Genomic DNA, 230686 nt, shown 5'->3' with positions numbered 1-230686 from the left:
CAGCAAGCCTATATTGTTTCTTCTAAAAATGGAACAGAAGGTTCACGCGATATTTTTCGCATGGATATAAAGGAAAAGTTTAAGCCGGAACCGGTAATTTTAGTTAAAGGTCGGGTTTTAGACTCAGAAACTAACCTTCCTTTAAACGCTAAAATAATTTATAGATCGCTGGTAGATGGAAAGGAAATTGGAACTGCCCGCACTAATCCGGTCGATGGCTCCTATACCATAGTTTTGCCTGGTGGTAAAGATTATAGTTTCCAGGTAGAGTCTGTTGGATATAATACAGTTGATGATAAAATTATTGGTACTTCTACAGTTGCTTATAATGAAAAAACTAAAGATATACGACTTGTTGCTAAAGAAGCTAAACCCATTGCTAAAGTAGAAGCAACTCCTGTAGCGAATGAAGAAGTTAAAGCGGTTCCTAAGGAAGAGATTAAGCCATTACCGGCAGAGGAGGTAAAACCAGTAGCAATACCAGAGGCTATAGCGGTAGTTAAACCATTGGTTAAAGAAGTAGCAAAACCAGTAATAAAGGCAGAAGCGAAGCCTAAAGCTGAAGAAGTTGCAAAGCCGTTAGTTAAAGCAGTTGCTAAAGCACCAGTAAAACCCAGAGTTAAAGAGGAGAAGCCGGTAGTTAATGAAGAAACAAAATTTACCTCTAAACCTAAAAGACAAAGAGTACCCGTTGAAGATAGTAGAATCAGGTTTAACGTAAATATGATTCTCTTTGAACAAAGTAAGTATGTGTTGCTAGATCCATCTCTGGAGGAATTGGAACGTTTAACTGAAATACTAAAAGAAAATCCCAATTTTGAAATAGCAGTACAAGGTCACACGGATAACCAGGGCGACCAGAAGGCGAATTATATTTTATCACAAAATCGGGTAAAAGTGGTTAGAAATTACCTGATAGCTCAGGGTATTTCAAAAAAGCGTATTTATACCCGTGGCTATGGCAGTACGAGGCCCGATTTTAGCAATTATATAGAAGAAACCAGAAGATTAAACAGACGGGTAGAATTTGTGTTATTAGCTAAGGTTGGCGACAAAAAGCAAAACCAACGGTATCAGGTGGTAAGCATGGAAACGCCTAAAAAGTTATTAACTAGCCAATAAGCCTATTTGATTTAATTGATACTAAGCAATAAAAAAGGCCGCTATTAATAAGTTATAGCGGCCTTTTTTATTATTAAAAATTTGGTTTAATATGCCCGGGCAAAATACACTCTTTTGCCAGATGGCTTGCCCGTAACCATACAAGAGCCTTCTTCTGGTTCAGTTTGTAAAGCTATACAACGGATAGTGGCCTTGGTTTCTTCTTTGATGCGTTCTTCTGTTTCCGGAGTTCCGTCCCAATGTGCTAATACAAAACCGCCTTTTTTATTTAGTACCTCCTTAAACTCCTCGTAAGAATCTACTTTAGTAGTGTGTTCTTTCCGGAAATCTAAGGCCTTCTGGAAAATATTTTCCTGGATGTCATGTAGCAAACCTTCTACAATAGTTTCAATATTTTCCAGCGGGTAAGCCTTTTTTTCTTTTGTATCGCGGCGAGCAACTTCAGCAGTGCCATTTTCTAAATCGCGGGCACCAATTGCTATCCGTACTGGTACACCTTGTAATTCATACTCAGCAAATTTCCAGCCTGGCTTTTGGGTATCGCGGTTATCATATTTAACCGAAACGCCTTTAGCCTCCAAGTTCTTCTTAATCTCGTTAGCTTTCAAACTGATTTGTTCTAGCTGGGTATCATTAAAAAATACAGGCACAATAACTACTTGTATAGGAGCCAGTTTAGGAGGTAATACCAAACCAGCATCATCAGAGTGAGTCATGATTAAAGCACCCATTAAGCGGGTGCTTACTCCCCAGGAAGTACCCCAAACATGCTCTAAACCACCTTCTTTAGTAGCGTATTTAACATCGAAAGCCTCTGCAAAATTCTGGCCTAAAAAGTGCGAAGTACCGGTTTGTAAAGCTTTGCCATCTTGCATCAAGCTTTCAATACAATAGGTTTCTACGGCACCGGCAAAACGCTCATTAGGGGTTTTAATGCCTTTTACTACTGGTACCGCCATATACTTTTCTGCGAACTCGGCATAAACATCCAGCATTTGTTCGGTTTCGGCAATAGCTTCTTCTTTGGTAGCGTGGGCTGTGTGGCCTTCCTGCCATAAAAATTCTGCCGTACGTAAGAATAAACGGGTGCGCATTTCCCAGCGAACTACGTTTGCCCACTGGTTTACCAGAATTGGAAGATCCCGGTAAGATTGGATCCAGCCTTTATAGGTGTTCCAGATCACGGCTTCACTGGTAGGCCGTACAATCAGTTCTTCTTCCAGTTTTGCTTCGGGGTCCACCATTAACTTACCCTTGGCATCCGGATTAGTTTTTAGTCGGTAGTGCGTTACTACAGCACACTCTTTTGCAAAGCCCTCTGCATTTTTCTCCTCGGCTTCAAATAGACTTTTAGGAACAAATAATGGGAAGTAGGCATTCGAATGGCCGGTTCTTTTAAACATATCATCCAGCACCCGTTGCATCTTTTCCCAAATGGCATAACCATAAGGTTTTATAACCATACAACCCCGTACAGAGGAGTTTTCGGCTAAGCCGGCTCTTTTTACTAACTCGTTATACCAACCCGAATAATCTTCGCTTCTTTTTGGTAAGCTTTTGCTCATTTTTATTATTATATTTGTAGTATAGTTATCCTATTATATTTTGGTATAAGATTTGCTTTATAAAAAACATATCAATCTTGCCCAAAATTACGTTAAATAAATATATAAAACTGTTACTTGGAGGCGCGATTGTTTTAATTTTTATTCCAGGTATTCTTTATTCACCACGGCGATGAGAAATATAGACAAATTATTCATTTTACCTTTGCTCGCAGCCTTAACCGTAGGTTGTAGCGTTCCGACCTCCATGCAGTCATCGGAATACGATGACGTTTATTATACTTCCAAAGATAAAACCATAATCCAGGATAGTTATGTAGTGGCTGCCAGCCAGGCCGCTCAGAATTCTGCGCAGGCTCCTACCTCGGGAGCAAGTAGTAATGCTGACGTGCAAAACCCCGAATATTCGGCAAGATCTGGTAATGCTACCAATAACAATAACTCTCAGGATTATTATAACCCTAACTTTAGTGAAAACGATTATTATTATGCTTCTCAGTTAAGTCGTTTTCATACACCGTATATTGGCCGCTCTTATTTTGATTATGGATTTACCAGCAATTACTGGTATAACCCTCGGTTTTTAGGCAGTACTTTCTATGATCCTTTTTATGGTTATGGCGGGTATGGTTTATATGATCCATTTATGTATTCAGGCTACCCAGGTTGGGGCTGGGGACATCCTCGGTACTCTACTAATATAGCTATTATGATTGGCCGCCCTTATGGTTTCGGATGGGGAGGCCTTGGCTATGGAATGGGTTACGGCATGGGCTTTGGCAATCCGTACGGGGGGTATAACCGTTATTACAATAACTTTGCTAACAGCGGATATGGTTACGGTGACAACAATGCCCGCCGGGTGCAATATGGCCCAAGAACAGACAGAAGTAGTGTGCCAGGTGGTGGTGCGGTAAATGCCGGTAGTCGGCCACGGGGAGATATAGGTGCTCCTAATAATGGAGGTATGGCAAATCCTTCCGGTAATACTGTTCGGAACGGTCGCAGGGCAACTGGTGCAGAAACCGTTGGAGAACAAAACCAGGTTATCATGAACGACTCTAATTTGGGCCGGGTAGAAGACATTAATCGTGGAGACCGTCGTGCGCGCCGGATAGATAATGCAGCTGGGTTAGAGAATACGCCAGCTCAGCTTCCAAACAATGGCAACATGGAGAGAGGACGCCGGGGCCGGTCTTATGAAATTCCTTCAACTCCTTCTGGCCAGCCGGATAATAACATTAATACAAGTCCAGCTCAGCTTGAGCAGCAACCTAATCGGGAGTTCCGTACACGGCGCATGGAACAGCAGCCAACTTATCAGCCGCAGCAGCGTCAGGAGCGTACCCGGGAAATATATCGCTCTGAGCCAACTTATCAGGCGCCTGCCAGAACCCGCTCTTATGAAATGCCAAGTAGCCAGCCTACCTATAATGGTGGCAATTACAATGGCGGTAGCCGCAGCAATGGTGGCTTCGGCGGCGGAGGTGGCGGTGGCTACAATGGTGGTGGCGGAGGCGGTGGAGGCCGCAGAAGCCGATAGTTAATCCTTTGTAAAAATAAGAAAACACATGAAATCGTTTATAATTTTAACCGGTCTGGCAATGCTTTGCCTGACCGGGAAAGTTTATGCCCAAAACGAGGAAGATGCGTTACGCTATTCTCGACTTGATTTTGGAGGTACAGCCCGTACTCAGGGTATTGGAGGTGTGCAAACCGCTATTGGAGCTGATGCCGGTAATTTATCCGGGAACCCCGCCGGTTTAGGTTTATTCCGCCGGTCGGAGTTTTCCTTATCTCCTGCTATCAGTGGTAATAATACTTCCAGTGTGGTTGGTGGTAGTACCTCTGTAGATCAGCGTAATAACTTGAATTTTTCTAACTTCGGGGTGATATTTGCTAACCGGAAAAGCGATGGCGAAGGAGGCGGTTGGCGAGGTGGTGCATTTGGCATCGGTTTTACCCGCCAGAACACCTTCCACAATAAGTTTAACTATTCGAACTTAACCGGAGAAACAGACTTCTCTATTGTAGAATCAATAGCCGAAAAAGCTAACCGTTTTGGGTTAAGTACCAACGGGAATTTAGAAAATTTAGAAGATTTAGCTTACGAAACTTACATCATTGATTATGATAATACTAATCAGGAGTATTTTGCCGTAAACCGGCAGGGAAGAATTCAGCAGTCGGAAGATGTTTTAAGTAAAGGTGCTCAAAATCAATGGGATTTTTCTTACGGTGCAAGTTATAAAGATAAATTATACGTAGGTGCTTCCCTGGGTTTATCCTCTTTACGGTTTACACAGCAGCGTATTTACCGGGAAGTAGAAAACAACCCTAACACGCCGTTTCAAAATTTAACCTTGCGCGACGATTTGACAACTACTGGAAATGGATTAAATGCTCGTTTAGGTTTGATCTACAGGCCTTTAGATCTCATTCGTTTTGGTGCAAGTTTTCAAACGCCAACCTATTTCTCTATGCACGATGACTATTCCACTTCGCTGGATACCAGGTTGAACCAGTCTTATTCTGAATCAACGGACCCAGGTGAATACCAATATAACTTAACTACGCCAATGCGTGCTACCGGTGGCGTTGCAGTGTTTTTAAATAAGTATGGTTTTATTTCCGGTGATGTTGAGTATGTAGACTATAGCAGTGCCCGCTTAAAGGATCCTGCAGATAATGCCGGGTTCCAAGGTATTAATAATACCATCAGTACAAAGTATGCTTCTGCTGTAAATTTAAGATTAGGTGCTGAAGGACGGTTCGATATATTTAGAGTTCGGGCAGGTTACGCGTTGTATGGTAGTCCGTATAAAAACGATGCCTACGACCGGCAAAAATCTTTTGTAACGCTGGGTGGTGGTATTAGACAAGCTAACCGCTTTTTTGATGTTGCTTTTGTGAATACAGCTTATAATTCAGTTTATTCGCCGTATACCATAAGTGATAACTCGCAGCCCGTAGTGGTTACTAAAAATCGCTATAATAACTTATTATTTACTTTCGGAATCAACTTCTAACTGGATTTCCCCTAAAAAGAAAAGGCTGCTAATTTTAGCAGCCTTTTCTTTTTACCTTATTTCTGAACTTTCACAATGTAAGGCATCCTGATTAAAATAGAATCATTTTTTTGCCTATCAAAAGCAGTTACAAAATTTATTATTTTAATTAACCCTATTTTTTCCTGACCAATAGTACCTGTTTTAAAAGCAACCACTTGTCCTTGTTTTAAAGTAGGTATGGTATTACTGGCATCGGTAGCATTACTATATGCACTTTCTAAACTACTTATTGTTTTAACGCTATTAAATTCTTTTACAGTAAGATTGGTAGTTTTAAAACTAGTATTGTTAAAGCTTTTTAAATTAACAGTTTCAGGCGACGTTTCCGGGGTTGGCTGTTCAAAGTAGAAATTGATTTTATTACGAATCTGAATATTTTGCCGAACAACATTACCCGGGTAAACCGTACCATCCGTTACAGAAAAGTACTGGAGGTTTTCCACATTAGATTTTCTGTAAAAGTAAGTTGAGTCTGTATAAAAAGGCCGGTTTTGGCTATTGGTAGAAGTAGTAGTAATTCTATACCTTTTAGAGTAAACTTTGTTATTGCTATCCTTAATTTCAAAATTCCATACTTCATAGCCAGTTAAAGCACGGGTGCTAAAGGTAAAGAGCATGGCATATTCCTCCGCATTTAAAGTAGAGTCTAAATAAGTAGTGAGGTTTTTAGCATCCGTAGTATCATAGGTATAAGTAACTTTAAAATTCTGAAATTTATTACTGGCCGGTGTACGGGCATAAATAGAAGTAGATAAAATTTCACCTCCTCTAACATTACTCCGATTGGTGGTAGTTAAGTTGTTTCCGGAGGCAAACAATAATTCTGTCCGGGGTTCCGGATCTGAATTACATCCGGTAAAGAGTATTAATATTATAAAGCCGGATAAAAAGTATTTTCTGATACGTTTCAGTTTAAGCATGTAGGTTTTAATTCTGACAAAAGCATTATGCTTTTCTTAACGTTGTAAAATTATTAAATCTTACGGATAAGCTGATTTAATTTATAAATTTGGTTATTGGGGTTTTACCTAAAGCTTGTAAATAGATGGGTATTATAAAGGAAACTAATTATTAGCTTATCAAATTCTTACTTGCAGGTAAAGGCATAAAGTTTAGGAGCAATAGTAACTGGTATACCGTTGCTTTGGTTGAAGGTATAGAAAGATCGTAGTATAAGCCCGCAATAGCTTATTCACTTAAAAAGCAATTGCGGGCTTTTATTATTTGATAATTATGCTGTCATAAGCTTGTAATGCGACCACCATCTACCTGGATGCTTACCCCATTAATATACGCGGCGGCAGGAGTAGCTAAAAAAGCGGCTGCAGCAGCTACTTCTTTCGGTTCTCCAAAGCGGTTGGCCGGAATTGTTTTTAACATTTCTGCTTCAATATCGGCCACTGCCTGACCTGTCTTCTCGGATTTACTCTGTATTATAGAAGTATGACGACTTGTAACTGTTGCACCTGGCAACACATTATTTACCGTAATTCCAAAGCTGCCCAATTCAAAAGATAACGTTTTAGCCCAGCTGGCTACTGCACCCCGGGTAGTATTGGAAACTCCTAAACCCGGAATGGGTTGTTTTACTGAGGTAGATATAATATTAATAATACGACCGAAGTTTTGTGCTTTCATTGATGGTACTACAGCTTGCACCAGAATATGATTACACAATAAATGGTTAGAAATAGCTTGTTTAAACTCTTCTAAAGCGGCATCTAAAATTGGTCCGCCAGCAGGTCCGCCAGTATTGTTTACCAGAATATGTATGGCTGATTTTTGATCTGCGTACGCTTTGATTTTTTGTGCCAGTACGTCAGGTTTGTTAAAATCAACGCATATATAATCATGGTGCTGCCCTTGGCTACTATCTAATTCCTGTAGCGTTTCTTCCAGTTTTTCTTCGTTCCGGGCTATTAGCGTAACAGATGCGCCTAATAATGCTAACTCGATGGCAGTGGCTTTACCAATGCCTTGGGTACTGCCACAAACAATGGCTTGTTTATCTCGTAAGTTTAAATTCATAACTTAAAAATAAGTAAAATTGGTATAGTGCGTTAAAATATTGAGCAAAGTAAATATTTGCCCGCTTTTTTCTAATTTCGAATCCGAATACGCAACATGCTTGATTTACGAGATTTTCAGATAAATATTTTAAATGAACTGTTAATAAAGATATCGAATGGCTGTAACAAGACCTTTTAATTTTCAGAAATGGATTGATGAGCACCGGCATTTACTAAAGCCTCCGGTGGGTAACTCTCAAGTGTTTAAGGATAATAAGGATTTTATTGTAATGGTTGTAGGAGGGCCTAATTCCCGAAAAGATTTTCATTATAATGAAGGAGAAGAGTTCTTTTACCAGTTAGAGGGTGACATTAATGTTCGGATAATTGAGGATGGAAAACCGGTTGATGTGCCTATAAAACAAGGTGAAATATTTTTGTTGCCAGGAAAAGTACCACATTTGCCACAGCGTCCGGCTAATACCATTGGCCTGGTAATTGAACGATACAGACAAGCGGGGGAGCAGGATGGCTTCCTATGGTTTTGTGAAAATTGTGGCACCAAACTTTATGAAGAATATTTAGAAGTAACCGATATTGTAAAACAGCTGCCGGAAGTAATGAATAGGTTTTATGCAGCTGAGGAAAAGCGTACCTGCAAAAGTTGTGGTACCGTGATGGCTCCTCCTCAACCAGCAAAGGCCTCTGAATAATAAAGGTATTTTTAGCAGGAATAACTAGTAGGAGTACCGTTATTAAATTATTTTTGCAGCAGTTATGTTATAATAAAGTAGTAATGTTAGATTTTTCTAACCTCCTGCTACTAAAGGATAAAAAATATGAAAGTAGAACTCAGGCGCGTAAATGATGCCTTCCATTTTGAAGCAGTAGGTGCAGCTAATGTTGCTGTGCATATAGATGGCTCGCCGGATATTGGTGGAGAAAATGCTGGTGCCCGTCCCATGGAAATGATTTTGATGGGTTTAGGGGGCTGCAGTGCAATTGATATTGTCTTGATTTTGCAAAAGCAACGCCAGGTTATAGAGGACATGGCTATTACTATTGAAGCAGAACGGGTTCCTAATGAAACTCCTTCCGTTTTCAAGACTATTCATGTGCACTATAAGTTTAAAGGCGATTTAAATGAAGAAAAAGTAAAACGAGCTATTGAGCTTTCTATGGATAAGTATTGCTCCGTTACAGCCATTTTAAATAAAACAGCAGAAATTACGCATAGCTATTCTATTAACTAAAGGGCTGGTAAAGCTGCAAATAAAAAGGGCTCTACCAACTAAAGTACAGCCCTTTTTATTTGCAATACTTCCTGTTAAGAATTGTAGAGGTTAAGCCAGGTTTTGCCATCCTTGGCACTAACCAAATCTATTTGGGTACTAGATACCTGTACTACATAAAAGCCTTGCGGATCGGTCCAAATATTTTTCATGGCTGTCACTTTAGGTTCATCCGCTGGCGGTACGGTTCCTAAGGTGCCAAATTCGGTATAAACAAGTCGCCCATCCTGTGTAACCGTTGGAGTAGCAGCTGTGCCATAGCCAATATATGCCTGACTCTGACCCGGATCTAAAAATATATAGCCCATCAAATCATAGGACGTAAAGCCAGATGCACCAAATTTTGGCCAGACTACCATAAAGTAGAAATTAGGGATTTCGGCAATTTTTAAAGAATCAATTTTCCCATTTATAGTAAAGCCGGCTTCAGCTATCCAATAGTCATCGCCGGTAGCCAGGTTTACAAAATTTCTGGCGGCTTGTGCATCAATTCTGGCCGGCCTGGCAGATTCCTGAATGCTTCCGGCTGTATTATTAGCATTAAAGCTTATTCTTCGGAGAGTGGCATTATACTGTACGTTAGACAGTGTTGTAATGGAAACACCGCCTGCAGTAAAAGCATTGGAGAGAGCAACACCGTTTTCAGTATAGGCAAAAGGAGTTGTAAAAGATCTGGATACATTCCCTTCAAAATAAATAAAGGTTATAGTTCTTGCATTTATATCTACATGAACATCATATACAGCAGAGCCAAGCGTGAGCCGTTTAAAATAAGTAGTAAACCTGGTAATAGATTCAAAAGCCCGGGCGGCAGCTGTAATACGAGCTACATAGTTGGTAGCTTCGTCTTGAGTAGCTTTGGTTAAAACCAACCGGCTACCCTGCAAATTACCCGTTAAGGTTATGGTTTCCGGAGTTACAGATTCAAACGAAAATTCAAAATCAGAATACTTTCCCTGGCCAACATCGCCACCACTCTTCCTCGGATCCGGATCTCCTATAATATGCAGGTAAGAATATGTATCAAATAATAGAGTAGGTTTCTGAAGCGCTTTAACCCGATAAGTACTTCCCATAGGGGTGGCACTGCTGGCATCCACATCACCGGCCATAGTTACCCGGTCATCGGTGCCAAATTTCATGATAAAGCTATAACCAGCCCCTTTACCGGTATGTAGTACGGCTTTCCAGCCAAAGGGAGCAGTAGTTAGCTGGTTTTTATACTGGGTAAGTGTTTGATTTAAACGTTCATCAGGCCTCTCCCCAGGAGCCGGATCATCTTCCTTTAATTGGCAGCCTGCAAGTAAGCTGATTATGAGCAAACTAAACAATACTATTTTTTTCATGTTCTGTACTTTTACTGGATGAAAAGCTTCCCTACTATAAAGAGTTGATAGCTGCCTGAGCCTTGGACTGTAAACTGTAGAAATCTATGTTCCAGGCTTCCTTATAATACCTTACAACCAGCTGTTCTTTTTTTCTGAGAGAAGCTTGTGCATCAGCGGGAAGGCTATTTACAATGGCATCGAAACCTGCTTTGCCTTCTATCAGCATAATGGAAATCATTTCCACAAAATCATCATCCGGGTTATTGCGCGCATATTCTGTGATAAAGCCGCGCGAACGGGCATCTTCCAGTGAATAATCGTTCCAGCTGGCGGTATAGCTCGGTGTTATGGTTTTGTAATCAACCGAGTACATGACCGTTTGGTGCAGAATATGTCCAAATTCGTGATGAATGGTGTGCAGCATTTGTTTTACTTCTGATTTTTGTTTTTTATCAAAATCATTGATTACAAACAAAATTACCTTGCGCCCGCCTTCAGCCGCTCCTAATTTTATGGTGTTGTTATTATTATACTCGGCACTACCCACCAAAACAAATTGCTTCGGTGACAACCTTTTAATAAACGTTTCGCCAGCTTGCTGCTCATATGGTTCTATCCAGGTTCTCTTTATCGTTTCCATTACCGGAATAACCTTGTCTTCGCGTACGGGAGAAAGAACTTTGCCAAGAGCAACCTCATACCGGTCGAAGCGGTATTTTACTTCAATGTTATAAGGGTTGATGTAATTTTGCTCCAGCCAGTTATCTACCTGTCCTTTCGTCCAGGTGTCACCACCTATGCCGGTCAGGTCGGTATCCAGGTTCTCTTTTTCTGAACAGGCAGCTATAATCCCAACCGATAAGAGAATAAATATTATGTTAGAATAGAATGTTTTCATGGGTGAATAAATTTTAACGCGGATTTTGGGCAACTCCTGCTAATTTAACTTCCTGCGGCAATTGTAATAAACGGCGCGGATCATTGGGACCCAAGGTAAAAGATTGTCCTTCTACAGTAGTATGTTGAACGAGAATATTATGGCGTAGGATATCAAACCAACGCATTCCTTCCTGCGCAAATTCGGCGGCTTTAAAATCGAGTAAAGCCATTAATAAACCTTGTTTCAGGTTGGTGGTGCCGTAGTAGCTGGAAAGCTTAGCATTGGTTATGGCATGGTGCGTGGCATTATAATTTTCAATGCGGGTACTGGCATAGCTGTTAAGATCGGTACGGGCCGCTTCATTATTCCCTAATTCTAAATTAGCCTCGGCCCGGTTAAACAATACTTCTTCTGCTGTAAATAAAGGAAAGATGGTATACGGGAAACCAATATTTGCATTCGTGCTTTCCCGTACAAAGTGCTCCCTGAATTTTAAAATAACCCAATTGTTATCGCCTTGGGTGTATAAAGGAAAAATCCAGCGGGCGCCGGTAACATTATTGCTTCGGAAATATTTATTTACAGTAGGCGTAGCTAATCCATAACGGTAGGTAGCATAATTACGGGCCCAGTTAGAAGGTGCTTCTACTAAAAGTAAATTAGCCGTTTCAGTGGCCTGGGTGTAAATAGCCAAGCCCTCTTTTGCAGTTAGTTTGCTGTAAACACTTACCCAGGGGCGCAGGTTAGAACTAATATTACCACCCGGAAAAACCTGATTAGCATGCTGTATCACTTTCTGGTAATCCTTTTTAAATAAATAAAAACGGGCAGCAAAGGCATTAGCAGCGGCTGTATTAAAATGGTATTTTGGAGAACGATAAGCGTTGTTATTAAGCAAAGGCAAACCCTCTAGGAGATCTTTTTCTATTTGTTCATAAACATAGGCTACTGTTTTACGGTCGTATTTGGCCAATACTACTCTTTCGGGCTCAGTTACATAAGGTATGCCCGGATCTGAAGCAGCCGTGGCTGGAGTATATACTTTAGCGAAAAGCGTAACCAGCATAAAATGGGAATAAGCCCGGGCTACTAAAGCTTCTCCTTTCTGGGCTTTGTAATCATCTGGGTTTGAAGCTTTGTTTATGGCATCCAAAGCCTGATTAGCAGCAGCAATGGCGGCATAGCAGGCAAACCAATAGTTATTGGGCGAACCCTGATTGCGGTCTATCACATCCTGGAAAAAGTATGGGTTACGATTTACCTCTTCGGTTTCTACATTGTTGGTGCCTTTATCCATAGCCAGATCTGACATGGCTTCGGTGAAAGTAGCGTAATCCGCCTGCGGGTAAGCTGTTGTCAGTAATTCACTAACTTTTTCAACCGAATTTAACTGCGTCCGCTGGTCTACAGCTTGCTCCAGGTAATCTTTGCACCCGGTGTTTACAAGTAGGCTACAAAGAAAGGTATAAGTAAGTATTTTTTTCATTTTAATAATAAGCAACTGCTATAAACCAACTTTTAATGATAAAGTAAACTGCCGTGGTATAGGTAAGGCAACTCCTCCTGATCCAAAAAATTCCGGGTCCTGTCCGTTTAAACGTTTATCAGCATATAACAAGAATACATTGTTGGCTACCAAACTTAACGACATAGTAGATAGGCCAATAGCACTGGCCCGGTTTGCCGGAAGGTTATAAGTAAAGGATACTTGCTTTAACCGGGCAAAGTCGCCGTTCACTACCCGAGCCGAAGAATAATTGTATACATTATATGGGTAGATGCCCCCTAAATTCGCTACACTTGTCCGGTCCAGAATAGAAGGGATATTGGTGTTTTCTTCGTCTCCCGGTAATGTCCAGCGGTTAACAAAATCTTTTGGCATAGCATCTAAATCAGTATAACTGTTTCTAAAGGCAGGTCTTAACCTAATTTTGTTCCCGCCACTGAAAGTTATTAACCCGGAAAGGGAGAAATTCTTGTAGCGTACTGAATTAAACCAGCCACCTGTAATTATGGGATCAACCGGACCTTCGTATTTCAGATGTTGTGTTTGATCACTTTGCAAATAAACATTCCCGCTTTTTTCACCATTTTCATTTATGAATAAAGGAGAGCCAGTATTAGGATCAAGTCCTTCAAAAGGAATGGAAAATAAACCTCGGTAGGGGTATCCCTGCTTTGGACCACCTTCTGGGCTTACCAAGGAAAAAATATCAGGGTTATTCTGTAAGTTGGTAATTTTGCCTTGATTATAACCCAAAGTAAGCTGAGTACGCACGCCCCAATCTGTTTCCTGATATATATTACTGCCTAATGTTAGTTCAACCCCGTGCGATTGCATATCGGCGTAATTGGCAATTTTAGTAGATTCGCCGCCAATACCAGATGTTCTGATTAATCCTATCAGATCAAATCCTCTTCTCAGGTAGCCATCTATGGTTAATTGGATTCTTTCATTAAAGAAACCGGCATCTACGCCTACGTTCGTTTCGTATTGTTTTTCCCATGTTAATTCCGAATTTTCCAGGTTCTGAATGTAAATCATAGATTCTACTTCCGATAAATAAGGCCGACGGGTGCTGCCATTCTGCAAAACCAAGCTGGAGTTGGTAGCACTGCCCATACTGGCGGTAAGCCCGTAAGTAGCCCGCAACGTTAACCGGTTAACAATGTCCTGTTTCTGCATAAATGGTTCTGTATCAACATTCCAGGAGCCACTTATGTTCCAGGTAGGTAACCACCGGGCCTGGCGCGATTGGCCAAGTAAATTAGATCCATCGTACCGAACGGTACCGTTAATATTATATTTGCCTAAATAAGAATAAGCAGCATTCGCCATATAAGCCAAGAATCGGTCGTAGCGCATGCGCATGCTGTAATAGTTAAAGTTGTTTTCTATATTTTGCTTAAGAATGCGGTAGTCTATGTAAGGAACTCCTCCTTTATCGTACTGATAGCCAAAGCCGTTAAAAGTTCGGTTTTGGCGGTCGGCGTAGCGTAATTCCTGCGATGCAAAAAAACGAATGGTATGGATATTATTAAATTTTTTGTCCCATTCCAGGGCGTTCCGCAGGTTATAACTTACCAGGTTATCATCGTTGGTATTATAAAAGCCCCCATAAGGCAAAACAACTACCGGTTGTGCTTCCGGGTCGTCGGGGTCGCGGTATAAGAATTTATTGCTTTGCTCAATTGTTGCATCGCCAGCTGCCCGATAAGCATTAGCCATGTTAGCGTTTTCATTTACTTTATGCTCCTGGTTGGTTTTAGCGTAGCGGAGAGCTCCTAAAAAAGAATATTTAAGGTTGTTCCGTATTTTGTAGGAAAAATCACCTTGCAGTTTTAAATCCAGTACTGATAAGTTTAGAGTGTTATTTTCTAATTCGTCCAAGATATTAAAAGGAGCAAAGTTGCGGCGGAAATATTCCCGTTTACCATTCTCATCAAAAGCCGTTAAGGTACGGCTGGTATTAAGAGCATAACTAAAAGGGTTAATATCGAAGTCCCGATCAAACTGGCCGGTTACCGGGTTGCTGATCCGGCCCACTGTCCCGGGTACCCGCTGATCCCGAATGGAACCTTGCGTAATTAAGCCTAAAGTTATTTTATCAGAAACATTAAAATTGGCCCGGGCATTTCCGGTAAAGCGTTTAACCTGGTCAGCTACTGTCCAGCCATTATCTTGCAGGTAGCTGGTGGAAAAGTATAATTGGGATTTTTCGGTACCGGAGGCAATACTAAGCGAGTGCTCCTGCATAAAAGAATTCTTAAATAAAGTGTCAAACCAATCGGTATTAGTTTGGGCATAACGATTTAAGAAGTTAGCGCGGTCTTCGGGCGTATTTCGTAAACCATAGGTGCCATTGGTAGCATCATAAGAATTGATAAGATCATACATTTTTGTGTAAACACCACCATCCTGCCGGCGGGAGACATCAGCATGGTTTAACCAGCCCTTTCTAGCCATTTCGGCATAAACCGACATTTGGTCGGCCGAATTCATAATGTTGAAAGAGTTGTAAGTAGGCTTTAAATAAGAGGTATAGTTGCCGGTATACGAAATAACCGGTTTACCCACTTTCCCTTTTTTAGTAGTAATTACCACCACCCCATTCATTGCGCGGGCTCCATATAATGCTGTGGCCGAGGCATCTTTCAAAATCTGAAAACTTTCAATATCATTCGGGTTCAAGCCAGCTACTGAAGAACCTATCAAGGTAGAAGGATCTCCGGTTGATAATTGCTCATTGGATACGTTAACAATATCTTCCAGCACCACCCCATCCACAACCCATAAGGGCTTATTATCGCCGGTAATGGAGGTGGCACCCCGCACCCGTATTTTAGGCGCAGCGCCAAAAGTACCTGAAACATTTTGTACCGATACGCCAGCTACCCGGCCTTCCAACATTCGGCTTACATCGTTTACACCTTCGCGCTTAGCATCATCTGCTTTAAGTAAGGCTGCCGAGCCGGTGAACATTTTGCGGTCTATAGTTTGGTAACCAGTAACCACTACTTCTTTTAAAGAACTTACATCTTCCTGAAGGGTAATGTTAATGGTAGTACGACCAGCTAAGGCTACTTCCTGGGTTTTGTAGCCTACCATGGAAAATACTAAAATAGCATTATCGGGCACTGTTAGCTGAAAATTGCCATTAATATCGGTTACGGTTCCGTTAGTAGCTCCTTTTACTGTAACCGTTATGCCGGGACTTGCTTCGGCTGCGCCACTGGCGCCCTGGGTTTTTACAATGCCCTTTACCACCACATCTGCTAACGTTTCCCGGACAAAAAATAGGGGGGAGGAGGTTGCGTAGGCAGGTGAGGTGCTGGAATATATAATTGCCATTACTGGCAGAATAAGCTGTAATCTTCCCTTTATCTTTTTGTAAAAGGTATTATCCATAAATTATAGAGAGTAAGCGTGTAGTATAGTATATTCCCGGATTTAATGAGTACCTAAAATAAACTTATTATTTTAGTTTGATAATTTAAATATTGGTCTCCTTATAACCTAATAATAAGGTATTTATTATATAAATAAGGCAAGAAATTGCTAAGCGTATAAATTCAATATTTTTTAATTTCTACGTGGTAAAAGGAGGTCTTATTTGACAAAGATTATTAAACAAAAAAGCTACTCATAATTTAGAGTAGCTTTTTAAAAGGGCAACACCAGTTATTTTATAAACTTACTTTTTTTACCTGGCTTTCGTTTATGTTATAGTACTCAGCTACTTCTTTGTAGTTTTTGTAGTCTGGTAGTTTTCCGGCTAATCTTCCTGTTTTAGGTGCACCAGGAACCACTACAATTCTAAAGGTTTGATTTGTAGTAAAATCATTAGATAAATCCTCTGGTTTTGCGGCATCTAAAAATATAATAACTCCTGCCTGGGCAAAGGCAAAGTTATAGGTAATAGCATCATTGTTGGTGTAGTAGGTTTGTGGTAAAGGGCTCCAGAAAGGCATATTATTCTGAACGGCAGCCAAAATATAAACCAATACTACATCAGAGGCGCCTAGGGTAATATTAGCCTGAGAGAAATTCAAACCGGAAGAGTACTGATTTTCAGCAGTAAAATTAACCTGGGTCACATCTACAACAGTGGCTGTTGATGAAGCTCCCGCTGGTCCTGCCGGTCCCGCTGGTCCTGCCGGTCCTGCTGGTCCCGGAGGTCCTTCTGCCCCTTCAGGGCCCTTACATGCTTGTGAAAACAACAAAGCCAAAATAAAAACAAAGTGTAGTAAATTCTTCATGTTCTAAGTAATTAATGAAAGAAAATAAGGAATGATAAAAAGATTTATGAATAAATTAATAAGATGTAATCATTAGTACAAACATTAAATAAATAAAATATATTGCCTAACTAATCTTTGTTTTTTTTCTGCAGTTGTTACCCTGTTTTATATATTACCTAAAACCCATAACCTGGAACACGGAAAATTATGCCTGACGGGGCTAAGCCCTATTAGTTGTGCAGGGTAATAAACAATAGAAAAGTACAAAGAACCAGCGTTTCCTTAAATAGTAAGAAATTTTAATATAGTACGTTCCTATACGTACTAGGTTAGTTTTTAAGGGGTGATTTTGAATTTATTAAGATATCTGATTTTAATCCTGCTAAATATAGGTACTGCCACCCACTGTTTTTTTATAAGTAAAGGTACCCTTCGCCTACAAATGCACTATTGCCGCCCACTTTTACAGAAGTAATTTTATTTTGGCTTTGCTCAATGGTAATATGTAAAATGCTGGGCCTGCCCATTTCAAAACCTTGTTCACAGATAATTTTGAAAACAGATTGCTCTGGCGTGAGACCATATTTAACCAGGTAGCAACCCAATGGTCCTGCTGCACTTCCGGTGGCCGGATCTTCAGGAATGCCAAAAGCGGGGGCAAACATGCGGCCATGTACAGTGTTGCCTGGTAATTCTGTTTGGGTAGAAAAAAGAAAAACACTTTCGGCTCCAATCGTATTTAATTCTTTTTCCAGAACATCAGCTCGGAGTTTAGCTTTTTTTACTGCATCCAATGTTTTAAGTGGAATATAAAAAAAAGGAACCCCGCATGATACCACCTGGGCCGGAAGAGAAGTTTCAATATCTGCCGGAGAAAGAGATAGTAGATCGGCTAAAACCTGAGTGTCGGTGAAAGTTTGCCCAAACTGTGGTAAAGGCTGCCCCATAGTTATTTTACTTAGGACCTTATTCTGCTCCTCAATATCAATTACAATATCGCCCACACCCTCCTCAAAAATTAGTTGGTTATTTTTTGCGGTTAGGTATTCCTTTTGCAGTAATACAAACGCAGTACCTATGGTAGGATGTCCGGCCATGGGTAGTTCTTTACCAGGGGTGAAAATACGTAACTTGATATCATTAGCCGGATTTACCGGGGGTAAAACAAAAGTAGTTTCGGAAAGGTTAAGCTCCTTGGCAATTTTTTGCATCAGATGCTCTGGTACTTCCTGTCCTTCCGGGAAAACGGCTAACTGGTTGCCACCAAAAACTTCGTCGGTGAAAACATCAACTAAATAATAATGAAGCTTACGCATAGTTAAAGTAGGAGCCGGACAAAATTCAGAACATTGTTTACATTTCAAAATAATAATACCACCCCTGATTCTTACAGATGGGGGTGGTATTATTATTTATACTTATTTATTTAGAAGCTTCCAGCGCTCTTTCTATATCCTGAATAATATCTTCTTTGTTCTCTAAGCCTACCGAAATACGTACTAATCCATCAAAAATGCCTACTGCTTCGCGCTCTTCTAAAGTAAGTTTAGAATGCGTGGTAGAAGCAGGATGCGTGATGGTGGTGCGGGAATCGCCTAAGTTAGACGTTTTTGAAAGCATTTGCAGGGCATCAATAAATTTATGTGCCCGCTCGTAGCCACCCTTCACAATTAAAGTTACAATGCCGCCACCTTGCTTCATTTGTTTCTTGGCCAACTCATATTGTGGGAAAGAAGGCAAAAACGGATAAGCTACCGATTCTAATTCAGCGTGTCCATCTAATTGTTCGGCTAAAGCTAAAGCACTGCTACAATGGCGATCCATCCGCACTGGTAAAGTCTCCAGGCTCTTAGACAAAATCCAAGCATTAAACGGCGACATAGAAGGACCGGTATGGCGCGCAAAAAATCTAACTTCTGAAATTAAATCTTTCCGGCCTAAGATAGCACCACCTAAAACACGGCCCTGGCCATCAATAAATTTAGTAGCCGAGTGAATCACTAAATCAGCGCCAAATGCAATTGGGGTTTGTAAGTAAGGCGTAGCAAAGCAATTATCTACACTTAAAATTAAGTTATGCTTCCGTTTCAGGTTGCCTAACCATTCTAAATCTATTAACTCTAATTGCGGGTTAGAAGGCGTTTCAATGAAGATTAACTTGGTATTTGGCTGAATTAAGCTTTCCCATTCTTCTGGTTTACTTACATCGGCGTAAGAGCTGGTAATGCCCCATTTCGGTAACACTTTAGTAAGCAACTGGTGCGAAGAGCCAAAAACAGAACGGGCAGCTAGTACGTGATCGCCGGCCTGTAAAAAAGCGCCAAATCCAACAAAAACGGCAGCCATACCAGTAGCGAAAGCAAAACCATCTTCAGCGCCTTCCAGCAAACACATTTTTTCAATAAATTCTGATGTGTTCGGGTTAGAGAAGCGGGAGTAAATATTGCCTTCAATCTCGTCAGCAAATAAGGATCTGGCTTGTTCAGCCGATTCAAAAGTAAAGCTGGATGTTAAGTAAAGCGGAACGGAGTGTTCACGATTCTGTGATTGGCCACTCTGGGTACGGATAATTTCTGTGTCTTTGTTCATTTTTATTGGTTTATATTTCCCATTTGGGATAGGATTTGGCACCTTTCAGTTTGTCTGCGGTTGCCAGAGGGTCACGGAGCCTATTCTCTCGCCTCTTCTTTATAAATCAATCCTCAAAAGTAGGGAAGCGTAATATGGGTGCAAAAGTAAGCAACTTTTTGTGTAATTGCTAATTCTGGTTAGCTTATATAAAACTAGCTTTTCTGCCTTTAAATATTACCTGGTAAAATCTAAAGGCAGAAAAGCTAAAAAAGAAGTTTATAGCTAAACTAGATGATAGTTTTCAGATCAGATTAAGTCTAAAATAAGGAGGTATATATATTACGCATACTGACAATTATTACAACTAAACCTACCAATATCATCATGGTTTTAACAGGTAAGCGGCGGGCTGCAACAGCAGCAATTGGCGCTGCTACCATGCCTCCTAATACCAGGCCCAGTACTACCTGCCAATGGTCTAAGCCAATAAGGGTAATAAAGGTGGCGGAACTGGCAAAGGACACAAAGAATTCAGTTAAGTTAACTGATCCAATGGTATACATCGGGTGACGACCACTAGCAATCAGGGATGACGAAACGATTGGGCCCCAACCACCTCCACCGATAGAATCCAGAAAACCACCGGTAAGAGCCAATAAGCCCATTTTACGGATCTTCTTTTTCTTGGTATGTTGTTGAAGGGCTTTCCGAATAATTACAAATCCTAAGCAAAAAGTGTATACGGCAACAATTGGCTTTATTACGTGGGCGTATTCTTCGGCAGATGATAAAACATAGGCGCCTAAGATAGCCCCTAACACACCCGGTAGTAATAAGGTTTTAAATAGTTTACTGTTTACATTACCAAAACGCAGGTGCATCAAACCGGAAACACCACTGGTAAATATTTCGGAAGCATGTACGCTAGCGCTGGCCGCCGCCGGTGGAACCCCAAAAGATAATAAAAAGGTGGTAGCACTTACGCCGTATGCCATACCCAGGGCACCATCAATCATTTGGGCAATAAAACCACCCAGCATAAACCATAAAATATCTTCGTCCAGGCTATTGTAGGTTTGTACTGCAAAGCCACTTAACTCGTCAACCGGAATAAAGCTGAACAGCACATGGCCAATAATCATTAAAGCCAAAGCCGATAAACCGATCAGTATTCTAAATTTCCAGCTGTGACGGATGAAAATAGGTTTCTGCACCTCTGGGGCAGGAGCAAGGGCTTGGGCATCCGGATTTTGTACGAGCGAAGCAGTTACCTCATTCAGCTGTTTCACTTTTTGGGCAAAATCTCCTTTTAATGAATTTCGGATTTGCTCCATGTTTTGCAGTACATCTTCAATCTCGTCCGGGAAAGTCTCATTTAAAACCTCTTTTACCCGCTTGGCTACGGTAGGTGATTTGCCATTGGTGGAAATAGCAATTTTTAAATTGCCCTTCTGCACAATAGAGCTTAAGTAAAAATCGCATTCTTCCGGGGTGTCGGCCACGTTGGCTAACATTTTCCGGGCTTTCGCCGCGGTTTTCACTTCTGAGTTAACAGCTTTATTATTAGTAGCAGCAATTACTAAATCTTTGCCATCAAGGTCTTCCGGGGAAAACTCTTTCTGAATTAAGGTTAGATTAGGATACTGTTCTACCAGAATGGCAATTTCTGGTCTGATTTCTGGTGCTACTAAGGTTATAGTGGCTTCCGGGCTATTGCGCAGAACAGCGGTAATTTTTTCTTCTCCTACATATCCGCCGCCCACAATTAATGTATGGAGTTCGTGCAGCTTTAGAAAAACCGGGAATAAGTGGTTTTCAGTAGTAGTTGTTGTCTTCTCGGTTTCGGATAACACTTGAAATAATATTTGTCGATAGAATTAGTATACAAAAATAGAAAAAGTTAGGTAAGCTTTAGCTTACCTAACTTTAAATTAAATATTTACTTTCAATAAATTATCCAATACTTCCGGACGTTTAACTTCTTCGTTACGGTGTACTTTCGCAGCTTCCAGGAAGTTAAGGGCCTCATTTAAATATTTAGCCGCAAATTCAGCATTTGGTTCGTTCTGGTTAATTTGCATTACTACTGATTTGAAATCAGGTTCAAATGTAAAAGTACCATCTTGTACAAAATGCGTTTCGAAATCATTAATAATACCAACTTGCGTATTTGCACCTACACTTTTAGCCAGTAATAAAGCTTTAGCGGTGCTTACAAATACACTGTAGCTATGGTAAATAGAATCGGCATATTGGCCTTGTTGTAAGGCTTCGTTAGCCCATTCTGCTTTTTCTTCTGATTCGAACAATAAAGTAGCAACCAAATCAATCATTACGCCGGCACACTCACCAACTCCAATAGCTGTAACGAATTCTTCTACGTGGCCCCAGTCTACATAATCGCCTGGCTCCAGTTTAGTTAAATCTGCTAATGGTTTTAGTAAGGTATAAAAATAGTTTTTACCCTGACGGTCGTAGTATTCGTTGAATAACTCACCTTCCTGGTGGTTAGCTTCAAAATCGTTGAACAACGTACGCAAAATATGCGGTCCTTTTTTTGTAGGAACTTTAACTACGCGATCGGCTGTACGGCCTACTCCGTTACCAACCGTACCACCACCCAGCATTACCTGTAGGGCCGGAATTACGTTAGCACCATGTTTGATAGAGCTGCCGTGGAACCCAATCTGGGCTAAACCATGCTGGCCGCAGGAGTTCATACAGCCACTGATTTTTATTTTGATATCGTTGTTATAAATCAAGTCCGGAAATTCGTCCAGCATCATGCGCTCTAACACCGCGGCCAGGTCCATACTGTTGGTAATACCTAAGTTACAGGTATCAGTACCCGGACAGGTAGTAATATCAGTGGTGCTATCAAAACCTGGTAAAGCAAAACCTAGGCTGTTTAGTACATGGAACACATAAGGTAATGCTTCCGGACGTACGTATTTAAATAATAAGCCCTGATTTGGTGTAATCCGGATGTCATCCGCAGCAAATTCTGAAACCAGTTTAGCAATAACTCTGGCTTTCTCGGTGCTGATATCGCCTTTTAATACGCGTACCCAAACCCCATAGTAACCTTTTTGCTTTTGTTCGAAAACATTGGTTTTATACCAATCATCGTACATTGCCTGGTTGTTAACAGTAACCGCTGGCACTTCTCTTTCGGGAGCCGGGCCTGCTTCTGGTACACTGTTTCTATCGATTACAAACGATTTAGCTTTATTAGCGGTACGTTCCTGAGTTACCAGTTCCATAAAAGCATCAAAGCCAATTTTTTGAATCAGGTACTTCATACGCGCCTTGTTCCGGCTAACACGCTCACCATGGCGGTCGAATACCCGGATAACAGCTTCGGTAAACGGAATAATCTGATCTTCTGGTAAGAATTCGTAAGCCGGGTGCGCCAACATAGGTTGTGCCCCTAAACCACCGGCTACCATTACTTTAAATCCACGAACTTCCTGGCCATTCTCAATCTGAACCTTCGGAATAAATCCTAAGTCATGGATATAGGAGAAGGCAGTATCATCGTCGCTGGAAGAAAAAGCAATTTTAAATTTCCGTCCCATGTCCTGGCAAATAGGATTGCGCAGGAAGTAACGGAAAGTTTCATAAGCGTAAGGCGATACATCAAACGGTTCTTTTGGATCGATACCAGCATTAGGCGAAGCCGTTACGTTCCGTACGGTATTACCGCAAGCTTCCCGTAACGTAATGTCGTCTTCTGCTAATTTATTCCAAAGCTCCGGCGTGCGGTCTAAGCTTACAAAGTGTATCTGAATATCCTGACGGGTAGTTAAGTGCAGGTTTTTAGAAGCATACTCGTCCGAAACATCACTGATGCGGTACAACTGCTTAACCGTAACTTTACCAAAAGGTAATTTGATCCGGATCATTTGTACGCCTGGCTGGCGCTGACCATAGATACCACGTGTCAGACGCAAACTACGGAATTTCTCATCCGGAATCTGGCCTTCCCGAAACATCCGTATTTTCTTGTCCAGCTCAATAATTTCCTTCTGTACTATCGGATTCTCTAATTCGGAACGAAAACTAAGCATTATTTTATCGTTTAAAATTTACGTTTCAGTTAAAAATAAAAAAGGTCTTGCCCAACAATGGAGGAAAGACCTAAAGAATATAAAATATTATACAGCCTTCCCTCACGAAAGTTTACCACAACACATACAACATGTTTGTGTGTATGTAAAAATAGCCGGAGAAAAGTATACTAATTCCATAGGGAAAATAAAACTGCTGTAAAGTTACTATTGGTTTACGACTTTTACGCTATTTGGACTAAAATTATTTTAAAGTTCGGGTAAATTAATTAGCGATTATTCAATGTGTTGGAAAGAACGTAGATTTAAAACCTTATTTTATAAGTATAAAGTATACGTAAATTTGCCCGCAGAAAAAGCTCCTGCATTAAATTATGAAGTACGAGAATAACATTGCTTTTGCCCAAGAATTAGATAAACAGGATCGCCTTAAGCATTTCCGTGAGCAGTTTTATATACCACCAGTAAATGGGAAAGATTCTATTTATTTATGCGGCAATTCGCTGGGGCTACAACCTAAAACCGCCCGGGCTGCCGTAGAACAAGAGTTTCTGGATTGGCAAAACCTGGGAGTAGAAGGTCATTTTCATGGTACCAATCCCTGGCTGCATTACCACGAGTACCTGGAAGAAAAAGAAGCCCGGGTAGTTGGTGCCAGGCCCTTCGAAGTAGTGGTAATGAATAACCTGACCACGAACCTGCACCTGATGCTGGTATCGTTTTACCAGCCCACTCCGCAGCGCTACAAAATAATTACCGAAGCCGGAGCTTTTCCATCTGACCAATATGCCCTGGAAACGCAGGTGAAATACCATGGCTTTAACCCGGATGATGCCATTATAGAACTCTCTCCCCGACCAGGTGAATATACTTTACATACCGAAGATATTTTAGCTACGATAGAAGCGCATGGTTCAGAGGTTGCGTTAATCATGATGGGTGGTATCAATTATTATACAGGACAAGTGTTTGATATGGCCGCTATCACGAAAGCAGGCCATGCCATTGGTGCATATGTAGGTTTTGATTTGGCGCATGCTGCCGGTAATATAGTATTAAACCTGCACGATTGGGAAGTAGATTTTGCTGTCTGGTGTACTTATAAATACCTGAATTCTGGTCCGGGCGGGGTGTCGGGTACCTTTGTGCATGAAAACCATGGAAACAACTTCTCTTTGCCTCGGTTTGGCGGTTGGTGGGGCCATAACAAAGAAGAGCGTTTCCAGATGCGCAAAGGCTTTAAACCCATGGCCGGTGCTGCTGGCTGGCAGTTAAGCAATGCTTCTATTTTTACCATGGCCATTCACAAAGCTTCCCTTGATATATTTGATGCCGCTACCATGCCGGCTCTCCGCCAGAAAAGTGAGCAGCTGACCGGTTTCCTGGAGTATCTAATTAACGATATTGGTGTGGGAGAGGATATATTACAAATTATTACCCCATCCAATCCGGCCCAACGGGGTTGCCAATTATCCTTGCTGATTAATAAAAATGGGCGGGAGGTATTTCAGAAATTGACGGATGCGGGCATAATTGTAGATTGGCGCGAGCCTAATGTAATACGGGTAGCGCCTACTCCGCTGTATAATACTTTTGCAGATGTGTTTTACTTTATTCAGGTATTAAAAGGCAGCCTCTTACAACCCAAAATAAAATAATAACATAATTATATATAGTATAAATATGTTATTACCTTGGCAGTTGAATCTATAATTTATGAAACACTGCTATACCCTCGTTATTTTTCTTTTTATCCCATTTTTTATAAAAGCTCAATCCAACTATAAAAAAGGATTGGTTGTTAATACGCAGGGAGATACGCTTAGGGGTTTTGTTGATTACCGGGAATGGGATCAGAACCCAAGATCTTTTTCTTTTAAATCTTCTGAAGCAGGTAGTATCCTGGAATTTACACCAAAGACCAGTACCTATTTTGCGATAGATGGGATGGCAGCATACGAACGTTATCAGGGCCGTATAAGCATGAACAAAGTGGATGCCCGTAGGCTCTCCACTGATATTGATACCAGTACAGCAACCGTTACCGCATTTCTAAAAATATTGCAGAACGGTAAGAACGTTGCCCTCTACTCTTACCGGGATGAAGTAAAGGTTCGGTTTTTCTTAAAGCAGCAAAATGCTGCAAAGCCAGAAGAATTAATATTCAGAAGGTACTTAACTAACAATGGTAAAACAGAAGTAACTAATACTAAAATTTATGCTGCTCAGCTTTGGAATGTGGCCAATGCCCATAACCAGGGTACACCTGAGTTAAAGCGTCAGGTTGAGTTTGCTCAATACACAGAATCTGATTTACTAAAGATTGTTAGCCGGATTAATAATATAAGTAAGCAGGAGTTGGCCAACAGTAAGGTTACAAGCTCCAAAACACGATTTTTTGCCGGAGTTGGCATCAACAAGTCTTCTTTTAAATCAGCAAATAGTATTATGTCCTCGATAAATAATCCGGCGGAAGTATCTTATATGCCAAAGGTATCGATAGGAGCAGATGCTTTCTTAAATCCGGATGTACAAAGGGTGATTTTGAGAGGCCAATTATCTTACTCTATGGCTAGTTTCAGGTTCGCCTCAGAAAATGCTGAATATACCTTGAACCAAAATAGTATTTCGGCGCTCCCGCAAGTTCTGTTTAATGTATACAATAAAGAAAACTTTAAATTCAATGTAGGCGGAGGGGTTGTATTCAATTATTCTTCTTACCCCAAAAATCAATTTAAAAGAGAAATTAAAAACTCCGAAGGAAAAGTAGTTTCTACTACGGAAAGAAATGACCTTTACTATTATAAAACTTTATGGTATGGCTTTATGGTAAGAACAGGTATTATGGTTAATAATAAAGTAGATTTATCAGTTCTATACTTTCCGGCATCTACCTTAGCAATTTTTAAAGTTAATACTGTTCATTTTGAGGTGAACTATCTATTTAATAAAAAGCAATAAGATATAGCCAATTCCTTTTTATTTTTTCGTCCTTTATATAATTATTTGTGAGATTTTTCTTAGCCGTTCTTTTTTGGAGCATTTTTCTACCCACAATTTCCTTCTCCCAATCCAATTATAAAAAAGGGCTGGTAGTAAATATTCAGGGAGATACTTTAAGAGGATTTATTGATTATCAGGAATGGCGCAGTGATCCTGTATCAGTTTATTATAAAAAGAATTTGAACGATACTAATCCTATTGAATTTACTAACGAAACGGCTAACTATTTTGAAATAACGGGTTTGGATGCCTATCAAAGATACGTTGGGCGGGTTACCATGGACCCAATAAACATGACTCACCTGTCTGTAGATATTGATACAACCACGAGCAAAGCAAATAGATTTATCAGAATTGTCCAAAAGGGGGAAAGGGTAAATTTACTTTCTTACACGGATAATATTAAAACCCGGTTTTTTATTCAGGAAAATGCCGATGTTAAACCAACAGAATTATTATTCAGGCAATATTACCAAACATATGATGATGTTAATATCCGAAAGATCCAGAGTTCAAGAATATATAAAGGACAACTTTGGCTTTTAGCTAATAACCTGAAGGTTGTTTCGCCTGCACTTAAAAACCAAATTGAATCAGCTGAATACGCTAAAAAAGATTTTGTAAATATCCTAAATAAACTCAATGGGCTAGGAAAGCAGGAGGTAATTACCGGCAAGGGTAACACGCCTAATAAAGCTCGGTTTTTCTTGGGGTTTGGGGGTAATAGAAGTAATTTAACGGTAACAGGAATTAAAAATCAGGGTAACTTAAAGCTTGCCGGAAAGTCAGAGTATTCTCCTAAAATATCTACTGGCATTGATTTGTTTTTTAACAGAAATACCCAACGATTATTTTTTAGAGGAGAAGTTTCCTTTTTAAGCTCCAAAACAGAAATTACATCTGTATATAATTCGTATTTAACTAATCTAAAAGTTCAGCAAAACACTTTATCACTTTCTCCAGAGTTAATATATAATATTTTTAATAAAGATATTTTTAAATTTAACATAGGAGTTGGCGGGTTTGCAAATATTTCTGAATACTCCAATATCGACTACAGGAAATCTTACTTAACTTCAGAAAAGGAAGAAATAGGTACCCTGCGGAAAAATTATCAGTATTTTCCTAAGAAAACAGCCGGTGTGTTATTAAGGTCCGGGTTGATTATTAATAAAAAAATTGACTTATCGGCCTTGTATTACTCACCTGTTTTATTAACCTCAGACGGTGATTATGAATTTAGATCGCAAATGATTCATCTTGAGCTAAACTATTTTTTTAAGAGATAAAGTTTGCACAAATTACCTGTCCTGCCTGATTAAAAGCTTCCATTTACTTATTTAATTAAAGCTAAATAGGTAGTGGCAAAAATTTCTAATTTACTTTTTCTCCTAATGAAATTGTGCCTTCTGCGAAAGTGAGAGTAACTTTGGTTTATTCTTTAAGATATATTCTGACTACCGCCGAATTAAATGAAGTGCCTAAGTTTTTTTGCCTGTTTATTTCTTTCTCCATTTTTTATTAGTGCTCAATCCAATTATAAAAAGGGGTTAGTGGTAAATACCCAAGGAGATACCCTTCGCGGATTTATTGACTACCGGGAGTGGGATAAAAATCCCAGAAAGATTTCTTATAAGGAAAGCCTAGAATCAAATAAAGTACAAGAATTCAATCCGCTTACTATCCAATATTTTGCCTTGGACGGATTAGGGGCCTATCAAAAGTATGATGGCCGGATTAGTATGGGCAATGTAGAAACAAAAGACCTGGCTATTACTTCGGATACCAGTACCGCTAAAGTCTCTGTTTTCCTGAAGCTTTTACAACGAGGTAAATCCGTGTCGCTTTACTCTTACCGGGATGAATTAAAGAATCGGTTCTTTTTGCAGAAGGCTAATGAATTGGCGCCTCAGGAGCTGCAGTTTCGGCGGTACCGCTCCCAAACCGATAACGGAAACAACGCCATTATAAACTTAAAAATATATGCACCGCAGCTTTGGAATGCGGCTACTGAATTTGGCGTATCTACGCCCGAATTAAAGCGCCGGATAGAACTGGCTGCCTATAGCGAGGCAGATCTTTTACAAGTAGTTAGCCTAATAAATCATGTAAGTAAAGAAGAACTAAAAATATCCAGGAGTGCAGGGAGCCCGAAGATGAGGTATTTTGCCGGAGCTGGCTTAAGCCGGACGCAACTGCAGGCAGAACCGGTATGGGCGCTAACTTTAGATAAACCTTCCTATACCTCTCTTTTACCAAAAGTCTCTTTTGGGGCCGATACTTATCTTAATCCGGATGTACAGCAATTCTTTTTACGGTTCCAATTCTCGTATGCGCTGGCTTCTTTCAATGTTAGTTCTGAGGATGGGGTAGTAAAGTTTAATATAAAGCAAAGCACGTTTAATATTGCGCCGCAGCTGCTTTATAACTTCTATAATTCGGAAAAATTCAAGTTTAACATAGGCGGAGGTGGTTTCTATACTATTGCCTCCTATGATAAAAGCACCACTGCCAGCATAAAGGCAAACCAGAACACTAGTTCCAATAGTATATCCGAACTTAATTTTTTACCGCCCCTTTATTATGGCTATTTATTAAGAACAGGCATTATTATTAACAACAAAGTAGACTTTTCTGTACTATATCTAAAGCCAAGCTTAAATACTTTTTTTAAGTACAGTCCGGTTCAGGCAGAGGTGAATTATCTGTTTAATAGAAAGAAGAAATAGGTCTGATTATACTAAAAAGTTTACAAGTCTTTCCAGGTGTTTATTTATGAAATATATTATAACTGTTTTAATTGGCTGCTTTTTTTATCCGGCAATTTTATTTTCGCAAGCTAATTATAAGAAAGGATTAGTTGTAAATGCTCAGGGAGATACCTTAATTGGGTATATCAACTACCGTGAATGGGATCAGAACCCTAAAACGTTCACCTTTAAAAAGTCTTTAGAGGAGAAAGATGAAAAAGTGTTCTTTCCGGAAAATACAAAATATTTTTCAATAGAAAACGTAGAAGCTTATCAGCAATATGCCGGAAGAATAACAAACGATAAAACCGAATTAAATGATTTGTCAAATGGTATAGATACCTCTACTGTCGTCGGGACCTTTTTCTTAAAGGTGTTACAGAAAGGAAAGAATCTGGCGCTATTTTCTTATACAGATAATTGGAAGACCCGATTTTTTATTCAGAAAAAAAATGATACAACCCCACAGGAGCTATTTTACAGAAGGTTCCGGATAGATAAAGCAATAAAAACATCAAGAATTTATGTAGGGCAGCTTGGGATAGCAGCTGTACCTTTTTATGACAATTCTCCGGAATTAAAACGTAAGATAGCATCATCAGAATATGTAGCCAATGATATGATAGATATAGTTAGTCGCATCAATGGTTTGAGTGTAGAAGAAATAAAGCAGGCAATTAAGATTAGATTAAGTCACAGATCCTTTATTGGCGCTGGTTTGAACAGGGCTGTTATGGATGTGGAAGGCAATATTACTTTTGCGTATAATCAACAGAGTAAACTATCATATTTCCCTAAGGTAGTTTTGGGAAGAGATGTTTTTTTTAATCCTAATGTACAACGTTTCTTCCTTAGAGGAGAAGCTTCTTTTACAGGCGGAAAATATCAATTTGAAACAGAGTATAGAGGTTACCGACTAACTCAACTAAATGTCTCAGTTGCTCCTCAATTAATATGGAATATTTATAATAAAAATAACTTCAAACTTTATATAGGCGGTGGGGGAATGGTGAATTATTCTATATACTCCAATAATGAATCTTACCTGCTTATTCTTCAAACCAATGGAGAAAAAAAAATGTACCAAGATTCGCCCTATAAGTTTGTGCCGGTTTGGTTTTCGGGAGTATTGCGATCCGGAGTATCTATCAACAACAAAGTAGAAATAGCTTTATTGCAAACAATTAAAACACCCATTACGAACTATACTAGTTTTAGCTGGCAAACTAAAGCAACCCAATTGCAGGTAAGTTATTTTCTTAATAACAACTCAAATAAATGATTATTTAATAGATACACCTAAAATTGAGTTAAGGCTTCTATATAGAAAGCTAAATGAATTACAGGGCTATACATTGACTTAAATGAAATAAAAGCTGACAATAATTTTCTGTTACCCAAATAAATTCAACTGATGCGTACCCATCACTTTACGTTCATGCTCCAGTAGCCATTTTTTCCGCCATAAGCTACCGGCATAACCTACTAATTGCCCATTAGAACCAATAACGCGGTGGCAAGGCCGAATTAACAGCAGTTGGTTTTTACCATTGGCGCTACCTACGGCTCTTATAGCAGCTACATTGCCTAACTGAGATGATAAACTGTAATAGGAGAGGGTTTGCCCAAAAGGAATATGAGATAACTGTTGCCAAACAGTTTCCTGAAAAGCAGTTCCGCCGGAATGGAGAGGTAAATCGAATGTTTTTCTATTGCCCGAGAAATATTCTGTTAGTTGCTGTAACCCATCTTGCAGGCAGACCGGTAAATCAGGAGAATTAACCTGCGGAGCTTCTTCTGTAAAAAGTACAGATATTAAGGCAGCTGCTGTAGCAGAAATAATGATGGTGCCAATTGGGGAAGAAAAATAAGCTTGGTGTAAGGGATCCATGGCCAGGTGTATAGGCCTAAAGTTAGCAAAACAATTTTATTGGAGATTTGAGTGGGCCAGAAAGTTCCGAGAAGCTAAATATGTAGTATGCAGAGGAGCATTATTGCTCCCGGTTTTTCACCGCCGTACAAAGTCATAATTTCTCTGGAAGCGTTGCTAACTACCACCGCCTGGCAGCAAGATAAAATCAAGATATTTGGTCAGGAAGAGCTTTTCCCGCGCCTAACCGCCTGGTACGGTGATTCCGGAAAAGCATATCAAGACTTTAACTTCATTAATGATCTTTACCTTGGAAACCTATCTTGTAAAATATCAAAAAAGTATTAGAAATATCTGTTGGTATAAGTTTTAATACTGTTGCTTCAAATTATTACCGCAGCGGGCAAGATAGTATGGGCTGGTTTTGATTTGTTTTCCGGCATAAAACAAATCAAAACCAGCCCAGGATGTCTTTACTATTATCCTCCGGAAGCTTAGTGGTAATGCAGCGAACTACGCAGCATTTCTGGCAGCACCAGATTTCTAAAACAACTAAATCTATTGCCCCTCGTCTAAATCTTGCCTTTCGGATAGTCAGGTAAATATTATAACTGTTAGGAGCGGGTCATAACAGCCCCAGAAGAGGTAAATACTTATAATTTTTATAATATAAGCTACGATATAGATTTCTATGCAACCAGTTTAAAGAATATTAACGTATGAAGGTTTTTGATTAACCAAAGGCTACCAGGAAAATACTTTTTGAGTGGCTGAAAACCTAAATGTAATACTTGAACCAATAATTACCGCTATACCTAATACTATTAAACGAGCTAAATAAATAGTACATGTAACGTGCGCTTTGAAGTATATATAACGGAAGCGTGTTTAAAGGCTTAACTGCATATGAGAACAGTAAATCAATTTATGTTTTCGACGGGCATTGAAAACAGCTACCCCAACATTAAGCTGCCAAATGGCAAATTTAAGCGGGTAGATGAAATGGAAAAATGCGGTCATTATAAACTGTGGAAAGAAGATTTTACACTGGTAAAAGAAATGGGTATTGAGTTTTTGCGGTACGGACCACCCTTATACTCAACCTTTGAAGGACCAGGGAAATATAATTGGGATTTTACCGATACCACCTTCCATGCTATGAAGGAAATGGGAATAACACCCATCGTAGACCTATGCCATTTTGGTTTGCCTGATTGGTTAGGTAATTTCCAGAACCCAGATTTCCCGACATACTTTGCCGAATATGCCTTGGCTTTTGCGCGTCGGTTTCCTTATTTACAATTGTATACCCCAATAAATGAAATATTTATTACGGCTATGTTCTCGGCCCAATATGGCTGGTGGAACGAATGCCTGGCCAGTGATCGGGCGTATGTAACTGCCTTGAAAAACTTGTGCAAAGCCAATGTGCTGGCCATGGCGGCAATTCTAAGTGTGCAGCCCGATGCTATCTTCATCCAAAGTGAATCTTCAGAATATTTTCATGCCGAAGATCCAAGTTGCACGAAACTGGCGCACTTCCTGAACCAGAAAAGGTTTTTATCCTTAGACTTTACTTACGGATATCCAATTTCAGCTGAAATGCTTTTGTATCTGCAGGACCATGGTATGACCCGAAGAGAATACGAGTGGTTCCGGGAAAACCAGGTAAAAGCACATTGTATTATGGGTAACGATTATTATTATACCAATGAACACATGGTGCACCCCAATGGTACCACCAGTGCTTCTGGTGATATTTTTGGTTACTACGTAATTACTCATCAATACTACCGCCGTTACCGGTTACCGGTTATGCATACCGAAACAAATATGAATGAACCAAATTCGGTTATGTGGATGCGGAAGCAATGGGCTAACGCTAAACGCTTAAAACGCGATGGTATTCCGTTAGTAGGTTTTACGTGGTACAGCCTGACAGACCAGGTGGACTGGGATTCAGCTTTACGGAATGATGCCGGCAATATCAACCCTCTAGGTCTGTACGATATGAACCGAAAGATTCGTCCGGCTGGGGAAGAATACAAAAAAATTATAAAACAATGGAAAAATGTACTGCAGGAAGAAAGCTACGGCCTGCACTTTAACCATTACTTATAGGAGCCTGATCCTTATATCAAAATGCAAATACCCGGTTCTTCTGAAGAGCCGGGTATTTTTATCTGTTATAATATTAGAAGAAAGCAATGTTTATTCTTCTAACTTTACTCCTTTAAGTAGCCATTGCTGCCTACAAAAATGATAAATAAAGAGAATGTTACCGTTATGGGAGGCGGCTTGGTGGGCTGCCTGCTTAGCTTATATCTGGCCAAAAAAGGTTATCATGTAGATGTATATGAGCGTAAACCGGATCTGCGGAAAGCATATAAAGAATATGGCCGTTCTATAAATTTAGCTTTAAGCGACCGTGGTTGGAAAGCCTTGAACGGTATTGGTATTGGCGACGATATTCGGAAAGTAGCCATTCCGATGTATGGCCGGATGATGCACGACATACAGGGAAACTTATCCTTTTTACCTTATGGCAAAGGCGGCCAGGCTATTTACTCGGTATCCAGGGGCGGTTTAAATATTGCTTTACTGGATTTGGTGGAAGCAGAGCCAAACGTTAACCTACACTTTAGCCAGCAATGCCAGCGGGTTGATTTACAAACGAACAAAGTTTATTTAAAAAACTCAGGTACCGGAGAAGAATCGATTATAAAGCCAGACCGCTTGTTTGGCGTAGATGGTGCTTATTCGATGGTACGTTATTCTATGCAAAAAACCGAGCGGTTCGATTATTCTCAAAGTTACCTGAATTATGGCTATAAAGAATTAACCATTGCTGCCGGGCCTTTCGGGAAATGGGTTTTGGAAAAAGAAGCTTTGCATATCTGGCCCCGGGGAAATTACATGATGATCGCCTTACCAAACCTGAACGGTACTTTTACCTGTACCTTGTTTTTCCCTTATGATGGCGAAGAATCTTTTAGTGCTTTAAAAACAGAAGCTGATGTTTTAGCTTTTTTTAATAAGCAATTTCCGGATGCGGTGCCACTAATGCCAGATTTAGCTAAAGAATATTTTGCTAACCCAGTGGGAGATTTGGTAACCATAAAATGTTCTCCCTGGGCATTTAGCGATAAAGTTTTGCTCCTTGGTGATGCGTCTCATGGCATTGTTCCATTTTACGGACAGGGCATGAATGCAGGATTTGAAGATTGTACCATTTTTAATGAATTACTGGAGCAGCACACCGGCGACTGGCATACTATTTTTGATACTTTCCAGAAGTTGCGGAAGCCCAATACCGATGCCATGGCCGATCTGGCCATCTATAATTTTATAGAAATGCGCGATAAAGTGGCCGATCCACGATTTTTACTGCAAAAAAAAATAGAAAGTAAAATCAACGCGCTGTACCCGGAGCATTGGATTCCGCTCTATACCATGGTTACCTTTAGCGATATTCCGTATGCCGAAGCTAAAGCTGCCGGTGAGCGACAGGAGAAAATCATGGCCCAACTAATGCCGCATATTCAAACCGAAGCTGATTTTGATAAACCGGAAGTGCAGCTCATGATCAAAAAATATGTTCTCGAAGACAGTAGCGACCGGAGTAGTTAATTACTTATTCTGGCAGAAGCTAAATATTATTTCATTTTTTAAAGTTATCCAAAGGGAGCGGCTAGGGTTCCCATACCGTAAAGTAGTTGCTTTAGGAACTGCCTGTTCTTTCTTAAGTTTGCAGGAATGCTTCCATTCATAATTTTAGAGCCTGTTTATCTACCGAAGAATAGCAGTAATATCGGCAAGTTTATTTGGTAGCAGCCACACCAGTTTTAGCTCCATTCTTTTTTATTTAAAGCTGCTATCCTAGAGATGCTGATTTACCATTCTTAAACTTTCAGCTCTTTAAAGTGGGGCTTTGGTAAATTACAGGTTGCCTAAACTTTTAAATATGTAAGCCTTAACTATTTCGGGAGGAGGTGAGGGGTTCGGTTTTGACTAACGTATCTGTTCCCAGGTATCTGTTATTTTTATTCAGGTACCACTTGCGCACTTTGGGTACTTTTATCCCCTGCACCGTTTCTTCCTGTTCCAGCAGAATATATTCACCACTTTCGGGTTTGCCATGGTTAAATTTATATGCCTGCATCGCATAAGTTCTAGGATCTAGGTAAAAATACCAATGGTCACTTCCTATAGTAGGATCGTAGGTTACCTGCAGTACCTGATAACTTTCCCCGTTAAATACCTCTGTTGCAGGATTATCTGAAGGCTGGGCACTTTCATCAGTAAGTTTCATGGGTAAGCCATATAAGTATCCATGAAATTGATGCACCCACTTTACCGCATCAGAAGTAAGGTCATATTCTTTACGGTCTGCGTCGCTTATCTCTTTTTTCCCGTCCAGGAGATAAAATGCCTTACCTCCGGCCATGCCTTTTATTACTTCTTTCCCGTTTTTCCGGCTAATATGAGCAAAGTACCCGATGGTATTATCTATTTCTAATTCAAAAGAATTAGTTTTTCCTGTTGTATCTGTGGAAGTTAAATAGAAACGTGCCTTCAACTTAGGCCAATTATTTTCCGGGTCGTGGTAAGCCAGTGTTTTCTGTAATAATTCTGACTTAGATTCTTTACCTTGATTTAGTTTACAACTAGTTAAACCGATAAGATTAGCTAAAACCAGAACGGTAAATAGGGTAACGAATATTTTCTTTAAAGCCATGGTTGCTAACAAATTAAAAAGATATCAACTTCTAGTATACTAATTTTATTTATTATTTAGCTTCAAACACTTTGTTTATTGTTGTTTACAAAAGACTGATATTTTCTGTTTTATAGACAAACATATCAACTGCTTCAGTTTTTTAGTTCTTATTTTAGACTTAAATTATTTTATTTGACCGTATCGTGTAGCTAGCTTATTCTAAATAAATCTAATAATTTATTAAAACCCATTGCAACAAACTATTAGATTTACAAATTGTTCATTTAACAGTATGAACCAGATTTATAAAGCTAAAGCAAATGGCCATGTGAAAAGAGGATGCCCCCATAAATTTCAGATAATTGCTTGTTCTCATCGCCTGTATTTTAATTTCGATGAGGTAGCAAGTCAGCTTTTCCGGATATCATGCTTGAATCTTTCAAGGTATATAAGTTTAATGCTACCCCCCAAGATCAGGCTTATTACCCGGGCACTCTGGAGAATCCCTGTTAAACTTAAAATATACTGCTAAACAAAATTTATTTACCACCACTCATAATTCAAATTAACTAACAATGAAAAAAAAGATTACCGGTGTCCTGGTGGCATTAACGTCTTTATTTGCTTACGTAGCCTTTGTGCCAGATTCGCCACCCGCTAACGATCATAGTAAATGGGAACATTACGGCGGTACCCCCGACCAATCCCGCTTTTTTAAAGGCTCCCAAATCACCAAAAAAAATGTAGACAAGCTACAAGTAGCCTGGGTTTACCCTACCACCGATTCGGTGCCTAATTTTTTTAGCCCGATAGTAGTGGATACCATTATGTATGTAATGGCTAAAAACTACTCTTTGGTAGCGATTAATGCCCTGACGGGGAAAGAAATTTGGATTCATGCTAACCTGCAAGGCTTAACTCGCCGTGGTATTAATTACTGGGAAAGCAAAGACCGCAAAGATCGCCGCTTATTATTTACCCTGAATAACAGTTTACAGGCTATAGATGCTCTCACCGGAAAATCGATTATGACCTTTGGCAAAAACGGCTATGTAGATATGCGCGAGGGCCTGGACCGGGAAGTTTCAAGTATCCGGAGAATACAAGCCATGATGCCCGGTGTTATTTTTGAAAATCTGATCATTATGGGATCAGCACCCGGTGAAGCTTATTTTTCGCCTCCTGGTCACGTGCGGGCTTATAACATTGTAACTGGTAAGCAAGAATGGATATTCCACACCATTCCCCATCCAGGCGAATATGGCTACGAAACCTGGCCAAAAGATGCTTATAAATATGTAGGCGCGGTAAATGTCTGGAGCGAAATATCGGTAGATACCAAACGCGGCATTGCTTATTTACCTTTAGGCTCACCTACCTATGATTATTACGGGGCTGACCGGATAGGCAGTAATTTATTTGGTAACAGCTTAGTGGCGTTGGATGCCCGCACGGGTAAACGTAAATGGCACTTCCAGACGGTACACCATGATTTATGGGATTATGACCTGGCTTCTGCGCCACAGTTAATAACGGTAAACCGCAAAGGCAAGCGCATTGATGCGGTGGCCGTAGCGACCAAGCATGGTTTTATGTTTGTGTTTGACCGGGTAACGGGCGAGCCGGTCTTCCCGATTGAAGAAAAGCCCTTCCCGAAGAGCGAAATGCCGGGGGAACAATCCTGGCCAACGCAACCTATTCCATCGTTGCCAAGCTTCACGCGGCACGAGGTGACGCTGGAAACCCTGAACCCGTATTACTCGAAAGCCGAAAAAGAGAAATGGACCAAGCGGATAGCCGCGGCTAAGTCTGGTTTATATGTTCCGCTTTCTGATAAGTACGAAACGATTGCCGTACCCGGTGCTTTGGGTGGGGTAAATTTTGGGAATACGGCTTCTGATCCCGAAAAAGGCATGATGTATATTCTGGCGCAGGAATACCCTTCGGTATACAAATTGGAAAGAATTAAGCCAGCTACTGAATTAATGTCAGCGGATGATGTAAACAAAGCGAAAACATTGTATGCCAGCACCTGCCGGTCTTGCCACGGCGAAAATATGACCGGTGCGGGTATTGCCCCTTCTATTGTTAATGCTGGCCAACGTCTGAACATAGATGAATTTAAAGGCTTACTGGCCAGTGGTCGTGGTCAGATGCCGGGCTTTGCGCATATCCAGGAAGAGCAGGTAACGGCTATTTATAAGTTTTTAGGAGGTAACCCCAATATGCGGATGTTTAACCGCCGCAATACTGAGGCTAAAATGCCGGAAGGTCCAGTGGTTGCTTCGGGCGGAGCACCCATAAAACCAGATGTAAACCCGAAAGCTCCCATGTCAGAATACCCGGAAGGTGTTGATCACCCGAAAGACCGCTATACGACTGATTACGGTACCTTCTGGCCGGGCTTGTTAAATCCGAAATGGTCAAGAGTAGTGGCTTACGATTTAAACACGGGTACCATTAAGTGGGAAAGACCCATTGGCGAAGATACGCTGGCGATGAAGAAAGAAACCCAAAACTTAGGCACGCCGGGTGGTACGCAGCGCAAAGGCATTGTGGTAACGTCGACCGGGGTGTTGTTCTGTACTGCTAAAGGTGGTAAGTTATATGCCTATGACTCTGGCAATGGTAAACTTTTATGGGAAACTACCCTGAGCCATGAATCGAATGCACAGCCAATTATGTACGAAGCAAAAGGTAAACAATATTTGGTAGTTAATGCCTCTTCTAACTTTACGCAAGATGGTATTAACCATGCCAAAAAGCCAGGCGCTTTACCAAGAGGTTACGTGGTATATGCACTGTCCGGTAAAAAATAATATTTTAAGGCAGCTAATACGCTTCTTTTAAGATTCTTAAATTTATTTTAATAAGTAGTAAGATGAAATGCTTGATTAATAAAAGCTTAGCATCTTACTACTTGTAATGTTAAAATTTACTACTCATTTAGTTAATTAAACCACCACCTAATATGAAACGATTATTACTAACAATTTTAACACTAACGTCTCTTGCGACGGTGGCCCAACCTGCCAGAGACAGGGTTATTCCCAATGATCCAAGTAAATACCGTCCCTTAACCGCCGTACATGCCGGAGCTGGGAAAATGGGTTATACCCAATTAGTAGGCAGTAAAGAAGTAACCTCTAATTTTCTTTACCTGCACTCCGGAGTTATAGAGCCTAAATCAGGTATTGGCCACCATTTTCATCATAAAATTGAGGAAATGTATGTGCTGCTAACCGGAGAAGCAGAATTTACCGTGAATGGTCGTACTTCCAAGATAAAAGCACCAGCTGTTGTGCCATGTAAATTGGGAGATGCCCATGCTATTCACAATCCATCTAATCAACCTGTTCGTTGGCTTAACTTTGCTGTTAGCGAAACTAAAGGCCGCGGCGATGCCTTTGATCTGGGTGATACCCGCGTAGGTGCGGCTATCGATCCAATCCCGGTGTTTGTATCTGGTCGTTTGGAGCGGGATAAACTTAGAGCTAATAATCCAGCTTATACGGGCAAGGGAGTTCTTTACCGCCGGGTTTTTGGACCTGACATTTTCAGTACCAGCTGGAACCATGTGGACCACGTAATCATTCCAGCCGGCAGTTCTTCCGGGCAACGCCAGTTGGAGGGCATCGAAGAAGTATATTTTGTAATAAAAGGGAATGGTGCCATTGCCATCAATAATGATAAAGCAGCACTCAAACCAGAAGATGCAGCCTATGGCTTAGTTGGTGAAAATGTAACTATTACAAATGATGGAAGAGAAGACCTGGAAATATTGGTTATTGGCACTTCCACTACCAAACAAAAAGGCCTTAGCTTACAAACAACACCGGGAAAACCAAAAGCCATGGTATTGCAAATGGACTTTAAGGTTCCGAAACAGGAAAGTGAAGCCTTTGAGAAAATGTACCGTTCCGTTTATGTGCCGGCCATGCTAGTGCAGCAGGGATATTTAGGCTCCAAACTATTGCGTTTATACCCAGAAAATATTTCAAAAGAAATACAGGCCGAACCAACTACTTACAATTACCAAATCCAGATTTCGTTTGATACAGAAGAAAACCGCCGGAAATGGGTAGCCAGCAGCCAGCACCAGATTGCCTGGCCGGCAGCCATAAATATTGGGAAAGAATACAAGTGGCGTGGGTATGACGTAATGGGCGAGGATGACCAGACTCAGAATAAACGTTAATTGAAATAATCCGGTGAGTTTTCTAATTTTGTTCTTTCCATACCCGGCTTTGGATGAAGACGGAACAGATGCCGCTTAATATTTAGCGAAATAGCTGAGGGGTTGAAATTATTAAATTCTAAACAAACCATAATAACTAATTAATTATCAAATGAAATTCAAAAGTATTTTTCTTTTAGTGTTATTAAGTAGCTTTATTTGGAGCGGAGTAGCTTCTGCCCAGACTATATCCAAAGAAGAATTAACTTACCTGACGGCCGATTGGAAGGGAGAAAGGTTTGCGGATGGGCGGCCCAAGATTTCAGATAATCTGCTGGAGCGGGCAAAAGTCATTATGATAGATGATGCCTGGGCGGTACTGAAAAACGAAGGCTATGTGAACCAGTTTGAAGGTAACTGGAAAATGGTGAATGATATGCCCATGACCGGACGTGCCGTAACAGCTGTATACCTGCCGAGCCGTCCTGATTTAGAAAAGCAAATTAAAGACCGGGGAGCCAGGCAAGGCCGCAAAGGCAATACGAACGCCTGGCCCATTGATATTCTGACGAAAGGGGATTTATATGTGGCCGATGCTTTTGGTAAAATAGCTGGTGGCGGCATTATGGGGGCTACTTTAGCTAATTCAATTATCAGCAAATCTGGTAATGGAGTGGTGTTTGATGGCGCGTCCCGCGATTTACAGGAGATACGTAATATCAAAGGATTTAATGCCGTAGTTCGGGATTTCCACCCTTCTTACACGGAAGAAATGGTTTTATCCGGACTTAATACTCCTATCCGGATTGGCCGGGCAGTAGTTCTTCCCGGAGATTTAGTGATTGTTCAGCCCGAAGGCGTACTGTTTGTTCCTTCTCACCTGGCTGAGTTAGTAGTTAGTACTTCAGAATTCGTAATCCGCAAAGACAAGTTTGGCTTTGAGATGGTACGCACAGGCAAGTACAGCACCGGCGAAATTGACAGCCAATGGACTGATAAAATAAAAGATGATTTTGTAAAGTGGCTGGAAAAACACCCGGAACTAGGTAAAATGACCAGAGCTGAAGTCGATAAAGTGATGGAAAAAAGAACTTGGTAATACTAGGTTTATAAGTTAGAATACTAGAACAAATAACAAGGCCTGAATCCTTGTTAACAATGGCTAATTAATCTATACCTAAAAAGGTCTCCTTATAAATCAGGAGACCTTTTTATTTTTTAAAGCTTGTTAAATCTTTGATAATTCCCTTTCATTAAAATAATAAAGTATTTATTGTCATCCTGAGCTGGGCGAAGGATCTAAACATTTCCTTACTAATTGCTCAAAGAATATCCTACTTCGGTTAAATCTTTCGATATCTATAAATTTGATTCTTAAGAATGCCCGGTATAACTAATTGAACCTTGACAGGTAAAAATTACTGCATCTTTACCCGAAGCAGGTAATTAGAAGCTGTAATAAATATGGTTTTACCATCGGGCGTAAAAGCGCAGTTAGCAGCAACTATCCCGTTTAGCTTTATTTTACCCAGCAATTTTCCAGATTTATTAAATATCCAAAGCCCACCCGGACCGGTGGCAAACACATTACCTGCTTTGTCTATTTTAAAGCCATCACATCCGCCCGCTTCTTTCTCATTCCGTACGTTATAAAAAACTTTACCGTTCGTTAAAGAACCATTTGAGGTAATATCATAAATATACCAGCCATTTTTCTTCTCTGCTGAGTTAGCTACTAACAGCTTCTTTCCGCCAGGGAAAAAACCTATTCCGTTAGGTTGTTCGATGGAATCAGTTAAAAGGGTTACTAATCCGGCCTTATTCATTTTATATACACCCTGAAAAGGAATTTCTTTCTTAGGGTCCTTTAAACCACCTTCAAAACCATAAGCAGGATCGGTAAAATAGAGGTCGCCAGCAGTATTGAAGACAAGGTCGTTGGGACTGTTTAATTTTTTACCCTTGTAGGTTCCGGCTACAGTTACATAGTTGGCTCTGGGTGCATTTAGCGGTGCGTCCATTTGGGCTACTCTTCTGTCGCCGTGCTGGCAAAGCAACAACTTACCATCCGGAGAAAGAATCAATCCATTAGATCCCATAAAGCCACCCCGGGTAGTCTTTCCAGTATAGCCAGAAGGTCTCAGGTAAACTTCTTTGCCTTTAGCTGCTGTCCACTTGTAAACAGTATTAGCCGGAACATCGGAAAATACGAGCATTTTCTCTTTCTCTACCCATACCGGACCTTCAGTAAATTGGAAACCTTCGGCTATTACTTCTATTTTAGCATCTTTTTTAATAAGCCTAGTTAATTCATTTGAGGTAAATTCAATAGTACCTACAGCTGGTTTGGTTGCTTGCGCAAAGCCCGAAAAACAGCCGGAAACTAAGAACAATATAAGCGTACACGTCTTCTTCATATGGTTTATTTTACTGTATAGATTTAAAAACAATCAATAGTTGTATCAGATGCAAAAATATAGCCTACTGGTATTTTGATAGAGGCAAAGCTTCTGTTTAATATTTCCGCCTGAAAAAGAATGGAGGTTTTATCACCGCCCATGCGAAAGCTCCTGCTACTATCTGCTGGTAAAATTCGCAATAAAAGCAGTTGTTTATGCTATATAAGGTACTTGAACCTTCAATTTATAGGATAAGTTTAGGCTTTTCTTTTCCTTTTCAGGCTTGTATAAATAATTGTGAAAAATAGGAATTCCATTTCAGCTGTCAAACACTTTTTTTGCTGATTAGCCTTTATTTTTCAACAAGCGTTTCTACCTGAACTTCATGATCTTTTAGGGTTAGACATAGCAGATCTTAGCAGTAATTACACTGTCCCATTCGTTAATATTTATTCTCTTCCTGGGCTGCTGCTGATAGCATTAGAAGTTTCAGCTTTGGTCATGCTTCCTCCTTAAGTAATCAGATTATTCTTTCACCCGTACAAGTGGCTGTGGTTCAGAATAAAGTTTTTAACTAAAGGTCGAAAGTATTTGATAAAAGCGCACTTACGCAACTCATTTTACTTGGCTGATTAACAAAGAATTTTTATTGTTGATCAAGGACACTAGCGAAGTTAATTGTGTTTCGTTTGAACCGTGACAGCATACTTTTATCTTTTAACAGTTACAAGCAGCCACAAGCAGGTGCTCAAAATTTAATTTTATGCAATGGAAATACGAATCAAACAGTATTGGTTCAATATAAAAAATAGCTTGTGGTTTTTGCCAACCATGATGGCGATTTCAGCTACCATACTGGCATTTGGGTTTATTGAATTAGATTCCCGCATTAATTATGATGATTTTCCGATTGCCTGGTTTCTTTATGGTGGGCAACGCGATGGAGCCAGATCTGTGCTATCCACCATTGCCTCATCTATGGTTACCATTGCAGGCGTTACGTTTTCCATTACCCTGGTGGCGCTTACCATGGCTTCTTCACAGTTTGGCCCCCGTTTGCTTCGCAATTTTATTTCAGATAAAGGTAATCAGTTTGTAATCGGTACTTTTATATCCACCTTTATTTATTCTTTAATTGTTTTATTGACCATCCGGGGTTCTGGTGATGATGAAATGTTTGTTCCAAAAATTTCTATTGTTTTTGCCTTCCTGTTGGCTGTTCAAAGTCTGGGGGTGCTTATTTATTTTATTCATCATGTAGCCACTTCTATTCAGGCCGATTATATAATCAAAACTTCTTATAATGATTTTCAGAAGCTAATAACTCATGCGCTTTTAGATGAGAACAAGCAGGTAGAGTCAGCAAACATTCCAGAACAGGTAAAAAAAGTCAAGACTGATTATCCATTCTCAACCGAAATTTACTTTGATAGTTCAGGTTATGTCCAGAGTATAGATTACGAAGGTGCCTGCAGCTGGGCAGAAAAAAACGAGGCCGTAATAGAGTGGTTAGTATATCCCGGGCTTTTTGCCACCATTTTTCAGGCATTTGCCGTAGTGCATCATCATTCACCTCAGAACCATAAGCCGGACCAGCAAATTCGGAAATTTCTTTTTACGGCTTACCAACGAACGCCTAACCAGGACCTGGTATTTTCTCTCCGGCAAATCGTAGAGGTTGGGGTAAGAGCCTTGTCACCCGGCACCAATGATCCATATACGGCAATTACCTGTATCCACTGGATTGGAGCTGCTTTATCGGAATTATCTAAAAAAAAACTTAATAATCCTTTTTTATACGATAAAGAAGAAAACATTAGGGTAATTTTAAACCAGATTACCTACCAGGAAATTGTCGATACCTGCTTTAACCAGTTTCAGTTGTATGGCAAATCTAATTTGTTCGTAACTCTTGAAATGCTGGCTGCTATTAAAAAGCCTCTTTATATTGGTGCAAATTCCGAGCTTTTAAATGTACTCCGGACCAAAGCTACCGGAATTTTTCAAGAGGCCCGCGAAGGAGTAAGTGAACTTCAGTTAAAACAGCTTGAAGAAAGCTATCGCGAAATAATGCAGTTAGGCGAATAGCCGCTGGTTAAAAAAAGAACATGCCAAGACCTTGATAAATAATGGTAATTTGGCCACGCCAGTTTACTTAAAAGATAAAGTTGTTTTTCTTAAATAATAGCCTAGTTGCTAGTGTTAAATTATTGACTACTAGCCTGCATACGTTCTTTAGCCGCATTATTTGGCCTCCCAACCGAAACCAAGTGTCCCGCTTTGCCTAGACCAAAAGCCGGCATATTGTAATAGATAGTTTCGTAATTACCAGCTGCTACCTGGTACGTTTCATGCCAAATTCCTACCTCATTGGATTTACGGATATTCTTGTTAAATGCCATCCAGGCCGGGTAATGCTGTGCATCACGATTGCGGGCATATGCTTCCAGTTTCTCAAAAGACTCCCAGTATTGTACCATGATGGTGGTTCTGCCTAACCATTGTTCGCCGCCCAGAAAACCTGATTCCGGATTAGCTTCCAGTTCTTTAATCATTTTGGGCATGGCCATGGCTACGGGTAACCAACTTTTAACTTTCCAAAAATTGTTAATCCGCATTCCAATCAGAAATACAACGAAATTCTGGTCCAGGCGGGCCGTCATTCTTTCTTTTATTATAGCAGCCATTCTAAAATTTTAAGGTTAATTAATACAAATCAGCTTTTAAAGACTAAGCAAAACTGGCTTAATTGTGCGGCTCCTGAAAGTAATATTCCGCGAATGGAATAAAGAGCTGGGTAAAATAACAGAAAGACCAGGTGAATTGAGGAGGAGTACTTTAAAGTCCGTTACCTATATTGAAAGTAGCTATTCTATAATTAAGCATTAAGCCAATATTTAAAAGCTTTATCATGGCTTGCCACTATATCAGGCTTTAAGCTGTTGCGGAAAATTGTTTATAATTCATTCTCAGAACAGGTAATAAATAAAAAGGAGAAAGCTAATTTATGCTTAAGCTATAACCAGCCACATACCCAAACCGGTAGAGAAGCCAAGTGCAAAACCACTGTAAACTTCAGCAGGCGTGTGGGCATCTAAGGCTAATCGGGCTGCCATAACCAATCCAGCTAAAACAATACTAGCCACAAGGGTATAAAGTAAACTGGTATCCATTATAATAGTGTTAAGCAATAATAAAATGCTTAGGAGCCCGCCCATACCTACACTATGAGCACTTATTTTCCAGAAAAACGAAAATAAATAAGTCAAGAAGACCGATATCGTAATCAGGCACATTACATAGAATAACAGCCTATCGAAATAACTTTCGCGGTAAAGCATGTAAGTAGTAGTAGCAAAACACATTGAAGTAAAAAAGAATGGCATGCTTCTTTCGGGGCGGTCTTCAAGTTGTAAGCTTTTAATGTACCCACTGCGCAGCATGGCATAGGTTCCTAGCCCCGGAACCATGCAGGTGGTAAAGAACAACATAACTAAAATAATCCACCGGCTCTCTACCGGAAACGTGATGGCAGATGCAGGAATGATATAAAAAATAATAAAGAACAGAAAAGTAGGTACCAGCAAAGGATGAAATACTGCTGACAAAACTTGCGCTAAAGTGCGGTTCACAGATTATTTATAAATACAGAAATAATTGATTTATAGGGACAGAATCTTTGTGTTTTTAAGTTAAAGCTCTTTCCGGAGCCGGGCTACCGGAATATTTAATTGTTCGCGGTATTTGGCAACTGTACGACGGGCAATATTATAGCCTTTCTCGTTTAATATTTTTTCCAGTTTGTCATCAGATAAGGGCTTATGCTTATCTTCTTTCTCTATTTCTTCTTTTAGTATTTGTTTTACCTCGCGGCTACTGGCGTCCTCGCCGGAGTCGGTGGCTATACCTTCAGAGAAAAAATATTTCAGTGGGTAAACGCCAAATTCGGTTTGTACCCATTTGCTGTTGGCAACCCGCGAAACGGTGGAAATATCCATGTCAATTTCTGTAGCAATGTCTTTCAGAATCATGGGCCGCAACTTAGTTTCGTCACCTTCTAAAAAGAAGTCGTGCTGGAAGCGTACAATGGACTCCATGGTGCGCAGTAAGGTGTTCTGCCGTTGTTTGATGGCATCGATAAACCATTTGGCGGAGTCTAACTTTTGCTTTACAAATGTTACGGCTTCTTTAAGCTTTTTATCTTTTTTAGCTCCCTTGTCGTAGGCATCAAACATTTCAGTATAGGTGCGGCTTACGCGCAAGTCAGGAGCATTACGGGCGTTAAGGGTAATACTTAAGATGCCGTTGTCATTGGTAATAATAAAATCCGGTACAATGTATTGCGCCTTAGCTAATCCGGAAGAATTGCCCCCCGGCTTTGGGTTTAGGTGCAATATAATATTTAAGGCATCTTTAAGCTCGTCATCTTCAATATCCAGCTTCGATTGTATTTTAGAATAATGCTTTTTAGTAAATTCATCAAAGCACTCTAAAATGATTTGCTCGGCTATCTCCGTATTCTCGTCCTGGTTACGGCGCTCCAATTGCAGTAAAAGGCACTCCTGTAAATCGCGGGCTGCAATACCTGGTGGGTCAAAGCTTTGGATTTCCCGCAGTACCGCTTCAATTTCTTCTATAGAAGTCTCAATATTTTGTGAAAATGCGAGGTCGTTGGCAATGGCATTTAAATCACGACGAATATACCCATCGCTATCGATGCTACCAACCAGTTGCATTCCTATTGCCTGCTGCTTTTCGTCTAAGTCCAGGAAACCTAACTGATCTATTAACGCATCAGTTAGGGAAGAGGTGCCGGCAACTGGGGTTTCCCGATCTTCTTCTTCACCGGGGCCATCGCCCTGCATTTTGTAACCGGCTATCTCATCGTCATGAATATAGTCAGTTAAGTCAATGTCATTGTCCTGCCGATAATCTTCTTCCAGGCCCGGCGAATCATCATCTGAGCCCGCATCATTGAAGTCTTCGTCTAAACTATCGTCCGTATCAAAATCATCATTGCTGTCATTGTCTTCCTCTGAACGATCATTGTCTTCATCAGGGCCTTCTTCCAGCGCTGGGTTTACCTCCATTTCTTCCTTAATGCGTGCTTCCAGTTCGGCAGTAGGAATTTGCAACAGTTTTATGAACTGAATCTGCTGGGGAGAAAGTTTCTGTGATAAAAGTTGCTTTAAATCTAGTCGCTGCATATCGGTTTCACACCAGGTCTAAGTATGAATGATGACCCTCAAATTTAGAATATTTTTACTCTTCTTTAAAAAAAAGGTTAAAATATCATTACTTTGTGCTTTTAAAAGAGCCGTTTGCCGGGATATTCTAAAATAAAAAAAGCTTTAATTTAGAAAACAGGTAAGGTACTCTGGGCTATAACGAAAGAGCTAATGACAAAATATATGAGACGAACTAAAGTAGCAGACGTATTGGCTGCCACTGATTTAGACAAACAAGTGCTGGTAAAGGGCTGGGTACGGACCAAGCGTGGTAACAAATTTGTAAGCTTCATAGCCCTTAACGATGGCTCTACTATAAATAATATCCAGGTTGTAGCTGATGCTGAGAAATTTAGTGAAGAAAGCCTGAAAGATGTTACAACTGGCGCCTGTATTGCGGTTACCGGTACATTGGTAGCTTCGCAGGGGAAAGGCCAGACAGTAGAGATTCAAGCTTCTAAAATTGAAGTATTGGGTACAGCTGATCCGGAAAAATATCCGTTGCAGAAAAAAGGCCATTCCCTGGAGTTTTTACGTGAGATTGCACACTTACGTCCGCGGACCAATACTTTTGGGGCGGTGTTGCGGGTGAGGCATGCCATGGCTTTTGCGGTGCATAAATATTTTAATGATCACGGGTTCTACAATGTACATACCCCAATTATAACGGGCTCAGATGCTGAAGGTGCCGGCCAAATGTTCCGGGTAACCACGTTAGATCCGGTTAATCCGCCTATGACCGAAGCTGGTGAGGTTAATTATGCCGATGATTTCTTTGGTAAAGCTACTAACTTGACCGTTTCGGGGCAGTTGGAAGGAGAGGTAGCGGCTATGGCCCTAGGTCAAATTTATACCTTTGGTCCTACCTTCCGGGCCGAAAATTCTAACACCACCCGCCACTTAGCGGAGTTCTGGATGATTGAGCCGGAAATGGCCTTTTATGAGCTGGAAGATAATATGGACTTAGCAGAAGACTTCCTGAAGTTTCTGGTAATGTATGCGCTAAACAACTGCAAAGACGACCTGCAGTTCCTGAACGACATGTACGATAAGGAACTGTTAAACCGCTTAAATTTTGTGGTACAAAATAGTTTTGAACGGTTGGATTATACAGCGGCGGTTGAAATATTAAAATCAGCGAAGCAAAAGTTTGAGTTCCCGGTAGAGTGGGGTACCGATTTGCAAAGTGAACACGAGCGTTACCTGGTTGAAAAGCATTTTAAAAAGCCGGTTATTCTTATAAATTATCCTAAACACATTAAAGCCTTCTACATGAAACAGAATGAAGATGGCAAAACTGTGCGGGCCATGGATGTTTTATTCCCTGGAATAGGCGAAATTATTGGCGGTTCGCAACGGGAAGAAAATTATGAGAAACTATTAGCCCGGGTTCAGGAAATGGGTATTCATGAAGAAGAACTATGGTGGTACCTGGAGTTGCGCAAATTTGGTACGGCTCCGCATTCTGGTTTCGGCCTAGGTTTTGAACGCTTAATTTTATTCGTGACGGGTATGGGTAATATTCGGGATGTAATACCATTCCCACGTTTTCCTAAAAGTGCTGAGTTTTAAAATTATATTTACCGCTAAAACAAAAGAGGCATAAGTTAATTCTTATGCCTCTTTTGTTTTAGCGGTAAATCGGGACGTTTCTTACTATTCTTTTTGAGGAATAAAGCTTATTGTAATAGGTGGCAAAAGGAAAATAGCGGTCTTAAAACAATGGTATACCTAAACCGTATAGTTCATCATCTATTTATTAAATGCTGAAACTATGAAAAAGGTAATTATAAAAGGATTATTTGCGGTCGTATTATTTTGGAGTTATGGCTGCGACCAATCGCAGATGAATACTGACCGGAAACAGCCGGATGAACAAGTACAAGCAGAAAGTGCGGCTGAATCTGGTTATGGAAGCGATACTAATAAATCACACGAAGGAGAAGACACTACCATGACACGTTAGTCAGGGCATCTCAACATAAATAAAGAGAAAGACTACATAAAAACAGTAAAAGCAGCCTTTGAGATAAAAGGCTGCTTTTACTGTTTTTATGTATTATAAGGTTTCATTAATGCATAAGCACATTTAAATTGCCATTTTCAAGGTAAGTAGTAGCCTCTGTCTCCGGAAGCAGGCGGTAGGTCGTTTCTAAAGAATGATTTTTTGTATTGAAATGGGTTATTTCCAGTAAATAATCTTGATTTACGGTTTTATATAAAGAATAAGTTGGCGGTATAAATAAAGAATTTGGAACATATTCTTTTGAATCAATTATCCCCAGGGCCACCTGGTCCAGATAATCAATAATAAATTGCTGGCCGCACTCTGTTGTTATTAAATTTAGATTACTCATAATTTTTATGCTCCACAAATATAACCAATGGCTGCAATTACAATACCAGAAATTACGTAAATGGCGAACAGATAGGTACTAAATTGGCACAAAAAAAGCCGCGTTATTGGCGGCCCTTCTGTACAAGCTACTTTTATTTTTATTAAGAAAAATCTTTTAATTACTAGAGGTAAAACTTTGTACTAATGATTCCGGAATCAATTCATAATTTATAGATGTATGATTCATGGAAGGATTATAAAAGCATTTCTTTTTTATATATTCCTGTGTTGGTGTTTTATAAATAGTATAGGTATAATTAGCGTTCGAATTAATACTTCCGTTAGTAACCGGTTCTAAATTATTTAATTCAAATTCCTTTCCGCAATCTGTAATGATTCTTGTAGTATTAATGGAATTCATTCCCTTCCCCCCAAATATAATAGAGCTCCAAACTGTAGTTAAACCAAATTGGTTAACGAAGGTTAAGTAAAAAGGTTTGACCTTTTTTAAAAATAATACACCAGTTTGAGGATAGAAAATATTGCTTCTTAGGTTTATGTACTTAAAGCTGCTTATAGATTTGATGAAAAAGTGGCTTATTAAGAATTTAAGTTAAGGAAAATAAATGCTGCTGTGGAGTTCAATTCTTTGTTAAATTAAAAAGCCTGACTTACCGTAAGTCAGGCTTTTTAATTTAATCTTTATACTGGCTGGTAGCTAACTCTTCTTTTAAAAATCGGCTGGTGTAACCTTTCTTGATTTTTGCTACTGCTTCGGGTGGCCCTTCGGCTACTACCGTGCCGCCGGCTTCGCCTCCTTCAGGACCAATATCTATAATATGATCGGCTACTTTAATCATATCCAGGTTGTGTTCAATAATTAATACCGAATTGCCTTTATCCACCAGTTTATGAATAACATCCGATAAATGACGGATATCTTCAAAATGTAAGCCAGTAGTAGGTTCATCCAAAATATAGAAAGTTTTACCCGTATCCTTTTTGGCTAGTTCTGTGGCTAACTTTACCCGTTGAGCTTCGCCGCCGGAGAGGGTGGTTGCCTGCTGGCCTAAGGTTATATAACCTAAACCCACTTCGTTCAATATTTTAACTTTGCGCAGAATTTTAGGTTGGTTATCAAAAAACTCTACTGCTTTCTCCACCGTCATGTCCAGTACATCTGTAATAGATTTACCTTTAAATCGGACCTCCAGGGTTTCGCGGTTGTAGCGTTTGCCTTTGCAGGTTTCACAGGGCACATTCACATCCGGTAAAAAATTCATTTCTATTACCCGCATGCCGGCTCCTTCGCAGGTTTCGCAGCGGCCACCTTTAACGTTAAAACTAAACCGGCCAGCTGAGTAGCCCCGAATTTTAGCTTCTGGCAACTGGGCAAATAAGGTACGGATATCGGTAAACATACCTGTGTAAGTAGCCGGGTTAGAACGTGGGGTACGGCCAATCGGTGACTGATCTACCTCAATTACTTTATCAATATGTTCCAACCCTTCAATAGCTTTGTAAGGAAGCGGTTCGCGTTTGGCATTAAAAAAGTGCCGGTTTAGTATGGGGTATAGGGTATCATGAATTAAAGTAGATTTACCACTACCCGAAACGCCGGTTACAGCAATTAATTTACCAAGCGGAAAGTTTACCGTAACATTTTTTAAGTTATGGCCGGTAGCACCTGCTAATGTTATGGATTTTCCGTTTCCTTTTCTTTTTTCCCGGGGAACCTCAATATGCTTTTGTCCGCTTAAATACTGCGAGGTTAAACTACCGGAGTTAAATATATCTTTCGGCGAACCTGATGCTACTATGTTTCCGCCGTGTATGCCCGCGCCCGGTCCAATATCCAGCACATGGTCAGCATGCATAATCATATCCTTGTCGTGCTCCACCACAATAACCGAATTACCAATATCACGCAGGTTTTTCAGGGCGGCAATCAGCTTTTCGTTATCGCGCTGGTGCAAACCTATGCTTGGTTCATCCATGATGTATAAAACCCCAACCAGTTGCGTGCCTATTTGGGTAGCCAGTCGTATCCGTTGCGATTCGCCGCCGGAAAGGGTGCGCACAGAGCGGTGCAGGTTCAGGTAATCCAAGCCTACATCTAATAAAAAGCCAATTCGTTTCCGGATTTCCTTTAATAATTCGCGGGCAATTAAGTTTTGCCTTTCCGATAAGCGCTCCTCCAGGTTTTGGAACCAGTCAGCTAATTTGGCAATATTTAGCTGCGAAAGCTCCCCTATGTTTTTATTATCAATTTTGATATGGAGCGATTCTTTTTTTAGCCGGTGTCCGTTACACTCGGGGCAAGTACTGGTTTGCGTAAAATCATTTATCCACGACCGGATAGCATCTGAATCGGAATCCATTTGCTTCCGAAGGAAATTAATGATGCCCTCAAATTCTACTGTATAGCTGCCGCCTTTTGCATTTACTTCCAATTCGCCATCCACTCCGTTCATAAGTATATTTAATACTTCCTGCGGCAAGTCCTGAATAGGCGTAGAAATGTTAAGCTTATAAATTTTTAAAAGCGCCTGTATTTGATTAAAAATCCAGATATCCCGGAACTCACCTAAAGGCGCAATACCACCCCGGCTAATGCTTAAAGATTTATCTGGTATAATAGAATCTTCGGTAATTTCCTGTATTTCGCCTAATCCATTACAAATCGGGCAAGCCCCATAGGGCGAGTTAAAAGAGAATGTATTAGGTGCCGGATCGTCATAAGCAATACCGGTTTCCGGATCCATTAAATGCCGGGAGAAGAAATGGGTATTATTGGTATCTGGTTCCAGAATAGAAATAGTACCCTTACCATGCGTAAGCGCATTTTGCACCGAGCTGGAAATACGATACCGATCATCTGCATTCACCACAATTTTATCCACTACAATTTCAATGTCGTGAATCTTATAGCGGTCTACCTGCATTTTGGGTACCAGTTCCATCAGATCACCATCTATCCGTACCCGCACAAAGCCCATTTTCCGGATCTGCTCAAACAATTCGCGATAATGCCCTTTCCGGCCTTTTACCACCGGAGCCAGAATAATCAGCTTTTTCCCGTTAAAATTCTCCAGGATGTGCTGTACAATTTGGTCATCGCTCTGCCTGATCATTCTTTTGCCCGATACATAGCTAAAAGCTTCGCCGGTTCGGGCAAAAAGTAAGCGCATAAAATCGTAGATCTCGGTTATGGTACCTACTGTAGAGCGAGGATTCCGGCTGGTAGTTTTTTGCTCGATAGATATTACCGGACTTAACCCTTCTATCTTATCTACATCCGGCCGTTCCAGTCCACCTAAAAAAGATCGGGCATAAGCCGAGAAGGTTTCCATGTAACGGCGCTGACCTTCGGCATATATAGTGTCAAAAGCTAAGGAAGATTTGCCACTGCCGCTGATGCCTGTAAAAACCACCAGTTTATTACGCGGTATGGAAAGGCTAACGTTTTTTAAATTGTGCTCCCGGGCTCCGTAAACTTCAATTTGTTGCGCAATTTCAGAAGTAACAGGGGCGGAAGGTTGTTGTATGGTATTGCCGTCTAAAACGGTAGAATTTTCTTTTTTTCGACCCATTGCTGGTTGTTCAATTAATCCGCAAAGATACGTATTTATTCCCGCTTTTGCAGATATCGTTCTATCTATTGATAACTGATAGACAAGCTATTTAGTTTGATTTAGATTGTTTTATTTCAAACTACTCTTACCAGATTTTATTGCAGCGGTAGCTTTAAATCGTAGCTGGGAATAGTATTGGTTACAGTTAGTTTATAGCCTTTTATCCAAGGATTATACAGCTTTAAAATTTTGTAATTAACCCCTTGGTCTAAAGCAAATTGAGGTAAGTCCGGAATGGATTCCTTTACCGTAACGGTGCGGACTTTGACTGGCTCGTAGCCACGGATATGATTAAGATCATAGCCATACCGATCGGGATGTTCCAAAACTTCTTTCAGCGCCAGAATCCGGAATATATACCGGGATGTTTCGTCGTTTAGGTATAAGTCATAAAAAGAAGATACATGCTGGGTATCAAAGGCGCGTTGCAAACCACTCATGCCCCGGTTGTAAGAAGCGGCGGCATCGGTCCAGGTGCCAAATTTTTCTTTAGCCTTTTTAAAATAACCAATGGCTGCATTGGTAGCCTTAGGTAAGTGATAACGTTCGTCAATTTCATCATTAATAATAATACCATACCCCCGGGAAGTTTCGGGCATAAGTTGCCAGAAACCGGCGGCACCAACCGGCGAAACTACATTGCCAAAAAGGCTCTCGGCAAGGGCTACATATTTTAAATCTGCTGGCATGTCTTTCTCGCGCAAACTAGCTTCTATTTCAGGTAAAAAACGGGTTAGGCGTTTTAAAGCCAAAATGGTATTGGAGTGGAAATAGGCATTAGACTGTAACTCCCGATCCATACGCTCGGCTACATCTGTTATGTGTAATGGTACTGGTTCTCCGGCAAAGTTAAGTTCTTGCGGTACGGGGTAAGACCCGTATAAATTCGTAAGTTGGGGAAGATCCGGTACCTGCTGGCTGCTTAATATTACTCCACCTACTATTAAAATAGTGGTAAAGATTGTTTTCCAATAACGCTGAACAGTAGCCATATTTTTATTCATTTTCATTTAACCGTCTTAAATTATACTCAATATAATAAAGGGATGTTGGAGATAATCTGAAGAAAAGGAAAAGCCACTCAACTAAATGAGTGGCTTTTTACCTGATTTAATTTATTTAGTAACGACGGTAAAAGCTGCGAATTTTTCCGGTTAACTGGTCGTAGATAGGTTTGGTAAATTCTACAAATAAAGTTTGTGGTGGCGGGTTAGGGCTTTCCCTTCTTTTAATCATTTTTCTTTGTGCGTCAGTCAGGGCCCGGTCATCCCCTTTATAGGTGGCCCAGGTATCCTGCCAAACAAATGTACCCGGCATTTTTTCCTGCGTCACGATATTCTTAGTTTTCCAATCCATTACCCGGAAATCAAGTAAGCCGCTGGAGGAAATAGTTTTTTCAAACGTAATGTATTTAGCTTTAACTGTGCTGTAAATATCTTTTTCATCTTTGCTCGATATTTTTACACTATCACGTTTTACTTCTTGCTCTTTTTCTTTCAGGTACGTCTGGCCCACTACAAAATCGTCGAAACTCAACGTTAGTACCTGGTCAGGTACAAATTGTTTGTTCCGAACTTCTTGCGGTGTATAAAACTTGATAAAACTCGACCGCTCGTAATGCTGTAAGTATTCATAAATTTTATTTTGAAAATAGTCGTTGCTTATTTCGTAAATGCCCCGGCGAACCTCTACTGGCTCTACTACCACTTTTAAAACAGCGGCCCAATAAGCATCTTCCATTTGTTTTTTAGCATCTTTAAAGTTTGGTACCAGTTGTTCTGTTCTTTCAAAGTTTTCATAAGCCTGCCGGGCGCTCATACGGTCTCCGGCGGCCAATAATTTTACCCCCTGGGCAAACCGGACTTCGGCTGCTTTTTGGGTAGCCTGCGCAAGCTGCTCTATATAAAGTTCGTTAGCTCCAACCACTTCGCGGCAAGATGGGCATCTTCTGACAGCTTCGTTCAGGTTGTTCAAATCTGCATATTCCTGTATAATTATTTCCCAGCGGTAAAGATCCGACGTTGCTGCTAAATGTTTAATGCGGGTCAGGTGGCTTTCTTCAGCGTATTTAAAGGCATGTTTTAAGGTAGAAAGCGCTTTAGAATTATTGGGGTCTTTTTGTAAGCGGTTAACTGCTTGTAAGACAGCTTTATCATAATCTCCTTTTTCAAAAGATTTTTTACCGGAGGAGCAGCTGAAGAATACCGCAATAAGGAGTAGGGATAAAAATTGGGGTAACATTATTTCATAAATAAAAGTTAATAATCAAGATAGTAAATTATCTATATTAAAAACTGTACCAGTTTTATGAGAAGAAATAAAAAATTGATTTTAATGTAAAATTATTTGAGTCAGTACCAACTAACAGCGTAGCAAATGAAATAATAACATTTTGCCGGAAAGAATATTTTTAAAGGTTCAAAGGAACTGGCGAGGAAAGGCAAAATTTTTTATGGACCCTAAAACAGCGGTTTATCTTTTGCAATTTCTGTCTATAAGTTGTAAAATAACAAAATATAAAAAGAGAAAGGCCTGGAATTTTTTTCAGGCCTTTCATTAACTTCCGGAATACAAAAATTCAAATAAAAAAGGGTGGCGATCAGCTAAATCAGAGCTAGGAAGCTAAAGTCAATCTTACTCGCCTCTTATCCATTTCCCAAATTTTTTGCGTTCTTTTTTTTCTCTCTTTTTCTTTCGCTTTTCTTTAATTCGGTCAAAGAAACGGCCTAAAAAAGTAGCTTCTCTAATAATTGGTTCCGGACGATTACTTATAAAGCCATCACAAAGCAGGCTGCTCTGCAGCATGGCCGGCAGGGGCTTAAAACGGCTGTAACGGTAATCCTTAAAATAAGGATCCTTGATTACCTGAGACATAAATTCGCCCCAAATAGGTAGGGCTGTGTGTGATCCTTGCCCTAACTCCAGCGTACGGAAACGTACTGATGGATTTTCGGCTCCTACCCAAACGCCCGTAACTAAATCAGGGGTAATACCAATAAACCAGCCATCGCTGTGGTTTTGGGTGGTACCCGTTTTCCCCGCTATCTCCATGCTTAGGTTAAACTCTGACCGAACTCTGCCAGCGGTGCCTTCTTCTACCACACCTTTCAACAATTCAATCATAATGGCTGCCACATCCGAAGACATTGCTTTAGCCATACTTTCCCTAGTATTGTGCTGAAAAATAACTTTCTCTTTCCGGTCTACTATTTTTGTTATATAGGTAGGTTTTACCCGGTAGCCATTATTAGCCAGGGTAGCATAGGCATTTACCATTTCAAATAAAGAAAGCTCGGCGGTACCCAATGCTAAGGCCGGAACCTGGGGAAGTTTGGTTTGAATGCCCAAGCGGGATGCTGTTGAAATAACGGGTTCAATGCCGGTTTGCATAATCAGTTGGGCCGAAATTGTATTTACAGAGTGTGCCAGAGCACCCCGCATACTGTATTCGCCGCCATATTGGCCATCTGCATTTCGGGGAGTCCAGTTCTCATAATCAGAATAGGTAGTAAGCTTATTCTGGAAATACGTGCAGGGAGCAATACCTCTTTCTAAAGCAGTTGCATATAGAATAGGTTTAAAAGTGGAGCCTACCTGCCTTTTAGAACGCACATGATCGTATTTAAAAAAGGTGTGATTTATACCGCCTACCCAAGTGCGCACGTAACCAGTATGGGGTTCCATGGCAAATAAACCGGTATTCAGGTATTTCTGGTAATAGCGTAAGGAGTCCAGCGGACTCATGGTTTTCCTGGTAATTTCCTGCCAGCTAAATACCTGCATAGGTACAGGTTCCTTAAATTTTTCAGTAATTTCTGTTTCTGCTAACCCGGCCGCTTTTAATTTTTTATACCGGTCTGAGCGTTGCATAGCCGTTTTAATAACTTCAGATTTATTACCCCACGGGGAGCGGCCTTGCCAATGGCTATTAAATAGTTTTTGTAGCCGGAACATGTGCTTCTTTACTGCTTTCTCAGCTTTAGCCTGCATTCCGGCATGAATGGTGGTATAAATCTTTAACCCATCGGTATAGAGATTATAGGGAGTACCATCTTCTTTTTGCTGAGTAGCACACCACTTAACTAATTCTAACCGGAGTTGTTCCCGAAAATAAGGAGCCAGACCATCGTTATGGGTTTCGTAGCGGTATTTCAATTCAATGGGTTTTTCTTTTAACTCAGAAGCTTTTTGGGCCGATATGTATTCATACTTTACCATTTGATTTAAAACCACGTTACGCCGTTGTCTGGATTTTTCCAGGTTCAGGCGAGGGTTATAGGTAGTAGTGGCTTTTAACATGCCGACCAGAACGGCTGCCTCTTCCAGCTTTATAGAATCGGCAGAAGTGTTAAAAAATCGTCTGGCAGCCCGCTCAATTCCATATAGGTCGCCACCCATGGGAACGGTATTTAAATACAACTCTAATATTTCCTGTTTTGAATAAACTTTTTCCAGCCGACGGGCAATAATGTATTCCCGCAGTTTATTGATGGGGGTGCTAAAGAACCAGTAATTTTTGCGGGGGTATAAGTTTTTGGCTAATTGCTGGCTCAGCGTACTGCCACCACCCGAACTTTCCTCCTGAAATAATATAGTTTTGAAAAGTACCCGTAACAAACTTCGAGGGTCTATGCCGTTGTGTTCATAAAAACGGGCATCCTCTGTAGCAATTAATGCTTGAATAACATTTGGGGAAATTTTGTTAAAGGTTACATTGGTTCGGTCCTGAATATAATAACGGCCTAACAAAACACCATCGGCTGAATATACCTCAGAGGCCGTATTGTTTTGCCTAGATCTTAAATCGGAGCGAGAGGGTAGGCTACCCAAAAAGCCAAAATAAACTATTAGGTAAAATATAAAGACGCCCAAAACTGCTATTAAACCTAATCTGACGGCTCCTTTAATAAGAAAAGTAAAATCCGCTGGTTTGGCTTTTCGCCAGTTAAAGGCCTTGAAAGAGTTCTGCTTTTGCTGCCGCTGGTTATAAGTAATCTTAGCTAGTGGCTGAAGGAGAAAGCGGTACAAGAAATTTTTTATGGCAAGAATGGTAAGCCAAGTACGATGTAAAAACTGTTTCAAATTCAAAAGTGTAATATTAATTCTACTCCCTTACCGACTACAGGTGGTTGCACCTCCTAAAGGTTGCCTGCCAGTAAAACGTAATTCTTTTAATTGTAATCTACTTTAGATAAAAAAAGCCACAGTAAGTTGTACTGTAGCTTATATAGGCTGGTAAAAAAATAACCTAGAAGTTTGGCGATAGTAAGTATTTGCTGTAAAACTCGTCTATCACTTTTACGGCTTCAGATGGTGTATCTACAATATGTACCAAGTCTAAATCTTCAGGGCTAATATTATTTTCGGCGTGCAGCATTACCTCTTCAATCCATTTAAATAAGCCTTCCCAATAAGAACGGCCAACCATAATAATCGGGAACCGGCCTATTTTACGGGTTTGGATCAGCGTAATGGCTTCAAATAATTCGTCTAGTGTACCAAAGCCTCCAGGCATTACCACAAATCCCTGAGCATATTTGATAAACATTACTTTTCGCACAAAAAAGTAATCAAAGTTTATGAGCTTATCCGAATCAATGTAAATATTATTGAATTGCTCAAAAGGTAATTCAATGTTTAACCCAACCGATTTTCCTCCTTCGGCATGAGCACCTTTGTTACCAGCTTCCATAATACCCGGGCCACCGCCAGTAATAACACCGTAGCCATGACGTACTAATTTGGCAGCAATTTCTTCGGCCATTATATAATAAGGGTTGTCGGGTTTGGTACGGGCCGAACCAAATATGGAAACGCAAGGACCTATTTTGGCTAACTTTTCAAATCCTTCTACAAACTCCGACATTACTTTAAATATCTGCCAGGAGTCTGCAATTTTTATTTCATTCCAATCCTTGTCTACAAAAGCTTGCCGTATGCGTTGATCTTCGTCTGAAATCACCCGGTTTTCTTCGCGCGCAATTTTTCGGGCCTCCTTTATAGATTTGGCTTTATTATCGTTTACGTCCGGCTGACTAATAGTTTCCCCGCTGCCTACGTTACTGTTTTCTTCGTGGAGCTTGGTTTTGCTGGTTTTTCTTAGTTTTGTCATGGGTGTGCAATAAAATACCGGCCAGTGCCTCTTTCGCTGTACGGTGGGTTATTTATAAATATTAAAATGGAAAAGCATTTACTACATTAACGTAAATAAGTTGCCGTTTTATAGTAAGTATTGCCAATTTTTGCAGTTATTCTTGTTGCTATAGCTTATAAGCTACTATTCTATTCCTAGCAGTTCTATTATGCTCTACTATATGTATCCAAAAGAGTTACAAAGGAAACATAAAGTTAATAAGGGTAAAAAGCTTTCCGGCGCTTTAAAGGCTTAATTAAGCAGGAGAACAAGCGATTAATTTACCTTTTGAATTACTTCAGATTTTATTTTATAATCCTTAATAGCGTGTAGCCCCAACCGGTAAGCCAGCCCCAGTTCAAACATGACCCCCGACGCTTGTTTTAAATTAAATAAAATAGGTCTGATGGCACAGTGGACGTTAATATAATTATTACTTAAAGTAGGATTACCATAATAATTCATAGGTTTTTCCTTCCCGATTTTAAACATATAATTAACTACCAAACCAGGGCTAAATCCATGTAGCTGTATCCAATCTTCATCAGCATCATTTAGCCGGGGCGTAACATTTTGTATTGCGTAATTTAACTCAAGCTGTACGTTTATGTTCTGATGTTTTTTCTGCGAAATAAATTTATTTAATAGTGCTCCTACTAATAAAGTTGGTGGGGCACTATTCTGCTCCCGGTCAGTAGCCAGGTTGTAAGGCATTTTAAATTGATTACCGTAAAAGCTCATATTTAAGCCGGCACCATAGCCTTTCTCCCCGGTAACTAATAAATCCATTTTCATGCCGCCGCCAGCACTTAAATGCTTGCCAGCATTTCCCCCAAAGCCATTAGAAACTACACCAAAAACTAAATCAAACCTGCTGCCAGACTTCTGGATATATTCAAAGTCTTCTAATTTTAATACCTGATAATTAAACCCATTGAAGGAATGAGCGGGCTCTCCCACCGTGTTATATTTAGGGAAGGTAAGCTTCATGAAATACAAGGTGCTTTCTGTTTTGCCGTTTACAGTTTTGGGATGAAATTTAGGTAGGGCTTGGGTAGTATTTTTCAGGCTATCGAGTATAGCCACATCGTTTATACCATTAACTTGCTCTAAAACAGGCGTCCCCTGTGCATCAATGTTATAAATAAATTCCAGCTCAAGTCCCTCTAAAGCTTTTCGCTGTTCTTTGGTAAATTTAATTTTATAATAAGCTAAGGCTAATTTATTTAAGCCATCTTGAGGACGAGCTTCTGCATTTAAATTACTGGTAGTTTGGCTAAAAGCCGGAATAGATAAACTAAATAACAAGAGGAAATGCAATACTGCTTTTAACATGGTATTGGTAATGATATTTTCAGAATTTTTATTAAATAATTTTATTTGGAACGAATAGCTATTACCGGATCCAGGTTAGAAGCAAGTATGGCCGGTATAATACCGGAAAGTACGCCAATTACTACTGAGACACCTAAGCCAAGCGTAATATTACCAAAGCTAAGGAGTAGCTCAAGAGCATTCTGAGGAATAAGCGTAATCAGGTAAACCAGGAAAATACCAACTCCGCCGCCAATTAAACTTAAAAATATAGATTCAAATAAAAATTGAAACAGAATAAAATAATTTTTGGCTCCTAAAGATTTCTGAATGCCTATAATGTTGGTGCGCTCTTTTACTGATACAAACATGATATTGGCAATGCCAAAGCCGCCAACTAAAATAGAAAAGCCTCCGATTACCCAGCCAGCAACTCCTATTACATTAAACATACCGGTTATGGCTTCTGCTACCATTTCCGGCCGGTTCAAGGCGAAGTTGTCACTATCGCGGGGTTTCAGGCCCCGGATATTTCGCATCACCCCCCTGATTTCGTACTCTAGTTCCAGTAACCCGATATCTGTTTCGCGACCTTTTATACCTATTGTAGGTTCTATGCCCTGCCTGCCCGTAGAAAATAATTTGTTAAAGGCACCAAAGGGCATATAAGCATTGGCATCATTGGTAGGCATACCAAGCATGTTTTCGCCTTGCTTTTCCATAACACCAATAACCGAAAATTTTAGGCCCCTTATTTTAATAGCCTTGCCTAAAGGTGTTTCATTTGGGAAAAGGTTTTCGGCAATTTTTGCTCCGATAATAATAACGTTGCGGGCGGCATTTGCCTCTTGCTGGGTAAAATAACGACCCTGGGCTACCGGGACATCCGATATTTTATTAAAGCCATACGAAATACCTTGTATGTTTACCCCTGACGTACTGTTGCTCCGGTAGCGTAACGTGTTGCCCCGCCGGTCCCAGAAAATGGCAACGCCTTCAGCATTTTCCAGTTTATGCTCCAGTAAGCGGTATTCCCGTATGGTGGCGCTCGGCCTTTGAAAATATTTCCACCAGGGGTAGTCGTTGCCAAATGCCCAGGGAAACCGCTGTACGTATATTACATTATTTCCCAGAAAATTCATGCTGTTCCGTATGTTTCGTTCCAGCGAATCTACAATAGTAAAAACAGAAATGATGGCAAATATACCAATGGTTACGCCCAGGAGAGATAAAATGGTACGTAGTAAATTTGACTTAAGTGCCTGCCAGGCAAAGCGAAAGCTTTCCAGAATAAGCCGTAAAAAAATCAAGTGGTCAGGTATATACAACTAATTTTCATAAAATTACGAATTATCCATTAAAACTAATTAAATTTGCGCCGCTTTTTACGGGAACAATGAGCTAATAAAATGAGGATTGGTAGTGCAGTTGTAGTTCCTGCACACATTGGTTCTGTATTATTTATTGATTTTTTCCTGGAGGCTAAAATAAATTTAATTCCGTAAAATTAAAACATGAAACTCTCCGAATTCAGATTCGAACTTCCGGCCAATTTAATGGCTACACACCCTGCCAAAACCCGTGATGAAGCCCGTATGATGGTGGTGCATCGCAGTACTGGCAAAATTGAACATAAAATTTTTAAAGACATCCTGGAGTATTTTGATGATGGCGATGTAATGGTGATTAATGACACCAAGGTTTTTCCGGCCCGTATGTACGGCAACAAGGAAAAAACCGGCGCCAAAATAGAAGTATTCCTGCTGCGCGAGTTAAATAAAGAAAACCATCTGTGGGATGTATTGGTTGATCCGGCCCGTAAAATTCGGGTTGGTAATAAGTTATACTTTGGCGATAGCGATTTAGTAGCCGAAGTAATTGACAATACTACTTCCCGGGGCCGTACCATTAAATTTTTATTTGACGGTACTGATGAAGAATTTTATAAAACCATTCATGATTTAGGCGAAACACCTATCCCTAAATATTTAAAACGGGCTGCTGAACCAGAAGACCGTGATCGTTACCAAACTGTTTACGCAAAGAATGTAGGAGCAGTAGCTGCCCCAACAGCGGGTTTGCACTTCACCCGCGAGGTATTAAAACGCCTGGAGCTGAACGGGGTAGATGTAATGCCATTGACTTTACACGTAGGCTTAGGTACTTTCCGTCCGGTAGATGTGGAAGACCTAACCAAGCATAAAATGGATTCTGAGAATTTCGTTATTCCGGAAGATACAGCTGCGGCCGTAAACAAAGCTCTGGATAATAAAAAAAGAGTTTGTGCAGTAGGTACTACTACAATGCGTGCTATGGAATCTTCAGTATCGGCTAGTGCGCGTTTAAAGCCGACCGAGAACTGGACAGATAAATTTATCTTCCCGCCGCACGATTTTAAAATTTCTAATTCTTTAATTACAAATTTCCACATGCCAGAATCAACTTTATTAATGATGACCTGCGCCTTTGGAGGGTATGAGTTAATAATGGAGGCTTACAAAACGGCGGTAAAAGAAAAATATAATTTCTTAAGCTACGGCGACGTAATGCTGATTGTATAATAATACAGTTAAACATTATTAACCAAAAGAGCCTGTTGATTTTAAATTAACAGGCTCTTTTTTTACACCGAAAGGCTTACTAAATAACTGTAATCAAATCTTTGCCAATTATTATTCTATTGGATATTAAAAAGAAGAAACAGTACCAGCATAGTAAAGAGGGAAGGGCCGGCAGTAGTGGGCAAGGCTAACCCAGCAGCAGTTAAAACGGAAGGTGAAAGCCAGCCATTAAGACCCAATCAGGGAAAAGAAAGAATCTTTCTACCGATATACCTTAAAGTCTAGTATCTTGTGCGTTTATTTAAGTAAAGAATAATGCCTGCTTCTCTTTCAGAACATGCCATAATTGTAGCCGGAGGCTCTGGTACCCGCATGCAAAGCCAGGTGCCCAAGCAGTTTATTGCTGTAGCCGGTGAGCCTATTTTGATGCACACCATAAGGCGGTTACATGCCTATAATCCGGAAATGCAACTCGTGGTGGTGCTGCCTCAGAATCAGATCAAAATCTGGAATTCGCTTTGTTTTACGCATGTGTTTGAGATAAAGCATGAAGTGGTAGCTGGCGGAAAAACCAGGTTTGGCTCGGTTAAAAATGGTTTAGCTGCTATTACAGCGGAGGATGGTATTGTTGCGGTACACGACGGCGTACGGCCTTTTGTGCCTGTTGCTAATATTGCCAATGCATTTGCGGTAGCTAAACAAAAAGGGAATGCCGTGGTAGCTGTACCACTAAAAGAATCTATTCGGCAGATATTTAAAACCAAGAGTAAAGCCATGGACCGGAGCCAGTACCAACTCATTCAAACGCCGCAATGTTTTAGACTGGCTATGTTCCGGAAGGCATATGAGCTGCCGGAGGAGCCTACTTTCACCGATGATGCCTCAGTAGTTGAACGCTTTGGTCAGAAAATAAACCTGGTGGAAGGAAGTTATGAGAATATTAAAATAACCACACCCGAAGATTTATGGTGGGCCGAAGCTTTTTTGAAGCGCCCTAGATAACAGGGGTTACAGCCTGAAAAAACAAAAGCTTAAGAAACAACATATTTATGTTACCTTCGCGGGCAGATTAAATAAAGTAAATCTTCTATAAGTAATTTTATTCCTGTTTCTATCTGCACGATTGAACCTTCACACGCTTAAAAAGCTTTTATATATAACAAACATTAAGTAGTTTCTAATCCGGACTTTATCTTATTATTCAAAAGGAGAAGTGCTATTTTTATCACGCTGACTGCAGAAATTAGCATTCAGCTTATCTTTGAAACAATTTCTGATGTCATTCGAAAAATTAAATCTTATTGAGCCCATTCTGCAGGCTTTAACAGCAGAAGGTTATACTGTGCCAACCCCTATTCAGGCACAATCCATTCCGTTAATTTTAAACCGGAAAGATTTATTAGGCTGCGCCCAAACCGGTACCGGTAAAACAGCGGCCTTTGCTATTCCTATTTTACAGATACTACATGCCGAAAAGCGTGCGGAAAAAGGACTAAAAGCTATTAAGGCTTTGGTACTTACCCCAACCCGCGAACTGGCTATTCAGATAGAAGAAAGTTTTACCGCCTATGGCCGCCATACCGGGTTGCAGCACCTGGTAATATTTGGTGGTGTAAATCAGAAATCCCAAACAGATGCCTTAAGAAAAGGCGTAGATATTCTGGTAGCTACTCCGGGTCGTTTGCTCGATTTAATGAATCAGGGCTTTATAAAGCTAAACCAGTTGCAAATATTTGTGCTGGATGAAGCTGACCAGATGCTGGATATGGGCTTTATAAATGATGTTAAAAAGCTGATAAAACAACTACCAGCTAAACGGCAGTCGTTATTTTTCTCGGCTACTATGCCTTCGGTAATCCAGGAATTAGCTGATACTATTTTAAATGCTCCGGTAAAAGTAGAAGTGACGCCAGTTTCGTCTACAGCTAATACCATTACTCAAAAGATGTATTTTGTGGAGAAAACTAAAAAACGTGCGTTACTTAACCATGTTTTGGCCGATAGATCCATTGAGACAGCTTTAGTGTTTACCCGGACTAAACATGGTGCTGATCGCGTGGTGAAAGATTTAGCCCAGGCAGGAATTCAGGCTGAAGCCATTCATGGCAATAAATCGCAAAATGCGCGCCAGCGGGCCTTAAGTAATTTTAAAAACCGTACTACACGGGTTTTAGTAGCTACCGATATTGCCGCCCGCGGAATTGATGTAGAAGAGCTAACGCACGTAATTAATTATGAATTGCCTAATGTGCCGGAAACTTATGTGCACCGCATTGGCCGTACCGGCCGGGCTGGTGCCAGTGGTATAGCCTTATCTTTTTGCGATGCCGAAGAAAAAGCTTACCTGAAAGATATTCATAAACTTATTGCCAAAACTATTCCGGTAGAAGAAGAGCATCCGTATCATTTTGCTTCTATCAATAGAACTGAAATAGTGCTGTCAAGTGCTGAAAGAGCACGGGCAGCCAGCACGGCTAGCCCTAAAAAGAAGAAATGGTTTGGCAACCGCCGCGAGAAAACAGCTTAACCTAAAATCATAGCTCTAGGTTAATATATAGCCTGCATCAGTAAGTACTGAGGCAGGCTTTTTTTTGTCAGGGAGTATAAAACTTAATAAAATAATTTAGAAGCTTATTACACCCTGTTTCTGGGAGTGCGTTGTAACAAATTCATTCCGAATTATATAACAGCCTGTAATTAGTTACAAAAAGCTATTAGGCTATCATTTAAAAATCAAAAGTTAATTGGTAGTTTGGCTGGAGGTCTTGTTGGGATAATAAATTTGAAACCGAAATGCCTAATAACCTGACCGGAGAGTGAGGAAGAAGAGGCGTGCGCAGTAAGTCTTTGGCTACTGTATAAATAGCATCCGAAGTACTTAAATAAGTAAGTAAGGTTTTGCTGCGGGTGTGCTGGGTAAAATCAAAATATTTTAATTTTAAGGTAATAGTTTTAGCGGAAGTTTGTAACCGCGTAAGGTCTTGCGTTACTTCCTGGGCTAAAAATTGCAGTCGCTCCAGCATATCTTCTTCCTCGGTTAAATCTTCGTCGAAAGTACGTTCGGCCCCAATAGATTTACGTACCCGATGCGGCTGTACTAAACGGCTGTCCTGGGCACGGGCAATTTGGTAATAATAATGACCCGCTTTCCCAAAACGTTGAACCAATTCCTGTTCTGTACGCGTGCGTAAATCAGCCCCGGTATGGATGCCCATGTTTTGCATTTTAGCGGCAGTTACCTTTCCAATGCCATAAAACTTGCCAATATTCAGACTGGCGACTAAATCTTCGGCTTTGTCTGGGGTAATTAGAGTAAAGCCATTAGGCTTATTCATATCTGAGGCAATCTTAGCCAGAAATTTATTAAAAGACACTCCGGCCGAAGCAGTTAGCTTGGTTTCTTCTAAGATGCGGGCTTTTATTTCTTTGGCAATTATACTGGCCGACGGCATACCTATTTTATTTTCGGTTACGTCTAAATAAGCTTCGTCGAGAGAAAGTGGCTCTACCAAATCTGTGTAGGTGTAGAAGATTTCCCTGATTTGCCGCGATACGGCACTGTATACTTCAAACCGAGGCTTTACAAATATTAGATTCGGGCATTTTTGAAGCGCAATTTTAGACGCCATGGCTGAGAATACGCCAAACTTTCGGGCTTCGTAGCTGGCAGCTGCTACCACGCCTCTGGCTTTAGAACCACCCACGGCAACTGGCTTCCCACGTAGTTCAGGGTTGTCGCGCTGCTCCACCGACGCATAAAAGGCATCCATGTCTACGTGAATAATTTTACGAATAGGGGAGTTCAAACCTGGTGAGCAATAATAGTATTAATCTTTGTAAAGATAAAAAGATGGAATCAGCTTACAAAGTTTCCCTTTTACCGCCTATATTTCCGTAGAAGTGCTAAAATAAAATTATGGCTATATGACTTCCTCTTATGCATTAATAACCGGTGCCAGCAAAGGGATAGGCAAATCTATGGCTGAAATTTTAGCCAGAAAAGGGTATGGGTTGCTTTTAGTGGCACGTTCTGCTGCTGAATTACAACAGGTAGCCGATGACTTAACCAAGCGGCATAAAGTACCTGTGGACTTTCTTTCAATTGATTTAACGGAATCAGAAGCAGCCAAAAAACTACGGGATTGGTGTGAGACTAATAAATATGATGTTTCTATTTTAATTAATAATGCCGGGTATGGCCTGTTTGGCAATTTTGAGGCCCTTAGTTTGCAGGACCAAACCAATATGATGCAGCTTAATATGCTGACCCTGGTACAACTTACCCACCTATTTATTCCGGTTTTAAAGCGGCACCCTCAAAGCTTTATATTAAATGTTGCCAGTACGGCCGCTTACCAGGCCATACCTACTCTTAGCTTATACAGTGCTACCAAAGCCTTTGTGTTATCTTTTTCGCGGGGCCTGCGGTACGAATTAAAGAATAGCCCTATTGCCGTAAGTTGCCTGAGCCCAGGTCCGGTAGATACTAATTTTTTTGCCCGAGCCGGGTTAGGCGCCTTAAAAAGCATTGCTGATAATTTAAAGATGCAACCCGATAAAGTAGCTGAAATGGCAATTGCAGGCATGTTTAAAAAGAAGGCAGAAATCATTCCGGGTCTGTTAAATACCTTTTCGGCTACCTCAAACCGGTTTTTGCCCAAAAGCATAATTGAAAGTGTTGCCGCCCGTTTTTTTAAGGAGAAATAATTGATTATTTCTTTTAGTTTAGAAACTAATTGCTCAAGTTTTTCTGGATCTGGTATATTTACCTGGTCTTATTTATTCCCACCTACACCACAAAAAAATGAATTACTTATCCAGCATGGCATCTTATTTTAGATGGCCGGTTTTGTTTTTATGTTTGAGTTTGGCTTGTAAGCCCGATAAAAAAGAAGATGCACCAGCGCCTAAAAATGCTTCAGGCGGCACACCAACTCCCACTACGCCGGTTACCCCTAATCCTAATCCATCTATTGCTAATGCAGTGGAAGCCTATGGCGCTTTAAAAGTAAATGGTAACAAAATTGTTGGAAAAGATAATACACCAGTCCAGTTACGGGGCATGTCGTTTTTTTGGAGCCAGTGGATTGGCAAATACTACACCGCAGAAACAGTAGAATGGCTAAAAAAGGATTGGCGTTGTACGCTGGTGCGGGCTTCTATGGCCGTGGATGATGGAGAAGGTTACCTGAGAAAGCCAGAAGTAGAAAAACAAAAAGTTATAACCGTGGTAGATGCGGCTATTGCCAATGGTTTATATGTTATTATTGACTGGCATTCGCACCATGCGGAGGATTACCGGGAAGAGGCCAAAACCTTTTTTGCCGAGATGGCTAAAAAGTATGGCGACAAACCGAATGTGATTTACGAAATTTATAATGAGCCTTTAAATGTGTCTTGGAGTGGCGTTATAAAACCTTATGCGGAAGCCGTAATTGCAGCTATCCGGCAGCACGATCCAGACAATATTGTGGTGGTAGGTACCCGAAACTGGTCACAGGAAGTAGCCGAAGCCGCCAATAATCCGATAGCTGGTGTAAACATTGCCTATACGTTACACTATTATGCTGCTACCCACAAACAAGGGTTACGCGATAAAGCAACACAAGCATTAAACAGAGGGGTAGCGTTAATGGTTACGGAATATGGTACTGCCGAAGCCAGCGGCGATGGGAACCTAGATGTAACCGAAACCAAAACCTGGTGGAAGTTCCTGGACGATAATAAAATATCCTGGGCTAACTGGTCTCTTGCGGATAAAGTAGAAGCTACGGCCGCCCTTAGACCTAATGCCAGCCCTACCGGTGGCTGGACTGATGCACAAATAACACCTTCTGGATTACTCGTACGGGAGGAGTTAAGGGCTAAAAACCCAAAACCATAAATGTATCTGAAGCACAGAAACAAGTTTGGGATACATGGGATAGTATGGTAATATTGAGCCATTGTGTTGGTAGGTTCGTATAGACGCTTTTAAATAAAACGCGCTAAAATACGAACTATGAAAACTAAGGATTTTTACTGGCTAGGGCTTTTCTTAGCGGGTACCCTGTTCGGTTGCAACAATTCAAATCAGAAAAATGATGCAACAAAAGCTTCTTCGGCACAAACTACCACCGAAAAAATAAACCAGTATGGTATGGGAAATAATATTCCTTTGCCCGAACCCGACACAACGCATGAGGTAAAAAAGTATAGCAATGTAATTGGCTGGCCCGATGGCCAAACACCGGTTGCCCCGGCTGGTTTCGCTGTTACCAAATTTGCTGATGGACTGGATAATCCCCGCTGGATTTATGTTGCCCCTAATGGAGATATATTTGTATCTGAAGCCAATACCGAACCGGACCCTATAGACAAGGCCAAGGCGATAGCCACCGGAAAAGATAAGTCACAAAATTTAGGTAATAGCGCCAACCGCGTTACTCTGTTCCGGGATGCTGATAAAGATGGAAAACCAGAGGTAAAGAAAGTTTTCTTGAAAGACCTCAACCAACCATTTGGCATGTTGGTACTCGGCAATTATTTCTATGTTGCCAATACTGATGGCCTTTTACGTTATCCTTATAAACCTGGCCAGACCAATATTACTGGTAAGGGCCAAAAAATTGTCAGCTTACCAGCTGGCGGCTATAACAACCACTGGACCCGCAATATTATAGCCAACGCTGATGGTTCTAAAATATATATATCGGTAGGTTCGGGTAGCAATGTGGGGGAAAACGGCATGGAGCACGAAGTGCGGCGGGCCGCCATTCTGGAGGTAAACCCGGATGGCTCCGGTGAACGCATTTATGCCGAAGGCCTCCGCAACCCGGTACCAATGGATTGGGCACCAGGCACCAATACCTTGTGGACAGCTGTAAACGAACGCGATGGTATTGGCGATAACTTAGTGCCTGATTATTTAACCAGTGTGCGGGAAGGTGGTTTTTACGGTTGGCCCTATGCATATTTTGGTCAGCACGAAGACCCGCGCCTGGCCGGACAAAAGCCTGAATTAGTGAAAAAAACTATTGTGCCGGAGGTGGCCCTGGGCTCACATACAGCTTCCTTGGGCTTTACTTTTTATAAAGGAAAGGCCTTCCCGGCCCAATATCAGAATGGTGCTTTTATCGGCCAGCATGGCTCCTGGAATAGCTCTGATTTGGTAGGTTATAAGGTTGTTTTTGTGCCGTTTGACAATGGGAAACCTACAGGCAATCCCCAGGATTTCTTAACTGGGTTTATTTCTGACAAAGAAAAAGGTGAAGTGTACGGCCGCCCGGTGGGCCTTGCCGTTTTACCAGATGGTGCCATGCTGGTAGCCGATGATGCCAGTAATACGATCTGGCGGGTAAGTGCTCAGAAATAGAAAGCAGGACCATATTAAAAACTATGGAAAGCTTCCGTTGCTAATAATAGTAGCGGAAGCTTTTATTATGTGTTAAGCTTAACACCTTATAAGAATTTGTTAAAATAAAATTTAAAGCTGCCGTATGTAAGCATTGGTGAAAACAATTTACATGAAGAAACCTGTTTTATTAATTTTACTAATCTGCTTATTTTATTCTGCCCCGGGTTGTTTTGGGCAAAAACTGAAGCCCGGGTTTAACAAAACTGAATTTCTGGAAATGCTGTATATTTCGGCGCGGCAACTCGATACCACACGCTATAGGAATATTCCGGTACCCCAAAAATTTAAAAGAATATACAGGTCGCCCGTGCTGGGCCTGGAAAACCGGTGGGATTTGTGGCTGACTCCCGATTCAGTGGCTGCCATTAGCATAAGAGGAACAGTGCGTAATAATATTAGCTGGCTGGGTAACTTTTATGCGGCCATGGTGCCGGCCAAAGGCCAGTTACAGCTATCCAAAGATTTTACCTTTACTTATAGCCTTGCTGAAAATCCGCAGGCGGCCGTGCATGTGGGCTGGTTAGTGGCAACCGCTGCCCTCTCCCGGGATATCAAAGCCAAGATAGATTCCTGTGTTCGTCTGGGAGTAAAAGATTTTTATATTGTGGGGCATAGCCAGGGTGGAGCCATAGCGTATTTGCTTACTTCCTATGTAAAGAGTTTACAAAAAAATGGCAGTATTAGCCCCAACCTACAATTTAAAACCTATTGTATTGCGGCACCCAAACCCGGCAATTTATTTTATGCTTACGAATATGAAGCAGCCACCGCTAATGGATGGGCTTATAACATAGTAAATTCCGCCGATTGGGTACCCGAAACACCGGTTACCATTCAGACATTGAATGATTTTAGCCCAAACAATCCTTTTAAAAATGCTCCCGGTATAATAAAGAGACAAAAATTCCCGCGTAATATTTTGTTTAGTTTTGGCTTTAATCAGCTGGATAAACCAACTAAGAAAGCACTTCGCAAATACCAGAAATACCTGGGTGGTTTTGCAGCCAAATTTGTAAAGAAGCAACTGCCGGAGTTTGTGCCACCTGTTTATGCTAACACCAGCAATTATGCCCGCGCAGGTAATTTTATTGTATTACTGGCCGACGAAGAGTACCGGAAAATTTATCCTAATGATGAAGAGAATGTATTTGCACACCATTTACTGGCGCCTTACCTGTATTTAATAAGAAAGTGGAAGTAAAAAGGTTGCTGGTCAAGGAAAAAGTAAGGAACTGGTACTTTTTGGCTACTTGCTCAGGTTAAAAGTTTTCTTTACCAATAACTTATTAATACCAGCTATGTTGCTGCAACCACAACCATCCTTTATTAGCGCCGCGTAAGAAGAGAAGTATAGGATTAAAATTTGATAAAATTATGAAAGTACTTTTTGTTTTAACATCTCATGATGAATTAGGTAGTACTGGTAAAAAAACAGGTTTTTGGATAGAAGAGTTTGCTGCGCCCTATTATAAATTAGCAGATGAAGGAGTAGACGTTACCCTGGCTTCGCCTAAAGGCGGGCAACCTCCGATAGATCCGAAAAGTGAAGAACCAGATGCCCAAACAGAAGCGACCAAGCGGTATTACAATGACTCTGCATTACAGGAGAAGTTGAGCCAAACTAAAAAACTGAGCCAGGTAAAGGCAGATGATTATGATGCTGTTTTTTATCCGGGTGGCCATGGCCCGCTTTGGGATTTAACCAGTGACCGGAATTCTATCAATTTGATCGAAACGTTCTACAAGCAAAATAAACCGGTAGCGGCTGTTTGTCATGGACCAGCCGTGTTAGCAAAAGCAAAAGCACCCGATGGAAGCTCATTGGTAAAAGGTAAAAAAGTAGCGGGCTTTACTAATTCCGAAGAAGCCGCTGTGCAGTTAACAGATATTGTGCCTTTTCTGGTAGAAGATAAACTAAAAGAATTGGGTGGGGAGTACAGTAAAGCCGAAGATTGGGCTCCGTATGTAGTGACAGATGGTTTATTGATAACCGGTCAAAATCCGGCCTCCTCAGAGCCGGCTGCGGAAGCCCTATTAAAAATGCTGCAGAAATAAGACGGAATTTTTAAAATGCTAAAGAGCTTCATTAGCCAGGGCTAATGAAGCTCTTTTTATCTTGCATCCATTAAGAATAGAAGCCGGGGAGAAATAATATTTATTAAGCCTTATATGCTGCCTGTTCTTTTTATTTTGGGGTGGATCGGTTACATTTAGCATATACTTTTTGAGCTATACCACATGAGTTACACCGATACCTTAATTAAAGTAGCCGCCGATTGTCCGGTAAATAAAAGTGAAATTCCGGTAGCCAAAATGAAAACTAAACCAATACATGTATTTCAGTACGAGCTTCTTCTGGAAAAGCCTTATGCCTACAATCACGAAGAATTAGTTTATCAGGTATATGTGCGGCAAAAAGAAATTCCGGTAGAGGTTTTAGCAAGAGATTCAGAAAAGATAAAACAAGAATTGTTCTCCAAAGGGCATCCTTGTATGCGGGCATCGTCGCTAACAAAAAGATACGGTTGGGGAGCCCATTACAATGAAGAAGGAAAAATTGCCATTTACCCAATGGAATCTGAAGAATATAAAAAGTTAGTAGGGACAGAAGGCATCAAAGTGATCCCGGCCATGAAGAGCAAGCGCTAAGATTGTCCTATTAAATGGTGATGTTTTACCTTAGGTAAGACTTCTCAAAACAGCTCAACCGCTTCCTCTTCAAATTACCCTATTTATAATTTCCATCACTAAATTATTTCCAGTATAAACTCATGTCCAATCCTTTAAAAAACCGTCGCGATACCATAAAATTATTAGGAGCTGTGGCGGGCCTTGCGGCAATACCAACCGTTAGTATGGCTAAGGCAGTACCCAAGCCGGCCTTTACCCTTTGCTTAAACATGAGCACTATTCAGGGCCAGAAGTTAGGTTTTATTAAGGAATTAGAAATTGCTGCCAAAGCTGGCTTCCGGTCGGTAGAAATCTGGATGAACTCGTTGCAGACCTACCTGGATAATGGTGGTAGCCTTACCAGTGCCCGTAAACGCATAACTGATTTAGGACTGACAATTGAAAATGCCATAGGATTTGCGCAATGGATAGTGGATGATGAGGCTACCCGCAATAAAGGCGTAACACAAATGCAACGCGAAATGGAAATGCTCGCCCAGATTGGCTGCAACCGGGTGGCTGCGCCACCTGTGGGGGCCACGCAAGATCCGGGACTGGATCTAAAACGGGCTGCTGAACGCTATCGGGTTATTCTGGAATTAGGAGAGAAAACGGGTGTTGTACCACACTTAGAGATGTGGGGTTTTTCTCAAAATTTAAGCCGGCTGAGCGACGTACTATATGTAGCAGCCGAAAGCGGCCATAAGTTTGCAAGAGTATTGCTGGATGTGTATCATTTATACAAGGGCGGTTCCAGCCTCGATAGTTTGCCTTTGGTGGGTAAAGCCGGTATAGAAATTTTTCATATAAACGATTACCTGACCAATATGTCACCTGCTAGTATTACAGACGCTGATCGGGTTTATCCGGGAGATGGAGTTGCGCCTATTCAGCGTATTCTGCAAACCATCCGAAATCCCGATAAGCCGGTAATATTGTCGTTGGAAGTATTTAATAAAAGTTATTATGCCCAGGATGCTTTACTGGTGGCACAAACGGCTTTAGCTAAAATGAAAGCCATAACCAGAAATATTTCTTAAAGGCTATGCAACTAATAAACTGCTAGTTGGGTCATTTATTTAAGAACATTAAAAGCTTAATTATATGAAACCATTAAAGTTTATGCTGGCGCTTTTATTATTGGTCAGCTTCTCTTCCTGTGAAGAAAAGGATGCCGCTATACCAGAAATAAAGACCAATGAATTAAATAATTCTTTTGTATTTGGAGAGTATTTTGGGTTTTGCCCGCTGGAGAGCGACTGCGCTACGGTCTATAAAATTCAGGATAATAAATTATTAGCCGATAATATAAAACGAGTAGGTGATAACAGTTCTCTTATTACTTTTCATCCGGAACCGTTACCGGCTGCTAAATATGAAGTTGCTAAAAAGTTGGTTAATAAATTGCCTGCGGAATTGCTTACTTCTAATCAGGAAGTGTATGGTGCGCCAGATGCCTATGATCAAGGCGGATTAGTGCTGGAATTTGTTTATAATGGGCAGGTAAAACGTATTTTTCTCGAACGGGATGAAAAGAACTTGCCCGCCAATGTAGCTGCTTTTGCCAAAGAAGTGAAAGCTGTAGTAGCCCAAATTAAATAGCCATTGCAAAGTCTCAACAAAATAAAGCGGCACCCTAAAACTAGTTAAGGTGCCGCTTTGAATAAGGTAATTATACAGAATTATAGTCCGGCAATCCAGGCTCTTACATCCTGAGCGGTTTTTCCTATCTTATTGCCGATTTTACCAAACCATTCTTCCTGTGTTCCTTGAGCGTATTCCAGATCATCGTCTGTTAAGTCGCCATATGCTTGCCGGATTTTCCCTTTAGTTTCCTGCCAATTGCTCCGAGCTCTTAGCTCGGCTGCGTTATTATCAAAATCATCATTCATAGTCCTTGGTGCTTAAATTGCGTTATACTTATGTATAGTAACGTATAAGACCAGCTGCAGTTATTTTATTCTTCTGGATATTATCTTAAATTTTCAACTTAACCAGCTTATTTGGTAAATTCTCACATGAAACTAATCACTCTTGCTATTACAATATTACTTAGTGCCTTTGCCATAAAAAGCCAGGCCGCAATAATCTCTGATTCAGTTAAAATTGGAACTCATTACCGGGCTTTTCATTTTAACCAGCCTAGCCAAGCCAAATCAGGAGCAAGTTTAATTTTTGTATTACACGGTTCGGGTGGTACGGGTATGAGTATGATGGATAAGGCGGTTAAACTAGAGCAAAAATCAGCAACTGAGAATATTTTATTGGTATACCCGGACGGATACAAAAAATATTGGAATGAATGCCGGAGAACAGCTCAGTCAATAGCTAACAAGGAGAATATAGATGAAAATGCTTTTTTCGCGGCCATGATTACCTATTTTCAGGACAAATACCAGATAAATAAAAAACAAGTTTTTGCCATTGGTACTTCCGGTGGCGGCCATATGACTTACAAACTCGCTCTTACTATGCCCCAGGAGTTTAGAGCCATAACAGCTATTATTGCCAATTTACCTACGCCTGATAACCTGGATTGTGGCGAGGCAAACATCCCGGTACCTGTTATGATTATCAATGGGACTAACGATGAAATCAATCCCTATATGGGAGGCGTAGTTATTGCTAATAATGTCAACTTTGGCGAGGTTCGGTCTACGGAGAATACTTTACAATATTGGGCAAAATTGGCTGGCTATACAGGTAATCCTATAAAATCTAATTTGCCGGATAAAGATCTTGGCGATGGGAAAACTATTGAACAGTATACGTACAAAAAGAAAGGAAGCCCGGAAGTAACCTTACTTAAAGTAAATGGCGGCAAACACGATTATCCGAATGATATAGATGTGTACGAGGAAGCCTGGAGTTTTTTTAAAAGGCAGATTCAAAACCAGCGGCGGTAAGGGGGGTATCCGCTCCGGTAAAAATAGAGAACATTCTTACCCGCGGTATTCGTACAAGCTGTGATGAAAAAATATAAAGTAGTAAAATTACAAAGTGCAGAGTCTTTCGAAACCAGCCTGAATGAATTGGCGCAGGCTGGCTGGAAAGTAGTATCTTCTAATATGGCCTATCCTAATATTGGGAGTGATGAAGCTGTTTATTTTGCTTTATTAGAAAACACCTCTATTGAGGATGAGCTAAAGCAAATGCTGGAGGAAAATAACGAAGGATTAGAAAATGTTAACCTTAGTCCATCGGCTAATTAAGTTTTAATTGGTCATTTTAGGTTCATCGGTGCCTTTAATAATGGAGTAGCTGCTTTGGGCAATTGTTTTCACAACAGTAAAAGCCGAATGCAAGTCCAAAGTACTTATCTCATCTGCTACGGTATGATATAGGCGGTCGGCACTATTAAAAGTTGTTATGGTATGAGCTGGAATTTGTGCCTGGGCAAAAGGATAATTATCTGATCGCGCGAACAAATCATAACCTGCCGGCTCATTGTTAATCAGCGTATTAATAGGTTGCAGGTTTTTATTCATGATGCTTTGCAGCGTAGACCGGGAATGGCCGCTTAAAAAAGCTTTCCCGGCTCCGTATGGACTAATGTTGCCAATCATATCAATATTAAACACCGCTTTTATAGCCGATTTGTCCGGGAAAGCATTTACAAAGCTTTTAGAACCCAGTAAACCTTTTTCTTCGGCATTAAACAGCACAAATAGCAACGTTCTTTCATTTAAGTTTTGCTCCTTAAAATACTTGGCCAAGGTAATTACTGCGGCTGTTCCGCTGGCGTTATCGTTTGCACCATTATAGATTCGGTCGGTTCCCGAACGGGCCATACCTAAATGATCCATGTGGGCCGAGAATATAACGTATTCATTTGGCTTCGATTTGCCCGGAATAACCGCTACCACATTGTTCAAAGCCTCTTCTTTAAGTTTGAAACTGCCGGTAAATGTTTCTACCATTTTGGTATCTGACAAAACATAAATGATATTGTTGTAACCATAGCGGATAGGGTATCCGGCGGCGTAACGAATAGTATTAGGGACAAAAGCGCCTAGTGCCGGGAAATAGCTTTTAAATTCCTGGAAAGATTCCTGCAAAGCAAGTGGTACCAGTACCAAGTAATTTTGTCCGGCAACCGAGGTGTTATGTAAGCTGGTAACCTGTTCTTTTAGGGTGGTGGTAGGGGAGAAATAAACAACCCGATTAATTTGGTTTAAGCTTATCTGGGCCTGCGGGCTTTGGGGCGTAATAATTATACGCTCAGGACTCGCAGGTTGGTTATTAAGATTTATGGTTAGCGTTTCAAAATCAGTAGATACTACTTTAAATCCGTCTTTAAAGCTTTTATAACGGGGAAGTTCCTGCAAACCAATTTCTGAAATCTGCTTTATAACAAATTTTTCTGTACGGTCTATACCGGTTTCATGCGTCCAGCGGCCGTTTAGCGAATCACTGGCCAAAACATTTACCAGGTATTCATATGTATTCTTTAGAGGATTTAGATTTAATGTTTCTATCTGGTGAGGTACAACTTTATTTGGGGTAGCTTCCTCTTGCTTGTCGCAACCTATAATATAAAATACGGCAAGAAGTATGGTTAATAATGGAATGGGTTTCATGGGTAAATAGTAGTCTAAAGCAAGCTTGATTAGCCAGTAAAAGGATAATAACTTTGTAAACACCAAAAACGAGTAAAAAGTATTATTGGCAGGAAAAAATATCTGGTTAACTAATTATTTATTAATAAATTATCCGAGATTTACTGCAGACTTTATTTCATATATTTCAATGAAGTAATATTTTACAGTATAAAAGAAATGCCTATGAAAAAGAAAAATTTAACCCAATTGTTCCTGCATGTTTTGTTAGGATTTTTACTGGTAGCTGGTAGTGTTTGTCAGCTTTCTGCTGCTACACTTCTAACACCTAAATCGCAATTAGTAGCCGATTGGCAGCGGGCCAAAGAGTATACCAAGGAATATTTGGATGCTATGCCAGAAGATGGTATCAGTTATAAACCAAATCCGGAGATCAGATCTTTTGGTGAGCAAATGCTGCACCTGGCCAACGCTAATTATAATTTTGCTGCGGCTGCTTCCGGCAAATCTAATCCGTACCAGGGTAAAAATTTAGAAAAGATGGAGGAGTTTAGATCTAAGGCTGCCTTAACCAAAGCCGTACTGGATAGCTACGATTTTGTAATAAGTGCTTTACAAACTACCATCGATGCCCAGCTGGGCGAGAATGTAAAATTGTTTAACCGCGACCTCAACCGGGAGCTGGCTTATGCTAAGGCTTTTGAGCATCAAACGCACCATCGGGGGCAAACCACTATTTATTTACGGATGAAGGGCGTTAAGCCACCAGCCGAGAAGTTATTTTAGTAAGAAGCCTCAGCAGTGTAAAGCTCCTGAGGCTTTTTTTTGTCTTTTATTTTAGATATAAGTCCTGTAGCTTATTGGAGCAGTAATGAACGCAGTAAATCTTTTACCTCATTAATATTTCTAATTAGCTGGTAAAGTAGTATAAAAGTGAATTTCCTTGGCAGATGTTATCCCTTTTCTATAATCTTCGTTAAAATGGTTTTTAAATTTTAGTTTAAATAATGGGAAATTAAAAGCGAGAAAATATTTTAGTAAAAGTATATGTATATACATTTATTGTGCATACATTTGAATGGAGATTAAACTAACAAACAGAATAAAACTATGGCTAATGTAAAATGGGTTGTGGACCCGATGCACAGTGAGGTGCAGTTTAAGGTAAAGCATTTAATGATTACTACAGTAACAGGATATTTCCAGAAGTTTCATGTAGAAGCAGAGACGGCAGATGATCAGTTTACGTCAGCAGAAAGTGTCGTATTTACAGCGGATGTTGATTCCATCAATACCAATAATGACCAGCGGGATACGCACCTGCGCTCAGCTGATTTCTTTGATGCGGCTAATCATGGAGAAATCAGGTTTGAAGGTACCGGTTATAAAAATGTAGGCGGCGATAATTACCAGTTGGATGGTAACCTGACTATCCGGGGCATCAGCAAGCCGGTAAGCCTACAGGTAGAGTTTGGTGGTATTGTAGTAGACCCATACGGACAAACCAAAGCTGGTTTCACTGTTTCCGGTAAAGTTAGCCGCAAAGAGTTTGGCTTAACCTGGAGTGCTGTTACCGAGGCAGGAAGTGTGGTAGTGAGTGATGAAATAAAACTGCAAGCCGAAATTCAGCTTGTAAAACAAGCCTAAGGTTTTTAGGTAGAATAAAAGAGAAAGCCCTCTGTTTTTAAAACAGAGGGCTTTCTCTTTTTTGAGCTAACACATAAGGCGCTGGTCGTTTTGTGGAATAGGTGAAGCAGAGCCAGTATTAAGCTTTATCTATTTTCAAAGAAGTCATGGATATGGAGCCGTAAATTGTTTCATCGTTAAAGAACGAAACCTTCTCCTGGTCTTCCTGCAAACCCAGGGTATAAAGCAAAGGTAAAAAATGCTCTGGTGTAGGAATAGCTAACTGCAGTTCCGTACCTAAACCTGAATAATAGGCAAGTGGCTTATGTTCTTTCTTTTGAATTAAGCTTTTAACTTTTTCATTAGCCTCTACAGCCCAGTCAAAACCCTGATTTGGACTGTTCCAGTTTATCATCCGGAGGTTATGTACAATATTACCGCTTCCCAAAATTAAAACACCCTTTCGGCGAAGTGTTGCCAATTCTTTAGCTAATTCATAATGCCATTGCGGAGTTTTAGTGTAATCCAGGCTCATTTCCACTACCGGAATATCTGCCTTCGGGTAGAAGTGCTTTAAAATGCTCCATGATCCATGGTCTAATCCCCAATTATAATCTAAGCCAACGGATGTGCTGGTAATAACAGTTTGTGTTTCCTGGGCTAAGGCTAAGCTTCCTGGTGCCTGGTATTGTACATCAAACAAGGCCTGGGGAAACCCTCCAAAATCATGAATAGTTTCTGGTTTTTCGGCGGCAGTAACAAAAGTGCCCCGGGTTTGCCAGTGTGCAGAAATACAAAGTATAGCTGTTGGTTTGGGTAAGGTTTTCCCTAGTTGCTGCCAGTTCTGAGCAAACGTATTCTCTTCTATAGCATTCATGGGACTACCGTGACCTACAAATAAAACAGGCATTGCCTCGGTAGTAGTAAAATTTTTGGTTATGTTATCAAGACCTTTCAGGTTCATAGCTTTACTCGTGTTGCAATACAAGTTTAGCTAATAATGTGCCAATTTGTATATACATTAAATGTATATACACTAAATAAAAGTAGAAAGTTCTATTCAGGTTAAGGGTAATTTTTGTTAAAAGGAGAGAGGTGAGTAGGCGTGATTGACTAAAAAGTTAATGACACCGTTAGGCAGGTATAAATTAAAATTAAGAAGCTCAGGGAAGTATGTCTTCTCTGAGCTTCTTTAGCTGTTAGACAGTTAGTTTTGTTCTAGTATTTTAAATAACTCGTCTAGTTTTGGCGTCAGAATTATCTCTGTTCGGCGGTTTAACTGACGATTTTCCGGCGTATTATTAGCTACCACCGGTACAAATTCGCCGTGTCCGGAGGCCGTAACGCGCTGGGCTGATAAACCAGATGTTGTTAATATACGGGCAATTTCAGTAGCGCGTAATACACTTAAATCCCAGTTATCTTTCATCCCCACCGTGCCTCTGGATACCGGTACGTCATCAGTATGGCCTTCTACCAGTACATTTACATCCTGCTGATCTTTTAAGGCAGCAGCTAGTTTTTGTAGGGCTTCCTGACCTTTCGGATCTACTTTGGTACTGCCTGATTTAAACAATAACTGCTCAGATAAAGAAACATATACCTTCCCGTTTTTTACGTTTACCGATAAGTCACCGGATTTAAAGCCTAATAAAGCATTGCTTACCCGATTTCGTAATTCATTGACGGCTCGATCTTTTTCGGCCAGTATTCGCTGCATTTCCAGGAGGCGAGCCTCTCTTGATTTTAAGTCAGAACTCAATTGAGAAACTTTCTGATTGCTGTTTTTCAAGTTTTCGCTCAAGTTTCGCTCAGTAGTAGCCATCTGTTGTTGTAAGGTTTCTTTTTCCCTTTCCAGCGTGGCTCGCTGTTGTTCCAATCTAGCTTTTTCTTGTTCTAAAGCTGCTTTGTCCTGGCTTAGAGCATCCCGCGTATTTTGTAAATCAAAGTGCCGGGATTCTAAAGCTTTGTATTTTTTAGATGATACACACGACGATGACAATAAAGTCAGGGCCAGTAATCCGTAAGAAAGTTGTTTTCTAATATTTTCCATAGTTTTTTAGGGTTTAGCTCAGGTTCATTAACGTACCAGATCAATTACCTTGTATACGTTAGTCTTCTCTTTTAAACTTCTTTTGAGTAAAAAGGTTAAAATGCCGAAGGATATAACAAGCAGTATATTCTTTTAGCTGGAGTAAATTAGGATCGTGTTATTTATTTGTAGTAGCTATCGGTATTGCAGCGTTACGGCCCACATAATTTTTAGAAAGTATCCGGAACTGAAGGTTAAAACTGCCAGATCGGAAGCAAAGGCTAAAGCTCAAGTAATCGCGGAGAGCTTTGTTGGGTTGATATTGTTTTAGTAATGGAAGAAAAACAGAAACAATACCTGAATAAATTCTTCCGAGAAACGATAAGGGCCCGTAAACTAAAATTATTAGGTATTCCGGGCCGTTACTGTTACATGCAGCCCGAGTTAATGGAAGAACTTAAGCATAAGGTAAAACTTTTTTAAAACTTATCTAAGGGCAAACTTATCAGCTAGGTTCTGGGGTAAAGGAATTAAGGAAGAATGGCTTAATGATTAAGAAAATTTACTCCTATTCCGTTTAGGCAACTGTTATATTTGCAGCAGTAAATAAATTATTAGTTTTAGGTAAAGCAGCCATTTATAAAACAAAAAGTTTTGCTAAAAATGGCTGCCAATGAATTATTTAAATATGGCTTCTTTATTAGAATTTATAGGCAATACGCCACTGGTTGAATTAAATAATATTAACCGAAAGGCTAATGTAAAGTTATTAGCTAAACTAGAAGGGCATAATCCGGGCGGCAGTGTAAAAGACCGTGCGGCTTATGGCATGATTAAGGGTGCTTTGGATAGAGGCGAGTTACAACCGGGGATGAAGCTGATAGAAGCAACCAGCGGCAATACCGGAATTGCGTTGGCCATGATTGCCCGATTATTTGGAGTTGAAATGGAACTGGTAATGCCGGAAAATGCCACCGCCGAACGTGTTATGACTATGGAAGCCTTTGGGGCAAAAGTAACCTTAACACCGGAAGCCGGCTCTATGGAAGCTGCCATTGATTATGCCCGTGATAAAGTAGCCAGTGGCGGTTACTTAATGCTAAACCAGTTTGGGAATCCGGATAATTACATGGCTCATTATTATTCTACTGGTCCGGAAATCTGGAATGATACGGCTGGTAACGTCACGCATTTTGTTTCTTCTATGGGTACAACGGGTACCATTATGGGCGTTTCGCGTTACTTAAAAGAGCAAAGCGAGGCCGTGCAGATTGTGGGGGTGCAGCCAATTGAAGGTTCCCAAATTCCTGGAATCCGGCGGTGGCCACAAGAATATTTACCAGCTATTTTTGAAAAAGAGCGCGTAGATCGGATTATAGATGTGGCCGAAGCCGATGCAGTAGCTATGACCCGCCGGCTGGCCCGGGAAGAAGGCGTGTTTGCCGGTATGAGCAGTGGCGGGGCTGTTTTAGCCGCTACCCGCCTGATTGAGGAACTGGAAGAAGGCGTGGTGGTTTGTATTATCTGCGACCGTGGCGACCGTTATTTGTCTTCAGATTTATTTAAATACCAATAAAGGAGCTAAAATAATGGGGTTTAGCGCTAATAATGGCCTTATATTGGGTTAGCCCTAAAGCATTTTTGAAGGTTTAATATACGTAAAGCCAAAATAACAGTATAAGGTTAAATATTTATAACGGAACCCGTTTATAATCTTCAATACATAAACCAACTAAAACTATGATACCAGCACGTGGTTATGCCGCTCAAAATGCTACTACGCCTTTAGGCCCGTTCAATTTTGAACGCCGGGAAGTAGGCGAGAACGATGTATTAATTGATATTTTATATTGTGGCGTTTGCCATTCTGATATTCACCAGGCACGCGATGAGTGGGGCGGGTCTATTTTCCCGATGGTGCCAGGCCACGAAATAGTGGGCCGCATTAGTAAAGTAGGCGGTAAAGTAACCAAATTTAAAGTAGGCGATTTAGCCGGAGTAGGGTGCTTTGTAGACTCCTGCCGTACTTGTGCCAGCTGCCAGGAAGGTCTGGAGCAATACTGCGAAGTACACAATGTGCAGACATATAACAGCGTGGAAATGGATGGCAAAACACCAACTTATGGTGGCTATTCTTCTCAGATTACCGTTGATGAACAATATACTTTAAAGATATCGGAAAAACTGGACCTGAAAAGTGTAGCGCCACTGTTATGTGCGGGTATCACTACTTATTCGCCGTTGCGTACCTGGAAAGTGGGAGCGGGGCATAAGATAGCTGTAGTGGGTTTAGGTGGTTTAGGGCATATGGGCGTAAAATTAGCTGCCTCTATGGGCGCCGAAGTTACTGTTTTAAGTACTTCGCCTTCTAAAGAAGCAGATGCCAAAGAACTGGGCGCTCATAAATTTGCCGTTACCAAAGATCCGGAACAAATGAAAGCCTTGGGTAGCTATTTCGATTTTATTTTAGATACTGTTTCGGCACCACACGATTTAAATATGTACCTAAGTTTATTAAAACGCGATGGTACTATGATATTAGTAGGGGCACCACCTGAGGCAACACCCTTGCATGCTTTCAGTTTAATTCCTAAACGTAAGCGCATCGTAGGATCCATGATTGGCGGTATTGCCGAAACTCAGGAAATGCTGGATTACTGTGCCGAACATAACATTGTTTCGGATGTAGAGGTAATTCCAATGGCTGAAATCAACAACGCTTACGAGCGCATGATAAAAGGCGATGTGCGGTACCGGTTTGTAATAGATATGTCAACATTGTAACATTATTTATATTAGAACTTTAAAAAGCCAGTTGTTACAGCAGCTGGCTTTTTTATTTATGGTTGCTTCTACAAAAGAACTTTCTACTTTTGCACCAGAATTGGCTAATAAAAAATAGCCTGAGTCGAAAATCAGCATACATGCCTGACAATACTGTATCTCTGTTATTTAAATTTCTTAAGTTTGGCTTAGTTGGTTTCTCCGGATTGGCTCTGGATTTTGGTGTAACTTATTTAACCAAAGAAAAGCTAAACTGGAATAAATATTTGGCCAATAGCCTGGGCTTTATTGTGGCCTGCACCAGCAATTACCTTTTAAACCGGGCCTGGACTTTTCAGAGCGCCGATCCCGAAATAGCCTGGCAATTCTCCAAGTTCTTATTAGTATCGGTAATAGGTTTGTTATTAAACAACCTTATTATATTTCTCTTAACCGAGCGCTTTAAACAAAACTTTTATGTAAGTAAGTTTTGTGCTATCGTGCTGGTGTTTTTCTGGAATTTCTTCTTGAATTACCTGTATACCTTCACTTCTTAAAAAGTCTACGGCAGAATCTGGTAAATACGCACGTGCTCGTCTTTGTGTACCCGCGGGTTTAAGCGGTGTAATAATTGGTCATAAAGTGACGGTTCAACGGTATTTTCCAGTTTTATCTTAGGATATAAATGGTGGATACGCTTTAATCGTTTATCTAACTCATCCTGCCCCACAACTACTAAATACGCGGGTTTGTACCTTGGTTTTATTTCAGCCTGCAAAGAGTCAAGTGGTTTTTTATCGTTCAGGCTATAAACCATTACAAAGTTTTTTGGCAAAGGCAAAGTGGTTTTATACTTAGCCCAGATGTGTTTCTCATCTTTATCGAAATCTTCGGCTTCGGCGCTCATACGGCCTAAGTAATATAAAGGGGGCATTTTTAGGCTATGGTTGCCAAACTCCAAAAGAATTCCCTTCAGGTTTTGTTTTTCAGAAAGGTAAACCAGCGGAGCGACACGGCTCTTTTTGGTATAAGTAAAAGCCAGGGCGGTAGCGGCAATGAAATTAATAATCCAGAAAAAGCTCCAGCTGGCGGCCAATAGTTTCCGCCGTCTTAGCCAAAAGCGTGATTGCCTTACATAGCCTTGCCAACCAATCACACCTAAAATCATAATAACCGGAAGAAGCGGCAGGATAAAACGCTCTTGTTTATTAGGGAAAAGCGAGTGCGCTACAAAAAAGATAACCCCTCCCCAAAACAGCATGGGTGCTATTTTGGCCATGCGGGTAAAGCCCACTAATAAATAAACACTTAGAGGAGGAACCAAAAAGCCTAATATGGTTAATAAAAAGCGGTATACTGGTCCGCTGCTAAAATCCTGGGCGTGGTCGGTGTTATAAAAGAAATACGTAACTACCGAATGGAAAGGGTAATCAAAAAAGATTACATCAATGGTACCCTGAATAAGTGAAGCCAGCAGAATAAAACCTACAATAAACAGCAATAACCGGCGCCATTGTTTTTGATAAAGTAAAACAATGCCAACGCCTCCGGCTAAAAGCAGGGTGTGGTACCGCAGTACAAAAGCCAGGGCAAATAAAGCGCCAGCCCAAAAGTAAACGGAGCCTTTTTGACCTTTCTGATTTTTAAGTAAAAGGTAAAAAGCTGCCAGAAACGGCGGAATACATACCATCTCTACCAGGTTACGGACACTCATAAAAGGCATAAACCACATAAGGGCCAGCATTAGTCCTACAATGCGGGCATTGCGCTGGTGCGAAAGGAGTTCAGTTATTTTATAACCAAAATAGACGATCAATAAAGAGTATAAACCATGTAGCAGACGTACTACTATCATTTTCCCGTCTGGGTTGGTAAAACCTATTTTATCGAAAAAGAAAAATAAGCCATAGTGTATACCCGCATAAAACATGCTGTGCCTGGGAGGCATGTCTTCGTTTAGCCAAACCGGTAAACCATACACCCAATCCTGCGCTATTCTGATAATATCAAAATGATCATCATGGAAGGCATAACCCCGGGAAAAGAAAGCAGCTGCTACCCGAATAAGTAAGGCAATTATTAAAATAGCCGACAACGGAATCAGGTACCGGTTGTTGGGTACTATTTGGTCGGGGGTAGTAGCAGGAATTTCTTTATCAGATGGGAGGGGAGCGGGTATATCCATAAACTTATTATAAATGTGAAGGCAGCCTGATAAATTATTAAGCTTGAAAGGTAAAACTTTTTTCCTGCAAAGTATCTTTGTTTATGAATTACCGGCAAACCAGAAAATCTTCATTAAAACAGAAAATAAGATTTACTTTTTTACTTATACTTTTACTAGGGGCTGCTATTTATTTTGGTTACGCTTTCAAAATTAAAGAACAAATAGCTTCCCTCACGCCAATACAAAGAAATGTTTTGTTAATTGGCCATGCCGGCAGTGGATTTTTCTCTCCTTTAAATCCCTTTAACCCATTACCCCCAAGTAGTTTTGCTTCTATTGTTAAAGCCATTAAAGACGGTGCCGATGGCGTAGAAATAGATGTGCATTTATCGAAAGACGGGGTTCCGGTGCTGTACCACGATGAAACCTTAAACTCCATGTCTGCAGGTAAAGGCTTAATTGAAGACTTGCCAGCCTCAAAGGTAGTAGGATTAGCCTATACCGGTGGGAACCCTTATGATCTCTTTCAGAATGAAAAAATTATAAGTTTAGAAACCATGCTGCAGGAGTTTCAGCAGTACCCGGCATATCCGTATTTGCATATTGATTTACGCCATCATGGGCCTAACCGGCATGCTTATTTTGCAGGGCAGGTTATGGGGTTATTGCGCCGATACAAATACCCGGTTGAAAAAGTATCTATTGTGTATGTAAAACCAGATTTATTATTGGCTTTTAAAAAAGAAGAGCCCCGGATAACCTTATTATTAGATATTGATCAGGACTTTGAAAAAGGTTTAGCCATAGCTCGGATTAATAAATTACAGGGCTTAGTAGCAAATGCTAAAGGTATGGACGAAGCTAAAGTAAAAAAAGCCCGGGAGCAGAATTTGCAGGTGATTCTTTTTGGTCCGAAAGCTAAAAGCTCCATTTTAAAGGCCCTGAAATTGGAACCAGATGCCATTGAGGTGAACAATGTGCCGGCTATGCGCCAAATGATAACTAGTAAATATTAGCTATTTTTAGTAGGTTTACGCTAAACAATACTACTTTATTGAATACCATGATAACAGAGACCAGAGAAGAAGAACGCATAAAGGTATTAAGACGGTATGATATTTTGGATACGCCACCTGATGGTTCTTTGGATCGGTTAACCGCATTGGCCGCTAAATTATTTAATGTACCCATTGCTATAATTAGTATGGTGGATACCGACCGGATCTGGTTTAAATCGCATCATGGGTTGGAGGTAGAGCAGGTTGACCGTGATCCGGGTTTATGTGACTCAGCTATTTTATCAAACGAGGTATATATTGTTGAGGATGCTAAAGAAGATCTGCGAACGTTGGCTAATCCATTAGCTGCCGAAGGCTTTGGTCTGCGGTTTTATGCCGGTGCGCCTTTGCAAACGCGGGATGGTTATAACCTGGGTACTTTTTGTTTAATTGATAAAAAGCAGCGATACCTTACTGAAAATCAAAGAGAAATATTGCGGGAGTTTGCAGCGGTAGCCATGGACGAGATTGAAATAAGGTTATCAGCCCGCCAGAATACTAAAAAAGTAAACCTGCTTTTACAAGAAACCGCGCAGCATCTAAAAGCTTCGGTTTACAAGCTGGAAGATATGGCGGGTACTTTAGGTAATGATCAATTGCATAGCCTTGCGGAAGAAACCAAATCACTTCTGCAAAAGATTGAACAGCAAGTTGTCAAGTAACTTTTTTAGTGAATGTATTCTTTATAATTAGCCCGGTTTTTCCGAAACTGGGATTCTTTTAGATATACTTCTCCTTCTTTGTTAAAAATAAAAATTACGGTGTCCTGAGAATAGTGGTACGCTGTAAACGATTCTCTGATTTTGCTGCCATTCTTTTGTTTGTAAGGTAATACCCAACCAGTGGTAAGGTCAGGTTCGCCCATAATGTCTTTTACCGTACTCGCCGACATACCGGCCTCTATATCATTAAATGTTTTATTCCGGTTGCAGGCAAATAATACTGTAAATAAAAAAACAGGTAGTAGAAGTTTATAAGTAGTAGGAAGCTGTGGTAATTTCATAGTGCTGTTAAGGTAAAACCTTTTATTTTACAAAGATAATAAAGTTGCTGCTACTTAAATAACCAGCCATGGCCGGCATATAAATAAGCCGAACAACCTCCGATTTTTAATTAAACAATATAACTAAGAAAGGCATTTTAGCAGCAGTAAAGTTCCTGTATGGGGATGGTTTTCTGGTATAGCTAGCCATGCATAAGAAGGAGAACTTCTGTAAATAAACTATTTGATTAACTGCTCGTCCTGCCAGTAATGTTTTATTTCATTTAACATTCAGGAGTATTGACCGGAAATGGGTGTTTTTCTTCCAGAAAAAGAATGTTTTCTTTGATTGTTTCGCTGGAAAGTACCTCCAGAATTGGCTCAGGTTTAGATATATTAAGAATGTAACCAGTGTGGCCGTATAAATTGCTTAAGTCGTGGGTAATGCAAAGCACCAGTTTCTGATCTTCCTGCACCCAGGATTGAAGTAAATTAAAAACCCGCTTCTTATGATAAATATCCAGGTGTTGCGTAGGTTCATCCAGTAAACACACTGTTGCATTGTGCAGCATGAGTTGCGCCAGCCAAATCAGTTGCTGTTCGCCTCCCGATAACTCTGTAAACTCCCTTTTAGCTAAATGAGCAATTTGCAAACGAGCTAATATCCGTTCTGCCAGCACGTAATCTTCCCGGGAGTATTGTTCAAAAAAGCGTTTGTTCCGGAACAAACCCATTACGACCAGGTCTTGTACCTGAATAGGAAAGTTTACGGTGTTTTTTTGCGGCAAATATGAAAGTATACCGGAGGCAGCCGGGTTCTTTACAAACTTTATATTTTGTTGCTGAATCAGGATTTGGCCCTGGTAAGAAATGGTGCTGGTAAATGCTTTAAAAAAGGTGGTTTTGCCTGAGCCGTTATGCCCCACAATGGCTACCAGCGCCGGAGCCGGGATTGAAAAAAAAAGGTTGCGGATCAGAACGCGTTGTTCATATCCCGCAACCAGGTTTTTTACTTCTAACATGAATAATTACGAATTTGAATTGGGCAGTTACAAATAAAGTTTTTCTTTTCTGTAATGCCTAATTCGTATTTATTCTAGTATTCGTCTTCATTAAACATGAAGTCTTCTTTAGTTGGATAGTCTGGCCAAACTTCCTCAATGTTTTCATAAGGCTGTCCGTCATCTTCCAGAGCTTGTAAGTTTTCTACAACCTCCATCGGAGCGCCTGAACGAATTGAGTAATCAATCAACTCGTCTTTAGTTGCCGGCCAAGGGGCATCTTCTAGGTATGAGGCTAATTCCAGTGTCCAATACATATCTTTTTCTCCTTAAAATGACTTATAAACGGTTCGCAAAAATAAAATAATTTATTAGAATCCAAATATTAATAAGAACTAATATAATAGAATTATTGATAATTTTAACTTGACAACGAATAAAAATCTTAAATGTTTTCTGAAAAATTTAACTTTCCACGCTTATTGCGGCTTTTTAAATATATAATGAATTCCTACCTGTAAGCCACCGTAGGTGTTATGCCGCAGAATATAGGTGTCAAAATCATACTGATCCTGGGTAAATTCCTTATCCCGAATTTCTTTAAAAGCATAATTTACGCGGAGGTTGGCCGAAAGGTAAAAGTTGCTGCTAATATCATGCTCCACGCCAAAACCTAATACTGCATACAGGTCAGGGGCATTTAATCCGCCGGCGGGTTTGCCCCAGGGCGCCCCTTTTTCTTTTCTGGCCAGCACGTATGTTCCCTGGTTTATGGTTTTAGAACTTCCTCCCCTTGCTGCCGAAGTGGCGGTTTGGTTAAAATGGTTTACTTCTTCTCCTTTTATCAGTAAACCTAGTTGTGGCCCAAAATGAACATTAAAGCGGGTAACATCGCCCCCGGTAAACTTCCAGAGAAAGGGTATCTGCAAATAGGTTAAGTCTATTCTTTTTTCGCCTACTTCTTTACCCGATCCATCGGTAATGGTAAAGTTCTCTCCCTGGTTAGAAAGGTAAACTTCTGCTTGTATATCGTGCCGGCTGTTTACTTTGTAACCTAGCGCTACGCCAATAGGTGCCCATTTAAAAGTTGTGTTGTGCTGGCTATGCTTGTTAAAGTCCTCATCGTTGCGGTCAATAATAATCCAGGTATTATTCAGAGCGGTGGTTAAGCCAAAATGAAAGCTCCCGTGCTGGTTACGAGTAGCTGGGTCAGGGGTAACTTCCAAATCCTGGGCCTGTAGCTGGTTAACAAATGCGGCTAATAAAAAAGCAAAAAGGGTAAATGTATTTCTTTTCATAGTATGTCAGTTTTTATACTTAGCCCAAGTATACGCCCCAAGTGAAATAAGATGTTACAACAAGATCTTTTTTTATCTCGGTTATTATAAAAAAGACTTGCTCTTATTTGAGTAAGAAAAATTCAATTTTTTCATATTTAATTCTATACATCTTTAATGACAGAATTTATTGTTCAAAAAATTCTGATTAAAGTTATAGCTTGAAGACTCATCCGTTTTTATCCTTGAATTTTGCCTTAAAACCCCCCTCTAGTTTATCTCAATGTTAAGTTTTTGCATTTAATCAATAAATATTTGCTTTTTATATATTTAATTTATTAATTTATTTAAATGGTTCAAAATAATCGTCGTATAGTTACAATTTAAATTAAAAAAGTAAGTTTTAAAGTTTAATTAAATATATAAATAGTTATAAAAATTTAGGTTAATAGATATACTAGAATAAGGGATAAAATGTGAGTTAAGATTTCTGGAGTCAAGAAATTTTAGCTTTTATCGAGGTTGTATTACTTGCTTGTGTTTTGTAAACATTTGAAGCATAAGGAATTGTATTGCCTTTTTTCTGCCACCACCACAAAGGTCTTATAACAAATTTGAGATAAGACTTGCCGTCATTGAGTCTATATAAGAATTAAAATAAAAATTTTAAAACAAACGTTTATGAAGCTACTTTTTACTCCCAGTTTAAGGTTATTTCTATTGAGTGTTCTCCTAACTCTAACTTTTTGGCCAAACTCCGCTGCTTATGGGCACAATCATTATTCTACTGGTGGAACTTCAGGAGTTGTAGAACGAAACCCTTCCAGTAACAAAATTTTAACCCGTATACTTAATGCAGAGTATGCAGCCGATGATAATCCTACTACATATGCAACGCTTCATAGACTTCTAGCACTTGATGTTTTAGGAAATAATTTAATAGGAGAACAAATTTCATTAAGGATAAAATTAGATGGTACATCTCAAGCTGGTACAAGAGCAGGATTTTTAGTTGCTCCTGATGATTACCAGATTGCAGCAGCAGATATTTGGAGTAATGTTTATATTACAACATATCTAAATAATAGTTTTCAGGAGGAGCACAAAGTAAGTTCTAATTTATTAAAGGCAGCATTTTTAAGTAATAAAAGTAAACCATTCCAATTGGAGTTTATTTCTACTAAAGATTTTAATCAAGTGAAAATTGAGCTTAGGGCCGGAGCTTCATTAGAACAAAAACTTCGTGTTTATTATGGTTATGGAATTCCTATTGGATCTCAAGCACCTGTTGTTGGCTATCTTTCCCGGTTTGATGGTACTGGTTCGTCATTAGCAAATAAATATGTTGCCGCCAGCTCCTGTTCATCCACTGGCTGGGTAACTCCAGAAAATGTGGCGGATAGAGATTTGACAAACTTTGCCACCATTAATAATTTAGCTGCTCTAACCTGCTCGCTTGATATGAAGGTATCGTTGGAAAAAAATGCGCCAGCTAATTATGTGGCAGGATTTATAGTTGGTAGTTCTGGTATTTTAGACGCTGATGCCCTTAGCCGCTTAACTATTACTACATTTTTAAATGGTGCAGAACAGGAATCAACTAATGAAGCCAATTTATTGAGTTTAGCTCTATTGCCAGATGGTAAACAACAACTTTATTTTACCTCTACTAAGCCGTTTAATGAAGTGCGACTACGATTAAATAGCCTAGCAACTCTTCTACAAAATTTAAGAATATATTATGGTTTTGGTTTAGAACCTACCTATCTTGATCCAAGAGATAAAGCACTTTCTCAGTTTTCTTCTCTTGATCCACAATATTATGCTACCAAAGAAAATGGCATTCTTTGTCCAGGATGCACAACTTTAAATGCCTTTAAAGCTGCTGATAATGATTTAACAAATTTTGCAGAATTAAAGGATTGGGCATCTCTTCTTTCTTCGAAAGGGTTAAAGTTGCGGATTAATAAAACAGGTACTGCTGGTAACCGGGCTGGAGTCATCTTAAGAACCGTTAGTGGCCTCATAGATGTAGCAGCTTTAGAAAATATAGTAATTTCTACTTACTCTGGTGACAGATTAATTGAGTCTGCAAGAGGTAGTTCTTTAGTTGCACTAAATTTATTAAATAACAATAAGCAGGAAGTATATTTCTATACTACCCAGCCTTTTGATTATGTAGCGGTAGAGTTAAACCGAGGAGCAACAGTATTAGAGGATACGGAGGTGTATTATGCCTTTGCGGATGATAAACTAATTACTCCTGAGGGTACAGTTCCAAATGATGTTTTACCAGTTACACTACTATCTTTTAACGGAAAATTAAATGGGAATTCGGTAAAACTGTCCTGGTCCACTGCTTCCGAAGAAAATAATAATTTCTTTGAAATAGAGCGTAGCTTAAGCCCCGACAAAGGTTTTGCCCCGGTTGGCAAAGTTGCTGGTAAAGGCAATACCAATACCGTACAGGAGTATTCGTTTGTAGATCCGTTACCGGCTGCAAATAAAGAAGTAGTTTATTACCGGTTGCGCCAGGAAGATTTTAACGGCGACCAGGAATACTCTAAAGTAGTAGCGGTAAAACTGCCACTTAGTAATAACCTGGCTTCTTTGAAAGTGTATCCAAACCCTACTGCTTCTGGTCAGCATGTAACGGTGCAGCTACATACTGCCGGAGTAACAACCGGAGACTACACTATTAGTGTATTTGATTTGCAGGGAAAATTAGTGAGAAACTTAAAAATTTCGGAGCCAACTACGCCACTTTCTTTAAATGCGCTTTCTACAGGGGTATACTTTGTACAGGTAAGCTCTCCACAAAACCAGTTTAATGAAACCCAACGGCTGGTAGTTAATCCGTAATTTAAGTACGAATTATAAGCTATCTAAATAAAAAAGCAGGTTAATTAACCTGCTTTTTTAATGCTCTTACGGATAAGGTAAAAAGTATTTTCAGCTAAACTTTACTGAGTCTTTAACATCTCAATAAGTTCTTGTTTCGTTTTTATCTTTCTGTTAAAGTTCTTGATTTTGCCTTGCAACATGCTTCGGAAAGCTTCATTGCCTGGCGTATCGGCCAACTTGCCTAAGTTGGTTTCCAATACTTCCAGTTCCTGTTTATCGGATTTAATAAAATCGCGCAAAGCATTCATTCGGGCGTGATTTTGTTCGGCTGGGTTGGCTTTACCAGCTAAGTTCCGCTTACGCAAATAGTGCTCCAGACTACTAAGTTCAAATACCTTATCACAGGCCACTATAAAGCGCTCCCAAAGTTTATCAGATTCTTCGCCTTTTACCGGACCTACCTTTTTCCAGGCGGCTTGTAACTCTTTAGCCTTGGGTACAGCTTGTTGTATGTCTACGGTAAGTAAACCTTCAGCCTCCTCGGCCAGTTTGCGTTTGCGGCTTAAATTATCCTCAAAGTACCGATCTTTGGATTCATTTTTAGTCTGGTTAATATGTTCTTTCAGCCGGTCGAAGAAATGGTTATGAGCTTTCCGGAATTTATTCCAAAGATCGTTAGATGTTTTACGTGGCAGGTTACCCCCAATTTCTTTCCATTGCTGCTGGAATTCTTTTAATTTTTGGGTAGTACCTTCCCAATCATCAGAATTCTGAACAGCCTCCGATTTAGCAATTAAATCTTTATATTTATCCAGTATGCGGTTAAGCATGCTCTGCTTATCCTCAAAAAACTCTTTTTTACGGGTAAAAAAGTTTTCTACGGCATTTCGGAAACGAACTTCAATTTCTTCGGCAATGGCTTTATCTACCGGGCCGGTCTTTATCCAGTTCAGGCGGAGTTCCTTTAGTTTCTCAGTGGTTCCTTTCCAGTCTACACTGTCCTGCAGGGTTTCTGCTTCGGTTATCAAAGCTATTTTGGCCGCCAGGTTTTTATCGCGGTTGCGGCTGATTGAAGCTTTTATTTCGTTTTCGGCTTGTGTAAGCTGGTTATAAACACCTTCAAAATCGCCTAGCGCATCGTATTTTTCTACCTGTTCTTTCAGGTGCATTACCTTCATCAGGAACGAACCTTTATTTTCAGATTCTTCAATTTTCTTTAAAAGCGCATTTACTTTTTCACGAAACGTTTCGAAACGATAAGCAAAGTATTGCAGCGATTCTTCTTCCACGTCCTTCACTTCGCCAACTTGTCTGGCCGGAAAGTTCATGAATGGTTTCAACCACACCTGATTTTCCTGTATATATCCGTACTTCCGGGCCTCTTCTAGATAGTCTTTATTTTCCATTTAATTGGATTAAACTAAAAATTTCACAAGTTTACTACTTTCTCTAGTTTCAAAAACCGAAAACGTGAGAATATTTCCGATATTTGCCAAAGTTGCCTACCTGTAATATAGGCGTTAGAATATACTTATTGTTGGTTAAAAAGTTGTTGTCAAAGTTATTATATCCTTTCTTTCCTGCCTATAAGTAGCTTAAATTTGTTGCGCATTTATTTTTGATATTTAGTTTATACTTAGAACGATAGCTATTATATGAGTGAAACCATAATATTTTCGATGGCGGGGGTAAATAAAATTTATCCGCCTCAGAAACAAGTTCTTAAGAATATTTACCTTTCTTTCTTTTACGGAGCAAAAATTGGAGTACTGGGTTTAAACGGTTCGGGTAAATCTAGTTTACTTAAAATTATTGCCGGCGTAGATAAAGCTTACCAGGGCGAAGTTGCCTTTTCGCAGGGATATACGGTAGGTTACCTGGAGCAGGAACCACAATTAGACCCCACTAAAACGGTTAAGGAAATAGTGGAAGAAGGGGTGGCCGAAGTAGTGGCCTTATTAAAGGAGTTTGACGAAATAAACGAAGCCTTTGCCGATCCGGATGCCGACTATGATAAATTGTTAACCCGTCAGGGCGAGGTGCAGGAAAAACTGGACCATTTTGGCGCCTGGGAACTAGACAGCAAATTAGAACGGGCCATGGATGCGCTCCGCACACCACCAGGCGAGGCTGTTATTGGTAATTTATCGGGAGGTGAAAAGCGGCGGGTGGCGTTGTGCCGCCTACTATTACAAGAGCCGGATGTATTATTACTGGATGAGCCTACCAACCACCTGGATGCTGAATCGGTGTTATGGTTGGAGCAGCACTTACAGCAATACAAAGGAACGGTAATTGCCGTTACCCACGACCGGTACTTCCTGGATAAAGTGGCCGGCTGGATTCTAGAATTAGACCGCGGCGAAGGTATTCCGTGGAAAGGAAATTATACCAGCTGGTTAGAGCAAAAAGCTAACCGGTTAGCAAAAGAAGAAAAGCAGGAAAGCAAACGTCAGAAAACATTACAGCGCGAGTTGGAGTGGGCCCGTATGTCGCCTAAGGCTCGTCAGGCAAAGTCTAAAGCCCGTTTAGGTAACTACGAGAAATTAGCCAGCGAAGAAGCAAAAGAGAAAGAACAAAAACTGGAGTTATTTATTCCGGATGGTCCGCGTTTAGGAAATTTAGTAATTGAGGCTGAAGGGTTGAGCAAAGCTTTCGGCGATAAATTATTATTTGAGAATTTATCCTTCTCGTTACCGCCAGCTGGTATTGTAGGTATTATTGGGCCAAACGGAGCGGGTAAATCCACCTTATTTCGGTTAGTTACCGGCCGCGATAAACCCGATGCCGGTACGGTAACAGTTGGGCCAACGGTAGAAGTAGCTTACGTAGATCAGCAACATGAATCCCTGGATCCTAACAAATCAGTTTTCGAAACTATTTCGGGCGGAACTGAAACCATGCTCTTAGCTGGTCGCCAAATAAACTCCAGGGCCTATGTTGGTAGGTTTAACTTTACAGGTTCGGACCAGGAGAAAAAAGTAGGCGTATTATCGGGTGGGGAGCGTAACCGGGTGCACCTGGCTATGACCTTAAAACAAGGAGCCAACTTGTTACTGCTCGATGAGCCAACCAATGACTTGGATGTAAATGCTATCCGGGCACTGGAAGATGCCCTTGAAAACTTTGCTGGTTGTGCTGTCGTTATTTCCCACGACCGTTGGTTCCTGGACCGGATTGCTACTCACATTTTGGCGTTTGAAGGCGAGTCGCAGGTGGTTTGGTTTGAAGGAAACTTCTCGGACTACGAAGAAGCTAAACGCAAACGCCTGGGTGATGTGGAACCAAAACGTATCCGGTATAAAAAATTAGTAGATTAATAATAAGTTCTGGAGCATAATATATTAAAAGGCAGCCTTTATGAGCTGCCTTTTTTATGCTGAAATTACTTCTGCCATTGAACAACTGGTTATGTTTAATTTGTTGAAGTAAAATATCTAAAGTAAAATCTTGTTAAATAAATGTCTTTACTACAGCTAGGTGATTTTTTTAAGATTAGGCGTAATGCTTCTGAGATAAAAACAGAAATACTATTGCCTTTTTTTAAAGTATGGCTGGAGCAGCATCATCATAACCCTGGAGTTGCTGCAAAAAAGAAGCTTTTTCTGGATCTTAATACTGGAGCTGGGTACGATAAGGAAGGAAATCCTGCTGCGGTTCTTCAATTATTTGATACTTTGAAAGCCGGCCAGATTGCTGCTGATCAGGTTCAGGTATTTCTGCACGATCCTAATAAAAACAATCTTGTAAAGATTAAAGCAAATCTTGAAGAGGCGGCAGAAGATAACCCGTTAGCTGACGCACTTGCTTATTTAGATGAAGAGGCTAGTCAAGCGGATTTATTAGAACTGCTCAATAAGCAACATCCGGCATTGGTGTGTATGGACCCTTTCAGTAGTGGTTATAGTCAGAAATTATTGGCAGGTTTAGAACCTGATAAATGGGCCGCTGATTTCTTTTTTATTTTTAGCCCTACTAAATTAAAAGCTACCTTATTGGCTAATGAGGGTGAAAAAGAGGATCAATACTTTTTAACGTCCCGAATTTCTGCCTCTAAAACAGCATTCAAATCTGAAAAGAGTATTAAACGAAGAGAGCAACTGCTAATAACTAAATTAGAAGCTATTTTTTCAGATTTAAACTACCATACCCTTTCTTTTAAAATTAATCATCCTGATAAAAATCAGGCCGACTACTACCTGCTGTTTGCTTCTCAGGCAAAACCTGTTTACCTGGCTTTTAAGGAAAGGCTACAACAGTATAGCGATTTGCAGGAAGATGAAGTGCCGCTGATGGGGGCAAACTTACAGGACGTAGCACCAACTATACCCGGCTTCTTTAAACAAATTAATAAATACTGCCTGGAAAACCTGGTAGAAGAGTTAGCCCAAAGCAAAAGCCGGTTCCATTATAAAACCATTCAGGAGGTTTACGAGGAGCATGGGGCCGGAACACCTTATAGCAAAAAAAATTACTCGACAGCTTTTAAAATGTTAAAAGAGCTTGGCCGGATTAATTTAGTAGACCAAAACAATAAGCAGGTAAAAGTTATAACGGATAATGTTTTTGTATTTTATAAACTACACGGAAGTAATAAAGATGGGCTGCCGGGTAGTCAAACAAATTTATTTTAAACAACCTATATCTGTAGTAAGTCCATTTATTCCAGGAGCCTCCTGATGAGATAAGGAGGTAATTAAATTTTAAACAATACTCCTAAAGCTTAGTTACTTAATGCAGTTGTACTAACAGATTGGGGCCGGGGCAGGTCCTGCATAATGCGTTGCGCCATCTTAGTAAGGTTATCCCACACAATCCGGTTAATGTCGTTTATGTTAGAAACATAAGGTATCCGCAGTTTATTACCTGCAATTATTTCCCCTTCATTAGTCAATATGGTATAATGAACAACAAAATCCCGGACGAAATTTTTAGTTACCCGATCCAGGCAACTGGTATAGTCGGTGTGAATTTCAAATTGATTAATAAACAGGTAATAATCTACAGCATACTGGGTATTAAAATACGTGTATAAAGAAGAGTCCTTTACCTGTACACCATAGTACTTGCTGTCATCCTGAGATACTGCGGGGCTTTTGGGTGTTCCAGAAGCAGCTTTAAGCTTTTCTTTCTGTTTTTGTAGCCAATTGTTCGTAGCTGTTTTTTGAGGCAAAGGGTCTGTATAAAATTTAGACTTCGTAACACGCTGGTAGTTATAACTTAAAGATTTATAAATCTTAGCAGCTTCTGCCGTACTATCGTGAAATGCGCCGCCAATTAGATTAATATTTTCATAGCCTTCCGGTTTTAAATAAGCATTTAGCTGGCTCCGGAAAATATAACGAATATGCTGGCGCGGAATTTTCGATTGGAGAGCAATGTCATTATCGGCATCTGAGAAATAGAGGTGCGGATCGAATGGGATTATTAAAATCCGTTGGGCCTGTTTATTGGCTTTCGCGTATTTGGCTGTTGTTTGAGTAGTAACAGGTGTGGCAGGTTGTGGTTCGGGTACTGAGGTTGGAACTTGATCTGCCAGGAATGCTTCCTCCGTAGTAGCAGGTTCTGGGTCAGTAGCAGCAGATGGGCTTGTATTGGTTACTACCCGAATAACACTACCGATCTGTAAGGCTTTGCCATTCCATGCAAAGAGACTATCCAGGGGGATCTGGTATCGTTTTGCTAACTGATAATAAGTGTCTCCCTTTACTACCAAGTGATATCCTGGCCCGGAGGCCGGAACCTGTGCCCAGGAAGTAGCGGTAAAGAAAAAGATTAAAAGGAAGCCATGTAAAAACCAGTTCATTCTATTTTTCTTCATCTTCCCAAAGATTAAGTTAGCGGACTTATTCAGGTAGTTAAAGGTAGAGCCCCCGTGAAGAGGATGCAAGTTAAATTTAGATTCTTTATGCACAGGGTTTTCCACTGTTTGTCATGTAGTTACATGCTTATTGTCTAATATTTAAGGATTAAAGTGCCGCTAATAATAGATTTGATGCCATCTGCAGCAACTTTTAAAAGTTAAATAGAAGAATCAGTAAATAAGTAAAATAGTTAAACAGTATGGCTGGCTTTAGCCACTTATACCACGATCGTGGTTCTGGTGAAAATTACCCCATGTGAATAAAAAATATTATTGACAAAGATGGTTCCCTTCACTTTATCAAGCTAGGTAATTGGTTTTATGCCAAAGGTCTTATTTGGATCTATTAAATACTTTCTGGTTAAATTTATTACCCTTGCTGATTCTGTTTACCTGGTTACTAATTTTATTTCAAAGAAAAAGTGCCATTAACTGATTGGTATTAATTTTTTCTTTCTAAACTTTTGTATGAATTAAAGCTGCTAAGTTTATTAATTCTCATACACATCATCGTCCGCGTCGTCATCGGATTGTTTCCGCTTGCCGGTTAAGTTACCAAAGCGATAGGTAAAGCCTACAAATACAAATCGGGTTTGCAGTTTGGTCATGTTCGTAGAATTGAAATTTTCGCCGCTTTGCCGGGTAGTAAACCGAACGGTATTAAAAATATCTGTTACTCGTAAATTGATGGTTCCCTTCTCCTTTAAAATATCTTTCTTCAAAGCCATTTCGGTAGCATAAACAGCTCTTAAAGTACCTTGGGCTAATATAACCGGCGACCGGTAGAAGCCGGAAACCTGTACGTCTAATCCTTTATTGAAGCTAAAGGTAGAGTTTAAGCGGGACGTCCAGCTAAAGTTCTGATTGTTTAGGTTTGTACCAGCATTGCCACCTCTAATCTGGTTCCGGAAACCAGAAATATTGCCGTTTATTTTCCAGAAACTGGTTAAGGTACGGTTAGCGGTAAGTTCTATTCCAAAAGCGCGACGGCTGCCTAAATTAATAGGAGTTATCAAGGTTATATCGGGTGTGTTGGCTGGGCGCAGCACCTGATTAGCGTTAATGCGTGGGTCGTTTGCATCTAAAATTATGCGGTAACCCTGAATGGCGTTATTGGTTTCGCGGTAAAAAGCAGTACCGGTAATAGAACCTTTATCACCGTAATGTATCTGACTAAATTCAAATGAATTAGCTAGCTCGGGTCTTAAACCTGGATTGCCCCGCTGAAAAGTTAAAGGGTCGGAGATAGAATCTAAAAAAGGATTCAGATTACCGAACCCGGGCCGGTTAATGCGACGGGTGTAGCTTACCTGAAGCTGGTCGTTTTTGCTCAGTTCCTGCGTGATAAATATACTGGGGAAAAAGTTTAGGTAAGAGCTGTCTGGAGCTATCTGGTTATTGCTTATAAGTTCACCTTTTACATTGGTATATTCTACCCGGCCACCTATCTGGTAGCTGGTTTTATTTATGCTATTCCCATAGGTGGAGTACAGCGAATGCACCTGTTGATCCAGCACAAAATGGTTAGTGCTGTTGGGTACATCTACCCAGTTCTGGCCGTCAGTATTAAGCTTCTGGATAAAGTAATCGCCGTCGCGGTGGGTAATAATACTTTTATAACCGGCATCCAATTTCCCTTTTTCGCCCAGCGGTTCGGTGTAATCGAGTTGGCCTGTTACCTGATAGTTATTCTCGTTATTAAAACTTCTTGGTTGCTGAAGGCGGGGCGATGGTGTAGTTTCCAGGTTTTGCTGAATAAAGTTCTGAGTTTCTAAACCATTGGAAGGTGAGAAAACAAAATCAGCGGTTAGTTCCCGACCTTTTTGGGCAAAGGCTTTCCGGTAGCCCAATACATAATCATAATTATATTCTTTCTCCCGTTCATCGTTGCTCCTGAAATAATATTGCCGTAAATTATTATTAGCACCAGTAATCCGGTTAACTAAATTTTCGCCTTCCAGGGAGTAATGGTTGCGGTAAATAAAAGAAGCTGATAGGGTTTGCGTAGAAGTAAGTTCCAGGTCAGCGCCTACTTTTACGGTGTATACACTGCCGTTCCGACTTTCGTTCGACGACTGGTTCAGGTTAGAAATATCACTGCCAATTTGGGTAAAACGGGTTTGCCGGCTGTACCCGGTTCTTCTTTCCTGACGCAGATCATAAGAGCCGTAAAAGTTAACGCGCTTGTACCGGTAATTTAAATTAAGTGAGGTATTTAGTCGGTAAGGAGAAGCAATATTGGCGGCTGCCTGCCCATGAAAGCCCCGTTGACTTTCTTTTTTAAGAATAATATTGATAATTCCACCTTCGCCTTCCGCATCGTACCTGGATGAAGGGTTGGTAATTACTTCCACACTTTCAATAGAGCTGGCTGGTATTTGCTCCAGAATCTGACCAGGTGTAGAAGTAAGCATACCAGTTGGCTTACCGTTAATTAATATCCGTAAATTGCCGGTGCCCCGCATGCTAATATTACCTTCTACATCTACCGTTACGGAAGGAACATTTTTCATAACATCCACACCAGTTCCGGCGATATTGGTTAGGTCTGCGGCCACATTTACTACTTTACGGTCCAGGCCATAACTTACCATTTCGCGTTGCCCGATTACTTCTACAGCTTGCAAAGTAGTACTTGCCGGCGAGAAAGCAATCGTGCTTAAGTTTACTGCCGGATTTGTGGCAGAAAGGGTTACCGTGGTTAAGCGTTTGGTGCGGTAGCCTACCAGGGATGCTTTAGCAATGTAGGTGCCGTACGGAATACCCTCTACCACAAAGCTGCCTTTTTCATTGGCCATAGCACCGGTTACTATTTTGGTTGTATCCTCGGTGGCCAATAATATTACATTGGCAAAGCCTACCGGTTGCCTTGTAGCTTGATCAACTAAAACTCCACTTACCTTGCCGTCAGGCGTTTGGGCCCATAATTCTGAAATAGGAATAAAGAGGCTGAGAAACGCACAAAGAGTAAAACTTTTAATCATAATACAATTATTGTGGTGGATTTGGAGTATAGATGCGGTACCTGCTTATTAGAAGGTAAGGGTAAATGAATGCCAATCTTTGGAGTAGCTGTACTGTATGGATATGCCATTCATGTCGCAAATTTTACGAACAATAGCCAGACCTAAACCCAGCGATTGTGGTTTGTCCGGGTTTTTCCGGAAACGGTCAAATATTCTATCAGCCGGGAAAGAAAGCGGTTCGCCTGTATTACTAATAGTAATCTGATGCGGTATTGCTTTAATGGCAATTTCCCCATCTTCATGGTTATGGGTTAGGGCGTTTTTAAGCAAATTATTAACCAATACATCTAAAAGGTAGCTATCAATATAAAGAGTAGCATGCTCGTCTAAATCGGCGGTAATTTTTACGTTCTTAAGTTCAGCTAATTCTTTAAAATTAAAAAGAATACCGTTAATAAATGTTTTTAGCTGAATTTGCTCCTTGTTTATAAATTCCGAGTTATTAATCTTGCTAAAGAGCCCGAGCGTTTTGCTTAACCGGGATAAACGGGAGGTAGACTGGTAAATAGCATTAAGTACCTGGAAAAGGTCTTCGGGCATATTGCCAGCTTTTAGCAGCATTTCTAACTTAGCCCGTATTACGGCCAGAGGTGTTTGTACCTCATGCGAAATATTGTCGGTAAATTCTTTTATGTTCCGGTAGTCGTGCTCGATGCGGTTTATCATCTGCGCAATAATCAGGTTTAATTCTTCAAATTCCTGGGTATTGGTAGGCTGTAAAAGCAGGGGCTGATTCCGGTTAACCGAGTAGTTGCGGATCTGGTCGAGGGTATGGTTAAAGGGTTGCCACAAATACCGCGACGATAGGTAATTTAAAAGCAGTAATACCACCATTAAAGCCAGGAAAATGTAAATAGCCGCGTGAATGATAAATTTGGTGAGCAGCACATAGTCCTGAATAGCCATGTAAATAGTTATGCGGTAAATTTTACCTTTAATGGCTTTGTCGAAGGTACGGGCCCGGTAAAGCTCCAGTTCGCCCGAAACATCATTTAATAATTTAACATCCCGGTTAAAGCCAGCAATAATGGGCTTGGTAACTTTAGGTAGTAACTCTACTTTTATGGTTTTAAAAGTAGCAATGCGTTCCATGTCCGGAATGGGCTCAGCCAGCATGGTTAGAATCCGGTTTTCGCGGTACCGGAAATAGTCCCGGGCTTGTTTATCAATAAAATTGTTGGCGTTTGTGTATAATATAAAACCACTGGTAGATATTACCAGGCCAATGATAAGCAAATAAAGTAAAGTAGTTTTAGTAATGAGCTTCATTTATTCGGTTACAAATTTATAGCCCATCCCGTAGATAGATTTTATGTTGTTGGTGCTGCCTTTGGTTTGAATTTTTTTGCGCAGGTTTTTAATATGTGTATAAATAAAGTCAAAAGAATCAGCCATATCTATATTATCACCCCACAAGTACTCAGCAATAGATTCTTTATTTAAAATACGATTCCGGTTACTAATAAAATAAAGCAGTAGTTCGTATTCTTTTTTGGTTAAGGTTATTTCCTCTCCTTTTACAAATACCTCCATGGTAGAGGTATTAATCCGGATATCATCCACTAATATTTCATTAGTACCGTTAAATCGCTTCCGGCGCATCAGCGACTGTACCCGGGCATTCAGTTCAGCTAAATGAAAGGGTTTGGTCAGGTAATCATCAGCGCCCAGGTTTAAACCTTCCAATTTGTCATCTAAAGCATTTCTGGCCGATACAATTAATACCCCGGCATCTGAATGATTTTGCTTTAGCTTTTTTAACAAATTCAGTCCATTTCCATCCGGCAGCGTAATATCCAGTACAATAATATCGTACTCATAAATGGCTGTTTTCTCATCGGCGGCAGCATAGGTAAGCGCTATCTCGCATAGGTAGCCTTCCTGCCGCATGTAATTTACCACCGTTTCCGAAAGGTCCGGATTGTCTTCAACTAATAATATCTTCATGCTAGTGAAAAGAACTAAACTATGGAATAATTCTGTAGAAAACTTGAAGCTTAGGGAAAGCCGATATTATGCCTGTACATACTCCTGTAAAATCTGCATGGCCTCCGTATCAGTAGAAGCTTCTACTACTTCGTCCATTACAAACTGAATTTCTTCTTCCGACCAGTTCTCTTTTTCGGCTGATTTAACAAAAGCCCCTAAGGCCACAAACCGGGATGCCTCTACGGGCAATAACATTTTAACTTTTTTCTTTATGCGCATAACTATTAGTAACAAGTACGAATAAAAGGGTTTATCAGGAAAAGTTAATAATTAAACGTAAATGAAATAAATTTTACTTCTAATTACCGTGAATAAATTGCCTGCTGGCATAGCAGTTTTGGTAGGGTATCCGTACTTTTAGCCGAATAACCCCGATCTCTATAAATAATTTATGCCTGTTTCGGATAACCTGATTGCTGCTAAACTGGAAGCTGCCCGTCGTGAATTATTAGACCTAAGCTTGCGGAACCCTTTGCTTAATTACCGCCCTTTAAAGTCAAGAGGGATAGAGGTGGTTAATGAAATTCCGGCAGAAATATTTCGGATCCTGGTGAAGGAAGGCAAGCCCATGTCTTTTCTGCCTATAGATTCTAAAACGGCATTAGACCTGATAGAGCAGGCAGAAGGAAAGGAGGATAATTTTGTTCTGACACCTGCCCAGACCGATAATAAATTACAAACCAAAGAAACCATTGTTAAGCTCCAGGCCCGGTTGCTGGATACTTATCACTCGGCCAGGTTATATGTAGAAGAACAAGGCGTTAGTATTCTCTACCTCGTGTTAGGAACCTTAACCTGGTACGAAGGTGATAATAGAGAAGAGGGGAGGCAGGCGCCGCTGATACTGGTACCGGTAGAGCTGCAACGAACAACGGCTCGGGAGCAATTCCAGGTGCGTTATACCGGCGGCGAAATAGAATCCAACCTGTCGTTGATTGCTCGGCTGAAAGCTGATTTTGGTATTGCCATACCGGAATTGCCGGAGCCGGAAGAAATAGATGTAGTTCAGTATTTTGATGAGGTGTGGCGACAAGTGGTGGGCCGCAAGGGGTGGATTATAAATTCCAGGTCCGTAGCATTAGGTTTCTTCTCATTTGGCCGGTTTATGATGTATAATGATTTGCACGAAGCTACCTGGCCTGTAACTGCCAAACCTGTTGATCATAAAATTTTAAAGGCTTTACTAACGGACGAAGGATTTCAGGAACCACATTCTGCTATTCCGGATGAGGCTCATTTGGATGATTTTGTAGTGCCGGCCGAAAATTGGCAGGTGGTAGATGCCGACAGTACGCAAACCTTAGCTATTCTGGATGTAAACCAAGGTCGTAATTTAGTAATTCAGGGGCCACCGGGAACAGGTAAATCTCAAACGATTACCAACCTAATTGCCGAAGCTATAGGTAGGGGCAAAACAGTGTTGTTTGTAGCCGAAAAAATGGCCGCTTTGGAAGTAGTAAAGCGGCGTCTGGATAAAACAGGTTTAGGAGATGCCTGCCTGGAATTACACAGCCATAAGACAAATAAAAAAGATTTATTACAAGAGCTAAAGCGCACGCTTGATTTAGGAAAGCCTCAGGTTAAGGACCTGGAAAGCGAAATGAATCTCCTGACGCAACTGCGAAGCCGCCTGAATGCTTATGCCGAAGCGGTAAATACACCGGTGGCACAAAGTGATTTAACGGTTTATGCTGTATATGGCCTGCTGCTAAAACAACGGGAACAATACGCGCAGATACAATTGCCACGTTTGGCGCTGCCATCGCTGCTGGCCTGGAGCCGGGATGATTTTAAACGCAGAGAAGCACTGATAGAGGAGGTGCAAGCCCGCCTCAAACAAATTGGTCAGCCCAATAAGTTGTTGTTTTGGGGCAGCCAGCGGCGTACCTTATTGCCTCCCGATATAGATAAAATTACCGGCGTAATTAAGGATGCCAGGCAAAAAGCCGAAGCATTTGCAGAAGCGGCTATAAACCTAGCGGGCATTATGCATTTTCCAGCTCCAGTAAATAAAACAGGGGCAGAGGAGCTCATTTTAATTGTCCGCCGGCTATTACAAAGCCCAAACTACAAAGGTGTAGAAATAAAATCAGGGCTATGGCAGGAAAAACAAAAAGAGCTTGGGCAATTAATAACGGCCGGGAAAACCATAAAGCAAATACAGCAGCAATACGCGGATCAACTGATTCCGGAAGCTTGGGAACAGGATGTCCAGGAAATAAGACAAAATTTAATAACCTACGGCGATAAATGGTGGCGTTTTTTAGCTGGCCCTTACAGGAAAAGCAAAAATAAACTGGCTGGCTTTACCCGTTTGGGTTTGCCAAAGGAAAATACGGCACAACTCAGGTTGGTAGATGCCATTCTGGAAGCCCAGCGCCAGGTAAAAGTTATCAATCAGTATGCTGGCTTAGGGCAAAGTTTATTCAAGCTGCAATGGCAAGGCAAGGAGTCTGATTGGGAAAAGCTAAACATTATTTCTGATTGGTTAAAAAAGTTGCAGGAAGATATAATTGCTGAGCAATTACCAGTTGCGACTTTAGATTACTTAGCGCTGGAGCCGGATTTACGGAGTCTACAACTGCCATTAGCTACGGCAGAAACCGCTTTCTGGAATTTTGAGAAAGCTGTTGCCGAGGTTACTCAGGTCTTGTTTTGGGCAGATAAGGTCCGGTTTAGCTCTGAAAACAGGTTAGCTAATCTGGCCTTTACTGATTTACTTTTTCTCTTAAACCAGTGGCAGGCAAAACCGGAGGAACTGCATCAGGTAGTAGCCTGGAACAGTTCAGCTGAGCGTCTGCAGCACGAAGGTTTACAGGAAATTATTAACCTATCTCTGGATTGGCCGGAAGCAAGCCAGAACTTAGTTGCGGCTTTTCAGCAAACGTGGTTGGAGGCTTTACTGGAAAGAGCCTATGAAGAGCGTCCGGCCTTATTGCAGTTTGAGCGGGCCGGGCACGAAGAAGTTATCCAGAAGTTTAAGCACCTGGATTATTTATCTTTTACTTATAACCAAGCCCGGTTAGCTGCTTTGCATTGGCACCAGCTGCCGCAGCACCGAGCAAGCGGCCAGCTAGGGGTACTGCGCCGGGAGTTCGAAAAGAAAGTGCGCCATTTACCTGTCCGGCAGCTAATGGCCAAAGCAGGTAAGGCTATTCAGGCAATAAAGCCGGTATTTATGATGGGGCCGCTGTCTATTGCTAATTTTCTTCCTCCTGAAGCGGTAGATTTTGATCTGGTAATCTTTGATGAAGCCAGCCAGGTAAAACCGGTAGATGCATTTGGCGCTATTTTACGAGCCCGACAAGTAGTAGTGGTAGGAGATAGTAAACAAATGCCACCCACCAGCTTTTTTGATGCCTTGGTAAAAGATGAAGTAGTAGAAGAAGAGAATATTGCGGCTGAAGTAGAAAGTGTTTTGGGCTTATTTGCTGCCCAGGGAGCACCGCAACGGATGCTGAGGTGGCATTACCGTAGCCGGCACGAATCGCTTATTACCGTATCCAATCAGGAGTTTTATGATAATAAATTAGTTGTTTTTCCTAGCCCCGATACAGAAAGAAAGGAAACCGGATTAGTTTATAATTATTTGCCTGATACATTTTACGACCGGGGTAAAAGCCGAACCAACCCCCAGGAAGCGGAAGTGGTAGCAAGGGCCATTATGGCGCATGCCAAAAATAAACCTGAACTAACGCTGGGAGTAGCTGCTTTCAGTATGGCGCAAATGCAGGCGATTATTTATCAGTTGGAGTTGTTGCGGCGCCAGGATATTAATGCCGAAACCTTTTTTAATGCGCATCCCAACGAACCCTTTTTTGTCAAGAACCTAGAGAATGTGCAGGGTGATGAGCGGGATGTCATATTTATAAGTATTGGGTATGGCCGTACCGAAGAAGGGCATTTGTCTATGAGCTTCGGACCTTTGAATGGAGTTGGTGGCGAGCGACGCCTGAATGTGTTAATAACTCGGGCCCGGCTGCGCTGTGAAGTTTTTACCAATTTATTGCCGGAAGATATTGATTTAACCCGTACGCAGTCAAGAGGTGTGCAGGCTTTTAAAACGTTCCTGAGTTATGCTAAAAATGGAGGCGGAACGCATCGTAGAGGTGCCGTAGCAGCTGTTACCTTGCCGCTTGAAGAAGAAATACGCCAGTTTTTAACAAATGCCGGTTATACAGTAGATGCTCAGGTAGGTTCAGCTGCTTTTTGTATAGATTTGGCTATTGCGCATCCGCAGCAGCCTGGTAAGTATTTAGCAGGTATAACGTGCGATGGCGCAAATTATCATCGGGCCCGATCTGCCCGCGACCGTGATCGGTTACAACAATTGGTGCTGGAGGGATTAAAATGGAATATATATCGTATCTGGAGTACCGATTGGTTTCGGAATCCGGAGGCCGAACAAAACCGGTTGTTGGAGTACCTGGAAAAAGCGTTACAAGGGGAGTTGGAAGTCAGAACTAAAGATAAACAGGTCTCTCCGCCGGAAGTACCAGTAATAAGCCGGCAAACGATATCGGCTCCACTTATTCAAAATGATATCCCACTTTACAAAACAGCCGCCTTGCAAATAAAAATTGGGGATAAGCAGTTGACCGATATACCTGTTAACATAATCCAGAATTGGGTTGAAGAGGTAGTAGAAGCAGAAAGCCCGGTACACGTGCAGGAAGTAATAAGTAGGATTGCAGAAGCTACCCACGTAAATCGCATAGGGCCGCGGGTTCGTACCGCCATTGAATCGGCTATTGCTTTATCTCTGCAAGCAGGAGAAATTAAAAAGGAAAAAGAATTTTTGTGGTTAAGTAACAAGCAGGAGGCACCTCTGCGCAGCCGAAAGGAAGCACCAGCTAGTTTACGAACTATCGAGAGTATTGCCCCGGAAGAACTTAGTTTAGCAATTCAGAAAATAATTAGGGATGGATTTGGAATTGAGCCGGCAGATATTGCACCGGCAGTGGTAAAATTGTTAGGATTGACTCGGGTAAATGAGGACCTGCGCGAAGTGGTCACAATAATAATAGAAGAATTACAAAGGCAGGGAGTGGTTAAGATGCAGGAAGGAATGGTACGAATTACCGGGAGCTAATTTTAAAACAAGCCCAATATTCCTGCGTAAGCAGAGCTACTATTTGCAATTTTAATATTTTTATAAGAATTATAAGCCGGTCTTGCTTTATCCGATATGGAAAAAAATTTAACTAATTCCATTTCCCCTACACATGCTCCTAAATTAACTGAGTTGCCGGCAACAGCAATCTGCGGGAACGACATAACTTCATCCTGCTTATATGTATCGGCATTGGCCATTATTTATGCTGGTCAGTATGCCTGGGTGGCGCTTTTGTTAGTTGGGGCGGTTTTGTTTCTATTTCGTAGAATATACGCCGAAGTGGTGGGCGCGCTACCTTTAAATGGAGGGGCTTATAATGCTTTATTAAATACGACCAACAAACGAACTGCTTCTTTAGCTGCTTGTTTAACGTTGTTATCTTATATGGCTACGGCGGTTATCTCGGCCAGCGAAGCCATGCATTATGTACACCATCTTTGGGCAAATTTGCCGGTTATTGTTGCCACCGTTGGTTTATTGGCCCTTTTTATGGGGCTAACTATACTGGGCATCGGGGAGTCTTCCATGGTAGCCGTTATTATTTTTCTTACCCATATTGCAACACTTACTTTACTGATTATTGTAGGAGGAATGTATGTTTTTAGCCACGGCCTTGATACGTTTCTGCTTAATTACAGGCAACCTGTATCGGGTAGTATTTGGCAAGCGTTATTCTTCGGATTCGCAGCAGCCATGTTGGGTATTTCGGGCTTTGAGAGTTCAGCTAATTTTGTGGAAGAGCAGGCCCCTGGAGTTTTCCCAAAAACGTTAAGAAATATGTGGCTGGCCGTTACCATATTTAATCCTTTAACGGCCCTCCTGGTTTTAGGCATTATTCCCATGAGCCAGGTGGAGCCCCATCAAACAGCCTTACTGGCTTACGTAGGTGAAATAGCCGGTGGGAACTGGTTGGGAATATTGATATCTGTGGATGCTGCCATGGTGCTAAGCGGAGCGGTTTTAACTTCCTATGTAGGTGTAACGGGTTTGGTCCACCGGATGACCCTGGATCGGTGTTTGCCCCAAATTCTTTTAAAAACTAACCGTCGTGGTACGGCCTTTTTAATTATGATAGGCTTTTTTCTGCTTTGTGTTTCTATTTTATTAATAACCAAAGGGGATTTAGGGGCATTAGCCGGAGTTTATACCATATCTTTTTTATCAGTTATGGGCTTATTTGGTGTTGGTAATATTTTACTTAAAGTACGTCGGGATCGTTTGCCAAGACCTGTGAAAGCTTCGGGTATTGCTATTTTAATTGCTTTGCTGGCGGTGGCAGGTGCATTAATAGGTAACGCTATATTAAACCCGGCTTACCTGCTTGTTTTCTTGAAATATTTTGTTCCGGCGGTCTCTATTGTATTTATTATGCTATACCGCACCACCCTGCTGCGGTATTTAGCTTATATAGTTCAGCAGATAGAACATGGCTTTAAAACGGACCTGCCCTTTTCCTCTTATAGCTTAAAGCGGTTGATTATGGAAATAAATTCGCAGCAATTTATTTTTTTCACTAAAGGAGATAACATTGCCAATATTAACAAGGTAATGCGCTACATAGAAGAAAATGAGGACACCCGCCGGATTAAAATCGTGAATATTTTGGGAGAGAATGATACTCCCCCAAAAAAGCTTATGCACGAAGTAGATGTACTAGACCGGGCTTATCCCGATTTAGATGTGGATTTTATTGTAATGAAAGGACACTTTGGGCCTGATCTGATTCAGGAATTATCTAAAAAATGGAATATCCCTAAAAACTTTATGTTTATAGGTTCACCCGGCGATCGGTTTGTATATGGTTTACAAGAGCTTGGAGGTGTAAGATTAGTAATTTAATGGTATGGCGTATTTGCTTAAACAAGTTTATTCTGATACTGTTGCATTAATATAACCAGAATACTAATCGAGGAAGCGGACACAGAAAGAATTTTCAAAAATTGGGTTAGCTTAACTTTAATTGTTCAATTTGCTCATCCGTTAACAAAATGTACCTGTTGTTATACGGGTTAGCATAGAACTTTTCCTCAATTATAAATTCACCCGTATTTAGCTTGTGAATGTTATAACTAAATAAGCTGTTAGATTTCTCAATTACTTTCTCTGTGTTTCTTAAATCAAATTTTCTACCGCAGGTAGTGCTAATGTTGTACATATTATTCATGTTGGATTCCATGATTATGAATAAGTTAATTGATTGGAGTTTCTAGTGATTTTTACGCATTTACCTGTAGAATGATAAAAAAGTTGTAGAAATTTTTAGAAGAACTTTATCCGTAATTTTCTTAAACTAAATTTCTGTTATGGCATAAAAATTGGGATATCCCGTAAAATGGATTTTGAAAGGATATGAAAAAGCTCATTATAACTAGTTTAATGATGCTGTTGTTGGGAACTTCGGCTATTAGGGCAAAGGCACAAAGCTACATGGTCGTGAATAATGGGTATTTGCTGCATAACGGACAAATGGTGCAGGTAGATAATGGAAATGTGCGGCCTGTTAAAAATAAAATATTGTTGAATAACGGCGCTACCGTTTTGCCAAACGGGGTAATCGTGCAGCACGATGGCATCCGCAGAAATTTGCGCAACGGACAAGCAATTGATGGATTAGGCCAGATTCTATATCCGGAAACCCGTCAGGATGGTTCTGTGGTGTTGTTACCAAGTCCGGGAGCGGTTTACGACCGGAATCAATACCGGAATAGTTCAGGAGGGAATAAAAATATGCCGCCTGGAAATGCTTATGGGCGCTATAAAGACCGGGGGAGGCCCAATAAGGGCAGCAGTTTTTAAGCAGATAATTTAAAAACAAATTTATAAACCAGCTTCTGATAGGCCCATGCAAAGTGGGTCTTTTTTTTTGTTCATCCTTTATCAGAATTGGCACGGTTTTTCTAAAAAGGTATAGTATTAAAGTTTTCTATGAATATTAAAGCTATACGATTATGAAAAAGATAATATTTACCCTTAGTCTGGTGTTGTTAAGTTTATTTGCTTTTCAAGCTTCAGCTCAAAATGTGCGGTTTGGTATCAAGGGCGGTTATAACGCAGCTACATGGGAAGGCGACGCTATGAAAAGCTTGGATAATGTAATTCAATTAGCTGATGGCAATGTTACTACAGAGGTTCGTTCTGGTTTCCATGGTGGGATGTATATAGATTTACCTATCGGAACTAATTTTTATATTGAACCAGGCGTTTATTATTCCCAAAAAGGGATGCGATTTCAGGGAAGGTTTTCTTCTGAACGGTTCGATTTTCTGAATTTGAAAGCAACTATTACAGATAAAGCCGAATACATTGATGTGCCGTTGCTGGGTAAGCTTTTTGTGGCAGAGGGCCTTCATTTCTTTGCTGGTCCACAAATGTCTTTCTTAGTATCCAACAAAATTAATACCCGGGCCAGCGTAGTAGGATTTAACCTGATTAATAAAGATTTTAATTACGACAGTCCTTTCCGGAAAACTGATTTTGGCTTGGTTGGTGGATTGGGTTACCGGTTGAATAATGGATTGAACTTTAGTGTTGGCTACGATCATGGATTAAATAGAATTGATAAGGGTGGCCATTTTAATACTTATAATCGGGTGGTGAAAGCCTCTATTGGTTTCGATTTTTAACGTTTCTCTTTCTGTGAAGTATTAGGTAATAAATCGAAAGTTTTACGTGATATATTTAAGGCAAAAAGCCACCTGAACAGGTGGCTTTTTGCCTTAAATATTTGGATTGGATGGTTATTATATAAAGTTGCAAAGTTGTTCGCCTACCTCAGAGGTGCTTAAATAGTCTTGCGGATTAATGTCTTTAGTTACCAGGCCTTTGTCCAGACAAGCTTCCACCGCTGCTCTGATAGCTTTTCCTTCTTCCCATAAATCAAAAGAAGTTTCAAGCAGGGTAGCGGCTGATAATACAGCAGCCATTGGGTTGGCAATATTTAACCCGGCAGCTTGTGGATACGAGCCATGAATAGGTTCGTAAAGAGCAACTTTGCTTCCTACCGAAGCAGAAGGTAACATCCCCAGTGAACCAGTAATAACCGAAGCTTCGTCGGTTAAAATATCGCCAAACATATTCTCCGTTAAAATAACATCAAACCGGCTTGGGTTTTGTATAAGTGCCATAGCGGCATTGTCAACAAACATTAGTTCTAGTTCTATGTCCGGAAAATCAGTAGCATATTGTTGAACTACTTCCCGCCATAACCGGGAGGTTTCCATTACATTGGCTTTATCTACTAACGTTACCTTTTTACGACGCTTGGAAGCAGCTTCAAAGGCTAGTTTGGTAATGCGCAATATTTCATCTTTGGTATAGGTGCAGGTATCATAAGCACTTTCTCTGTCTTCAGAACGTCCTTTTTTGCCAAAATAACTTCCGCCAGTTAACTCCCGGAATACCACAAAATCTACCCCCGCAATAATTTCTGGTTTAAGCGGAGAAGCGCCCGCCAAAGATTTGAATGTAGCAACCGGACGAATGTTGGCATATAAACCTAATGCCTTGCGCATAGCCAATAAGCCTTGTTCTGGGCGTACGGGGGCTGATGGATCATTGTCATATTTCGGATGGCCAATAGCACCAAACAAAATAGCGTCTGCAGATTGGCAAAGCTGTAAAGTTTCATCAGGAAAAGGGTTGCCTGTTTCATCAATGGCAATGGCACCAACGAGCCCTTCTTCAAAAGTGAAATTGTGGTTAAACTTTTCAGCCACTTTCTTTAAAACTTTTACCGCTACGGCGGTCACTTCCGGGCCAATGCCATCACCAGGCAATACAGCTATTTGTTTGTTCATGAGGATATATCTTAATAATTACTGCCGCAAAAGTAAGGACTTTTGAGAAGTTTGTGGAAATAAATATTAAGTAAGTTATAAGGAGTAAAACCAGGTCCTAAGGATATGGTAAAAGCAGTAGTTGACATTACGGGGCGTTTTGTAAGTTTTTAATTTATTTAGCTTGTGTAGGGTGGAATAATGGAACAGCTTCAGGAGCTATATCGGGAACTACTTTTAGAACAACTAGTTAGAGCCACCAGAAAAATTTCTAGGGTAGTAGAATTACCACAGACTAATAAGCTTTAGGTAAGCTAAGATGTGCGGCTTTATAGTAAAACAGAAAGGCTGCCTTTTATTAGCAGCCTTTCTGTTATTTGATATTGTAAATTTTAAAGTATTGGTAGTAGTTTTACTTGTATTATTTAGCAGATTACATATTAATACTGAATAGATCCGTTTGGGGCCAGGTTGATTTGGCTTTTATTTTTTCTTTAAGGGTCGTGTTCAATTCATTAAAAAAAGTTTGCTCGTTGTTGCTAGGTTTGGAGTTTGTTAAAATCACAAAGTTATACTCATTGTTTAGCCTGGTTAAAATGCCGGCAGTGCCGGGTAGGGAGCCTGTTTGAGTCCAGTTAAAAGAGTTCAAGTAAGTATCTTTAAGTAAGGCGGTTTCTACGAGGTCTTTTTTAATGTTGTTTCTATCGATATGTACCATGAAACGCATTAGATCGGCAGCTGTTGCTACCCAACCGCCACTCGCGTCCATCCGGGTTAAATTCAGGTTATAAGGACTCCATTCTGGCTGATAATAAGTAACCTCGTTAGGGAGCTGTTGGTTAAGGGTGTTGCGGGCAATTTTCATGTCTGTAATACCCATAGGGTTCAGCACTTCAGATGTAATGTAATCAGTATAAGCTTTACCAGTTACTTTTTCTATTATGCGCCCTAAAATGCAATAGCCAATATTAGAGTAAAGGAAGGTGGTGCCAGGAGTGTGTTTTAGCGGCTGGTTTACTACCAGGTCTGTTATAATTTGCTTGTGGTTAAGCGATAAATTTGAAAACATTGGGTCGCTTGCTGTATTGTCCCAACCTGCTTTGTGATCCAATAAATGCTGAACCGTAATATCTGTTATGCCAGAGCCAATAGGCGGAATGCCATAGTCCAGTCCTAGAATGCCAGTTGGTCCAAACACCTTCTGGTTTAAGCTTATCTTTTTATCCTGTACCAGTTTTAAGATGCCAATGGCAGTAATAGGTTTTGAGATGCTGGCTATCCGGAATAAGCTTTTGCTATTTACAGCCACGTTGCTTTCCTTGTTGGCGTGACCGTAGTTCTGAACATAAACTAACTTTTCATTTTTAGTAATAGCTACAGCGGCTCCAGGTATGTTGTAGCGTTGCAACAAGGCCTTTACGGCTGCATCCAATTCAGAAAAATCTTGCTCTGTATTAATTTCCTGGTTTGTCTGGGTAACATCCGGGGTGATGGTTGTGGTGTTTTGTGGGGCTTCAGCCTGTTTTAATTCCACCTCATAATTATCCTTGTGGCCATTTTGGGCAACAATATTATATAATACCTGCGAGGTAAAGTTATTGGGCGTTTTACCACTTATTTGTTCTTCTCCATTAATAAAAACTTTGCTGTTATTAAGAGTGGCAAAAGAAGCAATAAGTCTACTGGCATTTGCGCCCTTAGGAAGCTCAATATAAATGTTATTGCCAATGATTTTGGCAGTTATATCTTCTGGTAAAGTAGGATTATTGTCTTTAAGGAAGGTAAAAGTAGTAATTGTATGACTATATGAAGCTGTTAGTGGTTCTGGTAAAATTTCATCTTCTTTTTGGCAAGCCGAATTAAATAATAATAATACAATTAATGGTAAGTAAAATAGTTTCATGCAATAGTGCTTTTATGAATTGTATTTTTTTTATTAGTTTCATAGTTTTAGTCGGATTTTATAGGATTATAGCAGAAATAAGTAATATATATGGTCTGCTTTTTAATGTGTTCAAAATTAATAAAATTATAATTAGAAATCATAAATAAAAGTTCATAAAATTCTAACTTAAATTGTGTTTTAATAAGTTGATATAAATTATTGGGTTGAAGGGATAAGGAAAGAGTAGCGTTAAATGAAAATGCAATTATGGTAAAACATGGTAAAAATGGCTTAAGAGGCTTGTAATTAATGCTTTGTGAAGTGGCGGGTGGATTGGTATTACAGCTGATTGCTTTCGTTTAGTTGCAGCCAAGGCATCTCCTCAAATGTATTTTTGTAATTCTACCGTTATTACCAGGTGAAGATTGAAAAATAGAACCCAGATATAGTATAAAATGCCTTGCCTGTATAGAAGAATATAAAATTTTAAGTATGGTGCAAAGTACTAGTGCCACTAGGGGAAGGGTGAGATAATATTAGTCACGAGAAAGACGCAACCGAACCTAAGTTTAAGTTGTAGCAATTAGCGCTGGTAAATCCGAGCGATTATTAAGGGCTCGGTTAGCATTATTTATGTGTTCTAGCTTATAAAAAATTTAAGGCCAATAACATTCTGGTAATATTCTTTTGTTTGTGGAATTGGTAAATTCTCGTCTTCTTTTTAGTCCATGTTAGTAAATTGTATCAGTAGAAGTATTTTCGTTATAGAGGTGCTTTACAAGCTTATATTTAAAGCTTTTCATTATTTAGATCGGGGCACTTCAAGACCACCATCTGGTAGATTAAATTATTTAAGCATAAGAGTTTTTATAGTTAAAGGAAATAAAAATTAATTCTGGAAGCCTGTTAATAAGGGGGTGTTCTAATTAAAAATACGGATGACTGAGGTTATTACGGAAAAAGATTAAGTATTAAATCTCACTAATTAAGTTGACATATTTATAAAAAGGCCGTACACCAAAGTGGTAAAATTCTTAATCTATTAAAATTGGAATAACCTTATGAAAAAGAAATGGATTTCAGCAGTAGCGGCAGCGATAATGTTTCCTTCCGCCATATTCTTAGCATCAGCCAATACTGAAGGGAATTTTTGGGCAGAACAGCCTGCCCAAACTACTGGTGGCAGTACTTCAGGTGCCGCTGGCGGTAGCGCCTCCGGAAGTACTTCTGGTACCACCTCCGGAACTACCACAGGAAGAACAACTGCTGGAACAACAGCGGGTACTACTTCAGGTGCAGGTAGTGGCGCTATGACTGGTTCTACTTCAGGTACAAATCGGGGTGGAACTACGTCTGGTACTACTTCCGGAACAATGAGGGGCGGAAGCACCAGCGGTACTACTGCTGGGACAACAGCTGGTAGAACAACTTCAGGAAGAACTACAGCAGGAACAACTTCCGGAAGAACAATGGGTACTACTGCGGGAACTACATCTGGAAGAACCACAACCGGCACAACAGCCGGTGGTATGGGTACAACTGCCGGTACTACGGCTGGAGGTATGGGTACAACAGCAGGAACTACTTCCGGTAGAACTACAATGGGAACCACCGCTGGTACCACTACCACCGGAACTACTTCAGGTGCTGGCGGCATGGGTACAACAGCAGGGGGTACTATGGGTACTACTTCCGGCGGCACAACTAGTGGCACAACTACTACCGGTGCTTCTACAACAGCCAGGTAATTTTAAGTATTTTATAAAAAAGGCAGCTTTTTTAAGCTGCCTTTTTTTATGTCTTTAATTTTAAAAGATCGATTACATAACTTTATATGATAAAACAGCTTTGGCTTTTTTATAAGGCAAACTATCATAGCCTTGGCAAACCTTATTTTTTTAAATTATTTTTGTCTTCTGTATGCTGGGCTGATAAGAATAGGGTGCGGGTAGGATAAGCAAAATCAACACCTGATTTTTCAAATTCTTCAAAGATCCGGATGTTTATGGCCTGCTGAATATCCATATATTTATTGTATTCCGGATCAAGTATAAAATACACGGTTTCAAAATCCAAGCTGGAGTCGCCGTAGGCCTGAAAGTGGGACCTGTCGAACCGCACGGGGCTTTGTTCTTCAATTACACTTTTGATTATTTGCGGAATTCGTTTGATGTTATCCAAAGAAGTTTGATAGGTTACCCCAAGCTTAAAAACAATCCGGCGTTGTTCCATCCGCTTAAAATTATGAATGCGGGAGTTCATCAGGTCGCTGTTAGAAAATACCAGTTGTTCCCCGGATAAAGTTTTTACACGAGTGGTTTTGATGCCAATATAATCTACAATCCCATTTTTTTCGTCCACCACTATAAAATCACCGGTTTCAATAGGTCGGTCAAAGAAAATGACAAAGTAGTTAAATAAGTCACCCAGTATATTCTGAGCGGCTAATGCAATAGCAATACCCCCAATTCCCAGACCGGCAATAATAGCGGTAACATCATAACCTAAATTATCGAATAGGAACAGAAGGCCTATTCCCCAAACGATTATGTTGATGATTAGCATGATGCCACCCAGCTGCTTTACCTTCTCAATACCATTGTCCTGATGCCTTACATATGCTTTCAGGACTAGCAGGATGGTTGAGGAAATTAACCTGATGATAAGAAAGGTAACGGCAACTGTTATGGCAATTCTGAAGATATTTTGCAGCCGTAGAGTTAAGGTAAGGTAGTTTATACCAATATAAACGGCAGTTATGTAAAAGGCCGGAATGCCAAACCGATTAATACTGGATACAATAAAGTCATCTATATGAGTGGTTGTGCGGCTGGTCCAGCGGATTACGCGGGTTAATACAACTCGCTTAATAACATTTGTTGCAATAAAGCCCAAAAGAATTATACCCAGGGCAATTAGGTAATCTTGAACAGTATTTCGAAGGTAAACTCTTTCTAGCAGTTCTGTCATCGTCCTCTTTTTAAATTTCAGTTAAAATGCTAGAGTACGAGCAATGGTTTGGGGGAGGTTATGTTTTAACTAAATTTAAAAGGTAGAAATTGCTGAAGTTAGCTATTGCAGAAACAAAAGAGCAGGACGTTTAACAAAAGGTATTTAGATATGGCCAGTTTGGTTTTGAAGGTGCTTTTACATGGATAAACTAACCTGTGGGTAACAAAAAAGCCAGTTCTTAATGAACTGGCTTTTTACTATTTAGTAGCTTAAAATTAAGCTTCAATTTCCTGCTCCTGGTTTAAGCCGACTAAGCTTAAATATTTGCTGGTTTTTTCGTAAGCTTCAATTTTATCTCTTAACGCTAGTAGATAATCAATATCATCATAGCCATTAATTAAGCAAGTTTTCTTGTACTGATTTATTTCAAACTTTTCGGAAATAGCAGTGCCTGCAATCGTTACAGTTTGTGTTTCCAGATCTACTTCCAGTTGTGTATTTCTGTCAGCAAAAATATGCTCTAAAACAACGGCTAAAAATGCATCCGAAACCTGAACAGGTAACAAACCATTGTTTAGCGCATTGCCTTTAAAAATATCGGCGAAGAAGCTGGAAATAACTACTTTAAAACCATAATCGGCAATGGCCCAAGCAGCATGTTCGCGGCTGGAACCACAACCAAAGTTTTTGCCTGCTACCAATATCTGGCCACTGTAGTTAGGATTGTTAAGTACAAAATCAGCCTTAGGGCTATTTTGGTTGTCATAACGCCAGTCGCGGAACAGGTTATCTCCGAAGCCATCGCGGGTAGTAGCTTTCAGAAAACGAGCCGGAATAATCTGGTCGGTATCAATATCTTCTATCGGTAACGGAACTGCCGTTGAGGTTATTTTTACAAATTTTTCCATGTCGTACTAAGCATTTAATAATTCACGAACATCGGTTATTCTACCAGATATTGCCGTGGCAGCTGCCGTAAGCGGGCTGGCTAATAAAGTGCGGGCGCCTGGTCCCTGCCGGCCTTCGAAGTTCCGGTTAGAGGTAGAAATACAATATTCGCCTTTCGGTACTTTGTCTTCGTTCATGCCTAAACAAGCCGAGCAACCTGGTTCGCGCAATTCAAAACCAGCTTCTTTCAGAATAACATCTAAGCCTTCAGCTATTGCTTGTTTTTCTACTTGCTTGGAGCCTGGTACAATCATAGCGTTTACATTAGGTGCTTTGCGTTTGCCTTTTACAAAATCAGCTACTAAACGTAAATCCTCAATGCGGGAGTTGGTGCAGGAACCAATAAATACATAGTTGATGGGTTTATCAATTAAAGTATCACCGGCATTAAAGCCCATATAAGCTAATGATTTTTCAAAAGAGGCTTTACCACTTTCTTCTTTCAAATCAGCAACGGTTGGGATGTTTTCAGTGATTTTAATACCCATACCCGGATTGGTACCATAGGTAATCATTGGGGTAATATCAGCAGCATCGTAGGTTAACTCCACATCAAAAGTAGCGCCTTCATCAGTGAATAAAGTCCGCCAGTAAGCTACGGCTTCTTCAAATTTATCACCTTTAGGAGCAAAATCACGGCCTTTGATATACTCATAAGTAATATCGTCGGGGGCAATCAAACCGCCGCGGGCACCCATTTCGATGCTCATGTTGCAGATGGTCATGCGGGCCTCCATGCTTAAGCTGCGAATTGCCGATCCGGCATATTCGACAAAATAACCGGTAGCACCACCCATCGTTAATTTAGAGATGATGTACAAAATAATATCCTTGGAAAGGACACCATTGGCTAACTCACCTTCAATGTTAATGCGCATGGTTTTGGGCTTGCTCTGCATTAAGCATTGTGTTGCCATAACCTGCTCTACTTCTGAAGTACCAATACCAAAAGCAATAGTGCCAAACGCGCCGTGAGTAGACGTGTGGCTATCGCCGCATACAATGGTCATGCCGGGTAAAGTAACGCCTAGTTCCGGTCCAATTACGTGCACAATACCCTGGAAAGGGTGACCTAAACCATAAAGTTCAATGCCAAATTTGGCGCAGTTCTCAGTTAATTTATCAACCTGAAAACGGGAAAGCGGCTCAGCAATAGGTAAATGCTGGTCCTTGGTAGGTACGTTATGATCGGCAGTAGCTAATACGTTTTGCGGACGAAATACGCCAATACCTCTTTTTTCTAAGCCGGCAAAAGCTTGCGGGCTGGTTACTTCATGTATTAAATGGCGGTCGATGTACAATACATCCGGGCCATCTTCTATACTGGTTACCACGTGGGCGTCCCAAATTTTTTGAAACAATGTTTTCTTATCAGATGCCATTCTTACTATTAACTTTTAATTCCGGCGTTTTCTTTTTTAATCTCAATTTTTTGGTAAAGTACACCCAGATGGTCGTCGTTAACAACCTTTACCTCATCTGCTAACACTAAGTAATCCTGATAAATTTCATCAAGCTCTTCTTTATTAATAATATAGCCTAGATTTTCCATGCGGTGTTTCAAGGCAGCCCGGCCGCTGCGGGCCGTTAATACAATAGAAGAATCAGCTACCCCCACATCATGCGGATCGATTACTTCATAAGTCTCGCGGTGTTTCAGAAAACCATCCTGGTGAATACCAGAAGAGTGGGCAAAAGCATTATCTCCTACAATAGCTTTATTTGGCTGAACGCGCATGCGCATCAGGCGGGAAACCAGGCGACTGGTAGGGTAAATGCGTTGGGAATTAACACCAGTATTTAAAGCCAATTCTTTATGGCTTTTCATAATCATTACCACTTCTTCCAGCGAGGTGTTACCAGCCCGTTCGCCAATACCGTTAATGGTACATTCAATCTGGCGGGCGCCGTTCATAACTCCGGATACAGAATTAGCGGTTGCTAAACCTAAATCGTTGTGGCAATGAACCGAAATAATGGCTTTATCTATATTCTTAACGTTTTCTTTCAGGTATTTAATTTTGGCACCATATTCCCAAGGAAGGCAATAACCTGTGGTATCGGGAATGTTAACTACAGTAGCACCAGCGGCAATCACAGCTTCAATCATCTGCGCCAGGAAAGGCAAATCAGCACGGCCGGCATCTTCTGCATAAAACTCAATATCTTCTACAAATTGCTTGGCATATTTTACGGCGGATACACCCCGTTCTAAAACTTCTTCGCGGGTAGAGTTAAATTTATACTGGATGTGCATATCAGAGGCGCCAATACCGGTGTGAATCCGTTTGCGTTTCGCATATTTCAAAGATTCAACCGCCACATCAATATCACCTTTAATAGCACGGGTTAAAGCACATATCGTTGGGTTCGAAACGGCCTTGGAAATTTCTACTATTGACGTAAAGTCGCCCGGGCTTGAGATAGGGAAGCCAGCTTCAATGATATCTACTCCTAACTCCTCTAAAGCCAAAGCTACTTCAATCTTTTCACGGGTATTCAACTGACAGCCGGGGACTTGTTCTCCGTCGCGTAGCGTCGTGTCGAAGATATGGACTTTATCACTCATGAGAATTACTATTTAATACTATTACTGCTACTATATTTTTACAAGTTAGCAAGTTATAGATAAAGTTAATTATAAAATTTGTTTTTTGGCAGCCTCCAGAATTAAACCTTAGCCAATAAAAAATTTTTGAGCCCTTCGTATTCTATGCTCATTTTTATAGATTCTTTCTTTTTCTCCAGGAGGCGTTTTAAATTGGCAGGTATTTCTATTTTTTTATTTATAGTTTCTTCTACCACGTCTATAAACTTAGCCGGGTGGGCTGTTTCTAAGAAAATGCCTGTTAGCTCTTGGTTGTCCTTTAAGTAATCTTTTAATGCGCCATAACCAATAGCTCCATGCGGATCTAAGGTATAACCAAATTGCTGGTAAACTTCCTGCATTAACTGACGGGTTTCTTCATCGGTAAAACGGTAGCCAATTATTTCTTCCCGAATTTTTTCCAGCGAGTTGTCGTACATATCCATCATCCGGGCAAAGTTGCTTGGGTTTCCAACGTCCATCGCATTGGAAATGGTATGCTCTGATGGCCGGGGAATAAAGTGACCAGATTGCAAATAAGCAGGCACAATATCGTTACGGTTAGTAGCAGCAATAAATTTATGAATAGGTAACCCCATGCGCTTGGCTAGTAAACCACCGGTAATATTTCCGAAGTTTCCGCTAGGTGTAGCAAAAACAACAGGTTTGCCTTGTGCTTTTACTTGCGAATAGGCATAGTGGTAATAGAAGGATTGCGGAATTAACCGGGCAATATTAATAGAGTTTGCCGATGTTAACTGCATCTTCTGGTTTAATTCTTTATCCAGAAAGGCCTTTTTTACCAGGTACTGGCAATCATCAAAAGTGCCATCAATCTCCAGTGCAGTAATGTTTTGACCCAGCGTGGTTAATTGTTTTTCCTGGATATCGCTAACTTTTCCGCTTGGGTAAAGGATAACTACGTTAATATTGGGTACACCTAGGAAACCAGCGGCTACGGCACTGCCGGTATCGCCGGAAGTAGCCACCAAAACCGTAAGCTGCTTCTTGCTTTCCTGAGTAAAATGAGCCAATAAGCGCGCCATAAAACGAGCCCCCACATCTTTAAAAGCATGCGTAGGACCATGAAATAACTCCAGTGAGTAGATGTTGTCATGAACATTTACCACCGGGATTTCAAAGTTCATGCTATCTTCTACAATTGTTCGCAGTTCTTCTTTGCTTATCTCATCCTTCAGCAAAGTGGCGGCTACTTCCAGCGAAATTTCCGATAAGGAAAGCTGTTCAATATTTTCAAAGAAGGAAGCAGGTAACTGCGGAATCTGGGAAGGCATGAATAAACCATTATCATCGGCCAGGCCTTTTACCACCGCTTCTTTTAAGCTTACAACTGGGGTTTGCTTATTGGTACTATAAAAAGACATTATTAAGTAGTTAGTAGTAAGTGATGGTTTTCGTTTTAGCTAGATCTAAACAACCAGCACTACTTGTTAAATATTTTATTCTTTATTTGATCGTGATAATCTACAATAAAACTAAGTTAGACTTGATTAATTGTTAGCAGTGAAAAAAAACTAACAATATATCATGGGCTACTTACAAAACTTTGGGGCCTTGTTTATTGATTTTGCTCACATAACTGTGATTCTCAATTTCATATTTACTAAAAGTCTCTTTCATGGCCTTAGCTACTTTTATAGCTGTTTCCTCAGAGCTGCTTAAGGCAAACATAGAAGGTCCTGATCCGGAAATACTGCCCCCTAAAGCACCAGCCTGCATAGCTGCTTCTTTAACCGCATCGTAACCAGGAATTAACATAGAACGAATGGGTTCTATGATGACATCTGTTAAGGACCGACCAATTAACGCATGGTCACCTTTCATTAAACCAGCGATTAAACCAGCTATATTGCCCCATTGCGTAACGGCATCTTTCAGCGTGATCCCTTTTCGTAGAATTTTCCGGGCATCCTCCGTTTTTACTTCTATTTGCGGATGTATTATGGTACAATATAAATCATCCGGGAAAGGAATTTCAATAAGATCTAAAGGTGCGTAACTGCGGACTAAAACAAAGCCTCCTAAAATAGCAGGTGCCACATTATCGGCGTGTGCTACGCCGGCTGCGGCTTTTTCGCCTTGCATGGCAAATTGTACCAAGTCTATTTGTTTAAGTGGGTTACCTAATAACTCATTTACTGCAAATACACTGGCGGCGGCACTGGCAGAGCTGGAACCAATCCCAGATCCCGGTTTAATTTTAGAATGAAAAGTGATTTCAAATCCTTGGTCGGAGCCTATATGCTGTAAATAAGCTTGCAACGACACTACAGCTGTATTTTTATTTACGTCAGCAGGAAAAACCGTGTCTTTAGTTTTATTAATTACTGTAAAACCAGGTTCATCTTTTTTACGCACTTCAATTTCGTCACCCGGACTTTCCAGGGCAAAACCCAGTACATCAAACCCACAAGCCACATTGGCTACAGTTGCCGGCGAGAAAACTCTGATACTTTCTTTCATTTTTTTATCGATAACCCATAGACTACAGTCCACGGTTGTATCTAAATAGTTGGAGAGTTGATTAACCGACTCCCGGCTCTTCCGAAACTTTAGAAAAGCACTTTTTAATTTTTATTCACTGTTGGGAGCGAAAAAGCTCCCAACAGTGAATTTATATAACCTATCAGTGGATTATCAGTCCTTGACTTGGCGCTAGTTTATTTGTTGGCAATTCGAATTATGTCGGCAAATACCCCGGCCGCGGTTACTTCGGCACCGGCACCAGAACCCTTAACAATTAACGGTTGCACTTTATAGCGCTCTGTTGTAAACAGGATAATGTTATCGCTGCCCGAAACGGAATAGAATGGATGGCCTTTTTCAATCTCCCGTAATTCAATGCGAGCTTTGCCGTCTTCCCAGGATGCAATTAAGCGGTACCCTTTGCCTTGCTTTTCTACCTCGGCACGTTGTGCCTCAAAAGTATCTTCGTAGCTCCGCAGGTTGGCCCAGAACTCATCCATTGGCCCATCAGCTAAGCAGTTGGCTGGTAAGAAAGGTTTGATATTTACATCTTCCAGTTCCAGGTTTTCACCGGTTTCACGGGCCAAAATTAATATCTTACGAGCTACATCTTTACCACTTAAATCAATCCGCGGATCTGGTTCGGCATAGCCTAAGTCCATGGCTTCCTGTACTACCGTGCTTAGCTTTTTCTCGGCACTCACGGTATTAAATAAGTAGTTCATAGTTCCGGAGAAGATACCTTCAATTTTCAGAACTTTATCCCCGCTCCGAATTAAGTCGGTAAGCGTGCTGATGATTGGTAAGCCCGCACCTACGTTGGTTTCATATAAAAACTTAGCACCCCGTTTGGCTGCAATATTTTTCAGTTCCTTATAGGTATGGTAATTACCGGATGCCGCAATCTTATTAGGTGTTACAACTGATACACTTTTGCTTAATAAAGATCTATAAACCGTAGCAACTTCTGCATTGGCGGTACAGTCCACGAAAACCGCATTAGGTAAATTCAGTTCTAATATTTTATCAACAAAGGTTTCAATGTTGGACTTCTGTTCAGCACGATCCAATGTTTCGCGCCAGAAAGGTAAATCAATACCTGCTTCGTTAAATACAGCGGTTTTGGTATTAGCCAAACCAATCAAGCGGATATCTATATTATGTGCTTTGTATAAATAAGGAGCCTGATTGCTTATTTGTTTTAGTAAAGTAGCGCCAACTGTACCCGTACCCACTACAAAAAGGTGCAGCGTTTTGGTTTCGGACAGGAAGAAAGCCTCATGTATGGTATTTAGAGCTTTGTCTTCGTCTTTCTTTTGGATAACACAAGAGATATTAAGCTCCGAAGTGCCTTGCGCAATGGCCATAATATTGATGCCATTTTGCCCTAACGCACTGAATAGTTTCCCCGCTATACCCGGGCTATTTTTCATGTTCTGACCAACCAAAGCTATAATAGCCAAGTTCTGCTCTACTTGTACCGGATCTACAATGCCCGCCTGAATTTCTAATTGAAATTCTTCATCAACGGCTTGCTGAGCCCGGGTGGCGTCGTTCTGGTTAATACCAACACTGATAGAGTGCTCGGAAGAGGCTTGGGTAATTAAAATTACGTTTACACCTCTGCGACCTAAAGCCCCAAAGAAACGCATGGCAATACCGGAGGCTCCCACCATACCTGCTCCCGATATAGTAAGCAAAACAATGTTTTGGATAGAAGAAATACCTCTTACCGGTGCTTCACTGCTTCTTGGGTCTTGAGAAATTAAAGTGCCAAAAGCATCTGGGGCAAAGGTGTTTTTCAGGCGGATTGGTATGTGCTTGGTAAGAGCCGGCTGAATGGTTGGCGGATAAATAATTTTCGCTCCAAAATAAGAAAGCTCCATGGCTTCCTCGTAAGAAAGTTCTTCAATAGGGATAGCGCGTTTTACCCGGCGCGGATCAGCCGTCATCATGCCACTAACATCGGTCCAGATTTCCAGGGTAGAGGCATCTACTGCCGCGGCAACAATAGCAGCCGTATAGTCAGAGCCGCCTCTTCCTAAAGTAGAAGTTTCGCCGTATTCAGTAGTAGAAACAAAGCCAGGAATTACCAGCAGTTCCTCGTTATTGGCAAAGCGGCGGCGAATGTTTTCGTTGGAAACTTCAAAGTTTACTTTAGCATTCCCAAAGTTTCTGTCAGTAACAATAAAATTACGATAATCTACAGCCGCTGCCGGTAAACCATTTTCTTTAAAAGTTTCGGCTACAATATATGATGATAAGCGCTCGCCGAAGCTTAAAATAAAATCTAACGTTTTTAAACTAAGCTCTTTTACCAGAAAAACACCTTGCATGATGTCTTCCAGTTCATTAAGCATGAACTTTATATTAGCAATAATAGAGCTTTGGTGTTTGGCATGAATAAGTTCTTTAACAGACGTCAAATGACGTTCTTCTATATTTTTTAATTCTTGCCGGAAACTGTCATCGCCCTTTTCGGCTAATTTACTGGCGTGAATCAGGTGGTCCGTTAGTCCGCCAAAAGCCGATACCACTACTGCCATTTGTTTAATGGAGGCGTGCGACTTAACTACATCCAGAACCTTTAATATGTTTTCCGGGGTGCTAACCGAAGAACCACCAAATTTTAAAACTACCATGCGCTTTTTAATAATATTACTAGCAATTATTCTAATACAAAAGAGAATACCAGATCAGGAATTCTCTCGGAAGAAAAAAAATATAAAAATTCAGTTCTTCCGCTTTACAAAAATAGGTCACAAAGTTAATGCTTGAAAATTTTAAAATTATACCACCTGTTAAAAGATCGATATTTAAAATATTTCAATATATAAGAACAGACCCTGCTAACCCATGTTTGTGGACGCCAATATTAAAGTATTAATGCTAAAATTAAAATTAATATTTTGTTTTGTTCCAAATTATTAATTACTTAGCGGCGCAAATAAGAATTTTCAAAAACGAAAAATGAATTTTAACACTGTCATTTTAAGCCAAATTATTTTTAGCGTCATTATTGATGCTAAACGGTGGATGGTGTAAAATACTTTATAAAAATTGATAAAGCGCCATTCCAAAAAGAGTGGCGCTTTTTTTTAAAACATTAGCGAAAAATAATATAGTAGCTTAAACCAACGAAATACAAATCTTTTAAATATCATGAGTAATAAATTAAACCGTTACAGCTACATTGTTACCCAGGAAGAAACCAATCCGGCCGCCCAGGCCATGCTACATGCTATTGGTTTAAGCAACGCCGATTTACAAAAAGCACAGGTCGGGGTGGTCAGTACCGGGTTCGATGGCAACCCGTGTAACATGCACCTGAACGACTTAGCCAAATTGGTGAAGGACGGGGTAAACAGTACCGAAGATGTACTGGGTTTAATATTCCATACCATTGGGGTAAGTGATGGTATTTCCATGGGAACTCCGGGTATGCGTTACTCGCTGCCATCGCGCGATATTATTGCTGATTCTATTGAGACCGTAGTAAATGCGCAAAGTTACGATGGCGTAGTAGCCGTAGTAGGTTGCGATAAAAATATGCCGGGTGCCCTTATTGGGTTTGCCCGCTTAAACCGCCCGTCTATTATGGTGTATGGTGGTACCATTGCTTCTGGTAATTATTGCGATGCAGCCGGTAAATTCACCGATAAAAGATTAGATATCGTGTCGGCGTTTGAAGCGCTGGGCGAGAAATATGCCGGTACTATTTCGCCGGAAGATTTTAAAGGCGTTATTGAGCATGCTTGCCCGGGAGCAGGTGCTTGTGGCGGTATGTACACTGCTAATACCATGGCCTCGGCTGCCGAAGCTTTGGGTATGGCGTTACCTTATTCTTCTTCTAATCCGGCCATTGGCCCGGAAAAAGCAGAGGAGTCTGTACAGGCTGGTATTGCTATCCGCGAGCTGTTAGCAAAAGATATCAAGCCATTGGATATTATGACCAAAAAGGCTTTTGAAAATGCCATGGTAGTCATTACTATTTTGGGTGGCTCTACCAACGCGGTATTACACTTATTAGCTATTGCCAATACAGCGGGAGTAGATATTACAATTGATGATTTCCAACGCATTAGTGATAAAACACCTTTATTAGCCGATATGAAGCCAAGTGGTAAATACCACATGGAGCAAGTACATAAAGTAGGTGGTATTCCGGCCGTAATGAAAATGTTGTTGAATGCTGGTTTATTGCACGGCGATTGCTTAACGGTTACAGGGAAAACCGTAGCCGAAAACTTAGCTAGTGTTCCGGATTTAGCGGATGGGCAGGATGTTATTATGCCTTTAGATCAGCCGCTAAAAGAAACCGGCCACATCCGGATTCTTTACGGAAATTTAGCCGAGCAAGGTGCCGTAGCTAAAATCACGGGTAAAGAGGGTGAATTATTTACCGGTACGGCGGTGGTTTTTGATGGTGAATTTGAGGCCAACGACGGTATTTTATCGGGTAAGGTAAAAGAAGGCGATGTGCTGGTTATCCGGTACGAAGGACCAAAAGGTGGCCCAGGTATGCCAGAAATGCTTAAACCTACTTCTTTAATTATGGGAGCTGGTTTAGGTAAATCAGTTGCCCTGATTACCGATGGTCGTTTTTCCGGTGGTACGCACGGTTTTGTGGTAGGTCACATTACCCCGGAAGCCCACGTGGGTGGTATGATTGGTTTAATTCAGAATGGCGATAAAATTACCATTGATGCAGTAAATAACCGTTTAGAAGTAGACCTGAGTGAAGAAGAAATTGCGGAGCGCAAAGCTGCGTGGCAGCCGCGCCCATTACGCAAAACTTCCGGTATTTTATATAAATATGCGAAGCTGGTTTCTACGGCTTCGGAAGGCTGTGTAACCGACAGATAATCCGGCCTTTTTGAAATTTTAATGAGTTAAGTGATGTTCTATATATCTAATAACATCTAAAGTCATGAGTCTAGCTACAGAATTAACAGAAAAAGAAATAAAGACCACAACTGAGAAAAAGATAGTAACAGGAGCTCAGGGCGTGTTACTTTCACTTCTGGAAGAAGGCGTGGATACCATTTTTGGATATCCGGGCGGGGCAATTATGCCTATCTATGATGCACTTTATGACTTTAGCGACAGCCTGAAGCACTATCTGGTTCGGCACGAACAAGGTGGTATTCATGCGGCACAGGGTTATGCCCGCATTACTGGTAGGCCAGGTGTTTGTTTTGCTACTTCTGGTCCGGGTGCTACCAATTTGATTACCGGTATTGCCGATGCCCAGATAGATTCTACGCCATTAGTTTGTATTACCGGTCAGGTATTTTCCCACTTGTTAGGTACAGATGCTTTTCAGGAAACAGATGTGATTGGCGTAACCATGCCTGTTACTAAATGGAGCTATCAGGTAACCCGTGCCGAAGAAATACCAGAAGCAATTGCCAAAGCGTTTTACATTGCTTCTTCTGGCCGTCCGGGACCAGTTTTAATAGATATAACAAAAGATGCGCAAAATGCTTCTTTTGAGTTTGGTTATAAAAAATGGAAAAAAATTGCCAGCTATTTTCCAAAACCTAAATTAAATTTATCGGCAGTACAGGCTGCAGCTGATTTAATTAATCAGGCAAAAAAGCCTTTCATATTGTGGGGGCAAGGTATATTGTTATCGCACGCCGAAGAAGAGTTTAAAGCTTTTGTGGAGAAAGCAGGTATTCCGGCGGCGTGGACTATTCTTGGTTTATCTGGTTTGCCAACGGAGCACCCGCTAAACGTAGGTATGCTGGGTATGCACGGGAACTACGGGCCCAACCTGAAAACAAACGAGGCTGATGTAATTATAGCCATTGGTATGCGTTTCGATGACCGGGTTACTGGTGATTTAAAGCGCTATGCCAAACAAGCTAAAATAATTCATATTGAAATAGATCAGGCTGAAATAAATAAAAACGTACGCGCTACGGTAGCAGTTAATGCTGATGCCAAGGAAGCCTTACAAGCCTTGACTACGCTGGTTGAAGAAAAACAACACAAAGCGTGGGTGCAGACTTTTAAAGATTGCTACGAAATAGAGTATAATAAAGTCATTCGGGATAAGCTTTACCCAAGTACAGATAAATTACAAATGGGAGAAGCTATCCGGGTAATCTCTGAACAAACGGATGGACAAGCGGTATTAGTTACTGACGTAGGGCAGCACCAAATGATGAGCATGCGCTACTACAACTTTAAGCAGCTAAACAGCAATATTACATCGGGTGGTGCTGGTACCATGGGCTTCTGCTTACCAGCGGCTATGGGTGCCAAAGTTGGTGCTCCTGACAGACAAGTAGTAGCAGTTATTGGTGATGGTGGTTTCCAGATGACTATTCAGGAATTAGGCTGTATCTTTCAATATCAGATTGGGGTAAAGATTGTAATTCTAAATAATAACTTTTTGGGAATGGTACGCCAGTGGCAGCAACTTTTTCACCAGAAGCGTTACTCTTTTACCGAAATGGTAAACCCTGACTTTGTAGGTATTTCCAAAGCTTATGGCATTGAAGCCAGTAAAGTTACTGATCGGGATAACCTGCAAGCAGAAGTTAAAAAGATGCTGGAGCACGACGGCCCTTATTTATTAGAAGTGGTAGTAGAAACTGAAGAAAATGTATTCCCAATGGTACCTGCCGGTGATTCTGTAGCCAATATCCGGTTAGAGTAGAAAAATAAAAGCCTGACAAGTCACTTTAGCTTGTCAGGCTCCAAATCTTTATTGCACATCTTACCAGGCTGAAAATATTTTAATTATATGGATTACAACGAGTTTGCTTCTGAATCAGAGGAGAAAAATTATACCATATTTGCATTCACCGAAAATAAAGTAGGTTTATTAAACCGCATTATCATCATCTTCACCCGAAGACATATTAATATCGAGAGTATAACCGTCTCTGAATCAGAAGTAAGAGGGGTTTATCGGTATACCATTATTATTCGCAGTAAATTAGAGACAGTAGAAAAGCTGGTAAAACAAATTGCCAAGCAGGTAGATGTTTTACGGGCCTCTTTTTACCCGGAAGAAGCCACTGTATTTCAAGAGTTGGCTATGTATAAAATTCCCATGTCTTCTATTGTGAATGCGAGTGAGGTGGAAAAGATTGTACGTGATAGCCACGCCCGTATTTTAACGGTAGATCCGGAATACATTATTATTGAAAAAACAGGGCACCAGGAAGAAACGCAGGAGCTTTTTGAAAAGCTGGCGCCTTTTGGAATTCTGCAGTTTGTACGCTCTGGCAGGGTAGCTATTACCAAGCACATGAAAGACTTACGCACTTATTTACGCGAACAAGCAGAAGCTTACAGTTAAAATGTGTAAACTTGCACGCAAATTTTAATTGCCTTCGGGCATTTCCCTAGAAAACAACTATTTATTAACCAACAATTTTAAAACAATGGCAAAAATAAACTTCGGCGGAACAGAAGAAAATGTAGTTACCCGCGAGGAATTTCCACTGGAAAAAGCAAGAGAAGTACTAAAAGACGAAACTATTGCAGTTTTAGGTTATGGTGTACAAGGCCCAGGCCAAGCACTTAACTTACGCGATAACGGTTTCAACGTAATTGTTGGGCAGCGTAAAGGTGGAAAATCTTGGGAGAAAGCCGTGAATGATGGCTGGGTAGAAGGAGAAACTTTGTTCTCGTTAGAAGAAGCCTGCGAACGCGGTACCATTCTTCAGTTCTTATTATCCGATGCTGGTCAGATTGAAGCTTGGCCTACTGTAAAAAGCTATTTAACTCCTGGCAAAACGCTCTATTTCTCTCATGGTTTTGGCGTAACATTTAATGAGCGTACTGGTATTGTACCTCCTGCCGATGTAGATGTGATTTTAGTTGCACCTAAAGGCTCTGGTACTTCTTTACGTCGTATGTTCTTAGAAGGAAAAGGCTTAAACTCAAGCTTTGCTATCTTCCAGGATGCTACTGGTAAAGCAAAAGATAAAGTTGTTGCTTTAGGTATTGGTGTTGGATCTGGTTACTTATTCGAAACTGATTTCAAAAAAGAAGTTTACTCTGACTTAACTGGTGAGCGCGGTACTTTAATGGGTGCTTTAGCTGGTATCTTAGAAGCGCAATATAACTTATTACGTAAAAGAGGTCACTCTCCATCTGAGTCTTTCAACGAAACAGTAGAAGAATTAACTGAAAGCTTAATTCTGTTAGTAGCTGAAAACGGTATGGACTGGATGTATGCTAACTGCTCTACTACAGCACAACGTGGTGCTTTAGACTGGAAAAACAAATTCCGTGATGCAGTTGCGCCGGTATTCGAAGATTTATATAACAGTGTAGCTTCTGGTGAAGAAGCACAACGTTCTATCGATACCAATAGCCAACCTGATTACCGTGAGAAATTAGATGCTGAGTTAGCAGAACTGCGTGAGTCAGAAATGTGGCAAGCTGGTGCGCAAGTGCGTAAGCTGCGTCCGCAGAATAACTAATTATTAGTCCATAGTCCTTGGTTTATCGTCCGCAATAATAACTCTGTGGATTATAGTCTATCGAATGTGGATCACAAATAAATATTGTTGGCAGTCCACAGTTCATATGTTATCAGAATAGTTTGATAACTGTGGTCTGTGGACTGTTGACTTAAATACAAATAATATGTCAGAAGTAGTGCCGGCAGAAGTTAAGGCTTTAGTAAGTGTAGATGGAATAAAAGCTGCCGAAAAAAGATTAAAAGATATTATTGTGCGTACTCCTTTAATCCGGAGTATGAATTTATCAGAGCGGTACGAAGCCAATATTTACCTGAAAAGGGAAGATTTGCAGGTAGTACGGTCTTATAAATTGCGGGGAGCTTATAATATTATGAGCAGCTTAACTCCGGAGCAATTACAAAATGGGGTTGTATGTGCCAGTGCGGGTAACCATGCGCAAGGAGTAGCTTATTCCTGTCATAAAATGAGCATCAAAGGGCATATTTTTATGCCTATTACTACTCCTAACCAAAAGATTAAACAAGTTCAGTTATTTGGCCGGGAACACGTAGAGGTGGTGCTTGTTGGCGATACTTTTGATGATTGTTATTACGAAGCACTTAAGTTCTCAGATCTGCACCAAACTGCTTTTATTCATCCTTTCGATAATCCTCAGGGTATCGAAGGTCAGGGAACGGTTGGTCTGGAAATACTGCAGGACATAAAAGAGCCAGTTGATTTATTGATATTGCCAGTAGGCGGGGGCGGATTAGCAGCAGGTGTTTCTACCTTTTTTAAAGAGCTTAGCCCAACTACGAAAGTTGTAGGAGTAGAGCCGGAAGGTGCACCTTCTATGAAAAAATCTTTGGAAGCCGGCCACAAAGTAGTGCTGGACCATATTGATAAATTTGTGGATGGTGCAGCTGTAAAAGCAGTAGGCGACCTTACTTTTGAAATCTGCCGGGAAAAGCTGGATGACATGCTAACCATACCGGAAGGTAAAATTTGCACCACTATTCTGCAGCTTTACAACGAAGAGGCTATTGTGGCCGAACCTGCAGGAGCTTTATCTATCTCGGCTTTAGATTTTTTTAAAGAAGAAATAAAAGGCAAAACAGTAGTATGTGTAGTAAGTGGGGGCAATAACGATATTACCCGTACTGAAGAAATTAAAGAGCGTTCACTTCTATACGAAGGGCTGAAGCATTACTTTATTGTGAATTTCCCGCAGCGAGCCGGGGCTCTGAAGCAATTTGTAAATGATGTGCTAAGTCCTACCGATGATATTACGCATTTTACCTACACTAAGAAGAACAGCCGCGAGAAAGGACCGGCGTTGGTTGGTATAGAATTAAAAAATCGGAATGATTTTCAGGGTCTGCTAGACCGGATGGAACAGTATGGTTTTAATTGTGAATATATCAACAACCGTCCGGAATTTTATCACTTTATTATTTAATGAATGAGGAATCAGGAAACTATAGGTTTCCTGATTCCTCATTCATTAAAGTTTCGTTCCCGAATAATAACCATATCCTCGGTAGTTAACGGTTTCGAAATAAAGTCTTCTACCTCATTTAGGCTTTTAGCATGCACAATATCTTTGGCATCTACTGCTGAAGAAAGCATAAATAACCGACAGGCATTAATTGTGCCCTCCGGAAACTTACGGTATTCCTCCAGAAATTCCCAGCCATCCATTCCCGGCATATTTAAATCCAGAAAAATTAAATCTGGAAATGGTTCATTGGCTTTTAAGCATTGGTTCAGGAAGTCCAGTGCATCCTCTGCATTCTGGTAAGTTATTACCCTTCGCCCAAAGCCCTCCCTAATTATTAGCTTTTCAGTAATAAAGTTACTTATTACATCATCATCTATTAAGAGTATAGTTTTAAAAATAGACATTCCTTTAATTGCTAAACATAATTTCGAATGTAGAACCAACACCTGTGCCCGGCTTCAAAGTTCTATTGTGCTTACCTAAAGCCTGCACTTGAATTTTACCTAAATCAAGCTTAACCTTTGTCTGCTACCTGGGAAAGAAAATGCATAAACAAGCCAATTAATTTCTTTTTTGTTTATGTAAACCTATTCCCAAAGCGTTTTTTTTAATCAGCTAAAAATGTAAGTTCCTTAAATAAAAATGATTTAATCTTATTTAGCAAGAACCTTTCCAGAGATTTAGGCTTTATGGCGTTTATTATAAAATTTATTAAATGCTATAGAACTAGATTTTATCTTTTATAAAAACAGATGCTTTTGCAAAATCAGGGGGAAGAATAATGTTAGTGATTTTGCTATTTTTTTAAATACTCCTCTGAATAGCCCTTACATCCTCAATTCTAACACCTCTTCTTTTAAGTGGCTTAAACCGATAAATTTTGCTTTAACCCTTTTTGCACGGTTTCTTTATGGACGAGTATTGCTGTGAAAAGTTATATTAAAATATATTAAAAGCAGAATTTCTAACTATTTCAGCGGGAATATTTACCAAAAACCGCCTGGCCAAGTTAGCTTCCGGAAGCTAAAGCTTTTTATTAAAGGTTAATAGCTGCTTACGTACCTTCCAGGGAAGTTTTCCCTTATTTTAATATTCACCGTAATTAAGTAATGTCTAAAGAATTTCTTTTGAAATCTGGTTTGGTATAATAGAAAAAAGTTTGGCCGGATTAGTATAAAGTTAATCTTACAAGAGATTATTTACATATTATACATTTTGTAATACAAGCTTTGTATATTTGGAGGAATATTATAACTATAAGTGTTCGTTCTCTTTAAGTAATTAGATATTGATGAACGTGTTAAAAATTTTACTTGCTGAAGATGATTTTCTAAATCAGATTCTTATTCAACAGGTTGTTGAAAGCGTGGGTTTTGATTTGGATATTGCTGAAAATGGTAAGGTAGCTGTTGAAAAGCTTCAGGAAAATGATTATGACCTGGTTTTGATGGATATAGAAATGCCCGAAATGAATGGGTATGAAGCTACCTCCTATATCCGTAATGAATTGGGTGCTAAAAGCAATATTCCTATAATAGTAATAACCAGCTTAACTGGTACCAGTGAAGCCGCCAAATGCATGTTGCTTGGCGCGAATACCTTTCTCTCTAAACCGTTAAACGCCGAAGACTTAATAGCAGAAATCAATACTTTGGTAATTTAAGCTATTACTTCAGATATAATAAATTCTGTTATACCTCACTTCTTAATATCTCCAATGGTGGCCTGTTCAGGATGCCCCGGCTATTAATTAAGCCTATTATAATTGTTAAGGAAGTTACTACTCCAAATAATACGAAGGTAGGTACCCAGGAAGGAGTAAAAGGAGCCTCAAAAATATATTTGGCCAGAGCCCAACTTGCTGCAACAGCTATTAATATGCCAGTGCCAGCAGCTAACGCACCTAAGAAAAAATACTCCAGGGTAGTAATAGCAAAAATCTGCCGGCGGTTTGCACCCAAGGTCCGCAGCAATACACTTTCCTGAATACGCTGGTATTTACTTATTAAAACAGAAGCAATAAGCACTACCAAACCAGTAGAAATACTAAAGCCTGCCATAAAACGGATTATAAAAGCTATCTTCTTTAAAATTTCGTCTAATGTACTCAGGATTAAGCCCAGATCGATAACCGATATATTAGGGAAGCCTTGAACCAAGGCTTGTTGAAAACGGGCTGAGGCCTGATTGGTTGGTACCCGGGTCATGAGCACATGAAATTGGGGTGCTTCTTCCAGTACACCCGCTGGAAAAATAACTAAAAAGTTTGTTTGTACCCGCCGCCATTCTATTTTGCGAAAGCTGCCTACTACAGTTTTTATCAGAGCTCCTTGTACATTAAATAATAATTGATCGCCTACCTTTACATGAATACGATGAGCAAATCCTTCATCTAAAGAGATATATACAGTATCGGACGAAGTTGTTACGGTACCTCGCCATTTGCCCGCTGTAATTTTTTCTGAATCTGTTAGGGTGTCGCGGTACGTAACGCGGTACTCGCGGGTAAAGGCTCTTTTAGATATTTCTGAAGCTGTATCTTGTAAAATTTGGGTGCCATTACGACCATTTATTTCCTCCAGACGCATGGTTACTACCGGTACTTGTTGCAGGATAGGTAATTGGTTTTTGCGGGTTAAAGCAACTATCTGTTCTTTCTGCGTGCTCTGAATATCAAAAAGAACCATATTGGGTTGATTTTTACCTGCCGACAAGCTTACCTGATTTACCAGAATATTTTGGATAGAATAGAGGGTACAGATAAAGGCAGTGCCTAAGCCAATGGCAACAATTAAAATTAAAGTCTGGTTGTTGGGCCGATGGAGGTTAGCAATTCCCTGGCGCCATAGATAACTCCATGAGCTTGGAAAAAACTTTTTTACAGCCCACATTAGAGCATACGCTACTCCGGCTAAGAAAAGAAAGGCTAATACCACCCCACCTGTAAACCATACGGCCTGAAGCCAGGTTTCCATTTGTATCCACGAGAAGCCTAATATAAATAGGAAGATTAGTACAAAAATTGCCCATTTCAGCGGATCTTGACGTGAGCTGGTTTCTTCGTAAGAGATGCGTAACGTATTAAGAGGAGAAATATTACGGACTGATACTAGTGGTAGCAAGGCAAACAACAGGGATATAAGTACACCTAAGGCAATACCCTGCATAATGGCATACCAGGAAGTAGCCATCGTAATTTGGATGGGCAGAAAATCCTGTAAAACTATAGGGAGTACCCGTTGTACGACCGTACCCAATGCGGCACCTATAATAGAACCAATCAAACCAATGCCTAATATCTGTATCAGGTAAATCAGAAACGTTTGAGACGCTTTTACGCCCAGGCACCGTAGTACCGCAATGGAGGGTAATTTTTCGCGCACGTAAATATGGATGGCACTGGCCACCCCAATACAACCCAATAATAAAGCTATAAAACCTACCAGAGTAAGAAAGCGGGTTAAATCTTCAAATGACTTTCCGGTATTTTCTTTTTTTGATTCGATTGTTTCGTAGGAGAAGCCTTCCCGTTCCAGGCGGGCATCTAGCTGCTTAACCAGCTTTTTAATGTTTGTTCCGGCATCTAGTTGGTAATAAAATTTATAATTAATGCGGCTTCCTTTTTTAGTTAATCCCGTTTGGTCCAGGTACTGGAGCGGAATATATACGGCCGGAGCAACGGTGGCCGAAAGACCACTCTGATCAGGGGCCTTGTTTAAAATACCGGCAATTTTGAAAGTTAATTCGCCTACTTTAATAGAATCGCCTATCTGGGCGTTGTACTGAAGCATCAAGGTTTTATCAACTAATGCATTTTGGTGCCGGCGAAAGTTTTGAGCCGCTTGAACCGGGGTTGTTTCAATACCGCCATAATAAGGATAAGCACCGCTTAACGCCCGAATCTGCACCAACCGGGTACCTTGATTCTTTATAAAGTAAACCATGGAGGCAAAACTTCGCTCTTCTGATTTAGTAGGACCAATGGAGTCTAGTAAGGGTTTAGCTTCCGGTTTGATAGCTTGGTTGCTGTAAATAGCTAAATCTGCGCCTAATAAGGATTTGGCCTGGTTATCTATGTCCTGTCTCAGGTTGTAACCAAATGAATAAATGGCTACTAGCGCGGCAATACCCAGAATAATAGAAGAGATAAATAAAAATAGCCGCGACCGATTTCGTCGGCTATCGCGCCAGGCCATTTTAAAGAGCCAGGAAAGGTTAAGCGGCCTTGAGTAAAGAGTAGGATCGTTGTTCATCTACTTTATATTTAGATGCAGTAGTATTGCGTTAGAATATCAAAAATCAGGTAAATGAGCCTAGGTAGTTTCGTCAGAAACCAGTTTTCCGCCCTTTACCCGTATAATGCGCTTTGTTTTAGAGGCTAATTCAAGATCATGCGTTACCAAAACCAAGGTGGTTCCGGTTTCTTTATTTAAATCAAAAATTAATTTTTCTACCTTTTCACTGGTTTCTGCATCCAGGTTACCAGTAGGTTCATCGGCAAATAATATTTTTGGTTTGTTAGAGAATGCTCTGGCCAGCGACACCCGTTGCTGCTCCCCACCCGATAGCTGGGCCGGATAGTGGTGGTGCCGGTTTGCTAACCCAACTTTTTCTAATAAATCCAGTGCCTGGTCTTTAATATTTTTTTCTCCCCGAAGCTCTAACGGTACCATTACATTTTCCAGGGCGGTAAGCGTGGGGAGTAACTGAAAATTCTGAAATATAAATCCTACATTTCTGTTACGCACCTGCGCCCGTTGATCTTCGTTTAAATTTTCCAGCTTAATATTATTTAAGGCAACAGAGCCTGCACTTGCCCGATCCAGGCCGGCACATAAACCCAATAAAGTTGTTTTGCCACTACCCGAAGGACCTACTATGGAAATAGTGGCACCAGCCGGAACCGAGAAACTTACATTATCCAATACGGTAAGGGTGCGCCCGGAGCTTTGGTAGGTTTTAGTCAGGTTTTGTATATCTAGAATAATAGTATTGTCCACGGGGTATGTTGTCTTGGGTAATAAACTTTGTTTGCCTAATATTGACGCATATAGTTATTGAACTAACTGCCAACAGGTAAAAATATTTTAATAACTAAACCTGTAACTGCCTCTTACGGTTTAAACAAAAATATATTTTAATTAAAGAGTTTAAGATTTATGTACAAAAATATTATATGGTTTTGGAGCTTTCTCGTATTAGGGCTGGCCGGCTGTAATTCTGAAAAAGGACCAGCTAAACAAGAAAATAAAGAAGCCGGTAAGGTGGAGCAAGAGGAAGTGGCGCTTAAAAATGAACCTATGCAAACTATTTTATTTTTTGGTAATAGCCTTACAGCCGGGTATGGGTTAGAACCTTCACAAGCATTCCCGGCACTTATTCAGCAGAAAATAGATTCGCTGCAGTTGCCCTATAAAGTTATAAATGCCGGTTTAAGTGGCGAAACAACAGCGGGTGGAAGAAACCGCATCGACTGGCTTTTACGACAAAAAGTAGATGTATTTGTTTTGGAATTAGGAGCTAATGATGGTTTACGGGGTATTCCGGTAAAAGAAACTTCACGTAACCTGCAGATTATTGTAGATAAAGTAAAGGCAAAATACCCGGAAGCCAAACTGGTACTATTGGGAATGGAAATACCGCCTAATATGGGAGGAACCTATGCCGAACAGTTTCGGGTTATATTCAGGCAAATTGCTACTAAAAATAACATGGCTTTTGTGCCATTTTTACTAGAAGGCGTGGGTGGCATGCGGGAATTGAATTTGCCGGATGGTATTCATCCTACGGCAGCCGGCCATAAGATACTTGCCAAGAATGTTTGGGAGGTATTAGAAGATGTCCTTAAAAGCTAAATTTACTACAGCTTCATAAGCTTCTGCTGGTTTTTCTTTTAACTAAATTTATATTTGCTTCTGGTTAGGTATTATTTACCTTTCAGAATAACTTTTTTTATACTTTAAGCAATTCAACTACACGAATTAATGGCAGAGGCACTGGGGCAATTAAATGGATTTCAGGTAAAATATATTGCCACAGATGCAGATTTTAAAAAGGCAGTCCAGAAGTTATCGCATGCTACGGAGCTGGCACTTGATTTAGAGTTTGATGATAACCGGTACACCTATGGGTTAACTTTATGCTTAATCCAGATTGCAGATAAAGAAACTTGTTACCTGATTGATCCTTTTCCATTAAAAACGCTCAAGCCTCTTTGGCAAATCATTGATAATCCTGCCATATTAAAAATTATTCATAGTGCCAGTAACGATATTTTACTGCTTAAGAAATTAGGTTGCCAGCCCCAGAGTATTCTGGATACTGAATTGGCCTCTAAAGTTCTGGATTACGGACGCACCTCTTTTGCCAATATGATGTCTGCTATATTTGAAACAGACATTGATAAAGCGTATCAGGTTAGTAACTGGACAACCCGGCCACTTTCGGAGGACCAATTAATTTATGCGGCCAATGATGTTGTTTACCTGCATGCTCTTAAAGACGTTTTGCTGGAACGTATAACAAAATTAGGTAGAGAAGAGTGGTTAGGAGAAGAGTGTCGGTTGCTGGAGCAAATTGAAATTAGAGATCCGGCTGACCGGTATCTTAAATTAAGAGGGGCTGATCGGTTATCGTATTATGAACAGTTTATTCTGAAATATCTTTTTGAATTTAGGGAAAGTTTAGCCTTGGAATTAAATAAACCGGCAGCTATGGTTATACCTAATGATGTATTAGTAGAGCTTGCTATAAATCCGGTTTCGGAGTTTCGGGAATGGCAAAACACGAAAGGTATTATTGGTAGAATAAAAGACCATCAACATTTTAAGTTAATCCGGGGCATTATTCAGGAAGCACAACAAATAGCCAAAGAAACGGGTGTCTCCTTTAATCGTCCGGTTAGGCCACGGCGCCCGGAGGGTTTAGTAACCAAAGAAGAAGCTGAATCGAGAAAAGCTAAGTTGTTGCCGGTAAGGCAGCGGGTTATTGGCACTTACGGCGAAAATCTGGTAAATCTTATACTACCTTCTAGCCTCGTAAACGAATATGCTGAAGGTAAGCCATTAACCATCCGGAAAAATTATGCCTCCCGTATTGTCGAAGATATTATAGCCGAATTAGGAATTGCATTATAATATTTCTTATTGCTACGAAACATACCTTTTTTTCCTTATATATACTTTCCGCAAGACAAGCTAATTTAAAATTTAAAAGGATATAACCCCAAGCTTCTGCTTAAACAGAAAGCTAAGTGGGTTATGTTAGTCACCACTTTTTCTCAGATTCGATTTTAAAGAAGTACATAGTGGATTTTACTTTTTAATCTCCAACTATTTATATTTATTTTTATATTGCTTATCTTAATTTATTTACCTCGAATGCTATGCACGTAAACAGGAAGACACTTAAACGCTATGGTATAAGTATAGTGCTGGTGTTTGGGTTGCTAACTTCTTTTGGTTTCATAGACAGGTACTTCGAAATAGCAAAAAGTTTAGACACCTTCACTACCCTTTTCCGACACCTTAATAACCATTATGTAAGAGAAGTTAATCCTACGATGCTTATGCGCGAAGGTATTAATGCCATGCTTACTTCTCTTGATCCTTATACCGAATTTATTCCGGAATCAGATATAGAAGATTTTAGAATGAACTATGTGAGTAAGCAGTATGCCGGAATAGGCGCCTCTGTATTCAATAGAGAAGGGAAGGCTATTGTATCAGAAGTTTACGAAGGCTTTGCGGCTCAGAGAGCAGATATACGGGTAGGCGATGAAATAATAGGAATAAATGGCCTTAACATAACGGCTAAAAATAGTGCCTATAGCACAGATTTATTAAAAGGACAAAGTGGTTCCGGAATCAAACTATTGATCAGGCGGGAAGGGGAGAGCCAACCGTTGGCGAAGAAGTTATCACGTGAAGTAATTTCTTTTAAGAATGTTACCTATTTTGGTTTACTAAATGATACAACTGGTTATATCAAGATAGATAAATTTTTAGAAGGAGCAGCCCGGGAAGTAAAGGTAGCTTTGATTACTCTGAAAGAGAAACACCATATACAATCGCTGATCCTGGACTTAAGAGGCAATGGCGGCGGCATTGTGCAGGAGTCGGTAAATATTGTGAATCTATTTGTAGATAAAGGACAGAAAGTAGCTACGCAAAAAGGGCGCTTTAAAGAGCATAACATTACTTATAAAGCTGAATTGTTACCGGTTGATAATCGTATTCCCTTAGTTGTGCTGGTAGATAACAGTAGTGCTTCGGCTTCAGAAATAGTGGCCGGAGCTATACAGGACTTAGATAGAGGAACAATAATCGGGCAGCGAACCTATGGGAAAGGATTGGTGCAGCAAACACTTAACCTGCCTTTTAAAGCCTTATTAAAGCTTACAGTAGCGAAGTATTATACTCCAAGCGGGCGATGCATACAAGCTTTTGATTATTCGCATAAAGATATCGACGGAACAAGCAGTAAAATTTCAGATTCACTGGTGGCCGAATATAAAACAAAGCATGGCCGTTCAGTTTATGATGGGAGTGGTATTTACCCGGATGTTTCCACTCCGGAATTAAATAGTAGTCATGTTGCTGAGTATTTAGCAGAGAATTTATTTGTTTTTGATTTTGCTACCCAATACCGCCAAAGACACCCTGTTTTGAAAGGAGCAAAAGCTTTTAAACTGAGTGATGCAGAGTATGAGACTTTCCTCAAATTTCTGACTTCTAAAAATTATAATTTTGCTACCAAAGAAGAGAAAAAACTACAGGAGCTTAAAAAAGTTATTTTACAGGAAAAAAGTTACGATAATATAAAAGCAGAGTTTGTTGCTTTAGAGCAAAAGCTACAGGAGGCAAAAAATGCCAGCCTGGTGCAGCATAAACAGGAAATAAAAGTTTTACTGGAGTCTGAAATTGTTGCGCGCTATTATTTTCAGACAGGCAGATTAGAAGCGTCCTTTAAAACAGATTTGGCTATAAAAGAAGCAAACCGGGTGCTGCGGGATGCTAGCTTATATGCTACCATTTTAAAAGGGGAAGGCTCATATAAAATTATAGGAAAACCGGTGGCCTATGTAAAAACAGATGTTAATCTGCCGGTTTCAAATTAAGTCTTTCATATTCTACTCAAAGCTTTAATGCGTTTCCAGTTCCATTACCATTTGTAAAATAATTCCCCAAAGATCTTCATAAGGTATTATTTCAATTTCAGCGTAGGCATCACCGGGTATAGGTGTCTCTTTTAACTTCTGTAATAAACCAGCGCCTTTTCTTCGGGCTCCAGCATAATTTAAATCTTCTTTAACTAATAAAGTCAATAATTTAAAAAACAGCAAATTACGCTGGCTTAACTGGTGCGTTAAATGGCGCCCGGCGTATTTTTTTAAGCTTTCTATCCGATATAGTAACGCATCTGTATCCTGCGACTTTAGATAGTACATGTATTGGAGAATTAAAATAGCGACGTTAAAGCCTTGTTTATCCTTGCTATATTCTGGCACTGCTGAAATAAGCTTAAAATAATTGGATTGTTTTAGTACTTGTTCAGATGGATTTACAAAATACAAGTAGGCACCATACAAGGCCCAACGCTCCTGGGCATTGCGACTAATTTTTTTAAATAACCCATTCCGTTGTACATCCGCATATAGTTTGGCTGCCAAATCAAATTTGCCAGCATGCATGGCCATAAGGTAGTAGTTTTCCATAAAGGCAAACCAGTTATTTGTGGTTCTGTCAAAAGCAGATAAATAATTCTCAGCAGCAGCTAATCCCTTTGTATATTCTTTTACCCTTAAGTAGGCAAATACATTCATGTATTTGTTAAAACGATCATCAAAGCGTTTAACATTAATTTTTGACTGCTGTAACAATTCTTCAGAAGCATTAGTTAATTTTAATATGGAAGCAAAATCACCAATTAATTCCTGATAAATAATAGAAAGGGTATAATATTGGTTAAAAATGTTGATAGAATTTGTTTTATGCCAAAGTTCTTCTATTCTATTTAACGCCACTTTAAGCTTAGGTAAGTGATTTTTCTTGGCAGAAACAGATTTATTAACTTCCAACCTAGAAGTTAAGTAAAGATCCTGTGCTTCTTGTTCTAGGTTAGCTAATTCGCGGTGGATTTTTAGACTTTCTTTTGCAGCATAAAATTCCTTTATAGATGTTGTTGCAGAATAAATTAGTAGTAAATATTCAAAACTATTAATAATTAAATGAGTAAATTCAGCTTCAGTGGCAATTTTAAGGGCAGACAATAATAATTTATGGGAGGTTTTATACTCTCCTTCATTTATCAGCGTTTTTGCCTGGTAAAGTAATGTTAAACATTCTTGTTCATAACGGTGAGCTATTTTTACTTTATTATCTGATAAATCGAGAAAAAATAAATGGTTTAATAGCTTCTTGCGTAACCGGGATTTAAGCATTTTTATCCTGGGATCGTCAGCACCGCAATTGTACATTAGTTTGGCAGCCTGTTCATCATCTTTACAAGCGCCACCTTTTATACATAAAAATAATTTTGCTTCCTTGCCTAGACTTTTGCCTTTAAGGTCTAGTAAAGGAGCGTTTTTAGGATGTTTATTTGTTACAATCCTAACTAATTTTTGCAAGTCTTCCATTCCTCAAATAGCCCCAGTTTTACTTTTTAAGCAGATTTAATAGTTAAAACTAAACAAAATACATAAGAAAAGTACATGTTACGTTTTGCCTAATTATTTACTTTTCTTTTAAAAGGCTTTTTTTCACTTTTGTAAGGTAGTAAAATATCTTAAATGTTACAAAAACCAATAGTTAACAGAATATATAATTTTTGATTATTTAATTATTTAATATTTAGGTACTTTTTTAATATTCCTGGTTAGATTTTTTATAAGCTAACTTAGGAATGTTATTGTTATTTTTTTAGGCACTTTTTCCTTTTTTGGTTGCGTTTCTTATGCCAACTTTGTCTTAATAAAACGCAGAAAATAAGTCATTAACCATAAAAGATAAAGGCCATGTTCCAGTTATTCTTCACTACTCTTTTAAACCTTTCTTTTTTCGTAAATTCTCAAAATGCAGTAGTGCCAAACAAAATTGCATCTTCTCGTGCAAGCTTTACTAAAGTTGCTCCAATTCGGAATACACAAGTATTAAATCTTAGCTCTTCTGCACCTACAGATAGCCGTGGTGGTGCTGGTTCTTGGGATGACAATAATTAATTGTTGCTCTTCGGGGAATAGTTAATTAAAAAAATCGTGCTTACTTTGTTTATTTAAAATGTAAGCATGAGCAAGTACCCTAAGCTCCTATTCTTGATATTTGGGTTGTTGCTGGCCTGCAAAAAGCCAGCGAATACAAACCAGGTTCAAATTAGAATCTCTCAGGATCCGGAAAACTTAAGTACAGTAAATTATAATAATGCAGCCGCCCTGCAAATTTTAAATTTACTCTTCCAGAGTTTAATGATGGCTGATTTGGCTGATGGTCAGGTAAAGCCTGCCTTAGCCACAGGTAAGCCCATAATCACTAAGGAAGGGAATAAAGTTAAACTTACTTTCCAAATCAGGGAAGAAGCCGTTTGGAGTGACCAAAAGCCAGTTACAGGGGCAGATGTCGCATTAACCCTGAAGGTGCTAAATTGCCCTTTGGTGCAAAATGAGCGACAAAAGTTAGCTTTTGAATTTATTACAGATATACAGCTCAGTGCCAGTGATGCAAAGGAATTTACTTTGATTACAGACGAGCTGACACCAGAGAATGAGTTTTTAGCAGGTGATTTTTTTATACTGCCAGCACATCTGGTAGACCCAAAAAATATATTAAAGCAGTTTTCTTTAAGCGATATTCAAAAGAAAGCTGAACATATAAGTAATAACCCTAAGATACAGGAATTTGCCCAATGGTTTAATAGCGACCAGTTTACCAGGAACAAAGCGTTCTTAAAAGGTAGCGGGGGTTATGAAATAGAGGAATGGCAAACCGGTCAGTTTGTACGACTTAGGAAAAAAAGTAACTGGTGGGGCGAAAAAATAAATCAAAACCACCAACATATAACCGCCCAGCCCGAAAGGATTATTTTTCAGGTAGTACCAGATAATGGCACTGCAATTCTTGCTCTCAGAAACCAGCAATTAGATGTCTTTTCTGGCATTCCAGTCAATGCCTTTCAACAACTTCAGGCAGATCAAAATTTTAAACAATCCTATAATCTTTTTACGCCTGCAACCTACGAATTTACTTACCTGGGCATTAATAGCCGTTTACCAAAGTTTGCAGATGCGGCTACCCGTCAGGCCTTAGCACATCTTTTAGACGTTAAAAAGATAATCCAAGCTACACAAAAGGGGTACGCCATTCAAACTGTTGGCCCGGTCATCCCCACCGATAAACAATTTTATAATTCCCAAATTCAGCCTTACGCTTATAGCTTACAGGAAGTAATGCGTTTGCTGCAAGTAGCGGGGTGGGTAAAACTTCCTGATAGGTGGCAGAAAAATATCAACGGCAAAGCAGAGGTTCTTACTATTAACCTGAACTACAAGGCCGGTAATACTGAATTTGAAAACATTGCACTGATCTTTCAGCAGGAGGCGGCTAAAATAAATATCCCAATTACCATTCAGCCGCTGGAAGGCTTACTGTTAACAAAAAATTTAAAAGACCATTCCTTCGAGGTTTTTATCCGATACCTTTCTGGTAATCCGTTTGTTTATAATTTTAAGCCTATCTTTCATACCCAAAGCGCAGCAGAAGGAGGGGGCAACTATACCGGATTTGGTACGCCAGAAAGTGATAGGCTGATAGGTGAAATTAATGATGCCCAAGATAACCAAACAAAAGTTAATGCGCTGAAACGCCTGCAAGAGATTTTACACGAACAAAGTGCCCTTATTTTCCTGTACTTTAACACCGATCGGTTAGCTATACATAAAAGGTTTACCAATTTAAAAGTATCGGCTATTAAACCTGGCTATGATGTAAGCTCATTTACGCTTAAAGAAGATTAACTTTTTATGTGGGCTTACTTTGGTAAAAGATTATTGCTGGCTGCACCAACTATTTGGGTAATTGGTTCTGTAATTTTTGTTTTAAGTAAAGTTGTGCCAGGTAATTATAAAGATTTACTACAGCAAACAGAAGGAACAATTTCAACAGGTAACCAGGTAATACAAAGTCACGCTGATTACTTGCAATCTTTAAAAACAACTGGTGCAGATAAACCTCTATTTTATTTTTCTATATATTCTAAAGCAGAACCTGATACGTTAGCTAAGGTATTTCCAGTGCGGCATCAGGTGTTTTTGCAGAAGTTAATTTACCAATATGGTAATTGGCCCGCCATAGCAGCTTATTATAAAAGTTTACTAAAATGGGAGCAGCAGGTATTGGGTACAAATGTTCTCCTTCTTCAAAAGCAAACCCAGGTCTTATTCACTGAAACAGATCCTCAAAAAATTACCCAACTACTAAATAAAATAGAAAAGCGGCAGATGCAAGCTCCTGGCTCTCTTATTTTAAGAACACACTATCTGCTGGTCAGGAACAATTTTGCAAGGTTAGAACAGGAGGCGCAGCCAATTAACAATTTAATTCCGGTAATTAAGTGGCATGGTTCAGAAAACCAATACAACAGCTGGCTGGGAAATTTTGTTAGAGGAGAATTAGGCAATTCATACCGGGACGGGCAGCCGGTTACCAAAATAATATGCCGTGCTATTAGCAACACCTTAATTTTATTGCTAGGATGCCTGCTTCTGATTTTTGCTTTAGCGGTAGAACTAAGTTTAGTCTTAACCAGAAATAAAAAGTCGCGGTGGCAGGCTTGCGTTTTATCTTTTTTATATGTGTTAGATAGTATTCCACTTTTCATTGTGGCTTTCCTGCTTTTAATTTTTTTAGCCGGTTCTGGATACCTGCATATATTTCCATTATTTGGGTTAAGTTCAGGTATGGGAGCTGCCCAAGGTTGGTGGGGTAAATTTTTGGAGCAGGTACCGCACCTGGTGTTGCCAGGCATTTGTTTAATCTTAGCTGGCCTGCCCTATGTTACTGTTCAGCTTTACCAAAAACTACAGGAAGTAATGCAGGCCGAATTCATTACCACCGCCCGAGCCAAAGGCTTGCCTAATAATTTGGTATTACGCAGACACGTTTTCAGAAATGCTTTACTACCCTTAATTACTTTATTTACCGGATACTTGCCCAGTTTAATTAGTGGAGCTTTGGTTATAGAAGTAATATTTGCCATACCCGGTACGGGGCGATTGTTAGCAGAATCGGTTTTAGCACGTGATTACCCGGTTGTGCTTGGGTTGGTACTATTTGCGGCCACATTAAAAGTTGGCTCCCATTTATTAACCGATTTCCTTTATTTTTCAGCTGATCCCCGAACCAGGATAAAACCTTAAAGTATTGCCTTCTCCATTAATAAATAAATTTTTAATCCCTAACTGGCAAAGCAAATTGGCCTTGCTTTATTTAAGCCTGTTTGCCCTTTTTGCAATAGGCGCTAACTGGCTGCCGCTAAACTTTTCACCCAACGATATAGATTTAGATCGGGTTTACCAACCGCCTTTTCAATGGGAATCAACAAATCCACTTAATAAGGTTCATTGGCTTGGTACAGATCAATTAGGGCGCGATTTATTAGCTAATATTGTGTTTGGTGCCCGAACAGCCATGTTAGTAAGTGTGCCTGCTATGGTATTAGCCACCTTAGTTGGAGTTTTTTTTGGTGGGGTGGCAGGGTACTTTGGCGACCAGGAGTTTAAGCTTTCCATCGCCTTTTTCCCGTCAGTAATAATTGCTTTAGGCGTATATTTATATTTTGGTTTTTGTATAATAGGTTGGCTTGCCTTTTATACACAAGCTGATTTATTTGTTTTGCATATACTTGCTGGATTATTTTCGTTAATCCTTTACTTCCTGCTGCTAAAACTCTTCTTATTTATACACGCTTTTCAAAAACGTATTTTTCTGCCAGTAGATACCTTGGTGATGAAAACAGTTGAGCTGGTACAAAGCGTGCCCCGGTTGCTTTTGGTATTATGCTTAGCGGCTTTTGTAACTCCATCCTTAGGGAATATAGTATTGCTGTCGGCCCTAACTTATTGGCCAGCTATAGCTAGGCTGATGCGGGGCGAGATGATAAAAATTAAAGCCTTGCCTTACATAGAAGCAGCAAAATCACTGGGTTTTTCTAACCGCAGAATTTTAGTAAAACATGCATTTCCGAATGTGCTTACGCCCATTGTAGTTGCCTTTACCTTTGGTCTCATAAACTTAATTGGCTTAGAGGCTACGCTTTCTTTCCTGGGAATAGGCATTCCGGCAGATGTACCCAGTTGGGGTCGGGCTATTGTTGGTGTCCGGATGAACTTTATGGCATGGTGGTTGGTGTTTTTTCCTGGAATGGTATTATGTGTAACAGTTTTAGCTCTACAAAAAAGCAGTCATTATTTACTGCACCTGTTAAATCCCAGGTCAGAATAATTTATTACAAGTTTTGCCTAAAGGGTTAAGCACTTAGTTTTGAATAGGTAATAGTTTAAGGTAGGCTAATAATATTAAAAGTTTATTTGTATTTTAGCAGAATCTTAATTAATTCTGCACCCGAAAAATAAATAAGGCACAATTCTTGGTTTATTTTCGTTGCAAAGGTTTAGCCAGCTTACCAAGTGATATTTAGTAAGTAAACCAGAAGCAGAAAAAATATTTTTAATTTAGTAAACATCAAACAAATCAATGAGAAGGAGTTTCACAAATTGTTTTAAGGCAGCTGGTGTGATGGCGATTGTATTAGGGTCGTTTGCTTTTACCAGTAAGTCTGAAAATGTGGCTGTGGTTGAGCCAAGCCAGGCATCCGGTGCCTTAAAAGGTAAAGCATTAATGGAGAAAAGCGATTGTATGGCTTGCCATACTTTGGATACTAAAATTGTAGGCCCTGCTTTTAAAGAAATTGCTCAGAAATACAAAGGTGATAAAAATGCCTTAGCTATGCTGACTGACAAAGTTATTCAAGGTGGCGCTGGTAACTGGGGCGAGATTCCAATGTCTCCGCACCCACAACTTTCTAAAGCCGATGCTTCTGAAATGGTAAAATACATTCTTTCTTTAGCGCCTACTGCTGCTCCGGCCAAGCCTGCTGCTAAACCAGGTGCGAAGCCAGCTGCTAAAAAAAGCTAATTACCCAAAATAATCATTAATAAGAGGGCCGAAAATATCGGCCCTTTTATTTTACTTGATAGTAACAGTTCGTCTTTCTGCGTTGCTTTGCAGGGCCGCCTCAATGATCTGGATTCCTAATAAGGATTGCTCTGGCTTAACCTGTAGTTCTTTGTCTTCCCGTATAGCCTCATAAATATTATCATAATATAACCGGTAGTTTCCGGGCAAGGTTTCTATTCTGGTTTTTACATGTAAGCCATCTAACTGCGTATTTAAATGCCCCCAGGTTTCTTCTGTTTCCATGCCCCAGTTGGCTGAGGTTGGTAAAACACCAACTTTCAAATTCTCCTCCTGTGGGTCTAAACCATATTTTAAGAAAGATCCTTCTGTGCCATGTAAAATGTAACGAGGCCCTTGTTCCCGAACTAAATAGCTTGATTTTAACGTAACTCTTAATCCTAAATAATGTAAAGTCAGGTGGTAGTAATCATCTACCTGGCCACCTTCGCGTTGGATACCAATCTCGGCCGTAATGGCATTTGGTTTGCCAAATAATACCAGGGCCTGATCAATCATATGGGATCCTAGGTTATATAAAATGCCAGTGCCAGGAGCTGCTGCTTCTTTCCAGGTATTTGGTTCAATATAGTTGCGGTAGCGGTCATAGTGAGCTTCATAATCTACCAGTTTACCCAATAACTCATTCTGAACCACTTGCTGTACTGTCATGAAATCACCATCCCAACGGCGGTTCTGGTAAACACTCAATAATCTGTTATTGGCTTTAGCTACTTCAATAAGCGTTTGAGCCTCCTCGCTGGTAACGGTAAAAGGTTTTTCTACTATTACATGTTTGCCGGCTTCCAAAGCCTGGCGGGTCATAGATAGGTGGAGCGAATTGGGTACATTTACTATGATAAGCTCCAGTGATTCATCTTGTAACAGCTCCTCATAACTTCTTACTATGGTTGCATCCGGGTAGCGTTCCTGAGCTGTATTACCAGACCGCTGAACAATTTTTCTAAGTTTAAACTTGGGGTTACTCGAAATAAAAGGGGCATGAAAAACCATACCAGACATACCATAAGAGGCTATACCTACCGTTATGGGCTGAAAAGAAGAAGTTGATGTCATTTGTTTTTATTAATAAATTTTGTGGCGGTTTGTTTTCCTAATTTATAAACATCTTTCAATAAGCTCTACTGAGGACTATTTCCTGTAAAAACAGACAAATTTTGTTAAAATATTTAATAATTCTTTGGTCCGGAAGTGCTAGCTAAAAATAGGTTAAGTTTTTGCTATTGTTTTATAAATAGTATCAGGAAATAACTATTTGGTCCTTAGCAAAGAAAGCTATTGCCGGAACAATAAATGCAGAATGAACCATATTAATTTAATATTTTTACAAACTTAATTTTATTCCAAGCCATTAGAAATTCTTAAAACTACTCATATGACATCCAGAAGAGTCTTCTTAAAAACCTCGGGCGCTTTTGCTTTAGGAACCTTGTTATTGCCTACTATTAGTGAGGCAGCAAAAGTAAAAAACGTAGGTATTCAGTTATATACAGTGCGTAAAGAAATGCTGGCCGATGCCAGAGGAACATTAAAGGCTTTAGCCAAAATGGGCTATAAAGAAATTGAGTCGGCCCGGAGCGAAAAAGGCCACTACTATGGTTTTACGGGTGCAGAGATGAAGAAAGTAACGAAAGATTTAGGTCTTATTTTACGCAGTGGCCACGTACACGTAAATGAGAACTGGCAAAAAACTGTAGATGAAGCGGCTGAAGCCGGGCAAACCTACTTAATTTGCTCTTCGCTGCCGAGCCGGGGACAAACTATAAGTAATTACCAGCAAGTAGCTGAAACTTTTAATAAAGCTGCGGAGGCTTGTAAAAAGGCAAATTTAATTTTTGGGTACCATAACCACGAGTACGAATTTGATAAAGTTGATGGGAAAATATTATATGATATTTTATTGGATGAAACCGATCCGGACTTAGTGAAAATGGAAATGGATTTAGGTTGGGCTATTGTAACAGGTAATGACCCGATGCGGTATTTCCAGAAATATCCAAACCGTTTTCCGCTGTGGCACCTGAAAGACATGAAAAAGGAAAAAGAAGAGAGCACTGAATTTGGCAATGGCCGGATTAATTTTGTGGAGCTATTCCAGGCGGCTAAGAAATCAGGTATGAAACACTTCTTTGTAGAACAGGAAGAATATGCTGGCGACCCGATGGATAGCGTAAAACATAATATTAATTACCTGAAGAAGTTGAATTATTAATCCTATCAAAACAGGTAAATTAAAAAGCAGGCCTCAGGAGCCTGCTTTTTATTTTACCTGTTTTATTTTTGCTGAGTTTGAAAGTAACAGCTTATTACTTAGCTGAAATTAAATTTAACAGAAGCTCCGGTTCGTTAGTTGTAATAAAATCCACATTTTCTTTCAGAAGGTTTTCCATAACGGGTTGGTCATTAACCGTCCAGACGTTTACTGTTAGTTTTCTTTGCTGCGCATCCTTAATCCAGTCCGGGTTTTTCTGTAATATGCTAAAATGGTAATCCAGCCCAAATAAGTTTTGCTGGGCCAATTCTGCCGGCACTTTATCTCCTTTCAAGTAAGCTACTTTTGCGTAGGGTGCAATCTTCATTATTTCTTTGCAGACCTCATAATCAAAACTAATGTAATCCACCCACGCTTGCGCCTGCAGGTCTTCAACCATTTTTACAGCTTTGTGCGCTACAGCAATAGAGCTTTCTTTTCCCAGTTCTGACGGTTTTAACTCCAGAATAAGCTTTGTTTTATTTTGACCGGTGCCAGTCTTTAAATAACTCTCCAGCGTTGGTAAAGCCTCTCCGTTACCTAATTTAACTGCAGCTAAAACATTGGAAGTAGATTTAGCAATTGACACATCCTGAATATGCGGATCATGATTAATATATAATACCGAATCGGCAGACATGTGGACATCAAATTCGCTCCCTTCGCAACCTAAATCAATGGCGTGTTTCAGGGCCGCAATAGAGTTTTCGGTAGCGCCAGTATTTTTCCAGGCTCCCCGATGCGCAACAACTTTATTCCGGATAAACTGATCCCTTACAATTCTGAAGTTGTTTTTTAGGTCGCCGTCAGTGGTTTTAACGGTAAGGACTACATCTACCCAATTTAAACCAGGAGTAATGGCTTCTTTCCTTAAGGTGAGTTTATTGTCTTTACTTACCCGGAACACTTTGGCATGCTTGCCGCCAATACTTACTCCTTTTATGGGCGTATTTTTGGCTGACTTTATTTTAATATAACCTACATCAGGTTGCTTATCCGAAAAAGTATAGTTGGTGAGGTAAACAGATGGTCCCTCGTTACTTTGGCCGAAACCATTCAGGATTGACAAGGTCATTTGAAACAAAACAAGTATTAATACTTTTCTCATTACTTACTTTAGGTTGCGTGTGATTTAAAAAATTAAAATATTTTATAAATAAAAAGGTAAGCACATTAGATTGAACAAATGCATTTATCCTGTAGTGTTTTAGTTTAGAATAAGTAACGTACGCCTTACTGAATCTGCTTAGGCTTGCTGGAAGAATAATATACCTGCATTCGGGTTTACATGCTGTCCAGAGGGTGTAGTATGAAAATAAACTACTTGTTAGCTTTAGTAGTGGATATAAAACCAATAAATCGTTTTTGATATTTATAATCGCCCGATAATTAAATCTTTGCCTCATCCACTTCAACCTCTAAAATAAATGCCTGTGTTGTTTAAACCTGAAGCGCAATGGCCGGCAAATAGCATAAGAATGATAGTATTAACTTTACCATAAAATTTTTCATGGTTGGTGCTTTTCTACCGGCGAAATTAAAAACTTGATATTATCTGGAAATTAGCACTGAGTTAATAAATGATTAATTAAATTTTGACATTAGGAGTAGCTTTTAGACTATAAACGAAATGATTTGAATCCACTTTCTGATTAGTAAAGTAATTATAGCCTGAAGGAAGGATAGCGGAGGGTAAACAACATCGTTAGTGAAAATAGGTAAAATTTTAGAGAAAGGAGGGTAAGGCTAATTATTCATGCCTATAGTACTTGCATTGTATAATTACTTCTGCCATAGTAAGTAAAAGTATCTCTTTGCTTTGCGGAGATCCACCATATAACAGAAAAGCAGGTTTAACTAACCTGCTTTTCCGGGTAGAAACATTATTCTTTTTCTTTCTCTGGTCCGTCGCCTTCAAAGCCCCCAACCAAATGAGAACCTTCCATGCCGCCGGTATTGCCGCCACCCAGACCACCTGCTTTAGCTGCGTTTCCTGCATTTCCGGCGCCACTGCCTGGTCCGGCATCATTATCGCCGGTTTCTTCACTACCCTTCAAAGGATGTTTAGTTTCGTCATCCGGATAAACCCGGTTACCAGATTCATAACCGCCGCCACCACCAGAACTATTGCTTAAATAAAATTTATTTCTTTTCATCGGTCCTCTGTTTTAAAGATTGTTTCTGTTCTTACGGATAGGACCTATTAATATGTTTAGTTTTAGCCGCTATTTTGAATAATTCGAGCTAAATGATTTTCATATTTAATTTCAAGAAAAAGAGGTGCTGTGAATGTTGAAAAAGCAATTACTTTATATAAAAATCTACAAAAATAGTAATGGGAAGAAAATAGCTTTCCCATAATATAAAATGGTTATAATTTAGCCGATAAACTGTTCTTATCAGACTGGAAATGGCCGTTTTCTATTATACCAATGGTGTTGCCAAAAGGATCTTTTACCATACCTACGTAAATACTCTGGCCTACTTCCTGTACTTCTTTAAATATAGTAGCCCCTTTTTCCAATAAGCTTTTAAAAGCAGCATCCGCATTTTGTACTGCCCAATATGCTTCTACATTACTTCCGGGCTGCACCGCTGTCATATCCGGATCAAGACCTAATTCATAACCATTTATATTAAAACCAACATAAAATGGTTCATCAAAATACGGTAGTACTCCAAAAGCAGCACTATACCAGGCTTTGGCTTTTGCTAAATCAGGTACATGATAAATAACTGTCCGGAGGCCTTGTGATAGCATAGCGGTAAATTTTGTTGTTTTTGTTTTATGGTCCCTGATTAATTTATGATAGAATCTGGTCAAAGATGAATAGTTCTAAAAGAAACCGATACCTATATATCTCTTGTAAATTCTTGATAATTTATTTGTTACTTAACGGAAGCAGTAGAAAAAGTGCCATTTTCCTGAAAAGTTCTCTGGAAGAATAGCATGTGGTAGGGCAGGGACTCGCTCCAATAAGGCCAGGTATGGGCTCCCGGGCGCTCTAGGTATTCATGCGGAATTTTCCCATACAACAGCCGACGATGCAGCTCCCGATTACTGTCAATCAGGAAATCTTCTGTTCCACATTCGATCAGCATTTTTACATTATTGTTTCGCATTTTATCAACCATAAATACTACTGAATGTTCCTGGTATAAAGCTGCGTTTGCTTCGCGTGAGCCCAGGATAGCGGAAAAGTGGGGTTCTGTATCTTTAGATACTATATCAGAAATATCTACGGCTCCGCTCATGCTGGTGGCCGCACAGTACAGTTCCGGGTGGTGGGTCGCTAAATACAAAGCACCGTGTCCGCCCATGCTTAAGCCTGAAATAACCCGGCCGTTCCGGTTGCGGATGGTCCGGTAGCTGCCATCAATTTTAGTAATAAGTTCTTTTGTAAAGAAAGTCTCAAACTGGCTTTCCTGGTTTATGGGACTATCCATGTACCAGCTGGCATAACCGCCATCAGGTGTTACAATTATTATATTATATTGATCGGCTAGTTTGCGGAGCTGTTGTTTGTCGGTTGTTTTAGTAAGCCATGACCGAAAGGTGCCGCTAAAACCATGCATTAAATAAAGAACCGGATAGTTAGTTTTGGATTTGGTGTAGGATTGTGGAATAACTATGCCCGCTTTAATACTTTTATGCATGCTGGGACTTTCAATAGTTAATGTATCAATGGTAGCTGAAAAAGATTGCTGGCTAAGGCAGGTAAGAGCCAAAAGTAAAAGAAAGGAGTAAAGTGCTTGCATTTGACAGGTAAATAATTGTTTTGGCTTTAAATATAGGAATTATTTGTCCTTGTATACGATGCAACAGAAATAGAATTTCCTGTAAAAAATTAGCCTCCGGCAGAATGATTAATTTCCACCGGAGGCTAATTCTAATTTGAAGTTTTGATAGTTACTTCACTACTTTCATAGTGCCCTGCATTACATAAAAGTGACCTGGCACCGAACATTCATAAGTATAATTGCCTGGTTTTTCCGGAGCTATAAAATAAATCGTTTCGGTAGTATTAGGTTGTAACAGGCTGGTATGATACAATACTTTATCCGTGCTCGGAATATAATCTTTTTGTTGTCCTTCCAATCCTAACTTCATAGCTAATGTACCCACTTCAATGGCCGTGCCTGGTAAAACTACTACAAAGTTGTGCAACATATCGTCGTCGTTCATAAATACAACTTTTATTTTGCTGCCGGCTTTTACCTGAAATTGAGCCGGATCAAACTTTAAGCCAGGTTTGGTGCCCATGTTAATAGTAAAATCAGCATCTCCATTCCAGGTGGCTGGCATTTCAGTCTGGCGTTTCGCCGTCTTAGGGGCCGCAGCAGTAGTAGCTGTTTTTGTTGTGGCTGCTGGTTTGGCTGCCGCTGGTGTTGCTGCTGTTTTTGCCTTTTTAGTACCAGCCATCATGGCGGCATGATTGTGCGCCGGGGCTGCACTGGCAATGTTCAATTTAGCTCCTTGCGGTATATTATTTAAGGTATAATAACCAACATTGTGCAGTAAAGGCCGGCCACTCGCTGCCCGTACGCCATCGGTGTTAATCTCGTGGATATACCCCTGGCGTAAGGCATCTACTACCAACCGGGCTTTCATGCCATCTTCAGACACCACTATACCCCGGATTGGGCAAGGAGCATTGTTGATAACCGGGCTACCGTAAGTAGCATGATACTTATAGTTAAAACCCGTTACTTTATAAGATGCCGGATCGGAGGCTGTTTTCCGGTCAACCGGTTCAGTAAATTCAATTTCGAAACCATCTGGCATAGCATGAATGGTTTTCATTTCGAATGGGGTACGACCAGTCCAGACAACGCGTTGTAAACTGAATAATTCTTTACCGGTAGATGACCATCCCCGGCTGGTCATACCTACAAACATTGACGCATCGTTGCCCCATACCATTCGCAAAATACCAGACGAGAAGCCTTCGCGGAATGGGAACACCACACCCTGGTACTCACCATTAACTTTCTCCAGGTCTACCCGCATCAGTTTGCTCTGGCCCTGGTCACCGATAAATAATTGGTTGGCAAAGGGGCCAAATTTACCACTGGTATTATCGTTCAGTAAACCAGAAGTTGAAATACCTAAAATACCGTGCGGCAACCAAATAGCTGGTGGTTTTAATTCTTTAAACCGTTTAGAAACATCAAACAATGGCTCTCCAGTGTTAGGTACATCCTGTGGTTTAATTTTTAGAGGAGAACCTGGTAAATCAGTCCATTTTAAGCTTTCAGCATTGCCTAGGAAATCACCTTTTTCTACGTGCGAAATCCGACCGGAACCAACCCAGTCGCCTTGATTTTCGGTGTAGAAGAAATCACCGGCGGAGTTAAAGCCGTAACCCGCTGGTGATCGCATACCAGCAGCATGCGGAATCATTTGGCCGTCCGGGGTGATCTCTAACGTCCAGCCCCGCCACGGCGCTAAACTTACTCCATGGCCTAAGCTGTTGCTCCAGCCAAGGTTTAAAGTAACCAGCATATTACCGTTCGGCAGGAAAGTTGGGCCATAAGAATATTCGTGGTAATTACCGGTTAATGGCCAGGAATAAATTTTATCATAAGAATCAGCAATACCATCGCCATCCATATCGCGCAGGCGGGTAAGCTCGCTCCGCTGAGTTACATAAATATCACCGTCTTTATAAGCTAACCCTAATGGTTCGTGTAAACCGGTGGCAAACTTCTTAAAGGTTGGCCGGTCTGTGCCGGAAATATTTGGGTTTGATACCAGCCAAACTTCACCCCGGCGGGTACAGATAGCTAAACTACCATCAGGTAAAGTAGTCATACCGCCAACTTCCAGAATAATATTTTCCGGAACTGGTAAAGAAATCAGCCGGTAAAAATCGTCTTCTTTTTCGGGTAGTGCTTCGGGCTTGGATAATCCTTTAGGGGCAGGAGCAGGTTGCTTGCTGCCGCTGGCCGGCGTTTTGGCCTGCGCCCAAACAGCTGTATTATTTGAGAATAAAATACCGGCAGCTACTAGGGCTGCTTTGGCTATATTGTTAATTGTATTTTTAACTTTCATGATGTTGTACTTCCAATAATTTCTCTCTTACCAAACAATCGCATATTTAACCATGCCCATGTTATTTTTTACTTTAACCGGCAACAGCATTTCTGTTTTGTTTTGAGCATTGGTCCGGATAACAGGCTTCTCTTTACCCGCTAACTCTATAAAGTATTGTTTATCATTAACGGCATAAAGACCATTAGGCAGTTTGGTAATATTATCACCGGAGGCTACCAGGCACCAGATTTCTTTGGTTTCCTGGCCCGGCATAACGGTAAAGGAATGGGCTAATTTTTTGCCTCCATCTTCTGGTTCTATGGTTTCGCGTACACTGGCGGCTCCTAAAGCATATTTAAATATTGGTCGGCCAGCTTTAGTAACATCATAACCTAAATAGGAGAAGGCTGCATTCGAATCTGGCCAAGCTGTTTTCTGATTGGTAAGAAAGGTAAGGGAAGGCTTAGCCGGAAATTGAATAACGGAGCCTTGCGGAACAGCTAACTGGCTTTCACCGCGACCGTGCCACATCTGAGTTGTTTCCAGAAAATTGCCCCGCCAGATTTGTAAAAATTCGCCGGCGTGTAAATCAACCGTATAACTGGCACCTCCCGGCTCACCTACTGAAATTACGTGGGTTCTTTTGGTATCGCCGTGGTTTACGAAGCCTCTTTGCATTACAGGTTCGTTTTCTACACTTACTGTAATTGGGCCAACTGGATCGGCAGCTCTAACAGGCGTATTTAAACTGCGGTAAGCTACACCCGGACCAGCAACTGACAACGTAATATCATTACTGCGGGCGTACCAGAATCCATAGTTTTTATAATACGAAAGTGTAATAGGGTAGTCACCGGCTTGTAGGTTTACGGTAGCTTCGGCCGAGGAGCCTTTACCTGGATCAACCGTTAAAACTTTATTGCCATTAACAGATAACTCGCCAGTACCGTTTAATCTTTCCGGGTTAACTTCATTCGGGATCCAGGCCAGGTTCAGGTTAAAATAATATTGGCCTGAAGTAGGAACATGAATGGTGCCGGTAATTTTTCCAGCGAAATTATCACGGGTAGCAGGAGCCAGGTGAGCTAACACATCCAGATCCATTACGGTTTTAGGTGTTTTGGAATCAAATTCCGCAACTGATTTAAAGGTGCCGTCAAAAGCCGATAATTTTAAGTTGCTTAACGTTACCAGTTCCGTGCCATAGGCTTTGTATTTGATGTTACGGATAGCCACCGAACCATGATCGCCCTGAATCATTAAAGGTCCTAATGGTTTTTCGTCTTGAAAAGCAGCGGCACGAGTTGGGCCAGTTACTTCTACATTTTTATGAATAGTAACTCCATTTTGCACTACCTCAATAAAACGGGCATTTTCCGTTTTCTGGCCCTGCGCATTAAAACGGGGAGCCCGAAATACAATCCGGAAATGTTGCCATAAACCAGGAGCCTTACTTACATTCTGGGCTGGCGGATGACCTTCGTAGCCTTTGCGGCCTTCTGGTCTGCTCTCGTCCCAACGTTCGTAAATACCACCTGCATCCGAAGATTTTGGATCTTTTACACCCCAGGAGTCAAACATTTGTATTTCGTAACGGCCTTGTAAATAAACACCGGCATTAGAACCTTTAGCCATCATAAAATCCAGCTCCAGTTCCAGGTCGCCGTGTTCCATGGTAGTCAATAAATGGCCTTCAGCATTTTTAGATGGCGTATTTACCAATATTCCGGTACCGGAAGTTGTTTTGGCAGCACCTCCTTTAATAGGGTCAAAAAATACATCACTGACTAATTTCCAGTTATTGGTTACTGGCTTAAAAGCTGATAAATCATTTAGCGATACAGGGGTAAGTGCTAAAGCGGCAGACTGGCTTTTGCTTTGGTAATGGGCAAAAAACAGGCAAACAAGTAAGCAAACTAATTTTGGATAATTTTTGATTTCCATGCGTCTGAATTGGCAGGTACTGTTAAAAAATTTAAAAGTATGAATAAGAATAAGTATAAAACAAAATAAAGGAACTTTTAAATAACCATGTTTAATTGGAACGAATTCTTATAAATTTTATTAAAATGGTTATTGTAAAGATTACATATTTCAAAAGTAATGCTTTCCTTTTATATCTGCCAAGTTTATCTAAAGGCATTTAAGCAATTAAAGTTATGCAATCGGTTGTAAGTAAGTATTTTATTGGAAGTGTCTAAAGTTCGACAATTTATAGCTATTCCTGTATGAAACTTTTACGCTGAGTTACTTATAAATCTTTTTTTGAAAACAGTTGAAAATGTAGCTTATAGTGGCAGCCCACGGATGGGATAACAAGATTAGTAGAAAAACATGAAACCTGTATATTGGAGTCGTATAAGTTATTGAGATTCTTTTTACTCTGGTAACTTTAGAACTGCATTTGTCTTAAATAGAATATATTTAGTGTATAAATAATTGTTCAGAAAGTAATATTATCCAAAATTCTTATTCAGAAACTTATGAGCCCCAGACCATACATCCTTGCGGAAGCAAACTGGAAAACAATAAAAGAAGTTAAATACGAAGTAGCGGTACTGCCTTGGGGAGCCACTGAAGCCCATAACTATCATTTGCCTTATTGTACCGATGTAATTCAATGTGATTTTATCGCCAGCGAAGCTGGGCGGATTGCCTGGGAAACCGGAGCCAAGGTAATGATTATGCCCACCATTCCTTTTGGGGTGCAAACCGGGCAGCTGGATATTCCTTTTTGCCTGAATATAAACCCTAGCACCCAGCTACTAATATTGAAAGATCTGGTGCATTCGCTACTGGTGCAAGGAATTCGAAAACTGGTATTGCTAAATGGGCACGGAGGTAATGACTTCAGGCAAATGATTCGGGAGCTGCAAGGGTTTTTTCCTGATATGTTTATAGCTGAAATTAATTGGTTTAAAGTAGTAACACGGGCTAACTATTTTGATGCTCCCGGCGATCATGCCGACGAAATGGAAACCAGTGCCATGTTGCATATCGCTCCCCATTTAGTTTTACCGTTATCGGAAGCGGGAGATGGAAGCACCAATAAAAATAAGCTTAAAGCCATTCAGGAAGGATGGGCCTGGACACCCCGCCAATGGACCAAAGCCACAAACGATACGGGAGCCGGTAACCCATATAAAGCCACTGCTGAAAAAGGAGCCAAGCATCTGGGAGATACTATCACTAAAATAGCCAGCTTTTTAACGGATGTAGCACAGACTGATACAGCCAATTTATACGAACACAATTAATAACCTTTTATGCTGCGGAAGATACTTTTACTCCTGATTTATTAGAACATGCTAAATAAACTACGCTCGTTCCTGCAGCCAGCAAGAGGAGAACCAGGTGGCTTTCCGGATTTTCCGGTCCTGCAAACAGAAAATCTTACGCTTCGGCAAATTATAGCCCATGATCAACCAACAATTTTTGAAGGTTTATCGGACGAGCGGGTGATTAAATATTACGGAGTAGAATACCATACCTATGAGGCAACCGGGGAGCAAATGCAATGGTACAATACTATTTATGCTACTAAAACAGGTATTTGGTGGGGCATAGCCCGGAAAGAAGATGAAAAATTAATTGGTGCCTGTGGGTTTAATAATTGGCAGCAGGCACATCGGAAGGCCGAAATGGGCTATTGGCTTTTGCCAGCTTATTGGAAGCAGGGAATTATGCAAGAGGTGCTACCGGTGGTGCTTACCTATGGTTTCCGGGAAATGAGCCTGCACCGGATTGAGGCATTTACGGAAACAGCAAATAAAGCTTCTGAAAATTTACTTAAGAAATTTAAATTTCAAGTAGAGGGTACTTTGGTGGATTGGGAAATAAAACATGATGCGTTCATAAGCATTGATATTTGGGCCTTGCTAAATAAAGAATCATGCGTGAAGTAAAATATAAAAAATTAGGTAAATCAGATTTAATCATTAGTCAGGTAAGTTTTGGGTGTATGTCGTTGGGTAATAACCATGCGGACAATGCTAAACTCCTGCACCAGGCAGTAGATGCCGGGATTAATTTTTTTGATACGGCTGATTTATACGCTATGGGCGAAAATGAAATTACTGTTGGTAAAGCATTCAAAGGTATGCGCGACAAAGTAATAATTGCTACCAAGGTAGGCAACCAATGGCGCCCCGATGGAAGCGGCTGGGATTGGAACCCCAGAAAAGAATATATACTGGAAGCAGTAAATAAAAGCTTAACACGCTTGCAAATAGATTACATAGATTTATACCAGTTACACGGCGGCACGCTGGATGATCCGATAGACGAAACCATTGCAGCCTTTGAGCAACTGAAGCAGGAGGGGAAAATCCGGTACTACGGCATTTCTTCTATTCGGCCAAATGTAATCCGGGAATATGTTAAGCGATCTGCTATGGTAAGCATAATGATGCAATACAGTTTGTTGGATAGGCGTCCGGAAGAAACCTGTTTAGATTTATTGCAGGAGAATACTATTGGGGTATTAACCAGGGGAAGTTTGGCACAGGGACTATTGGCAGGAAAAAGTTCGAAATTATACCTGAATTATACTGCGGAAGAAGTTGAGAAAGCAGCCTGGGCCATAGAAGAAGTAGCTGGCAATAAAACAAAAGCAGCCGAAGTAGCCACCCGGTTTGTGTTGTCCCATCCGGCTGTTACTTCAGCTGTATTAGGCATAAGAACCGAAGCGCAGTTGCAGGATGCTATTCAGGTAGCAGGAGCGGCCTCATTGCCTGAAAAAGAACTAGCCAGCTTGAAAGAGAGTAACCAACCAAATACCTATGAGCAACACAGGTAGGTGCCCTTTTAATTTATAGGTACTGGACTATAAGTAGGAATATCTAAATGTATATTCTGCTGCCCGAGTAGTTTTGCCGGAATTCCTTGGGGGTACAGCCGTTCTTTTTCCTGAAAATGCGGTTGAAATAAGATAAATTATTAAAACCACATTTATAAGATATTTCCGCAATGGTTTCTGTTGTGTCAATAAGTAGCCGGGAAGCGTGCCCTAAACGAATTTCATTTAGGCTTTCAACAAAGGTTTTTCCGGTTCTTTTTTTGATAAAGCGGCTAAACGATACTTCAGGCATGTTTACCTCTTTGGCTACATCGGCCAGGGTTACTTCTTTATCAAAATTGGCCTGCATGTAGTTAAAGGCTTTTTCTATCCGTCGGCTATGGTAATTAATTTTTTCGGTAGAAAATGTGCTGTTTGCCAGCAAGCGCATGTTGTGGGAAAGAGATAAGCCATGTAAAATAGAAAATAACTCCAGTACGGATTCAAATCCACTTTTTTGGGTAAGAATTTCTAACCGGGGCCTGAACGCCTCAATAACTTCCCGTGAAAAACTAATGCCCCGGCTTGCCCGCTCCAACAAGGTTTTTATAAAACTTAATTGGTTACGTTGTAAAAATTTCTGATCAAATAAGTCGCGATGAAACTGGATAGTGATTTCAAAAATTTCCTTGTTTTGGCATTGGTGCGTAAACCAGCCATGCGGTAAATTGCTGCCAACCAAAACCAATTCTAAATCATCAATCACTTCTATATGGTCTCCAACAATCCGTTTTACCCCGGCACCATTGGCAATAAAATTTAACTCAAATTCTTCGTGATAATGTAAAGGGAAATCAAACTCTTGTTTTACTCTTGAAAAAAAAGTAAAACAATCATTTTCAGTAAGTGGAGTGATTTCCCGGTAAATAGTATTCATGTAAAAAGTATCTTAAGAATTAAAGTCTTTTAAAGGCAGGGTTACTTTTTGTGCTAAAATTGTTAATAAGGCTTAGTATGTAATTTTCTTAGGTGTTGAGCTTAAGTAACCTTTCTTTAAAATACTTCAATGGAAACGGATTAAACTATTTTATGCTAAATTTTTACCTTTACCAGTTATTTCATTGAGTTATAATTTATTTAAATGTATTTCGTTTAAACCAAATTATAGTTAGTTGTAAAAGTAAAATTATTACTTTACACGTTAAGTAACTTTATAATCAGGTAAAATATTATTAAAAAATGATAATAATATACCAGGAGATTACTCCACTGATTCTGGTTAAGAAGTTTCCTGTGGCTTTATTATAAATTAGAAAAGTAACTTAATAGCAAGAACCTAAATTTCAGTTTTAAGTCAGGAGGATTGATGAGAAGAAATGTTCTTGATTAACTATCAAAGAGGTTTATCTATTAGCCTGGTTGCAAATTTAAATGCTACAATTTCTCACTTAATTTTTATCCAACATCTTGAAATTATCGGCGCTTGATATAGCTATTATTGGACTTTACCTGTCTGCGGTAATCTTTATTGGGTTGGTAATGCGGCAAAAAGCAAAAACAAGCAAAGATGCTTATTTATTAGGAGGTAAAACATTGCCCTGGTATGCCTTGGGCTTATCAAATGCATCAGGTATGTTTGATATTTCGGGTACCATGTGGATGGTGATGCTGGCTTTTGTGTATGGGCTAAAAAGTATTTGGATACCCTGGCTCTGGCCTTCCTTTAATCAGGTTTTTCTGATGATGTTTATGGGAGTGTGGTTAAGGAGGTCTAATGTTACTACAGGTGCCGAGTGGATGTTAACCCGGTTTGGAAGAGGAAAGGATGCGGATAAAGCGCACGCCATAGTAGTTATTTTTGCTTTATTAAGCTGCCTTGGTTTTTTGGCTTATGGATTTATTGGGCTGGGGAAATTTATTGAAATTTTCATTCCCTGGAAGCTTGTACAACCTCATATTCCTTTTTCTATTTCCCCTCCATTTGTTCCTCATTTTTATGGATTGCTGTTTACTTTTTTTGCCGTGTTTTATGCTATCATTGGTGGTATGGCAAGTGTAGTATGGGCAGATGTGTTGCAATATATCATCATGACGTTGGCAGCCATAATTATAGCAGTTTTGGCAATGAATAACCTGGATAAAGCCGTTTTGCAGGTTCCGGAGGGTTGGGCTACCCCATTTTTTGGCGCCACCCTAAGCGATTTAAATTGGTCGCACATTAATCAGGAAGTACAGGAAAAAATCAATTCGGACGGTTATTCCTTATTTAGCCTGTTTTTTTCGATGGTGCTTTTTAAAGGTGTTCTGGCCAGTTTAGCCGGCCCGGCCCCTAGTTATGACATGCAAAGAATTTTATCTGCGCGCAGTCCACAAGATGCAGCTAAAATGAGTGGGATTGTATCGTTGGTGCTAATTCCGGCGCGCTACCTAATGGTTATTGGTTTTGCGGTTTTGGCAATCATAAATTTCAAGCAGTTAAATATAGCAGGAGATCAGGGTATTGATTTTGAAAAAATACTTCCCTCTGCCATTTTAAATTTTGCTCCTCCCGGGGTATTGGGTTTATTGCTGGCAGGTTTGCTAGCGGCTTTCATTGGAACCTTTGCGGGTACATTAAATGCCGCACAGGCATATATAGTTAATGATATTTACTTAAAGTATGTTAATCCCGAAGCTTGTAATAAAAACATAAGCCGCATGAACTACTTAAGCGGTATTGGGGTAGTTCTGGTTAGTATTATCATAGGTTACTTTACCAAAGATGTTAATAGTATTCTGCATTGGATTGTGGCTGGCTTGTATGGAGGGTATATTGCGGCCAACCTATTAAAATGGTATTGGTGGCGGTTTAACGGGAGTGGCTTTTTCTGGGGAATGCTGTCGGGTATAATTCCGGCTTTGGTTTTCCCCTACATCTTTGCCGGCAATCCTTTAAATTACTTCCCTTTACTACTAACACTTTCTTTTTTGGGTTGTATAGTTGGAACCTATTCGCGTCCTGAAACCGATTTGCCTACTTTAAAACTATTCTATTGTACAATCCGTCCCTGGGGATTTTGGAAACCTGTTCATAATTTAGTGGTGGCAGATAATCCTGATTTTCGTAAAAATGAAGACTTTTGGTTAGACATGTTTAATGTGAGCATTGGAATATTTTGGCAAATAGGCTTGACCTTACTGCCGATTTACCTGGTGCTGAAAATGTATATGGAACTAAGCGTTGTGGGCGGAGTAGTTTTGGTAACTTCTTATATTTTAAAAAAGACCTGGTGGGACAAATTGCCCAAAGATACTCCTGCTAATCAGGTTCTAAAAGAAGAAGCCTTTGTCTATAACTAGTTCCTTCTTTAAAATAGCATCCTTCTTTGCCATTCTTCTGTAAGATAAGTTTCAGAAGCATCTGCTTTCCTGTAGAAAATCAATAAAAATAAATGACTTACTTCTTTTAAGTAGGCGGAAAAACTTCTTCTTTATAGCGTTGAGTTAAATAAATATCAGGAAGTTTAAATATCAGGTTCTAACAACAGAAGATGAATAACTCTTTAAATACTGAGTTTTTGGATGACATAAAACAATTTCGGCAGGAAGCAGAAGAAGAGTTGAATAGGATTCTTTTGTTTTGGCGGAAGTATGCTGTAGATGAGGTAAACGGAGGGTTTGTTGGCAGACTTGATAATAATAACCAGGTTGATAAAAGTGCAGCAAAAGGAAGTATTTTAAATGCCCGAATTCTTTGGGGATTTTCTGCGGGGTATCAACATACTAAGAATCCGGAAGATTTATGCCTGGCACAAAGAGCCTTTACTTATTTTGAAGATTATTTTTTGGATAAAGAGTATGGGGGCGTGTTCTGGTCGGTAAGTGCTGAAGGAAATCCTGAAAATACCAGGAAACAAATCTATAGTCTTGCTTTTGCTATTTATGGTTTAAGTGAATTCTATAAAGCTACCAAAAACAATAACGCCTTGCTGTACTGCCAGAACCTGTTTGAATGGATAGAGAAGTATAGCTATGATCCGGTGCAGGGTGGCTATCTGGAGGCTTTTAGCCAGGAAGGGGATCTGTTGGAAGATTTACGCTTAAGTCCTAAAGACCGTAATGCGTTAAAAACCACAAATACGCACCTGCATGTATTGGAGGCATACACTAATTTATATCGGGTTTGGCCAGATAGTAAACTAGCCAAGCAATTAACCAATTTAATTCGGGTATTTCTGCACACTATTATCGATGGAGACCAAGGTCATCTTAAATTGTTTTTTACCTCTGATTGGGTATCAACCGCTGATTTAATTTCTTTTGGTCATGATATAGAAGCATCCTGGCTATTGGTGGAAGCAGCAGAATCCTTAGGTAATACTGCTTTGCTAATGGAAGTTAAGGTGGTTGCTGCAAAGTTAGCTGCCGCTACTGCCTTGCAGGTTCAGCCGGATGGTAGTTTGTATCATGAATTCAATGCTAATCTAAATCATTATGACAAGCACCGGGAATGGTGGGTTAGCGCCGAAGCAATGATTGGCTTTATGAATGCCTATAACATTACTAAAGAAATAGTTTTTTTTGAAAAAGCTTGGAATAGTTGGAGCTTTATACAAAAGCACTTGCTGGATTATGAAAAGGGAGAATGGTTCTGGGGCGTGTACGATGATTATTCAACTATGCTTAAAGAAGATAAGATAGGGTTCTGGAAAGGTCCTTACCACAATACCCGCGCTTGTTTAAATATTTTTTCCCGCTGTACATCTCTTTTGGAAGTATAAATCCTAAAGCTCCATGCTGTTTGATCTTCTTTAATCTGCATATTTAAATTTTACTAATTCTATAATATTAGAAAAATTATATGAATACTAAAAGGTGGTTGCTAGTTTATATAATTTTTATACAATAATAATTAAGGATTAGTGCTTAATTATTATGTAGTTACATAGGTTGGAATTTACGTAAATAATAAGTTACAGGAGTTAAAAGGGTATAATAATATTACTTTGTGTAATAGCAACAATAAGTCATTTATTGGGAAATTGTTAAAATTTCCTTTCTAATTCTTTGTTTTTATGTATTTTTTAACAATCAATTAGTTTTTATAAAAATTATTTAACTATGTTAAAAAAGTATTATAAAATTTTTAGTTAATATGGTAATCGTGTAAATAATAGTATTAGATAAAATAAAATGCCAGGTATATAAATTCTTTATTTTTTAAATTTTTCATAAAAAATTATGCATAAAAGTGGATTTGTGTTTTCTTTTATGTAAAGTGCTTTTAGTATAGTATCCATGTATTTTTCTCCCAAAAAATAGCACTTTTGAAAATATAAGCGAAGGAAAGGATAAAAAAGTATTACTTTTACCTTAGTTAAAGCCCTTAAATTTGAGGCCAGAAAATATAACGGCTTGAATTTAGTTGAATCCTAAATATACCTTAAGTAACTCCTCTTATTCTTTTCGGTAAATCCAGGTAATATTAAGAATATCATATTTTTATTGAAGAAATGGAGTGCATAAGCCTGATGGTAGAACCAACACAATTATTTATATAAATTTCTATGAAGAAAAAGAATACCCATTCTTGGCAGCGCAAAAGTTGCTGTTTATTATTACTGCTCGCATTAGGAGGAGGCGTAACCTCCAAAGCAGCAGTTGCTTCTGTAAAAGCGGCGGTTAAACCAATTGCCTGGCCGGTAAAAGGTAAAGTTACCTCTAGCGACGGCGAAGGTTTACCAGGCGTTACAGTAATTGTAAAAGGTACTACAACTGGTACTACTACTGCTCCGGACGGATCCTTTACCTTGGATGTGCCTGAGAAGGCAGGAACTTTAGTTTTTTCTTATATTGGTTATACCTCACAAGAGAAAGCTTACACAGGTCCGGCTACTTTCAATGTTGTGTTATCTGATGATGCTAAAGCTTTACAAGAGTTGGTTGTGGTAGGCTATGGAACACAGAGACGGGAAGATGTAACAGGTGCTATCAGCTCTATAACAGCTGCTCAAATTGAGAAAACGCCGGTTACAACTTTAGATCAGGCTTTACAAGGTCGTTCTGCCGGGGTTCAGGTAACTAACAATGATGCTTCTCCGGGAGCTGGTATAAATGTACAGATCCGGGGTGTAGGTGGTTTCGGTAATAACGATCCTCTTTACGTAGTAGATGGCTATCCAATCACTGGTGGTATTAATACAATCAACCCTTCTGATATTGCCTCCATGGAAATATTAAAAGACGCATCTGCTACCGCAATTTACGGTAACCGGGCGGCTAATGGGGTTGTTATTATAACTACTAAACGGGGTAAAGCCGGTGAAATGCAAATTTCATTAGATGCTTTAAGCTCTATCCAAACTAAACCTAAAATGTATAAATTAGCCAATGCTCAGCAATTTGCTACATTAGCTAATGAAAGAGCGGCTGAAGATAATTTCCAACCTCTACCTGAGTGGGGTAATCCGGCTGCTTTACGTAACATTGATTGGCAGGAAGAGTTATATCGTCCAGGTCTTCGCCAAAACTATAATGTTGGTATCCGTGGCGGTAGCGATAAGTTACAGTCTGCTTTCTCTTTAGGCTTTTTAGATCAAAAAGGGATTGTTGAAGGATCTAATTACAGACGTTATAACGCGAGTGTAAACGTAGATTATAATGCTACCAAGTGGTTAAAAGCTTCTTCCAGCATTAAATATACCCGTAGCAATAGCAGAACTGCTTTAGGTACAGGTGGTCAGAATGCCGGAGTTGGTATTGGTACTTTAACCAAGTTAATTCCAAGCATGACTGGTAACCCGGCTACTGATCAGGTAATAGGGCCAAATGGTGAATACGGTTATTTTACAAAAAATAATACAGCTGTAAATTACCTAGATAACCCAGTTGCTTTGATTCAGACGCAGGATCAGAAAAACGAAAACAACTACTTATTAGCTTCTGGTTATTTAGAGGCAACACTAGCGAAAGGTCTTCGGTTAAAAACAAACTTTGGTACTAATATCGCTGATTATTCTGGCTATTATTTTACGCCTTCACATGAGCGGTTACAGGCACCTGTTTTAGCTAATTATTCTCAGAGCGCTAATAATACGGTAGATTATTTGTGGGAAAATACTGTTGCTTATACCAAAGCTTTTGGTCAGCACAATATTGACTTCGTAGGTGGTTTTTCTTTTCAGCAAAATAACTTCCGCCGGATTGGTGGTAGTGGTCTGGGGCTAATTAGCGACCGGTTACGTAATTTAGGAAACGTACAAACTATCACTAACATTTTTGGAGATGAGGTTGCCACTTCTTTAGCTTCTCAATTCGGTAGAGTTAGTTACAACTTCGCAGATAAATATTTATTAACTGCAACCGTAAGACGGGATGGTTCTTCTAAATTCCCAGCACATAACCGTTATGGTGTATTCCCATCTGCGTCTATTGCCTGGAGAGTTAAAAACGAAGCTTTCCTTGCTGATGTAAATGTATTATCTGACTTAAAAGTAAGGGCTAGCTATGGCCGTGTTGGTAACCAGGCTGGTATAGGTCCATTTAGATATTTAGGTCAATATTATACTGGTGGTAACTATTTGTCAATTAACAACTTAGGTTATCCGTTTAATAAGGTTTATCAGGAAGGCTTTGCTTTACAAGGTTTACCAAATCCTAACCTAAAATGGGAAACTTCTGTTCAGAGCGATTTAGGTTTGGATGCTTCATTCCTGAATAATAAACTAACCTTCACGGCAGATTATTACATTAAAGAATCCCGTGATTTCTTGTTAGATATTCCGGTTCCATCACAAACTGGTTTCTCGGTAGCAACCCGTAACGTAGGTAGTATCCGTAATAGTGGTATTGAATTAGGCGTTGAATACCGTGAATCTCAAAAAGCTTTCCAATATGGTATTGGAGCAAACATTACTACCGTTAAAAATAGAATTTTAAGCTTGTATGATGGTTTAAATGCTATTGGTAACATTGGTGGTTTAGGTTTCCCGAATGTAGGTGGTAATACCTGGGTTGAGTTTAGCCGTTCTGAAGTAGGTGGCCCGGTAGGTGCTTTCTACGGTTATAAGAGCGCAGGTATTTTCCAGACCCAAGCTGAGATTGATGCTTTAAATACAGCAGCTGTTGAGAAAAACGGTGAAAACACGTTCTATCAGGCTTCTACTACTGTTCCCGGCGACCGTAAGTTTGTTGACTTAAATGGTGATGGCCGTATTACAACAGAAGACCGTACTATTATTGGAAGTCCACTACCTAAATTCTTTGGTGGTCTTAACTTAGATGCAACTTTTAAGAACTTCGACATGAACATGTTCTGGTATGCATCTGTAGGTAACGACATCTTCAACTACACCAGCAGAGTTCTTCAGAATTTTGGTGCTACGCAAGGTGGTATTGGTTTACAGAACGTTGGTTTAGATTACTACAACAACTACTGGAGAGCAGATCGTCCGTCGGATATTTATCCAAGAGTAACTCGTCCTGATCTTAATGGTAACACGCGTCCGTCTGATGCTTATGTAGAAGATGGTAGCTATTTAAGATTAAGAAATTTACAAATTGGTTATACTATTCCAGGTACTTTTGCACAGAGAGCTAATATCAACAAGATCAGAGTATTTGTAAGCGCTCAGAACTTAATAACCTTCACTAAATATTCTGGTTTAGACCCTGAAATTGGTCAGGTAGCTGATCCAAATACTGGGAATAGAAACGTAACCATGGCAGGTATTGATGTAGGAACTTATCCTTTATCTAAATTCTTTGGCCTTGGCTTGAATGTAACGTTTTAATTAGAAGTAACAGATATCATTAATCAATTTATGAAATTAAATAAAAGTATATATATACTTACCTTGGGGGTGGCTACATTACTGCCCCTAAGCTGTAAGGACTTTTTAGATGAGGCAGATACTAGAAATATCTCCGAAGCATCTTTGTTTAAGAAGCCTGAAGATGGTGTTAGATTAGTAAACGCAATCTATGATACCTTCCACGATTCAGATTTTATGAACAAATCTTTGTGGTATGGAGCTAACTTCTTATCACAGGATTTCCACAATTACGGTGCTGACGTTTTCTTCGAAACATATGAAGTTCCAACAAACTTTGACCCATTAAACATTGCTTGGGTTAAGTCTTACGAAGGTATCGCCAGAGCTAACTCTGTATTCCCGATTGTTGCTAAAATGAAAGCGGATGGTGTAATAACCGAAGATTTAGCAAATCGGTTAAACGGGGAAGCTTACTTTCTGAGAGGCACATTCTATTATTATTTAGCTTCTATGTTTGGTGGTGTTCCTTTAGAATTACAAACTGTAACAGATGAAGGCCGTCACCCACGTAACACCCAGGATGAAGTTTTTGCGCAAGTAGCTAAAGACATGGAAACGGCAGCTAACCTGTTACCATGGAACTATAAAAATGACCGGTCAAACTTAGGTCGTGCTACTAAAGGTGCTGCTTTAGCTTATAAAGGTTCTGCTGAAATGTGGCAGAAGAAATATGCGGATGCAGTTAAAACCTTTGATATGATTGATGCGGGTGGTTATAAGTTAGAGGAAAATTTCCTTAACATCCACGAGTATGCGAATCAGAATAATGATGAGTCGCTTTTCGAAGTACAGTTCTTAGAAGGTGCTGATCAATCTTGGGGACACGCTGATGAAACCATCTGGTTTACATCTTTCCACATGCCGGAAGAAATTACCAACTTTGGTTATGGCTACGCCGATCCGAAATTGTATACTTCTTTTGAGCAGGACGATAAAAGAAAGATGCCTACTGTAATTGGCCCAGGCGATACACACCCTAGCCCGGCTATTCAAATTAGCGCTTATCCTAAAGTGAAAGAACTATTTGGTGGTATCAATACTCTTGGCACGAAAGAAAAGCCTTGGAAAGGTTCTGATGGTCTTCGTTCAGGTTACTACAGTGTAAAAACCTGGAGAGATCCGAACGTAAGAGGCAGTACTGGTAACCCACAGACTATTTTCAATGGTCAGAATGTTATCATGATGCGTTTAGGTGAAGTTTATGTAAGTAAGGCCGAAGCTTTATGGAGAAGCGGACAGGAAGCTGCCGCGCGCGAATTAATCAATAACACCATACGGAAAAGAGCTGGTTTAGCTCCGGCTCCGGCTAACAAAGCGTTTAAAGATATCATCATAGAAGAATACCGTCACGAGTTATCTGGTGAGATGTCGTTATGGTTCTTATTAAGAAGATCAGGTGAGCATAAGAATTATGTAAGAGACGAATTTGGTATTACTATTCCTAGTGGAAAAGATATCCTGCCAATTCCGCAACAAGCTATTCTTAGCAATTCAGAATTGAAACAAAATTCTGGTTATTAATTCTTAACACCTGAATTTGTAAAATCAAATTTGTGGTAGGTTAATTTGTAGTAAAAGGCCTTGTAAAAATTACAAGGCCTTTGCTGCTTATGATAAAGACCAGAATGAAGTAGTTGTTATATATGTTACTACCTGTCAACATTCAGAACCTGTTTCTGCTCCAAACCTTGGCAACTGCCTTTGGTGAAGGTGAACTTTTAATCTGATAGATAACTTCCTCTCTTGCATTTTATTTCTTCAATAGCTGCTTTCAATGAATTTTAAATCCCTTCTACTTTTATTTTTTTCTCTTGCGCTTCTGCCGCAATGCCACTTCTTTAAAAGGGAGAAGCCGTTGTATACCTTACTAAAATCAACAGATACAGGTATAAATTTTAGTAACACCATTTCGGAAAACGATTCCCTGAACATTTTAAATTTTATTTATATCTATAACGGCGCAGGCGTAGCCGCCGGTGATGTAAATAATGATGGATTAACCGATTTATTTTTTGGAGGCAACCTGGTTTCTAGTAAGTTATATTTAAATAAAGGCAAATTAAAATTTGAGGATATTAGTGCTCCGGCTGGAGTAAATACTAACCTTTGGGTAACTGGCGTAACCATGGTTGATATTAACCAGGATGGCCTTTTAGATATTTATGTATGCACCATCAAACCCAATAGCATAGAAGGCGCGCCTAATCTCCTGTTTATAAATAAGGGAATTGATAAAACAGGAAACCTAAGCTTTAAGGAGGAGGCGCAGGCTTATGGCTTAGCTGATAAAGGTTATAGTACGCAAGCTGCTTTTCTTGATTACGATCAGGACGGTGACCTGGACATGTACTTGCTCACCAATGCCTCCGATAGAACTAATCGAAATAACCCTAATTATAAGCTTACCCGGGGCCAAAACAATAATACCGATCGGCTTTACCGGAATAATGGCAATAACACATTTACGGATGTCTCCAAAGAAGCCGGAATTCAGACGGAAGGCTGGGGGCTAGGGGTAGGAATTAGTGATATTAACCAGGATGGCTGGCCGGATATTTATGCGGCTAATGATTTTATAAGTAATGATTTACTTTGGATAAATAATAAAAATGGCACCTTCTCCAATAAAGCCGCCCAATACCTGAAGCACACCAGCTACAATGCTATGGGTACTGATATTACAGACTTTAACAACGATGGATTAGTAGATATAATGGTGCTGGACATGCTGCCGGAAGATAATAAACGGCAGAAAACCACCATGGATGGGCCCAACTACGACCGCTTTGAGTTGAATAAAAAAATGGGCTACGAAATACAGTATATCCGGAACAGCCTGCAGTTAAACAATGGCAACGGCACGTTCAGCGAGATAGGTCAACTGGCCGGGGTATATGCTACCGACTGGAGTTGGAGTCCGCTCTTTGCTGATTATGACAACGATGGTTTGCGCGACTTATTTATTACCAATGGGTATGTTCGGGATATTACCGATTTAGATTATGTGCATTACCAGCAGGATGCTATTAGTTTTGGAGATGCCTCTTCGGTGAAGGAAAGAGAGAAAGAGTTAGCGGGTGCGCCTAAAGTAAAAATCCCGAATTATATTTATCAGAACAGGGGTGACCTGACGTTTGCCGACAAGACGAAGGATTGGGGACTGGAGGAGCCATCCAATTCCAATGGAGCCGCTTATGCAGACTTAGACAATGACGGTGATCTGGACCTGGTGGTCAACAACCTCAACAGCGAAGCCTTCATCTACCAGAACAACGCCCAGCAGCTAAACCAGAACCACTACCTGAACCTGCGTCTGCAGGGAGCAGCTCCCAACCGGGAAGGTATCGGTGCCACTATCCGGATCAAATACAAAGGCCAACAGCAGTTCTATGAACACTACCCTACCCGCGGCTACCAATCCTCGGTAGACCCGACAGTACACTTTGGTTTAGGTAAAACAGCTGTTGTTGATTCTTTAGAAGTTATCTGGCCGGGTGGCAGGTACCAGCTACTTCGCAACGTTAAGCCCAACCAGATCCTGGTTTTAGATATCCGCCAGGCTACGGGCACCAAACCTGCCCCTAAACCAGCACCAGCACCTTTGTTCACAGAAGCATCTTCTTCTTTTGGCATTGCTTACAAACACGAAGAAGATGATTTTATTGACTTCAAGAACCAGCCCTTAATGCCCCACAAGCTCTCGCAGGGAGGACCCGGTTTAGCCGTAGGTGATGTCAACGGAGATGGCCTGGATGACTTTTTTGTGGGCGGCAGCGCCCGCCGCAGCGGCACCATCTTTTACCAGAACCACCAGGGCAAGTTTACTTCCCGGCCTTTAACTTCAGTGCCCAACACCGAAGATGACATGGGTGCTTTGTTTTTTGATGCCGATAACGATAAAGACTTAGACTTGTATGTAGCCACTGGTGGCAATGAATACCTGAACATGCCCCAGAACTATCTGCATCGCTTATACAAGAATGATGGCAAAGGCAACTTTACCTTAGATGAAAATGCTTTGCCACGCATTACCAGCAGCGGCTCTTGTGTAACGGCCGCTGATTATGATCAGGACGGGGATCTGGATTTGTTTGTAGGTGGCCGCAATAATCCGCGGCAGTACCCGATGCCGGGGCAGAGCTGTTTGCTCAGAAACAATGGCGGCACCTTTACCAACCAGACCGCCAGCTTGTGTAAAGAGCTGGAGACGATTGGTATGGTGACGACCGCTTTGTGGACAGACTTTGACCAGGACGGGCAGGTAGACTTACTGGTAGCCGGCGAGTGGATGCCGCTGACTTTCTTTAAGAACAACAAAGGCAAATTTACCAATGTAACCGCCAGTACAGGTTTAACCCATACCGAAGGCTGGTGGAACAGTTTACTGGCCGCAGACTTTGATAATGATGGAGACATGGATTATGTAGGTGGTAACTTAGGGCTGAACTCCCGCTATAAAGCTTCGCCGGAGCAGCCGGTAACCATTGTGGCCAAAGACTTTGACAAGAGCGGTAACGTGGATCCGGTAATGGGCTATTATATCCAGGGGCAGAATTACCCGGCACCCGCCCGGGATGCGCTTACCGATCAGATGGTGATGATGCGCAAGCGTTTCCCCCGGTATGCGGATTATGCCGAGACTACTTTTGAAAAGCTGTTTACAAAAGAAGAACTGGAAGGCGCTTATACGGCCAGGAGTTATACCTTTCAGAGCAGCTACATCGAGAACGTAGGCAATGGCAAGTTCCAGATCAAAGCGTTACCCATGCCGGCGCAGGTAGCCCCGGTGTTCGGCATGGTGGCTTCGGATTACAACCAGGACGGCAACCTGGACTTGCTGCTGGCGGGTAACTCCTATGCTCCGGAAACGGCAGTAGGTTATTACGATGCCGCTTATGGTACTTTACTAACGGGTAATGGTAAAGGAGGCTTTGCCGCAGTAGCGCCCAAGCAAACAGGTTTTGCCGTGAAAGGAGATGCTAAAGCGATGGTGCAGTTGTTAACCAGGGATAAAGAGCCATTAGTACTGGTGAGTCAGAACAGTGACAGCCTGAAAGTATTCCGCAGCAAAGCAAAAGCAGAGTACCAGGTAGTGCCCCTGCAGGCTACCGATGCTTATGCTGAGCTGGAGTTCAACAACGGTAAGAAACGCAGAGAAGAATTCTGCTATGGAACCACTTACCTCTCCCAATCCTGTAGAACTTTGGTGGTGCAAAATGCATCCAAAGTTACTATTACTGATTTTAAAGGAAATAAGCGAGCCATCGATCTGGCTGGGAGATCTGTTGCTGGTATTTAACCCAACAAAAAAGAAGGTAACATCTTCTTTTGATTGTACTCAACAAAAAGCTTTAATTCTATTCACTTAAAAAACAAACGTCTAACTTAAACAAAGTTTATGTGTCATTTTAAAACAATACTGCTCCTTGTATTTAGTTTAACGCTGTCAGTTTCAGCCATTAGTCAGGGAAACAACTACGTACAGAACTACAAGAAATTTGAAGGATTGGCATTAACGCCTCCTATGGGGTGGAACAGCTGGAACAAATTTGCCTGTAACGTCGATGAAAAAATGATCCGGGAAATAGCTGATGCCATGGTGGCCACCGGAATGAAAGATGCCGGTTATACGTACATCAATATTGATGATTGCTGGCACGGGGACCGCGATAGTTTAGGTTTTATTCATGAAGACCCAAAACGTTTTCCATCGGGCATGAAAGCTTTGGCAGATTATATTCATGCGAAGGGCTTAAAGTTTGGTATTTATTCGGATGCGGGTTCACAAACCTGTGGGGGGCGTCCGGGTAGCCGCGGCTACGAATTTCAGGATGCAAAAACCTATGCCAGCTGGGACGTAGACTATGTAAAATATGATTGGTGCAACACCGAAGGCTTAAAGGCGGAGGGTGCTTATAAAACTTTTACGGCAGCAATACGCCAGGCTGGCCGACCTATGGTTTTAAGTATCTGTGAGTGGGGTACTGATAAACCCTGGACCTGGGGCCAATCGGTAGGGCACTTGTGGCGGACTACTGGTGATATCTTTAACTGTTTTGATTGTGTGGAAGACCATGGCACCTGGAAATCCTGGGGCGTAATGAAAATAGCTGATAAGCAAGAGGGGCTACGGCAATACGCTGGTCCCGGCCATTGGAACGACCCGGACATGCTGGAAGTAGGAAATGGTATGGTTGTTAATGAAGATCGGGCTCATTTTTCTATCTGGACCATGTTAGCTGCACCTTTAATTGCCGGTAATGATTTGCGCAAGATGAGCAAGGAAACGGTTCAAGTCCTGACAAACAAGGAAGTAATTGCAGTAAATCAGGATAAGTTAGGAATTCAGGGATTTCGGCATTCTTCTAAAGACGGAATCGAAACGTGGTTAAAGCCATTAAGTAATGGGAATTGGGCCATTTGTTTTCTTAATCGTTCTGAACAACCGCAAACGGTAGAGTTTAAATGGAAAGATAACCCCATTACCGATGATCTATCTAAAATGGAGTTGAATACAAATAAAGTGACTTATAAAGTGCGTAATCTTTGGACTAAGAAAGATGTAGGCACGACCAAGAAAGATTTTAAAACCGTTATACCCAAGCATGATGTAACCATGTTATTGCTAACAAAATGATTTTGTAGGTTTAAAAACAAAGGCGGTCAATCTTGGCCGCCTTTGTTTTTACTATTGATTTAACTGAATCTAATTTCCTTCTATTTAAGAGCAATTACTTTCGGATCTAAATTTATCTGCCGGCGTTTGCCCTGAGAATTAGTTATGTACACAGAAGCTAAGTCTTTACCTACCAAAGTTCTACAAGATTGGGAGAGGTAAGTGGTTCCATAGCAGAATTCTTCTCTGCGTTTCTTACCGTTGTTGAACTCCAGCTCAGCATAAGCATCGGTAGCCTGCAGGGGCACTACCTGGTACTCTGCTTTTGCTTTGCTGCGGAATACTTTCAGGCTGTCACTGTTCTGACTCACCAGTACTAATGGCTCTTTATCCCTGGTTAACAACTGCACCATCGCTTTAGCATCTCCTTTCACGGCAAAACCTGTTTGCTTGGGCGCTACTGCGGCAAAGCCTCCTTTACCATTACCCGTTAGTAAAGTACCATAAGCGGCATCGTAATAACCTACTGCCGTTTCCGGAGCATAGGAGTTACCCGCCAGCAGCAAGTCCAGGTTGCCGTCCTGGTTGTAATCCGAAGCCACCATGCCGAACACCGGGGCTACCTGCGCCGGCATGGGTAACGCTTTGATCTGGAACTTGCCATTGCCTACGTTCTCGATGTAGCTGCTCTGAAAGGTATAACTCCTGGCCGTATAAGCGCCTTCCAGTTCTTCTTTTGTAAACAGCTTTTCAAAAGTAGTCTCGGCATAATCCGCATACCGGGGGAAACGCTTGCGCATCATCACCATCTGATCGGTAAGCGCATCCCGGGCGGGTGCCGGGTAATTCTGCCCCTGGATATAATAGCCCATTACCGGATCCACGTTACCGCTCTTGTCAAAGTCTTTGGCCACAATGGTTACCGGCTGCTCCGGCGAAGCTTTATAGCGGGAGTTCAGCCCTAAGTTACCACCTACATAATCCATGTCTCCATCATTATCAAAGTCTGCGGCCAGTAAACTGTTCCACCAGCCTTCGGTATGGGTTAAACCTGTACTGGCGGTTACATTGGTAAATTTGCCTTTGTTGTTCTTAAAGAAAGTCAGCGGCATCCACTCGCCGGCTACCAGTAAGTCTACCTGCCCGTCCTGGTCAAAGTCTGTCCACAAAGCGGTCGTCACCATACCAATCGTCTCCAGCTCTTTACACAAGCTGGCGGTCTGGTTGGTAAAGGTGCCGCCATTGTTTCTGAGCAAACAGCTCTGCCCCGGCATCGGGTACTGCCGCGGATTATTGCGGCCACCTACAAACAAATCCAGATCCCCGTCCTGATCATAATCAGCGGCCGTTACACAAGAGCCGCTGCTGGTAATGCGTGGCAAAGCATTTTCATCTAAGGTAAAGTTGCCTTTGCCATCATTCTTGTATAAGCGATGCAGATAGTTCTGGGGCATGTTCAGGTATTCATTGCCACCAGTGGCTACATACAAGTCTAAGTCTTTATCGTTATCGGCATCAAAAAACAAAGCACCCATGTCATCTTCGGTGTTGGGCACTGAAGTTAAAGGCCGGGAAGTAAACTTGCCCTGGTGGTTCTGGTAAAAGATGGTGCCGCTGCGGCGGGCGCTGCCGCCCACAAAAAAGTCATCCAGGCCATCTCCGTTGACATCACCTACGGCTAAACCGGGTCCTCCCTGCGAGAGCTTGTGGGGCATTAAGGGCTGGTTCTTGAAGTCAATAAAATCATCTTCTTCGTGTTTGTAAGCAATGCCAAAAGAAGAAGATGCTTCTGTGAACAAAGGTGCTGGTGCTGGTTTAGGGGCAGGTTTGGTGCCCGTAGCCTGGCGGATATCTAAAACCAGGATCTGGTTGGGCTTAACGTTGCGAAGTAGCTGGTACCTGCCACCCGGCCAGATAACTTCTAAAGAATCAACAACAGCTGTTTTACCTAAACCAAAGTGTACTGTCGGGTCTACCGAGGATTGGTAGCCGCGGGTAGGGTAGTGTTCATAGAACTGCTGTTGGCCTTTGTATTTGATCCGGATAGTGGCACCGATACCTTCCCGGTTGGGAGCTGCTCCCTGCAGACGCAGGTTCAGGTAGTGGTTCTGGTTTAGCTGCTGGGCGTTGTTCTGGTAGATGAAGGCTTCGCTGTTGAGGTTGTTGACCACCAGGTCCAGATCACCGTCATTGTCTAAGTCTGCATAAGCGGCTCCATTGGAATTGGATGGCTCCTCCAGTCCCCAATCCTTCGTCTTGTCGGCAAACGTCAGGTCGCCCCGGTTCTGATAAATATAGTTCGGGATAACAACACTTTTTAATTTGTTAAATTCAGTTTTCAGTTTGGCTTCTATGGCTTCGGCTGACCCAAACATGGATTCTTCGGAGCGATAATGCATATAATCCAGATCAGTCATGTCCTTTAGGTAACCATTGGTAATAAACAAGTCGCGCAAACCATCATTGTCATAATCAGCAAAGAGCGGACTCCAACTCCAGTCGGTAGCATATACGCCGGCCAGCTGACCTATCTCGCTGAACGTACCGTTGCCATTGTTTAACTGTAAAGTATTGCGCACATATTGATTTTCGTAACCAAGACGCTTGTTTAATTGAAAACGGTCATAATTTGGCCCGTCCATGGTAGTTTTCTGCCGTTTATTATCTTCCGGCAGCATGTCCATTTCAATAATGTCTGGTAAGCCGTCATTATTATAATCGGCAATGTCGGTGCCCATGCCATTGTAGCTGGAATGCTTCAGGTACTGGGCAGCCTGGTTAGTAAAAGTCCCGTTCTTATTATTTATCCAAAGCAGGTCGTTCGTTAAAAAATCATTTGCCGCATATATATCTGGCCAACCATCCTGGTTAATATCACTAATGGCCATTCCTAAGCCCCGTCCTTCCATCTGAATGCCGGCTTCTTTTGAAATATTGGTAAACGTATTGTCCCCGTTGTTCCGGTAAAGCCGGTCGTTACTTGGCGATTGACCATTGGCTACTTTAGGGCGGTAAATATTGGGATTCATGGTGCCATCTGGCGCATTGCGTAACAAGTACATGTCGAGGTCGCCGTCCTGATCGAAATCAAAAAAAGTTGCCTGGGTGCTGGAACCGGCATCGGTTAAACCATAGCTTTTCGCTTCTTCCTTAAAGGTAGGTTTGCCTTCTTTATTTAGTCCCTGGTTAATAAAAAGCAGATTAGGTGTTTGCGGCTGACCCGCAATAGGATTTACAGTGCTGGCATAAATATCTAAAAGACCGTCTTGGTTTACATCGGCCATGGTTACACCGTTAATCCAGGTTTTTGTTCCGGTACCCGAAGAAAGTGTAATATCTTCAAATTTAAAGTTGCCTTTATTAAGGTATAGTTTGCTGGAAACCATATTACCTGAAAAGTAAAGGTCTTGTAATCCATCATTATTTACATCGCCTACTGCTACACCGCCACCATTATAAATGTACCCGAAGGTCAGGACATTAAAAGTATCGGTTTCAGTAATAGTGTTGTTAAATTTTACACCGGTATCGCCCGGGCTAAGCAATGTAAAAAGAGGCTCTTTCTGTTTTATTAAATTACACTGGGTAAATAAAAAAAGAAGGGGAGAAAAGAAGAATAGATATTTGATTTTCATTACAAAAAATTCAAGAAGCAAACTCGATGCAATAGCGAATTTACTAAATTTTTAAAATAGTTGCTGATAATTATCTGAAAGCCAGAAGATGTTATGTGAAATAACCCGGAAAGGAAGTAGAAAGGAAATAATGGTTTTATTTATTAGTGCTAAATCTAAAAAGCTACTTAGGAAAGATAGCAAAATGGACCAACACTTAGGGCTATTGCTCTATAAAATGGCGGGGGAGGGGCTAACTAAAACTAGCACCTTAAAAAGTTTGTCAGCTATTTTGCTACGATTTGCAAACGCTACACGCCCATAAAATCCTTTAAAAAAGAATTTAGGGATATAAAAAAGAAAGACAAAATCAATTTTAGGTAGCGGAAGGTGTTAGAACCGGTTTAAAACCTGTATAACTCCTTTTAAATAAGTAGCGCCAATTGGAATATACTTATCTCCAATCAGGATGTTATTATCTTCAATAGCACCAATCTTATCAATGTTTACTATAAAAGATCGGTGAACCCGGATAAATTTATTGCCCGGAAATTTGTTCTCGATGGATTTCATAGTAGAGTACACGATGGTTTTCTTATTGTTAGAAATAATGTGTACATAATCACCAAGAGCTTCAATATAAAGGACTTCAGTAAAAATAATTTTAACTAACTTTTGCTCTACCTTGACAAAAGTAAATTCTGAGGAAGCTTGGGTTTGTTGCGATTTTACTTTTTCTAAAGCTTTATTGGCAGCAATAAGAAAACGAGGATAAGTAACAGGCTTTACTAAATAATCAACCACGTTTTGTTCAAAGGCTTCTACAGCATAGTCCCGGCTGGCACTTACCATAATAACCATTGCTTCACGGTTTAAAGTAGAGATCAAATCCAAGCCCGACATTTCGGGCATTTCAACGTCCAGAATTAATAAATCTACTGGCTCTGAGCGCAGCAGCTTAGAAGCCTCCAGGCTACTATGACAAACATTTTTCAGCTCTAGAAACTCAATATTCTGAACAAATTTTTCTAATACCTTCGCAGAAAAAGGATCATCATCAACTATAACAGTTTTAAAACTTACACCTTCGTTTGCTGAAACCGACATAAAATTCTATTTATTCCCTTCCTGAATTACCAACCGTTAGCCCACCATAAAGTTTTGGTAAGGATAACAGACCGCATATAGCCCAAATATAAATAAGAACTAATAAATTCTTATAAAATGTTGGTATATTATTTTAATTCTTTGTAAAAACTCAACAATTTTAGCGGATGACCGCGTAATTAAATGATTCTGGCAATTGGCCAAGCTAATAATTATTTCGTGTAGCAGAAAGAAATATTCAGATAATAGTTGAAGGCATTGGCATAAGAAGCAACATATGGGGTTGGAAAGGGAACTAAATTTTAAGTATTTTTACTTTATAAAAATATTGCCATTTTTATGAGGTCACCCTTTTTAGTTTTCTTTTGCCTTTTTACCTTGTTTATAAGTTCTTGCCAGGAAAAACAAGATGTAGCTAAATTAGATGCGTTCTCTAACATGCAGTTAGAGCAATGGAATAATAATTTAAGTAAAATAATTGTGCGGGACATTTTTTCCCCGCCGGTAGCCAGTCGGATTTATGCCTATACCAACATTGCTGCCTATGAAGCGTTGGTGCCTGGTTACCCGGAATACCAAAGCTTGGCCGGACAGTTGAATGGTTTGCCACAAGTACCTAAACCCGATACTACTAAAGAGTATTACTTCCCGCTGGCTAGTATAAAAGCTTTTGCTACGGTAACTAAGAAGCTAACCTTAGTACCTGAAAATACCGAACGCTTTGAAAAAGAATATTTAGACCAGATTAAAAAGATTGGTATAAAAGAAGAAGTTTTGGAAAACTCCCTGGCGTACGGCCAGCAAGTAGGGGAGCACGTAATAGCCTGGGCTGCTAAAGATAATTATTTGGAAACAAGAGCGCTAACCCGGCATGTGCTCTCCAATAAAACAAATACCTGGCAGCCAACTCCGCCCGATTATATGCCTGCTGTAGAACCACATTGGAACAAGATGCGTCCGTTTGTATTAGATTCTGCAGCTCAATGCAAGCCCATGTTGCCAACCGTTTTTGATACTTTAGCTAATTCTAAATTTTACAAAGAAGCCAAAGAAGTTTATTTATTAGGTAAAAACTCCGATGATGAAAAACAACTGATTGCCCGTTACTGGGATGATAATCCCAATGTTTCGGAAACGGTTGGACATGCTACTTACTTTAAGCAAAAACTAACTCCGGGTGGACATTGGGTGTCAATAGCTTCGGGTGTAATTAAGAATAAGAAACTTAATATAATGCAGGCGGCTGAAACGTACGTGTATGTTACTACTTCACTGGCCGATGGATTTATTAGTTGCTGGGATGCCAAGTACAAGCATGTGCATATACGGCCCGATACATATATTAAAGAATATATTGATAAAGATTGGAATCCGCTTATTCAGACGCCTCCATTTCCGGAGTTTCCGAGTGGCCACAGTGTCATTTCGGCGGCGGCCGCAACTGCGCTTACGCATTTGTTTGGCGAGAACTATGCCTTTGCTGATTCTACCCAGCTTGTTTTAGGATTGCCGGTGCGTAAGTTTAAATCTTTTTACGAGGCTTCGGATGAGGCCGGTATAAGTCGGATGTACGGGGGGATTCACTTCCGGCCAGCTAATGAATTAGGCGCCAAACAAGGAAAAGATGTAGGAAGCTTAATTGCGACAAAACTTAAAACCCGTAAAACTAGCTTAACCGCAAAGTTGTAGAAAGAATTATCTCATAATATTAAGTTGTTTTTGTTTGGTCCCTGATTGGTTAAAAACTGGTCAGGGATTTTGTTTTATGTAGGAGGATGGTATATTTAGAAATTGAACAATATTGACCCAGACCAGATGAGAAAGTTCTTGTTACTTATTTTATTTTCTTTATACCTGTTTACCGGTTGTGCCCAGTCAACTACCACTGGTCCTACCCTGAATCTAATGCCTGTTCCTGGTCAGCTTACGATGCAGGACGGTAAGTTTAGAATTGCTGATAGTTTTAAACTGGCCGTCACTGGACAACCACATCAGCGGCTTTTTAAAGGGGCTACTCGGTTTCTGCGTCGTTTGGATGATAAAACTGGTTCCTTCTTAACCCAAAATCAAATAACTAGTGCTGATAACGATGCCAATGCTCCCCTTGTAATAAATGTAAAACGGCCGGGTAAGGTCATGTTGCATGAGGATGAAAGCTACACCCTAACGGTTTCTCCTCAGAAAGTAAATCTTACTGCCGAAACAGATTTGGGAGCCTTGCACGGATTAGAAACTTTACTACAATTAGTAGAAGCAGATGAAACCGGCTATTATATGCCCGCTATTCATATTACAGATAAACCCCGGTTCCCGTGGCGGGGATTGCTAATGGATGTAGGCCGCCACTTTATGCCTATGGAGGTAATCAAGCGCAATCTGGATGGCATGGCTGCTGTGAAAATGAATGTGTTGCACTTGCACCTTTCCGAAGACCAGGGATTTCCGATAGAAAGTAAAGTTTTTCCTAAACTGCATCAGTTAGGTTCTAACGGCAATTATTTTACGCAGGAAGAAATTAAAGCTATTATTAAATATGCCGATGACCGGGGCATAAGAGTGGTGCCGGAATTTGATATGCCGGGCCATGCTACCGCCTGGTTTGTGGGGCATCCGGAGTTAGCCAGTGCTCCCGGACCCTATACCATTGAGCGCCGCTGGGGTATTATGGATCCGGTTATGGATCCGACTAAAGAAACAACCTATAAGTTTCTAGATGCTTTCTTGAAAGAAATGACAGCCTTGTTCCCAGATGCTTATTTTCATATTGGTGGCGACGAAAATAATGGAAAACAGTGGAAGGCTAATGCCCAGATTCAGGCTTACATGAAAACCAATAATATTAAAAATCAGGAAGAATTACATGCCATGTTTAATGAACGTATCCTGAAAATATTGACCAAATACGGCAAGAAAATGGTGGGCTGGGACGAAATATTACAGCCTGGTATTACCAAAAGTATTGTTATTCAGTCGTGGCGGGGCAAAAAGTATTTATACGAAGCCGTTTCTAAAGGTTACCAGGCTATGCTTTCCAATGGGTATTACATAGATCTGGTCCAGAACACGGAACAACATTATTTAAATGATCCATTGCCGGAAGAAAATCAAAAACAACTAACGCCGGAGCAGCAAAAACTTATTTTGGGCGGCGAAGCTACCATGTGGTCGGAGCTGGTAACGCCCGAAACTGTTGACTCCCGGGTGTGGCCACGCACCGCGGCTATTGCTGAGCGCTTATGGTCACCGGGATCGGTTAAAGATGTTGCAGATATGTACCGCCGGTTAGATCGGGTAAGCCTGGAGTTGGAATACGTTGGGCTAACCCACGAGAAGAATTACCCCATGATGCTGCGCCGGTTAGCGAACGGGCAGGACATTACGGCGCTTAAAACTTTTACGGATGTGATAGAACCCATAAAAGAATATACCCGGCATCAACAGGGAACCACTTATTACGCTTATTCGCCTTACACTTTGATTGCTGATGCAGCCCGCCCGGATGCGAAAGTAGCGCGCAATTTCCGAAACCTGGCAAAGGAGTTTGTAACAAATCCTACTCCGAAGGTAACTAACGAAATTACTTATTGGCTAAACTTATGGCAAAATAACCATGCCGGTCTGCAAGCTATTATCCGGCAAGCGCCAGCTTTAAAAGAAATAGAAACCCTTTCGGCTGATTTAGCTAAAGTAAGTCAGATTGGGTTAGAGGCAGTAAATGCATTAAAAGCAAACAAGGCAAACTTGTCGGAAGAGTGGTATAACAGCAGTATAGCTACAATGCAGGCGGCTAAAAAACAACGGGGTAAAACTGAATTGGTGGTATTGCCCGGAATAGAAGCCTTAATTAAAAAAGCTGCGGGTAAATAAAAAAGAAGTTAATAAAAATAAGTTTGATCAGGAGCCCCATTGCAGGGGCTTCTTTTTTTAGAGATTCTTTCTGCCATATTTAAGCAACGTGCCTTAACTTGCAAACCAAACTAAGAACTAACACAGAAACATATGCAATACAGGAAGCTTGGTAAAACAGGATTTGAAGTTTCAGAAATAAGTTTGGGAACTTGGCAGGTAGGCGGCAAATGGGGCGATCCATTCAGCCACGAAAATGCCGATGAGATATTAAATGCCGCGATAGATGCTGGCGTTAATTTTATTGATACTGCCGACGTGTATGGTGATGGCGAAAGTGAAAAAGCTGTAGGTCGCGTAGTAAGATCAAGGTCCGAAAGGGTATTTGTAGCTACCAAGTGTGGCCGGCGTTTGCAGCCGCACGTGAATGAAGCTTACCAACCGGCCGCCATCCGGAAGTTTGTAGAAGATAGCTTACAAAATATGGGCTTAGAAACGCTGGATCTAATTCAGTTGCATTGCCCGCCAACTGAGGTGTTTTATCGTCCTGAAATATTTGAAGTATTCGACCGGCTGAAAGAAGAAGGTAAAATATTGAATATGGGCGTGAGCGTGGAGAAAGTAGAAGAAGCTTTAAAAGCTATTGAGTTTCCGAATGTCACCACCGTTCAAATTATTTTTAATATGTTCCGGATGCGCCCGGCGGAGTTATTTTTTCAGGAAGCAAAGCGGCGGGATATTGGTGTAATTGTGCGGGTGCCGCTGGCCAGTGGTTTACTAACAGGTAAATTCAGCCGCGAAACCTCCTTTACGCAAAATGATCACCGGAACTTTAACCGGAACGGCGAGGCATTTGATAAAGGTGAAACTTTCTCAGGTATTGATTATAATGTTGGGTTAGAGGCTGTGGAAGAACTGAAAAAATTATTTCCGGGTCAGGAAAACTTAGCGCCAGTAGCTTTGCGTTGGATTTTAATGTTTGATGCGGTTAGCTGTATTATACCAGGAGCTTCTAAACTAAGCCAGCTTACTTCTAATTTGCAAACAGAACAGGTGCCAGCTTTAACGCCAGAACAATTAGCCGGCGTAAAAGAAATTTACGAATCTAAAATTAAGCCATTGGTGCACTATACCTGGTAAGGTTTTCAATTTGTTATAAACCTTCGGGTAAAATATAAATAGTTAAAAGCAGTTTAAGAGAAGAAAGCTTACTCTTAAACTGCATAAAATTTCATAATGAATCATACTAGTTCTTTGCCTGCTCTGCGCCGGTTTCGCCACATTGGTATTCTGGAGGGCATTTCTTACCTGATCTTACTTTTTATTGCCATGCCGCTTAAATACCTGGCGCAAATACCGGAACCGGTAAAATATGTAGGTTGGGTACATGGGGTATTGTTTGTTTTATTTTGCCTGGCCTTATTGCAGGTTTGGGTTTTACGGAAATGGTCTTTTTTAAAGGTGGTCGGCGCTTTTGTGGCGTCCTTATTACCTTTCGGGACTTTTATATTAGACAAACGCCTCCGGAAAGAAGAGCAAACACTTTAAACTTTAAAACTGGAAAGCCTTTATAGATGATGCGAGCTATTGTTATTACCAAGCCCGGTGGACCGGAAGTTTTACAAGTGCAGGAAAGACCTGTGCCTGTTCCGCTGCCGCACCAGGTGCTGGTAAAAGTAAAAGCAGCAGGTATAAATCGTCCGGATGTTTTTCAGCGGAAGGGTAATTATGCGGCTCCCAATGGGGTTCCGGCCGATATACCCGGACTGGAAATAGCGGGCACCATAGAACAATGCGGGGCAGATGTTAGCCAGTGGAAAACCGGGGAAGCCGTTTGTGCTTTATTGGCAGGCGGGGGGTACGCAGAGTACGCGGTAGTAGATGCCCGGCATTGTTTACCTGTCCCTAAAGGTTGGTCGTTTCCGGAAGCAGCTTCACTGCCTGAAACCGTTTTTACAGTATGGCATAATGTGTTCCAGCGGGGGCAATTAAAAGCAGGAGAGGGATTGTTGGTGCACGGCGGAAGCAGTGGCTTTGGCATTACCGCCATTCAATTGGCAAAAGCCTTCGGCGCTATGGTATTTACTACTGCTGGAAGTGAAGCAAAATGTAAAGCCTGTCTGGAACTGGGAGCCGATAAATGCATTAATTATAAGACCACAGATTTTGCCGAAGCTTTAAAGGGCGAAAGAGTGGATGTAGTACTGGACATGGTTGGCGGCGATTATACAGCTAAAAACCTTAACCTGCTACATGCTGACGGACGTTTAGTGTTTATAAATGCCATGCAAGGAGCAAAAGCTGAAATAAATGCCTTGCAACTAATGCAGAAACGGCTAACCATTACGGGAAGTACTTTACGGCCACGTGATGCTGCCTTCAAGGCTAACCTTGCGGATGAAATAAAAGATAAAGTTTGGCCATTGCTACAAACCGTAAATTTTAAACCTATTATTTATAAATTATTTCCACTGACAGATGCGGCACAGGCGCATGCACTTATGGAGAGCAGTGAACATATCGGCAAAATTATTTTAACCATAGATTAGTAAGTATGGGTATAAAATGGAGAGCCGTTGTATCATCCGATACAACAGCTCTCCATTTTATACTTATAGTGGTTACTACGGGACTACTATGCTTCTTTGCATTTGGTTGTAAGCGGCAAAAACACCTAATCCCCCTTTTATATTCGTGTAAATAAAAGTTGGCTCGGCAAAGGGATTGGCATTTGTCTCCCTTTGTTGTTCTATGGTTTTGTGGTACAGGTAATAGTGCCGGTCAGTAACCGATAAGTGTGCCCGCAGGATGTTGGGGGAAGGTTCATTTTCATTGGTAGAGGTGGTATACTGGCCAGAAGTAGAAAAAGTACCCCCATCCTGGTTTTCATCCGAAAAATATTTTTCCACCTCATAGGCATCTAAGGGCATGCGGTAGGTCTTATTGTTAAAATTCTCTTTAAACTCTCGTAACGTAAGTGCGTGGTAATAATTCCCTCTGCCGGGAGCATCCTGCCATTTGAAAGTAAATGTATGGCGGTTGTAAACGTATTTATCTGGCCCGGCATCATAAGTAATCTGTTCTACCGAATGGGAGAGGTCCTGAATAAGTATCCCGTTTAAGGCCGGAACCGTGCAGGTGCCCGAAGTACTAAAGCCATCGGGGGTAGTTGCCGTTAAGGTATAGGTTCTTCCGGAAATAATAGGGAGCTGAGTTGCCCGTGCTCTATAAAGCTTGCGAATGGGGTCGTATGTCAGCTTAATTGTTTGCGAACCATTAGATAAATTAACAGTAGCGTTGCTTATTAATAGACTTTCGGCTGTTTCTGTTTTACCAATAGCTGGTTGCGTTTTGTTTACTCTAACAATTAGGGCGGTGTCCTGCGGCGATATAAAAGAAGTAATTACCAATTGGCGGGTCGAATCAATGTTAACTTTATCAGTAATATCTTCTTCGCAGCTGGATAATAAGCCCACGAATAATAGAAGTAATAATTTATATGTATGTAATTTCATTTGTATCAGGGATAAAAGCTAATTAAAATTTAAAGCTGTAGCTGACAGAAGGTAAAATGGTAAATAAGGAAATCTGCTTCAGTTTGGTCTCACTTGTGCCATCGTTTTGATACTTCGTGTCTAAATAATAGAAGAAGGGATTTTTGCGGTTATAGGCATTGTAGGCGCTGATTTCCCAGGTGCGTTCACCCCATCGCTTTTTCTTGTGAAATTGGATGCCAATATCGAACCGGTGATAGGGAGCCATCCGGAAAGCATTTCTCTGCCCATAATGGGTAACATTGCCATAGCCATAATTTGGACTGTATTCTGGCCGGTATTGCGATGGCGTATTAGTGGGCGCATCGTAAGAGGCTTGTGGTAAAGTAATGGCATTGCCAGTACCGTACACCCAAGTGCCAGAAAGGGTTATGCGGGCATTAGGCGTATAAATACCAACTACCGAAATGTCATGGCGACGGTCGTAGCGGGCATAATATTTCTTGCCAAAGTTTAGGGAGTCGAACTGCAGTTGTGTCCAGGAAAGGGTATAACCTACCCAGCCAGAGAATTTACCAAACTTGCGCTGCAGCAGGAATTCGGCACCATAAGACCAAGCTTGTCCGGCAGTCATATTATCTTGCCAATTTACTGTTTCCGCCGATTCCGGATCATCTACAATTAAAAAGCTGGCGCCTTCTTTGTACCCGATAATATTATCCGACTTTTTGTAATAGCCTTCCACAGTTAAAGTTAAATCGTGTTTAGGTAAGTCTTTGGCTATTCCCATGGCCACTTGTTTAGATTGCTGCGGCGCAATACGGTTGGTAGAAGGGACCCATAAATCAGTAGGTAAGCCAATGCCGGTGTTACTTAACAGGTGCACATACTGGTTCATGCTGGCATAAGAAGCTTTCAAAGCTAAATCATCACGTAAATTATAGCTGGCTGATAACCGGGGTTCCGGCCGGAAATAATTCTTTTTCTCGGCTACAAAATAACTTAACCGTAAACCTCCATTAATGCGCAGGCGTGGAATAGGGTGGTACGTATCTTCGGCATAAATACCGGTTTCCAATACATCAATGTTCTTAATGTTCCGATCGACTTTGTCGATCTCGGTATCTTTTACTACCAGGGCACTAGGGGTAAACCGGTGGTAGGTGCTTAATATACCAGCCCTGATGGCATGCTGAGGATTAGGGAGGTAATCCATATCATATTTAATGCCTATGTCACGTATTCCGGAAGAATAATCCAGTGTATATTTCTCTTTCTCCTTTTTATCTTCGGTATAGATATTAAAATTATAATTGCTAAATATAAAAGAGGTATTAGAGAACAGTTGGTTATTAAATAAATGGTTCCAACGGAGCGTACCGGTAGCATTTCCCCAGTTTATACCTGCTTTTGAATAATCACCTTGTTCCAGTTTTTCCCGGGCATAAAAGCGATCTTGTCCAAAATAGCCACTTAGGTATAATTTATTGGTGCGGCCAAAGTCGTAATTTACTTTGGTGTTTAAGTCGTAAAAATAATAGCCGCCTTTTTCATCTTTAGGTAAAAAAGGCTGCGCCAAAACATCCGCATACGTCCGGCGGCCAGATACAAGAAAAGAAGATACACCTTTCTTTAGAGGCCCTTCCAATACCAAACGAGACGATAATAAACCAATGCCGCCTTCGCCGTGTAATTTTTCCTTATTGCCTTCTTTCATGTTCATTTCAATTACCGAAGATAAACGACCACCATACCGGGCCGGAAAACCACCTTTGGTTAGTTCCACGCTTTTCAGTGCATCCCCGTTAAACAAAGAAAAGAAGCCAAATAAGTGCGAAGCATTGTAAACCGTTGCATCGTCCAGAATAATCAGGTTCTGATCAGGGCCACCGCCCCGTACATAAATACCGCTGTTGCCTTCGCTGCCTTTCTGCACCCCTGGCATAAGTTGTAATACTTTCATTACATCTTTCTCGCCGAGCAGCATCGGTACATTCTTAATTTGGCTAACCGGAATTTCGATGTTGCTCATTTGTGGTGTTTCCGTTATTCTTTCCCGTTGGCGGGTACCCACAATTTCTACCTCCTGTAAAGTAGCTTCCGACTGAAGTTCGATGTTTAATTCTATATTCTGCCGTAGCCGGATGGTTCTGATCTCCGGTTTATAACCTACATAAGAGAAGGCAAGCTTAACGGAATCGGTAGCGGGTAGGGTTAATGAGTAGAAACCGTAGGTATTGGTGGTAGTACCCACACTGGCTCCGGGCTGGTAGATATTTACACCAATTAGCGATTCTTTACTGCCTTTTTCCCGGATGTAACCGCTGATAGTGTGTTTGGATTGGGCAAATGTAAGTAGGTGAAAACAAAGTAAAATTAAAGTAAAACAATAACGCATAAAATAAGGAGTAAAGGATTAAAGCATAGTTCTTAAAGTGGGGTTTCTATATATAGGTAAATAGATATTACCAAAAACTTTACCAATTTTAATTTTAAGAGGAAAATTTTGTACTTAAAACAACTTTTTATAACTGTATTAATAGTAAACGATTGTTTATCAATGAATTAAATTTTAAAATAGATAAATGTGGTGAGGAGCTATCTATAGGAGTGATTGGTACTGAATTTGGTTGCTTTGTATCAAAAATAAATTTTATGATACAATTTGTTTGTCGCTTGTTTAATCGTTTAAATAAAAAATAATTGTAAATTTAAATAACTGGCAAATTTTCAGAAAAGGAAAGCTTTTGCATTTCTTATAATGTAAAAATTGGTTTAAAAATAGAACCTGAATTTTTGGATGGTCAATAAAGAAAAACGTATAACATGTTCAGACTGAATCTGGTAAATAAAATTTATTGGCTAAAGCCGATTTGTATAGCCTTTTGCTTTTTTATCCTGTTAAGTGCTCGGGGAAAAAAAACTATTGTTGCTGATATACCCGGTTTTGAAAAGTATACCGAAACCATTCCGGGTTCCGAAGTAAAGTTTGACTTAGTACCTATAGCGGGAGGTGAATTTGTAATGGGCAGCCCAGCTACGGAAGCTAAGCGGAAGCCAGACGAAGGGCCTCAGCACAAAGTTAAAATTGAGCCTTTCTGGATGGGACAGCACGAAGTAACCTGGGACGAATTTCAAATATTTGTTTACCGCGAAATAGAAAAACAGTCCATGAATGCGTCGTCTATGGCAAAAACCTCAACTGCTGATGCCGTGTCCCGTCCGTCGCCACCCTATCTGGACATGACCTTTGGCATGGGGAAAAGCGGCTTTCCGGCCATCAACATGACGCAATACGCCGCCTTAACTTATTGTAAATGGCTTACAGCTAAAACAGGGCACTTTTACCGATTACCTACCGAAGCAGAATGGGAATACGCGTGCCGGGCAGGTTCTGCAACGGCTTATAGTTTTGGCGAAGAAGTAAGTAAACTGGATGAATATGGCTGGCAATATAACAACAGCAACGCCGGTACTAAAAAGGTAGGCTCTAAAAAGCCAAATGCCTGGGGCCTGTACGACATGCATGGCAATGTAGCCGAATGGACGCTGGATCAATACAGTCCTGATTATTACGCACAGTTTACGAAAGGTACCGCAACAAATCCCTGGCTAAAACCTACTAAGTTATATCCACATGTGTTACGGGGCGGCTCCTGGGACGATGAGCCGGATGCTTTACGGAGTGCGGCCCGGCAATATTCTAAACCGGTTTGGAAGCAACGCGATCCGCAAATACCTAAAAGCCAATGGTGGTTTACCGATGCCCCATTTGTTGGCTTCCGGGTAGTGCGGCCATTAAAACAACCCTCCCCGGCCGAAATAGAAAAATACTGGTCGGAGCCGATCAAAGATTTTGGAAATTAAATATTCACCACCACAATGATTGTTTCACATTATACTAACTGCTCATGGATGAAAAAACAGAACCCAGTACCGGACCTGCTTCCGGTTATACCCGGCGTGAATTTGTTAAGGGATCAGCTGTTTTGTTGGGAGGAGCTTTGGCCGGCCCATGGCCATTGTTACATGCTTTTGCCTCAGATAATGAACCAATAAGTCTTTTTCTGGATAAAGTACTGCTCTCCTGGCGAAAAAATGCTGACACCCCCAATGCCTTATTTCATCCTTATTTTGACCGCCAATGGCAGCGCTACAAGGATGGACCCCGCACGCTGGTTACTCAGACCCGGATTACCTATAATTTTATGCGCGCTTTTGAGCGGACCGGCGACCAAGCCTATGCTCAATTAGCTCTCAGGGGACTCGATGCATTAACTACCTATTTTTGGGCCGGAGATAATAAAGGGTGGCATTGGTCTTGTCATCCCGATGGCCGCTTATTAGATGATACCTCTGATGCTTATGGGCAGGCCTTTGTGATTCTTGTGTTTTCCACCGCAGCAGCGGTATTTAAAAACGATCATTATCGTGATATGGCCTTGCTAACCTGGCAGTATATGCAACAGCGTTTCCGGGATAAGCAAGGTGGGTTAGTTTGGAAAGTTAACCGGGATGGACGGGTATTAGATACTTTTAAATCACAGAACCCGATGATGCATGTTTTTGAGGCATTATTGGCTTTGGCACCGCTGGATACTACCGGAACAGTACGAAAAGATGCAACGGGTATTTGGCACTTTATTCGTGCCCGAATGCCCAGCCCCGGTTGCTTACCAGAATGGTACGACACCAGTTGGCAACCCGTGCGGACTGGAGATAAAGCCATTATTGAAGTGGGACATGCTTTTGAGTGGGCATTCCTGCTATCTGAAGCTCAGGCCCTGAATCTGGAAAGCAATCTTATGGAACCAGCGCGTGAATTTTTAGCCTATGGGATGCAACACGGCTACGACTCCAAAGCTGGTGGAATTTTTTCCCGGGTTGATTTAGAGGGTAATCTTCTAAAGGATACCCGAAAGGGTTGGTGGGAGCAATGTGAGGCAATCCGAACCATGCAGCGGTATGTAACCCGCCATAATAGCAAGGAAATAATAGAACCATTGAAACGCAGTATAGATTTTGTTCGGCAGCATTATATGGATGCTGTTTATGGCGGATGGTACGAAAATCCTCCTGGTTTAGGGGGAACGGAATCGCTGATTAAAGGCAGTATGTATAAATTAGATTACCACGTGGTAAATATGTGCCGGGAGATTTTGGCCGCCGATAGTTTATCAAATACACGTGCTAAAATAGCCGCGGATACTAAATAGAACTTTAACATTTAATTATTCACCACTTTATATATTGTTTCATCTATAATCTTTTCCCCATGATTGACAATAACGAATCTTATATTCTTCCTGCGGCAGGGTGTAGCCGACGTGACTTTGTAAAAGGATCGGCTGCCGTACTTGGCGCAACTCTGGTGAGCCAGCTTCCTTTTGTGGGGGCTTATGCAGCTGGCAGCGATACGCTGAAATTAGCTTTGATTGGTTGTGGAGGGAGGGGAACTGGTGCGGCTATTCAGGCACTCAGTGCCAAAGGCAACGTTAAATTGGTTGCCATGGCTGATGCTTTCCGCGACCGGTTGGACGACTCCTATAAAAACATCTCCACTAAATTCAATGGCGATAAAAAGCTGTTGGATGTACCGGAGAAGAATAAGTTTGCCGGGTTTGATGGCTACAAAAATGCCATTGCTTTAGCCGACGTGGTAATTCTCGCCACGCCGCCGGGTTTCCGGCCGATTCATTTTGAAGAAGCAGTGAAAGCTGGTAAGCATATTTTCATGGAAAAACCGGTAGCAACGGATGCGCCGGGTATTCGCCGCGTATTGGCAGCCGCCGAAGAAGCTAAAAAGAAAAACCTGAAAGTGGTCGTGGGCTTACAACGCCGTTACCAGAATGCTTACCTGGAAACTATTAAACGCATAAACGATGGTGCTATTGGCGATGTGGTAAGCGCACAGGCTTACTGGAACAATGCCGGGGTGTGGGTACGTCCGCGCCAGGCAGGACAAACTGAAATGGAATACCAGATGCGGAACTGGTATTATTTTAACTGGCTCTGCGGCGACCATATCAATGAGCAACATATCCATAACCTGGATGTAGCGAATTGGGTGAAAAACGGGTACCCGGTAAGTGCGCAGGGTATGGGTGGCCGGCAGGTGCGCAATGGCATTGATCACGGTGAGATTTATGATCACCACTTTGTGGAATATACCTATGCCGACGGTACTATGCTAAACAGTCAATGTCGGCATATGCCCAATACCATGAACCGGGTAGAGGAAACTTTTACGGGTACCAAGGGTAGGGTTGTGCTCTCCGGCGATGGCAAAGGAATTATCACAGATTTGAAAGGAACAGTTCTTTATAACCACCGCGCCAAAAATGATCCAGATCCGTACCAGGCCGAGCACGATGTATTCTTTGCCGCCATTCGCAACAACACGCCTATTAACAATGCTGAATACGGAGCAAAAAGTACCTTAACCGCTTTAATGGGCCGGATGGCCACGTATTCAGGTCAGGTAATCAAATGGGAAGAAGCTTTAAATTCGGAAGTAAGCCTGATGCCGAAAATATTTGCCTGGGATGCCGAAACGCCAACCAAGCCAGATGCAACCGGCCGGTATCCGATTCCAACCCCAGGTATTACTAAAGTTATTTAAGTTTATACCTGCATTTTTAATAAGATCATTCCGAGCTTGCCGAGGAAACTAATTAATACCGCGAACATCACGGTAAAAATTAGATCCTTCGACAGGCTCAGGATGACCTGCTAGATTAATTGTTTTAGTATGATAAAGGTTTAGCACCTGCTTCTTTAAGGCAGATATTTTACTTTGCATCCTTTTTCTTTAGGTACTTTTGCTGGTACCTTTTCCAGGATTTCGAATAGACCTGCACTATATTGGCCTCACTATTAAGGTAAGTAAATATAGCGGCAGTTTTAGGTTCCTGATTGGCTAATCGTATACCTTTCTCTGGCCCCAAAACACTAACGGCAGTAGATAACCAATCTGCTTCTATTCCATTCCGGGTTATAACGGTAACTAAACTTTGGTCGGTAAGTCCTAAACCGGTAGTCGGGTTCAGAATATGCGAATAGCGGGTGCCATCAATATGAATGTACTGGTACAAGTCACCGGAAGTAGCCAAACCTTTATCTTCTAGAAATAAGGGAACTTGATTGGCAGAATCGGTTGGCTGAGGTAAAAGAAAACTTACTAACCAGCCTTTACTTTGGGGTGGAGCCTTACTAACTGCAATATTGCCACCGCCATCAACCAACGCCGATTTGATACCATAAGCCTTTAGCGTTTTCATAGCTTCGTCTACCGCATATCCTTTGCCAATAGCACCTAAGTCCAGCTGCATGCCGGAAGTAGTTAACAGGACCGATTTGTTATTTTTATCTAATTTGATTTTCTCAGGCCCAACCAAATTTTTAGCTTGTGCTAAAGCATCCTCCGGGGAAGGTAGTATGCCGGTACGCCGAGTGCGACGCCACAGTTGCACGTAAGGCCCAACTGTTATATCAAAAGCTCCTTGCGTTTTTCTCGATATTACAGCAGACTTATTTAAGATAAACCATAGGTCTTGGCTAACTGGTACCCATTTACCGGAGCCGGCAGTACGGCATAGCTTATTAACTTCACTCTCCGGATTGTAATCACTCAATATTTTATTTAATTGGGCTACTCGCTTAAATCCTGCTTCTGCCGCCCGCTGAGCTTTTACCGAATCAGTTGCATAAAGTACTATCCGGAAGAGGGTACCCATGTGCGGCTGACTAAATGCAAAGCGATGCGGTACTTTATTTTGAGCAATTCCCGGAATAGCAACTACCCATAAAAATAGAAACAAACAGATTATAAGCTTTTTATTGAAGTTATAATCGTGCGCGGTACCTGACATACAAAAATCTGCAGAAGTAGGATAAATAATAAAAAAGCCTTGACTTAATCAAGGCTCTTAGATGAGATAGGTTTGGTAAAAGTTATTTCGCGGCAATTTTTTTCAGGGAAGCTAAATATTCTACCAGGTTAACCAATTCTTTTTCGGTCATGCCTTGTTGTAAATTAGCTGGCATCATGGAGTTTTCCATTTTTTGTTTAGAGGTAACGTCTTTCATAGGGTAACTCACTACAGTACCGCCCGGTAAGCGCAAGTCCAGTTTATCTTCGGTTTGGCTGGAGATAATACCGGCCGTTTGGGTGCCATCTTTCACCTTGATAATATACCCCTCGTAACCAAAGCTGATACCCGCATCCGGGTGCAGAATAGCGTTGTAGATTGCCAGTTTAGGTAATTTGCTACCGATCTCGGATAACTCCGGACCAAACCAGGCTCCGGTTTCATTTACCTTGTGGCACATGGCGCAGGATTGTTCAAAAACAGCTTTCCCATTTACGGCATCGCCGGTCATGGCCGTTAATTGCGCTATGGGAGCCAATGGTTTGCCTGCCCGGGACGGCTTTTTAAAGTAAAGAGCTGCTGCTTCTTTAATTTCTGGTCGCCAGGCCCGCAGTAATATGGTAGCGGCAGTTTCTTCCAGGTCGGTGGGTAGTTGGCGGTTTTTTACCATTTCTACTAACAGGTTTTCGCCACTGCCGCCTTGCCCATATTTTTGCAAAGCTAACTTACGAATTACTATAGGCCGTTTGCTGTCCTGCAAGATGCCAGCTAGTAAATCTTTTACCTGTTTATTTTCATTGTTGCTCAGGGCCGTAATCATGGCTGTAACGGTTATCGGATCGGAGCTGTTAAGGGTTTTCTGAATCAGATCAGTGCCGTTATTCCGCACCAGTGCCCGGGCCGCATCCCAACCAATAGCGCTATCAGGTTTTGCTAAAGCTAATTTAGCTAATTCCGGATTGTATTCCGGTAAGCTGTATTGATTCAGTAACATCACAAACTTGTTGGTTCCCTTGGCACTATCTACTGTTTTCCGGAGGGCGGTTTGGAACTTCGGATTACCTTCTACAGATTTGCTGTCGCTGTGCTGTAACGCCAGGGTAGTAATTTGCTTTTGCAAAGGATTATTCCCTTCCAATAAACCAATTAAAACTTGTTGCTTAGTAGGTGAGTTTTCGTGAAAATCGAAAGACCGGAAGTAGTAATTGAGCTCGGTTGGCGTTTTACTGTTGTTGATGAGTTGAGCTAGTTTTGGCAAGGCTTCAGCAGTACGTATCCGCCGGATAATTTCCCGATCTGCTGTTTTGCTAATATCGCCGCCTCCTTTACTTACCCAGCCTTTATAAAAAGAATCGGCTTGTAGATCAGAAGCAATACCTAAGGCTTCCAGGTACCAGCGGTCTTGACCATCGTATTGGCTAATCAGGTCGGTCCAAATTGCAGGAGCTTCCGGCGATTTATTGTACCGTAAAGCAATGGCAACTTCTCTTCTAATATGCGGGTTAGGATCTTTGGCCCAAGCTTTCAGAACCGGAACTACGTTTAATTTCAATTCCTGCGCGGCACGTAAACCGGTAATCCGGATATTCGGGTCAGCATCTTTGTAAGCTTGCTCCAAGTATTTATTACCGGAGCCTTCTATTTTACTTAATAACCAAAGTGCCCGGGCACGCATCCGCGACTCGCCAGTTTTCCAAAGTTTAGCTAATTCTTTTTCAGCTTTTTTGCCTTCGCTATGTAATTTTTGCCACGCTAAATACCGGGTAGCCAGGTTAGGGCTTTGCAAGGCTTGTACAGCTCCAGAAGTGGTAGTTAAATCCAGTTTTGGAACTGTATAAGGTGTATTCGGTGGAGCTACCCGGAAGACGCGTCCTTTCTGGGCTTCGCCTTGCTGGTGGCCACCTACGCCCGGATCATACCAATCCGAAATAAACAAGGAGCCATCCGGTGCTACTGTTACATCTGAAGGGCGGAACCATTGGTCTTTAACGCCTTTTACCACATTTACGATTTTGGCTTTATAACCAGCCCCGTCCGGCGTTACCGGATAAGCCCGTACTACGTTTGGTCCGGCATCCGAGTGAATCATCTGGTTGCGGAAAGGAGCGGAAAGTAATTTGCCTTCGTAAATCAGGATACCCGTTGGTGAACCGGCCCCGGTTTGCAATAAGTTAGGTACTACGCCCGGGTCGTTCAGGTGCCAGTGACGAATTGGAATTTCACTTTCCATGCCGGTGCGATAAGCACTCCAGCCAGCCCCGGTTTTCTCGTCCTGATACCCATAGTTACCATAAGGCAATACATAATTAATGCGTACTCCGCGGTTTCCGTCATCATCGTTATCCGATTGCCAAAGCGTACCGTAAGAATCTACCGCTACTTCGTAGTTATTCCGGAAGTTGTGGGCTAATACTTCAAACTCGCCGCCATCGGGGTTGCACCGGAAAACCATACCCTGGCGGTAAGGCTTGCCATTGTTGGCAACTATATTGCCGGCCTGGTCTTTAATAGGATTGCCGTTTTTGTCTTTTATCTGCTGGCCCTCGTTTCCAAAATTAAAATACAATTTACCGTCGGGTCCAAAGGTAAAGGTATGCATGCCGTGGTCGTGCTGCACGCCGCCAATGCCGGTAAACAGCAATTCTTTTTTATCGGCTTTATCATCACCATCGGTATCGGTAAATACAAATACATTCGGCGAGGCTGATACAATTACTTTATTGCCTAATACCGCAATACCTAAAGCGGCATCTACATCTTTGCCCTGGTAAAATACTTTTTGCTTATCGGCCCGGCCGTCGCCATCCACATCTTCCAGTATCAAAATCCGGTCGCCTTCTTTCCGCTCTTCGTTTTGCGGGTTATGCTGCAACCGGTAATTAACAGCTTCTGTTACCCACACCCGGCCTTTGGCATCAATGTCCATGTTGGTCAGGTTTAACGTCATGGGGGCATTGGCAAAGAGTTTGGTTTCGAGGCCAGAGGCTGTTTCCAATCCATCGTTTTCCGGATCTGCAAAAGGTAAGCGGGCCTTGTTCTGGTTAAAAGCAAAACTCAAAGCCAAAAGCGAGACTAACGTTAAACCAGTACCAGCTTTAAAAAAATGGTGGCGCTTTATAGGTTTAAGGTTATAAAGTAGATTTTTAAGAGTATTTTTATTATTCATATTTCGGTCAATATGATGTATAGATAAAGTGAGGGCAGGATGGGTTATACCACGAAACCATCTGCCAAAGCATAAGCGTCAATTACCGCCTGTTCGCCTTTTTTATCGGGTTGCGAATTACCGTGTTCCATGCCCAATAAGCCTTTGTAGCCTTTCTCGTACACGTGCTTAAAAAGATATCGGTAGTTAATTTCTCCGGTTCCCGGTTCCTTCCTTCCCGGTTCGTCGCCTACCTGCAAATAGCCGATTTCGTCCCAGCATAAATCCATGTTGTAGATTAGACGGCCTTCGTTTTTCTGCATGTGGTAAAAGTCGAAAAGTATTTTGCAGGAAGGGCTGTTTACGGCTTTGCAGATCATGTACGTTTGGTCGGAGTTGCGCAGGAAAAGGTTAGGCGTATCGCTAAGTGGTTCCAATACCATTACCAATCCGGCCGGCTCCAATATTTCGGTGCCCCGGCGGAGAGCTTCAATTACATGACCCGTTTGGATGCCGATGGGTAAATTGCGGACGAAATCCCCGGGAACTACCGTGGTCCATTTGGTATTTACGCGTTTGGCTACTTCCACTGCTTTCCGGCAACCATTCAGGAAAATATCAAGGTGTTCTTGTTTGCCGGCAGCCAGAGAATTGGCCCCATTGCCACCTTTATCCAACACAAATACACCCATCGTCATCCCCAATTTAGCTAATTCGTTTCCTATCTTTTCCTGTTCGGCTACCGGGCGGCCCATCATGCCGTTGTCTTCTACCGCTGTAAAGCCCTGGTCGGCCATAAACCGAAGCTGGCTAATTACATCGTCACCGGCCAGGTTTTTAAACATGCCAAAATGCGGGGCATACTTTAGTTTAAACTTATGCTTTGGAGCTGCTTTGGCGTTGCCGTGCGCGTCAGGAATTAAAACCGAAGTAGCCGCCAAAGCACTATTGCTAAGCGCCAAACCCGCTGAGCCTACGGCTAAAGATTTATGCATAAAATCGCGTCTGTTCATAAACGAAGAGAGAAGTTAGGAATCGGTAATTAGTTTAGGGTTCAGGAAATCTAAACCTAATTTAAGAATTCTGAATGGATAAAATTGTCTTGCTTAAAGGTTTAAATAAAGATTTATATTTAAGCAGGTAATTGGGTTGAATGTTTTGAAAATTTAAAGCTTTTAAGAACTTTTTTTGATAATTTATAATCGGAATGTCTGCCGGATATTTCTGATATTTCCAGCGGGGCAGTATATAGTTTCCTCCGGATAAAAAGGTGCAAAAAATACAGGCCGATATTTCCGCTTTTAAGATATTTAGTAGTAGTTTTAAACGCCTGAATTTAGCTTTGCGGGTTGTCGGAAGATGCTTCTGGGCACAAACAAATACATAAAACAACATTCAAACTAAACATAAAAGCTATGAATAGAAAATTAAGAATGGGCATGGTTGGTGGAGGTATTGATGCCTTTATTGGATCAGTGCACCGGATGGCAGCGGCGTTGGATGGTCAGATTGAATTGGTATGTGGTGCTTTTAGCAGCACGGCCGAACGGTCTAAAAAATCTGGTGAGGCCCTGGGATTACCGGCTGATCGGGTGTATGCCAATTTTGAAGAAATGATTCAGAAGGAAAAGGAGTTACCGGAAGGCCAGCGCATGGATTTTATTTCGATTGTAACGCCTAACCACATGCACTTTGGCCCGGCTAAAATGGCGATGGAAAATGGCTTTCATGTGGTGTGCGATAAGCCGGTTACCTTAAATCTAGAAGAAGCTAAAGCTTTAAAAGAAGTAATTGATCGTACTGGCATGTTGTTCTGCCTGACGCATAATTATACCGGTTACCCAATGGTAAAAGAAGCCCGCGAAATGATTAAGAGCGGTAAACTGGGTAAAATCCGGAAGGTAATTGTAGAATATCCGCAGGGTTGGTTAGCCCAGTTGTTAGAAGCAAGCGGTAATAAGCAAGCTGATTGGCGGACCGACCCAGCCCGTTCTGGTGCCGCCGGCTGTATGGGCGATATTGGAACCCACGCTGAGAATTTAGCTGAATACATTACTGGCTTAAAAATTACGGAGCTGTGTGCTGACTTAACTACGTTTGTAGAAGGCCGCAAATTAGAAGACGATGGCAACGTGTTGTTACGCTTTGATAACGGAGCAAAAGGTGTTTTACATGCCAGCCAGATTTGCAACGGCGAAGAAAACGATTTAAACATCCGGGTTTACGGCGAGTTAGGAGGTATACAATGGTTCCAGATGGAGCCGAATACACTGCTTTACAAAACCAACGAAGAAGGCACCCGTCGGATCCGTACTGGAGTAGGTAATTTGTCTGAGCATACCAAAGCCCATATTCGTATTCCTGCTGGTCACCCGGAGGCTTTCCTGGAGGCCTTTGCTAACCTTTACCGCAACTTTGCCTTTACTTTACGCAGCCGCTTAAATGGGGAAGAGCCAAACCCAATTTACCAGGATTTTCCTGGTATTGAGGAAGGTATCCGGGGATTAGCGTTTATTGATACCTGTATTGCCTCTAACAACTCTAATGAGAAGTGGACTAAATTTGTAAGTTAAAAGCATAACTTATTACCTTTAAAAAATTTTTAAAATCCACACGAATTAAAATTAGAAATGAACAAAATTAAAGTTGGTGTAGTAGGGACAGGCTTTATCGGTCCGGCTCATATTGAAGCACTGCGGAGATTGCCTAACGTGGAAGTAGCCGCTCTTTGTGAAGTAACCGAAGAATTAGCCAAACAAAAAGCAGAAGCCTTAGGCATCGAGCGTTATTATACTTTCGACGATCTATTGAAGCAGGATGATATAACCAGTGTGCATATTTGTACGCCTAACTTCCTGCACTACTCACAATCTAAAGCAGCTTTATTAGCCGGCAAGCACGTAGTTTGCGAAAAACCATTAGCCAAAGATTTACACGAAGCCGAAGAATTAGTGGCCTTAGCCAAAGAAACCGGATTAGTAAATGCCGTACACTTTAACTTACGGTATTATCCTTTGGTGCGCCAGATGAAAGTAATGCGTGAAAAAGGTGAGCTGGGCGAAGTTTATTCTATTATTGGCTCTTACCTGCAGGACTGGTTATTTTATAACACGGATTATAACTGGCGTTTAGAACCAGATAAATCCGGCGATTCTCGCGCTATTGCTGATATTGGTTCACACTTAATTGATAATTTAGAGTACATAACCGGCTTAAAAACGGTAGCCGTTATGGCCGATTTTAATACGGTACATAAAACCCGTAAAAAACCACTGAAGCCGTTAGAAACTTACTCTGGTAAAATGTTGCAACCAGAAGATTATGCGGATGTGGAAATTACTACCGAAGACCATGCCAACGTATTGTTAAAATTCGACAATGGTAATCGCGGTGTTATTACCGTATCGCAGGTATCAGCAGGGCGTAAAAACCAACTGAAGTTAGAGATTTCCGGTTCCAAAACCACCTTTGCCTGGAACTCAGAAGCTCCAAACGAAATGTGGATTGGTAACCGCGATGGTGCTAACCAGGTGTTAATGCGCGATCCATCGTTGGTGCATCCGGAAGTGCGTTCTACTATTACTTATCCAGGTGGCCATAACGAAGGTTTTGGTGATACATCAAAACAATTATTTAAGGAAGTTTATGCGGCAGTAGAAGCGGGTAAGCAACCCGAAAACGCACCGTTTCCAACTTTTGCTGATGGTTACCGGGAGTTATTAATTTGTGAGCGGATTTTAGAATCGAACCGCAAGCAAGCGTGGGTTAACGTGTAAACCTGATCTATCAGTGATCAAAAAATGGGCTTCTTATAAAGGAATAAATTTATAAAAAGCCCATTTTTATTAATGCCTTTATATTGTAATTACTAAAACTAAAAATAAAACAAATGAAAGGACCCGCCATATTTTTAGCCCAGTTTGTGGGCAACGAAGCCCCTTTTAACTCTTTAGCGAGTATGTGTAAATGGGCGGCTGATTTAGGTTACAAAGGAGTTCAGATTCCAACCTGGGCTACCCAGTTAGTAGATTTACAAAAGCTGGCCGAAAGCAAGGACTATGTAGATGAATTTAAAGGTATTGCGCAATCTAATGGCGTTGAGATTACCGAACTTTCTACGCACTTACAAGGCCAGTTAGTAGCCGTGCACCCGGCTTACGACAGCATGTTCGATGGCTTTGCACCCGCAGAATACCGCAATAACCCGAAAGCCCGTACCGAGTGGGCCGTGCAGCAATTGAAGTATGCCGCTAAAGCGAGCCAAAATTTAGGCTTAAATGCCCATGCTACTTTCTCAGGAGCTTTACTGTGGCATACCGTATACCCTTGGCCGCAACGCCCGGCTGGTTTAGTAGAAACTGGTTTTAAAGAATTAGCGGAACGCTGGATGCCAATTCTGAATGCATTCGACGAAGCGGGGGTAGATGTTTGCTACGAAATTCACCCGGGTGAAGATTTACACGATGGCGTTACCTTTGAACGTTTCTTAGCGGCTACTGGTAACCACAAACGGGTTAATTTATTATACGACCCAAGTCACTTTGTTCTACAGCAGTTAGATTACCTACAGTATATTGATATCTATCACCAGCATATTAAAATGTTCCATGTGAAGGATGCCGAGTTTAATCCAACTGGTCGTTCTGGTGTATATGGTGGCTACCAGGATTGGGTAGATCGTCCGGGGCGTTTCCGTTCTTTAGGCGATGGCCAGGTAGATTTCAAATCTATTTTCAGCAAGCTATCCCAATATAACTACGAAGGTTGGGCAGTATTAGAGTGGGAGTGCGCCCTGAAACATCCGGAAGATGGTGCCCGCGAAGGTGCTCCCTTTATCCAATCGCACATGATTCGCCGTACTGAAAGAGCTTTTGATGATTTTGCTGGAACGGGTTCAGATGAAGCCTACAACCGCAAAGTATTAGGTTTAGATTAATCTTAAAGAATCTTGCAAATAAAAAGCCTGCTTCATAAAGAGCAGGCTTTTTCGTGTTCATTCAAGTTGTTAACTTTTAATAATAAAAAGTACTAGCTTTATTATACTGCTTTTCTTATTGGCGGTACATCGCTTTTTACTTTGTCTAGAGGAAATAAAATGCTAAAATTATTGAGAACTGATTCAGCCAATCCTGATTTTGTAGAGTTAGTTAAATATTTAGATGCTGATTTAAGAGTTAGAGACGGGGAGGACCATGGCTTCTTTGCTCAGTTCAATAAAATTGATAAAATTAAATATGTAGTTCTGGCTTTTTTGAATGAGAAAGCTGTGGGTTGTGGTGCCATAAAAGAATATGAACCTGGGGTAATAGAGGTGAAAAGAATGTATGTGGCACCTGAAAACCGTGAGAATGGCATAGCCACCCAAATTTTGAAGGAACTGGAAAAGTGGGCAAGGGAGCTTTCTTATAGTAAATGTATTTTGGAAACGGGTGAAAAACAACCAGAAGCGGTGCAACTATATAAGAAAAATGCCTACAAGGTAATACCTAACTATGGGCAGTATGAAAACGTGCTCAGCAGTGTATGTTTTGAAAAGTTAATTGCTTAAAGGCAGGAATGAGGAGCTTAAAGTTGGTTACCTTGATATTATTCCTCTCCCGAGGAAAGTAAATTAAGGTTTTACTGGTGTATTAGAGGGGCAACTGCTGATTTTAAAACTTTGAATTATAAATAAGATAATTTGCTTAATAAAAAAAGCCGCTTTAGGATTTCTAAAGCGGCTTTTTTTATTATTTTCCGATTTTCTATTCCGGATTAAAAGTAATGGTTTTGAGGAAGGCTCTACCTGGTTGTTGTGGCCTTACTAGTATAAATACATCTTGTAACGGAGCACTTCCGGTTTCAGTCGTTTTCTGTAACGGAATACTAGCAGTTACTTTTTCACGGTTAGCAGCAAAGTTTAAAGTGCCATTACCTATTACCGGTCCATCAGGTTTGCCGGCACGTACTTCTACTTGGTAAGATCCTGGACGGTACGCACCAAATCCGGTTAATTCGATGCTTTTTACGCCAGTTAAATCTAACTGTGTACCTTTAATAGTAGCCGGAGCTGTTGGCATAATTAAATAACGGGCACCTAATGAATCTTTACGGGCAAAGCCGGTAACTTCTCTCAGGTCGCTTACATCCATTACATTGCTTCTTAGGTAAACGGCGCTTGAACCAGCCAGCGGACTAATGCCGGCACCACCGTTGTCGGTGTAAGTGGCCAGTAAACGGAAAACATTATTTTCTTTTTTCTGCTCGCTTATTACCGGCTGAATTTTACCACTAGCTGGTAAAGATGGTTTGTTGCTTTCAGCATTGGCTAAAGACAATACGTAAGTTACAATCAAGCGTGCATCACCTTCGTCCATGGTTAAGTGAGCTGGCATTACGTGCTCGCCCCAAACCCCGCTACCACCATTAATAATTTTAGAAGCTAAATATTCATGAGCACGGGTATCTTTCTGGTACTTTTTAGCTACGGCAGTAAAAGATGGACCTATTGACTTTTCAGTGATACTGTGGCAAGCCTTGCAGTCAGATGCCATCATTAGATTTTTACCCAGGATGGACTCTGAAATAACCTGGTGCCCCTGTGAAGCGGCGGCCATGTCTCTGCCCTGTATATAGTCAGTAGATACATATAAGTTCTTCATATCTACTTTAGCACCTTCGTCGGTAACTTTTACCTGGTAGTTTACCGGTTTGCCTGGGAAGAAGAAGCTTCGGTTACCTTGTACATTAATGTTTACTACTGGCTGTGCATTACCAGCATAAACCTCCACTACTGTACTTCTGGCCCAAGCTTTTTCCGTATCCTGTACCTGCACGCTTACTTTGTAGCTGCCGGCTTTAGAAATTGTATGTTTCAGATTGGGTTCTTTGGTTTCAACCTTCGTATCACCAATGTTCCAGATATAGGATAAGTTATCTTTTTCCGGATCAGTTGCTTTAACGCTGGCGTTTATGGTTAATGGTAGATTGCCGTTTAACTTGTCTACTTTAAAATCAGCTACTTTTGGCGGACGGTTACCTGGTAAGTAATCAATGCGGGAAAGTGCAGCATCCGGGTTTTTAGCAAACCAGCCTTTACCATATTCCAGTACATATAATCTGCCATCAGGTCCAACTTCCATATCAATTGGAGAGGCTAAATTGCCTTCCTGTAAGAATGGCTCCATTTTATCATAGTTGCCTTCCGGAGTTAGACTAACTACTTTAATCCAGTCGCGAATCCATTCATAAATAAAGAACTTGCCGTTATAATAGTCTGGATAACGAGTTTCTTTCGGATACAGGTCGGTATAATAAACCGGCCCAGCCATAGCATTACGTCCACCGGTACCTACTTCCGGAAATTCTCTGGACTCCGCATAAGGATACCAAATAAGAGCAGGCTCCACTGGTGGTAATTCTCTTAAGCCAGTGTTGTTACGGGAGTTATTAATTGGTTTTTTAGGATCAAAAGCAGCTCCCGGTTTACCGGTTGCATAGTCAAATTCGCGGTACGGATAGTTATCGCCAATAAAATATGGCCAGCCAAAATGGCCTGCTTTTTTAGCCTGGTTTACTTCATCGTAACCCCGTGGGCCACGAGTGGTCATACTATCATTACGGGCATCTGGTCCTACTTCTCCCCAGTATAACCAACCATTTTTCTGGTCTACTGTAATCCGGTAAGGGTTACGGTGACCCATGGTATAGATTTCCGGGCGTGTTTTGGCCAGGCCTTTCGGGAATAAGTTTCCTTCCGGGATTGAATAAGAGCCATCTGGGTTTATTTTAAGACGTAGAATTTTTCCTCTTAAATCATTCGTGTTTCCAGACGAGCGGCGCACATCGTATTGTAAGTGGCCCGGGCGATCATCTAAAGGAGCATACCCATTAGATACGTACCGTTGGTTAGGTTCATCAAATGGGGTAGAGTTATCGCCGGTAGATAAATATAAGTAACCTTCTGGCCCAAAGGCGATGGAACCTCCGGTATGGCAGCAAATTTCGCGTTGCGAATAAAACTGCAGCATAATTTTTTCGGAGCTTTTATCAAAGGTGTTGTTTTTAAAGGTAAACCGGGATAAACGGTTGACCGAGGTGTCCTGCGGGCTGTAGAAAACATAAATGTAATTGTTCTCTTTAAAGTTAGGATCGGCCGCTAAACCCAGGATACCTTCTTCAGAGTTTACACCAGGAGTATTGGTCTTATTATAAACGTTTAAAGATCCTACCTGTTTTACCGATTGATTCTTAGAATCATAAAACATCAGTTCGCCGCGACGTTGGGCAATCAGAACATCCAGGTTAGGTAAAATAGCCATTTCGGTTGGTTCGTTAAATACACCTACGGCTAAAGAAGTTTTAATGAAACGATCTGCTTCCGGTACAGGCTGCGTCTTAGCTTTGCTGTAATCTAAAGGAGCATTTTTGCCTACCGCATATTTAATGCCACCCAGTACATGTTGTAAGAAGTTAGCCTCCGTAAAAGATTCTGGTGTATGACCCAAAGCTGTATAGAAAGCCCGGCCACCATCAAATTCCTGGTACCACGACATAGGATGGTTATCACCGTTTTTACCACCTTCGTAGCTCTTCTCATCTATTTTCATAATAACTTTCGTTTTATTACTTAGATTTTTGAAGTTGTACCACTCGTCGGTGCGGGTCCATTTTTTTGGTAAATGTTTGGTGGCAATATTTTTTCGGTCAATTACCTGTAAGGTAGCAGGCTGCGTTTTTGGATGGCTTAAAAAATAAGCACCAACCAAACGGCCATACCAACCCCAGTTGTATTCGGTATCGGTAGCCGCGTGGATACCCACAAAACCCCCACCGGCTTGGATGTAACGTTCAAAAGCAGCTTCCTGATAATTGTTTAATACATCGCCGGTAGTGCTAAGGAACAAAACAGCCGCATATTTTTTAAGATTTTCATCTGTAAATGCATTGGAGTTGGTGGTCGTGTCGGCATCCATGCCGTTGTCAGATGCCAACTTCAATAGGGCAATGTTACCCTGAGCAATAGAGGCATGGTGGTAGCCGCTGGTTTTGCTGAAGATAAGAATTTTTGGTCTTTCCAGAATCTTGCTGAAACTAAACAAGGCTAGTACCAGCAAGGTGAAAATACTTCCGGCGAGTAACCTTGAAGATCGAGTTATTTTCATTGGTATTATTTAAAATTAGCTATTGGTGGGTTAATAATATAACGTTATAATTCAGGATATAAATGTAAAGCATAAGAAAATAATTACGAAATAAGACCGCCTCTGCAACAGCCTTTCTTGCCAACAATAAGGTATAAATTACCTTTTTAAAGCATATTTAATCAGGTTTAAATTTAAAAAATTCTTCAAAATTTAGTATTTAATCAATCAATGTGATTATCTGTTTAAAAGTATTTAGCTATTTAATCAAATGTTTGAAAAAAGTAGAAAGTTGATAAAATTCAATAAAGGAAAATAAAACTTTTGGTAGCAATTAAGTTTAAATTATTATTTTTAGACAATTTTCAACCCCATTTTATAAAAATCAACCTTAAAAGTTCAGGTAGATGAATCTTAAAAAAGTAAAACTTCTGATAGCTTTGGTTTTAGCTTTTGCTGGAGTATACGAAATTACGGGAAAACCGGGTAATCAAAAGAACCCAAGCGATAACAGGTTAACACCTGGTGAGCAAAAAGTAGGATGGGTTTTATTGTTTGATGGGAAATCGATGGACCAGTGGCGTGGGTTTAGAAAGGAAGTTGTTGCTGACGCCTGGCAAATAAAAGATGATGCCATCACGCTCGTAGGCAAAGGAGGTGGCGACATTATTACTAAAAATCAATTCGAAAATTTTGAGTTGGTATTGGACTGGAAAATTTCTGAAGGGGGTAACAGTGGTATTATGTTTCACGTTTCGGAAGACCCGAAATATAAAAATACCTATGAAACAGGACCGGAAATACAGGTTTTAGATAACGACCGGCACCCGGATGCCAAAATGGGGAAAAATGGTAACCGGCAGGCAGGTTCTAATTATGATTTAATTCCACTATCTAAGCCGGCTGTAAAACCAGTAGGTCAGTTTAATAATTTCCGGTTAAAGGTACAAAACGGGCATGTTGAACATTGGCTAAACGGGAAAAAAGTAGTGGAGTACCAATTGGGCAGCCCAGAGTGGGAGCAGTTGGTAAAAGAAAGCAAATTTGCAGCTATGCCGGGTTATGGCCGCATGAAAACCGGACACATTGCTTTGCAAGACCATGGGGATAAAGTCTGGTTTAAAAATATAAAAATCCGCCCTCTTTAATATTTACCACATAAATATTTACCACATAAAAAGCAGATTAAGAACCTAACCTGCTTTTATTTAAACCGAGCTTAATATTAGTTGGTAGCCAAAAAATAAATCAAGTATTTTGAGCAATGGCCATTTTTTATTTATTTGAACCCAATATAAGCTAGCATTATTCATCTAAACCTTTACATAACTAAACTTAATGAACGAGAACATTAATAAAAGTGCTCTGTTTTATGGGAGTTGCTTTGCCCTAATCACAACAGGTTTTACTTTTTCTATCAGAGCAGGTATTTTGCCCCAGTTGGGCAATGAATTTGGCCTTTCGGCCGAGCAATTAGGATTTATTAATTCCATGTGGTTTTTAGGCTTCCCTATTTCCATGGTAATTGGCGGATTAGTTTATCATACTGTAGGTCCTAAAATTATTATGACCGTTGCATTTTTAGCCCACGTTTTAGGGATTTTATTAACCATATATGCAGGTGGATACACCGGATTGCTTATTTCGACCCTTTTAATTGGTATTGCTAATGGCTGTACAGAAGCTGCCTGTAATCCTATGATTGCAGATATGTATTCTGGTACTACCCTAAATAAAATGCTAAATAGGTTTCACATGTGGTTTCCCGGAGGAATCTTAATAGGTTCTCTTATCTCTAAATTTATGACTGATTTAGGATTTTCCTGGCAAGCCCAGATGTGGGTTATCCTGGTGCCAGCGCTTGCCTATGCCTTTTTGTTTTTTGGCAAAGCTTTCCCAAAACCACAAGTGGAAGGGGCAACCTCAATTGGTCAAAATTTAAAAGCGATGTTAAGTCCATTATACATATTCCTGATTGTATGTATGGCTCTTACTGCTATTACTGAATTTGGTCCTGGGCAATGGGTTGGTATTATTTTGAGTAGCAGCGGAGCAGATCCAATGCTGATTTTAGCACTTACTGCCGGGTTAGTGGCTGTAGCAAGGTTCTTTGCCGGCCCTGTTGTGGCGAGTCTTGGACAAACGGGAGTTTTGTTAGGAGGTGCAATTCTTTCAGCAATTGGCATTTATTTGTTTAGTACTGTAACTGGTTCTACTGCCTATGTGGCCGCCATCATTTTTGCCCTTGGCTATGGTTATTTCTGGCCGGTAATGGTAGGATCTGTTGCACAGCGGGTGCCTTTGAGTAGTGCTTTAGGTATGTCCATTATTGGTGCAGTCGGTATGTTTTCTTCTTCTATTTTTCAGCCAATTATTGGGAGCTGGATCGATAATTCCCGTTCAGAAAACACGGCGCAGGGGCTTACTGGCAATGCACTAGAACTAGCTACAGGACAGGAAACCTTACAAAAAATGATAGCTTTCCCAGCTATCTTAATAGTACTATTTATTATTCTGTTTTTCTGGCAAAGGAATTCAAAGAATACGGCTGGCGTGCCCTCTTCCGCTCATTAATATTTCTAATTATCCAGATTCAATAGATTCAGTTATAAATATTAATCTACATATTCTAATACAGAAAGGCTGCTAATAATTGGCGGCCTTTTTTGTTTATACCAGTTAGTTAATAAGCACAATCTAATAAGGAAAGTTAAAAAACTCAATTGACAGGATATGGGTTCAGTAATCCAGACTATAGCAGTGGGTAGTAAAACCATGACGAATTAGTAAACAATTGCTGGTGGTGGAATTAATGCTGGGGCAATAACTTTGAGCTATCTGGTTGTATTACTAGGTATACCAATTATTTTATTTGCGGAATCGCAAAGCTGAGAAAATGAATGCATCTATGAGGCGCATACTTAATATTTTACTAGTGCCTAATGTAATAATTTTGCTGTTCAGAAGTTGTTAAGGAAAAAGTTATAATGTTGATAATTTTCCAACAATTGGTGGATAATAATAAATATTTTAAATATTTATATTTTTAGATAAAATTAATCTAAAATAACTTTTGAAATCTCCTTAATAGTTAGTAATTTTTCAACGTAGAATTTAATATCCACCACACCATCATAAGAGGCTGCTATTTCTAGCAGCCTCTTTATTTTTAGTTGAAACAAGAAGCTAAATTGGATTTAGGATTAATATAACAAATTACCGGGCAGCAGTAGCGGCATCCTCATCGTGTTTTTTCAGGACTTTAATATACCGCACCAAATCATTTAGCTCTTCCCTTGATATTTCGTGTTTCTTGAAAGAAGGCATGCGGCCTATTCCAAAGAAAAAGGCCCGGCTCCTTACCCTTGCTTTTAGCATCCAACTGGTTAGAGGCACATTGTTAATGGAGGGGCCGGCACCGGCTTCGCCACCCGGGTGACATTTATGGCAGTTTTCCATAAACACTACCTGGCCTCTTTTTACTTGCTCATTCATGGTAAGCGGACCATGTAAAGGTTCGCTTCTGCGGGCTGAACCACAATTAGTTAATAGAATTAAGCTGCCCAATAATAAACCATTAGCTAAATTAAATACTGTTTTTTTCATCGGGTAGCCTCCTTTGTGATTTTCCATACAACACCAGTTTTTTGTTTAGGAGCTTCGCCTTGTTCGGTAATGGGCATTACCCCAAAATCCACTACATAAAGCGCTTCGCCTTTGGGATCAAAACGCGCTGCAATAGGACGTTCCAAACCGCCACTTTTGTGCATCGAAGCCGGTCCGTTGGTGCGACCTTTATTAACTGCAAAATCCTCTACCACGCCATTACTGGTATTTACCCGAACTACTTTATAACCAACCGGGCCATAAATTCGCCCAACTTCTGGTGCCTGATCACCAAACTCAGCAATAAAAGCTTCACCTACATGGCCGAAAGCTGTATTTCTGGAAAAGTCTAAACTGTTTGCCGAAGAATGTACACCCAGAATGGCTGCTGGTTTAGGAGGTTTATTCGGGTGGTTTGCCAAAACAAACCGAGGGTCCTGTTTATTTGTTTCGTAATCTGAAGTATTTAGGGGTTTGCCTTCCGAGTAATCGGGCCAACCATACCAGGTAGGTCCCTGATTGATTGCCCATAGTACATCACCCGCTCCGTAGATAGGCCGGCTGCCACGCACATCGTAAGCATTATCGGTTACATATAAAGTATTATTAGGCGCGAAAGCCAGTCCAAACGGATTACGCAACCCCCAGGCAACTAATTCCAGATTTCCGCCCGTTACCGGCATTCTTAAGATAGCGCCGGAACAAGGTAAACTGCCCTTTATAACCTGACCAGAGGTGGTGGGTGTGCCAAACGGAACATAAGCACCGGTAGTGGCTTTATCTTTAGGGTCAGGAGTTAAAGGGTTGTCCGTTATAAAATTTTGCCCGGCTAACGTAATGTCCCGGCACGGGATATCGTGTAGCTGCGGGTTTCGTTTCAACCAGCCGTAGCGGTAATTATCTAGGCCCACTACCCCGGAGTTGGTATAGGTTCCTAAACCAAAATATATATTTCCATCAGGGCCAATAACAGGGCCGGTGGTAAAATGGTCACCACCCGTTGGTAAATCCTGAATAACAGGCGTAATAGCACCATTAGGTGTTATGCGTAGAATGCGGCCTTTTTCTAACGTGCCTCCTTCTGATACATAAAAATTTCCCTGATAAAAGGATAAGCCCGACCAGGGACCATTTTTACCTCCTTCGGCGACCTGAGTGGTTTTTCCATCTGGTTCTATACGCAAGAGACGGGCCTGAGTCCAGATTTCACCGTAGGCATAACCAGCTTCCGTTACATAAATATTGCCGCTGTCATCAAAGGTAATGGCAGTGGGGTAATTGAGACCTTGGGCTATGGCTTCAATTTTGTATCCGGCAGGTAAAGCGATATCGGCAGGTTGAATGGAGCGGGGCACCGGTTCAAAAGATTTTGGACCGCCATAGTGCCCGCGAAGCTTCCAGCAGCTACTCAATAGTAAGCTGCCTGCAAGCAAAACTAAACAGGTGTAAGCTTTTAGATAATTTTTTTTCATAGTTTTTAGTTTTTAGCCTCTTCTGGAAAAAAGACCCGGTACGTACCCAGAATTGTAGGTAAGCAGGCAGCAGCGCAAACGTCTATGAGTAATTTAAACTGCTGATAACCTTCACAATTCTATAGGATTAAACAGGCAAAAGCTTGATTAGTTTTACTTTTATACAAACAGCGAGGTTGCATGCCTGGATATATGGTAAATAGCAGGGTTAAATGGTGCTGAAATCTGAAAAAATTATAGTGAAAAGCTTAGGATTTCGTAATATTGGGTAGAGAACAGTCTCTTACTATTCCAGCTTAAGCAACTTTAGTTATGAAAATATTTGCCTTAATAATGGCTTTCGTATTTGTAAGTTTTGCGGCATTGCAGTACAATGATCCGGATCCCTACATTTGGATTCCTATTTATTTATATGTGGCGGCTTTGTCTTACCTGGCATTTAAAGGAAAAATAATTAAGCCTTTATTTATGATATCAGCTTTATCGTTTCTGGTGGGGGCCATATTTATGTGGCCCGAGCAATGGGAGGGGGTAGCCTTAAAAAATGGTATGAAAACTATATTTATTGAACAAGGCCGGGAGTCCTTGGGCCTTAGTATGTGTTTTGTAACATTGGTTATTTATTTATTATTAGGAATGCCGCTCAGGAAAGTGGCCCAGTAGAGGTAGAGGTTAATTTAAAATAAAAGGGCAGAAGCAGTTAATGTTTCTGCCCTTTTATTTTAGCCAGAATACATCTTAGAATTAAATAAACCGTACGATTGGTTTCTTATTAATAATGTCATGAAGAAATCTATCCAGTGTTGTATGGTAATGTTGTTGTTGCCGTTTTTGGCAATGGCCCAAAGTGAGGAGAAGGAACCCGAATTAGATTCCGACAGACCTTCTATTACACAAAGTCCAAAGGTGGTGCCACAAGGTCGGGTGCAAATGTAAGCTTCCCCTAATTAGAACTGATTAAAAGTATAAAATTTGTTTAAATTGACACTAATTGTTGGTGTTGTTTTTTCTTTGCAAATTCTATTGGTGCTAACCCTCCAAGTGCATCATGCGGCCTGTTGTAGTTGTAATCTTCTAGCCAGCTGGTTGTAATATCCCTTACTTCTTCCAGGTTTTCGAATAGGTAAGCATTTAGTACATGTCGGCGAAAAGTCCCGTTGAAACGTTCTACATAGGCATTCTGCGTGGGCTTACCTGGCTGGATATAGATGAACTCTACTTCATGCATCTGGCTCCATTCGGCCATAAGCGTGGCAATAAACTCCGGTCCGTTATCCATTCGGATGCGCTTTGGTTTTTCCCTTCGCTTTAACAAATGATTAAGCACCCATACTACCCGGTTGCTCTTTAAGGAATAATCTACTTCAATATGCAAAGCTTCGCGGTTATAATCATCCAGCACATGGAAGGAACGGAATTTTCTTCCGTTTTCTAACGCATCACTCATAAAGTCGATTGACCAGGTGTGATTTAATGCCTGGGGAACTTGTAAAGGCTGTTGCACGCGGGCGGGTAAACGCTTTTTGGCTTTGCGCCGGATGTTTAAGTTGATGGCTTTATATACCCGGTATACCCGCTTATGATTCCATTCCTGGCCTTCTTTTCGCAACCGCCCATAGGCTTTCCAGAATCCTTCTCTGGGGTGCTGCTCCGCTTTTTGCCGTAATGCTTCTTCTACTACAACATCATCTTTGTGCGACTGATAGTAGTAAACTGATTTGCTCAAATTCACCACCCGGCACGCCCTGCTAATGCCGGCTTGAGACTGCTGGTAAACCTCAAGCACTATTTGCCGCTTTTGGCAGGGCTTCAGAGCTTTTTTTCAATAATCTCTTTGGCTAGTTTTAGGTCCAAAGCCAGCTCTGCATACATAGACTTCAGCCGCCGGTTTTCTTCTTCTAGTTCCTTGAGCCGCTTCAGCTCAGTGGCATCCATGCCATTATAGCGTTGCCGCCACTTGTAAAAGGCCGCCTGGCTAACGCCATGGTCCCGGCTAATTTCTGCGGCACTTTTGCCGTCCTCAAACTCCTTGAGAATTTTGGCAATCTGTTGGGGTGTAAAAGTCTTCCTTTTCATATCTACTGTTCTAAATTAAGTTTTTTTCTATTTAGAAACAGTTCTATTTTCGGGGAAGCTTACACAAATAGAAACCGGATTACAGTATGATAAGGATTTTGCGGACCAGGTATGGAAAAAAGAATTCTTATACCCAACTACTTTAATTAGGATCGGGGTGCTCAAGCAGGCGGAGTTACGGGTGAATGCAGATTATAGACGACAACGCAATGAATCAGATGGCCTTGGCTCCAACCTTCCGTTTGCAGAGGAAAAAGGCTTTAATAATGTGCGGATAGGAACCAAAATAAGCTTATTTAAGGGGAAAGGGGGGCTGCCCAAAATAGGCTTCATAGGCAACATTACCTTACCGGTAGGCAATGAAGAATTCCGGCCACCTCATGCTGCTCCCGAAGGACGCTTTGTTTTTAATAATAAAATATCGGAAAAGGTAGAAATACAATACAATGCCGGCTATCGTAAGCGAAAAGAAGAGGAGAAGTATTTTGGTGAAGCTTTTTATAGCGCATCTGCTATACTAAAACTTTCAGAAAAACTTAAATACAGTGTGGAATTTGTGGGGAGGAAACCAAAAGAAGCTTCAGCCAGAAATTTGCTGGACACAGCTTTGCAGTATAAAGTTTTGCCTAATTTGCAATTAGACGCCATTGCCGGCACAGGGTTAACAGATGCCGCTAACGACTTTTTTGCCGGAGGTGGTGTTACCTGGAGATTACCGCGCTAGTACTTACTTATTGAGTTATTAGAAAAATAGAAAGCTCCTATACTTTCTTGGTAAAGGAGCTTTCTGTTTATTGTTAATGGAAGTTTTTCTTTCCTTTTATATGATTCAGAATAATATGAAATACATCCGTTGCTTCTACAGATTCAGCCGGAATTAAAGCTTTGTTTTTACTCATAATGAGCGGGCCCTCGGTCGGGTTATCGGGTTTGCGGCCGTGCGAACCTTTTACCAGCGTAGCATCCAACGGAATAATATCCATCAGCATCCGGAAACCAAGTTTCTTCTTAATTACTTTAAAACCTACCTTCGGAATCAAGAACTTAATATTCGGATCAGTAAACATTTCCACTGGGTCAAACCCCGGCTTTTTATGAATATCGATGACACGGGCAAAATCGGGTGCCCGATTATCATCGAGCCAATAGTAATAGGTAAACCAGGAATTTTTATCTGCCACCGCAATCAGCTCGCCGGCTCGTTCGTGATCAATATGATAAGCTGCTTTTTCTTCCGGACCAATTACTTTTTCTACACCTGGCAGCTGTTGAAGTAATTTTCGTACTTCCTCCAGCTTTGATAAATCGTTTACGTAAACATGAGCTACCTGATGATCAGCTACCGCAAAAGCTTTACAAGTTCCTGGGTCTAATAATTCGGTACCGCGTTCTTCCCGTACCGAAATATACCCTTTTTCCCGTAAAGCACGGTTGATGTGTATTGGTTGATTGACAGGTTGGATGCCGTATTCAGATAAAATAATTACTTGGGCATTTTTACTTTCAAAGTAAGTAATCAGGTTTTTCAGAACTTCGTCAATTTCTCTCAGGTCCTGTGCAACACTGGCATCTGTTGGGCCATGGCGTTGGGCGTTGTAATCCAGGTGCGGTAAATAAACCAGCGTAAGAGTCGGGTCGTGCAGTTTATCTACTTCAATGGCGGCATTGGCAATGTAGCGGCTCGAACGGATGTTGGTTTTAGGTCCCCAGTAATCAAATAAAGGGAACGTGCCTAATTTTTCGTTCAGGTGGTCGCGTAACTCCATTGGGTAAGTATAGCAATCGGGCATTTTACGGCCATCAGCCAGGTACTGCGGACGCGGCGTAACGGTGTAATCAGCGGTAGAATTCATGGCAAACCACCAGCAAATATTGGCAACCGTGAAAGAAGGGTTCTGAGCTTTGGCCACTTCCCAAAACTTAGGGGCCTGTACTAATTTATTTGACTGATGCCAGTTGCGTACTTCACAAACATCCCTGAAATACCAGCCATTAGCCACAATGCCATGTTCTGTAGGCCATTTGCCTGTCATGTAAGTGGCTTGCACCGAACACGTAACAGCAGGCAGTACATGGCCCACATGAGCCAGCTTGGCTTGCGCTGACCAATTTTTAAGAAATGGCGTATTTTCCCCAATTAAATTTTGGGTAAGCCCTACTACATCTATAACTATTGTTTTTTGCATTTTTATCAGTTCTAAACCTTCCGGTGATTAAGGCACTGCAGAATCCTTTACTAAAACGTTTTAAACGGCATATTAATCTGCAACTTTAATATTCTGCAACACCCACTCTAGTTCACGCTGGATAGATGCTCCCAAATCCTGTTTAATTTCCTCGGGCAATACGCCCCATGTATAGGTTTCTACTTCCAGGTGATTCGTAAAGGCTTGCTCAGCTAATAATTTAAATACCTTTACTATTTCAACCTGGGTTGATTGTAATTTGTGGTACCTATCCAGAAATACCGGAACATGAAAATGCGACCGCCATTCCACTGCCTCCGGATTTTTTATGTGTTCTAATGCTACCGGTAAATCGTTGTATTGGGTAAAAGTATTATTCGTATTGCGTACAATCACCTGGTGTAAATACGTAGGTTCGTTAAAGGCGGCAAATTCCTGTGCTAATTCTTCTCTAGCTTCTATATTGGTTGGAAGATCAGCTTTCAGGGCGGCACTTATTTGTACCTTGCCTATCTTTATTCCTTTTTGGGAAAGTGCTTGTATTACATCGGTTGGTTCTTCGTAAGCCAGGGCAAAGTGGCAAACATCGTAGCATAGTTGTATGTGTTCCCGAATAGCACTTTGGGCACCTTGCTGATCTAAACCTAATTGGTTCTCTAAATAAAGTCCCGCTTTTGGTAAAAGCCATTCCTCATAATAGTGCATGAACTCTTTTGATGTCTCTAATAATCCATCCGGTTCAGGTTCAATATCTATGTGAATAAGTTTGCCGGTTTGTTCTTTAATCTTAATTAAGTTTTCTACAACCATAGCCAGATGCCGGGTAGCTTGTTCAAATACCTGATCTGTTTTTTCAGCATCATCCTTAAACCAAAGTTTGTACGATAAAGGTGAAGTAGAAATGCTTCCTTCTAATCCGTCGGGTAATAAATAAGCTAAAATTCGGGCTAGACGAATGGTATATGCCGGGCGGGCGGTTGTGGTCCAGTCGGGCTGGTGCACCTCATCTTTTACTACTTGCTGATGAAATCCGCCAAATGGAAAGCCATTCATGGTAAAGACATACAAATCGTGTTCTTGCAGCCAGTTTTTAAACTGCGGCAAATGGTTTTCCTGTTCCAGTTCTTTGCTGGCTAAATCGGATAAACGCAATCCAATACCAAAAGGCTTGTCTGGCGAAAGGTTAGCTTTTATGGGCAAAATATATTTCTGTAGCGTTTCAAAAACGGCTGCCCAGGTTTCGCCAGGATGAATATTGGTGCAGTAGGAGAGGTGATAGTCTTTGCCGATGTTCATGTTGCTTCTATTTAATCGGAAAGTTAACGGGAATTAGGAAAAGAAGGAACAGAAATGATGGTATTAGTTTTTTTACTTACAGGTAAAGTTTTTTATGCTAAAAGGACAAAGCATGTAGTTATTGGCTCTTGGAGCTTGAACAAAGAATTGCCGACTCGTTTAGTTAGCTTATAAGCTAAAGGCAGGTAATAATAAATAATCTCGGTAAACTATAGCTTATCCGGGTGTTTCTTCTTGTTGGGCAGTGTTGCGGAAGTGTTTAGGGGTTACACCGTAATATTTCCGAAACATTTTATACAAATGACTTTCGTCGGTAAACCCAAATTCATGGGCAATCTGCGAAATGCTCAGGTTGCTATAGCGTAACCGGTTTTCTATTAATTTTAGCTTGTATTTTAAAATATACTGCTGCAACGATTCGCCGGTATGGCGTTTGAAAAAGATGCTTAAATAACTTTGGGAAAAGTTAAATTCTGTAGCCAGATGTTCGATCCGAAGATTTTCCGGTTTATAAATATGTTGCCGGATGTATACCATTAATGCCTCAATAGAGCTGGAGTTCTTGCGGTTGCTGCCTTCGGCAAATCCTTGTTTTATAATGTTACGAGCCAGTATACTTAAAATAGATTTCATCAGGCTGTCCATTATTACCTCATGAGTTGCTTCCTGACGGTTAGCCTCTTCATGAACCAATACTGCGAGCAGGTGATTCAGCAGTTCCTTCTCCATTTCGTCTTTTACAATACTGCCACAAGATTGATAAGGAGTATGTAAAAGAAACTCAATGGTTCGTTCCCAGCTTTCGTGTTTTTGAGAAGCATGGTCTTTTATGAACATTTCAGTAAAACGGATATAGCAAAACTGAGTAAGGGTATCTATTTCAAAATAATGATAATCTTCCGGACCTAGTAAAAACACATCGCCCGGGGCATAATGAAAAATATTTTCGTTGATGAAATGCTTGCCGGTGCCGCTCCGGATAAATATTATCTCAAAATAGGTATGGTTATGTACCGGGTGGGGCCATTCAGCTACCTCAAATTGATAAATATTAAAAGGATCGTATTGGATATAGCGTTTCATGCTGCCAAATCTACTAATTAATAATGAGTTTTTACAATAAAAATATGCTAATAGGCTCCTACTTTTGTGTAGTAAATAACCCAAAAAGAACTTGTGATTCTAATTATAAGATCAATAAGGACTGGAGAAAAAGTTGCTTATTCAGGCGCTTATTTCTTTTTTTTGAGTTGTTAATATATTGGTAATAAGGTTTTTTAAATTAGTTTGAAGTGGATTTGCAGTACGAATCTATTATCTGAAGTAGATTAGAATAGAATTCTGATACCAATTTGATGTTTTGTTTCTGATTTAATGATTCTGTAGGAAAGAGGTAGAATGAGTAAAAATGTAATGTATTTTTACATAGAATACTTGTGCTTTTACCAAATCGTTGAGGAAGATTAATTTTATTGGAATAGGGCAATGGTGTTATTGCTTATTCATATAATTATAGTAGGTGGAAAAAGTCGCTGCGTCTTGCATTTTAATTTTATGCAAGCGCAGTAACTTTCATAAACCATTCGAGAAGGGCCCCCATTTTTTATAATTTATTCCAACATCTGTTAAGTTTGTTTAAAGGCTATAGTTTTGCTGTAGCCTTTTTTACTTATGTTCCAGGCGGAAAAGTGAGGGCTGGTAGTGAATTTCAAAAATTTTAGAACTGCTAATCTGAGACGTTAATAAATAGGTGGCGTAAATGACTATGTAGAATAAAAATAAGGTCTACTTTTTTATATACTTCCAGTTTCGGGGTTTCCCCTCGGCTATCCATTCAATAGCCGTTAACAGGCGCTTCTGGCGGGTAGCTTCTGTTTTAGCTTCTGCTAGCCACGTAATATACTCTTTCTTATTACTGTTGCTAAAGCCTGAAAAGGTATTGGAGGCAGCTTCGTTTTCCTTTAAAGCTTGTGCCAGGTATTCTGGTATTTCTAATGCTTTGGCTGCAATAGCAGGTTTAAATTTTGCAGGTCCTTTTACTCCTTGTAAATTAAGTTTTACCGCCTCCTGTATATATCCTACTAGAACAATATCCGCTGGTAAATCAGTTAAACTTTTTAACTGGCCCAATTGACCCATAGAAGTTTTGCTGTCTTTAGAAAATAACTGATGCGGGTCAGATAAAAGATTTGCTTTCCAGAAAGTAAAAGCACAATGCTGTTTAAAGGCCGCCATGCTACACAGTAAACCATTGTGCTCAAAATGCGGAAAGCCCCACTTAATGGTTTCGGTAGCATCCGGACAGACTTGATGTATTAGCTGCCGAAGGTGGTTTAAAATTGGTTTCGCAAAATCTGCTGAATTCTGAATGATAGTATCAACGCGTGGATCAGTAGTGGCCATAATAAATATAAGAGGAAATCAGCAATAAATAAACAGAATTTACCTTGAAATCGAAAGTGATGAAATAGCTGGCTGATTAAAAATAAAAACAGTTTCGGTAATTGTGGTAAGATGTAAAATTTAATAGTTATATTTCTAATCACGTACTTTTAATCCACCCACACCATGTTAAATCGTCGCAAATTTATTCGTACTGCGGCTCTGGCCAGTACTACTTTTATGGTAGGTTCAGAACTTTCTGCTATGAGCTATTTTAAAGGTTCGCCTAATAAAAAAGTGGTTCTGGGTATTATGGGTTCCAATAGCCGGGGTCTGTTTTTAGCCAGAAATTTTGCCACTATGCCCAATGTAGAAGTGGGTTATATCTGTGATCCGGATAGCAAAGTAGTAGATAAAACTATAGCGGCCGTAGCAGGTATTACCGGTAAAAAGCCGAAAGGGATAGCTGATGTGCGGAAGTTGCTGGAAATGAAAGATATGGATGCTTTGGTTATTGCGGCTCCTGATCATTGGCATGCTCCTGCTACTATTATGGCTTGCCAGGCGGGTAAGCATGTGTATGTGGAAAAGCCCTGCAGTCACAATCCTTATGAAGGCGAAATGGCGGTAGCTGCTGCCCGTAAATACAAGCGGATGGTGCAAATGGGAAGCCAACGCCGTTCTTTTACCAATGTGCAGGCTTTTATAAAAGAATTGCACGATGGTATTATTGGCCGGGTTTATTTTGCTAAAGGATGGTACGATAACAGCCGTAAAAGTATTGGGTTTGGTAAGCAGGTGCCTGTTCCGGCTCATTTAAATTATGAACTATGGCAAGGCCCGGCACCCCGTAAGCCTTATCAGGATAATGTGGTGCATTATAATTGGCATTGGTTCTGGAATTGGGGTACTGGGGAGTCGTTAAATAACGGCACCCACGAGCTGGATGTAATGCGTTGGGGCCTGGGCGTTGATTTTCCTGATAAAGTAACTTCATCGGGCGGACGTTTTCATTTTAAAGACGATTGGGAAACTCCCGATACACAAACCATTCTGTTTAATTTCTCCAACAACACCGCTATGCAATGGGAAGGCCGGAGTTGCAATGGTTACCCGACAGAAGGCGATTTTAGGGGTGTTATCTTTTACGGCGATAAAGGAACCTTATACTATGGCGGAGCCAATAGTTATAAGGTATTTGACGACCGGAATAAATTAGTAAAAGAAGTAAAAGATAATACGCCTTTTGACGCTAATAACACTGTCAGCCCTTTAGAACAACTGGATGTGGTGCATTTGCAAAATTTTGTGGCTGCCCTGCGGGGAGATGCACCATTAAACTGCGAAATTATTCAGGGGCACAAATCTACCTTGCTGCCTCAGTTAGGAAATATTTCTTACCGGGTAGGCCGCACCTTAATCTGCAATCCGGAAAATGGCCATATTTTGAACGACGACGAATCAATGAGGCTTTGGAAACGGGACTATGAGCGAGGCTGGCATGTGCAGGTTTAGGAATTTGGAAATTTATAAATACTTGTTTATTTCAGATTTGATTAGCTGTTGCCCATACCGTTTAAGTAATTTGGTAACGTTTATTTATTCAAAAGATATCACACCATAATAGAATGAAAAAACTATTTTATGCTTTTAGTTTAGCAATAGGTTTAGTAGTGGCCGGAAGCCTTAACTCTGTAGCGCAATCGGGTAAGCCCTTGTTTCCCGAAATGCCGGGACTGGTTTCCTATACCTATCGGCACAGCTTTGCTAAAGATGTATCGGCTACTTTAGATACCATTCAGCGGTTGGGATTTCGCGATATGGAGTTCTCTAATTTGTTCGGGCAAACCCCGGAAAAGCTCCGTCAGTTGCTCGATCAGCATAACATAAAATGCTCTTCGTATGGCGTGAGTTATGATAACCTGATGAGGGCCCCGTTGGAAATTGCTCGTCAGGCAAAGGTGTTAGGGGCCTCATATGTACGCATTGCCGGTGTACCCCACGAAAAAGGTAACTTTACATTAGATGATGCAAACCGTACTATCCAGGACTTTAACAAAATAGGTAAAACTTTAAAAGAGCAGGGGCTTACCTTTGTTTACCACAACCATGGGTTCGAGTTCAGACCCTATAAAAACGGCACCTTCTTCGATTATATCGTGCAGAATACGGATCCAGCTACTGTTTCTTATGAATTAGATATTTTATGGGCGGTGCATCCCGGCGATGATCCGGTTCGGTTATTAAATAAATATGGCAACCGTTTTAAACTAATGCACCTGAAAGATTTAAAGAAAGGCGTGCAAGGCGATTATTCGGGTGGTACGCCAGTAGAAAACGATGTAGCATTGGGAACAGGCCAGATAAATTTGCCGGCCGTACTAAAAGCAGCCAAAAAAGCCGGGGTTAAACATTATTATATTGAAGACGAAAGCCCTAATATTCAGACGCAGGTGCCGCAAAGTATTGCTTATCTGAAAAGCCTCAAACAATAAAAAAAGTTTGCTTTAATTTAATAAGCTGGTTTTTGGCTGAGACAAATTTTAAGGAAAACTATCTTTTATTACTGTAAATGACCATAAATAGAAAGGCACCTGCGTATCCAGGTGCCTTTTTCTTTATAAAAAAATTAAGTTAAGGTTTAATCTTCATAAAAATCTACCTTGCCGGTTTCTACATTGTAAATACCCCCAACAATTTTAATTTCACCTTCCTGAGCCAGCTCCGCAATAATTGGGCTTCTTTCTATTATTTGCTGCAGAGTCACTTGCACATTCAGCTCCGTTACATTTTTTACAAATTCCGGATTATTCCCATTTCTTTCGGTTTGAGTACTCGTTTCGCGTTCAATAGCGGGTTTTACTTTGTTCAGTAAATTACTTAACTGGCCTAACTCTACCCCATCGCAAGCCCCAATTATGGCCCCACATTTGGTATGGCCCAGCACCACAATGATTTTGGAGCCGACCACTTTGGTAGCATATTCCATACTACCTACAATATCCTCGTTTAAAACGTTACCGGCTACCCGAATACTGAATATATCGCCTAAGCCCTGATCAAATATAAGCTCTGCTGAAGTTCGGGAATCCATACAGCTTAAAATTACCGCAAAAGGATACTGGCCATTTCTGGTTTCGTTCACCTGTTGTAAATAATTCCGGTTAGCCCGTAAATTATTAATAAATCTTTCATTCCCTTCTTTCAGCAACTCCAATGCTGCTTGAGGATCCAGGTTAATTAAATTTTCCTTCGAATGGGTATACATAGCTATTTTTTAATTAGGGTTAATATTATAAAATATAAAAGCCAATAGGTTTTAAAGGTTCTGGTACGTTGGTTTCGCCTAACAATTGCCTGATATTTATCTCTATAGTACGGGCAATTGCCGTTACCGATACATCGCTTGGTCTATTCCTAAAGGGGTCCTGTAATTGAGAAGCACTTTTCTGTATTAAAAAAAAGCTGGTCGATATTAACAATAAAAGCGGAATCTCAAAAATCATGGAAACATCTTTTAATGAAATAGCTAAGGTAACCACAAACAAATAAATCGTAAAATATAAAAACTGTCGGTAAGTAGATGGAAAAATAGTGCCGTTAATTCTTTCGGCTTTTCCCATAGAGTCAGTTAGCCTGGTAAGTGTATCGTCCAGTTGTAATTGAGTAAAGGTATCTATTTTGCCTCTTTCCCGCAAAGCTCTTATGTCTTTGGCATTTAATTGCAAAATGGCCAAAGGTTTGTTGTTATGCGCCGAAATTACATTTAGTTCAGGTTTCGAAATAAATTGTTCTGCGTCTTCCAGCGGATTTTGCCCTCTTAGTGACCGCCCCAGCGCATAACACCAGGCCATTTGCCGGTAAGCAATGGTTTTAACATCTTCTAATCCGGTAAATCCTAAAAAAGATTGCAACTGAATAACCAGGCTACGAGAATCATTTACAATAGCGCCCCAAACTTTCCGGGCCTCCCACCAACGGTCGTAAGACTGGTTCATTTTAAAAGAAAGTAAAATAGAAATGGCAGTACCCAGGAAAGAAGGAATGGTAAGCGGCATATCTGGTAAAAGATGGATATACCGGAAAGAAATTATATTAGTGGTTAGTCCTACCAGCAACACAATAAATATATCGTATTTTATCTGGTTAAAAATGTATGGAAGTGAAATGGTTTTGTTTAAAATCATAAGCTAAAATACTTTATGAAAATAATATGTATCTTTTTTAATTAAAGCAAATGCGCCTAATTAAACGGCAATTTACAGTACCGGTTTAGAAGATTAAAGTAAAGGCTGAATAAGGAGGAAATACAGTGGTTATCTGTCTTAAATTCAGCTGCTTTTTTGCTTTTAGGAGTATACTAGCATGGGAGTAAATTCAAAATAAACAGATTCTATGTTTTATTACTAAATTAGTAGGTATAGCTTTTGTGTGAGCAGATAATAAGCTTATCTTTTAGCCTGTTAAAAATTAGTTATGCAGATTCATACATCACTACCGAGGGAAGTATTAAGGGCATTTGAATCGGTGCCAGATCTTTACCTGGTTTTTTCCCCGGATTTAACCATTCTTACGGTAAGTGATGCCTATTTAAAAAAAACAGGTGCCAATCGGTTTGATTTAATTGGTAAAACTGTACGGGAAGCGCTTCTTACCCTGCCAGGAACAATGACCGAAGAAACCATAACGGCTATGGAAGAATCGCTCCGGCAGGTACTACAAAATAAAAAGCCTCACCAGATGCCTCCGCAGCGATTCAAATTTAACTCGCCGGAGGATACCCGGGAAGAACAGTATTGGCGCCTAATAAATACACCTGTGCTAAATGAGCCAGAAGAGGTGTGGTATATTATTCATAAAGCAGAAGATATTACCGAATTAATGCGGCAAAAAAGCCAGTCCGGTACATTAGCTAAAACGCTTTCGGAAGAAATTAAAATACGCCAAGAGTTAGAGGCAACGCAGGAAATATTAAAAGAAACTGAAGAGATAGGACATTTGGGTAGCTATGAGCTTG

General features: G+C 40.7%; 173 protein-coding genes, 1 pseudogene and 1 riboswitch (2 of these 175 only partly in view). Of the genes and pseudogenes, 93 read left to right on the top strand and 81 right to left on the bottom strand.

The window, feature by feature from the left end:
* Positions 1-1122, top strand: partial view of an OmpA family protein gene (locus ADHAQ_RS27115; protein WP_051359751.1) — the 3' portion only. The gene continues 849 nt to the left of window position 1, outside the view; only the last 1122 of its 1971 coding nucleotides appear in the window; the start codon falls outside the window, past its left edge; the stop codon is at positions 1120-1122.
* 86 nt (positions 1123-1208) lie between these two features.
* Here ADHAQ_RS27115 and proS read toward each other — a convergent pair whose 3' ends face one another.
* Positions 1209-2687 carry a proline--tRNA ligase gene (proS, locus tag ADHAQ_RS0106290; RefSeq protein ID WP_026462216.1) on the bottom strand — a complete coding sequence of 493 codons (1479 nt, stop codon included), beginning with the start codon at positions 2685-2687 and terminating at the stop codon, positions 1209-1211.
* A gap of 172 nt (positions 2688-2859) precedes the next feature.
* Here proS and ADHAQ_RS0106280 point away from each other — a divergent pair, with 172 nt between their 5' ends.
* Together ADHAQ_RS0106280 and ADHAQ_RS0106275 are read left to right on the top strand one after the other, a co-directional pair.
* Entirely contained in the window at positions 2860-4230 is a 1371-nt protein-coding gene (locus ADHAQ_RS0106280) for a hypothetical protein (RefSeq protein WP_157433356.1), read from the top strand.
* A 28-nt stretch (positions 4231-4258) separates the two neighbouring features.
* Entirely contained in the window at positions 4259-5716 is a 1458-nt protein-coding gene (locus tag ADHAQ_RS0106275) for an OmpP1/FadL family transporter (RefSeq protein WP_026462214.1), read from the top strand.
* Between the two features lie 56 nt (positions 5717-5772).
* Here the strand turns inward: ADHAQ_RS0106275 and ADHAQ_RS0106270 are convergent, their stop codons facing one another.
* Both ADHAQ_RS0106270 and ADHAQ_RS0106265 read right to left on the bottom strand, forming a co-directional pair.
* The gene (locus ADHAQ_RS0106270; RefSeq protein WP_026462213.1) at positions 5773-6678 is read right to left on the bottom strand and encodes a hypothetical protein; all 906 of its coding nucleotides are present in this window, start codon (positions 6676-6678) and stop codon (positions 5773-5775) included.
* Between the two features lie 319 nt (positions 6679-6997).
* Entirely contained in the window at positions 6998-7786 is a 789-nt protein-coding gene (locus ADHAQ_RS0106265; RefSeq protein ID WP_026462212.1) for an SDR family oxidoreductase, read from the bottom strand.
* Positions 7787-7943: 157 nt separating this feature from the next.
* Here ADHAQ_RS0106265 and ADHAQ_RS0106260 point away from each other — a divergent pair, with 157 nt between their 5' ends.
* Both ADHAQ_RS0106260 and ADHAQ_RS0106255 read left to right on the top strand, forming a co-directional pair.
* A complete protein-coding gene (locus tag ADHAQ_RS0106260) occupies positions 7944-8480 on the top strand; it encodes a 3-hydroxyanthranilate 3,4-dioxygenase (RefSeq protein WP_026462211.1) in 537 nt (178 codons plus the stop codon).
* Between the two features lie 126 nt (positions 8481-8606).
* Positions 8607-9020: an OsmC family protein gene (locus ADHAQ_RS0106255; protein WP_026462210.1), complete on the top strand. Its 414-nt coding sequence runs from the start codon at positions 8607-8609 to the stop codon at positions 9018-9020.
* A gap of 74 nt (positions 9021-9094) precedes the next feature.
* Here ADHAQ_RS0106255 and ADHAQ_RS0106250 read toward each other — a convergent pair whose 3' ends face one another.
* The 9 genes from ADHAQ_RS0106250 to ADHAQ_RS24710 all read right to left on the bottom strand — a co-directional run bounded on the left by ADHAQ_RS0106250 (position 9095) and on the right by ADHAQ_RS24710 (position 23650).
* Positions 9095-10405, bottom strand: coding sequence for a DUF4302 domain-containing protein (locus ADHAQ_RS0106250; protein ID WP_026462209.1), 1311 nt, complete (start codon positions 10403-10405; stop codon positions 9095-9097).
* 34 nt (positions 10406-10439) lie between these two features.
* Complete coding sequence (locus tag ADHAQ_RS0106245; protein WP_026462208.1) at positions 10440-11285, bottom strand: zinc-binding metallopeptidase; 846 nt, start codon at positions 11283-11285, stop codon at positions 10440-10442.
* Between the two features lie 13 nt (positions 11286-11298).
* Complete coding sequence (locus ADHAQ_RS0106240) at positions 11299-12753, bottom strand: RagB/SusD family nutrient uptake outer membrane protein (RefSeq protein WP_026462207.1); 1455 nt, start codon at positions 12751-12753, stop codon at positions 11299-11301.
* Between the two features lie 18 nt (positions 12754-12771).
* Positions 12772-16176 (bottom strand): SusC/RagA family TonB-linked outer membrane protein, encoded by a 3405-nt coding sequence (locus ADHAQ_RS0106235; RefSeq protein WP_026462206.1) that lies wholly within the window; start codon positions 16174-16176, stop codon positions 12772-12774.
* Between the two features lie 278 nt (positions 16177-16454).
* Entirely contained in the window at positions 16455-17027 is a 573-nt protein-coding gene (locus tag ADHAQ_RS24715) for a hypothetical protein (protein ID WP_051359750.1), read from the bottom strand.
* Positions 17028-17422: 395 nt separating this feature from the next.
* A complete protein-coding gene (locus ADHAQ_RS0106225) occupies positions 17423-18325 on the bottom strand; it encodes a PhzF family phenazine biosynthesis protein (protein ID WP_026462205.1) in 903 nt (300 codons plus the stop codon).
* A gap of 106 nt (positions 18326-18431) precedes the next feature.
* A complete protein-coding gene (locus ADHAQ_RS0106220; protein ID WP_026462204.1) occupies positions 18432-19598 on the bottom strand; it encodes a trans-sulfuration enzyme family protein in 1167 nt (388 codons plus the stop codon).
* Positions 19599-19605: 7 nt separating this feature from the next.
* Positions 19606-19706: riboswitch (SAM riboswitch) on the bottom strand.
* 191 nt (positions 19707-19897) lie between these two features.
* Positions 19898-21433 (bottom strand): TSUP family transporter, encoded by a 1536-nt coding sequence (locus tag ADHAQ_RS29020; RefSeq protein WP_026462203.1) that lies wholly within the window; start codon positions 21431-21433, stop codon positions 19898-19900.
* A gap of 78 nt (positions 21434-21511) precedes the next feature.
* A complete protein-coding gene (locus ADHAQ_RS24710) occupies positions 21512-23650 on the bottom strand; it encodes a nitrite/sulfite reductase (RefSeq protein WP_051359749.1) in 2139 nt (712 codons plus the stop codon).
* Between the two features lie 374 nt (positions 23651-24024).
* On the opposite strand from ADHAQ_RS24710, the gene kynU reads away from it, so the two are divergent.
* The 5 genes from kynU (at position 24025) to ADHAQ_RS0106180 (ending at position 30685) form a co-directional block, all read left to right on the top strand.
* Positions 24025-25308, top strand: coding sequence for a kynureninase (kynU, locus tag ADHAQ_RS0106200; protein ID WP_026462202.1), 1284 nt, complete (start codon positions 24025-24027; stop codon positions 25306-25308).
* Between the two features lie 58 nt (positions 25309-25366).
* Complete coding sequence (locus ADHAQ_RS0106195; protein WP_026462201.1) at positions 25367-26611, top strand: hypothetical protein; 1245 nt, start codon at positions 25367-25369, stop codon at positions 26609-26611.
* Positions 26612-26658: 47 nt separating this feature from the next.
* Positions 26659-27942: a hypothetical protein gene (locus ADHAQ_RS0106190; protein ID WP_026462200.1), complete on the top strand. Its 1284-nt coding sequence runs from the start codon at positions 26659-26661 to the stop codon at positions 27940-27942.
* Between the two features lie 264 nt (positions 27943-28206).
* Positions 28207-29382 (top strand): hypothetical protein, encoded by a 1176-nt coding sequence (locus ADHAQ_RS0106185; protein WP_157433355.1) that lies wholly within the window; start codon positions 28207-28209, stop codon positions 29380-29382.
* Between the two features lie 46 nt (positions 29383-29428).
* Positions 29429-30685 carry a hypothetical protein gene (locus tag ADHAQ_RS0106180; protein ID WP_026462198.1) on the top strand — a complete coding sequence of 419 codons (1257 nt, stop codon included), beginning with the start codon at positions 29429-29431 and terminating at the stop codon, positions 30683-30685.
* Positions 30686-30796: 111 nt separating this feature from the next.
* Here ADHAQ_RS0106180 and ADHAQ_RS0106175 read toward each other — a convergent pair whose 3' ends face one another.
* Positions 30797-31294, bottom strand: a complete 498-nt coding sequence (locus tag ADHAQ_RS0106175; RefSeq protein ID WP_026462197.1) for a methylated-DNA--[protein]-cysteine S-methyltransferase — start codon at positions 31292-31294, stop codon at positions 30797-30799.
* Between the two features lie 87 nt (positions 31295-31381).
* Here ADHAQ_RS0106175 and ADHAQ_RS27110 point away from each other — a divergent pair, with 87 nt between their 5' ends.
* The 4 genes and pseudogenes from ADHAQ_RS27110 (at position 31382) to ADHAQ_RS0106160 (ending at position 34903) form a co-directional block, all read left to right on the top strand.
* Positions 31382-31621 carry a hypothetical protein gene (locus ADHAQ_RS27110; RefSeq protein ID WP_026462196.1) on the top strand — a complete coding sequence of 80 codons (240 nt, stop codon included), beginning with the start codon at positions 31382-31384 and terminating at the stop codon, positions 31619-31621.
* Positions 31622-31713: 92 nt separating this feature from the next.
* Positions 31714-31875 (top strand): annotated as a pseudogene (locus ADHAQ_RS28825) (alpha-ketoglutarate-dependent dioxygenase AlkB); the annotation flags it as partial.
* Between the two features lie 304 nt (positions 31876-32179).
* Positions 32180-33394, top strand: a complete 1215-nt coding sequence (locus tag ADHAQ_RS0106165) for a family 1 glycosylhydrolase (protein ID WP_211240574.1) — start codon at positions 32180-32182, stop codon at positions 33392-33394.
* 138 nt (positions 33395-33532) lie between these two features.
* On the top strand, positions 33533-34903 hold the full coding sequence (locus ADHAQ_RS0106160; protein ID WP_026462194.1) for an FAD-dependent oxidoreductase: 1371 nt from the start codon (positions 33533-33535) through the stop codon (positions 34901-34903).
* A 343-nt stretch (positions 34904-35246) separates the two neighbouring features.
* Here ADHAQ_RS0106160 and ADHAQ_RS0106155 read toward each other — a convergent pair whose 3' ends face one another.
* The gene (locus ADHAQ_RS0106155; protein ID WP_026462193.1) at positions 35247-36011 is read right to left on the bottom strand and encodes a DUF6503 family protein; all 765 of its coding nucleotides are present in this window, start codon (positions 36009-36011) and stop codon (positions 35247-35249) included.
* 557 nt (positions 36012-36568) lie between these two features.
* On the opposite strand from ADHAQ_RS0106155, the gene ADHAQ_RS24700 reads away from it, so the two are divergent.
* The 3 genes from ADHAQ_RS24700 to ADHAQ_RS0106140 all read left to right on the top strand — a co-directional run bounded on the left by ADHAQ_RS24700 (position 36569) and on the right by ADHAQ_RS0106140 (position 41269).
* Positions 36569-38812, top strand: coding sequence for an outer membrane protein assembly factor BamB family protein (locus ADHAQ_RS24700; protein WP_051359748.1), 2244 nt, complete (start codon positions 36569-36571; stop codon positions 38810-38812).
* Positions 38813-38964: 152 nt separating this feature from the next.
* On the top strand, positions 38965-40191 hold the full coding sequence (locus tag ADHAQ_RS0106145; RefSeq protein ID WP_026462192.1) for a cupin domain-containing protein: 1227 nt from the start codon (positions 38965-38967) through the stop codon (positions 40189-40191).
* A gap of 151 nt (positions 40192-40342) precedes the next feature.
* Positions 40343-41269: an RraA family protein gene (locus tag ADHAQ_RS0106140; protein ID WP_026462191.1), complete on the top strand. Its 927-nt coding sequence runs from the start codon at positions 40343-40345 to the stop codon at positions 41267-41269.
* Positions 41270-41588: 319 nt separating this feature from the next.
* Here the strand turns inward: ADHAQ_RS0106140 and ADHAQ_RS0106135 are convergent, their stop codons facing one another.
* Entirely contained in the window at positions 41589-42587 is a 999-nt protein-coding gene (locus ADHAQ_RS0106135; RefSeq protein ID WP_026462190.1) for an SMP-30/gluconolactonase/LRE family protein, read from the bottom strand.
* 750 nt (positions 42588-43337) lie between these two features.
* Here ADHAQ_RS0106135 and ADHAQ_RS0106125 point away from each other — a divergent pair.
* The gene (locus tag ADHAQ_RS0106125; RefSeq protein WP_026462189.1) at positions 43338-44657 is read left to right on the top strand and encodes a DUF2254 domain-containing protein; all 1320 of its coding nucleotides are present in this window, start codon (positions 43338-43340) and stop codon (positions 44655-44657) included.
* A 119-nt stretch (positions 44658-44776) separates the two neighbouring features.
* Here ADHAQ_RS0106125 and ADHAQ_RS0106120 read toward each other — a convergent pair whose 3' ends face one another.
* The 3 genes from ADHAQ_RS0106120 to rpoN all read right to left on the bottom strand — a co-directional run bounded on the left by ADHAQ_RS0106120 (position 44777) and on the right by rpoN (position 47776).
* Positions 44777-45256: a DUF4188 domain-containing protein gene (locus ADHAQ_RS0106120; RefSeq protein WP_026462188.1), complete on the bottom strand. Its 480-nt coding sequence runs from the start codon at positions 45254-45256 to the stop codon at positions 44777-44779.
* A 324-nt stretch (positions 45257-45580) separates the two neighbouring features.
* Positions 45581-46201, bottom strand: a complete 621-nt coding sequence (locus ADHAQ_RS24695) for a hypothetical protein (protein WP_051359746.1) — start codon at positions 46199-46201, stop codon at positions 45581-45583.
* Positions 46202-46261: 60 nt separating this feature from the next.
* Positions 46262-47776, bottom strand: a complete 1515-nt coding sequence (rpoN, locus tag ADHAQ_RS0106110) for an RNA polymerase factor sigma-54 (RefSeq protein ID WP_026462187.1) — start codon at positions 47774-47776, stop codon at positions 46262-46264.
* Positions 47777-47980: 204 nt separating this feature from the next.
* On the opposite strand from rpoN, the gene asnS reads away from it, so the two are divergent.
* Together asnS and ADHAQ_RS0106100 are read left to right on the top strand one after the other, a co-directional pair.
* On the top strand, positions 47981-49369 hold the full coding sequence (gene asnS / locus ADHAQ_RS0106105) for an asparagine--tRNA ligase (RefSeq protein WP_026462186.1): 1389 nt from the start codon (positions 47981-47983) through the stop codon (positions 49367-49369).
* A gap of 202 nt (positions 49370-49571) precedes the next feature.
* Entirely contained in the window at positions 49572-49763 is a 192-nt protein-coding gene (locus ADHAQ_RS0106100; RefSeq protein ID WP_026462185.1) for a hypothetical protein, read from the top strand.
* 106 nt (positions 49764-49869) lie between these two features.
* On the opposite strand, the gene ADHAQ_RS0106095 is transcribed toward ADHAQ_RS0106100, so the two are convergent.
* From ADHAQ_RS0106095 to ADHAQ_RS0106055, 8 genes are all read right to left on the bottom strand, one after another.
* On the bottom strand, positions 49870-50154 hold the full coding sequence (locus ADHAQ_RS0106095) for a hypothetical protein (protein WP_026462184.1): 285 nt from the start codon (positions 50152-50154) through the stop codon (positions 49870-49872).
* A 676-nt stretch (positions 50155-50830) separates the two neighbouring features.
* Positions 50831-53728 carry an excinuclease ABC subunit UvrA gene (uvrA, locus tag ADHAQ_RS0106085; protein WP_084523765.1) on the bottom strand — a complete coding sequence of 966 codons (2898 nt, stop codon included), beginning with the start codon at positions 53726-53728 and terminating at the stop codon, positions 50831-50833.
* Between the two features lie 137 nt (positions 53729-53865).
* Positions 53866-54780 carry a lytic transglycosylase domain-containing protein gene (locus tag ADHAQ_RS0106080; protein ID WP_026462181.1) on the bottom strand — a complete coding sequence of 305 codons (915 nt, stop codon included), beginning with the start codon at positions 54778-54780 and terminating at the stop codon, positions 53866-53868.
* A gap of 109 nt (positions 54781-54889) precedes the next feature.
* Positions 54890-56011 (bottom strand): hypothetical protein, encoded by a 1122-nt coding sequence (locus ADHAQ_RS0106075; RefSeq protein WP_034256621.1) that lies wholly within the window; start codon positions 56009-56011, stop codon positions 54890-54892.
* Positions 56012-56404: 393 nt separating this feature from the next.
* Complete coding sequence (locus tag ADHAQ_RS24690) at positions 56405-58852, bottom strand: penicillin-binding protein 1A (RefSeq protein ID WP_051359745.1); 2448 nt, start codon at positions 58850-58852, stop codon at positions 56405-56407.
* Positions 58853-59018: 166 nt separating this feature from the next.
* On the bottom strand, positions 59019-59882 hold the full coding sequence (locus ADHAQ_RS0106065) for an LOG family protein (protein ID WP_026462179.1): 864 nt from the start codon (positions 59880-59882) through the stop codon (positions 59019-59021).
* Positions 59883-60179: 297 nt separating this feature from the next.
* On the bottom strand, positions 60180-61238 hold the full coding sequence (locus tag ADHAQ_RS0106060; RefSeq protein WP_026462178.1) for a hypothetical protein: 1059 nt from the start codon (positions 61236-61238) through the stop codon (positions 60180-60182).
* A gap of 41 nt (positions 61239-61279) precedes the next feature.
* Complete coding sequence (locus ADHAQ_RS0106055; protein WP_026462177.1) at positions 61280-62527, bottom strand: ABC transporter permease; 1248 nt, start codon at positions 62525-62527, stop codon at positions 61280-61282.
* 204 nt (positions 62528-62731) lie between these two features.
* Here ADHAQ_RS0106055 and queA point away from each other — a divergent pair, with 204 nt between their 5' ends.
* The 3 genes from queA (at position 62732) to ADHAQ_RS0106035 (ending at position 66305) form a co-directional block, all read left to right on the top strand.
* Positions 62732-63778: a tRNA preQ1(34) S-adenosylmethionine ribosyltransferase-isomerase QueA gene (gene queA / locus ADHAQ_RS0106045; protein ID WP_026462176.1), complete on the top strand. Its 1047-nt coding sequence runs from the start codon at positions 62732-62734 to the stop codon at positions 63776-63778.
* A gap of 315 nt (positions 63779-64093) precedes the next feature.
* On the top strand, positions 64094-64780 hold the full coding sequence (locus ADHAQ_RS0106040; protein WP_026462175.1) for a 2-C-methyl-D-erythritol 4-phosphate cytidylyltransferase: 687 nt from the start codon (positions 64094-64096) through the stop codon (positions 64778-64780).
* Between the two features lie 274 nt (positions 64781-65054).
* Positions 65055-66305 (top strand): DEAD/DEAH box helicase, encoded by a 1251-nt coding sequence (locus ADHAQ_RS0106035; protein ID WP_026462174.1) that lies wholly within the window; start codon positions 65055-65057, stop codon positions 66303-66305.
* A 199-nt stretch (positions 66306-66504) separates the two neighbouring features.
* On the opposite strand, the gene dinB is transcribed toward ADHAQ_RS0106035, so the two are convergent.
* Positions 66505-67548 (bottom strand): DNA polymerase IV, encoded by a 1044-nt coding sequence (dinB, locus tag ADHAQ_RS0106030; protein ID WP_051359744.1) that lies wholly within the window; start codon positions 67546-67548, stop codon positions 66505-66507.
* 154 nt (positions 67549-67702) lie between these two features.
* Between dinB and ADHAQ_RS0106025 the strand changes: the two genes are divergently transcribed.
* The 8 genes from ADHAQ_RS0106025 to ADHAQ_RS0105985 all read left to right on the top strand — a co-directional run bounded on the left by ADHAQ_RS0106025 (position 67703) and on the right by ADHAQ_RS0105985 (position 75446).
* Positions 67703-68485 (top strand): SDR family NAD(P)-dependent oxidoreductase, encoded by a 783-nt coding sequence (locus tag ADHAQ_RS0106025; protein ID WP_026462172.1) that lies wholly within the window; start codon positions 67703-67705, stop codon positions 68483-68485.
* A 97-nt stretch (positions 68486-68582) separates the two neighbouring features.
* Positions 68583-69662, top strand: a complete 1080-nt coding sequence (locus ADHAQ_RS24685; RefSeq protein ID WP_211240573.1) for a glycoside hydrolase family 5 protein — start codon at positions 68583-68585, stop codon at positions 69660-69662.
* A gap of 117 nt (positions 69663-69779) precedes the next feature.
* Positions 69780-71132, top strand: a complete 1353-nt coding sequence (locus ADHAQ_RS0106015; protein ID WP_026462171.1) for a PQQ-dependent sugar dehydrogenase — start codon at positions 69780-69782, stop codon at positions 71130-71132.
* 151 nt (positions 71133-71283) lie between these two features.
* Complete coding sequence (locus tag ADHAQ_RS0106010; RefSeq protein WP_034256619.1) at positions 71284-72375, top strand: lipase family protein; 1092 nt, start codon at positions 71284-71286, stop codon at positions 72373-72375.
* A gap of 173 nt (positions 72376-72548) precedes the next feature.
* A complete protein-coding gene (locus ADHAQ_RS0106005) occupies positions 72549-73229 on the top strand; it encodes a type 1 glutamine amidotransferase domain-containing protein (RefSeq protein ID WP_026462169.1) in 681 nt (226 codons plus the stop codon).
* A 183-nt stretch (positions 73230-73412) separates the two neighbouring features.
* The gene (locus ADHAQ_RS0105995) at positions 73413-73823 is read left to right on the top strand and encodes a DUF6157 family protein (protein ID WP_026462168.1); all 411 of its coding nucleotides are present in this window, start codon (positions 73413-73415) and stop codon (positions 73821-73823) included.
* Positions 73824-73945: 122 nt separating this feature from the next.
* The gene (locus tag ADHAQ_RS0105990) at positions 73946-74884 is read left to right on the top strand and encodes a sugar phosphate isomerase/epimerase family protein (protein ID WP_026462167.1); all 939 of its coding nucleotides are present in this window, start codon (positions 73946-73948) and stop codon (positions 74882-74884) included.
* A gap of 64 nt (positions 74885-74948) precedes the next feature.
* Entirely contained in the window at positions 74949-75446 is a 498-nt protein-coding gene (locus ADHAQ_RS0105985; RefSeq protein ID WP_026462166.1) for a hypothetical protein, read from the top strand.
* An 80-nt stretch (positions 75447-75526) separates the two neighbouring features.
* Here the strand turns inward: ADHAQ_RS0105985 and ADHAQ_RS0105980 are convergent, their stop codons facing one another.
* Complete coding sequence (locus ADHAQ_RS0105980) at positions 75527-75736, bottom strand: CsbD family protein (protein ID WP_026462165.1); 210 nt, start codon at positions 75734-75736, stop codon at positions 75527-75529.
* Between the two features lie 126 nt (positions 75737-75862).
* Here ADHAQ_RS0105980 and ADHAQ_RS0105975 point away from each other — a divergent pair, with 126 nt between their 5' ends.
* Entirely contained in the window at positions 75863-76750 is an 888-nt protein-coding gene (locus ADHAQ_RS0105975) for a CE1 family esterase (RefSeq protein ID WP_034256617.1), read from the top strand.
* 63 nt (positions 76751-76813) lie between these two features.
* Complete coding sequence (locus tag ADHAQ_RS0105970) at positions 76814-77056, top strand: hypothetical protein (RefSeq protein ID WP_026462163.1); 243 nt, start codon at positions 76814-76816, stop codon at positions 77054-77056.
* 3 nt (positions 77057-77059) lie between these two features.
* Here the strand turns inward: ADHAQ_RS0105970 and ADHAQ_RS27105 are convergent, their stop codons facing one another.
* Entirely contained in the window at positions 77060-78424 is a 1365-nt protein-coding gene (locus ADHAQ_RS27105; protein WP_051359743.1) for a M20/M25/M40 family metallo-hydrolase, read from the bottom strand.
* Between the two features lie 204 nt (positions 78425-78628).
* Here ADHAQ_RS27105 and ADHAQ_RS0105960 point away from each other — a divergent pair, with 204 nt between their 5' ends.
* Both ADHAQ_RS0105960 and ADHAQ_RS0105955 read left to right on the top strand, forming a co-directional pair.
* A complete protein-coding gene (locus ADHAQ_RS0105960) occupies positions 78629-79189 on the top strand; it encodes a DinB family protein (RefSeq protein WP_051359742.1) in 561 nt (186 codons plus the stop codon).
* A gap of 324 nt (positions 79190-79513) precedes the next feature.
* A complete protein-coding gene (locus tag ADHAQ_RS0105955) occupies positions 79514-80050 on the top strand; it encodes a YceI family protein (protein ID WP_026462161.1) in 537 nt (178 codons plus the stop codon).
* 118 nt (positions 80051-80168) lie between these two features.
* On the opposite strand, the gene ygiD is transcribed toward ADHAQ_RS0105955, so the two are convergent.
* Together ygiD and ADHAQ_RS0105945 are read right to left on the bottom strand one after the other, a co-directional pair.
* Positions 80169-80993 (bottom strand): 4,5-DOPA-extradiol-dioxygenase, encoded by an 825-nt coding sequence (gene ygiD, locus ADHAQ_RS0105950; protein WP_026462160.1) that lies wholly within the window; start codon positions 80991-80993, stop codon positions 80169-80171.
* Between the two features lie 243 nt (positions 80994-81236).
* Positions 81237-82082 carry an OmpA/MotB family protein gene (locus ADHAQ_RS0105945; protein WP_026462159.1) on the bottom strand — a complete coding sequence of 282 codons (846 nt, stop codon included), beginning with the start codon at positions 82080-82082 and terminating at the stop codon, positions 81237-81239.
* 312 nt (positions 82083-82394) lie between these two features.
* On the opposite strand from ADHAQ_RS0105945, the gene ADHAQ_RS27985 reads away from it, so the two are divergent.
* The 4 genes from ADHAQ_RS27985 to ADHAQ_RS0105920 all read left to right on the top strand — a co-directional run bounded on the left by ADHAQ_RS27985 (position 82395) and on the right by ADHAQ_RS0105920 (position 85381).
* Positions 82395-82544 carry a hypothetical protein gene (locus ADHAQ_RS27985; RefSeq protein WP_157433353.1) on the top strand — a complete coding sequence of 50 codons (150 nt, stop codon included), beginning with the start codon at positions 82395-82397 and terminating at the stop codon, positions 82542-82544.
* 205 nt (positions 82545-82749) lie between these two features.
* A complete protein-coding gene (cysM, locus tag ADHAQ_RS0105935) occupies positions 82750-83637 on the top strand; it encodes a cysteine synthase CysM (RefSeq protein ID WP_026462158.1) in 888 nt (295 codons plus the stop codon).
* Positions 83638-83801: 164 nt separating this feature from the next.
* Positions 83802-84845: an NAD(P)-dependent alcohol dehydrogenase gene (locus ADHAQ_RS0105930; RefSeq protein WP_026462157.1), complete on the top strand. Its 1044-nt coding sequence runs from the start codon at positions 83802-83804 to the stop codon at positions 84843-84845.
* 140 nt (positions 84846-84985) lie between these two features.
* Complete coding sequence (locus ADHAQ_RS0105920; protein WP_211240572.1) at positions 84986-85381, top strand: GtrA family protein; 396 nt, start codon at positions 84986-84988, stop codon at positions 85379-85381.
* 5 nt (positions 85382-85386) lie between these two features.
* Here the strand turns inward: ADHAQ_RS0105920 and ADHAQ_RS0105915 are convergent, their stop codons facing one another.
* On the bottom strand, positions 85387-87009 hold the full coding sequence (locus ADHAQ_RS0105915; protein ID WP_026462155.1) for a glycosyltransferase family 39 protein: 1623 nt from the start codon (positions 87007-87009) through the stop codon (positions 85387-85389).
* Between the two features lie 83 nt (positions 87010-87092).
* On the opposite strand from ADHAQ_RS0105915, the gene ADHAQ_RS0105910 reads away from it, so the two are divergent.
* Both ADHAQ_RS0105910 and ADHAQ_RS24675 read left to right on the top strand, forming a co-directional pair.
* A complete protein-coding gene (locus ADHAQ_RS0105910) occupies positions 87093-88007 on the top strand; it encodes a glycerophosphodiester phosphodiesterase (RefSeq protein ID WP_026462154.1) in 915 nt (304 codons plus the stop codon).
* A 47-nt stretch (positions 88008-88054) separates the two neighbouring features.
* On the top strand, positions 88055-88711 hold the full coding sequence (locus tag ADHAQ_RS24675) for a GAF domain-containing protein (RefSeq protein WP_071781096.1): 657 nt from the start codon (positions 88055-88057) through the stop codon (positions 88709-88711).
* A gap of 5 nt (positions 88712-88716) precedes the next feature.
* Here ADHAQ_RS24675 and ADHAQ_RS0105900 read toward each other — a convergent pair whose 3' ends face one another.
* The 4 genes from ADHAQ_RS0105900 to ADHAQ_RS0105885 form a co-directional block, all read right to left on the bottom strand.
* The gene (locus tag ADHAQ_RS0105900) at positions 88717-89052 is read right to left on the bottom strand and encodes a hypothetical protein (RefSeq protein WP_026462153.1); all 336 of its coding nucleotides are present in this window, start codon (positions 89050-89052) and stop codon (positions 88717-88719) included.
* 263 nt (positions 89053-89315) lie between these two features.
* On the bottom strand, positions 89316-90053 hold the full coding sequence (locus tag ADHAQ_RS0105895; protein ID WP_026462152.1) for an ABC transporter ATP-binding protein: 738 nt from the start codon (positions 90051-90053) through the stop codon (positions 89316-89318).
* Between the two features lie 74 nt (positions 90054-90127).
* Positions 90128-90349, bottom strand: coding sequence for a DUF2795 domain-containing protein (locus ADHAQ_RS0105890; RefSeq protein WP_019948259.1), 222 nt, complete (start codon positions 90347-90349; stop codon positions 90128-90130).
* 162 nt (positions 90350-90511) lie between these two features.
* Positions 90512-91330, bottom strand: a complete 819-nt coding sequence (locus ADHAQ_RS0105885) for an outer membrane beta-barrel protein (RefSeq protein ID WP_026462151.1) — start codon at positions 91328-91330, stop codon at positions 90512-90514.
* Between the two features lie 660 nt (positions 91331-91990).
* On the opposite strand from ADHAQ_RS0105885, the gene ADHAQ_RS27100 reads away from it, so the two are divergent.
* The gene (locus tag ADHAQ_RS27100; protein WP_084523761.1) at positions 91991-94171 is read left to right on the top strand and encodes a T9SS type A sorting domain-containing protein; all 2181 of its coding nucleotides are present in this window, start codon (positions 91991-91993) and stop codon (positions 94169-94171) included.
* A gap of 101 nt (positions 94172-94272) precedes the next feature.
* On the opposite strand, the gene ADHAQ_RS0105875 is transcribed toward ADHAQ_RS27100, so the two are convergent.
* The gene (locus tag ADHAQ_RS0105875; RefSeq protein ID WP_026462150.1) at positions 94273-95559 is read right to left on the bottom strand and encodes a DUF349 domain-containing protein; all 1287 of its coding nucleotides are present in this window, start codon (positions 95557-95559) and stop codon (positions 94273-94275) included.
* Between the two features lie 249 nt (positions 95560-95808).
* On the opposite strand from ADHAQ_RS0105875, the gene ettA reads away from it, so the two are divergent.
* Positions 95809-97473 carry an energy-dependent translational throttle protein EttA gene (ettA, locus tag ADHAQ_RS0105870; protein WP_026462149.1) on the top strand — a complete coding sequence of 555 codons (1665 nt, stop codon included), beginning with the start codon at positions 95809-95811 and terminating at the stop codon, positions 97471-97473.
* A 141-nt stretch (positions 97474-97614) separates the two neighbouring features.
* Positions 97615-98787 (top strand): class I SAM-dependent methyltransferase, encoded by a 1173-nt coding sequence (locus ADHAQ_RS0105865; protein WP_026462148.1) that lies wholly within the window; start codon positions 97615-97617, stop codon positions 98785-98787.
* An 89-nt stretch (positions 98788-98876) separates the two neighbouring features.
* On the opposite strand, the gene ADHAQ_RS24665 is transcribed toward ADHAQ_RS0105865, so the two are convergent.
* The 5 genes from ADHAQ_RS24665 to ADHAQ_RS0105840 form a co-directional block, all read right to left on the bottom strand.
* Entirely contained in the window at positions 98877-99974 is a 1098-nt protein-coding gene (locus ADHAQ_RS24665; RefSeq protein ID WP_157433352.1) for a LysM peptidoglycan-binding domain-containing protein, read from the bottom strand.
* A 533-nt stretch (positions 99975-100507) separates the two neighbouring features.
* The gene (locus ADHAQ_RS0105855) at positions 100508-103000 is read right to left on the bottom strand and encodes a TonB-dependent receptor (RefSeq protein WP_026462147.1); all 2493 of its coding nucleotides are present in this window, start codon (positions 102998-103000) and stop codon (positions 100508-100510) included.
* Positions 103001-103048: 48 nt separating this feature from the next.
* Entirely contained in the window at positions 103049-104311 is a 1263-nt protein-coding gene (locus tag ADHAQ_RS0105850) for a sensor histidine kinase (protein ID WP_026462146.1), read from the bottom strand.
* On the bottom strand, positions 104312-104989 hold the full coding sequence (locus tag ADHAQ_RS0105845; protein ID WP_026462145.1) for a response regulator transcription factor: 678 nt from the start codon (positions 104987-104989) through the stop codon (positions 104312-104314).
* A 66-nt stretch (positions 104990-105055) separates the two neighbouring features.
* A complete protein-coding gene (locus tag ADHAQ_RS0105840; RefSeq protein ID WP_026462144.1) occupies positions 105056-105250 on the bottom strand; it encodes an ADP-ribosylation factor GTPase-activating family protein in 195 nt (64 codons plus the stop codon).
* Between the two features lie 172 nt (positions 105251-105422).
* Here ADHAQ_RS0105840 and ADHAQ_RS0105835 point away from each other — a divergent pair, with 172 nt between their 5' ends.
* Together ADHAQ_RS0105835 and ADHAQ_RS0105825 are read left to right on the top strand one after the other, a co-directional pair.
* A complete protein-coding gene (locus ADHAQ_RS0105835) occupies positions 105423-110123 on the top strand; it encodes a DUF3320 domain-containing protein (protein ID WP_026462143.1) in 4701 nt (1566 codons plus the stop codon).
* A 96-nt stretch (positions 110124-110219) separates the two neighbouring features.
* The gene (locus ADHAQ_RS0105825; protein ID WP_051359739.1) at positions 110220-111986 is read left to right on the top strand and encodes an APC family permease; all 1767 of its coding nucleotides are present in this window, start codon (positions 110220-110222) and stop codon (positions 111984-111986) included.
* A 106-nt stretch (positions 111987-112092) separates the two neighbouring features.
* On the opposite strand, the gene ADHAQ_RS0105820 is transcribed toward ADHAQ_RS0105825, so the two are convergent.
* A complete protein-coding gene (locus ADHAQ_RS0105820) occupies positions 112093-112323 on the bottom strand; it encodes a hypothetical protein (protein ID WP_026462141.1) in 231 nt (76 codons plus the stop codon).
* Between the two features lie 173 nt (positions 112324-112496).
* Between ADHAQ_RS0105820 and ADHAQ_RS0105815 the strand changes: the two genes are divergently transcribed.
* Positions 112497-112943 carry a DUF6799 domain-containing protein gene (locus ADHAQ_RS0105815; protein ID WP_157433351.1) on the top strand — a complete coding sequence of 149 codons (447 nt, stop codon included), beginning with the start codon at positions 112497-112499 and terminating at the stop codon, positions 112941-112943.
* Between the two features lie 152 nt (positions 112944-113095).
* On the top strand, positions 113096-113770 hold the full coding sequence (locus ADHAQ_RS0105810; RefSeq protein WP_051359738.1) for a porin family protein: 675 nt from the start codon (positions 113096-113098) through the stop codon (positions 113768-113770).
* A 117-nt stretch (positions 113771-113887) separates the two neighbouring features.
* Here the strand turns inward: ADHAQ_RS0105810 and leuB are convergent, their stop codons facing one another.
* Entirely contained in the window at positions 113888-114943 is a 1056-nt protein-coding gene (gene leuB, locus ADHAQ_RS0105805; protein ID WP_026462138.1) for a 3-isopropylmalate dehydrogenase, read from the bottom strand.
* A gap of 412 nt (positions 114944-115355) precedes the next feature.
* Positions 115356-116825 (bottom strand): serine hydrolase domain-containing protein, encoded by a 1470-nt coding sequence (locus ADHAQ_RS27095; RefSeq protein ID WP_051359737.1) that lies wholly within the window; start codon positions 116823-116825, stop codon positions 115356-115358.
* Positions 116826-117868: 1043 nt separating this feature from the next.
* On the opposite strand from ADHAQ_RS27095, the gene ADHAQ_RS24655 reads away from it, so the two are divergent.
* Positions 117869-118555: a hypothetical protein gene (locus ADHAQ_RS24655; RefSeq protein WP_071781095.1), complete on the top strand. Its 687-nt coding sequence runs from the start codon at positions 117869-117871 to the stop codon at positions 118553-118555.
* A 142-nt stretch (positions 118556-118697) separates the two neighbouring features.
* On the opposite strand, the gene ADHAQ_RS24650 is transcribed toward ADHAQ_RS24655, so the two are convergent.
* The 7 genes from ADHAQ_RS24650 to thrA form a co-directional block, all read right to left on the bottom strand.
* Positions 118698-119777 carry a mechanosensitive ion channel family protein gene (locus ADHAQ_RS24650; RefSeq protein ID WP_051359736.1) on the bottom strand — a complete coding sequence of 360 codons (1080 nt, stop codon included), beginning with the start codon at positions 119775-119777 and terminating at the stop codon, positions 118698-118700.
* A gap of 257 nt (positions 119778-120034) precedes the next feature.
* Positions 120035-120667, bottom strand: coding sequence for a 3-isopropylmalate dehydratase small subunit (gene leuD / locus ADHAQ_RS0105780; RefSeq protein ID WP_026462137.1), 633 nt, complete (start codon positions 120665-120667; stop codon positions 120035-120037).
* A gap of 6 nt (positions 120668-120673) precedes the next feature.
* On the bottom strand, positions 120674-122089 hold the full coding sequence (gene leuC / locus ADHAQ_RS0105775) for a 3-isopropylmalate dehydratase large subunit (RefSeq protein ID WP_026462136.1): 1416 nt from the start codon (positions 122087-122089) through the stop codon (positions 120674-120676).
* Between the two features lie 8 nt (positions 122090-122097).
* Positions 122098-123276: a 2-isopropylmalate synthase gene (locus ADHAQ_RS24645; RefSeq protein WP_084523759.1), complete on the bottom strand. Its 1179-nt coding sequence runs from the start codon at positions 123274-123276 to the stop codon at positions 122098-122100.
* 101 nt (positions 123277-123377) lie between these two features.
* A complete protein-coding gene (thrC, locus tag ADHAQ_RS0105765) occupies positions 123378-124679 on the bottom strand; it encodes a threonine synthase (protein WP_026462135.1) in 1302 nt (433 codons plus the stop codon).
* Between the two features lie 172 nt (positions 124680-124851).
* The gene (locus ADHAQ_RS0105760) at positions 124852-125778 is read right to left on the bottom strand and encodes a homoserine kinase (protein ID WP_026462134.1); all 927 of its coding nucleotides are present in this window, start codon (positions 125776-125778) and stop codon (positions 124852-124854) included.
* A gap of 197 nt (positions 125779-125975) precedes the next feature.
* Positions 125976-128423, bottom strand: a complete 2448-nt coding sequence (gene thrA, locus ADHAQ_RS0105755; protein ID WP_026462133.1) for a bifunctional aspartate kinase/homoserine dehydrogenase I — start codon at positions 128421-128423, stop codon at positions 125976-125978.
* A gap of 520 nt (positions 128424-128943) precedes the next feature.
* On the opposite strand from thrA, the gene ilvD reads away from it, so the two are divergent.
* The 5 genes from ilvD to ilvA all read left to right on the top strand — a co-directional run bounded on the left by ilvD (position 128944) and on the right by ilvA (position 135672).
* Positions 128944-130647, top strand: coding sequence for a dihydroxy-acid dehydratase (gene ilvD / locus ADHAQ_RS0105745; RefSeq protein WP_026462132.1), 1704 nt, complete (start codon positions 128944-128946; stop codon positions 130645-130647).
* 64 nt (positions 130648-130711) lie between these two features.
* Entirely contained in the window at positions 130712-132451 is a 1740-nt protein-coding gene (ilvB, locus tag ADHAQ_RS0105740) for a biosynthetic-type acetolactate synthase large subunit (protein ID WP_051359735.1), read from the top strand.
* An 87-nt stretch (positions 132452-132538) separates the two neighbouring features.
* A complete protein-coding gene (ilvN, locus tag ADHAQ_RS0105735) occupies positions 132539-133099 on the top strand; it encodes an acetolactate synthase small subunit (protein ID WP_034256614.1) in 561 nt (186 codons plus the stop codon).
* A gap of 85 nt (positions 133100-133184) precedes the next feature.
* Positions 133185-134231: a ketol-acid reductoisomerase gene (gene ilvC, locus ADHAQ_RS0105730; protein ID WP_026462129.1), complete on the top strand. Its 1047-nt coding sequence runs from the start codon at positions 133185-133187 to the stop codon at positions 134229-134231.
* A 166-nt stretch (positions 134232-134397) separates the two neighbouring features.
* Entirely contained in the window at positions 134398-135672 is a 1275-nt protein-coding gene (gene ilvA / locus ADHAQ_RS0105725) for a threonine ammonia-lyase (protein WP_034256612.1), read from the top strand.
* A 38-nt stretch (positions 135673-135710) separates the two neighbouring features.
* Here ilvA and ADHAQ_RS0105720 read toward each other — a convergent pair whose 3' ends face one another.
* Complete coding sequence (locus ADHAQ_RS0105720) at positions 135711-136118, bottom strand: response regulator (RefSeq protein WP_084523757.1); 408 nt, start codon at positions 136116-136118, stop codon at positions 135711-135713.
* An 887-nt stretch (positions 136119-137005) separates the two neighbouring features.
* Here ADHAQ_RS0105720 and ADHAQ_RS0105715 point away from each other — a divergent pair.
* Positions 137006-137377 carry a response regulator gene (locus ADHAQ_RS0105715; protein ID WP_026462126.1) on the top strand — a complete coding sequence of 124 codons (372 nt, stop codon included), beginning with the start codon at positions 137006-137008 and terminating at the stop codon, positions 137375-137377.
* Between the two features lie 28 nt (positions 137378-137405).
* Here ADHAQ_RS0105715 and ADHAQ_RS0105710 read toward each other — a convergent pair whose 3' ends face one another.
* Positions 137406-139967, bottom strand: coding sequence for an ABC transporter permease (locus ADHAQ_RS0105710; RefSeq protein WP_026462125.1), 2562 nt, complete (start codon positions 139965-139967; stop codon positions 137406-137408).
* 60 nt (positions 139968-140027) lie between these two features.
* A complete protein-coding gene (locus ADHAQ_RS0105705; protein WP_026462124.1) occupies positions 140028-140714 on the bottom strand; it encodes an ABC transporter ATP-binding protein in 687 nt (228 codons plus the stop codon).
* A gap of 159 nt (positions 140715-140873) precedes the next feature.
* Here ADHAQ_RS0105705 and ADHAQ_RS0105700 point away from each other — a divergent pair, with 159 nt between their 5' ends.
* The 3 genes from ADHAQ_RS0105700 (at position 140874) to ADHAQ_RS0105690 (ending at position 144832) form a co-directional block, all read left to right on the top strand.
* On the top strand, positions 140874-141569 hold the full coding sequence (locus ADHAQ_RS0105700) for an arylesterase (RefSeq protein WP_026462123.1): 696 nt from the start codon (positions 140874-140876) through the stop codon (positions 141567-141569).
* A gap of 129 nt (positions 141570-141698) precedes the next feature.
* On the top strand, positions 141699-142850 hold the full coding sequence (locus ADHAQ_RS24640; protein WP_034257137.1) for a ribonuclease D: 1152 nt from the start codon (positions 141699-141701) through the stop codon (positions 142848-142850).
* Between the two features lie 248 nt (positions 142851-143098).
* Positions 143099-144832 carry a S41 family peptidase gene (locus ADHAQ_RS0105690; protein ID WP_026462122.1) on the top strand — a complete coding sequence of 578 codons (1734 nt, stop codon included), beginning with the start codon at positions 143099-143101 and terminating at the stop codon, positions 144830-144832.
* A 24-nt stretch (positions 144833-144856) separates the two neighbouring features.
* Here ADHAQ_RS0105690 and ADHAQ_RS0105685 read toward each other — a convergent pair whose 3' ends face one another.
* On the bottom strand, positions 144857-146350 hold the full coding sequence (locus tag ADHAQ_RS0105685) for a hypothetical protein (RefSeq protein WP_026462121.1): 1494 nt from the start codon (positions 146348-146350) through the stop codon (positions 144857-144859).
* A gap of 378 nt (positions 146351-146728) precedes the next feature.
* Between ADHAQ_RS0105685 and ADHAQ_RS0105680 the strand changes: the two genes are divergently transcribed.
* The 5 genes from ADHAQ_RS0105680 (at position 146729) to ADHAQ_RS24630 (ending at position 151898) form a co-directional block, all read left to right on the top strand.
* Positions 146729-146932 (top strand): hypothetical protein, encoded by a 204-nt coding sequence (locus tag ADHAQ_RS0105680; protein WP_026462120.1) that lies wholly within the window; start codon positions 146729-146731, stop codon positions 146930-146932.
* Positions 146933-146998: 66 nt separating this feature from the next.
* The gene (locus ADHAQ_RS0105675) at positions 146999-148720 is read left to right on the top strand and encodes an ABC transporter substrate-binding protein (RefSeq protein WP_084523755.1); all 1722 of its coding nucleotides are present in this window, start codon (positions 146999-147001) and stop codon (positions 148718-148720) included.
* 6 nt (positions 148721-148726) lie between these two features.
* A complete protein-coding gene (locus ADHAQ_RS0105670) occupies positions 148727-150121 on the top strand; it encodes an ABC transporter permease (RefSeq protein ID WP_026462118.1) in 1395 nt (464 codons plus the stop codon).
* A 4-nt stretch (positions 150122-150125) separates the two neighbouring features.
* Entirely contained in the window at positions 150126-151205 is a 1080-nt protein-coding gene (locus ADHAQ_RS24635) for an ABC transporter permease (RefSeq protein ID WP_051359733.1), read from the top strand.
* A gap of 252 nt (positions 151206-151457) precedes the next feature.
* Complete coding sequence (locus ADHAQ_RS24630; RefSeq protein ID WP_084523753.1) at positions 151458-151898, top strand: c-type cytochrome; 441 nt, start codon at positions 151458-151460, stop codon at positions 151896-151898.
* A 51-nt stretch (positions 151899-151949) separates the two neighbouring features.
* Here ADHAQ_RS24630 and ADHAQ_RS0105655 read toward each other — a convergent pair whose 3' ends face one another.
* Positions 151950-153014, bottom strand: coding sequence for an oxidoreductase (locus ADHAQ_RS0105655; protein WP_034256609.1), 1065 nt, complete (start codon positions 153012-153014; stop codon positions 151950-151952).
* A 319-nt stretch (positions 153015-153333) separates the two neighbouring features.
* On the opposite strand from ADHAQ_RS0105655, the gene ADHAQ_RS0105650 reads away from it, so the two are divergent.
* Positions 153334-154170 carry a sugar phosphate isomerase/epimerase family protein gene (locus tag ADHAQ_RS0105650; protein WP_026462116.1) on the top strand — a complete coding sequence of 279 codons (837 nt, stop codon included), beginning with the start codon at positions 153334-153336 and terminating at the stop codon, positions 154168-154170.
* Between the two features lie 94 nt (positions 154171-154264).
* On the opposite strand, the gene ADHAQ_RS0105645 is transcribed toward ADHAQ_RS0105650, so the two are convergent.
* The 6 genes from ADHAQ_RS0105645 to ADHAQ_RS24620 form a co-directional block, all read right to left on the bottom strand.
* Complete coding sequence (locus tag ADHAQ_RS0105645) at positions 154265-155317, bottom strand: glycerophosphodiester phosphodiesterase (RefSeq protein WP_026462115.1); 1053 nt, start codon at positions 155315-155317, stop codon at positions 154265-154267.
* 775 nt (positions 155318-156092) lie between these two features.
* On the bottom strand, positions 156093-156365 hold the full coding sequence (locus ADHAQ_RS0105640) for a hypothetical protein (RefSeq protein WP_026462114.1): 273 nt from the start codon (positions 156363-156365) through the stop codon (positions 156093-156095).
* Between the two features lie 215 nt (positions 156366-156580).
* Positions 156581-156970 (bottom strand): VOC family protein, encoded by a 390-nt coding sequence (locus tag ADHAQ_RS24625; protein WP_034256607.1) that lies wholly within the window; start codon positions 156968-156970, stop codon positions 156581-156583.
* Between the two features lie 128 nt (positions 156971-157098).
* Positions 157099-157968 carry an alpha/beta hydrolase gene (locus ADHAQ_RS0105630; protein ID WP_026462113.1) on the bottom strand — a complete coding sequence of 290 codons (870 nt, stop codon included), beginning with the start codon at positions 157966-157968 and terminating at the stop codon, positions 157099-157101.
* A gap of 151 nt (positions 157969-158119) precedes the next feature.
* Positions 158120-160264, bottom strand: coding sequence for a plastocyanin/azurin family copper-binding protein (locus ADHAQ_RS0105625; protein WP_169727983.1), 2145 nt, complete (start codon positions 160262-160264; stop codon positions 158120-158122).
* A gap of 27 nt (positions 160265-160291) precedes the next feature.
* Entirely contained in the window at positions 160292-162190 is a 1899-nt protein-coding gene (locus tag ADHAQ_RS24620) for a 3-keto-alpha-glucoside-1,2-lyase-like domain-containing protein (RefSeq protein ID WP_051359731.1), read from the bottom strand.
* 539 nt (positions 162191-162729) lie between these two features.
* Between ADHAQ_RS24620 and ADHAQ_RS0105615 the strand changes: the two genes are divergently transcribed.
* From ADHAQ_RS0105615 to ADHAQ_RS0105605, 3 genes are read left to right on the top strand one after another with little or no spacing between them, the layout of a single operon-like run.
* Positions 162730-163503, top strand: coding sequence for a creatininase family protein (locus ADHAQ_RS0105615; RefSeq protein ID WP_026462111.1), 774 nt, complete (start codon positions 162730-162732; stop codon positions 163501-163503).
* A gap of 48 nt (positions 163504-163551) precedes the next feature.
* A complete protein-coding gene (locus tag ADHAQ_RS0105610) occupies positions 163552-164151 on the top strand; it encodes a GNAT family N-acetyltransferase (RefSeq protein WP_084523751.1) in 600 nt (199 codons plus the stop codon).
* Complete coding sequence (locus ADHAQ_RS0105605; protein ID WP_034256606.1) at positions 164139-165044, top strand: aldo/keto reductase; 906 nt, start codon at positions 164139-164141, stop codon at positions 165042-165044. Before ADHAQ_RS0105610 ends, ADHAQ_RS0105605 begins: the two co-directional genes overlap by 13 nt.
* A 43-nt stretch (positions 165045-165087) precedes the next feature.
* On the opposite strand, the gene ADHAQ_RS0105600 is transcribed toward ADHAQ_RS0105605, so the two are convergent.
* Entirely contained in the window at positions 165088-165960 is an 873-nt protein-coding gene (locus tag ADHAQ_RS0105600; RefSeq protein ID WP_026462108.1) for an AraC family transcriptional regulator, read from the bottom strand.
* Between the two features lie 530 nt (positions 165961-166490).
* Here ADHAQ_RS0105600 and ADHAQ_RS24615 point away from each other — a divergent pair.
* The 6 genes from ADHAQ_RS24615 to ADHAQ_RS0105570 all read left to right on the top strand — a co-directional run bounded on the left by ADHAQ_RS24615 (position 166491) and on the right by ADHAQ_RS0105570 (position 180473).
* Positions 166491-168362, top strand: coding sequence for a sodium:solute symporter family protein (locus ADHAQ_RS24615; protein WP_051359730.1), 1872 nt, complete (start codon positions 166491-166493; stop codon positions 168360-168362).
* A gap of 191 nt (positions 168363-168553) precedes the next feature.
* Positions 168554-169783: an AGE family epimerase/isomerase gene (locus ADHAQ_RS0105590; protein WP_051359729.1), complete on the top strand. Its 1230-nt coding sequence runs from the start codon at positions 168554-168556 to the stop codon at positions 169781-169783.
* A 786-nt stretch (positions 169784-170569) separates the two neighbouring features.
* Complete coding sequence (locus ADHAQ_RS0105585; RefSeq protein WP_026462106.1) at positions 170570-173794, top strand: SusC/RagA family TonB-linked outer membrane protein; 3225 nt, start codon at positions 170570-170572, stop codon at positions 173792-173794.
* Positions 173795-173824: 30 nt separating this feature from the next.
* Positions 173825-175357: a RagB/SusD family nutrient uptake outer membrane protein gene (locus tag ADHAQ_RS0105580; protein ID WP_026462105.1), complete on the top strand. Its 1533-nt coding sequence runs from the start codon at positions 173825-173827 to the stop codon at positions 175355-175357.
* A 334-nt stretch (positions 175358-175691) separates the two neighbouring features.
* Positions 175692-179135 (top strand): VCBS repeat-containing protein, encoded by a 3444-nt coding sequence (locus ADHAQ_RS0105575; protein ID WP_245590579.1) that lies wholly within the window; start codon positions 175692-175694, stop codon positions 179133-179135.
* 99 nt (positions 179136-179234) lie between these two features.
* A complete protein-coding gene (locus ADHAQ_RS0105570) occupies positions 179235-180473 on the top strand; it encodes a glycoside hydrolase family 27 protein (protein ID WP_026462103.1) in 1239 nt (412 codons plus the stop codon).
* 80 nt (positions 180474-180553) lie between these two features.
* On the opposite strand, the gene ADHAQ_RS0105565 is transcribed toward ADHAQ_RS0105570, so the two are convergent.
* Both ADHAQ_RS0105565 and ADHAQ_RS0105555 read right to left on the bottom strand, forming a co-directional pair.
* The gene (locus ADHAQ_RS0105565; protein WP_026462102.1) at positions 180554-184087 is read right to left on the bottom strand and encodes a VCBS repeat-containing protein; all 3534 of its coding nucleotides are present in this window, start codon (positions 184085-184087) and stop codon (positions 180554-180556) included.
* A gap of 372 nt (positions 184088-184459) precedes the next feature.
* Entirely contained in the window at positions 184460-185173 is a 714-nt protein-coding gene (locus ADHAQ_RS0105555; RefSeq protein WP_034256604.1) for a LytR/AlgR family response regulator transcription factor, read from the bottom strand.
* A gap of 339 nt (positions 185174-185512) precedes the next feature.
* Between ADHAQ_RS0105555 and ADHAQ_RS0105550 the strand changes: the two genes are divergently transcribed.
* The 5 genes from ADHAQ_RS0105550 (at position 185513) to ADHAQ_RS0105530 (ending at position 191568) form a co-directional block, all read left to right on the top strand.
* Positions 185513-186862, top strand: coding sequence for a vanadium-dependent haloperoxidase (locus ADHAQ_RS0105550; protein ID WP_026462099.1), 1350 nt, complete (start codon positions 185513-185515; stop codon positions 186860-186862).
* A gap of 126 nt (positions 186863-186988) precedes the next feature.
* Positions 186989-189040, top strand: a complete 2052-nt coding sequence (locus ADHAQ_RS24610; RefSeq protein ID WP_034256603.1) for a beta-N-acetylhexosaminidase — start codon at positions 186989-186991, stop codon at positions 189038-189040.
* A gap of 132 nt (positions 189041-189172) precedes the next feature.
* The gene (locus tag ADHAQ_RS0105540; protein WP_026462098.1) at positions 189173-190159 is read left to right on the top strand and encodes an aldo/keto reductase; all 987 of its coding nucleotides are present in this window, start codon (positions 189173-189175) and stop codon (positions 190157-190159) included.
* 96 nt (positions 190160-190255) lie between these two features.
* Entirely contained in the window at positions 190256-190567 is a 312-nt protein-coding gene (locus ADHAQ_RS0105535; protein ID WP_026462097.1) for a DUF3817 domain-containing protein, read from the top strand.
* A gap of 29 nt (positions 190568-190596) precedes the next feature.
* On the top strand, positions 190597-191568 hold the full coding sequence (locus ADHAQ_RS0105530; protein WP_026462096.1) for an NAD(P)H-quinone oxidoreductase: 972 nt from the start codon (positions 190597-190599) through the stop codon (positions 191566-191568).
* A gap of 75 nt (positions 191569-191643) precedes the next feature.
* On the opposite strand, the gene ADHAQ_RS0105525 is transcribed toward ADHAQ_RS0105530, so the two are convergent.
* Positions 191644-192534, bottom strand: a complete 891-nt coding sequence (locus tag ADHAQ_RS0105525; protein WP_026462095.1) for a DUF4249 domain-containing protein — start codon at positions 192532-192534, stop codon at positions 191644-191646.
* 22 nt (positions 192535-192556) lie between these two features.
* Positions 192557-194911 carry a TonB-dependent receptor gene (locus ADHAQ_RS0105520; protein ID WP_026462094.1) on the bottom strand — a complete coding sequence of 785 codons (2355 nt, stop codon included), beginning with the start codon at positions 194909-194911 and terminating at the stop codon, positions 192557-192559.
* A gap of 428 nt (positions 194912-195339) precedes the next feature.
* On the opposite strand from ADHAQ_RS0105520, the gene ADHAQ_RS24605 reads away from it, so the two are divergent.
* The 3 genes from ADHAQ_RS24605 to ADHAQ_RS0105505 are packed head-to-tail and all read left to right on the top strand — an operon-like array spanning position 195340 to position 199135.
* Positions 195340-196380: a formylglycine-generating enzyme family protein gene (locus ADHAQ_RS24605; RefSeq protein WP_084523749.1), complete on the top strand. Its 1041-nt coding sequence runs from the start codon at positions 195340-195342 to the stop codon at positions 196378-196380.
* A 44-nt stretch (positions 196381-196424) separates the two neighbouring features.
* Positions 196425-197729: an AGE family epimerase/isomerase gene (locus ADHAQ_RS0105510; protein WP_026462093.1), complete on the top strand. Its 1305-nt coding sequence runs from the start codon at positions 196425-196427 to the stop codon at positions 197727-197729.
* A gap of 59 nt (positions 197730-197788) precedes the next feature.
* Entirely contained in the window at positions 197789-199135 is a 1347-nt protein-coding gene (locus ADHAQ_RS0105505; RefSeq protein WP_051359727.1) for a Gfo/Idh/MocA family protein, read from the top strand.
* Positions 199136-199304: 169 nt separating this feature from the next.
* Here ADHAQ_RS0105505 and ADHAQ_RS24600 read toward each other — a convergent pair whose 3' ends face one another.
* From ADHAQ_RS24600 to ADHAQ_RS0105485, 3 genes are all read right to left on the bottom strand, one after another.
* A complete protein-coding gene (locus ADHAQ_RS24600; RefSeq protein ID WP_084523747.1) occupies positions 199305-200384 on the bottom strand; it encodes an FAD:protein FMN transferase in 1080 nt (359 codons plus the stop codon).
* An 82-nt stretch (positions 200385-200466) separates the two neighbouring features.
* Positions 200467-203550: a PVC-type heme-binding CxxCH protein gene (locus tag ADHAQ_RS24595; protein WP_051359725.1), complete on the bottom strand. Its 3084-nt coding sequence runs from the start codon at positions 203548-203550 to the stop codon at positions 200467-200469.
* Between the two features lie 44 nt (positions 203551-203594).
* Positions 203595-204542, bottom strand: a complete 948-nt coding sequence (locus ADHAQ_RS0105485; RefSeq protein ID WP_026462091.1) for a hydroxypyruvate isomerase family protein — start codon at positions 204540-204542, stop codon at positions 203595-203597.
* Positions 204543-204962: 420 nt separating this feature from the next.
* Between ADHAQ_RS0105485 and ADHAQ_RS0105475 the strand changes: the two genes are divergently transcribed.
* From ADHAQ_RS0105475 to ADHAQ_RS0105460, 4 genes are all read left to right on the top strand, one after another.
* The gene (locus ADHAQ_RS0105475) at positions 204963-206102 is read left to right on the top strand and encodes a Gfo/Idh/MocA family protein (protein ID WP_026462089.1); all 1140 of its coding nucleotides are present in this window, start codon (positions 204963-204965) and stop codon (positions 206100-206102) included.
* A 57-nt stretch (positions 206103-206159) separates the two neighbouring features.
* Positions 206160-207305, top strand: a complete 1146-nt coding sequence (locus ADHAQ_RS0105470; RefSeq protein ID WP_026462088.1) for a Gfo/Idh/MocA family protein — start codon at positions 206160-206162, stop codon at positions 207303-207305.
* A gap of 104 nt (positions 207306-207409) precedes the next feature.
* Positions 207410-208465 (top strand): sugar phosphate isomerase/epimerase family protein, encoded by a 1056-nt coding sequence (locus tag ADHAQ_RS0105465; RefSeq protein WP_026462087.1) that lies wholly within the window; start codon positions 207410-207412, stop codon positions 208463-208465.
* A gap of 159 nt (positions 208466-208624) precedes the next feature.
* Positions 208625-209077: a GNAT family N-acetyltransferase gene (locus ADHAQ_RS0105460; protein ID WP_026462086.1), complete on the top strand. Its 453-nt coding sequence runs from the start codon at positions 208625-208627 to the stop codon at positions 209075-209077.
* A 196-nt stretch (positions 209078-209273) separates the two neighbouring features.
* On the opposite strand, the gene ADHAQ_RS0105455 is transcribed toward ADHAQ_RS0105460, so the two are convergent.
* Complete coding sequence (locus ADHAQ_RS0105455; RefSeq protein ID WP_034256602.1) at positions 209274-212672, bottom strand: ThuA domain-containing protein; 3399 nt, start codon at positions 212670-212672, stop codon at positions 209274-209276.
* 386 nt (positions 212673-213058) lie between these two features.
* Here ADHAQ_RS0105455 and ADHAQ_RS24590 point away from each other — a divergent pair, with 386 nt between their 5' ends.
* Positions 213059-213799, top strand: coding sequence for a 3-keto-disaccharide hydrolase (locus ADHAQ_RS24590; RefSeq protein ID WP_071781094.1), 741 nt, complete (start codon positions 213059-213061; stop codon positions 213797-213799).
* Positions 213800-213989: 190 nt separating this feature from the next.
* Positions 213990-215225, top strand: coding sequence for an MFS transporter (locus ADHAQ_RS0105445; protein WP_026462084.1), 1236 nt, complete (start codon positions 213990-213992; stop codon positions 215223-215225).
* A gap of 642 nt (positions 215226-215867) precedes the next feature.
* Here the strand turns inward: ADHAQ_RS0105445 and ADHAQ_RS0105435 are convergent.
* Positions 215868-216284 (bottom strand): c-type cytochrome, encoded by a 417-nt coding sequence (locus ADHAQ_RS0105435; protein ID WP_084523745.1) that lies wholly within the window; start codon positions 216282-216284, stop codon positions 215868-215870.
* The gene (locus ADHAQ_RS0105430; RefSeq protein ID WP_026462082.1) at positions 216254-217729 is read right to left on the bottom strand and encodes a PQQ-dependent sugar dehydrogenase; all 1476 of its coding nucleotides are present in this window, start codon (positions 217727-217729) and stop codon (positions 216254-216256) included. Before ADHAQ_RS0105430 ends, ADHAQ_RS0105435 begins: the two co-directional genes overlap by 31 nt.
* A gap of 312 nt (positions 217730-218041) precedes the next feature.
* Between ADHAQ_RS0105430 and ADHAQ_RS24585 the strand changes: the two genes are divergently transcribed.
* Entirely contained in the window at positions 218042-218392 is a 351-nt protein-coding gene (locus ADHAQ_RS24585) for a transmembrane 220 family protein (protein WP_034256601.1), read from the top strand.
* 120 nt (positions 218393-218512) lie between these two features.
* Complete coding sequence (locus ADHAQ_RS27980) at positions 218513-218665, top strand: hypothetical protein (protein WP_157433350.1); 153 nt, start codon at positions 218513-218515, stop codon at positions 218663-218665.
* 40 nt (positions 218666-218705) lie between these two features.
* Here the strand turns inward: ADHAQ_RS27980 and ADHAQ_RS0105415 are convergent.
* A protein-coding gene (locus ADHAQ_RS0105415; RefSeq protein WP_425393671.1) for an IS3 family transposase occupies positions 218706-219805 on the bottom strand; the annotation gives its coding sequence in 2 pieces (ribosomal slippage) (positions 218706-219544 and positions 219544-219805; 1101 coding nt in all).
* Between the two features lie 67 nt (positions 219806-219872).
* On the opposite strand from ADHAQ_RS0105415, the gene ADHAQ_RS0105405 reads away from it, so the two are divergent.
* A complete protein-coding gene (locus ADHAQ_RS0105405; protein WP_084523743.1) occupies positions 219873-220529 on the top strand; it encodes a transporter in 657 nt (218 codons plus the stop codon).
* Between the two features lie 73 nt (positions 220530-220602).
* On the opposite strand, the gene ADHAQ_RS0105400 is transcribed toward ADHAQ_RS0105405, so the two are convergent.
* The 4 genes from ADHAQ_RS0105400 to ADHAQ_RS0105385 all read right to left on the bottom strand — a co-directional run bounded on the left by ADHAQ_RS0105400 (position 220603) and on the right by ADHAQ_RS0105385 (position 225690).
* Entirely contained in the window at positions 220603-221991 is a 1389-nt protein-coding gene (locus ADHAQ_RS0105400; protein WP_026462079.1) for an alkaline phosphatase family protein, read from the bottom strand.
* A 72-nt stretch (positions 221992-222063) separates the two neighbouring features.
* On the bottom strand, positions 222064-223287 hold the full coding sequence (gene eboE, locus ADHAQ_RS0105395; protein ID WP_026462078.1) for a metabolite traffic protein EboE: 1224 nt from the start codon (positions 223285-223287) through the stop codon (positions 222064-222066).
* A gap of 216 nt (positions 223288-223503) precedes the next feature.
* Positions 223504-224370 carry a helix-turn-helix transcriptional regulator gene (locus ADHAQ_RS24580; RefSeq protein WP_034256600.1) on the bottom strand — a complete coding sequence of 289 codons (867 nt, stop codon included), beginning with the start codon at positions 224368-224370 and terminating at the stop codon, positions 223504-223506.
* 702 nt (positions 224371-225072) lie between these two features.
* Positions 225073-225690: a YdeI/OmpD-associated family protein gene (locus ADHAQ_RS0105385; RefSeq protein ID WP_026462077.1), complete on the bottom strand. Its 618-nt coding sequence runs from the start codon at positions 225688-225690 to the stop codon at positions 225073-225075.
* A gap of 165 nt (positions 225691-225855) precedes the next feature.
* On the opposite strand from ADHAQ_RS0105385, the gene ADHAQ_RS0105380 reads away from it, so the two are divergent.
* Positions 225856-227184, top strand: coding sequence for a Gfo/Idh/MocA family protein (locus tag ADHAQ_RS0105380; protein ID WP_026462076.1), 1329 nt, complete (start codon positions 225856-225858; stop codon positions 227182-227184).
* Between the two features lie 113 nt (positions 227185-227297).
* Positions 227298-228164 (top strand): sugar phosphate isomerase/epimerase family protein, encoded by an 867-nt coding sequence (locus ADHAQ_RS0105375; protein ID WP_026462075.1) that lies wholly within the window; start codon positions 227298-227300, stop codon positions 228162-228164.
* A 146-nt stretch (positions 228165-228310) separates the two neighbouring features.
* Here ADHAQ_RS0105375 and ADHAQ_RS0105370 read toward each other — a convergent pair whose 3' ends face one another.
* Positions 228311-228937, bottom strand: a complete 627-nt coding sequence (locus tag ADHAQ_RS0105370) for a carbonic anhydrase family protein (RefSeq protein WP_026462074.1) — start codon at positions 228935-228937, stop codon at positions 228311-228313.
* Positions 228938-228962: 25 nt separating this feature from the next.
* Positions 228963-229856: a bestrophin family protein gene (locus tag ADHAQ_RS0105365; RefSeq protein WP_026462073.1), complete on the bottom strand. Its 894-nt coding sequence runs from the start codon at positions 229854-229856 to the stop codon at positions 228963-228965.
* A 289-nt stretch (positions 229857-230145) separates the two neighbouring features.
* Here ADHAQ_RS0105365 and ADHAQ_RS27090 point away from each other — a divergent pair, with 289 nt between their 5' ends.
* Positions 230146-230686, top strand: the 5' portion of a protein-coding gene (locus tag ADHAQ_RS27090; protein ID WP_026462072.1) for a sensor histidine kinase. It continues 3743 nt past the right edge of the window; 541 of the gene's 4284 nt are visible here — the first part of the coding sequence; it begins with the start codon at positions 230146-230148; its stop codon lies beyond the right edge, outside the window.

The sequence above is a fragment of the Adhaeribacter aquaticus DSM 16391 genome (assembly GCF_000473365.1).
In the GTDB taxonomy this organism is placed as follows: Bacteria; Bacteroidota; Bacteroidia; order Cytophagales; family Hymenobacteraceae; genus Adhaeribacter; species Adhaeribacter aquaticus.
Note: the sequence above shows the minus strand (reverse complement) of the source record. Positions and strands in the feature narration are given on the sequence as shown.

Excerpts from the sequence above, each read along its gene's own strand:
- proS (WP_026462216.1), bottom strand. The coding sequence starts at position 2,687 with ATGAGCAAAAGCTTACCAAAAAGAAGCGAAGATTATTCGGGTTGGTAT.
- ADHAQ_RS0106280 (WP_157433356.1), top strand. The coding sequence starts at position 2,860 with ATGAGAAATATAGACAAATTATTCATTTTACCTTTGCTCGCAGCCTTA.
- ADHAQ_RS0106275 (WP_026462214.1), top strand. The coding sequence starts at position 4,259 with ATGAAATCGTTTATAATTTTAACCGGTCTGGCAATGCTTTGCCTGACC.
- ADHAQ_RS0106270 (WP_026462213.1), bottom strand. The coding sequence starts at position 6,678 with ATGCTTAAACTGAAACGTATCAGAAAATACTTTTTATCCGGCTTTATA.
- ADHAQ_RS0106265 (WP_026462212.1), bottom strand. The coding sequence starts at position 7,786 with ATGAATTTAAACTTACGAGATAAACAAGCCATTGTTTGTGGCAGTACC.
- ADHAQ_RS0106260 (WP_026462211.1), top strand. The coding sequence starts at position 7,944 with ATGGCTGTAACAAGACCTTTTAATTTTCAGAAATGGATTGATGAGCAC.
- ADHAQ_RS0106255 (WP_026462210.1), top strand. The coding sequence starts at position 8,607 with ATGAAAGTAGAACTCAGGCGCGTAAATGATGCCTTCCATTTTGAAGCA.
- ADHAQ_RS0106250 (WP_026462209.1), bottom strand. The coding sequence starts at position 10,405 with ATGAAAAAAATAGTATTGTTTAGTTTGCTCATAATCAGCTTACTTGCA.
- ADHAQ_RS0106245 (WP_026462208.1), bottom strand. The coding sequence starts at position 11,285 with ATGAAAACATTCTATTCTAACATAATATTTATTCTCTTATCGGTTGGG.
- ADHAQ_RS0106240 (WP_026462207.1), bottom strand. The coding sequence starts at position 12,753 with ATGAAAAAAATACTTACTTATACCTTTCTTTGTAGCCTACTTGTAAAC.
- ADHAQ_RS0106235 (WP_026462206.1), bottom strand. The coding sequence starts at position 16,176 with ATGGATAATACCTTTTACAAAAAGATAAAGGGAAGATTACAGCTTATT.
- ADHAQ_RS24715 (WP_051359750.1), bottom strand. The coding sequence starts at position 17,027 with ATGAAGAATTTACTACACTTTGTTTTTATTTTGGCTTTGTTGTTTTCA.
- ADHAQ_RS0106225 (WP_026462205.1), bottom strand. The coding sequence starts at position 18,325 with ATGCGTAAGCTTCATTATTATTTAGTTGATGTTTTCACCGACGAAGTT.
- ADHAQ_RS0106220 (WP_026462204.1), bottom strand. The coding sequence starts at position 19,598 with ATGAACAAAGACACAGAAATTATCCGTACCCAGAGTGGCCAATCACAG.
- ADHAQ_RS24710 (WP_051359749.1), bottom strand. The coding sequence starts at position 23,650 with ATGCTTAGTTTTCGTTCCGAATTAGAGAATCCGATAGTACAGAAGGAA.
- kynU (WP_026462202.1), top strand. The coding sequence starts at position 24,025 with ATGAAGTACGAGAATAACATTGCTTTTGCCCAAGAATTAGATAAACAG.
- ADHAQ_RS0106195 (WP_026462201.1), top strand. The coding sequence starts at position 25,367 with ATGAAACACTGCTATACCCTCGTTATTTTTCTTTTTATCCCATTTTTT.
- ADHAQ_RS0106180 (WP_026462198.1), top strand. The coding sequence starts at position 29,429 with ATGAAATATATTATAACTGTTTTAATTGGCTGCTTTTTTTATCCGGCA.
- ADHAQ_RS0106175 (WP_026462197.1), bottom strand. The coding sequence starts at position 31,294 with ATGGATCCCTTACACCAAGCTTATTTTTCTTCCCCAATTGGCACCATC.
- ADHAQ_RS27110 (WP_026462196.1), top strand. The coding sequence starts at position 31,382 with ATGCAGAGGAGCATTATTGCTCCCGGTTTTTCACCGCCGTACAAAGTC.
- ADHAQ_RS0106165 (WP_211240574.1), top strand. The coding sequence starts at position 32,180 with ATGAGAACAGTAAATCAATTTATGTTTTCGACGGGCATTGAAAACAGC.
- ADHAQ_RS0106160 (WP_026462194.1), top strand. The coding sequence starts at position 33,533 with ATGATAAATAAAGAGAATGTTACCGTTATGGGAGGCGGCTTGGTGGGC.
- ADHAQ_RS0106155 (WP_026462193.1), bottom strand. The coding sequence starts at position 36,011 with ATGGCTTTAAAGAAAATATTCGTTACCCTATTTACCGTTCTGGTTTTA.
- ADHAQ_RS24700 (WP_051359748.1), top strand. The coding sequence starts at position 36,569 with ATGAAAAAAAAGATTACCGGTGTCCTGGTGGCATTAACGTCTTTATTT.
- ADHAQ_RS0106145 (WP_026462192.1), top strand. The coding sequence starts at position 38,965 with ATGAAACGATTATTACTAACAATTTTAACACTAACGTCTCTTGCGACG.
- ADHAQ_RS0106140 (WP_026462191.1), top strand. The coding sequence starts at position 40,343 with ATGAAATTCAAAAGTATTTTTCTTTTAGTGTTATTAAGTAGCTTTATT.
- ADHAQ_RS0106135 (WP_026462190.1), bottom strand. The coding sequence starts at position 42,587 with ATGAAGAAGACGTGTACGCTTATATTGTTCTTAGTTTCCGGCTGTTTT.
- ADHAQ_RS0106125 (WP_026462189.1), top strand. The coding sequence starts at position 43,338 with ATGGAAATACGAATCAAACAGTATTGGTTCAATATAAAAAATAGCTTG.
- ADHAQ_RS0106120 (WP_026462188.1), bottom strand. The coding sequence starts at position 45,256 with ATGGCTGCTATAATAAAAGAAAGAATGACGGCCCGCCTGGACCAGAAT.
- rpoN (WP_026462187.1), bottom strand. The coding sequence starts at position 47,776 with ATGCAGCGACTAGATTTAAAGCAACTTTTATCACAGAAACTTTCTCCC.
- asnS (WP_026462186.1), top strand. The coding sequence starts at position 47,981 with ATGAGACGAACTAAAGTAGCAGACGTATTGGCTGCCACTGATTTAGAC.
- ADHAQ_RS0106100 (WP_026462185.1), top strand. The coding sequence starts at position 49,572 with ATGAAAAAGGTAATTATAAAAGGATTATTTGCGGTCGTATTATTTTGG.
- ADHAQ_RS0106095 (WP_026462184.1), bottom strand. The coding sequence starts at position 50,154 with ATGAGTAATCTAAATTTAATAACAACAGAGTGCGGCCAGCAATTTATT.
- uvrA (WP_084523765.1), bottom strand. The coding sequence starts at position 53,728 with ATGGGTCGAAAAAAAGAAAATTCTACCGTTTTAGACGGCAATACCATA.
- ADHAQ_RS0106080 (WP_026462181.1), bottom strand. The coding sequence starts at position 54,780 with ATGAAAATGAATAAAAATATGGCTACTGTTCAGCGTTATTGGAAAACA.
- ADHAQ_RS0106075 (WP_034256621.1), bottom strand. The coding sequence starts at position 56,011 with ATGTTACCCCAATTTTTATCCCTACTCCTTATTGCGGTATTCTTCAGC.
- ADHAQ_RS0106065 (WP_026462179.1), bottom strand. The coding sequence starts at position 59,882 with ATGACAAAACTAAGAAAAACCAGCAAAACCAAGCTCCACGAAGAAAAC.
- ADHAQ_RS0106060 (WP_026462178.1), bottom strand. The coding sequence starts at position 61,238 with ATGTTAAAAGCAGTATTGCATTTCCTCTTGTTATTTAGTTTATCTATT.
- queA (WP_026462176.1), top strand. The coding sequence starts at position 62,732 with ATGAAACTCTCCGAATTCAGATTCGAACTTCCGGCCAATTTAATGGCT.
- ADHAQ_RS0106040 (WP_026462175.1), top strand. The coding sequence starts at position 64,094 with ATGCCTGCTTCTCTTTCAGAACATGCCATAATTGTAGCCGGAGGCTCT.
- ADHAQ_RS0106035 (WP_026462174.1), top strand. The coding sequence starts at position 65,055 with ATGTCATTCGAAAAATTAAATCTTATTGAGCCCATTCTGCAGGCTTTA.
- dinB (WP_051359744.1), bottom strand. The coding sequence starts at position 67,548 with ATGGATGCCTTTTATGCGTCGGTGGAGCAGCGCGACAACCCTGAACTA.
- ADHAQ_RS0106025 (WP_026462172.1), top strand. The coding sequence starts at position 67,703 with ATGACTTCCTCTTATGCATTAATAACCGGTGCCAGCAAAGGGATAGGC.
- ADHAQ_RS24685 (WP_211240573.1), top strand. The coding sequence starts at position 68,583 with ATGAATTACTTATCCAGCATGGCATCTTATTTTAGATGGCCGGTTTTG.
- ADHAQ_RS0106015 (WP_026462171.1), top strand. The coding sequence starts at position 69,780 with ATGAAAACTAAGGATTTTTACTGGCTAGGGCTTTTCTTAGCGGGTACC.
- ADHAQ_RS0106010 (WP_034256619.1), top strand. The coding sequence starts at position 71,284 with ATGAAGAAACCTGTTTTATTAATTTTACTAATCTGCTTATTTTATTCT.
- ADHAQ_RS0106005 (WP_026462169.1), top strand. The coding sequence starts at position 72,549 with ATGAAAGTACTTTTTGTTTTAACATCTCATGATGAATTAGGTAGTACT.
- ADHAQ_RS0105995 (WP_026462168.1), top strand. The coding sequence starts at position 73,413 with ATGAGTTACACCGATACCTTAATTAAAGTAGCCGCCGATTGTCCGGTA.
- ADHAQ_RS0105990 (WP_026462167.1), top strand. The coding sequence starts at position 73,946 with ATGTCCAATCCTTTAAAAAACCGTCGCGATACCATAAAATTATTAGGA.
- ADHAQ_RS0105985 (WP_026462166.1), top strand. The coding sequence starts at position 74,949 with ATGAAACCATTAAAGTTTATGCTGGCGCTTTTATTATTGGTCAGCTTC.
- ADHAQ_RS0105980 (WP_026462165.1), bottom strand. The coding sequence starts at position 75,736 with ATGAATGATGATTTTGATAATAACGCAGCCGAGCTAAGAGCTCGGAGC.
- ADHAQ_RS0105975 (WP_034256617.1), top strand. The coding sequence starts at position 75,863 with ATGAAACTAATCACTCTTGCTATTACAATATTACTTAGTGCCTTTGCC.
- ADHAQ_RS0105970 (WP_026462163.1), top strand. The coding sequence starts at position 76,814 with ATGAAAAAATATAAAGTAGTAAAATTACAAAGTGCAGAGTCTTTCGAA.
- ADHAQ_RS27105 (WP_051359743.1), bottom strand. The coding sequence starts at position 78,424 with ATGAAACCCATTCCATTATTAACCATACTTCTTGCCGTATTTTATATT.
- ADHAQ_RS0105960 (WP_051359742.1), top strand. The coding sequence starts at position 78,629 with ATGAAAAAGAAAAATTTAACCCAATTGTTCCTGCATGTTTTGTTAGGA.
- ADHAQ_RS0105955 (WP_026462161.1), top strand. The coding sequence starts at position 79,514 with ATGGCTAATGTAAAATGGGTTGTGGACCCGATGCACAGTGAGGTGCAG.
- ygiD (WP_026462160.1), bottom strand. The coding sequence starts at position 80,993 with ATGAACCTGAAAGGTCTTGATAACATAACCAAAAATTTTACTACTACC.
- ADHAQ_RS0105945 (WP_026462159.1), bottom strand. The coding sequence starts at position 82,082 with ATGGAAAATATTAGAAAACAACTTTCTTACGGATTACTGGCCCTGACT.
- ADHAQ_RS27985 (WP_157433353.1), top strand. The coding sequence starts at position 82,395 with ATGGAAGAAAAACAGAAACAATACCTGAATAAATTCTTCCGAGAAACG.
- cysM (WP_026462158.1), top strand. The coding sequence starts at position 82,750 with ATGGCTTCTTTATTAGAATTTATAGGCAATACGCCACTGGTTGAATTA.
- ADHAQ_RS0105930 (WP_026462157.1), top strand. The coding sequence starts at position 83,802 with ATGATACCAGCACGTGGTTATGCCGCTCAAAATGCTACTACGCCTTTA.
- ADHAQ_RS0105920 (WP_211240572.1), top strand. The coding sequence starts at position 84,986 with ATGCCTGACAATACTGTATCTCTGTTATTTAAATTTCTTAAGTTTGGC.
- ADHAQ_RS0105915 (WP_026462155.1), bottom strand. The coding sequence starts at position 87,009 with ATGGATATACCCGCTCCCCTCCCATCTGATAAAGAAATTCCTGCTACT.
- ADHAQ_RS0105910 (WP_026462154.1), top strand. The coding sequence starts at position 87,093 with ATGAATTACCGGCAAACCAGAAAATCTTCATTAAAACAGAAAATAAGA.
- ADHAQ_RS24675 (WP_071781096.1), top strand. The coding sequence starts at position 88,055 with ATGATAACAGAGACCAGAGAAGAAGAACGCATAAAGGTATTAAGACGG.
- ADHAQ_RS0105900 (WP_026462153.1), bottom strand. The coding sequence starts at position 89,052 with ATGAAATTACCACAGCTTCCTACTACTTATAAACTTCTACTACCTGTT.
- ADHAQ_RS0105895 (WP_026462152.1), bottom strand. The coding sequence starts at position 90,053 with ATGTTAGAAGTAAAAAACCTGGTTGCGGGATATGAACAACGCGTTCTG.
- ADHAQ_RS0105890 (WP_019948259.1), bottom strand. The coding sequence starts at position 90,349 with ATGTATTGGACACTGGAATTAGCCTCATACCTAGAAGATGCCCCTTGG.
- ADHAQ_RS0105885 (WP_026462151.1), bottom strand. The coding sequence starts at position 91,330 with ATGAAAAGAAATACATTTACCCTTTTTGCTTTTTTATTAGCCGCATTT.
- ADHAQ_RS27100 (WP_084523761.1), top strand. The coding sequence starts at position 91,991 with ATGAAGCTACTTTTTACTCCCAGTTTAAGGTTATTTCTATTGAGTGTT.
- ADHAQ_RS0105875 (WP_026462150.1), bottom strand. The coding sequence starts at position 95,559 with ATGGAAAATAAAGACTATCTAGAAGAGGCCCGGAAGTACGGATATATA.
- ettA (WP_026462149.1), top strand. The coding sequence starts at position 95,809 with ATGAGTGAAACCATAATATTTTCGATGGCGGGGGTAAATAAAATTTAT.
- ADHAQ_RS0105865 (WP_026462148.1), top strand. The coding sequence starts at position 97,615 with ATGTCTTTACTACAGCTAGGTGATTTTTTTAAGATTAGGCGTAATGCT.
- ADHAQ_RS24665 (WP_157433352.1), bottom strand. The coding sequence starts at position 99,974 with ATGAAGAAAAATAGAATGAACTGGTTTTTACATGGCTTCCTTTTAATC.
- ADHAQ_RS0105855 (WP_026462147.1), bottom strand. The coding sequence starts at position 103,000 with ATGATTAAAAGTTTTACTCTTTGTGCGTTTCTCAGCCTCTTTATTCCT.
- ADHAQ_RS0105850 (WP_026462146.1), bottom strand. The coding sequence starts at position 104,311 with ATGAAGCTCATTACTAAAACTACTTTACTTTATTTGCTTATCATTGGC.
- ADHAQ_RS0105845 (WP_026462145.1), bottom strand. The coding sequence starts at position 104,989 with ATGAAGATATTATTAGTTGAAGACAATCCGGACCTTTCGGAAACGGTG.
- ADHAQ_RS0105840 (WP_026462144.1), bottom strand. The coding sequence starts at position 105,250 with ATGCGCATAAAGAAAAAAGTTAAAATGTTATTGCCCGTAGAGGCATCC.
- ADHAQ_RS0105835 (WP_026462143.1), top strand. The coding sequence starts at position 105,423 with ATGCCTGTTTCGGATAACCTGATTGCTGCTAAACTGGAAGCTGCCCGT.
- ADHAQ_RS0105825 (WP_051359739.1), top strand. The coding sequence starts at position 110,220 with ATGGAAAAAAATTTAACTAATTCCATTTCCCCTACACATGCTCCTAAA.
- ADHAQ_RS0105820 (WP_026462141.1), bottom strand. The coding sequence starts at position 112,323 with ATGGAATCCAACATGAATAATATGTACAACATTAGCACTACCTGCGGT.
- ADHAQ_RS0105815 (WP_157433351.1), top strand. The coding sequence starts at position 112,497 with ATGAAAAAGCTCATTATAACTAGTTTAATGATGCTGTTGTTGGGAACT.
- ADHAQ_RS0105810 (WP_051359738.1), top strand. The coding sequence starts at position 113,096 with ATGAAAAAGATAATATTTACCCTTAGTCTGGTGTTGTTAAGTTTATTT.
- leuB (WP_026462138.1), bottom strand. The coding sequence starts at position 114,943 with ATGAACAAACAAATAGCTGTATTGCCTGGTGATGGCATTGGCCCGGAA.
- ADHAQ_RS27095 (WP_051359737.1), bottom strand. The coding sequence starts at position 116,825 with ATGAAACTATTTTACTTACCATTAATTGTATTATTATTATTTAATTCG.
- ADHAQ_RS24655 (WP_071781095.1), top strand. The coding sequence starts at position 117,869 with ATGAAAAAGAAATGGATTTCAGCAGTAGCGGCAGCGATAATGTTTCCT.
- ADHAQ_RS24650 (WP_051359736.1), bottom strand. The coding sequence starts at position 119,777 with ATGACAGAACTGCTAGAAAGAGTTTACCTTCGAAATACTGTTCAAGAT.
- leuD (WP_026462137.1), bottom strand. The coding sequence starts at position 120,667 with ATGGAAAAATTTGTAAAAATAACCTCAACGGCAGTTCCGTTACCGATA.
- leuC (WP_026462136.1), bottom strand. The coding sequence starts at position 122,089 with ATGGCATCTGATAAGAAAACATTGTTTCAAAAAATTTGGGACGCCCAC.
- ADHAQ_RS24645 (WP_084523759.1), bottom strand. The coding sequence starts at position 123,276 with ATGAGTGATAAAGTCCATATCTTCGACACGACGCTACGCGACGGAGAA.
- thrC (WP_026462135.1), bottom strand. The coding sequence starts at position 124,679 with ATGTCTTTTTATAGTACCAATAAGCAAACCCCAGTTGTAAGCTTAAAA.
- ADHAQ_RS0105760 (WP_026462134.1), bottom strand. The coding sequence starts at position 125,778 with ATGAAAGAAAGTATCAGAGTTTTCTCGCCGGCAACTGTAGCCAATGTG.
- thrA (WP_026462133.1), bottom strand. The coding sequence starts at position 128,423 with ATGGTAGTTTTAAAATTTGGTGGTTCTTCGGTTAGCACCCCGGAAAAC.
- ilvD (WP_026462132.1), top strand. The coding sequence starts at position 128,944 with ATGAGTAATAAATTAAACCGTTACAGCTACATTGTTACCCAGGAAGAA.
- ilvB (WP_051359735.1), top strand. The coding sequence starts at position 130,712 with ATGAGTCTAGCTACAGAATTAACAGAAAAAGAAATAAAGACCACAACT.
- ilvN (WP_034256614.1), top strand. The coding sequence starts at position 132,539 with ATGGATTACAACGAGTTTGCTTCTGAATCAGAGGAGAAAAATTATACC.
- ilvC (WP_026462129.1), top strand. The coding sequence starts at position 133,185 with ATGGCAAAAATAAACTTCGGCGGAACAGAAGAAAATGTAGTTACCCGC.
- ilvA (WP_034256612.1), top strand. The coding sequence starts at position 134,398 with ATGTCAGAAGTAGTGCCGGCAGAAGTTAAGGCTTTAGTAAGTGTAGAT.
- ADHAQ_RS0105720 (WP_084523757.1), bottom strand. The coding sequence starts at position 136,118 with ATGTCTATTTTTAAAACTATACTCTTAATAGATGATGATGTAATAAGT.
- ADHAQ_RS0105715 (WP_026462126.1), top strand. The coding sequence starts at position 137,006 with ATGAACGTGTTAAAAATTTTACTTGCTGAAGATGATTTTCTAAATCAG.
- ADHAQ_RS0105710 (WP_026462125.1), bottom strand. The coding sequence starts at position 139,967 with ATGAACAACGATCCTACTCTTTACTCAAGGCCGCTTAACCTTTCCTGG.
- ADHAQ_RS0105700 (WP_026462123.1), top strand. The coding sequence starts at position 140,874 with ATGTACAAAAATATTATATGGTTTTGGAGCTTTCTCGTATTAGGGCTG.
- ADHAQ_RS24640 (WP_034257137.1), top strand. The coding sequence starts at position 141,699 with ATGGCAGAGGCACTGGGGCAATTAAATGGATTTCAGGTAAAATATATT.
- ADHAQ_RS0105690 (WP_026462122.1), top strand. The coding sequence starts at position 143,099 with ATGCACGTAAACAGGAAGACACTTAAACGCTATGGTATAAGTATAGTG.
- ADHAQ_RS0105685 (WP_026462121.1), bottom strand. The coding sequence starts at position 146,350 with ATGGAAGACTTGCAAAAATTAGTTAGGATTGTAACAAATAAACATCCT.
- ADHAQ_RS0105680 (WP_026462120.1), top strand. The coding sequence starts at position 146,729 with ATGTTCCAGTTATTCTTCACTACTCTTTTAAACCTTTCTTTTTTCGTA.
- ADHAQ_RS0105675 (WP_084523755.1), top strand. The coding sequence starts at position 146,999 with ATGAGCAAGTACCCTAAGCTCCTATTCTTGATATTTGGGTTGTTGCTG.
- ADHAQ_RS0105670 (WP_026462118.1), top strand. The coding sequence starts at position 148,727 with ATGTGGGCTTACTTTGGTAAAAGATTATTGCTGGCTGCACCAACTATT.
- ADHAQ_RS24630 (WP_084523753.1), top strand. The coding sequence starts at position 151,458 with ATGAGAAGGAGTTTCACAAATTGTTTTAAGGCAGCTGGTGTGATGGCG.
- ADHAQ_RS0105655 (WP_034256609.1), bottom strand. The coding sequence starts at position 153,014 with ATGACATCAACTTCTTCTTTTCAGCCCATAACGGTAGGTATAGCCTCT.
- ADHAQ_RS0105650 (WP_026462116.1), top strand. The coding sequence starts at position 153,334 with ATGACATCCAGAAGAGTCTTCTTAAAAACCTCGGGCGCTTTTGCTTTA.
- ADHAQ_RS0105645 (WP_026462115.1), bottom strand. The coding sequence starts at position 155,317 with ATGAGAAAAGTATTAATACTTGTTTTGTTTCAAATGACCTTGTCAATC.
- ADHAQ_RS0105640 (WP_026462114.1), bottom strand. The coding sequence starts at position 156,365 with ATGAAAAGAAATAAATTTTATTTAAGCAATAGTTCTGGTGGTGGCGGC.
- ADHAQ_RS24625 (WP_034256607.1), bottom strand. The coding sequence starts at position 156,970 with ATGCTATCACAAGGCCTCCGGACAGTTATTTATCATGTACCTGATTTA.
- ADHAQ_RS0105630 (WP_026462113.1), bottom strand. The coding sequence starts at position 157,968 with ATGCAAGCACTTTACTCCTTTCTTTTACTTTTGGCTCTTACCTGCCTT.
- ADHAQ_RS0105625 (WP_169727983.1), bottom strand. The coding sequence starts at position 160,264 with ATGAAAGTTAAAAATACAATTAACAATATAGCCAAAGCAGCCCTAGTA.
- ADHAQ_RS24620 (WP_051359731.1), bottom strand. The coding sequence starts at position 162,190 with ATGGAAATCAAAAATTATCCAAAATTAGTTTGCTTACTTGTTTGCCTG.
- ADHAQ_RS0105615 (WP_026462111.1), top strand. The coding sequence starts at position 162,730 with ATGAGCCCCAGACCATACATCCTTGCGGAAGCAAACTGGAAAACAATA.
- ADHAQ_RS0105610 (WP_084523751.1), top strand. The coding sequence starts at position 163,552 with ATGCTAAATAAACTACGCTCGTTCCTGCAGCCAGCAAGAGGAGAACCA.
- ADHAQ_RS0105605 (WP_034256606.1), top strand. The coding sequence starts at position 164,139 with ATGCGTGAAGTAAAATATAAAAAATTAGGTAAATCAGATTTAATCATT.
- ADHAQ_RS0105600 (WP_026462108.1), bottom strand. The coding sequence starts at position 165,960 with ATGAATACTATTTACCGGGAAATCACTCCACTTACTGAAAATGATTGT.
- ADHAQ_RS0105590 (WP_051359729.1), top strand. The coding sequence starts at position 168,554 with ATGAATAACTCTTTAAATACTGAGTTTTTGGATGACATAAAACAATTT.
- ADHAQ_RS0105585 (WP_026462106.1), top strand. The coding sequence starts at position 170,570 with ATGAAGAAAAAGAATACCCATTCTTGGCAGCGCAAAAGTTGCTGTTTA.
- ADHAQ_RS0105580 (WP_026462105.1), top strand. The coding sequence starts at position 173,825 with ATGAAATTAAATAAAAGTATATATATACTTACCTTGGGGGTGGCTACA.
- ADHAQ_RS0105570 (WP_026462103.1), top strand. The coding sequence starts at position 179,235 with ATGTGTCATTTTAAAACAATACTGCTCCTTGTATTTAGTTTAACGCTG.
- ADHAQ_RS0105565 (WP_026462102.1), bottom strand. The coding sequence starts at position 184,087 with ATGAAAATCAAATATCTATTCTTCTTTTCTCCCCTTCTTTTTTTATTT.
- ADHAQ_RS0105555 (WP_034256604.1), bottom strand. The coding sequence starts at position 185,173 with ATGTCGGTTTCAGCAAACGAAGGTGTAAGTTTTAAAACTGTTATAGTT.
- ADHAQ_RS0105550 (WP_026462099.1), top strand. The coding sequence starts at position 185,513 with ATGAGGTCACCCTTTTTAGTTTTCTTTTGCCTTTTTACCTTGTTTATA.
- ADHAQ_RS24610 (WP_034256603.1), top strand. The coding sequence starts at position 186,989 with ATGAGAAAGTTCTTGTTACTTATTTTATTTTCTTTATACCTGTTTACC.
- ADHAQ_RS0105540 (WP_026462098.1), top strand. The coding sequence starts at position 189,173 with ATGCAATACAGGAAGCTTGGTAAAACAGGATTTGAAGTTTCAGAAATA.
- ADHAQ_RS0105535 (WP_026462097.1), top strand. The coding sequence starts at position 190,256 with ATGAATCATACTAGTTCTTTGCCTGCTCTGCGCCGGTTTCGCCACATT.
- ADHAQ_RS0105530 (WP_026462096.1), top strand. The coding sequence starts at position 190,597 with ATGCGAGCTATTGTTATTACCAAGCCCGGTGGACCGGAAGTTTTACAA.
- ADHAQ_RS0105525 (WP_026462095.1), bottom strand. The coding sequence starts at position 192,534 with ATGAAATTACATACATATAAATTATTACTTCTATTATTCGTGGGCTTA.
- ADHAQ_RS0105520 (WP_026462094.1), bottom strand. The coding sequence starts at position 194,911 with ATGCGTTATTGTTTTACTTTAATTTTACTTTGTTTTCACCTACTTACA.
- ADHAQ_RS24605 (WP_084523749.1), top strand. The coding sequence starts at position 195,340 with ATGTTCAGACTGAATCTGGTAAATAAAATTTATTGGCTAAAGCCGATT.
- ADHAQ_RS0105510 (WP_026462093.1), top strand. The coding sequence starts at position 196,425 with ATGGATGAAAAAACAGAACCCAGTACCGGACCTGCTTCCGGTTATACC.
- ADHAQ_RS0105505 (WP_051359727.1), top strand. The coding sequence starts at position 197,789 with ATGATTGACAATAACGAATCTTATATTCTTCCTGCGGCAGGGTGTAGC.
- ADHAQ_RS24600 (WP_084523747.1), bottom strand. The coding sequence starts at position 200,384 with ATGTCAGGTACCGCGCACGATTATAACTTCAATAAAAAGCTTATAATC.
- ADHAQ_RS24595 (WP_051359725.1), bottom strand. The coding sequence starts at position 203,550 with ATGAATAATAAAAATACTCTTAAAAATCTACTTTATAACCTTAAACCT.
- ADHAQ_RS0105485 (WP_026462091.1), bottom strand. The coding sequence starts at position 204,542 with ATGAACAGACGCGATTTTATGCATAAATCTTTAGCCGTAGGCTCAGCG.
- ADHAQ_RS0105475 (WP_026462089.1), top strand. The coding sequence starts at position 204,963 with ATGGGCATGGTTGGTGGAGGTATTGATGCCTTTATTGGATCAGTGCAC.
- ADHAQ_RS0105470 (WP_026462088.1), top strand. The coding sequence starts at position 206,160 with ATGAACAAAATTAAAGTTGGTGTAGTAGGGACAGGCTTTATCGGTCCG.
- ADHAQ_RS0105460 (WP_026462086.1), top strand. The coding sequence starts at position 208,625 with ATGCTAAAATTATTGAGAACTGATTCAGCCAATCCTGATTTTGTAGAG.
- ADHAQ_RS0105455 (WP_034256602.1), bottom strand. The coding sequence starts at position 212,672 with ATGAAAATAACTCGATCTTCAAGGTTACTCGCCGGAAGTATTTTCACC.
- ADHAQ_RS24590 (WP_071781094.1), top strand. The coding sequence starts at position 213,059 with ATGAATCTTAAAAAAGTAAAACTTCTGATAGCTTTGGTTTTAGCTTTT.
- ADHAQ_RS0105445 (WP_026462084.1), top strand. The coding sequence starts at position 213,990 with ATGAACGAGAACATTAATAAAAGTGCTCTGTTTTATGGGAGTTGCTTT.
- ADHAQ_RS0105435 (WP_084523745.1), bottom strand. The coding sequence starts at position 216,284 with ATGGAAAATCACAAAGGAGGCTACCCGATGAAAAAAACAGTATTTAAT.
- ADHAQ_RS0105430 (WP_026462082.1), bottom strand. The coding sequence starts at position 217,729 with ATGAAAAAAAATTATCTAAAAGCTTACACCTGTTTAGTTTTGCTTGCA.
- ADHAQ_RS24585 (WP_034256601.1), top strand. The coding sequence starts at position 218,042 with ATGAAAATATTTGCCTTAATAATGGCTTTCGTATTTGTAAGTTTTGCG.
- ADHAQ_RS27980 (WP_157433350.1), top strand. The coding sequence starts at position 218,513 with ATGAAGAAATCTATCCAGTGTTGTATGGTAATGTTGTTGTTGCCGTTT.
- ADHAQ_RS0105400 (WP_026462079.1), bottom strand. The coding sequence starts at position 221,991 with ATGCAAAAAACAATAGTTATAGATGTAGTAGGGCTTACCCAAAATTTA.
- eboE (WP_026462078.1), bottom strand. The coding sequence starts at position 223,287 with ATGAACATCGGCAAAGACTATCACCTCTCCTACTGCACCAATATTCAT.
- ADHAQ_RS24580 (WP_034256600.1), bottom strand. The coding sequence starts at position 224,370 with ATGAAACGCTATATCCAATACGATCCTTTTAATATTTATCAATTTGAG.
- ADHAQ_RS0105385 (WP_026462077.1), bottom strand. The coding sequence starts at position 225,690 with ATGGCCACTACTGATCCACGCGTTGATACTATCATTCAGAATTCAGCA.
- ADHAQ_RS0105380 (WP_026462076.1), top strand. The coding sequence starts at position 225,856 with ATGTTAAATCGTCGCAAATTTATTCGTACTGCGGCTCTGGCCAGTACT.
- ADHAQ_RS0105375 (WP_026462075.1), top strand. The coding sequence starts at position 227,298 with ATGAAAAAACTATTTTATGCTTTTAGTTTAGCAATAGGTTTAGTAGTG.
- ADHAQ_RS0105370 (WP_026462074.1), bottom strand. The coding sequence starts at position 228,937 with ATGTATACCCATTCGAAGGAAAATTTAATTAACCTGGATCCTCAAGCA.
- ADHAQ_RS0105365 (WP_026462073.1), bottom strand. The coding sequence starts at position 229,856 with ATGATTTTAAACAAAACCATTTCACTTCCATACATTTTTAACCAGATA.